General features: G+C 55.5%; 182 protein-coding genes, 2 pseudogenes and 3 riboswitches (2 of these 187 only partly in view). Of the genes and pseudogenes, 17 read left to right on the top strand and 167 right to left on the bottom strand.

The genetic code is table 11. The features are described 5' to 3' along the window. Positions 1–3,093 carry the 3' portion of a carbohydrate-binding protein gene (locus BM235_RS21610; RefSeq protein WP_090116309.1) on the top strand. The gene continues 447 nt to the left of window position 1, outside the view, so 3,093 of the gene's 3,540 nt are visible here — the last part of the coding sequence; its start codon lies off the left edge, out of view; the stop codon is at positions 3,091–3,093. Between the two features lie 73 nt (positions 3,094–3,166). Here the strand turns inward: BM235_RS21610 and rpiA are convergent, their stop codons facing one another. The 4 genes from rpiA to uvrB all read right to left on the bottom strand — a co-directional run bounded on the left by rpiA (position 3,167) and on the right by uvrB (position 10,632). Beyond that, positions 3,167–3,856: a ribose-5-phosphate isomerase RpiA gene (rpiA, locus tag BM235_RS21605; RefSeq protein ID WP_090116353.1), complete on the bottom strand. Its 690-nt coding sequence runs from the start codon at positions 3,854–3,856 to the stop codon at positions 3,167–3,169. A 204-nt stretch (positions 3,857–4,060) separates the two neighbouring features. Continuing rightward, positions 4,061–6,925 (bottom strand): excinuclease ABC subunit UvrA, encoded by a 2,865-nt coding sequence (gene uvrA / locus BM235_RS21600; RefSeq protein ID WP_090116308.1) that lies wholly within the window; start codon positions 6,923–6,925, stop codon positions 4,061–4,063. Between the two features lie 473 nt (positions 6,926–7,398). Continuing rightward, positions 7,399–8,328, bottom strand: coding sequence for a transposase (locus BM235_RS21595; RefSeq protein WP_158543759.1), 930 nt, complete (start codon positions 8,326–8,328; stop codon positions 7,399–7,401). Positions 8,329–8,643: 315 nt separating this feature from the next. Next, positions 8,644–10,632, bottom strand: coding sequence for an excinuclease ABC subunit UvrB (gene uvrB, locus BM235_RS21590; protein WP_090116306.1), 1,989 nt, complete (start codon positions 10,630–10,632; stop codon positions 8,644–8,646). Between the two features lie 166 nt (positions 10,633–10,798). Between uvrB and BM235_RS21585 the strand changes: the two genes are divergently transcribed. Further along, the gene (locus tag BM235_RS21585) at positions 10,799–11,620 is read left to right on the top strand and encodes a flagellar motor protein (RefSeq protein WP_090116352.1); all 822 of its coding nucleotides are present in this window, start codon (positions 10,799–10,801) and stop codon (positions 11,618–11,620) included. Then, positions 11,580–12,368, top strand: a complete 789-nt coding sequence (locus BM235_RS21580; RefSeq protein WP_090116305.1) for an OmpA/MotB family protein — start codon at positions 11,580–11,582, stop codon at positions 12,366–12,368. The genes BM235_RS21585 and BM235_RS21580 overlap by 41 nt, the downstream gene beginning before the upstream one ends. Before the next feature lie 89 nt (positions 12,369–12,457). On the opposite strand, the gene BM235_RS21575 is transcribed toward BM235_RS21580, so the two are convergent. Beyond that, positions 12,458–13,045: a YcxB family protein gene (locus tag BM235_RS21575; protein ID WP_158543760.1), complete on the bottom strand. Its 588-nt coding sequence runs from the start codon at positions 13,043–13,045 to the stop codon at positions 12,458–12,460. A gap of 91 nt (positions 13,046–13,136) precedes the next feature. Here BM235_RS21575 and BM235_RS21570 point away from each other — a divergent pair, with 91 nt between their 5' ends. Continuing rightward, positions 13,137–14,246: an SPFH domain-containing protein gene (locus tag BM235_RS21570; protein WP_255374507.1), complete on the top strand. Its 1,110-nt coding sequence runs from the start codon at positions 13,137–13,139 to the stop codon at positions 14,244–14,246. A gap of 6 nt (positions 14,247–14,252) precedes the next feature. Then, positions 14,253–15,362, top strand: a complete 1,110-nt coding sequence (locus tag BM235_RS21565; RefSeq protein WP_090116303.1) for a TFIIB-type zinc ribbon-containing protein — start codon at positions 14,253–14,255, stop codon at positions 15,360–15,362. Positions 15,363–15,420: 58 nt separating this feature from the next. Here BM235_RS21565 and BM235_RS21560 read toward each other — a convergent pair whose 3' ends face one another. The 8 genes from BM235_RS21560 to ftsE form a co-directional block, all read right to left on the bottom strand. Next, positions 15,421–19,821, bottom strand: coding sequence for an Ig-like domain-containing protein (locus BM235_RS21560; RefSeq protein WP_255374506.1), 4,401 nt, complete (start codon positions 19,819–19,821; stop codon positions 15,421–15,423). 854 nt (positions 19,822–20,675) lie between these two features. Beyond that, positions 20,676–22,538, bottom strand: coding sequence for a motility associated factor glycosyltransferase family protein (locus tag BM235_RS21555; RefSeq protein WP_090116301.1), 1,863 nt, complete (start codon positions 22,536–22,538; stop codon positions 20,676–20,678). 137 nt (positions 22,539–22,675) lie between these two features. Continuing rightward, a complete protein-coding gene (locus tag BM235_RS21550; RefSeq protein WP_090116300.1) occupies positions 22,676–22,993 on the bottom strand; it encodes a DMT family transporter in 318 nt (105 codons plus the stop codon). Further along, positions 22,993–23,346: a DMT family transporter gene (locus BM235_RS21545; protein ID WP_090116299.1), complete on the bottom strand. Its 354-nt coding sequence runs from the start codon at positions 23,344–23,346 to the stop codon at positions 22,993–22,995. Before BM235_RS21545 ends, BM235_RS21550 begins: the two co-directional genes overlap by 1 nt. A gap of 100 nt (positions 23,347–23,446) precedes the next feature. Further along, positions 23,447–23,556, bottom strand: a riboswitch (guanidine-I (ykkC/yxkD leader). A gap of 78 nt (positions 23,557–23,634) precedes the next feature. Beyond that, positions 23,635–25,149 (bottom strand): PDZ domain-containing protein, encoded by a 1,515-nt coding sequence (locus BM235_RS21540; protein ID WP_090116298.1) that lies wholly within the window; start codon positions 25,147–25,149, stop codon positions 23,635–23,637. Positions 25,150–25,690: 541 nt separating this feature from the next. Then, positions 25,691–26,869: a murein hydrolase activator EnvC family protein gene (locus tag BM235_RS21535; RefSeq protein ID WP_090116297.1), complete on the bottom strand. Its 1,179-nt coding sequence runs from the start codon at positions 26,867–26,869 to the stop codon at positions 25,691–25,693. A 39-nt stretch (positions 26,870–26,908) separates the two neighbouring features. Next, positions 26,909–27,823 carry a permease-like cell division protein FtsX gene (gene ftsX / locus BM235_RS21530; protein ID WP_090116296.1) on the bottom strand — a complete coding sequence of 305 codons (915 nt, stop codon included), beginning with the start codon at positions 27,821–27,823 and terminating at the stop codon, positions 26,909–26,911. Further along, positions 27,813–28,499: a cell division ATP-binding protein FtsE gene (ftsE, locus tag BM235_RS21525; RefSeq protein WP_090116295.1), complete on the bottom strand. Its 687-nt coding sequence runs from the start codon at positions 28,497–28,499 to the stop codon at positions 27,813–27,815. Before ftsE ends, ftsX begins: the two co-directional genes overlap by 11 nt. A gap of 269 nt (positions 28,500–28,768) precedes the next feature. Here ftsE and BM235_RS21520 point away from each other — a divergent pair, with 269 nt between their 5' ends. After that, the gene (locus tag BM235_RS21520; RefSeq protein WP_090116294.1) at positions 28,769–30,352 is read left to right on the top strand and encodes a VanW family protein; all 1,584 of its coding nucleotides are present in this window, start codon (positions 28,769–28,771) and stop codon (positions 30,350–30,352) included. Between the two features lie 49 nt (positions 30,353–30,401). Here BM235_RS21520 and BM235_RS21515 read toward each other — a convergent pair whose 3' ends face one another. The 4 genes from BM235_RS21515 to BM235_RS21500 are packed head-to-tail and all read right to left on the bottom strand — an operon-like array spanning position 30,402 to position 35,050. Further along, entirely contained in the window at positions 30,402–31,037 is a 636-nt protein-coding gene (locus tag BM235_RS21515) for a metallophosphoesterase (RefSeq protein WP_158543762.1), read from the bottom strand. 10 nt (positions 31,038–31,047) lie between these two features. Continuing rightward, complete coding sequence (locus tag BM235_RS21510; protein WP_090116292.1) at positions 31,048–32,211, bottom strand: ABC transporter ATP-binding protein; 1,164 nt, start codon at positions 32,209–32,211, stop codon at positions 31,048–31,050. Further along, the gene (locus BM235_RS21505; RefSeq protein ID WP_090116291.1) at positions 32,208–33,902 is read right to left on the bottom strand and encodes an ABC transporter permease; all 1,695 of its coding nucleotides are present in this window, start codon (positions 33,900–33,902) and stop codon (positions 32,208–32,210) included. Before BM235_RS21505 ends, BM235_RS21510 begins: the two co-directional genes overlap by 4 nt. A gap of 2 nt (positions 33,903–33,904) precedes the next feature. Then, positions 33,905–35,050, bottom strand: coding sequence for an ABC transporter substrate-binding protein (locus tag BM235_RS21500; protein ID WP_090116290.1), 1,146 nt, complete (start codon positions 35,048–35,050; stop codon positions 33,905–33,907). 180 nt (positions 35,051–35,230) lie between these two features. Between BM235_RS21500 and BM235_RS21495 the strand changes: the two genes are divergently transcribed. Next, entirely contained in the window at positions 35,231–36,118 is an 888-nt protein-coding gene (locus BM235_RS21495) for a LysR family transcriptional regulator (RefSeq protein ID WP_090116289.1), read from the top strand. A gap of 68 nt (positions 36,119–36,186) precedes the next feature. On the opposite strand, the gene BM235_RS21490 is transcribed toward BM235_RS21495, so the two are convergent. The 130 genes and pseudogenes from BM235_RS21490 to upp all read right to left on the bottom strand — a co-directional run bounded on the left by BM235_RS21490 (position 36,187) and on the right by upp (position 201,054). Then, positions 36,187–37,164: a zinc-binding dehydrogenase gene (locus BM235_RS21490; RefSeq protein ID WP_090116288.1), complete on the bottom strand. Its 978-nt coding sequence runs from the start codon at positions 37,162–37,164 to the stop codon at positions 36,187–36,189. A 258-nt stretch (positions 37,165–37,422) separates the two neighbouring features. Next, positions 37,423–38,250 carry a helix-turn-helix transcriptional regulator gene (locus tag BM235_RS21485; RefSeq protein ID WP_090116287.1) on the bottom strand — a complete coding sequence of 276 codons (828 nt, stop codon included), beginning with the start codon at positions 38,248–38,250 and terminating at the stop codon, positions 37,423–37,425. A 286-nt stretch (positions 38,251–38,536) separates the two neighbouring features. Next, a complete protein-coding gene (argH, locus tag BM235_RS21480; protein WP_090116286.1) occupies positions 38,537–39,952 on the bottom strand; it encodes an argininosuccinate lyase in 1,416 nt (471 codons plus the stop codon). A 416-nt stretch (positions 39,953–40,368) separates the two neighbouring features. Continuing rightward, complete coding sequence (locus BM235_RS21475; RefSeq protein WP_090116285.1) at positions 40,369–41,607, bottom strand: argininosuccinate synthase; 1,239 nt, start codon at positions 41,605–41,607, stop codon at positions 40,369–40,371. 55 nt (positions 41,608–41,662) lie between these two features. Next, the gene (argF, locus tag BM235_RS21470) at positions 41,663–42,625 is read right to left on the bottom strand and encodes an ornithine carbamoyltransferase (RefSeq protein ID WP_090116284.1); all 963 of its coding nucleotides are present in this window, start codon (positions 42,623–42,625) and stop codon (positions 41,663–41,665) included. Positions 42,626–42,732: 107 nt separating this feature from the next. Beyond that, entirely contained in the window at positions 42,733–43,914 is a 1,182-nt protein-coding gene (locus tag BM235_RS21465) for an acetylornithine transaminase (protein ID WP_090116283.1), read from the bottom strand. Positions 43,915–43,939: 25 nt separating this feature from the next. Beyond that, complete coding sequence (gene argB / locus BM235_RS21460) at positions 43,940–44,722, bottom strand: acetylglutamate kinase (RefSeq protein ID WP_090116282.1); 783 nt, start codon at positions 44,720–44,722, stop codon at positions 43,940–43,942. Positions 44,723–44,734: 12 nt separating this feature from the next. Beyond that, complete coding sequence (argJ, locus tag BM235_RS21455) at positions 44,735–45,961, bottom strand: bifunctional glutamate N-acetyltransferase/amino-acid acetyltransferase ArgJ (RefSeq protein WP_090116281.1); 1,227 nt, start codon at positions 45,959–45,961, stop codon at positions 44,735–44,737. A gap of 22 nt (positions 45,962–45,983) precedes the next feature. Beyond that, positions 45,984–47,063 (bottom strand): N-acetyl-gamma-glutamyl-phosphate reductase, encoded by a 1,080-nt coding sequence (gene argC / locus BM235_RS21450; protein ID WP_090116280.1) that lies wholly within the window; start codon positions 47,061–47,063, stop codon positions 45,984–45,986. A gap of 330 nt (positions 47,064–47,393) precedes the next feature. Continuing rightward, positions 47,394–48,389, bottom strand: a complete 996-nt coding sequence (locus BM235_RS21445; protein WP_090116279.1) for a YitT family protein — start codon at positions 48,387–48,389, stop codon at positions 47,394–47,396. Positions 48,390–48,613: 224 nt separating this feature from the next. Then, positions 48,614–49,745, bottom strand: a protein-coding gene (prfB, locus tag BM235_RS21440) for a peptide chain release factor 2 (protein WP_110468884.1) whose coding sequence is annotated in 2 segments (ribosomal slippage) — positions 48,614–49,666 and positions 49,668–49,745 — 1,131 coding nt in all. Because the reading frame shifts where the segments join, the coding sequence is not laid out codon by codon here. Between the two features lie 175 nt (positions 49,746–49,920). Beyond that, on the bottom strand, positions 49,921–52,437 hold the full coding sequence (gene secA, locus BM235_RS21435; protein ID WP_090116277.1) for a preprotein translocase subunit SecA: 2,517 nt from the start codon (positions 52,435–52,437) through the stop codon (positions 49,921–49,923). Positions 52,438–52,523: 86 nt separating this feature from the next. Beyond that, complete coding sequence (locus tag BM235_RS21430) at positions 52,524–53,888, bottom strand: MBL fold metallo-hydrolase (RefSeq protein ID WP_158543763.1); 1,365 nt, start codon at positions 53,886–53,888, stop codon at positions 52,524–52,526. A 109-nt stretch (positions 53,889–53,997) separates the two neighbouring features. Continuing rightward, positions 53,998–54,564 carry a ribosome hibernation-promoting factor, HPF/YfiA family gene (gene hpf / locus BM235_RS21425; RefSeq protein WP_090116275.1) on the bottom strand — a complete coding sequence of 189 codons (567 nt, stop codon included), beginning with the start codon at positions 54,562–54,564 and terminating at the stop codon, positions 53,998–54,000. Between the two features lie 218 nt (positions 54,565–54,782). Beyond that, the gene (locus tag BM235_RS21420) at positions 54,783–54,980 is read right to left on the bottom strand and encodes a cold shock domain-containing protein (RefSeq protein WP_143106717.1); all 198 of its coding nucleotides are present in this window, start codon (positions 54,978–54,980) and stop codon (positions 54,783–54,785) included. Positions 54,981–55,211: 231 nt separating this feature from the next. Then, complete coding sequence (pseC, locus tag BM235_RS21415; protein WP_090116273.1) at positions 55,212–56,363, bottom strand: UDP-4-amino-4,6-dideoxy-N-acetyl-beta-L-altrosamine transaminase; 1,152 nt, start codon at positions 56,361–56,363, stop codon at positions 55,212–55,214. Positions 56,364–56,377: 14 nt separating this feature from the next. Further along, a complete protein-coding gene (locus BM235_RS21410; RefSeq protein WP_090116350.1) occupies positions 56,378–57,325 on the bottom strand; it encodes a dTDP-glucose 4,6-dehydratase in 948 nt (315 codons plus the stop codon). A gap of 21 nt (positions 57,326–57,346) precedes the next feature. Beyond that, positions 57,347–58,426 (bottom strand): UDP-2,4-diacetamido-2,4,6-trideoxy-beta-L-altropyranose hydrolase, encoded by a 1,080-nt coding sequence (gene pseG, locus BM235_RS21405; RefSeq protein WP_158543764.1) that lies wholly within the window; start codon positions 58,424–58,426, stop codon positions 57,347–57,349. 4 nt (positions 58,427–58,430) lie between these two features. Then, a complete protein-coding gene (locus BM235_RS21400; protein WP_090116271.1) occupies positions 58,431–59,156 on the bottom strand; it encodes a cytidylyltransferase domain-containing protein in 726 nt (241 codons plus the stop codon). A gap of 76 nt (positions 59,157–59,232) precedes the next feature. Beyond that, positions 59,233–60,285 (bottom strand): pseudaminic acid synthase, encoded by a 1,053-nt coding sequence (gene pseI, locus BM235_RS21395; RefSeq protein ID WP_090116270.1) that lies wholly within the window; start codon positions 60,283–60,285, stop codon positions 59,233–59,235. Positions 60,286–60,320: 35 nt separating this feature from the next. Next, positions 60,321–61,469 carry a hypothetical protein gene (locus tag BM235_RS21390; protein WP_090116269.1) on the bottom strand — a complete coding sequence of 383 codons (1,149 nt, stop codon included), beginning with the start codon at positions 61,467–61,469 and terminating at the stop codon, positions 60,321–60,323. 13 nt (positions 61,470–61,482) lie between these two features. Then, on the bottom strand, positions 61,483–62,472 hold the full coding sequence (locus tag BM235_RS21385) for an ATP-grasp domain-containing protein (RefSeq protein WP_090116268.1): 990 nt from the start codon (positions 62,470–62,472) through the stop codon (positions 61,483–61,485). A gap of 2 nt (positions 62,473–62,474) precedes the next feature. Then, positions 62,475–64,535, bottom strand: a complete 2,061-nt coding sequence (locus BM235_RS21380) for a glycosyltransferase (RefSeq protein WP_090116267.1) — start codon at positions 64,533–64,535, stop codon at positions 62,475–62,477. Between the two features lie 18 nt (positions 64,536–64,553). Then, positions 64,554–65,705 (bottom strand): glycosyltransferase family protein, encoded by a 1,152-nt coding sequence (locus BM235_RS21375; protein WP_090116266.1) that lies wholly within the window; start codon positions 65,703–65,705, stop codon positions 64,554–64,556. Further along, entirely contained in the window at positions 65,706–66,809 is a 1,104-nt protein-coding gene (locus tag BM235_RS21370) for a DegT/DnrJ/EryC1/StrS family aminotransferase (protein WP_090116265.1), read from the bottom strand. Then, complete coding sequence (locus BM235_RS21365) at positions 66,810–67,712, bottom strand: GNAT family N-acetyltransferase (protein WP_090116264.1); 903 nt, start codon at positions 67,710–67,712, stop codon at positions 66,810–66,812. After that, complete coding sequence (locus BM235_RS21360) at positions 67,709–68,422, bottom strand: class I SAM-dependent methyltransferase (protein WP_090116263.1); 714 nt, start codon at positions 68,420–68,422, stop codon at positions 67,709–67,711. Before BM235_RS21360 ends, BM235_RS21365 begins: the two co-directional genes overlap by 4 nt. Continuing rightward, positions 68,419–69,498 carry a Gfo/Idh/MocA family protein gene (locus BM235_RS21355; protein ID WP_255374504.1) on the bottom strand — a complete coding sequence of 360 codons (1,080 nt, stop codon included), beginning with the start codon at positions 69,496–69,498 and terminating at the stop codon, positions 68,419–68,421. The genes BM235_RS21360 and BM235_RS21355 overlap by 4 nt, the downstream gene beginning before the upstream one ends. A gap of 28 nt (positions 69,499–69,526) precedes the next feature. Beyond that, positions 69,527–71,740 carry a glycosyltransferase gene (locus tag BM235_RS21350; RefSeq protein ID WP_090116262.1) on the bottom strand — a complete coding sequence of 738 codons (2,214 nt, stop codon included), beginning with the start codon at positions 71,738–71,740 and terminating at the stop codon, positions 69,527–69,529. A gap of 15 nt (positions 71,741–71,755) precedes the next feature. Beyond that, positions 71,756–72,442 (bottom strand): acylneuraminate cytidylyltransferase family protein, encoded by a 687-nt coding sequence (locus BM235_RS21345; RefSeq protein WP_090116261.1) that lies wholly within the window; start codon positions 72,440–72,442, stop codon positions 71,756–71,758. Further along, positions 72,439–73,866, bottom strand: a complete 1,428-nt coding sequence (locus tag BM235_RS21340) for an aminotransferase class I/II-fold pyridoxal phosphate-dependent enzyme (protein ID WP_090116260.1) — start codon at positions 73,864–73,866, stop codon at positions 72,439–72,441. The genes BM235_RS21345 and BM235_RS21340 overlap by 4 nt, the downstream gene beginning before the upstream one ends. Before the next feature lie 3 nt (positions 73,867–73,869). Next, positions 73,870–74,745 carry a sugar phosphate isomerase/epimerase family protein gene (locus tag BM235_RS21335; protein WP_090116259.1) on the bottom strand — a complete coding sequence of 292 codons (876 nt, stop codon included), beginning with the start codon at positions 74,743–74,745 and terminating at the stop codon, positions 73,870–73,872. A 1-nt stretch (position 74,746) separates the two neighbouring features. Continuing rightward, positions 74,747–75,814: an N-acetylneuraminate synthase family protein gene (locus BM235_RS21330; protein ID WP_090116258.1), complete on the bottom strand. Its 1,068-nt coding sequence runs from the start codon at positions 75,812–75,814 to the stop codon at positions 74,747–74,749. Then, positions 75,815–76,459, bottom strand: coding sequence for an acetyltransferase (locus BM235_RS21325; protein ID WP_158543766.1), 645 nt, complete (start codon positions 76,457–76,459; stop codon positions 75,815–75,817). 103 nt (positions 76,460–76,562) lie between these two features. Beyond that, positions 76,563–77,696, bottom strand: a complete 1,134-nt coding sequence (locus BM235_RS21320) for a hypothetical protein (protein WP_090116256.1) — start codon at positions 77,694–77,696, stop codon at positions 76,563–76,565. Beyond that, on the bottom strand, positions 77,693–78,406 hold the full coding sequence (locus tag BM235_RS21315; protein WP_255374503.1) for a CDP-alcohol phosphatidyltransferase family protein: 714 nt from the start codon (positions 78,404–78,406) through the stop codon (positions 77,693–77,695). The genes BM235_RS21320 and BM235_RS21315 overlap by 4 nt, the downstream gene beginning before the upstream one ends. A 5-nt stretch (positions 78,407–78,411) precedes the next feature. Further along, complete coding sequence (locus BM235_RS21310) at positions 78,412–79,074, bottom strand: phosphocholine cytidylyltransferase family protein (RefSeq protein ID WP_255374502.1); 663 nt, start codon at positions 79,072–79,074, stop codon at positions 78,412–78,414. Between the two features lie 39 nt (positions 79,075–79,113). Beyond that, positions 79,114–80,541 (bottom strand): CDP-glycerol glycerophosphotransferase family protein, encoded by a 1,428-nt coding sequence (locus BM235_RS21305; protein WP_090116254.1) that lies wholly within the window; start codon positions 80,539–80,541, stop codon positions 79,114–79,116. A gap of 28 nt (positions 80,542–80,569) precedes the next feature. Further along, the gene (locus tag BM235_RS21300; RefSeq protein ID WP_090116347.1) at positions 80,570–81,613 is read right to left on the bottom strand and encodes a glycosyltransferase family 2 protein; all 1,044 of its coding nucleotides are present in this window, start codon (positions 81,611–81,613) and stop codon (positions 80,570–80,572) included. Beyond that, positions 81,577–82,770, bottom strand: a complete 1,194-nt coding sequence (locus BM235_RS21295; RefSeq protein WP_090116253.1) for a glycosyltransferase family 2 protein — start codon at positions 82,768–82,770, stop codon at positions 81,577–81,579. The genes BM235_RS21300 and BM235_RS21295 overlap by 37 nt, the downstream gene beginning before the upstream one ends. Next, positions 82,760–83,779 carry a UDP-N-acetylglucosamine 4,6-dehydratase family protein gene (locus BM235_RS21290; RefSeq protein WP_090116252.1) on the bottom strand — a complete coding sequence of 340 codons (1,020 nt, stop codon included), beginning with the start codon at positions 83,777–83,779 and terminating at the stop codon, positions 82,760–82,762. The genes BM235_RS21295 and BM235_RS21290 overlap by 11 nt, the downstream gene beginning before the upstream one ends. A gap of 5 nt (positions 83,780–83,784) precedes the next feature. Further along, entirely contained in the window at positions 83,785–86,058 is a 2,274-nt protein-coding gene (locus BM235_RS21285; protein ID WP_090116251.1) for a motility associated factor glycosyltransferase family protein, read from the bottom strand. A gap of 174 nt (positions 86,059–86,232) precedes the next feature. Then, positions 86,233–86,556: a hypothetical protein gene (locus BM235_RS21280; RefSeq protein WP_090116250.1), complete on the bottom strand. Its 324-nt coding sequence runs from the start codon at positions 86,554–86,556 to the stop codon at positions 86,233–86,235. A gap of 1 nt (position 86,557) precedes the next feature. Next, a complete protein-coding gene (fliS, locus tag BM235_RS21275) occupies positions 86,558–86,959 on the bottom strand; it encodes a flagellar export chaperone FliS (protein ID WP_090116249.1) in 402 nt (133 codons plus the stop codon). 13 nt (positions 86,960–86,972) lie between these two features. Continuing rightward, positions 86,973–88,460: a flagellar filament capping protein FliD gene (gene fliD / locus BM235_RS21270; protein WP_090116248.1), complete on the bottom strand. Its 1,488-nt coding sequence runs from the start codon at positions 88,458–88,460 to the stop codon at positions 86,973–86,975. A 15-nt stretch (positions 88,461–88,475) separates the two neighbouring features. Then, a complete protein-coding gene (locus BM235_RS21265; RefSeq protein WP_090116247.1) occupies positions 88,476–88,847 on the bottom strand; it encodes a flagellar protein FlaG in 372 nt (123 codons plus the stop codon). A 128-nt stretch (positions 88,848–88,975) separates the two neighbouring features. Continuing rightward, positions 88,976–89,746: a flagellin N-terminal helical domain-containing protein gene (locus BM235_RS21260; RefSeq protein ID WP_090116246.1), complete on the bottom strand. Its 771-nt coding sequence runs from the start codon at positions 89,744–89,746 to the stop codon at positions 88,976–88,978. 128 nt (positions 89,747–89,874) lie between these two features. Continuing rightward, positions 89,875–90,117, bottom strand: a complete 243-nt coding sequence (locus BM235_RS21255) for a carbon storage regulator (protein ID WP_090116245.1) — start codon at positions 90,115–90,117, stop codon at positions 89,875–89,877. A 3-nt stretch (positions 90,118–90,120) separates the two neighbouring features. After that, complete coding sequence (gene fliW / locus BM235_RS21250; RefSeq protein ID WP_090116244.1) at positions 90,121–90,570, bottom strand: flagellar assembly protein FliW; 450 nt, start codon at positions 90,568–90,570, stop codon at positions 90,121–90,123. Positions 90,571–90,656: 86 nt separating this feature from the next. Next, a complete protein-coding gene (locus BM235_RS21245) occupies positions 90,657–91,229 on the bottom strand; it encodes a DUF6470 family protein (RefSeq protein WP_090116243.1) in 573 nt (190 codons plus the stop codon). A gap of 23 nt (positions 91,230–91,252) precedes the next feature. Next, entirely contained in the window at positions 91,253–92,188 is a 936-nt protein-coding gene (gene flgL / locus BM235_RS21240) for a flagellar hook-associated protein FlgL (RefSeq protein WP_090116242.1), read from the bottom strand. A 29-nt stretch (positions 92,189–92,217) separates the two neighbouring features. Next, positions 92,218–93,777, bottom strand: coding sequence for a flagellar hook-associated protein FlgK (gene flgK / locus BM235_RS21235; protein WP_090116241.1), 1,560 nt, complete (start codon positions 93,775–93,777; stop codon positions 92,218–92,220). A gap of 40 nt (positions 93,778–93,817) precedes the next feature. Continuing rightward, positions 93,818–94,324, bottom strand: coding sequence for a flagellar protein FlgN (locus BM235_RS21230; RefSeq protein WP_158543767.1), 507 nt, complete (start codon positions 94,322–94,324; stop codon positions 93,818–93,820). 11 nt (positions 94,325–94,335) lie between these two features. Then, positions 94,336–94,617 carry a flagellar biosynthesis anti-sigma factor FlgM gene (gene flgM / locus BM235_RS21225; RefSeq protein WP_090116239.1) on the bottom strand — a complete coding sequence of 94 codons (282 nt, stop codon included), beginning with the start codon at positions 94,615–94,617 and terminating at the stop codon, positions 94,336–94,338. A gap of 111 nt (positions 94,618–94,728) precedes the next feature. Then, positions 94,729–95,145 (bottom strand): TIGR03826 family flagellar region protein, encoded by a 417-nt coding sequence (locus tag BM235_RS21220; protein ID WP_090116238.1) that lies wholly within the window; start codon positions 95,143–95,145, stop codon positions 94,729–94,731. A gap of 114 nt (positions 95,146–95,259) precedes the next feature. After that, entirely contained in the window at positions 95,260–95,895 is a 636-nt protein-coding gene (locus tag BM235_RS21215; protein WP_143106716.1) for a ComF family protein, read from the bottom strand. A 133-nt stretch (positions 95,896–96,028) separates the two neighbouring features. Next, complete coding sequence (locus tag BM235_RS21210) at positions 96,029–98,377, bottom strand: helicase-related protein (protein WP_090116236.1); 2,349 nt, start codon at positions 98,375–98,377, stop codon at positions 96,029–96,031. Positions 98,378–98,539: 162 nt separating this feature from the next. Beyond that, a complete protein-coding gene (locus BM235_RS21205; protein ID WP_090116235.1) occupies positions 98,540–99,103 on the bottom strand; it encodes a hypothetical protein in 564 nt (187 codons plus the stop codon). 282 nt (positions 99,104–99,385) lie between these two features. Beyond that, positions 99,386–100,750 carry a dicarboxylate/amino acid:cation symporter gene (locus BM235_RS21200; protein ID WP_090116234.1) on the bottom strand — a complete coding sequence of 455 codons (1,365 nt, stop codon included), beginning with the start codon at positions 100,748–100,750 and terminating at the stop codon, positions 99,386–99,388. A gap of 30 nt (positions 100,751–100,780) precedes the next feature. Beyond that, positions 100,781–101,407, bottom strand: coding sequence for a TlpA family protein disulfide reductase (locus tag BM235_RS21195; protein ID WP_158543768.1), 627 nt, complete (start codon positions 101,405–101,407; stop codon positions 100,781–100,783). Between the two features lie 96 nt (positions 101,408–101,503). Continuing rightward, positions 101,504–105,085: an S-layer homology domain-containing protein gene (locus BM235_RS21190; RefSeq protein ID WP_090116232.1), complete on the bottom strand. Its 3,582-nt coding sequence runs from the start codon at positions 105,083–105,085 to the stop codon at positions 101,504–101,506. A 102-nt stretch (positions 105,086–105,187) separates the two neighbouring features. Then, positions 105,188–105,946 (bottom strand): hypothetical protein, encoded by a 759-nt coding sequence (locus BM235_RS21185; RefSeq protein WP_090116231.1) that lies wholly within the window; start codon positions 105,944–105,946, stop codon positions 105,188–105,190. A 369-nt stretch (positions 105,947–106,315) separates the two neighbouring features. Further along, on the bottom strand, positions 106,316–107,050 hold the full coding sequence (locus tag BM235_RS21180) for a response regulator (protein WP_090116230.1): 735 nt from the start codon (positions 107,048–107,050) through the stop codon (positions 106,316–106,318). After that, positions 107,040–108,218: a sensor histidine kinase gene (locus BM235_RS21175; protein ID WP_090116229.1), complete on the bottom strand. Its 1,179-nt coding sequence runs from the start codon at positions 108,216–108,218 to the stop codon at positions 107,040–107,042. Before BM235_RS21175 ends, BM235_RS21180 begins: the two co-directional genes overlap by 11 nt. A 148-nt stretch (positions 108,219–108,366) precedes the next feature. Further along, complete coding sequence (locus BM235_RS21170; protein WP_090116228.1) at positions 108,367–111,075, bottom strand: stalk domain-containing protein; 2,709 nt, start codon at positions 111,073–111,075, stop codon at positions 108,367–108,369. Positions 111,076–111,293: 218 nt separating this feature from the next. Beyond that, the gene (galE, locus tag BM235_RS21165) at positions 111,294–112,334 is read right to left on the bottom strand and encodes a UDP-glucose 4-epimerase GalE (RefSeq protein ID WP_090116227.1); all 1,041 of its coding nucleotides are present in this window, start codon (positions 112,332–112,334) and stop codon (positions 111,294–111,296) included. An 82-nt stretch (positions 112,335–112,416) separates the two neighbouring features. Further along, entirely contained in the window at positions 112,417–113,718 is a 1,302-nt protein-coding gene (locus tag BM235_RS21160) for a UDP-glucose dehydrogenase family protein (protein WP_090116226.1), read from the bottom strand. Positions 113,719–113,765: 47 nt separating this feature from the next. After that, entirely contained in the window at positions 113,766–114,845 is a 1,080-nt protein-coding gene (locus BM235_RS21155) for a mannose-1-phosphate guanylyltransferase (RefSeq protein WP_090116225.1), read from the bottom strand. A 4-nt stretch (positions 114,846–114,849) separates the two neighbouring features. Continuing rightward, positions 114,850–115,785 carry a GDP-L-fucose synthase gene (locus BM235_RS21150; protein ID WP_090116224.1) on the bottom strand — a complete coding sequence of 312 codons (936 nt, stop codon included), beginning with the start codon at positions 115,783–115,785 and terminating at the stop codon, positions 114,850–114,852. Between the two features lie 17 nt (positions 115,786–115,802). Then, positions 115,803–116,885: a GDP-mannose 4,6-dehydratase gene (gene gmd / locus BM235_RS21145; RefSeq protein ID WP_090116223.1), complete on the bottom strand. Its 1,083-nt coding sequence runs from the start codon at positions 116,883–116,885 to the stop codon at positions 115,803–115,805. 346 nt (positions 116,886–117,231) lie between these two features. Then, positions 117,232–118,923: an S-layer homology domain-containing protein gene (locus BM235_RS21140; protein WP_143106715.1), complete on the bottom strand. Its 1,692-nt coding sequence runs from the start codon at positions 118,921–118,923 to the stop codon at positions 117,232–117,234. A 950-nt stretch (positions 118,924–119,873) separates the two neighbouring features. Then, positions 119,874–124,238, bottom strand: coding sequence for an Ig-like domain-containing protein (locus BM235_RS21135; protein WP_090116221.1), 4,365 nt, complete (start codon positions 124,236–124,238; stop codon positions 119,874–119,876). A gap of 139 nt (positions 124,239–124,377) precedes the next feature. Continuing rightward, entirely contained in the window at positions 124,378–125,583 is a 1,206-nt protein-coding gene (gene metK, locus BM235_RS21130) for a methionine adenosyltransferase (protein WP_090116220.1), read from the bottom strand. Positions 125,584–125,736: 153 nt separating this feature from the next. Further along, complete coding sequence (locus tag BM235_RS21125) at positions 125,737–126,012, bottom strand: alpha/beta-type small acid-soluble spore protein (protein WP_090116219.1); 276 nt, start codon at positions 126,010–126,012, stop codon at positions 125,737–125,739. A gap of 146 nt (positions 126,013–126,158) precedes the next feature. After that, positions 126,159–126,965: a glycosyltransferase gene (locus BM235_RS21120; RefSeq protein WP_158543769.1), complete on the bottom strand. Its 807-nt coding sequence runs from the start codon at positions 126,963–126,965 to the stop codon at positions 126,159–126,161. 136 nt (positions 126,966–127,101) lie between these two features. After that, positions 127,102–127,953, bottom strand: a complete 852-nt coding sequence (gene rfbD / locus BM235_RS21115; RefSeq protein WP_090116217.1) for a dTDP-4-dehydrorhamnose reductase — start codon at positions 127,951–127,953, stop codon at positions 127,102–127,104. A gap of 2 nt (positions 127,954–127,955) precedes the next feature. Next, a complete protein-coding gene (gene rfbB / locus BM235_RS21110; RefSeq protein ID WP_090116216.1) occupies positions 127,956–128,972 on the bottom strand; it encodes a dTDP-glucose 4,6-dehydratase in 1,017 nt (338 codons plus the stop codon). A 7-nt stretch (positions 128,973–128,979) separates the two neighbouring features. Beyond that, positions 128,980–129,537: a dTDP-4-dehydrorhamnose 3,5-epimerase gene (rfbC, locus tag BM235_RS21105; protein ID WP_090116215.1), complete on the bottom strand. Its 558-nt coding sequence runs from the start codon at positions 129,535–129,537 to the stop codon at positions 128,980–128,982. A 21-nt stretch (positions 129,538–129,558) separates the two neighbouring features. Then, positions 129,559–130,302, bottom strand: coding sequence for a sugar phosphate nucleotidyltransferase (locus BM235_RS21100; RefSeq protein ID WP_090116214.1), 744 nt, complete (start codon positions 130,300–130,302; stop codon positions 129,559–129,561). Continuing rightward, a complete protein-coding gene (locus BM235_RS21095) occupies positions 130,299–130,715 on the bottom strand; it encodes a GtrA family protein (RefSeq protein ID WP_090116213.1) in 417 nt (138 codons plus the stop codon). Before BM235_RS21095 ends, BM235_RS21100 begins: the two co-directional genes overlap by 4 nt. Continuing rightward, on the bottom strand, positions 130,699–131,076 hold the full coding sequence (locus BM235_RS21090) for a DUF2304 domain-containing protein (RefSeq protein ID WP_090116212.1): 378 nt from the start codon (positions 131,074–131,076) through the stop codon (positions 130,699–130,701). The genes BM235_RS21095 and BM235_RS21090 overlap by 17 nt, the downstream gene beginning before the upstream one ends. Beyond that, positions 131,073–131,783: a glycosyltransferase family 2 protein gene (locus BM235_RS21085; protein ID WP_090116211.1), complete on the bottom strand. Its 711-nt coding sequence runs from the start codon at positions 131,781–131,783 to the stop codon at positions 131,073–131,075. Before BM235_RS21085 ends, BM235_RS21090 begins: the two co-directional genes overlap by 4 nt. A 703-nt stretch (positions 131,784–132,486) precedes the next feature. Next, positions 132,487–134,364 carry a DUF6020 family protein gene (locus tag BM235_RS21080; protein ID WP_090116210.1) on the bottom strand — a complete coding sequence of 626 codons (1,878 nt, stop codon included), beginning with the start codon at positions 134,362–134,364 and terminating at the stop codon, positions 132,487–132,489. A 49-nt stretch (positions 134,365–134,413) separates the two neighbouring features. Next, positions 134,414–135,328, bottom strand: coding sequence for a glycosyltransferase family 2 protein (locus BM235_RS21075; RefSeq protein ID WP_158543770.1), 915 nt, complete (start codon positions 135,326–135,328; stop codon positions 134,414–134,416). Positions 135,329–135,333: 5 nt separating this feature from the next. Next, a complete protein-coding gene (locus BM235_RS21070) occupies positions 135,334–136,557 on the bottom strand; it encodes a glycosyltransferase (protein WP_090116208.1) in 1,224 nt (407 codons plus the stop codon). Positions 136,558–136,572: 15 nt separating this feature from the next. Next, complete coding sequence (locus BM235_RS21065) at positions 136,573–138,849, bottom strand: HAD family hydrolase (protein ID WP_090116207.1); 2,277 nt, start codon at positions 138,847–138,849, stop codon at positions 136,573–136,575. Positions 138,850–139,341: 492 nt separating this feature from the next. Beyond that, positions 139,342–139,962: pseudogene (locus BM235_RS32670) on the bottom strand (class I SAM-dependent methyltransferase); the annotation flags it as partial. Positions 139,963–139,978: 16 nt separating this feature from the next. Then, positions 139,979–141,253, bottom strand: coding sequence for an ABC transporter ATP-binding protein (locus tag BM235_RS21055; protein WP_090116346.1), 1,275 nt, complete (start codon positions 141,251–141,253; stop codon positions 139,979–139,981). A 13-nt stretch (positions 141,254–141,266) separates the two neighbouring features. Further along, a complete protein-coding gene (locus BM235_RS21050) occupies positions 141,267–142,046 on the bottom strand; it encodes an ABC transporter permease (protein WP_199408936.1) in 780 nt (259 codons plus the stop codon). A 93-nt stretch (positions 142,047–142,139) separates the two neighbouring features. Then, a complete protein-coding gene (locus BM235_RS21045) occupies positions 142,140–142,631 on the bottom strand; it encodes a hypothetical protein (RefSeq protein ID WP_090116204.1) in 492 nt (163 codons plus the stop codon). A 19-nt stretch (positions 142,632–142,650) separates the two neighbouring features. After that, positions 142,651–143,628: a glycosyltransferase family 2 protein gene (locus BM235_RS21040; RefSeq protein ID WP_090116203.1), complete on the bottom strand. Its 978-nt coding sequence runs from the start codon at positions 143,626–143,628 to the stop codon at positions 142,651–142,653. Between the two features lie 15 nt (positions 143,629–143,643). Continuing rightward, positions 143,644–146,061, bottom strand: a complete 2,418-nt coding sequence (locus BM235_RS21035) for an O-antigen ligase family protein (protein WP_090116202.1) — start codon at positions 146,059–146,061, stop codon at positions 143,644–143,646. A 15-nt stretch (positions 146,062–146,076) separates the two neighbouring features. After that, a complete protein-coding gene (locus tag BM235_RS21030; RefSeq protein WP_090116201.1) occupies positions 146,077–147,588 on the bottom strand; it encodes a sugar transferase in 1,512 nt (503 codons plus the stop codon). A 142-nt stretch (positions 147,589–147,730) separates the two neighbouring features. Further along, positions 147,731–149,872: a hypothetical protein gene (locus tag BM235_RS21025; RefSeq protein ID WP_090116200.1), complete on the bottom strand. Its 2,142-nt coding sequence runs from the start codon at positions 149,870–149,872 to the stop codon at positions 147,731–147,733. Between the two features lie 165 nt (positions 149,873–150,037). Next, positions 150,038–152,722 (bottom strand): S-layer homology domain-containing protein, encoded by a 2,685-nt coding sequence (locus BM235_RS21020; RefSeq protein ID WP_158543771.1) that lies wholly within the window; start codon positions 152,720–152,722, stop codon positions 150,038–150,040. Between the two features lie 567 nt (positions 152,723–153,289). After that, on the bottom strand, positions 153,290–157,057 hold the full coding sequence (locus BM235_RS21015; protein ID WP_090116198.1) for an S-layer homology domain-containing protein: 3,768 nt from the start codon (positions 157,055–157,057) through the stop codon (positions 153,290–153,292). A 276-nt stretch (positions 157,058–157,333) separates the two neighbouring features. Further along, a complete protein-coding gene (locus BM235_RS21010; protein WP_090116345.1) occupies positions 157,334–158,464 on the bottom strand; it encodes an MraY family glycosyltransferase in 1,131 nt (376 codons plus the stop codon). 147 nt (positions 158,465–158,611) lie between these two features. Further along, positions 158,612–159,379 carry a WecB/TagA/CpsF family glycosyltransferase gene (locus BM235_RS21005; RefSeq protein WP_090116197.1) on the bottom strand — a complete coding sequence of 256 codons (768 nt, stop codon included), beginning with the start codon at positions 159,377–159,379 and terminating at the stop codon, positions 158,612–158,614. Positions 159,380–159,381: 2 nt separating this feature from the next. Next, positions 159,382–160,668, bottom strand: a complete 1,287-nt coding sequence (locus BM235_RS21000; protein WP_090116196.1) for a polysaccharide pyruvyl transferase family protein — start codon at positions 160,666–160,668, stop codon at positions 159,382–159,384. A gap of 127 nt (positions 160,669–160,795) precedes the next feature. Next, entirely contained in the window at positions 160,796–162,835 is a 2,040-nt protein-coding gene (locus BM235_RS20995; RefSeq protein ID WP_143106714.1) for a DUF5693 family protein, read from the bottom strand. Positions 162,836–163,305: 470 nt separating this feature from the next. Beyond that, a complete protein-coding gene (locus BM235_RS20990; RefSeq protein WP_090116194.1) occupies positions 163,306–165,009 on the bottom strand; it encodes a phospho-sugar mutase in 1,704 nt (567 codons plus the stop codon). 94 nt (positions 165,010–165,103) lie between these two features. Further along, positions 165,104–165,544 carry a 3-hydroxyacyl-ACP dehydratase FabZ gene (gene fabZ / locus BM235_RS20985; protein ID WP_090116193.1) on the bottom strand — a complete coding sequence of 147 codons (441 nt, stop codon included), beginning with the start codon at positions 165,542–165,544 and terminating at the stop codon, positions 165,104–165,106. A gap of 192 nt (positions 165,545–165,736) precedes the next feature. Beyond that, on the bottom strand, positions 165,737–166,255 hold the full coding sequence (locus BM235_RS20980; RefSeq protein WP_090116344.1) for a CDP-alcohol phosphatidyltransferase family protein: 519 nt from the start codon (positions 166,253–166,255) through the stop codon (positions 165,737–165,739). 247 nt (positions 166,256–166,502) lie between these two features. Continuing rightward, on the bottom strand, positions 166,503–166,736 hold the full coding sequence (locus BM235_RS20975) for a DNA-directed RNA polymerase subunit beta (protein WP_255374501.1): 234 nt from the start codon (positions 166,734–166,736) through the stop codon (positions 166,503–166,505). A gap of 144 nt (positions 166,737–166,880) precedes the next feature. Continuing rightward, positions 166,881–167,726, bottom strand: a complete 846-nt coding sequence (locus BM235_RS20970; RefSeq protein ID WP_090116192.1) for a flagellar hook-basal body protein — start codon at positions 167,724–167,726, stop codon at positions 166,881–166,883. A 21-nt stretch (positions 167,727–167,747) separates the two neighbouring features. Continuing rightward, a complete protein-coding gene (locus tag BM235_RS20965) occupies positions 167,748–168,614 on the bottom strand; it encodes a flagellar hook-basal body protein (RefSeq protein ID WP_090116191.1) in 867 nt (288 codons plus the stop codon). Between the two features lie 30 nt (positions 168,615–168,644). Next, on the bottom strand, positions 168,645–169,640 hold the full coding sequence (gene mreB / locus BM235_RS20960) for a rod shape-determining protein MreB (RefSeq protein WP_090116190.1): 996 nt from the start codon (positions 169,638–169,640) through the stop codon (positions 168,645–168,647). A gap of 92 nt (positions 169,641–169,732) precedes the next feature. Next, a complete protein-coding gene (spoIIID, locus tag BM235_RS20955; protein ID WP_090116189.1) occupies positions 169,733–170,020 on the bottom strand; it encodes a sporulation transcriptional regulator SpoIIID in 288 nt (95 codons plus the stop codon). A 206-nt stretch (positions 170,021–170,226) separates the two neighbouring features. Then, positions 170,227–171,369: an HD-GYP domain-containing protein gene (locus BM235_RS20950; RefSeq protein ID WP_090116188.1), complete on the bottom strand. Its 1,143-nt coding sequence runs from the start codon at positions 171,367–171,369 to the stop codon at positions 170,227–170,229. Between the two features lie 163 nt (positions 171,370–171,532). Further along, positions 171,533–172,273, bottom strand: coding sequence for a M23 family metallopeptidase (locus tag BM235_RS20945; RefSeq protein ID WP_090116187.1), 741 nt, complete (start codon positions 172,271–172,273; stop codon positions 171,533–171,535). 73 nt (positions 172,274–172,346) lie between these two features. Continuing rightward, positions 172,347–173,672 carry a stage II sporulation protein D gene (gene spoIID, locus BM235_RS20940; protein WP_090116186.1) on the bottom strand — a complete coding sequence of 442 codons (1,326 nt, stop codon included), beginning with the start codon at positions 173,670–173,672 and terminating at the stop codon, positions 172,347–172,349. 174 nt (positions 173,673–173,846) lie between these two features. Beyond that, positions 173,847–175,253 (bottom strand): UDP-N-acetylglucosamine 1-carboxyvinyltransferase, encoded by a 1,407-nt coding sequence (murA, locus tag BM235_RS20935; RefSeq protein ID WP_090116185.1) that lies wholly within the window; start codon positions 175,251–175,253, stop codon positions 173,847–173,849. Positions 175,254–175,482: 229 nt separating this feature from the next. Continuing rightward, positions 175,483–175,734 carry a DUF1146 family protein gene (locus BM235_RS20930; protein WP_090116184.1) on the bottom strand — a complete coding sequence of 84 codons (252 nt, stop codon included), beginning with the start codon at positions 175,732–175,734 and terminating at the stop codon, positions 175,483–175,485. A 40-nt stretch (positions 175,735–175,774) separates the two neighbouring features. Further along, complete coding sequence (locus BM235_RS20925; protein ID WP_158543774.1) at positions 175,775–177,943, bottom strand: S8 family serine peptidase; 2,169 nt, start codon at positions 177,941–177,943, stop codon at positions 175,775–175,777. Positions 177,944–178,398: 455 nt separating this feature from the next. Next, on the bottom strand, positions 178,399–184,983 hold the full coding sequence (locus BM235_RS20920) for a cadherin-like beta sandwich domain-containing protein (protein WP_158543775.1): 6,585 nt from the start codon (positions 184,981–184,983) through the stop codon (positions 178,399–178,401). A 203-nt stretch (positions 184,984–185,186) separates the two neighbouring features. Then, positions 185,187–189,704: a cadherin-like beta sandwich domain-containing protein gene (locus tag BM235_RS20915; RefSeq protein WP_090116181.1), complete on the bottom strand. Its 4,518-nt coding sequence runs from the start codon at positions 189,702–189,704 to the stop codon at positions 185,187–185,189. Positions 189,705–189,952: 248 nt separating this feature from the next. Continuing rightward, the gene (locus BM235_RS20910; protein ID WP_090116180.1) at positions 189,953–190,414 is read right to left on the bottom strand and encodes a Dps family protein; all 462 of its coding nucleotides are present in this window, start codon (positions 190,412–190,414) and stop codon (positions 189,953–189,955) included. A gap of 84 nt (positions 190,415–190,498) precedes the next feature. After that, positions 190,499–191,509, bottom strand: a complete 1,011-nt coding sequence (locus BM235_RS20905) for a YpdA family putative bacillithiol disulfide reductase (RefSeq protein ID WP_090116179.1) — start codon at positions 191,507–191,509, stop codon at positions 190,499–190,501. Positions 191,510–191,644: 135 nt separating this feature from the next. Next, positions 191,645–192,046: a F0F1 ATP synthase subunit epsilon gene (locus tag BM235_RS20900; RefSeq protein WP_090116178.1), complete on the bottom strand. Its 402-nt coding sequence runs from the start codon at positions 192,044–192,046 to the stop codon at positions 191,645–191,647. A gap of 24 nt (positions 192,047–192,070) precedes the next feature. Continuing rightward, a complete protein-coding gene (gene atpD / locus BM235_RS20895; protein WP_090116177.1) occupies positions 192,071–193,477 on the bottom strand; it encodes a F0F1 ATP synthase subunit beta in 1,407 nt (468 codons plus the stop codon). 77 nt (positions 193,478–193,554) lie between these two features. Next, entirely contained in the window at positions 193,555–194,430 is an 876-nt protein-coding gene (atpG, locus tag BM235_RS20890) for an ATP synthase F1 subunit gamma (RefSeq protein WP_090116176.1), read from the bottom strand. 85 nt (positions 194,431–194,515) lie between these two features. Further along, complete coding sequence (atpA, locus tag BM235_RS20885) at positions 194,516–196,030, bottom strand: F0F1 ATP synthase subunit alpha (RefSeq protein ID WP_090116342.1); 1,515 nt, start codon at positions 196,028–196,030, stop codon at positions 194,516–194,518. Positions 196,031–196,072: 42 nt separating this feature from the next. Beyond that, positions 196,073–196,618 (bottom strand): F0F1 ATP synthase subunit delta, encoded by a 546-nt coding sequence (locus BM235_RS20880; RefSeq protein WP_090116175.1) that lies wholly within the window; start codon positions 196,616–196,618, stop codon positions 196,073–196,075. Then, positions 196,615–197,100 carry a F0F1 ATP synthase subunit B gene (atpF, locus tag BM235_RS20875; protein ID WP_090116174.1) on the bottom strand — a complete coding sequence of 162 codons (486 nt, stop codon included), beginning with the start codon at positions 197,098–197,100 and terminating at the stop codon, positions 196,615–196,617. The genes BM235_RS20880 and atpF overlap by 4 nt, the downstream gene beginning before the upstream one ends. Before the next feature lie 115 nt (positions 197,101–197,215). After that, positions 197,216–197,437 carry a F0F1 ATP synthase subunit C gene (atpE, locus tag BM235_RS20870; protein ID WP_090116173.1) on the bottom strand — a complete coding sequence of 74 codons (222 nt, stop codon included), beginning with the start codon at positions 197,435–197,437 and terminating at the stop codon, positions 197,216–197,218. Between the two features lie 35 nt (positions 197,438–197,472). Continuing rightward, positions 197,473–198,231: a F0F1 ATP synthase subunit A gene (atpB, locus tag BM235_RS20865; protein ID WP_090116172.1), complete on the bottom strand. Its 759-nt coding sequence runs from the start codon at positions 198,229–198,231 to the stop codon at positions 197,473–197,475. A 1-nt stretch (position 198,232) separates the two neighbouring features. After that, positions 198,233–198,643: an ATP synthase subunit I gene (locus BM235_RS20860; protein WP_090116171.1), complete on the bottom strand. Its 411-nt coding sequence runs from the start codon at positions 198,641–198,643 to the stop codon at positions 198,233–198,235. Next, positions 198,640–198,891 (bottom strand): AtpZ/AtpI family protein, encoded by a 252-nt coding sequence (locus tag BM235_RS20855; RefSeq protein ID WP_090116341.1) that lies wholly within the window; start codon positions 198,889–198,891, stop codon positions 198,640–198,642. The genes BM235_RS20860 and BM235_RS20855 overlap by 4 nt, the downstream gene beginning before the upstream one ends. Positions 198,892–199,252: 361 nt before the next feature. After that, positions 199,253–200,392 (bottom strand): non-hydrolyzing UDP-N-acetylglucosamine 2-epimerase, encoded by a 1,140-nt coding sequence (wecB, locus tag BM235_RS20850; RefSeq protein ID WP_090116170.1) that lies wholly within the window; start codon positions 200,390–200,392, stop codon positions 199,253–199,255. A 32-nt stretch (positions 200,393–200,424) separates the two neighbouring features. Continuing rightward, a complete protein-coding gene (gene upp / locus BM235_RS20845) occupies positions 200,425–201,054 on the bottom strand; it encodes a uracil phosphoribosyltransferase (RefSeq protein WP_090116169.1) in 630 nt (209 codons plus the stop codon). Positions 201,055–201,229: 175 nt separating this feature from the next. On the opposite strand from upp, the gene BM235_RS20840 reads away from it, so the two are divergent. From BM235_RS20840 to BM235_RS20825, 4 genes are all read left to right on the top strand, one after another. Further along, positions 201,230–201,907: an S-layer homology domain-containing protein gene (locus tag BM235_RS20840; RefSeq protein ID WP_090116168.1), complete on the top strand. Its 678-nt coding sequence runs from the start codon at positions 201,230–201,232 to the stop codon at positions 201,905–201,907. Positions 201,908–202,021: 114 nt separating this feature from the next. After that, the gene (locus BM235_RS20835) at positions 202,022–202,333 is read left to right on the top strand and encodes an LSm family protein (RefSeq protein ID WP_090116167.1); all 312 of its coding nucleotides are present in this window, start codon (positions 202,022–202,024) and stop codon (positions 202,331–202,333) included. Positions 202,334–202,465: 132 nt separating this feature from the next. After that, positions 202,466–203,791 carry an MFS transporter gene (locus tag BM235_RS20830; protein ID WP_090116166.1) on the top strand — a complete coding sequence of 442 codons (1,326 nt, stop codon included), beginning with the start codon at positions 202,466–202,468 and terminating at the stop codon, positions 203,789–203,791. 108 nt (positions 203,792–203,899) lie between these two features. Further along, the gene (locus BM235_RS20825) at positions 203,900–204,937 is read left to right on the top strand and encodes an NADH:flavin oxidoreductase/NADH oxidase (protein ID WP_090116165.1); all 1,038 of its coding nucleotides are present in this window, start codon (positions 203,900–203,902) and stop codon (positions 204,935–204,937) included. A gap of 369 nt (positions 204,938–205,306) precedes the next feature. Here BM235_RS20825 and BM235_RS20820 read toward each other — a convergent pair whose 3' ends face one another. The 9 genes from BM235_RS20820 to rpiB all read right to left on the bottom strand — a co-directional run bounded on the left by BM235_RS20820 (position 205,307) and on the right by rpiB (position 212,827). Then, on the bottom strand, positions 205,307–206,038 hold the full coding sequence (locus tag BM235_RS20820; protein ID WP_090116164.1) for a helix-turn-helix domain-containing protein: 732 nt from the start codon (positions 206,036–206,038) through the stop codon (positions 205,307–205,309). Positions 206,039–206,153: 115 nt separating this feature from the next. After that, complete coding sequence (locus BM235_RS20815) at positions 206,154–206,933, bottom strand: DUF4247 domain-containing protein (protein ID WP_090116163.1); 780 nt, start codon at positions 206,931–206,933, stop codon at positions 206,154–206,156. Beyond that, entirely contained in the window at positions 206,930–207,445 is a 516-nt protein-coding gene (locus tag BM235_RS20810) for a DUF4178 domain-containing protein (protein WP_090116162.1), read from the bottom strand. The genes BM235_RS20815 and BM235_RS20810 overlap by 4 nt, the downstream gene beginning before the upstream one ends. 24 nt (positions 207,446–207,469) lie before the next feature. Further along, positions 207,470–207,874, bottom strand: a complete 405-nt coding sequence (locus BM235_RS20805) for a DUF350 domain-containing protein (protein WP_090116161.1) — start codon at positions 207,872–207,874, stop codon at positions 207,470–207,472. 169 nt (positions 207,875–208,043) lie between these two features. Further along, positions 208,044–208,712 carry a PspA/IM30 family protein gene (locus tag BM235_RS20800; protein ID WP_090116160.1) on the bottom strand — a complete coding sequence of 223 codons (669 nt, stop codon included), beginning with the start codon at positions 208,710–208,712 and terminating at the stop codon, positions 208,044–208,046. A gap of 170 nt (positions 208,713–208,882) precedes the next feature. Continuing rightward, positions 208,883–209,956: a KamA family radical SAM protein gene (locus BM235_RS20795; protein ID WP_369803536.1), complete on the bottom strand. Its 1,074-nt coding sequence runs from the start codon at positions 209,954–209,956 to the stop codon at positions 208,883–208,885. 163 nt (positions 209,957–210,119) lie between these two features. Beyond that, positions 210,120–210,265: riboswitch (cyclic di-AMP (ydaO/yuaA leader) on the bottom strand. Positions 210,266–210,372: 107 nt separating this feature from the next. Further along, complete coding sequence (gene glyA, locus BM235_RS20790; RefSeq protein WP_090116158.1) at positions 210,373–211,623, bottom strand: serine hydroxymethyltransferase; 1,251 nt, start codon at positions 211,621–211,623, stop codon at positions 210,373–210,375. Positions 211,624–211,749: 126 nt separating this feature from the next. Beyond that, complete coding sequence (locus BM235_RS20785) at positions 211,750–212,343, bottom strand: TIGR01440 family protein (protein ID WP_090116157.1); 594 nt, start codon at positions 212,341–212,343, stop codon at positions 211,750–211,752. Between the two features lie 25 nt (positions 212,344–212,368). Continuing rightward, entirely contained in the window at positions 212,369–212,827 is a 459-nt protein-coding gene (gene rpiB, locus BM235_RS20780; protein ID WP_090116156.1) for a ribose 5-phosphate isomerase B, read from the bottom strand. An 89-nt stretch (positions 212,828–212,916) separates the two neighbouring features. Then, positions 212,917–212,998, bottom strand: a riboswitch (ZMP/ZTP riboswitch). 102 nt (positions 212,999–213,100) lie between these two features. Between rpiB and BM235_RS20775 the strand changes: the two genes are divergently transcribed. Both BM235_RS20775 and BM235_RS20770 read left to right on the top strand, forming a co-directional pair. Further along, positions 213,101–213,715 carry an SLOG family protein gene (locus tag BM235_RS20775; RefSeq protein WP_090116155.1) on the top strand — a complete coding sequence of 205 codons (615 nt, stop codon included), beginning with the start codon at positions 213,101–213,103 and terminating at the stop codon, positions 213,713–213,715. 137 nt (positions 213,716–213,852) lie between these two features. Next, positions 213,853–214,740, top strand: coding sequence for an Rpn family recombination-promoting nuclease/putative transposase (locus tag BM235_RS20770; protein WP_090116154.1), 888 nt, complete (start codon positions 213,853–213,855; stop codon positions 214,738–214,740). A 78-nt stretch (positions 214,741–214,818) separates the two neighbouring features. On the opposite strand, the gene BM235_RS20765 is transcribed toward BM235_RS20770, so the two are convergent. The 6 genes from BM235_RS20765 to BM235_RS20735 form a co-directional block, all read right to left on the bottom strand. After that, the gene (locus tag BM235_RS20765; RefSeq protein ID WP_090116153.1) at positions 214,819–215,400 is read right to left on the bottom strand and encodes a low molecular weight protein arginine phosphatase; all 582 of its coding nucleotides are present in this window, start codon (positions 215,398–215,400) and stop codon (positions 214,819–214,821) included. A 56-nt stretch (positions 215,401–215,456) separates the two neighbouring features. Continuing rightward, complete coding sequence (locus tag BM235_RS20760; protein ID WP_090116152.1) at positions 215,457–216,014, bottom strand: manganese efflux pump MntP; 558 nt, start codon at positions 216,012–216,014, stop codon at positions 215,457–215,459. A 236-nt stretch (positions 216,015–216,250) separates the two neighbouring features. Beyond that, positions 216,251–217,396 carry an L-threonylcarbamoyladenylate synthase gene (locus BM235_RS20755; protein WP_090116151.1) on the bottom strand — a complete coding sequence of 382 codons (1,146 nt, stop codon included), beginning with the start codon at positions 217,394–217,396 and terminating at the stop codon, positions 216,251–216,253. A 47-nt stretch (positions 217,397–217,443) separates the two neighbouring features. Then, positions 217,444–218,172: a stage II sporulation protein R gene (spoIIR, locus tag BM235_RS20750; RefSeq protein ID WP_090116150.1), complete on the bottom strand. Its 729-nt coding sequence runs from the start codon at positions 218,170–218,172 to the stop codon at positions 217,444–217,446. A 114-nt stretch (positions 218,173–218,286) separates the two neighbouring features. Then, positions 218,287–219,273 (bottom strand): peptide chain release factor N(5)-glutamine methyltransferase, encoded by a 987-nt coding sequence (prmC, locus tag BM235_RS20745; RefSeq protein WP_090116149.1) that lies wholly within the window; start codon positions 219,271–219,273, stop codon positions 218,287–218,289. A gap of 575 nt (positions 219,274–219,848) precedes the next feature. Continuing rightward, entirely contained in the window at positions 219,849–221,237 is a 1,389-nt protein-coding gene (locus BM235_RS20735) for an MFS transporter (protein ID WP_090116340.1), read from the bottom strand. Between the two features lie 155 nt (positions 221,238–221,392). Here BM235_RS20735 and BM235_RS20730 point away from each other — a divergent pair, with 155 nt between their 5' ends. After that, positions 221,393–222,244 carry a helix-turn-helix transcriptional regulator gene (locus BM235_RS20730; RefSeq protein WP_090116339.1) on the top strand — a complete coding sequence of 284 codons (852 nt, stop codon included), beginning with the start codon at positions 221,393–221,395 and terminating at the stop codon, positions 222,242–222,244. Positions 222,245–222,287: 43 nt separating this feature from the next. Here the strand turns inward: BM235_RS20730 and prfA are convergent, their stop codons facing one another. Together prfA and BM235_RS20720 are read right to left on the bottom strand one after the other, a co-directional pair. Beyond that, the gene (gene prfA / locus BM235_RS20725; RefSeq protein WP_090116147.1) at positions 222,288–223,367 is read right to left on the bottom strand and encodes a peptide chain release factor 1; all 1,080 of its coding nucleotides are present in this window, start codon (positions 223,365–223,367) and stop codon (positions 222,288–222,290) included. A 78-nt stretch (positions 223,368–223,445) separates the two neighbouring features. Continuing rightward, entirely contained in the window at positions 223,446–224,327 is an 882-nt protein-coding gene (locus tag BM235_RS20720; protein WP_090116146.1) for a DMT family transporter, read from the bottom strand. A gap of 127 nt (positions 224,328–224,454) precedes the next feature. Between BM235_RS20720 and BM235_RS20715 the strand changes: the two are divergent. The 3 genes and pseudogenes from BM235_RS20715 to BM235_RS20705 all read left to right on the top strand — a co-directional run. Continuing rightward, positions 224,455–225,315: pseudogene (locus BM235_RS20715) on the top strand (LysR family transcriptional regulator); the annotation flags it as partial. A 242-nt stretch (positions 225,316–225,557) separates the two neighbouring features. Continuing rightward, positions 225,558–226,541 carry a helix-turn-helix transcriptional regulator gene (locus tag BM235_RS20710; protein ID WP_090116144.1) on the top strand — a complete coding sequence of 328 codons (984 nt, stop codon included), beginning with the start codon at positions 225,558–225,560 and terminating at the stop codon, positions 226,539–226,541. A gap of 78 nt (positions 226,542–226,619) precedes the next feature. Beyond that, on the top strand, positions 226,620–227,123 hold the full coding sequence (locus tag BM235_RS20705; protein ID WP_090116143.1) for a DinB family protein: 504 nt from the start codon (positions 226,620–226,622) through the stop codon (positions 227,121–227,123). Positions 227,124–227,291: 168 nt separating this feature from the next. Here BM235_RS20705 and BM235_RS20700 read toward each other — a convergent pair whose 3' ends face one another. From BM235_RS20700 to BM235_RS20690, 3 genes are all read right to left on the bottom strand, one after another. Continuing rightward, positions 227,292–229,088: an ABC transporter ATP-binding protein gene (locus BM235_RS20700; RefSeq protein WP_090116142.1), complete on the bottom strand. Its 1,797-nt coding sequence runs from the start codon at positions 229,086–229,088 to the stop codon at positions 227,292–227,294. Positions 229,089–229,263: 175 nt separating this feature from the next. Then, entirely contained in the window at positions 229,264–230,103 is an 840-nt protein-coding gene (locus BM235_RS20695; protein WP_090116141.1) for a stalk domain-containing protein, read from the bottom strand. A gap of 183 nt (positions 230,104–230,286) precedes the next feature. Continuing rightward, a protein-coding gene (locus BM235_RS20690; RefSeq protein ID WP_090116140.1) for an MFS transporter crosses the window boundary here: on the bottom strand, positions 230,287–230,686 show its end. The gene runs 845 nt beyond the window's last position; the window shows 400 of its 1,245 coding nt (coding positions 846–1,245); its start codon lies beyond the right edge, outside the window; its stop codon occupies positions 230,287–230,289.

Below are 230,686 nucleotides of genomic sequence, written 5' to 3'. Positions count from 1 at the left end.
TACAACGACCGGGCGGGCCTTAAATATTCGAACGTCCTCAAGAACAACGGCACGTCGGAGAAAACGATATCGGCATCGGATATCATCGCGCTCAATTTTCCGAACGATGCCCATACCCTCTACTACGTGCCCAACATGACCTGGAGCAGCACCTCCGGCGCGCTCGCCCCGAATGCGGGCAAGAACGCCATTACCCAATACAACACGGGCGATGGCTGGACGATCCAGCCGGAGATGAACTGGAAGACGCAGGGCGGGACGAACAATCTCCCGTTCGCCAACATCAACGCCTGGAGCGGCATCGACAACGTAAAGGTATCGACGAACCCGGGGTCGCTGCAGCTCGTGCTGTTTCCGGGAGAGACCTACGAATATATCGCCGTGGATATGACCGTATTTAAGGGCGATATTCTGGACGGACGCATGGCTGTTGAAGAGCATTTTCGTAAGCGCTTTAAATATCACAATACGACGGCCGTCTTCACGACCAACGACTGGGAATGGCTGAACAACCGCACGGAGTCCTATTATCGCAACACGGTCATTCCGAAGGCCGTGCAAGCGGGCATGGACATGGTGATGCTCGACGACCTATGGAATACGACGCGCGACACGACGACGCCGGCGAGCGCGTTCACCTCCAACCTCGCCGCGCTGACGGACACGATCGTCGCCCAGGGCATGAAGTTCGGCCTGTGGTTCAGCATGACCGGCGACAACCATAACGCCGGGCGCGATCTGGCCGATCCCGCAAACATCGAGTTCAAGCGCAGCCAGGTCGAGGACTTCATGATCCCGAACTATCACCTCTCGCATCAGATGATCGACCTGACCGAATTCTGGCCGAACACGACGGCGACCTCGACCTCGCATCCGAGCGACAGCGTTTACCGGAAAAACGTCAACGTGCGCAATTACATGAACGACGTCGTCTCGCGCCATCCGGACTTTCTGATGAAGGAAACGAGCGAAGTCGACTATTACCCGACCCAAGGCGACCGCAATGTCGGACTGCTGCATATCGGGGACAATGGCTTCGTTTCCGCCAAGGGCAACGTCGACAAGAGCATGCTCATCGGCTTTGACAGCTTCGGCTACCTGCCGATGAACTCGGTCTACTACGGCGGCCTGACGACCGGCAAGACCGAGGACTACTACTCCTACATGCTGGCGCGCGTCATTAAGTTCGCGAAGGATCCCAGCACCTGGAGCGCGGCGGGCGTCTCTACGCTGAAGAAGTTCAACGAATGGCGCAAAAATCCGCGCATCGTCGCACTGACGGACGGCATGACCCGGCCGCTGTACGCCGGGCCCAACTTCGACACGTCCGGTCCGTATGCCTGGATGTACGCGTCGGACGACAAGAGCAAGGCGCTCGTCATCGCGACGGCGGCTGGCGAGACGGCGGCGGCCACGGAGCTGACGCTGAACCTGCGCTGGCTCGACAGCAACAAGACCTATCTGGTCGAAGACGTCACAATGGACGACAGCGGCAATATCAATTACCGGTACAAAGGCCGGTATACGGGCGCTCAGCTGAAGTCGCCGGGCCTGCCGGTCAACCTCGCCGAGAATACGTCCAAGGGCAAGGCGTTCTGGATTCAGGAGGACAACGCATCGGCCGACATGCAGGTGCTGTACGCGGACGAGAAGATCGCGGCGTACACGGTGAGCGCCAGCGGCTCCGCGATTACGATGAATGCGACGGGAACGGCCGGCACGACGGGCAAGGTCATCGTGTTCGACCGCACGGCGAATAAGACGATCGCGGCGGACGTGGCGATCGGAACGGGCGGTACGGGCAGCGTCACTGTCTCGTCCGGAATCGCGAACGAGGCCGAGAGCCTGCCGGTCGCGATGTCTTCGGGCGGCACGCAGGAGAACGGCACCGACTCGGCGGCCAGCGGCGGCGCGTTGAATTACGCCAACGCCGGCGGCGTCGGCGGTTGGGTGCAATACACGGTAAACGTGCCGAGCGCGGGCACGTACAACGTCAAGGTCCAAGTCAAGAAGCATCCGGACCGCGGGACGGCGCAGCTGTACATCGACGGCACGGCGCAGGGCGCGCCGATCGACGAGTACGCCGCGACGCAGGGCTACGTCGAGGTGAACTTGGGCAATATCGCCTTTACGTCTGCGGGCGATAAGGCATTCAAGTTCCAGGTGACGGGCAAGAACGCGGCTAGCGGCCAATACACGCTTGCCACGGACACGATTCGGCTTACGTACAAGACGCCGGACCGGACGCTGCCTCCGCCGGTGCCGGAAGCCGTCAAGTACGAAGCGGAGAACGCGCCGGTCACGACGTCTTCGGGCGGAACTAGCACGGTCGGCAGCGATTCAGCGGCCAGCAACGGCGCGCTCAGCTACGGCAACCCGGTCTCCGTAGGCGGCTGGATTCAATACGCGGTCAACGTGCCCGCGGCCGGCACCTACAACGTGAAGGTGCAGGTGAAGAAGCATCCGGACCGCGGCATTGCGCAGCTATACATTGACGGCGCCGCCCAAGGCGCGCCGATCGACGAGTATCAGAGCGCTCAAGGCTACGTATCCGTCGACCTAGGCAGCGTGACTTTCGCTTCGGCGGGCAGCAAAGCGTTCCGATTCCAGTCAACGGGTAAAAACGCGGCCAGCTCCTCCTATACGCTCGCGACCGATTACATCGCGCTGACGCCGCAACCGGTCACGTACGAGGCCGAGAGCCTCGCGACGACTGTCACATCCGGCGATTCGTATACGAACGGAACGGACGCCGCGGCTAGCGGCGGCTCGCTGAGCTACAGCAACTTCAACGCCGTAGGCGATTGGCTGCAGTATACCGTGAACGTGCCCGCAGCCGGCACGTACGCGATCAGCGCGCGGGTGAAAAAGCATCCGGACCGCGGCACGGCTCAGTTGTACGTGGACGGGGCGGCGGTCGGCAACCCGCTCGACTGGTATGACGCCAACGCGTTTTATGACACCGTCGGTATCGGCACCGTCACGATCGGCGCCTCGGGCAACAAGACGTTCAAGTTCCAGATCACCGGCAAAGATCCGGGCAGCAACGCCTACACGCTCGCGATCGACAAGCTCATGCTGACGCGCCAGTAGGCCGGCGGCAAATATAGAAGGGTTGCTCCTTTCCGGCATTTCGGAGAAGAGCAACCCTTTTTCACGCCTCCCGTCATCCTCGCCTAACGCGCTCCCGAACGCTTACGTTTCCGTCTTCGCAGCCGACGACGATGCGCTCCGCCATGCCGACGAACAAGCCGTTCTCTACGACGCCAGGGATGAGGTTCAGCGTCTTTTCGAGCGCCTCCGCGTCCTCGATGACGCCGAAGCGGCAATCGGCGATATAGTTACCGTTGTCGGTCACGTACGGCTCGTCCCCTTCAGTCAGGCGAAGCGCAGGATGACCGCCTAGCGCCTCGAGGCGTCCCATCGTCAGCTTGAAGCCGAACGGCACGATCTCCACCGGCAGCGGAAACTGGCCCAGCGTCTTCACTTCCTTAGAAGCGTCGGCGACAATGACGAGCCGCTTGCTATGCGACGCGATGATCTTCTCTCGCAGGAGCGCCCCTCCGCCGCCTTTTATCAGGTTCAGTTCCCCATCCGCTTCGTCCGCGCCGTCGATCGTCAGATCGATCCCGCCTGGCGGGATACCGTCCAGCGGAATCAACGGTATCCCTAGCGATAGAGCTAGCTCTTCGGATCGAATCGACGTCGGCACCGCCGTAATCTTCAGCCCTTCCTTGACGCGCCTGCCGACATCCATGATCGCCCAATACGCGGTGGATCCCGTTCCCAATCCGACCAGCATTCCATCTTCGACCAGCTTGACCGCCTCTTCGCCCGCCTGGCGTTTCGGATCGATTGCCATATGTCTCACCTTTCCCGCTCTCCTGACTTTTACAATCGGATATACGCATTATAGCAATTAACCTTACCATTTTCCCATTCTACGAAGATGTAAAAAAGAGCAGCGGAGCGCCGGCAGCTTCGTAAGCTCCGTTGCTCCGCTGCCCTCCGGCAACGCCAGTCTGTTATCCTCGACCGCAAAGGTTGCGTCGATCTAATCTTAAACCTCGACCGTCGCCAACGCCGCTTCGGTGCGCGCCCGGTCACGCTCCAGCACGGGACCGAGATACTTGCCCGTGTAGGACTTCGCATTTTTCGATAGTTGCTCCGGCGTGCCGATGCCGACGATCGTGCCGCCGCCGCTGCCGCCTTCGGGTCCGAGATCGACGAGATAGTCCGCCGTCTTAATGACGTCCAAGTTGTGCTCGATGACAAGCACGCTTTCGCCCGAATCGACCAGGCGCTGCAGCACCTGGAGCAGCCGGTCGATATCGTGGGCGTGGAGACCCGTAGTCGGCTCGTCGAGAATGTACAGCGTCTTGCCCGTGCTGCGGCGATGCAGCTCGGCCGCGAGCTTGACGCGCTGCGCCTCGCCCCCGGACATCGTCGTCGAAGGCTGACCGATCGTCATGTACCCGAGGCCGACGTCGAGCAGCGTCTGAAGCTTGCGATGGATGCGCGGAATGTTCTGGAAGAACTCCGTCGCATGCTCGATCGTCATTTCCAGTACTTCAGCGATGTTCTTGCCCTTGTACTTGACCTCGAGCGTCTCGCGGTTATAGCGCTTGCCCTTGCATATTTCGCAGGGCACGTAAACGTCCGGCAGAAAGTGCATCTCGATTTTGATGATGCCGTCGCCTTTGCACGCTTCGCAGCGGCCGCCTTTGACGTTGAAGCTGAAGCGACCCTTCTTATAACCACGCACCTTGGCCTCGTTCGTGATCGCGAATACGTCGCGGATATCGTCGAACACCCCGGTATACGTCGCCGGGTTGGAGCGCGGCGTGCGCCCGATCGGCGATTGGTCGATGTCGATGACCTTCTCCAGATGCTCCAGTCCGAGGAACTCCTTGTACTGGCCGGGACGCACCTTCGCCTTGTTCAGGTCTCGGGCCAGCGTCTTGTACAGGATCTCGTTGACCAGCGTCGACTTGCCTGAACCCGATACCCCCGTCACGGCCGTAAACACGCCAAGCGGGAACTTCGCGCTCAGGTTTTTGAGATTGTTCTCCGTCGCGCCCTTCACTTCGATCCAACGTCCGTCGGGCTTGCGCCTTGCGAGGGGCACAGGAATGAACTGGCGTCCGCTCAGATAAGCGCCCGTCAGCGACTTGTCGTCGCGCATAACCTCTTCAGGCGTGCCTTGCGCGACGACCGTGCCGCCGTGAATGCCTGCGCCCGGCCCGATATCGATCAGATAATCGGCCGCCATCATCGTGTCCTCGTCATGCTCGACGACGATGAGCGTATTGCCGAGATCGCGCATATGCTCCAGCGTCTTGATCAACCGGTCGTTGTCCCGCTGGTGCAGGCCGATGCTCGGCTCGTCCAAGATGTACAGGACGCCCATCAAGCTCGAGCCGATCTGCGTAGCCAACCGGATGCGCTGTGCTTCGCCGCCCGAAAGCGTGCCCGCCGCGCGCGATAGCGTGAGATAATCCAGCCCTACATTGACCAAGAACCCCAAACGGCTGCTGATCTCCTTCAAAATCAGGTTGGAGATTTGCGTATCCTTGGCGTTCAGCTCAAGCGCGCCGAAGAAGTTCATCGCGTCGCCGATCGACAGCGCCGTGACGTACGCCACGTTCTGACTGCCGACGGTAACCGCCAGCGCTTCCTTTTTCAGCCGCTTTCCTTTGCAGCCCTCACAGGGCTTGGCACCCATGTACTCTTCGATAAACTCGCGGATGCCGTCCGATGCCGTCTCCCGGTAGCGGCGCTCCAGGTTCGGCACTACGCCTTCGAACTGGACCATTGCGTCGCGCGTATAGCCGAACTCGTTTTGATATTTAAACCGAATCTTCTCCGGACCCGTCCCGTACAACAGCAGCTTCATTTGCTTGTCCGTGAGTTCGGATACCGGCACCTTCGTCGGGATCTTGTAGTGGCTGCACACCGCCGCGAGGAACTGCGGATAATAAGTCGAGGTGCTGCCTGCCCACGCGGAAAAGGCCCCCTGCTCGATGCTCTTGCTCTTATCATGCAGCAGCAGGTCGGGGTCGACCACCATCTTCACGCCGAGACCGTCGCAATCCGGACAAGCGCCAAAAGGCGAGTTAAAGGAGAAAAGCCGCGGCTCCAGCTCGCCCATCGAAAACCCGCACACGGGACAAGCCAGATGTGAGTTGAACATCAACTCTTCCTTGTCGATGATGTCCACGATGATCTGTCCGCCGGACAACTTAAGCCCCGTCTCGAGCGAGTCCGCCAGACGCGTCGCGACGTCTTCCTTCACGACGATCCGGTCGATGACGACCTCGATCGAGTGCTTCTTGTTCTTCTCCAGCTCGATCGGTTCGGACAGATCCATGATCTCCCCGTTCACCCGTACGCGAACAAAGCCCTGCTTCTGAATATCGGCCAATAGCTTCGTATGTTCGCCCTTGCGGCCCGACACGATCGGTGCCAGAATCTGCAAGCGAGTGCGCTCCGGATACTCCATGATCCGGTCGACCATCTGCTCGACCGTCTGCGACGTAATCTCGATGCCGTGCTCCGGGCAATGCGGCTTCCCGATGCGCGCATACAGGAGACGCAGATAATCGTAAATCTCCGTCACGGTGCCGACGGTCGACCGCGGATTGCGGCTGGTCGTCTTCTGGTCGATCGAGATGGCCGGCGAGAGCCCTTCGATCGAGTCGACGTCCGGCTTGTCCATTTGCCCGAGGAACTGGCGCGCATACGCGGAGAGCGACTCCACGTACCGGCGCTGCCCCTCGGCGTATATCGTATCGAACGCGAGCGAGGACTTGCCCGAACCGCTAAGACCGGTCAGCACGACGAACTTGTCGCGCGGAATGGTCACGTCGATATTTTTCAGATTGTGGGCGCGTGCGCCCTTAATGACGATCTGATCGCTTCCCAAAACGTACAGCCTCCTGTCGTTAACGGCCTGGGCTCGCTCTCCGCGCCGCCTCCGTTCACGTTCCATCACATAAGAATATGTGTTCTCATCTCATTATACTTGCCGACGAACTGGTTCGCAAATGGAAATCCCACCAAGGCGCGGCGTTCTTTGGAGAGCGCTGCTCATTTGGTCCTTACACCGATTCGGCCGCTCCCGACCCAAACAGCTTGTCTTTCAAGGCATTTCAACGTTATCCCCTTCGAACAGGCAATCGTTACTTTAACTAAAAAATCAGTCCGTCGGCTTCCCCCAAGAGTCCACACCCATCCCAACTAGCCAATTGATTCCTCCCCCCCTTTATATCGTTATCCCCCTCGATCAGGTCGCCGACAACATTTACCACTCTCAAATTCACAAATAAGCTATCCAAGAATCCAGGTCAGCGCTTAAAAAATAGTAATTAGCCGCGATCTTACAAACTTGAACCGTTGTTAAGAAACCTGGAATACGTTCCTTTGCTGCTTAAAATTAGCTAATCCCGTCCATCTTACAGATCGTACAGTTCTTCTTTTGTTTACTAGTCCGCGAAGCGACACGGTCCGAGTCATTCCGCATAAAGATAAAAGCATACCAAACGCATCCGAACGTGCGTTGAGTCGAAAACAATATTCGTCAAGGTAAGCCTGCAGATGCTTCGGGCCGATTCCGCCGAACGTTCTGGCCAGCCACCCGATAGCCCCCCGCCTAATCAAACCGAGCTCCGTTACTCCTTCGCTATCGCTTTGTCTAACGATTTCGATGCTTTGGACTTCGGATTTTACATCCGTCACATGGCGCCACAGGAAAGTGCCATAGGATTCGACACCATATAAACGCCGTCTAAATTCAGTATGAGGCACTCGTTTAATTTTAACTTGTGCAACCTCGCCGGATTCCGGATCGATTGAAGCCCCTACAACTGCCGGTTGATCACGTTGATCGGGCGGATCAAAAACGCCGCTCATAACCGGACGCGCATAAAAATCGCCGTATAATCGCAGTTCTCCTTTTAAAGGCCTCGATTCGTCCCACACTTGGATGGCATGTCTAAGCTTATGGTTGATAAGCCAAGCAGTCTTGTAGGTTACTTGAATAACCTCTGCCAATAGCGTAGCGGAGATCCCCTTTTGCATCAAATATAACGCGCTGAACCACTTTACGAGCGGCGTGCGCGTCCCCTCCATGATCGTCCCCGCAGTCAGAGAGGTTTGATGGTGGCAGACGCGACACTCGTAAAGCCTCTTGCTTCGGGAAGCAATGCGGTAATACGCGGATCCGTCGCATCGAGGACAGCGAAAGCCGCTTGGCCACTTGGACTGGAACAAAGCCAGCTCGCAGGCATCCTCCTGAAAAGTCGGCATCTGCTCGTAAGTTGAACGCAAAAGGATCATCCTCACATCCATTAAAAGGGAACATTTGTTCTTATTTTACCATATAGATCCATTTGTTTAAAGCGTCATTTTGTAACCTGATCTTCGGGGATATCTGTGTTACGACTGCATCTCGGGCGCCAATCCCTGAATGGAGGGGATATCGTTAAAACGTATTTATGTCATCACGCACCTGTCTGAAGGGGATATCGTTAAAACGCGAAAAAGTCACTGTAACGCCTCATCGCTGTCTAGTTCAGCCCCGTGCCTACAAATCAAAAAATCCTTGCCAGGATTCGTGATCCCGGCAAGGATTGCGAAGCAGCTTTATAGACTTGCCTTGAGTTCCATCAGCGCGTCGCGAAGCTCGGCAGCGCGTTCGAATTGGAGGTTCTTGGCGGCGTCCTTCATCTCGGCCTCCAGGCGGTTGATCACGGACTGACGGTCCTTCTTGGACAGTTTGTCGACGTCCTCGAGACCGGTCAAATAAGCGCTCTTCTGTTCGGCGACCTTCGTCGCCTCGATGACGTCGCGCACTTTTTTGCGAATGGTCTGCGGGGTGATGCCATGCTTCTCGTTGTAAGCCGTTTGGATCGCGCGCCGGCGTTCGGTCTCGCCGATCGCTTTGGCCATCGAATCCGTGATTTTATCCCCGTACATGATGACCCTGCCCTCGCTATTGCGCGCGGCCCGGCCGATCGTCTGGATCAGCGAACGCTCGGCGCGCAGGAAGCCTTCTTTATCCGCGTCGAGGATAGCGACCAACGTGACTTCGGGCAAATCCAGGCCCTCCCGCAGGAGGTTGATGCCGACCAGCACGTCGAACGTACCGATCCGCAGGTCGCGCAGAATCGCCATGCGCTCCAGCGTCTTGATGTCGGAGTGCAGGTAGCGAACCTTGATACCGACTTCCTTCATGTAGTCGGTCAAATCCTCCGACATCTTCTTGGTGAGCGTCGTGACGAGCACGCGCTCGTCGCGTTCGATGCGGGCACGAATCTCGCCCAGCAGGTCATCGATCTGTCCCTTGGTCGGACGCACCTCGATAATCGGGTCGACGAGACCAGTCGGACGAATGATCTGCTGCACCATCGTCGGGCAGTTCTCGAGCTCGTAGGGACCGGGCGTCGCCGATACATAGACGAGCTGCTTGGCTTTGCCCTCGAACTCTTCGAAGCGCAGCGGCCGGTTGTCCTTCGCCGACGGGAGCCGGAAGCCGTGGTCGACGAGCACCGTCTTGCGCGCTTGGTCTCCGTTGTACATCGCCCGTACCTGCGGAAGCGTAACGTGCGACTCGTCGATGACAATGAGGTAGTCGTCCGGGAAGAAGTCCATAAGCGTATACGGCGTGGCTCCTCGCTCGCGGAACGTGAGCGGGCCTGAGTAGTTCTCGATGCCGGAGCAAAAGCCCATCTCCGCCATCATCTCGAGGTCGTAACGCGTGCGCTGCTCCAGACGCTGCGCTTCTAGCAGCTTGCCTTGCTCGCGCAGCTCGGCGAGGCGCTCTTCGAGTTCGCGCTCGATGTTGACCAGCGCGACCTTCATCTTCTCTTGGGCGGTCACGAAGTGAGACGCCGGAAAGATCGCGACATGATCGCGCGAGCCGATGATCTCGCCCGTCAAGACGTCGATCTCGGTGATCCGCTCGATCTCGTCGCCGAACATCTCCACCCGGATGGCACGGTCGCCGACCGATACCGGGAAGATCTCGACGACATCGCCGCGCACGCGAAACGTCCCGCGCGTGAAGTTCATATCGTTGCGCTGATATTGGATGTCGACCAGCTTGTGCAGGATCGCGTTGCGCGATTTCTCCATCCCCACGCGCAGACTCAGGCGAAGGTCCCGGTACTCCTCCGGAGAACCGAGACCGTAAATGCACGATACGCTCGCGACGATAATGACGTCGCGACGCTCGAACAGCGCCGAGGTCGCGGAGTGGCGGAGCTTGTCGATCTCGTCGTTGATGCTGGAGTCCTTCTCGATATAAGTATCCGAGGACGGGATATACGCCTCGGGTTGATAGTAGTCGTAATAGCTGACGAAGTACTCGACGGCATTCTCCGGGAAAAATTCCTTGAATTCGCTGCACAGCTGCGCCGCCAGCGTCTTGTTGTGCGCGATGACCAGCGTGGGCTTGTTCACCTTGGCGATCGTCTGCGCGACCGTGAATGTCTTGCCCGTCCCCGTCGCGCCGAGCAGCGTCTGATGCCGCTTCCCTTCGTTGATGCCGGCTACCAATTGCCTAATTGCTGCCGGTTGGTCTCCTTGCGGTTCGTACTCCGATTGCAGCTTGAATCCGGACGGCACTGCCATGTCTAAGCCCACCTCCGTGTCTTGTAGACCAAAGTCCTATATCGTACCCTGCTTCATCCGACCGATAAACAGGATATCCCTTCCAGCGAGTCCGAATATGTGTTCTCATTCATTATATCGGGTTCCCGGAAACCAGTCAAAGGAGTGAAGCTGCATGAAGCAGCGCATGGATCAAACGACGTCATGGGGCATTTTGGCGGCCCTTGCCGCGTTGATAGGCGGATTTTTATGGGAAGGCGGGCATTGGGAGGGGCTCGTGGAGAAAACGGCGCTGTTGATCGTATTCGGAGGCACGTTCGCGGCCGTCGCCATCAGCTTCCCGGCATCCCGGCTCCGCCAGATTCCCGAATCGTTGAAGACGGCCTTCCGGCCCGGTGCGCTGGAGGCGGCTTCCCGGATCGACGAGCTCGTCGAACTAGCCACGATCGCCCGCCGCGAAGGCGTGCTTTCTCTCGAAAATAAACTCGTGGAGCATCCGGACCCTTTTATCCAAAGCGGTCTGCAAATCGTCGTCGACGGCACCGATCCCGAGCTCAGCAGGCAAATCCTCGAGTTCGAGATCGACGCCATCGAGCAGCGGATGGAAAATCAGGCGAAAATATTCGAATCTGCCGGCGGGTATGCGCCGACGATGGGCATCATCGGCACCGTTATGGGCCTGATCCACGTGCTAAGCAATTTGGCGGATCCCGGCACGCTCGGGCCTGCGATTGCGGTGGCGTTTACCGCCACGCTGTACGGAGTTGCCTCCGCGAACATTCTCTACCTGCCCATCGCGTCCAAGATACGCATTCGCGCGGCCGAGAACGTACAGTTCACAGAAATGATGCTGGAAGGCATACTCGCGATTCAAGCCGGCGAGAATCCGGCGCTCATCCGCAAGAAGCTGACTGCCTTCATGCACACGGAGTCGCTGTCGTTCGACCGGAAAAAGGAGGAGAACGAAGATGGCGCGCAAACGGAGCAGACGCAGCCGAAGCGCGCATGAGAACCATGACCGCTGGCTGATTACATATGCGGATCTGATCACCCTATTGCTCATTTTCTTCATTATTATGTACGCGATGAGCCAGATCGATATCAAAAAATATGACACGCTGGCCAAGTCGCTCCAATTGGAGTTCCATCGGGCGGACAGCATCATCGAGATGGGGAGCGGTCTCGAAGGCGGTACGGACGTCGCCAAATACGAAAGCCCGCCTCCATCGGCCAGTCCGTCGCCAAGCGCCTCGGCCGACTTGGAAGCCGAGATCGCGAGACGTCGCGAACAAGCGCTCCAGGATGTGCTGAAGGTCATCGAAACGTACGTCAAAGAAAACAAACTGCAGCAAGACGTGTTCGTCGGAGACACGCCTCAGGGCATCGCCATACGCCTGTCGGACAGATTCCTGTTCGATCTCGGCAAAGCGGATCTTAAACCGGATGCGAGACCGGCACTGGACAAGCTGTCGAGCCTGTTTACGAAGCTGGACACGACGATCTCGATCCAGGGCCATACGGATAACCTCCCGATTCAGCCCGGATCTGCGTTTCGGGACAACTGGGGCTTGTCGTCGGGCCGCGCGCTGTCCGTCCTCCGGTACTTCGTCGATACGCGCAAGCTGCCGGAAAAAATATTTGAAATTGCCGGCTATGCGGATACGCGTCCCGTCGCCGCGAACGATACCGAGGCCAACCGTCAAAAAAACCGGCGCGTGGAGATTCTCGTGGTGCGGCAACCGGAAGGATCTGCTTAATAGCTGCAAAACATTAGGGAACGTGAAAGCCTCCTTCAGCGATTGCTGCGGAGGCTTTTGTTTTTTCGAAGCTATCGTTCGAATCCCATCTACGCAAACGCAAGCGCGACGGCGACGATGACGGCGGCCAAGATGCCTGCGTATAGCAGCGTGCGGTTTCTTGCAGCGCGGCGCACGATTGGCGGACTCACCTTTTGCCGGATCCAGTCCTTCACTTGCGCCAGATCCTCTCTATTGGACAGGCTTCGCTCGGGAATGAGGCTCACGCCCTTCTGGCCGACGTACAGGACGATCATGCGGCGACCGATCGTAAACCGCCGAACGTCCGACCAGGCGACCAGCCCTTGCGCGGACGACGTGCGATAGCGGAAACCGGACTCGTCAAACTCGTACTGCCGTTGCTCCGTCACAAAACGCCTTTTTATCGCTTGCACCGCTCTAAGATAAGAGGACGCCGGGATGAACAGCCCGAAGGCCAGCAGCAGCCATTGGAGGAAATGAAAATGATCCGCCGCCCCCCATCCTTCCTTTATAACCGCGAGCGTCATGTAAATGAAATTCGCGCCGCATACAAGCATAAAAAAAACATAACCGGGACTGCCATAGAAATGTCTCGTATTCAACGCGACGAGGTCTCTCTCCGTCGTATCGAATTGCGCCTTAACGATTTTAGTCATAACTTCCTCCCGCATCATCCTGCTGCGCTTGCGCGCTTGTTGTTTTCATTATAACAACATTTTATCGAACGCACGGGAAATAAAGCTTATAATGAAGGCAAACGAGATCGAACGGAGGCTGAATATGGGATTGTTCGACTTCATCAAGGGCCAGTTCATCGAAGTCATCGAATGGCTGGACGATACCGGTTCGATGGTATACCGCTTTCCCGTCTACGACAATGCCATTAAGATGGGCGCGAAGCTCGTCGTGCGCGAATCGCAAGCTGCAGTCTTCGTCAACGAAGGCCAGATCGCCGACGTTTTCGGTCCGGGCACTTACACGCTGAGCACGCAGAACATGCCGGTGCTTACAGCGCTGAAGTCTTGGAAATACGGCTTCAACTCGCCTTTCAAAGCGGATGTTTTCTTCGTGAGTACGCGCAATTTCACGCAGCTGAAGTGGGGCACGACGAATCCGGTCATCATGCGCGACGCGGAGTTCGGAATGGTACGCCTGCGAGGCTTCGGCAACTATGCGCTTAAGGTGAACGACCCCGCGCTGTTCTTGAAGGAGATTTTCGGGACGCAGCAGGACTTTTCGGCGGAAAACGTGGCCGGCTACCTCAAGTCTGTCATCGTCTCCGGCGTGAGCGATCTGCTGGGCGAATCGAAGATTCCGGTCATCGACCTGGCCGCTTCGTACGACGAGCTGAGCCGCGCCGCAGCCGATAAGCTCCAATCGCACTTCATGGCGATGGGCCTCTGGCTGACCGCCCTCACGATCGAGAACATCTCGCTGCCCGAAGAGGTCGAGAAGACGATCGACCGCAGGTCGTCGATGAATATCGCGGGCAATCTCGATCAGTATATGAAGTATCAAACTGCCGAAGCGCTGCGCGAAGCGGCGAACAACCCGGCCGACGGCTCGGCGGGTACGGGCATCGGTCTGGGCGCAGGCATGGCGATGGGACAGGCGATGAGCCAGATGATGCGGCAAAACGAGCAGCAGAACGCGGCAAATGCCGGCGGAGGCGCAGGTTCGGGTGCAGGATCTGCCGCTCCAGGCAGCGGGGCGGCCGCAAGCGAGCGTGCCGCGCAAGTCGGCGGCGTCGCCTCGGACGACGGCGGCACGGCGCCGGCGAAAAAGTTCTGTTCGGAGTGCGGGCAGCCGCTCGCGCCGAACGCGAAGTTCTGCTCCAACTGCGGAACGAAGGTGTAGAACGGAATGGCGAAAGACGCAAACGAAGCGATGGAAGCCATACAATTTCCCTGCGCGAGCTGCGGCGGAGCGATGCTGTTCGACGCGGACAGCCAGCAGCTGAAGTGCCAATATTGCGGCAGGCTGCAAGCGATCGACTCGGACAACGAGCTTCCGCAGGAGCATGCGCTGGACGACGGCATGCAAGAAGAAGCGGACACGGACTGGGGCTTAGCGCAGCAGACGATCAAATGCGAGGCTTGCGGCGGGGAAAGTCTGATACCTGCCTTGCAGACGGCCACCTTGTGCCCGTTCTGCGGCTCGCCGAAGGTGCTGTCCCAACCTGCTACAGCAAATATTAAGCCGGAATCGCTCATCCCATTTCAAGTCGACAGAGACGACGCGACGGCCGCCTTCCGGGCATGGAAAAAGAAACGCTGGTTTCTTCCCGGCGCCTTCAAACGGGAAAATACGAGCGCTCGCTTATCCGGTATCTATATTCCGTATTGGACGTACGATGCGGATACTTCCTCCGCATACACCGCCGAACGCGGCGATTACCACTATCGGACCGTGACCAAAACGCGCGTCGTGAACGGGAAAACGGAGACCTATACCGAGCAGGAGCGCTACACGGTCTGGCATTGGGTGAGCGGCGAGTACGACCGCTTCTTCAACGACGTGTTGGTCCCAGCCTCCGGCCAATACGACGCCAAGCTGCTGGAGCGCCTGGGCAACTTCGAGCTTGGCGGACTGTTCGGCTACAAACCCGATTATTTGAGCGGCTACATCGCCGAACGCTATTCCGTCAACCGTTCGCAGGGTTGGGGGGAAGCGCGAGAGTGGATCGGCGACGCGCTCCGCAGCGACATTCGCGCCGAGATCGGCGGAGACGAGGTGCGCTCGCTGAACATCGATACCGACTACTTCAACCGTACGTTCAAGCATCTCTTGCTGCCGGTCTGGAACGCTAGCTACAACTACAAATCCAAGCCGTATCGATTCATGGTCAACGGCCAGACCGGCCTCGTCTCCGGCAACGCGCCGCGCAGCGCTTGGAAGATAACGTTTTTCGCGATGGTTTGTCTGGCAGTCGTCGGGGCGTTCGTCTGGGTATACATGGATTATGCCCGATAAAAAGAAAGCTGCATCCCGGACCTTCAACGGTCTGACGGAAAGCAGCTTTTTTTATTTACTATAAAATTTCGATCAGCGCTGATAAGACTTTGGCGAGTTGCTCTCGCGTTACGGGTTGATCGGAACCGAAAGTACCGTCCGGAAATCCATTCATAATCCCATAATGCGCCGCTTTGGCAATACCTTCCTTGGCCCATTCGGGCGCATCCCCGTCTTTGTAGAGTACGCTTTTCATATCAGATGGATCAGGCAGCAGTCTTCCGATAATGGTAGCCAATTGCGCTCTCGTTATGGATGAGCTGCCGTCAAATCCGCCGCCCGAGCCGCCCATAATACCATGACTGACCATATAAACCACGGAGGCACGGGCCCAGACCGGGATAGACTCTTGATCTGGCATCTGGTCCAACGCTGTCTGATCGGCTTTAGTTGTCTCCGGTGCCAATGCCCTTGCGATCATTACGGCAACTTCATACCGATTGGACTCGACATTCGGCCTGTAACTGCCATCCTCGTAACCATTTACGATGCCGATACTGATGAGCTTCAAAATATCGGCGTTGGCCCAGCTTTTCACCGTATCCGCGGGTTGTATAATCTCGTCACTGGCTATCACGGCCGCCCAGGCTCCTTCTGGTACGGTAGCAGTCAGTATCTCCCCGTTTTTAACGCTTGGTACGGCGATCCACTTTTTAAACTTCTCATGATAATAATAAACCATTGCATTATCCGGAGCCGCGGAGATTGTAAAAGAAACTTGTCCGGATTCTGAAAGGGTCGGGACAACTAGCACCTGATTCGGCCCACTAACGTTAACTACCGGCGGCTTAGACTCATCGGTCGGCAACACCGGCGACGTTGAATCCGTTGAGTTAGGTAAAGGATTGGACTCTGTCCCCGTAAAAACCTTCGTTCGGAACGTCCAGTAGTTTTCCATATAACCCGAGAAGCCATGCCCCTTCAGATCCTTGAATGTACCTGGGACGATCTGAACGTAGTACGCCTGATCCTGCGCCAACTGTTGTTGCGTCTTAATTCTGATGCTTGATATGCCGCTATATTCATAGGCCGCCCCCGCCATCCCCCCATCGGACACTACGATTTGTTCGGCCAGGCTGCCGTCGTAGTTGCGGTAAATATTAATGTAGCCGGTTCCCAGCTCGATCGCTTCGTTAAACTGCATTCTGAGCGTTGGCGCGAGCGTATCCGTATCCGTTTCAAAATGCAACAGCTTCGGTGGGGAATCTTTCGTCCGGAAATCCCAGCCGCTTGGTCCGCTTACGCCTGCGTATGCATTGCCCGCGTTGTCCCTAAACGTGCCTGGTGCGATGTCAACGTAGTACGACGTGCCGCTATCCAAACGCCTCGTCTGTGGACTCCATTCGAGCTGATTGTTGTATAGCCACATGGCTTCGTTCCCGTAATACGTCGTGCCGCTCGTGATCAGAACTGTGGAGATCGCTTCTCCTGTATCCGCGCGGCGCAGGATCAGGCTGCCGTTGCCGAATCGCACCTGCTCGTCAAACGTCATTCGCAGCACTGGCCATACGCCCGACTCCGCTCCGTCGTCCGGGCTGTACGTCGCCGTCGGCGCCGTCAGGTCCGCAGTCCGGAATGTCCACGCTCCTGCATGGACGCCCGAGAACCCTTGCCCCGTCAGATCGCGGAACGTTCCCGACGTCACCTGCACGTAGTACGATTGGTCGTCCGCCAGCGGCTGATCCAGCGTCACGCGAATGCCGTTGCCGCCGCTGAACTGATACGTACCGCCCATCATGGTTCCGCCCGATACCGCGATTCGCTCGGCCAAGCTATTGTCGCTCTGCCGGTGAATCTCGATGAAGCCCGTTCCCAGCTCGATCGCCTCGCTGAACCGCATCGCCAGCTCCGGCGTCGCGCCCGCTTGGTCCACGCCGCGATAGCGCAGAGTCGGCGCATAGTCCGTCGTCCGGAAATCCCAGCCGCTTGGCCCGCTTACACCGGCGTATGCGTTGCCCGCGTTGTCCCGGAACGTCCCCGGCGCGATGTCGACGTAGTACGAGGTGCCGCTGTCCAATTGGGTCTGCGGGTACCATACCAACTGGTTATTCGACAGCCACATGCCATAGCTGCCATAGTACGTCGTCCCGCTCGTCACCGGCACCGTATAGACGGCTTCTCCCGTATTCGCGCGGCGCAGGATCAAACTGCCCGTTCCAAAGCGCACCTGCTCGTCAAACGTCATCTGCAAGTACGGCCACACGCCCGACTCTGCTCCGTCGTCCGGGCTGTACGCCGCCGTCGGCGCCGTCAGGTCCGCCGTCCGGAACGTCCATGCCCCTGCATGGATACCCGAGAACCCGTGCCCCGTCAGATCGCGGAACGTCCCCGACGTCACCTGCACGTAGTACGATTGGTCGTCCGCCAGCGGCTGATCCAGCGTTACCCGAATGCCATTGCCGCCGCTGAACTGATACGTCCCGCCCGTCATCGCCCCGCCCGAGACCGCGATCCGCTCGGCCAGGCTGTTGTCGGTCTGCCGGTGAATCTCGATGAAGCCCGTTCCCAGCTCGATCGCTTCGCTGAACCGCATCCGAAGCTCCGGCGTCGCGCCTGCTTGGTCCACGCCACGATAGCGCAGCTTCGGCGCATAGTCCGTCGTCCGGAAATCCCAGCCGCTTGGCCCGCTTACACCGGCGTATGCATTGCCCGCGTTGTCCCGGAACGTCCCCGGCGCGATGTCAACATAGTACGACGTGCCGCTGTCCAGCTGGGTTTGCGGGTACCATACCAACTGGTTATTCGACAGCCACATGCCATAGCTGCCATAGTACGTCGTGCCGCTCGTCACCGGTACCGTATAGACGGCTTCGCTTGTGTCTGCCCGACGCAGAATCAAGCTGCCCGCTCCGAAACGAACCTGCTCGTCAAACGTCATCTGCAAGTACGGCCACACGCCCGACTCCGCCCCGTCGTCCGGGCTGTACGTCGCCGTTGGCGCCGTCAGGTCGGCCGTCTGGAACCTCCATTCCCCTGCGCGAACGCCTGAGAAACCTTGCCCCGTCAGATCGCGGAACGTCCCCGACGTCACCTGCACGTAGTACGATTGGTCGTTCGCCAGCGGCTGACCCAGCGTCACGCGAATGCCGTTGCCGCCGCTAAAGTGATACGTACCGCCCACCATCGCACCACCGGAAACGGCGATTCGCTCGGCCAGGCTGTTGTCGCTCTGCCGGTGGATCTCGATGAAGCCCGTTCCCAGCTCGATCGCCTCGCTGAACCGCATCGCCAGCTCCGGCGTCGCGCCCGCTTGGTCCACGCCGCGATAGCGCAGAGTCGGCGCATAGTCCGTCGTCCGGAAATCCCAGCCGCTTGGCCCGATTACGCCTGCGTATGCGTTGCCCGCGTTGTCCCGGAACGTGCCTGGTGCGATGTCGACGTAGTACGACGTGCCGCTGTCCAAACGCCTCGTCTGTGGACTCCATTCGAGCTGATTGTTGTATAGCCACATGGCTTCGTTCCCGTAATACGTCGTGCCGCTCGTGATCAGAACTGTGGAGATCGCTTCTCCCGTATCCGCGCGGCGCAGGATCAGGCTGCCGTTGCCAAATCGCACCTGCTCGTCAAACGTCATCTGCAAGTACGGCCACACACCCGACTCCGCTCCATCGTCCGGGCTGTACGTCGCCGTCGGCGCCGTCAGGTCCGCCGTCCGGAACGTCCATGCCCCTGCATGGACACCCGAGAACCCGTGCCCCGTCAGATCGCGGAACGTCCCCGACGTCACCTGCACGTAGTACGATTGGTCGTCCGCCAGCGGCTGATCCAGCGTCACCCGAATGCCATTGCCGCCGCTAAAGTGATACGTACCGCCCACCATCGCACCGCCCGATACCGCGATTCGCTCGGCCAGGCTGTTGTCAGTCTGGCGATGAATCTCGATGAAGCCCGTTCCCAGTTCGACCGCTTCGCTGAACCGCATCCGAAGCTCCGGCGTCGCGCCTTCCTGGTTCACGCCACGGTAGCGCAGACTCGGCACGTTGTTCACCGTCCGGAAGTTCCAGCCACTCGGCCCGCTAATTCCTTCATATGCATTGCCTTGATGGTCTACCAACGTACCTGGAGCCACGTCAATGTAGTAGGATGTACCGCTATCAAGCGGGTTCCATGGGTACACATCCGCGTGGAGCAAATCGTACAGCGACACGTAATACTCGCCATCTGTCACGATTCCGTTCGCTACCGGAACCGTCAGTACAGCATCCCCTGTATCGGCGCGGCGTACGATCCAACTGCCTGTGCCTAATCTTACCGGCTCATCGAACGTCATTCGCAATGCCGGCAGCAATTCAGTCACTTCTCCGTCACTCGGTTCCAGCTTCGTCACTAAGGGAGACCATGTATCAATGGTCGAGAAATCCCAGTCCGGAGATACTTTTACGCCTTGATAAAAAAGACCTGCCTCGTTTTTAACCGTCATTGAACCTAAATCAAGGTAATATGAAATTCCGCTATCCAACTGGGAATAAACTTGAAAATTAAGGAGATTCCCAGAGGAGAAAGCATATCCCCAATCCATCTCAAATAGATTTCCGCCGACGTAAGTATTCATGGCGACGAGTGAATCGTCGTCTGAACGGCGAACGGCGATCATGCCGGACCATAACGAGATATTTTCATCAAATTGAAGCTTGGCCAACGGAGCCGTATACCCCGGGTTATGAGCCGTAACAAACCCAGTAACGACTGGAGCCGTAAAATCTCCCGTATTGAACGTCCAAGCGCTCGTATCCGCTAGCCCGCCATATACGGATCCGCTGTAACTTAAAAAAGTACCAGAAGATATAAGCACATAATACGAATTTTTCTCTTCAAGCGAAGCTACGGGATCAATTCGCAAATTGGTCCCACTTAATATATAAGTAGCGTTATGGACGGTTCCCCCGGATATCGAGATATTGCTAGCTAATGAGCTATCCGTGCTGTTATAGATTCGAATAAAACCCGTTCCCAATTGAATCGGCTTGTCGAACTGCAGCGACAGCGTAGGGGTGGGCGATGCGACGCTCGTACGATACGGGCCATACGATAAAATACGCAACGGGTCATACGAGGATACCAGCGAGAGAGGCGAATAAGTATAAACACTCGCTAATGCCGGATATGAGCTGGGCGTATAAGTACGGACAACGCTAGGCATTTCCTGCTTGTTTACCTCCGCAGCATGAAGAATGCCCGGAAAGTTCATGCTTGCCAGCTGCGTAAAAGCAATGCTGATTTGCATCGATTTTTTAAGGTTCTTTTTTCCGGTCGTCGAATGCCTTTTCTTTTTGCTCAACGTACCTTCCCCCTATTTACAAACTCACTGCTCAATGGTCGGACTTCTTCCAATGCGGCCTTGTATAATGGTTTTATTTTTTCTAAGGCATTATAGGAATCTCTAATAAAAGTTCCGTATTCTTTTAAAATCAACGCAGCTTTCATTAAAACGTCTTTTTCCAAACGCACCTTCTCGACTTTCTGATATAAACGCTCATAACCAGCTCTCTGCATCGGGATCAGAATACATTTTGAATATTCGTTTTCCTTCCAATCGCTGAAAGCTTGATCGAACGATCGAAATATCCCTCCCAAACCACGCGTCTCTCCTTGCTTGAGCATAGAAGACATATCCTGCATAATAGACGCTAACGTTTGGAACAAACCTATCACCGCCGCTAATTCTTCGTTCAAACGGGCAATCGCCTGCGAAATTCGAACGCTCGGTATATCGACGGCCGCATCTTTATACCACGATGAGCAAACCGCTCCCTGCGGCAATCGGGATTCCACTAATTCGAATAACGAACGATGCGGAGCTCCTTGTATAAGCGCTCCACCTTTCGTTGAATTAATGACTTCAATCGGATGCAACAATCGTATATATTGTTCCATTTCCAATCTCATCCGGTTGTATGATTCCGTCGTCTGCACATATCCCCCATCCACAGCGGGAACGGAAATGCGATTTTGCAAATTTCCTTTGCTTTTATAAGGAATTCCGTTTGCATATTGTTTTCCTTCTTTAAATGCCAAATTTTGTCCGGCTAGCACGATTGGATTGCATCCCAAATGCGCCAACAATTGTAGAGTAACATTAGCGATCGTAGTCGCATCTTGAACAACTGGATACTTCAGAACGTGTTCTCCCGCAAAATACGGCGTAATCCGATCCTGGCTCGTCAACATGTGAAACTTAGGGCCTTCATAATCAAGAGCCATCCGTCCGCCTACGCTGGTTCCGAAAACGATAGGAACCGTTCGGATCTTTTTTTCAAGCATGCTTTGAAAAATGACATCGTTGTGCGGTTGTGGATCGTAAGTACAAACGGCGTCGGGGAGTATGTCGTAATGAACCAGCGTATGTATAGCCGAACCGACCGCAAATAAATAGGCGCGGCTTTCCTCTTTAATTTTTCGAAGCAGCGGAATATCTTCCGACAAGGAAGGTCCCGCAGAAATAAGAATGGCGGGCTTTCCTTGGAAGTGCCTTCTCATCTGAAATATGTTTGGTGTCGTCAAAGTGAGCTTTAAATTAGTAAGACTGTTCTCGCTCCAAAATTCTCCGAAGCGCTTCGTGACCGCCAAATTGCCGGCTTTATGCTGCAATAAAATCTGCAAGTCTTCGTTGAAGCGTTCTAAATCACTTTTAAACAACTCTATGTACCCAGGGAGCGCACAAAGAACGATCTCGTCGTCGGTCTTGTCGATAAAATCTCTTAAAAAGCGCGCGGCGTCTTCCAGACGGAACTGAACCTTAAAATCGCGAATCATGCTGGATAAAAGAAATTCACCACTACCTTTTTCGGCAAAGAGGCGAGCAACCTGAGCATTTGGCTCATAAATGGAAAAGGGAATGCGTGGATGAAGGCGATGAAAGGCTTCGATATGATGCCCCAAGCCGACTCCATAAAAAATGACATGCGACGCCCCCTGTTTGACAAGCGTGGACGCAAATGCATGGGCTTCGGCAAGAGGACGTTGAGGATGATGAAGAAAGGAACCGCCGTGCGGTCCCTTGGCGAAAATAGTCGAAGCTCCTTCCAAGGAAGTCTCGATGCGCAAGGAAAGGGCGGCGGTGGCTTCCGGAGCTTGCAATAATAACTTGCTCGTTTGAGGGAAACGGTATTGTATTAAGTTCCAACGATCAGTATGCATTTAATATCTCGACTCCATGCATGATTTCGGATTTGGCATTTTATCGAGTAATTCGACATAAATCCACCTTTTTCCTTTATATCAGGAAATTTTCTGGATAGAATGGTACTAATTTTGCTACATTGCTTATTTTTGAGTTACTCTCCGAGCACTTTTAAACCAACTGCCGAAGCGGTTACCAACGCGAGGAAGAAGATACGCATGACCTGACGCGATTCGCCGTAAAAAATCATACCAAGCACGGTCGCGCCCACCGAGCCGATGCCCGTCCACACCGCGTAAGCCGTCCCCATCGAGATATCCTGCATTGCGGCCGTCAGCAGGCTGAAGCTGAACAAGAAGCTCACGCAGATGATAATAAGTCCCCACGCATCCCTGCGGCTGCTCCAGCGATTTAAACCGACCGCCCCCGCTACTTCGAACAGGCCCGCACAAACTAAATAGATCCAGGCCATCAGTGCGCCCCCCCTTCTTCAACATCCGATTTCGTTTTGGGTCCGGATGTCGCTTTTAAACCGACGATGCCGACGATCATGAGCGCGACAAGCGCTAATTTAGCCGCATTCAGTTCTCCTTCGAAAAAGACGGCTTCTCCGATCACCGTCCCAGCGGCTCCGATCCCCGTGAATGCAGCGTAAGCCGTTCCGATCGGCAGCACGCGCGTCACTTCCATCAGGCTCCAAAAAGAAAAAGCTAATGCGACCGCCGTCAGCAGCCATTCCCACCAATTTGAAGCATGCTTCAAGCCCGACACCCAGCCTACTTCCGTCACGCCGGCTGCGACGAGCAGCGTCCAGTATTTTGTCATCGTCGATCCCCACTCCTTGTGTCCAAGATGCAAAAAAAGCCCGAAAGCATCGGCATGCAAGGTACGCAGCGCGAGTGGCGCGCATGACCGTGCATTCTGATACTCCCGGGCTTTTGTCCCTCCGTGACGCCTGCCGCAATCGGCAGCGCGCGCCCTCCCTTGGACCAGACAGGCGGCCGTAGCCGACTCGGAACCCTAGAGGACGAATCCCAACCATATTAACGAACAACGGGTGGACTGTCAAATTTGATTTTCAAAAACAATCCGTTCGCACGCTTCGCCCGCTCTCTACTTACGTCGCCCGCTGCGCGGAGGAAGGCCTTCAGGCACGGGCTTCGGAGCCATGGCGAGCGTAGTCCCGAGGGCTTGCTCTGCTGTCTCTTCACCTTCACCTGGCATCCCCGTAACCGGCGTACCCGCGGTCAAAGCAAGTACGCCATTCCCCGACATTCCGGTTTTCTCGGGCGGCGGCCCGCTCTCCAACGCTACGGCCTCTTCCGAACCGCCGAAGCTTCTGCGAGCGCCTTCTCCGCGCAACCTTGCACCCGCTAGACGGAGCCCTTGGCGCAGCGAGGACGAACGCGGCGCTGCTACATATTCGGCATCCTCGTCCGGCGCCAGGATCAGCCCTAGTTGATGGTGCTCTCCGGCGTACCTTGCCCGCTGCGCAAACTTCACGTTACCGTCGCGATTGAGCACCTCTAGCTTCGTGAACGCCGGCTGGAGCTGCAACGCCGCGTGAAGCTCCTCCTTGCTTCGTACCCGAACGCCGTTGGCCTTGCTTACCGTCTCGCCCGCGCTCAAGCCCATCTCGGACGCCGGCGTGCCGGGAAGGACGGCGAGGATCACGACGCCTCTGCCGTCTTGCACATAAACAGGATGATGCCCCCGCTCGCGCAATCTTCCCCAGAAAAGCAGACCTTCGTGCAAAATGAAAGCCGCCAACCCAGCCACGATCGTAAGCGGTCCCCAAAACGCTGCGCCGGCTGCAAGCGCCGCGATCGACAGCCCGTAAACCAGGAGCCCGCCCGCCATTTCCTTCGCCTTGGTTTCGGGCCAACGTGACGTCGTCCGGTCCGTAAATCCGATCAGCACCGGGAAAGCCGCTAACGTCCAACCGGCTACGTTCATCGCAGGGCCGCCGTCCATGCCGAACAGCGGCGTCCACGGCAGCGCTAGCCCGTTGTTGCTAGTCGCTGGCACGAGCCATAGCAGCGGCACGGGCCAGAGGCCGGACAGCGAATAGGCGCCGATCGGTTTCCCGCGTTTGCCTTCGAGGAACAACGGCGTAGCATAACGCGATCCCTGCAGCCGAACGAGAAGCGCTTCCGCAATATGCAGCAGACCGGCCAAAAACAGCAATGACGGACCATCGATATCGTTCACCGCCTGCCAGACCCGGTTGATCGTATCGTCACCGTCAGGAACGCCTGTCCAAGACAGGACCGCCTGAACAACGGTAAGCGCGCCGGCCGCGTAGGCGAGACAAACATATCGAAGCTTGAACAGGGCTAGAACGAACGTCGCGACCCAGACGCATACGAGCGTCGAGGCGGTCAACTGTGCGCCAGCGGCAAACCCAAGCGCGGATAATGCAATGCCCGCGATGAAACCCGCGACGATACGGGCCGCTGTCATCGGCAGCGTACCTCGCAGCCTGACATGGAACAACCTGCGTTGCAGCACATTGCTCTGACGCGAATGCCACCAGACCATCGCAAGCGCTATATATAGAAAAGGCGATAGGAACAGGACGCCGATACTCTCGCCCGCCAACCGCAACCAATCGATCGTCAGATCCAAGACGAATCCCGCCTTTCGTTTCCGTAATCCGATATGTATGCCGACCATACGTATTCGACAGACGGAAGTTCAAATCCTGCCGGTCTGCTTTTTCGCAATTTACAAATAGTGGAACACACTCATCTTAATACTCTGTTTTTTCCGTTTTAACGATATCCCCTTCGTGCAGGTAATGCGTTCACCGGAGGGCCGCGAACGCGCGCCTACAGCCTCTTAAGGATCGCTTCAAAGAATATCAGTCGCTTAACCGTCCTGGACGAAGGGGATAAAATGTGAAGGGTCCCGGCTTGAGCATGATAATCTTTTAATCTGACTGAAGGGGATACTGTTTAATGACTAGGCTCCGGTTCGTTACGCGAATCCCTGCCTCCTGTTTTAAGGGGATACCGTTCAAACGTCTCAGACACCTAGTCTTAGGCTATTCTTCCCCCGCCTGTTCGAAAGGGATACCGTTTAAACGCCCGAAAATGCAGCAGCCGCCCCGGGCTGCCCACTGGAACGGTAGGCGGCGCCTTGGGGCGGCTGTGCGGGAGGCTGCTATTTATTTGAGATATGGCGCGGGATTGACCGGCGTGCCGTCTTTGCGGACCTCGAAGTGCAGATGGTAGCCGGTTGCGGTACCTGTCATGCCGACGAGGCCGATTTTTTCGCCGCGCTTGACGGTCTCGCCTTTTTCCACGAGGATCCCGCCCGGCTTCAAGTGGCCGTATAGCGTCCAGAGCCCGCCGCCGTGGTTGATGATGATACAGTTGCCGTAGCCGCTCCACGACTGGGCGACGATGACGGTGCCCGATTCGGCTGCGTAGACCGGCGTGCCCTCCGGAACGGCCATGTCCATGCCCGTATGCAGCTTGTTTCTCTGACCGGTCACGGGATGCGTCCGGTAACCGAACGGCGAGGACAATCGGTACTCCCGCTTCAGCGGAAGGCCCAGCTTGCCGCCGGTATAGTAGGTTTTCAGCTGTTTTTTCTGCTCCAGCAGCTTCGAATACTTTTTGCCGAACTCCATTAGCGCGGCTTCGGCTTCTTCGCTGATGTCCTCGGTTTCTTCGATCTTTTGATTGATGCTCGCTACGAGCACTTCTTTTTCTTTTTCTTGGTCTTGAAGCTCGGCCTTCTTGTCGGCCATGTCGCTGTACAGCTTTTTGACCGAAGTCAGGTCCAGTTCGACCTGCGCCTTCTTGTCGGCGACAAGCGCCTTGTAGCTCTCGGTCTGCGACAGCACTTCTTTATCCTGCTCCATGATGGACTGCAGAGACTGAAACCGGCCGACGAAGTCCGAGAAGCTCTTGGAGCTCAGCAGCACGTCCAGATAAGAGACGGAGCCGTTCATGTAAATGAGCCGGATGCGGTCCCTTAACTGCTCGTCCCGGTTCTGCCTGGAGGCTTCGGCGGACTCGAGCTCCGACGTCGTCTTCAGCAGTTTGGCTTCGGCGGCGTCGATCTTGGCTTGCGTCGCGTCGAGCTGATCCGCCGTCTGCTGAATCTGCTTGAGCAGCGTAAACATATCCGTCTTGGCGAGCGCCTTTTTATTCGTCAGGTCCTCGCTCCGACGCTCGGCTTCCTTTTTATTTTCCGCAGCGGCGTTCATCTGGGCTTGGATCTCTTTGAGCTGCCGCTCGATCTTCTGCATCTTCGTCTCGGCGTGGCTCTCGTACGGCCGTACGAGGAATACGACGCCCAGCAGCATGACCAATACCGCGATCAATCTTCTATTCACCCATGTTCTCCTCCATCATCTGAGCATGAACGGCAAGAGCTACACCTTCAAATGCTTGCGAACCGAAACGACGCTGCCCCAGACGCCGATCAAAGTGCCGAGCGCGACGAGCGAGCCGCCGACCAGCCAGCCGACTTTGTTCATGTCGACGACCTCGATCATCATGAGGCCCATGTTGTAATGCGTCGATGCGATCAATTCGGAATAACCGTACAATAGCAGCGCCGTCGTAATGCCGGAGCCCGCCAAGCCGATGATGATTCCTTCGATAAAGAAAGGCCAGCGGATAAAATTGTTCGTGGCGCCGACGAGCTTCATGATGCCGATCTCTCTGCGGCGCGCCAGGATCGTCATCTTGATCGTCGTAGAAATGAGGAACATCGCCATGACCGCAAGTCCGGCGACGACGACGAGACCGACGTTGCGCACGGCGTTCGTGATTCGGAACAGCTTTTCGACGTAGCCTTGTCCGTACTTGACGCTAATGATCGGCTTGTCCGCGTCCGTCTCGTTAAACGCCAGAATCTGCTTGGCCACGTATGATACCTGCTGGGCGTCGAACAGTTCGACCTCGAACGAATCCGGGAGCGGATTCGAGTCCTTATAGCCGTCGAGCGCGCCCTTTACGTCCTCGTCCAAGTCCTCGCGGAGCTTCTCGAGCCCCGCTTCCTTGGAGACGAAAGTCACCTGCTTGACCTCAGCGATGTTGCCGATACGCGTCTTCAGCTCGTCGATCTTGGATTGTCCGATATCCGACTCGAGGTATACGTTGACTTGAACCTGGCTGTCGAATTGGTCGGCCCATTGGTTCACGTTGAGCGCGAGGAGCATGAACACGCCCAGCACGAACAGCGACACGACGATCGATCCGATCGAAGCGAACGACATCCAGCCGTTGCGGAAGACGTTCTTGACACCTTCGCGGATATGGCGCACGAGGGTGCTAAACTTCATAGCCGTATTCCCCTCTCTGCTGGTCCCGCACGATGGTGCCCCGTTCGATCGCGATGACCCGCTTGCGGAGGGTGTTGACGATTTCTTTGTTGTGGGTGGCCATGACGATGGTGGTGCCGCGGAAATTGATCTCTTCAAGCAGCTTCATGATCCCCCAGGAGGTCTCGGGATCGAGGTTGCCGGTAGGCTCGTCCGCCACGATGACGGAGGGGCTGTTCACGATGGCTCTGGCGATCGCGACGCGCTGCTGCTCGCCGCCGGACAGCTGTGCGGGCAGGCTGCTCGCCTTGTGCTTGAGCCCGACGAGTTCCAGCACTTCCATCGTGCGGCGGCGAATCTGCCTTTTCGGCGATTCGACGACTTCCATCGCGAAGGCGACGTTTTCGTAAACGGATAGCTTGGGGAGCAGGCGGAAATCTTGGAATACGACGCCGATATTGCGGCGCACGTACGGAATCTTGCGTTGCTTCAGCTTGCCTATATTGAATCCGTTGACGGACAGCTGGCCCTTGGTCGGCACTTCCTCGCGATAGATCAGCTTCATGAACGTCGACTTGCCGGCGCCGGACGGGCCGACGACATAGACGAACTCGTTGCGGTCGATCACGATGTTTATGCCTTGCAGGGCGGGCGTGCCGTCCGGATAGGTCTTCCATATGTCGTGCATTTCGATCACGCGATCACATCCTGTTTCATTGTTGGGCAGCCGATGCATATATACGTTCAGGGAGACGCTTCCCGTCGAAAGGCTAAAGTTCCGCAGACTAATGGTACTTCGACATCTTGCCGGCAAATCCTTTATTTGTCGAGCTTTATCTGGCTGCCGGACGCGGATTCGCGCCTATTTCGGCGTGCATTTTTGTCGATTTTCGTTATTTTGAGAAATTTTTAATCTGAAGGGAATCCTATGGGACACATGCGTTCGCGGAGGGAGGTATTCCGAAAATGGACAAACGGATCGTACGGATCGCGGCAGCGTTCCTCGCGATGATCGGCGTGAGCGCCGGGGCGGCGGTAACGGGGCATGCGGGGGCCGCAGGCTCGACAAATGGCTATATGCAGCCGTTAGACTTTAGCGTCGGCGATGCGCGAATCGCCATAGTAGAATCGGCCTTTCGGAGAGCTGATGCCGACGACGTTGCCGTAAAAGAGACGGCGAAACACGCCGAACGGCGTCCTCGCGCGCTGCCGGACGGTGTCGCGGCAGGCAGCTTGGATCTAAGCGGCTTAAGCGCGGATGCCGCGATCGCCAAGGTACAGGCGCGGATCGAAGCCGCGCTCGACGGGCGCGTGAGGCTGGTTACCGGACGTGTGGAAGCCTTAGAAGAGAGACCGACTTGGCGCGAGCTTGGGCTCCAGCTGAACGCAGAGGAAGCTCTCCGAGCGATCGAGCGATATCGGGACGCCGGTTGGCTGAAACGCCGGTCAGCCGGGCGGGCGATCGCGAAGCGCTTTTCGATCGAAACCGTCTGGGACGAGGAGACGTTCGCGGAAAAAGCGGAAGCGATGTGGGGACCGCTCGCGGAAAAGCAGCCGGTTGATGCTGTTCGAACGATCGACGCGTACGATCAGGTCGTCTATTCGCCCGAAACGCCGGGCGAGACGCTCGACATTTCCCGGCTGCTGGCTGCATTTAAGAATTATGCGCCCAAGTCATTAAACGAAGCGCCGCCTTCCGCAGGCGAGCCGTTGTCGATTGAATTGCGAGTGCCCGTCATCCAAGTTACGCCCGAGATTACGCAGGCGTCGCTTCAGGCGCAGGGAATCGCGCGCAAGATCGCCGAGTTCTCCACCTCCTTCGCGGCGAGCGGCGAAGGCCGCGTCCATAACGTCGAGGCCACTGCCGACGCCTTGGACGGTACGATGCTTATGCCGGGCGAGACGTTCGACTACGGCGCCGTCGTCGCCGAAGCGCGGCGGGTTTACGGCTACCGGGAGGCACCGGTCATCCTGAAAGGCAAGCTCGTGCCGGGCATCGGCGGCGGCATCTGCCAGGTCTCCAGCACGCTTTACAATGCCGTCCTGCGCGCCTCGGATCTCAAGATCGTCGAGCGGCACAACCACTCGCTCCCGGTGAATTACCTGCCGCAGGGCATGGACGCGACCTTCGCGGAGGGCTATATCAATTTCCGTTTTCGCAACGACACGGGCAAACGGCTATTGATCAAAGCCGCGGTTCGCGACAAACGGCTCACAGTCAAGCTGTTCGGCACGATGGCGGACAACGTCAGGTACGAGCTGGAAACGGTCCGCGTAAAGGATCTCCTGCCCCGGACCGTGTACAGGCAAGACGCGGATGTCCCGGTCGGCATGTCTCGTCTTCTGCAGGCTGGAAAATCAGGCGCGGTCGTGGACACCTACCGCTTGAAGTATGTAGACGGCCAACTCCACGTTCGAAGCAAGCTGAACCGCTCTACCTACCGTGCGCAGGACACGATCGTCGCCGTGCATCCCGCGGATTCGCGGGCGGGGCGTTCGGAGCAGCCGCAGCCTTCGCCGCAGGGCCGGACGCCGGCAGAGCCGATGTAATGGGGAACGCGAAAAAGCCGCCTGGCTTCCGGCGGCTTGGATCGTTGGTTCACTTCGGCTCCCAGGAAGACAGGCGACAATCGCTCTGCTGGCGCCCCTGCTTTATGCCGCAGGAATAAGCCATCCGGTTGGTCAGGTCGACGAGCGTGAGTCGGCAGCCATGCTTCGCGCCCGTGTCGATCCCGATCCGGTCCCGGCCCAACCACAGCTCGCCTGCCGGCGCGCCGAGCTTGAAGGTCGGCGTATGGCCGAAGACGACCGTATAAGGAAGCGGGCCGCCGTCCGCCCAAAACTCGCCGCGGATCTCGGTCAAATCCGCGGCGCTTTGCTTGTCTGGCGGCAATCCCGGACGGATGCCTGCATGGGCGAACAGGAAGCCTTCCTCCTGCCAGTACAAGGGCGTCTCGTTCAGGAATCGCAGCTCCTCCGCATCCGCCGGCAGGCCTTCGCCCCGACCGGACGCGTCGAGCAGCCACCGCTCCATATTGCCGAGCACGGCGCGCGCGCCCTCCCGGACCAGCGCCATCGCTTCCCTGAGCGCGGGCCAGCTCTCCCGCTCCCGGTTGATGAAGTCCCCCAGCAGGTACAGGCGATCCTTGCCCGGCGCGTATTCGGCCATTTGCAGAAGCGAATGCAGCGCCGCCGCTTGGCCGTGAATATCCGAGATGACAAGTATGCGGGTCATGTCCATTCTTCTACCTTTCGCTGCCGGCGTCCGCCGGGTACAAGTAGGTCTCTTCGACGAGGAAACGCAGCCAGCCGCGCGTGCCCGCCTTCAGAGGCTCATGATGGAATAAAGAAAGCATCTCGCCGGTTCCGGTCTCCGCCAGCACGCGCCAGCGGTTGCCTTCGAAGGCGCTGTGCGCGATCCGCGCGGCCAGCCGGTTGTAGGCCGAAGCGGTTCTGGAGCCGGCCGTACCGGCCTCCGCCCCTGCGGCAACTTCCTCGCTCGGATCGGCTGCCCCGACATTCACGGTCTCCCAGGCGGCGGCATCCGGGCGAAACAGTGCGATCGCCGGCCCTGACGGACGGCGGGCGCTCCAATCGGACGCTGTCCGGCCGGCGACGAGGGCGCCTTCCAGTCGTATGGCGGACCTCGCCTCGCCCTCGGCGATCGGCCCCGCGATCCGGTTGCCCGCGCCGAGCAGCGACGCGACGGACGCCGTGGCTGGCCGGCGATAGCAAGCCTCGGGGCTGTCGATCTGGTCGATGCCGCCGCTGCGCATGATGACGAGCCGATCCGCCATCGCGAACGCCTCTTCGGGATCGTGGGTCACATGGAACACGGTCGTCCCCAGCTTGCGCAGCAGGTAAGACAGCTCCGTCCGCATCTCGATGCGAAGCCGCATGTCGAGATTGGACATCGGCTCGTCGAGCAGCAGCAGGTCGGGCTGCGTCGCCAAGGCGCGCGCAATCGCCACGCGCTGCTGCTGTCCGCCCGAGAGCTGCGCGGGCAAGCGGCCTGCGAACGGCTCCAAATGCAGCAGACGCAGCAGCTCCTCGACCTTGGTTCGAATGTCGGCGGACGCTGCCTTCTTTCTTTTCAAACCGTACGAAATGTTGTCGTAAACGCTCATATGCGGCCAGAGCGCGTAGTCTTGAAACACCATGTTGATGCCCCGCTTCTCGGGCGGCACGAGCTTCGAAGCCGTGGACACGGCCTCGCCGCGCAGCCGCACCTCGCCCCCGTCGGGCTGCTGCAGGCCGGCGATGAGCTGCAGCAGCGTGGACTTGCCGCAGCCGGACGGTCCGAGCACGCTGATGATCTGCCCGCGGGAGACGCTGAAGTCGATGCCCCGAAGCGCAGGCTGGCCCCCGTAGGACTTGTGAAGCTGACGGATCTCTAAGATTGGATTCAACGGCTTGGCCTCCTTGCTTCCTTCGGTTTGAACAATCGCTCCACGAGGAGGATCAATGCGACGACCGCGGTCCCGCCGGTCAATGTCGCGGCGGCGGCGTAGCCGAAGTTCAGGTCCTCGAACGCCTTGTTGATGACGACGGGCAGCGTCATGAAGTTAGGCGGAAACAGGATCGACGTCATCGCCAGGTCGAAGACGCTCGCCCCGAACGCTGCCAGCGCGGCGGAGAGCAGCGCGCCGCGCAGCAGCGGCAGCAATATCGTCCGCACCCTGCGCGAGAACGAGGCGCCTTGCATTTGCGCCGCCGACAGCAGCCCCTGCGGCACCTTGGCCATCGCCCCCGTCACGATCCGGGTGATGACGGGAATGGCGCCAGCGACGCCTGCCAGCACGAGAATGGCCGGCTTGCCGTAGAGCAGCAGCCCGATGCGCTCTAGCCAGGCTTGGTTCCAGATAAAGATGTAGCCGATGCCGAGCACGACGCCCGGAACCGCCAGCGAGATAAGCGAGATGACGTCGATCGCCCGCTTCAGCTTGAATTTCGAATAGGTCAGCACGTAGGCGACGAGCAAGCCGACGAACAGGCCGACGATGGCGGCGAACGCCGCGATCGAGAGCGAATGCAGCAGCGCGTCCGTCAACTGTCCGCCTTCGACGAAGAGCTCCCGGTAGTGATCCAGCGTGAACGCCGAACCGCCGGACTTGCCGGGACGGGTGATCGACGTCAGCAAGTTGGCGCCTAAGGGAATGCCCACCGCGATGGCCAGCAGGATAAGGTTGCTTCCCGCCAGCAGCCAAGCGCCCTTGCGCGGCCGCTCGGCCTTGGCCCGCGTTGCCCTGCCGCCGAGGAAGTCGAAGCGCGCCCGGCGCAACGCCCAGAACTGCACGCTCATCGCCAGCGCGATCAGCACGACGAGATAGAAGGACAGCACGCCAGCCATATCGAACCGGATCGGCGAGGTGTACAGCGCCGAGTAGATCGAATAAGGCAGCGTCGGGAAGCGGAATACGGCCGCGATGGAAGCCGGCAAGCCGAAATCGCCGACGGTGTCCATGAAGACGAGCAGCGCCCCCGAGCAATAGGCCGGCAGCAGCAACGGCGCCTCGATCGTCCGCCACACGGTCCAGGCGCTGCCGCCGCTCAAGCGGCCGGCTTCGCCCAGGCGGTCCATCTTCCATTCCAGCGCGGAAAAGACGGCCAGATAGGCGAACGGAAATTTGCTTAAGGACATAACCGTAATCAGACCGGCAGGCGTAAAGACGGCGTCGTGAACCCAATGCCAGCCGAACCAGGACGCGGCGAGTCCGTCCGACGAAGCGAACATGACCCAGCCCTGCGCGAGGATGAAGGACGGCGTCACGATCAGCAGCCATACCGCGCCGTCGAGCAGCCGCGCGCCCGGGAACGACCAGCGGGACCGCGCCGTAGCGAGCGCCGCGCCGATCGCGGTTCCGAGCGCCGTCGTGCCGAGGCCGAGAACCAACGTGTTTTTGAGCGACAAGTACCAGAGCGGACGTCGGAACATCTCGCCTAGCAAAGAGAGGTCGCCGATCTGGCGGCTGCCGAAGAAGAAGCCCGGCAGCAGCACCTGAAGGACGACCGCGGCAAGCGGCAGCATGATCAGCAACACAAGAAGGGCCAGCACCAGCCAGCCCGTCCTGCTTCCGTGAGCGAAAATCGTAAAGCGCATTTTTATTTCACCGAGCGATCGGCGAACCACTTCTTGATCTCCGCTTCATGCTCCGACGCCCACGACGCGTCCGCCGCGACAAGCTTGGCGTTCGGGTTGCGGTCCGCCTTCGCCGTCACGCCCGTGACGCTTGGCTCGAAGTAGCTCTCGTCGCCTTGATCGATCAGCGCTTGCTGCGTCTTGGGATCGAGCAGGAACTCGACGAATGCCTTGGCCGCGTCTTGATGCTCGCTGTTCTTCTGGATCGCCGCTACGCGTACCGAAGCCGGCGCGCCTTCTTCCGGCCAGACGATCTCGATCGGCTCGCCGTCGTTCTTAAGCGTATACGCGTTGCTCTCCTGCAGCGCCGCGACCTTGATCTCGCCGCCCGTAAGCGCTTTGGCGACGTTCGGGTTTTTCGGATACACGTGCGCGCCGTTTTTCAACACGCCGTCAAAGTAAGATTGGCCGCCTTCGATCCCCTTGTCCTGGAAGAACCACGACACGAACGGATAAGCCGGAGCGGCTACCGCGGGGTCCGCCATGCCGACGGTGCCCTTGAACTTCGCGTCGGCGAGATCCGACCAGCTCTTAGGCGCATCGGCCGCGCCAAACGACTTCGTGTTGTAGACGATTACGCCAGCGGCATGAGCGCCGGTCGGGTAGTACGCTTTGTTCGCAGGTACGAAACTCTTGGCAAAGTCCGTCAGACCCGCAGCGGCAGTCGGCTCCCAGCCTTCCAGCAGTTGCCCTGCCTTGCCCAGTCCCTCGATCGAAGGCATCGCGTCCATCCAGACGACGTCCCAGTGGGGATTGCCCTTTTCGGCTTCGATACGGGACATGATCTCCGCGCCGTTGCCGCTGACGATGTTGAGTTTGTATCCGGTTTGGGCTTCGAACATCGGCTTGACGATCGTGTCGAAGTCATTAAGGTAAACCGTCAGCGTCTCCCCGTTGCCGGCTGGCGTCGATGCGCTCGCGCTTTCGGACGGCGACGCTTCCGCGCTCACAGATGGCGATGCCGCCGCGGACGAAGGCGCGGCAGTGTCCGAAGCCGTGGCAGCAGCGGTGCCCGAGTTATTGTTGTTCGCATTGCCGCAACCGGCTGCGGTCAAGGACAAGCCGATCAGCGCCAGGGCTGCGAGCTTGCGGTGCTGCATGAGATTCATTTTTCGATATCCCCCTCGTAATCGTTCGTGATAACTTCACTTTAAGGGGGGTTTGTCAGCATGGCGTAAAGCGGATAACAAATCGAAGTTAAATATCCTCTATGTATATTGATAAAATCATAGATAAAATCTATATTTGCTGTAGCGCATATCCGACGATGAAGTGAGGGCGAACGCTCCATGAATCCCCAACAACTGCGAATTTTCCTGCAGGCCGCGGACGGCCGCAGCCTGACGGAGGTCGCCTCCGCCCTTGGCTTAAAGCAGCCTACCGTCACCTTTCACATGCAGAAGCTGGAGCAGTCGGCCGGCATCTCGCTGTTCCGCAAGCAAGCCGGACGCGTGCGCCTGACCGATGCGGGCGAAGCGCTGCTCCCTTATGCCGCCAAAATCTCGGCGCTGCTGGACGAAGCCTCGCAGCTGATGAGCGACTACCGCGAGCAAGGCCGCGGCAAGCTGAAGATCGGCGCCAGCTATACGCCGGCCACCTACTTTCTGCCCGCTTATCTGGCCGAGTTCCAGATGCAGTACCCGCTGGCGCTGCCTACGCTGACCGTCAAGCAGGCCGGAGACGCGCTCGCCCTGCTCGCAAGCTTCGAGGTCGACGTCGCCGTCGTCTCTTTGTCCGAGGAACCCTATCCCGGGCTCAACGTCATTCCGCTCGGCGAGGATCCGCTGACGCTGGCGTTCGCGCCCTTTCACCCGCTGGCCGCGGGCGAGATCGCGATCGAGGACCTGCAGGGACAGCCGTTCCTCGTACACGAGGGCGGCTCGACCTCGCGCAGACTGTCCGAACGATGGGCGGCGGAAAACGGCTTGAGTTGGCAAATCCGGATGGAGCTCGGCGCGATCGAGACGATCAAGGAAGCGGTCAAGCACGGCATGGGGATCGGCATCCTGCCGCGGCGCAGCGCGCGCCGGGAGGAGCTGTCCGGCGAGCTCGTGCTGCGGGAGCTGCCCGGCAAGGTCAGCGTCCGCCGGATCTGCCTCGCGTATCGCAAGGAGGATGAGCCGGTTCGCCAGGCGGCGGCTTTTATCGATTTTATGCGGGCGAAGCTGGGGGTTTAAAGTGTCGGCTTGAAGCCCAAAACCCAAGCTCTATTCGGTTAGCCCTTCAACGACCGGCCTCCTTCCGGTCAGATTCGAAGAAGAAGCTTGCCCGTCGTGCCCCCTTGTTCCAGCAGTCCGATTGCCCGTTCGGCCTGCGCCATCGGATACACGCCATAGATGTCGGCCTCAAGCTCGCCTCGCGCAGCCATCGCCAGCGCCTGATACATCGCCTCCCCGACAGCGTCCGGCGCAAACGCCGCGTAGGCGCCGATGTTCAGGCCCAGCGCAGCCCGGTTGCCGAGCCAAGCCTCGTTCAGCCGCAGCTCCGTATCCGCTTCGTCGCTGGCATTACCGAGCAGGATGAGGCGCCCGAGCGGCTGAAGCGTTTCGAAGCTGCGCGTTCTGGTCACGCCTCCAACAGGGTCGAACACATGGTGCACGCCTTTGCCGCCGGTCAGCCGCAGCGTCTCTTCCGCGAACTCGCCGCGCAGCAACAGCTTTATCTCCCCGCTGGCTGCATCCCGTTTGGCGGCACTGCCTACCGTGCCAAGCACGAGAGCCGCGCCTTGCCGTCTTGCGACCTGTCCGACCAGGCTGCCCAGCCCGCCAAGCGCGCCGTGTACGAGCACATGTTGCCCGGGCTCCACTTGCGCGACTTTCTTCACCGCCAGATACGCCGTGGCGGCGTTAACGGCGAGCGCGGCCGCCCGTTCCATACCGAGGCCCTCTAGCGGCCCGTCCAACGGCACCGTCAATTCGGGCCGCGCGGCGACGACCGAAGCGTAGCCGCCCAGCTCGGTCAGCGTCAACGCGACGACCGGCTGGCCGATCCTGAAGCCCTCGACGCCTTCGCCGATCGCCCGCACGTAGCCGGACACCTCGAGCCCGGGCACAAACGGCGTCTGCAGTCCGAGGTAACCCCGGCTGAGCAGCGAGTCGATCATGCCGACGCCGGCATAGACGACATCGATGGTCAATTTCCCCGGCAGCGCCTCCGGGCTCGGTCCTTCCTGCAGCCTCATGATCCGATGTTCTCCCGTTTGTTCTACGACGAATGCTTGCATCATCATTCGCTCCTTTTGGTTTGTATTTCGGTGCGGCGATTGCCTTGGTCCCTACTTTACGCGCGCGTCCGGCGGCCAGCCAGATTTTAGTTAAGCTATTATGATCGCTAACAGGATCGAAGCGGCGGCGTATAAGGGAATGCACCGCGAAAACGCCAAAAAACCCAAGGCGCTCGATGCGCCTTGGGCGAAGCGTAGAGCGCGAATCATGCGAGCAGCATGATCGTTAATCGCGCAATGCCAGACAATTACAGTCAGCTACAGTTTCAGATCCGCCAGCTTTTCCGCCGTGCCCGAGCCGGGAAGCGGAACGTACATGCAGCACATGTACGCCTCGAGATCGTTGATCTGGCCGAAGGTGACGACCTCGAATCGAAGCAGGCCGAGCGCCGGATGGGCGATGTCGACGCGCATGCCGTTCTTCTCCCCCACTTCGTGTTTGACCCACCAGTCGGCGAACGGCTCGCTCCGCGCCCGCAGCTCGGAGACGAGTTCCGTATACCAGCCCTGATCCGCGATGAGATCGTAATGCTTGCGATAGTAAGCGAGCGCAAGCTTCGTCGATTGCTCCCAGTTCACGACGCGTTCCCGGAACGCCGGATGGAGGAAGATCAGCTTCAGCATGACCCGTTCTTCTGCGGGAATCGCGGCGAAGTCCATGACCAGCTCGCAGGCGAGCGCGTTCCAGGCGATGAGCCTGTTGCGCGGATCGATCACGAAAAACGGGTAAGGCATCGTCCGTACCATCTCGAGAAACGCTTCGGTGAGCGGAGACGCTTCCGGCGCGACCTGCGGGGCTTGGCGCCCGTTCAGCCGGTGCAGGTACTGGCGCTCGGCCGACGTGAGCCGAAGGGCGTTGCCGATACTCTCGAGCACCTCGTGCGAGGCGGACATCTCTCTGCCCTGCTCGAGCCATGTGTACCAGGTCAGGCTGACGCCGGCGAGCTGAGCGACTTCTTCCCTGCGCAGGCCCGGCGTACGCCGGCGGCTGAATCCGTCGCGGAATCCGAACGTTTGCGGCGACAAGCTCGCCCTGCGGGATTTAAGAAAGTCGCCGAGCGACTTGCGCTGCAGCTGGTCTTCCATCTCTACACGCTCCTCCCTCGCCGGCGTATGCCAACGAAGCTTTCCTTATTCCAAAGTATAGGCGCCGCAAGCTTTTCCGAGCAAGTTCCGTGCTCCGCTCGCTGGACGCCGCACAGCAACTGCAGTCGCAAAGCGGTTGAATCCAAGCGGCCAGAAGTTCCATGCAAAAAAAGACCCGCCAACGCTGCGCCTCCGAGGGCGCCGACATTGACGGGAAACGATGCTGCGTATCGGCCGGTCGAAAGTTATAGCTAGGCTCGCTTTCGCGACTCGTCTGCCGCTAAGCCTAGCGGCTTTTCTCGGCGTACTCGTCCGTCCAGGCTTGCGTCTGCGCCAGCGCGGCCTCCGCGCGACCGATCGCATCGTTTACCTGGTTCGCGGCCGTGCCGCCGTAAACGTTGCGCGCGGCGACGACGGTCTCCGGCTTCAGCGTCTCGTAAATGCGGTCGTCGAACAGCTCGGAGAACTGCTTAAACTCGTCCAACGTAAGATCAAGCAGGAACTTGTTCTGCTGGATGCAGTACAGCACCGTCTTGCCGATGACTTCGTGCGCCTGGCGGAACGGCAGTCCCTTGTTTACCAGGAAGTCAGCGATGTCGGTCGCGTTGGAGAAGTCCTGGTCGACGGCGCGGCGCATCTTGTCCTTGCGCACCTTCATCGTCGCGATCATCGGCGCGAACAGCTGGAGCGCGCCTTGCAGCGTCTTGACGGTGTCGAACATGCCTTCCTTGTCTTCCTGCATGTCCTTGTTGTACGCGAGCGGCAGCGACTTCAGCACGGTCAGCAGGCCGACGAGGTTGCCGTAGACGCGTCCCGTCTTGCCGCGCACGAGCTCCGGCACGTCGGGGTTTTTCTTTTGCGGCATGATGCTCGAGCCCGTGCAGAACGCGTCGTCTAGCTCGACGAACTGGAACTCCGTGCTCGACCAAAGGATGAGCTCCTCGCTCAGACGCGACAGATGCGTCATGATGAGCGAGGCGCCGGCCAGAAACTCGACGATAAAGTCGCGGTCGCTGACGGCGTCGAGGCTGTTTTCATAGACGCGGCCGAAGTTCAGCAGCTCCGCCGTGTACAAGCGGTCGATCGCGAACGTCGTGCCCGCGAGCGCGCCCGCGCCGAGCGGCAGCGCGTCGATGCGTTTGTAGCTGTCCTGCAGGCGCTCGATGTCGCGGCCGAACATGGACACGTACGCCATCAGGTGATGGGCGAACAGAATCGGTTGCGCGCGCTGCAAATGCGTGTAGCCAGGCACGATCGTGTCGAGGTTGGCCTTCGCCTGGCCGATCAGCGCCTCCTGCAGCTTGGACAGCAGGCCGACGAATTCGACGACGCGCTTGCGCAGGTACAGGTGCATGTCGGTCGCAACTTGGTCGTTGCGGCTGCGGCCGGTGTGCAGCTTGCCGCCGACGGGGCCGATCTCCTCGATCAGCGCCTTCTCGATGTTCATGTGAATGTCTTCGTCCGCGATCAGGAACTCCTGCTCCCCGCTGCGAATGCGCTGCTGCACCTTCAGCAGGCCGGCCTTGATCGTCTCGACGTCCTCCTGCGGCAGGATGCCGCAGCGTCCCAGCATCGTCACGTGCGCGAGACTGCCCTGGATATCCTCCTCGGCCAGCTCCTTGTCGAACGTGATTGACGCCGTATATTCCTCTACCAGCTGGTCGGTCTTCTTCGTAAACCGGCCGCCCCACAGCTTGCTCATGACGCTAGTTAGCCCCTCTCTCAAATTCCGTGCTGCCCTTTTCGTCGCTTGATGCGGTTAAGCCGGCGGCGGTTGCTGATGCTTGCTTGTCCGACAGCCTCGCGATCTGTGCCTCTTTTGCGAATAACTGCAAATATGCAGCTAAATGAGCAGTGTGACGAAGCAGATCGTCAATTAACTGCAAATGTGCAGCTAATTCACCACTTACTCCGCAAATGCGTGGATATCCGGTCAAATAACTGCATATTTGCATCTATTCATTCTTCGGCTAAAAAAGGGAATGAGATAACTGCAGAAATGCAGTTATCTCCGTGGTGTTGCGGGTGTTGCGGGTGTTGCGGGTGTTGCGGGTGTTGCGGGTGTTGCGAGTGTTGCGGGTGTTGCTTGCGGACGAACCGCTTATCTTTGCATTTGTATTAAACGCCCGAAGCGCCGTTCACGCCGGACGATACCTTGAGACGCAGCGCGTTCAGGCGGATGAAGCCGGTCGCGTCTCCCTGGTCGTACGCCTGGGTCGGGTCGGCCTCCATCGTGGCGATGTGCGGGTTGTACAGGCTGACCGGGCTCTTGAGGCCGGCGGCCAGGATGTTGCCCTTGTACAGCTTGAGGCGCACGGTGCCGGTGACGTTTTTCTGGCTCTCGTTCACGAGCGCCTGGATCGCGAGACGCTCAGGCGCGAACCAGAAGCCGTTGTACACGAGCGTGCTGTACTTCGAGATGAGCGAGTCGCGCAGGTGCATGACGTCGCGGTCCATCGTCAGCGACTCCATCTTGCGGTGAGCGGTGAAAAGAATGCTGCCGCCCGGCGTCTCGTACACGCCGCGGGACTTCATGCCGACGAAGCGGTTCTCGACCATGTCGACGCGGCCGATGCCGTGCTTGCCGCCCAGCTCGTTGAGCTTGTTCATCACTTCGAGCGGGGACAGCTTCTCGCCGTTGACGGCGACGACGTTGCCCGCTTCGAAGTCGAGCTCGACGTACTCGGCTTGGTCGGGCGCCTTCTCCGGCGACACGCTCAGCACGTACATGTCCTGCACGTCGTCCGCGCTCGAGTCGAACCACGGATCCTCGAGCATGCCGCTCTCGAAGGAGATGTGCAGGAGGTTGCGGTCCATCGAGTACGGCTTGGCGGCGGACGCCTGCACGTTGATGCCGTGCTTCTCGGCGTAGGCGATCATCTCGGCGCGGCCCGGAAACGCTTCGCGGAACGCCTCGTCGCGCCACGGCGCGATGACCTTGATGTCGGGCGCGAGCGCCGCAGCGGTCAGCTCGAAGCGGACCTGGTCGTTGCCCTTGCCGGTCGCGCCGTGCGCGATGGCGGTAGCGCCTTCGGCGCGGGCGATCTCGACCATGCGCTTCGCGATGAGCGGGCGCGCGATCGAGGTGCCGAGCAGATATTGGCCTTCATAGAGCGCACCCGCTTGGAACATCGGGTAGATGAAGTCCTTGGCGAACTCGTCCTGCAGGTCGTCGATGTACACCTTGGAGGCGCCGGTCTTGATCGCTTTTTCCTCCAGGCCGTCCAGCTCTTCCTTCTGGCCGATGTCGGCCGTGAAGGTGATGATCTCTGCGTCGTACGTCTCCTTCAGCCACGTGAGGATGACGGAGGTATCCAGGCCGCCGGAGTAGGCGAGCACGATTTTTTCTTTTGCCATGGTAGGGATGAACGCTCCTCTATTGGAAAAATGGGTACGGCGCGTCGGCCGGTCGTTACATGATCGCGGCCATGACGGCCTTCTGCGCGTGCAGGCGGTTCTCCGCCTCGTCGAAGATGATGGAGTGCGGGCCGTCGATGACGCCCTCGCTCACTTCCTCGCCGCGGTGCGCCGGCAGGCAGTGCATGAACAGGTAGTCGGACTTGGCGTGCTTGGCCAGCTCCTCGTTGACCTGGTAGTTTTTGAACGCGCGCTCGCGTTCCTTCTGTTCGGCCTCGAAGCCCATGCTCGCCCACACGTCGGTGTAGATGATGTCTGCGCCCTCGACCGCCTCGCGCGCGTCGCGCACGATATCGACCTTGGAGCCGGATTGGTCGGCGAACTCGCGCGCCAACTTCACTTGTTCCGCATCCGGCTCATAGCCCTCCGGAGAAGCGCTGGCGAAGTGGATGCCGAGCTTGCTCGCGCCGATCATGAGCGAATGCACCATGTTGTTGCCGTCGCCGATGTACGCGACCTTGAGGCCTTCCAGCTTGCCCTTGTGCTCAAGGATCGTCTGATAGTCGGCGAGCGCCTGGCACGGGTGCGACTGGTCGGACAGCGCGTTGATGACCGGGATCGTAGCGCCGCGGGCCAGCTCGACCACGTTGCGGTGGCCAAAGGTACGGATGATGATGCCGTTCAGATAACGCGACAGCGTTTGCGCCGTATCGCGAATCGTCTCGCCGCGGCCCATCTGAATGTCGTTCTTGCTCAGGAACAGGCCGTGGCCGCCGAGCTGGAACATGCCGACCTCGAACGATACGCGCGTACGGGTGGACGATTTTTCGAAAATCATGCCGAGCGTCTTGCCCTTGAGCGGTTGATAGACTTCGCCGGTCTTCTGCTTGCGCTTAAGATCGATGGCGAGGTCGAGCAGGTAACGGATCTCGTCAGGCTGGTAATCGACGAGCCCCAGGAAATCCCGCCCCTTGAGGCCTTGGGCGAGTTCTTCGGCGTTTGCGGCCGGGTTAGGCATGGCGATACCTCCTTGGTATGAAAAGGGGCGCACAGACCCCGCGTTAGTGATAGTGTTGGCGAAACGCCGGCCGGCCGCGATCGAGCGTGCAGCCGGCCAAGGCGCGATTAGTTCGAGGCTTTCGCCGCGGCCGCTTCGGTCAGGACGGCGGCGATCAGCTCGACCGCGCGGTCGATGTCCTCGCGCGACACGAGCAGGCTCGGCAGCAAGCGGATAACCGTCGGTCCCGCCGAGACGACGAGCAGGCCGCGCTTGTGCAGCTCGCTCACCCAATCGGCGACCGCCTCAGTGCACTGGATGCCGATGAGGAGGCCGCGGCCGCGGATCTCGGTGACGATCGGCAGATCCAGCAGCTTCTCGCTCAGCTTGGCGATCAAGTACTCGCCCGAAGCGGCTGCGCGCGCCGGCGCGTCTTGCTTCAGAATCGACTCGACCGTGGCGGCGACGACCGTCGAGGCGATCGGCGTGCCGCCGAACGTCGTCGCGTGCGAGCCGGCCGTAAAGGCAGGGATCAGCTTCTCCTTGCCGAGCATGGCGCCGACCGGGAAGCCGCTGCCGATGCCCTTGGCGAGCGTGAAGATATCGGGCTCGACGTCATAGTGCTGATGCGCGAACAGCTTGCCGGTACGGCCCATGCCCGTCTGGACTTCGTCCAGGATGAGCAGCAGGCCGTGGCGGTCGCACAGCTCGCGGACGCCGCGCAGGAATTCGGGGTCGACGACGATGACGCCGCCTTCGGCCTGCACGAGCTCCAGCATAATGGCTGCCGTGCGGTTCGTGATCGCCGCTTCCAGCGCAGGCAGATCGTGCAGCGGCACGTGGACGAAGCCCTCGGGCAGCGGCAGGAAGCCTTCCTTGACCTTATCCTGCCCGGTCGCGGTCAGCGTCGCCAGCGTACGGCCGTGAAACGACTGCGTAAACGTGATCACTTCATAGCGATTGTTGCCCAGCACCTTCTGGTGATACCGGCGGGCCAGCTTGATCGCGGCCTCGTTCGCTTCGGCGCCGCTGTTGCAGAAGAAGACGGCGTCGGCGCAGCTATTGTCGGTCAGCAGCTTGGCGGCTTTTTCCTGGAACGGGTTCACGAAAAGGTTGGACGCATGCCACAGCTCCCCGAGCTGCGCCACGAGCGCATCCTTCACTTCGTCCGGCACATGGCCCAGATTGGTGACGGCCAGGCCGCCCATAAAGTCGAGATACTCCTTGCCTTGATCGTCCCACAGGCGGCTGCCTTTGCCCTTGACGATGGCGATCGGATAGCGTGCGTAGGTCGGGAACAAGCTGCTCATGTTTTCCACTCCTTCGTGAATTGAATTATTCGCGTACGATGCGGGTGCCGAGGTTGCCCCCGCTCACCGCCCGGCTCAGCACCTGCGGCGCCGCGCCGTCGACGATCAGCACCTCGCGCACGTCGCCGGTGAGGCAAGCCATAGCTGCCCGCACCTTGGGGATCATGCCGCCGTAAATCTCGCCGCTCGCGATCATCTCTTCGATCTGCGCGAAGGTGACCTGCGGCAGGACCTGCTTCTCTCCGTCCACAGTCCGCATGATGCCCGGCACGTCGGTCACGACGATCATCGTGGCGACGCCCAGATGCGAGGCGACGGCGCCTGCGGCGGTGTCCGCGTTGATGTTGTACCGCTGGCCGGCCGCGTCGATGCCGATCGGCGCGATGACGGGCAGGTAGCCGAGCGCCACGATGCCTTGGATCAGCTCGGCATTGACGCCGGTCACGTCGCCGACTAGGCCGACGACGTCCGCGTTCGCCACGGGCTGCGCCTCGATCAGCCGCCCGTCGGTGCCGGACAGGCCGAGCGCCTTCGCGCCGCTCTGCTGCAGCCGCCGCACGATCTGCTTGTTGATGCGGCCGGCGAGCACCATCTCGACGACCTCGAGCGTCGGTTCGTCCGTTACGCGCAAGCCGCCTTCAAAGCGGCTCTCAATGCCGAGTTGGCCGAGCGTCTCGTTAATCGCCGGGCCGCCGCCGTGCACGATGACCGGCTGCGCCCCGCTCTCCTGCAGGTCGCGCAGATCCTCGAAGAACGCGTCCGGCAGCGCGGCGAGCGTGCTGCCGCCGCATTTCATTACGAATGCCATCGCTGCGCCCCCCTATGTCCGGTAAGCGGCATTGATCCGCACATAATCGTAGGTCAGGTCGCAGCCCCAGGCCAGCGCCTGGCCGCTGCCCATATGCAGGTCGACGCGAATCGCGACCGTGTCGCCCTTGAGGTAAGCCAGCGCCGCGTCTTCGTCGAACGCGATCGGGCGCGACTGCTCGAGCACGAGGATGTCGCCGAGCCGCACGTCGACCGTGTTCACGTTCAGCGGAACGCCTGCGCGCCCCGCCGCCGCGATGATGCGGCCCCAGTTGGCGTCCGCGCCGAACGCCGCCGACTTGACCAGGCTCGAGCCGATGATCGTTTTGGCGATTGCCTGCGCGTCAGCGTCGCTGGCGGCGCCCGCGACGGTCGTCTCAATCAGCTTGGTCGCGCCTTCGCCGTCGCGCGCGATCGCCTTGGCCAGCTCCTCGCACACGTAGCGCAGCCCTTCGGCGAACGCCGCCCAGTCCGGATGCGCAGGCGTCAGCTCGACATTGCCTGCAAGGCCGTTGGCCATCGCGACGAGCATGTCGTTGGTGCTGGTGTCGCCGTCGACGGTGATCATGTTGAACGTCAGGTTCGTGATGTCGCGCAGCAGCGTCTGAAGCGCCGCGGAACCGACGGCGGCGTCCGTCGTGACGAAGCCGAGCATCGTCGCCATGTTCGGGTGGATCATGCCGGAGCCCTTGGCCGCGCCGGCGATCGTGACTTCCTTGCCGTCCACGACGACGCGGACGCAGGCGGTCTTCTTGACCAGGTCGGTCGTCAGAATCGCCTGGCAAAAATCGTCGGAGCCCGCCGCGTCGCCCTTCAGGCGCTCAGGCAGACGCACGATGCCTGCGCTCACGCGGTCCATCTTGAGCGGCTCGCCGATGACGCCGGTCGAGGCGACGGCGACCTGGTGCTTCGCCACGCCGAGCGCCTCGGCGATCTGCGCGCGCATCGCGTACGCGTCGGCTTCGCCCTGGGCGCCGGTGCAGGCGTTGGCATTGCCGCTATTGACGAGCACCGCGGTCAGCAGGCCTTCTTCCGCCAGGCTCTCGCGCGTCACCTGCAGCGGTGCCGCCTGAAATAAGTTGGTCGTATACACCGCCGCAGCCGATGCCGGCACCTCGCTGACGATCGCGCCGAGATCGTGACGCTCCGTTTTTTTCAGACCGCAGTGCAGTCCGCCCGCTTTAAAGCCCTTGGGCGTCGTCACGCCGCCGTCCGGCACGATGAGATAGCTCTTCCCCATGTCGCTCTCGTTCCCCCGTCCGTTATGGATAGACCGGCAGGAACGTCAGACCCGTCGTCTCGTCCCAGCCCATCATCAAGTTCAAGTTCTGAATCGCCTGGCCCGACGCGCCCTTGACGAGGTTGTCGATGACGGAGATGACCGTCAGGCGCTTGGTCCGCTCGTCGACGAGCACGCCGATGTCGCAGTAGTTCGAGCCGTACACTTCCTTGGTCGACGGATACGTCCCCTCTGGACGCACGCGCACGAAGGGCCGGCCCTCGTAGAACTGATTGTACAGCTCGCGGAAATCGGCCGTCGTGCGGCTCTTGTCCGTCAGGCTCGCGTACATCGTGCTCATGATCCCGCGCGTCATCGGCACGAGATGCGTCGTGAACGACACGGTCACCGGCGCACCCGCTGCGCGCGCCAGCGTCTGCTCGATCTCCGGCGTGTGCTGGTGCTGGTGAATCTTGTACGCCTTGAAGTTCTCGTTGACCTCGGAAAAATGAGCGTTCATGTTCAGCCCGCGGCCCGAGCCGGACACGCCGGTCTTCGCGTCGACGATGATGCTGTCCGGGTCGATCCAGCCGGCCTTGACCGCCGGATACAGACCGAGCGTCGTCGCCGTCGGGAAGCAGCCCGGATTGGTAACGAAGCTAGCTCCGCGCACCTCGTCGCCGAACAGCTCGCTCATGCCGAACACCGCTCGCTCGAGTTCGTCCTGCTGCGGCGCTTCTTTTTTGTACCACTGGGCGTAGCTGTCCCTGTTCTTCAGCCGGAAGTCGCCGGACAGGTCGATGACCTTGAGTCCCGCCGCGAGAAACTGACTCGCCAGCTTCGTGCTGACGCCATGCGGCGTCGCGAAGAATACGACGTCGGCCTTGCCCGCGATCAGTTCGGGATCGACGGCGTCCAGGATGTCCGTGCGGATCTCCGTCAGATGCGGATAACCGGCCGCGAACGGTTCGCCCGCATTGGACGAGGAGATGACGGACGTGACCGTCACGTAAGGATGGGCGGCCAGCAAGCGGATCAGTTCGACCCCGCCGTAGCCGGTCGATCCGACGATGGCGGCGCGCACCTTAGATGGTGCCGAAGATGATGATGAAGATGATGGCATTTTACATACACTCCTTGCTGTATAAAGGAATGGGACGCTAGCGCGAAGGGGCGCGCGCCCGCCGTTCATGGCAAACTATTCCCATTGTACCGGATCGCGATGGGGATGTCTAAAACAAGTTGAGCCCCGCCGCCGCGTCCCGGCTATGTAAGATGCAGCTGCCAGGTCGGCGCTGCGGGACGCGGCGGACGGCGGCTCGGCGGCACGCGGGGTCCGGTTGTCGATGTGTATCATTATACATTCGAATGATTATTTATTCAATGAAAGAATCGGCTGGAAGGTAAGGTTATTTTTGATGGATGTATCGAGGATATTCATGAATGGCTCGGCTTAGCCGCCGGGTTTTGACCCTTTCGGCGCGACCGGCACATTCGGCTTGTTGGATACGCTCGGCCTGGCTGGCGGATGCGGCTCGTGAAATCCCTCACCCAACACCTCCGCCGCGTTCGTGATGATGACGAAGGCGCCCGGGTCGGCGTCCTGCACGAGCAACTTAAGGCGGGTCACCTCGTTCTGTCCGACGACCGTCATGAGCACAGGGCGCTGCTGGCCGGTGTAGCCGCCCTCGCCCTGCAGCTTGGTGAGGCCGCGGTCCAGGTCGATGAGCACGGCCTGCGACACCTTTTCCGGCTGCGTCGTCACGATGAAGGCGGCCTTTGACGTCTGCAGCCCCGTCTGCACGACGTCGATCGTCTTGCTCGTGACGAACAAGCCGATGAGGGCGTAGAGCGCGTTCTCGGGCGCGATGAGGATGCCGGCCGAGAGGATGACGAGGCCGTCCAGCGTGGCGACCGCCAGACCGAGGCGCAGCCCGGTGAAGCGGTGCAGGATTTGCGCGGCCGTGTCGAGGCCGCCGGTGGATGCCTGGCCGCGGAAGACGAGGCCGAGGCCGAGACCGACGCCGAGGCCGCCGTAGATGGCGGCGAGCAGCGGGTTGTGCGTCGGCGGCGTCCAGTGCGCGGTGAGCAGCACGAACAGCGGCAGCACGACGGAGCCGACGGCAGTCTTGATGCCGAAGCGGCCGCCGAAGACGGCGAGGCCCGCGAGGAAGAGCGGGATGTTGAGCGTCCACTGGGTGTAGGCGGGCTTAATATCGGCCAGGTAGTTGACGATGACCGAGATGCCTGAGACGCCGCCGGAGGCGATGTTGTTGGGCAGGAAGAACAGGTTGAAGCTGACCGCAATCAGGAAGGAGCCGACGAGCAGCAGCGCCATCGACACGGTATTGCGATAGAGCGGCGAGCGCGGCTTGCGGCGGCGCTTGTTCGGCCTTGGCTCCGGATGAAGAGGAAGCTCGGCGCCATTCGCTTCGTTTGCATTTTCCATCGTAGGAAGCCCACTTTCTTTTATTTTAGAGCATGTAGTTGCATACAAAAAAGGGCAAGCCCCTTCACTCGGGCCGGCGAGATAGGTTCACTTCGAACGGATGCCGACATCGCTTCCCGTTGAGGGGAGCAGTGCCGGCGATCGGAAGAAACGTTTCCTCGCGTTGCCATTAGTGTCGGAACTTGCCGCATGCTTTATTCGAATAAGGTGCGCGTGCCGATCGGTTATTCGGCGGCCGCAGCCGGATCTGTCTTAATCTGGCTGCGCAGGTAGCCGTCGATGAACGGATCGATATCGCCGTCCATGACCGCCTGTACGTTGCCCATCTCCACGCTTGTACGATGATCCTTCACCATACTGTACGGGTGGAAAACGTACGAGCGGATCTGGCTGCCCCAGGCGATGTCCAGCTGCTCGCCGCGGATGGCGGCCAGCTCGGCCTGCTGCTCCTGGATCTTCTTTTCGTACAGCTTGGATTGGAGCATCTTCATCGCGCGGTCGCGGTTCGAGATCTGCGAGCGTTCGGTTTGGCAGGCGACGACGATCCCGGTCGGCAAGTGAGTAAGTCGGATCGCCGAATCGGTCTTATTGATGTGCTGGCCGCCGGCGCCGCTCGCCCGGTAGGTATCGACGCGCAGATCCTCGGGACGGATCTCGATCGTGATATCGTCCGGGATCTCCGGCACGACGTCGCAGGACACGAATGACGTATGGCGTCTGCCGGACGCATCGAACGGCGAGATACGGACGAGCCGGTGCACGCCCTTCTCGGCCTTCAGGTACCCGTAAGCATTGTAGCCGCGGACCATGATGGTGACGCTCTTGATTCCCGCTTCGTCGCCTGGCAGATAGTCGAGCAGCTCCACTTTGAAGCCCCTCTTTTCCGCCCAGCGCGTGTACATCCGGTACAGCATCGAAGCCCAGTCCTGCGACTCCGTGCCGCCCGCGCCCGGGTGCAGCTCGAGGATCGCATGGGACTTGTCGTACGGCTGGTTGAGCAGCAGCTGCAGCTCGAAGTCGTCGACCTTCTTGGACAGCGCTTTGACGCTGCCGACCCACTCGACCTCAAGGTCCGCGTCCGACTCCTCCTCCAGCATCTCTTGCATCGCTTCCAGGTCCTCCTGCTCGGCCGCTAACGTCGAATACTGCTCCACGACGCCTTTGACCGCATTCAGCTCGGAGATGACGCCCTGCGCCTTCTCATTGTCGTCCCAGAAGTCCGGCGCACTCATTTTCTCCTCGAAGTTTGCGATCATTTCCTGCTTGAGATCTAAGTCAAAGAGACCCCCTAAGATACGTGAGTCGCTTCGCGGATTCGCGAAGGTCTTGCTTGGCTGTGTAATCGTTGACGGCCATTTAAAATCACCTCATCGTAGAATGCGGCCCGGCTTGCGGTCCGAAGTTGCTTTCTGTATCTTCGCTGTCCCTGTAAGTTCAACAATCGCAGCCGATCTCCCGACATGCAAGAGCGATGCTCACCGGACGCGGCCCGGTTAGGCCGCCCGGCGGAGCACCGCTCCCGTGCCTTCGATCAGTCTATGCGACCGTGGCACATTTTGTATTTCTTGCCGCTGCCGCAAGGGCAAGGGTCGTTCCGGCCGACGCGCTGCTCCGGCGAACGGGCAGGACGCTTCGGTCCGGCTTCGGCCTTGGTATCGACGGCTTGGCCTTCGGCGACGGCTTCGCGCTTCACGTTGCTCTCGACCTGCGCCTTCATGATGTAGAGCGTCACTTCTTCCTCGATCCGCTCGATCATGGACAGGAACATATTGTGGCCTTCGAACTGATACTCGCGAAGCGGATCGTTGCCGCCGTAGGCGCGCAGGTGGATACCTTGACGCAGCTGGTCCATCGCGTCGATATGGTCCATCCACTTGCTGTCTACCGCGCGGAGAACGACGACCTTCTCGAACTCGCGCATCGTCTCTTCGCCGATCATCTCTTCGCGCTCGCCGTACAGCTGCTCGATGCGCGCCATGAGGAGTTCGACGATCTCTTCCTTTTCCTTGCCCCACAGGTCGTCCTTGTTCACGCGATCTTCCGGCAGGAAGTTGGCGTGCGCGTAGCCTGCGAGACCCTCGAGATCCCAATCCTCCGGCACATCGTCGCCCGGGCAGTGCTTGTCTACCGCGCGCTCGACGACCGACTTGATCATCGGCATAACGACGTCGCGAATCTTCTCCGAGCCGAGGATCTGGCGACGATCGCCATAGATCTTCTCCCGCTGCAGGTTGATGACGTCGTCGTACTGCAGGACGACGCGGCGGGCGTCGAAGTTGCTGCCTTCGACGCGCTTCTGCGCCGACTCGATCGCGCGGGTGATGAGACGGCTCTCGATCGGGGAGTCCTCGTCGAAGCCCAGACGCTCCATCATGCCCATGATATTGTCCGCGCCGAAGCGGCGCATGAGCTCGTCCTCCATCGACAGGTAGAACTGCGAGGAACCCGGGTCGCCCTGACGGCCTGCGCGGCCGCGGAGCTGATTGTCGATCCGGCGGCTCTCATGCCGCTCGGTGCCGATGATATGAAGGCCGCCAATGTCCGGCACGCCATCGCCGAGCAGGATGTCCGTACCGCGGCCGGCCATGTTGGTCGCGATCGTGACCGTGCCGCGCTGGCCCGCGCTCGAGATAATCTCCGCTTCCTCGGCGTGATACTTCGCGTTCAGCACCTGGTGCTTGATGCCCTTCTTCTTAAGCATTTCCGACACGCGCTCCGAGTTCTCGATCGATACCGTACCGACCAGTACCGGTTGGCCGGTCTGGTGACGCTTCACGATCTCCTCGACGACGGCGCGGAACTTGCTGTTCTCCGTCTTGTAGACGACATCCGGAACGTCCTTGCGGATATTGGTGCGATTCGTCGGGATCTGCACGACCTCGAGGCCGTAAATCCGCTTGAACTCCTCTTCCTCCGTCTTCGCCGTACCGGTCATGCCGGCCAGCTTGCGGTACATCCGGAAGTAGTTCTGGAACGTGATCGTCGCCAGCGTCATGCTCTCGTTCTGGACGTCCAAGCCTTCCTTCGCCTCGATCGCCTGGTGCAGCCCGTCGCTATAACGACGGCCCGCCATCAAGCGGCCCGTGAACTCGTCGACGATGACGACTTCCTCGTCCTGCACGACGTAGTCGACGTCGCGCTTCATAATAAAGCGCGCGCGCAGCGCCTGGTTCACGTGGTGGTTAATCAGCACGTGCTCGTGCGCGAACAGGTTCTCGATATCGAACGCCTGCTCCACCTTCGTCACGCCGGCTTCCGTCAGCGCGATGCTCCGCATTTTCACGTCGATCGTGAAGTCCTCGGTCTCGGACAGACGGCTCGCCACGCGATCCGCTTGATAGTACATCTGCGTCGACTTCTGCGCTTGGCCGGAGATGATCAGCGGCGTGCGCGCCTCGTCGATCAGGATAGAGTCGACTTCGTCGATGATGGCGTAATAGAGCGGACGTTGAACCATCTGCTCCTTGTACAGCACCATGTTGTCGCGAAGATAGTCGAAGCCGAACTCGTTGTTCGTGCCGTACGTGATGTCGCAAGCGTAAGCGGCTTGCTTTTCCTCATGGGAAAGACCGTGCAGGTTGCAGCCGACCGTCATTCCCAGAAAATTGTAAACCTGTCCCATCAATTGGCTGTCCCGTTGCGCAAGGTAATCGTTCACCGTGACGACGTGCACGCCCTTGCCGGCGAGCGCGTTCAGATAGACAGCGAGCGTGCCGACGAGCGTCTTGCCTTCGCCTGTCTTCATCTCGGCGATCTTGCCGCTGTGCAGCACCATGCCGCCCATCAGCTGGACGTCGTAGTGGCGCTGCTTCAACACCCGCACCGCGGCCTCGCGTACGACCGCGAACGCCTCCGGCAGAATATCGTCCAGTTCAAAATTTTCTTTATTCAGGCGCTCGCGGAACTCGTCCGTCTTGGCACGAAGCTGTTCGTCGCTCAGCCCTTTAATAGAAGACTCCAGCTCGTTGATCTCGTCGACCGTCTTGGACAGTCGCTTCACTTCGCGCTCGTTGGCGTCTCCGAATATCTTCTTCACTATTCCGAGCATATGATACCCCTTCCCCTTATGCGGGATGACCGTATCTATTTATTTTAGCAGTTAAGCGGGAGGGGGGCAAGAAAAGCGCCGTTTGCTCAACCTTTGATGGATGAAGGAAGATGGAGATAGCACAACGCGGTAAACAAAGGCCTGTCAAAAACGTCCGGCGCGCGCTTGAAACGCAGATGAGATCCGATTTCCGCGTTATTCCAGTGTGCCTTCCGTTCAAGCATTCGTTTTAGCAGCTTGGCATCCAGTTGCACCGCCAGGCACGGCTCCACGATATCTCGAATTGGAATACGAGAAACTTCTCCTTCAGTTAATGGCACGTGGAAAATTCCCTCCTCGTCGCCGACGTCCATATACACGTTCCAATCGTGCAGCCTTGGACGGATTCCGCGCGTAGCCATTTGTCCGATCATATGACGTTGCGCTTCCTGGAGTTTTAATAGCAACTCATCGCTCGTACACGGAGTATCCGACTCGTAAATATAACTTTTGCCGCTTAGCTCTCTTTCAACGTAAGCAAGCTTGTCGGTCATTGAAATCGGCCGGTAAGGAGAGGAAGCAATACCTTCCTTCAAATCGAACCATTCCCCGGAGTTTAACAGCACCATTTCGGACGCAATCCCTCGCGCGCTTCGCTCAGAAGCGAACAATAGTTCTAAATCCTCAAGCTCGGGTACGCCCCTGAAGCGATTTAAATGCCACAACCTGCCGCCCAGCGTATACTGCCCCGCAAATGGCAGAAAATAATCCGGACGCAGCGCCTCAAGATAGTCCGAGCATTGTCGAATGAATTGGCGCTTCTTCTGCTCTCCTTTTAGCATAAGCGCTTCTTCATCCTGATGTTCAAAGCATTGCGGATAAGGTCCCGCCCCGGCATAACCGACGAGCAAAAAATCCACCTTTCCGTAATGATCCACCATGTATTTGCAGGCCGATACCGTCAATCCATACGGACAATCATTCGTATTGACGACGACTTTCCCGCCTCCATGGAAAATCGCTAGCGTATCAAGCGCGTACGTGATCCTGTCCGGTTCGGGCTGGCACGCAAAAGAATGTCCGCATAGCGCCGGATCGCAGAAGTCTGCCCCGAGCACTTCAATAAAGAAGTCGTCGGCTAAACGATACGGGCGATGACCCTGCAGCTCGATAATTTGCTCGAAGCCGCACTGTTTTAGAATTCTATGTACAAAACGGTCCTTGTAATTGGCGATCAGTACCGGAATATGGTCGGGCAATCGGCGAAGCGTCTCCGGGTCCAAGTGATCGGGATGCACGTGAGAGATATAAATATAATCTACGTCCGAAAAATCTTCGGGCGTTATCTCTAGCGGGGGGTAGTGATACCAACTGCCATAATAGATGCCATCCGTCAGCCACGGATCGCATAATACGCGAACGCCTTCATGCTCCACGAGCACCGAAGCGCTTTTAAGATATTGAACCTTCAAATGACGCCGCCCCGCCTTCCCTGCAGTAGGGCCGCCTATCTAAAAGCCCTCTCTCCGTATATCGGATAAGAGGGCTGGGTTTTTGATTTAAAATTATGTTTTAAGAGAGTCAGACAGCCGATTCAATCAAGCCATAAGTACCGTCGTCCCTGCGATACACGACGTTCGTCTCCTTGGTCTCCGCGTTCGCGAAGACGAAGAAATTATGGCCGATCAGGTTCATCTCGAGTATCGCATCTTCAATGGCCATCGGCGGAGATAAGAAGCGCTTCGTGCGTACCACTTCGAACTTTTCGTCCTCATCTTCGCGCACGAGCGTCGCCGTCGCGTTGGAGCTTGCGTTCTCTTCCTTGAAGACGCCTTTTGCTCCCGCAGTCTGACGAATCTTGCGATTCACTTTCGTTTTGTGTTTGCGAATTTGGCGTTCAAGTTTGTCGACGACCAAGTCGATCGACGCGTACATGTCGTTGCTTTTTTCTTCTGCCCGGAGCAGCAACCCTTGGAGCGGAAGGGTGACCTCGACGGCATTGCTGCCCTTCGTCACGCTAAGCGTCACGTTGCCGTCGGTTTGGGGAGGCGCTTCAAAATACCGTTCCAGCCTGGCAAGCTTCTTCTCGACGTAATCCCGAAGAGCCGGTGTGACTTCCATGCGCTGACCACGAATATTATATTTCATATGCTGCATCCTCCTTTGCTGACTTCATTTTAACATACCCGCGCCGTTGAATTCAAAGCAATATGCAGATTCTTTCGAATTTTCTGTTAACTTTGAAAACAATCGTGAAAACGCTGTAAAACAGAGAAAAACCTCGGATCTCTCCGAGGCGGGGTGGCCTTAAATCGTAAATAGGACCATTGCTTTTTCTATAGGCAGGTGCTCGAAAGCGCCTAGAATTAGATTTTGATAACGTTTGCCGCTTGCGGGCCTCTAGCGCCTTGTACGATGTCAAATTCGACCGGCTGGCCTTCTTCGAGCGCCTTATAGCCGTCCATTTGGATTGCGGAGAAGTGAACGAATACGTCGCCGCCTTGCTCAGCTTCGATGAAGCCGTAACCTTTCTCTGCGTTGAACCATTTCACTTTACCTTGCATGTACATAACATTCCCTTCATCATCAATTCGATTGACATAGGCGATTTGGCCTGGCCCTCTCCCCGAATATACCATCATGGAAAGTTTTGTGTCAATGGGGGTTTTGAAAGCGATTACTTAATTTCATGCTTATTCATTTCTTTTTCATGCATTCGATAATCCATTCTGTTATGAACGCTTTTTGGGCGCAAGCCGACCGGCTAACTTTTTCTGTGGACAAAATTTCGAAAATCAGTCTGTTGAATTAAAGTTAACCGCAAACTGTACTGCTTTTATAACATCCTCCACGTCCCCATCAGACATCTTGGGGAACAACGGAAGCGTTATCGCCGTCTCGTAATAATGCTCAGCTCTCGGACATTGATCGTCCCGATAACCAAGGCCACGGTAATACGGTTGCTTGTAAATCGGAATGTAGTGCACGTTCACGCCGATATTCAAGTCGCGTAGTCGAGCGAAGACCGCGTTCCGGTCGTTTACGCGAATGACGTATAGATGCCAACTGGATTCCGCCAACGGATGCTGTCTTGGCAAGACGACGTCCGCCATTTCTTCGAAGGCGGCGTTATAGCGAGCCGCGATCTCGCGACGGCGGCGTACGAATCCGTCCAACTTAGACAACTGGGAGAGGCCAAGCGCGGCCTGCATATCGGTCATGCGGTAGTTATACCCCAACGCTTGCATTTCGTAATACCAAGGCTCGCCATTGCGCGTCAAGAGATTCGAATCTCGCGTCATGCCATGATTCCTAAACATTTGCAACGCCGTCTTTAATCGCTCGTCGTCCGTGACGATCACGCCGCCTTCGCCGGTTGTCACATGCTTCACGGGGTGAAAGCTGAACATGGTCATGTCTCCAAAAGTGCCTACCTTGCTCCCGCCGTAGCTCGCTCCGAGAGAATGTGCCGCATCATGGATGACCGCGATTCCACGGTCTTTGGCCAACATCAGGATGCGATCCATCTCCGCAGGCTGACCGGTTAAATCGACTGCAATAATAGCTTTCGTACGATCCGTAATCGCAGTTTCGATCTCATCGGGGTCAATATTGTAAGTATGCGGATCGATATCGGCAAAGACGACCTTAGCGCCCATATATAACGCGCAATTGCTGCTGGCGAGGAAGGTAATCGGAGTCGTGACGACCTCGTCGCCGGGCCCAATGCCCGCCGCATAGCAGGCTGCATGAAGAGCCGCGGTCCCATTGCAGAACGCTACGGCATACCGGGCGCCGACGTAGGCGGCGACTGCATTTTCGAAGTCCGCAATGGCCGGACCTTGCGTTATAAAATCGCTTTTGAGCACCTTCACGACGGCTTCGATATCATCTTCATCGATCCACTGGCTTCCGTAAGGAAGCATGTCCGCTCTCTTCTCTAGCATGCTAACCGCCTTCTTTAGATCAGATTGGTCGAACGAATCCAGTCCTCGGTACGGCGAATCCCTTCTTCCAGCGAGACAGCCGGGCTCCATCCGATTAACTTATGCGCTTTTTCCGAATTGCAAAGAAGCTTTTGAATCTCGCTTTGGGGATGGATGTGTTCGACGTGTCGAATTTGAGATTCATTGTTTACGATCAGCATCGCCAGGTCATTAATGGAGATGTCCCGCCCCAAGCCAGCGTTAATGACGTGACCGTTCGCCGCGTCCGAATACCCCGTTTCTACGACAAACTTCGCGCAATCTTCCACGTAAAGCAGATCCCGGGTCTGTGTGCCGTCTCCATATATGCTAAGCGGCTTTCCTGCCAACTTGTTTTTAAGGAAAATCGCAACTACGCCGCCCTCGCCCCCGGTCTTTTGATAGGGACCATATGTATTGAACGGACGTACGACAACGGTAGGAAGGCCATAAGCGAAGTAATACGAGAGCACTAAGTTCTCCGCTCCGATCTTGGCGCCGGCGTAAGGCGAAGCCGGTTTGGTCGGATGCAGTTCATTGATCCCGGTTTGGTCCGTACAACGATCGTATACCATGCAAGTACTCATGAACACGACCTTGACTTGATGCTTGCGGCATTGTTCTAGAATATGAAACGTCCCAACCGTATCGTTTTCAAAGGTGGTTCGTGGGTCATCGATCGAATCCTGAACGTTAATCGAGGCGCCGAGATGGTAACAGACATCGAATTTCACCTCTTCAAAAAGGGTGGAAAGCAGCGCTTCATCTAGAATAGAGCCTTCAATAAACGCCTTCAGCCCTTCATGCTGCCGAAACTCGTCGAGGTTCTCCTTTCGGCCGTTAGACAAATTGTCAACAATCCAAACGGAATGTCCGTCTTCCAACAGCCGCTTACCTACCCATCGGCCGATAAATCCGGCGCCTCCCGTCAGCAGTACCTTCATCATATCGTTAATCTCCTTCCGTTATCGTTCGATTACCGCAAGAACCTCGCTCGCAACTAAGCTTCTCGTTTTCTCTTGGCGGCTGTCCGTCAGCTGCATTCCCTTCAGACTCATAGCAGTCAACCGTCCGGGCTTCGACATAGCTTCCTCAAGAACTGCCCGGTAATGCGAAGAAGTAACGAATGCGTGCCATCCGATGCTGTGCACCGCCCCTAAACGATCGGCTTCAGAAGTGCTATACGTTTGGTTTTCTGCCACGACAGTCACGGACGAAGGCAAGCCAAGATAGCATCGCTCCCATAACGCCACGCCGCCGGCGCCTAACCCATAATCCGCCGAGGCGATTAACGCAGCCATATTATCGGTTTGCACATGCATTCTCACGCCTTTTAGCTCGGAGACCAGTTCGGCAACCCGGGAACCTCGAGGATTAGCTCCGCCGACGACGACATCGGCCTCCAGGTCATGCCTGAACGAAGACCATGCTTCCAACGCCTTTTCAGTCTCCTGCGTCGGATCGCTTCCTCCGAAGAAAATCAATACTCGGCGTATAATGCCATCCCTTGGGCGCAATGTTTGTCTGGCCTCGTAAAAATTCCGGCGCAATAGCAGATACTTGGGCCCTAACAGCGTCAAGCAATGAGCGGGAACAAGGTCGCGGTACGGATCCAGCGTCTCGTCCAACCAATTCTGGTCCAAAAGCAAGTCTGCGTCATGGAAGCGGTCAGCAAGGTCGTCAATGGCCATTATTTTAACCACGTCATGTCGCAAAAGACTCTCCCACTTTGCGTCGATCGCATAATGATCGGTGACGAGCAGCGCTGGTGGCTTGCCGAGGTCCCGTATAATTCGAGATGTCCTTGCGGCGTCGTCCGCGATAGCGCCCGACACTTCCCGCTTTAGCGCCGTGTCGCAATCAAGCCAGGCAAGCTCGTGGCCGCGCGCCTGGATATAACCGCCGATGTGGCCTTCGAGCCGTCTGCAGATAAATAGCGCACTCCATCCTGCAGAAGCCAATTCGTCTGCCAAGGCCAGACATCGCATAACGTGCCCTGTTCCTGACGCTACGGAAGCATCCGCTCGAAAAACGACCGTCCGCATCTCTTTAGACGACCGGCTTTTGTTCGATATGGGCATTAAGCGCGCGAATGTCCGGATGAAGATTCAAAAAGGAGACGACCTCGGTGGAGGGAATCAGCTTGTCGCCCGGGAAGGCTTCCGCTATCGCTTTGCAAAGCGCGTAATCCTCTTCCGTGTCCAGCGTGATCCTCAACGCCGGATATTGAAGAGCGGCGGGAACCTGTACTGCCGTGCGCCGGAACGCCTGCGGATATTCGTGTGCGTAATAGGTAACATGCTCCCGGTGCCTGGGCTCTGTCCCAACTTCAGCCATCTTTAATAGCGCTCCGTAGGAAACGGGTTCTACGGCGAGGCCGCGAGGCATGGCGTGGCTCCACACGATGAGAACTGCATCTGTATGGCCTATCAACGCCGTCATATCGGATGCCAACTCATAGTCTACGAACGGACAATCAGACGTGACGCGAATGATCCAATCCGGCGAGTACGAACCGGCGGCATCCACAAACCGCTGAAGCACGTCTTCCTCCGAACCGCGGGCATACGCGACTCCGTTTTCCGCGCACCATTGAACAATCGGGTCGTCCTGCGAGAGCGCCGTGGTAGCCACGACCACTTCGGCGATTCCATTCACCGCTTTGCAGCGCGTTACGACATAATCCAACACGCAGCTTTCGCCAAGCGGCATCAATACCTTTCCTGGCAGCCTAGAAGACCCCATCCGGGCCTGAATGATTATTATCGTACGCATAGATGTCACTCCTTCGGATTCCTCGAAATCGGTGTCATGCTGCACATACTAACGCGGTGCCGAATCTTTATCTCTTCTACAGAAGCTCCCAGCTGACCGGCGTTCCCTTTTGGATGTCACGGCTAACCGTTCTTCCCAAAATCGTCTCCATATGTTTGGGCGAAAGTCCCGCTCCCGGTCGAATCGCGCGGATATGAGTCGAATCCAGCACTTCGCCCGCTTTGATATCCTTGACGAAATATAGCGAACGGCGGTGTTTCAAAGAAGGCACTTCAATGGCTGTCGGACCGTATTGAATACGTCCGAGACTCTGCCAAGCCTGCTCCGATTCGCGGACAAGAGCCGCCATCTCGTGAGGTTCCATGGAAAAAGCCGAGTCTACGCCTCCTTCGGCGCGGGAAAGCGTAAAGTGCTTCTCGATGACGACACCGCCCAAAGCTACGCTGGCCACGCTGACGCCGGTTCCCATCGTATGGTCCGAAATACCGACATGGCAATCGAACAACTCCGCCAGATGCGGCATGGTAGACAAGTTAGAGTTTTCCGGCGTCGCAGGATAAGTACTGGTACATTTAAGCAAAACCAGATTGTTGCACCCGGCTGCCCTTGCAGCTCTGACGGTCTCGTCTAGCTCGGATACGGAGGCCATTCCTGTAGAGATGATCAAGGGCTTCCCTGTTTGCGCCACTTTGCGGATAAGCGGTATATCCGTATTTTCAAATGATGCGATCTTGTATGCAGGAACGTCCAACCGCTCCAAAAAATCGACGGCGGTTTCGTCGAACGGCGTGCTGAACGCAATCAACCCCCGTTCGCGACATCTTTGAAAAATGGGTTCGTGCCATTCCCATGGCGTATAAGCTTCCTGGTACAGCTTGTAAAGAGAGGCCCCTTTCCACAAGCTGGCTTCATCGCTGATGAAAAAATCCCCTTCGTCAATGTCGAGCGTCATCGTATCGGCCGTATAAGTTTGCAGCTTCAACGCATCCACCCCTGCGTCAGCAGCCGCATCTACGATGGCCAGCGCCCTATCCAAAGATTGATTGTGATTGCCCGACATCTCGGCGATCACGAAAGGCTTAAATCCTCTGCCGATCTGGCGTTCCACTATGCGAAAATCTCTGTTCATCCGAATTCTCCTTCGACGATCGGCCCATAAACCGATTATTGTCTCCAATCCAATAGACATTCCACCGCGCTAACCTCGAATACGGGAATGCCTAAGCGCTCCGACACTTGCTTGCGTTCCGAGAATGAATCGTCGATAAAAATCGCGCGTTTGTTTTTCATATGCAAGCACTTTTGGTCCAAGCTCTTCAGCCACACGATTTGATCGAACAACGCGAGAAGCCGATATCTCTCCAACGTATCGTGAAGCACGTCGCGATGCTTTGTAATTAAGTGTACCGACTTGCCTTTGTTCCTGCACTGATAAATAAAGGCCGCAAGCATCGGATTAACGGCGCCGTTCACGATCAGCGTATCGTCAAGGTCGATATATACGTGATCATATTCGTATTCGAGCCTGTATCGCAACTGGGTATATTCCATGGCGCGCAAGCCCGGCTGCTGCTCCCGGAACTCAATCTGATGTCCCATGCGATCGAACAAGGATAGCGTCGCGATATTGATTCCTTTGTTTCTATAATAAGCAAAGCGAGCGCTATACCCCGATTCGATGCCCGTGATTCTGGCGTTAGCCGAGACTGGATGGGACACGCGAAAGGACCATGCACCCTCAAATGCAAGCTGCCGATTTAACGCCTCCGCGAGATCGCTTAACTGCCGTCCAACCGGGCTCTCTCCGTCGCACTCTAAGATCGAAGAATCCTCGCTTCTGAGCGCCCTGCTGAATCTTAGCCGTCCTTGGAGATCCGTGAAAGCCAGAACTTCATATTCAGCCTCAACCTTTTTGCTCCCGGGATCCACAGGCGTCTGATCAAGAGAAGCTGCGAGCTGTACCGAAAGGGCGTCCACTTTTCGTTTATCGCCGCAAAGCACGAGCGTATCGTGTGGGGAGCCGACGACCGTAGCTCTTAGCTTAGACTTGTTTGCCATCAGAAGCCGCTGCGCTTCCGGATCGGCCGGGTATATATAATCGATACTAAGCCTGTCTACGATCTCTTCCAGCTTTTCCAACGCTTTGGCGTCTTCGACGGCAAGAAACCCTTCATAGCGAAGATACGCGAGCTCGCCCGGATCACCCTCCCTGTCGCCGAGACCGTAGAGACGATAATGGATCATCTGGCCAAGCGCACGATTCAGCTCCAAACCTTCTGCCGTGCCGCAGGGGTATATCAATACGTTTTTCATCCAACCATCCGTTCTAATCTTCTACGAATAAGGCTTCATCGTATCTTAGCATCTTAAGGCCGGTTTGATAAGGCTGCAGCGTTCCGTTCCAATCGCAGTTCCGGTCGGCGATCCATTCCGCATAAGGAATCCCCGCCCGCATGCTGAGGGGTACCCCGCCGCCAAATCGCGGATTGACTTCGATAAAATAAAATCGTCCCGTGTCGGACTCCTTAATTCCCTGCACAGTGACCGGGCCGTACAATTGCAATGCCGCAAGAAGTCGAACCGTTTCTCTCGTAACCGCCTCGTCCTCAACGGTAATAGACTTGCTGACCTCGCCCGAGCGAACAACCAGACGCTTCCTCGGCACGACGGATCGTACATTGCCCGCTTGATCCACATAAGCATCGATGCTATATTCCTGCCCATGGACGAAACGTTGAATAAGCGGCGATTTTACTTGCCCATAAGCAGCGCACAGTTCGTCTGGCGAGACGATATGAATATTCTTGCTTCCCATGCCCGTCACCGGCTTTACGACCCATCGGGAGCCCTTCCGTTCCGTATGATCGATCTTGTCCGGTTCCAAGTAGGTATCCGGCGTATCGAATTCATGACTTCGAAGAAATTGAAACAAACGAAACTTGTTCAAGCAAAGCTCCAAAGAAGAGGCCTGAGAAACGATGACAGTCGTACCGGAGTCTTGGAAGTCTCGTTGTCTTCCGGCCAAACCGATGAGTTCGGGTTCGTACAACGGGATCAGGTAATCGATCTGCTCAAGCCGGCATATCTCCAAAAGCCTGTCGTAATAGCGTTGCCCTGCCGAACAGGGCGGCACAGCATGCACCTTGCTGCATATCACCTGAGCCGCACAGTCGGCAGGATTTAAATCCGCTCCGATCACTCGCCAGCCGGCTTCGGCGAAGTGCCGGACCAGTTGCACCCTTCTACCCACGGATGTAAAAAGGGCGGTTGGCCCCCCCGAGAGCGGCTGACTGCCAGACCTATCCTTATATATCATGCTCACTCCCTTTCCCTGTAGATTCGAATAATAGGATTGTTCCCTATTGACGCAAGCCGTTCGAAAATCTCTTGCTCGTAGCTGGAAGAAGAAATCAAAATGCCGATCTTCTCGTCGGATAGCGCTTGTTCTATATTAACTACCGGCAATCCCGCCATCTCTTTCCCGCTAAGCGAAGGATTGCTATCCACGATTCCTTCGAATGCCGTATTACCTTCAAGCTCCCGTAGCAACTCTGAGGTATGTCCGCCCGCACCGTAAAGATAAAACCGATCCGCGCCGGACGTCCTTAATTGTTCCCGAACATGATTGTCCAAGAACAAGTTTACCATAACCGTGTGATAATGCTTTTGCCGTCCGACATTCGTCTGTATGGGATGCCCATTCATGATGGCGGCTTTATGAGTATTGAAAAAAGAACCACTGAAGATGACGGCTCCGAGTCTGCGCGTCGAAAGGCGAACGAGACCAGAGTCCGCTTCCAAATCGATTCGTAAAGGTTTGTAGAACTTTCTGCCGCTCCTTCGGCGCAGTACCGGATCTGTCCAAATGAAGTCCACATCCAGCGCATCGTAGAGAACAAAAGGCAGGTCTTGGGGCTGAACGTTCATCTCCGAATGGATGGGCCACACGAGATCGTTCGCCCCCAATTCGCGGGAGGACAAACGGGATTCAGTCCATCGTTCTACCTCGTAAAGATCGGACAGGCTCTCGCGCGCTTGGTCGAACAACAATGCGCTGTCGTGCCGTTCCTTCCCCACAAAAACGATGATCAACTTTGCTTTTACTGACGGGCGCGGATTCGCATCTGTCCGCTTAGCTGAATGGAACGTCAGCCGTTCTGGCGATTGAATGACATCGGAATAGGCCGACTGATAAGCATTGTTCATCGCTTCGAGCGAAAAATGGCGCTCGGCCCTGCGCCTCGACTCCTTCGAGAACAGTCGGCGGCGCTCCCGATCTTGGAGCAACGAGAGCGCCCGCTCCGTCAGCGAGTCGGCATCCCGCGGCGCCACCAGGTAGCCTTCCTCGCCGTCCCGTACCAATTCGGGTACGCCTCCGGTAGCAAAACCGACGATCGGAATCCCCATGGACATCGCTTCTAAAATAACGAGCGGACAATTGTCGGCAACGGAAGTGAATAAAAATAAATCAAGGAGCGAATAAACATCCCGCAGTTCTTCTTTGTTATGAATATATCCCATATTCCTTATATTGGGATTTGGGGAACTGGCATCCCCTCCAATATTCAAAAACAAAAAGTCGTCGAACTTCTGGCTGCAACGCCGAATCACTTCTTCGGCGTATTGGCCTCCTTTGTAGGGATTCGACAAGCCGCCGTTTGCGCTGCCGCCTACCACAAGCGTCGTCTCCGCTATGCCATACTTCTCGCGAAGGGCTTGGCGATTCGCAACGGAAGGATGAGGGCTGAAGACGTCCGTATCGATGCCATTGTATATCAATCGTATCGGATGATTCTTTAAAATGCTTTTTTCCGCTTTCTTTTTTAACCATAACGAGGGTACCGCGACGTGAAAGCTTGAACGATCGTAGATTTCTTTTTTAAAAGTCCATAACGGTCCCGCATTATCGGTCAGCACTCTGGGATACGTATTTAAATCAGGGCAAGCGTGGCAGCCCGTCTCCCACTTCCCGCATTCGAAAGAATGGGCGCAGTGCCCCGTAATTGACTGCATATCATGCAAAGTCCATAGCGTAGGCTTGGAAGAAGTCAGCGGCTGCAAGGCTGCAGGATGAAAATAATAGCCATGAAGATTGTGAAGGTGCAGTAAGTCCGCCTCTTGTACCAGCGGATTGCTTGCCAGATCGCGGCTACCTTCATATTCGAAGTCCAACCAACCGGAAGACTTGAGCTCTGCTGCAGCGGCTGTGTTCGTGCCGATGTCGAACGGATAGGACCATGAATCGCCGCTTTCTTTGTATCCGACCAGCATACTGGAGCTGTGACCGTTCGCACGCTGCCACTTGACCAAATCCTTGGCGACAGCCGAGGCTCCCCCGGTATAGTCGTTGGTATGAAGATGAAGCACGTTCATGATCATGCGCCTATCCCTTCTGCATCAGACGGATTGAAGAATAATATCCCTCAATTGCGAGGCCCGGTCGCTAAGTTTGTGCTCGGCTAACGTCCTTGCTTGTCCGCTTTTGGCAATCTTCTCGAAGTCGTAAGCCCTCGAACGAATGCGTTCGCTCTTCATTACGGCGTCCTCGTCATTACGATAACAAATGAGATCGCTGTCCGGATCGAAGAGATCTGGCAAATTCGACTTCCAGTCCGTAAATAAGCAAGCGCCTACGCCGGTCGCCTCGAACATTCTCATATTTCCCGCGCTTGACTCGGCGACGTCGATATGACAGTTGAATACCGTCCGAGAAGCGGATAAAATCGCGAACATATCCAAGCCGAATACAGGAGGTTCGACCAATTCCATCAATGTCGGGCAGTACAGATCGGACTGGGGATCCAGCAATGCGTTTTTTGCTTCTGCGTTCATTAACCCGAACACTTTCATAGAAACGCCGTGCCTGACCAGCGAAGTAATGACCTTTAGTCGCTCATTATGCAAACTGTCGCCGGCGAACAACGATCCGCAATACACGATATCGTATTGGGACGCATCCCTCCTGAACGTATCCGTCACTTGTGACCGATAATCGCGGAGCAAGTCCAGGACACGGGGATCGAAGGAATGCAGAACGGCATGGCTCTGAACCCCAAACGCAGTATATTTGCTCCGCAACGCTTCTGAAGCTGTGATAACGTAGTCGAACGCCTGGAAGTCCGTTCCTCGCTTGTCTTCAAGGGGACCGCCATGGTAGCAAATTATTTTTTGAATAAAAGGAAAGGACGAACGCAGTTCCTGGATAAAGAGGCTATTCCACTCCATCCAATCGTGAATGAAGACGATATCCGGCCGATAGTGACGAATTTGGTGCCATACAACATTTTTGTTGGAGGCCACCGCTACTTGGTGCTCCTCCGCCCACTTAGCCTGAAGCGAATCGGCGTTAGCGATCACGTCGATGACCTCAAGATCGGGGAACGCGTTCAAATAACGTGAAATCGTGTGCAACGGAAGCAAAGCCGATCCGAAAAGCGCCTCGAACTGAGTCTGATAAGGGGAAATGGACGATACGATCCCATCGCGATAGCTTTGACGAATATATTCCCTATAGAAGGCAGTTACTTTTAATATACGAAGCTTACTCACTCAAATCTTCGCCACCTTCAAAAACTCATCTCGAACATACTCCAACTGCTCTTGCGTAATCTCGCTGCAAAGCGGCAAACTTAATACCCGTTCGGCGATCCGCTCGACGACAGGGAGATCCCCTTGCTGATAGCCCAAATCTTGGAATGCCGGCTGGAGATGAAGCGGAATCGGATAATGTATAGAAGCCAGAATACCTTTAGATCGCAAGTGATCGAGCGTGCCGTTACGATTACTAACCTGAACGACATAGAGATGATAAACAGGCACGACTTCTTCCGGTACTTTCATGATCTGAAAGCCCTCTTTGGCAAAAGCATGATTATAGATCGCGGTTTTCTCTTGTCTCTTGTTCGTCCATTCTTGCAAGTAGTTTAATTTAATGGACAGAATCGCAGCTTGAATATCGTCCATTCTAAAGTTGTATCCAATGATATCATGCTTGTATTTTTCCGTTCGCCCATGATTGGACAATTTACGCATGATCGCTTCTAAGTGCTTATGTCTGGTCAGCACAAAACCCGCATCGCCGAAAGCGCCCAGGTTTTTTCCCGGAAAAAAACTGAATGCCGCGGCATCGCCAAAGGTACCGACCAACTGTCCGTCGAATGTTGCCAAGTGGGATTGCGCACAATCTTCGATTACGTAAAGTCCGCGGCGTTCGGCAATGTCCATGATCGCTTTCATATTGCAGACATTCCCGTAAATATGAACCGGGATAATTGCCTTCGTGCGGCGCGTAATGGCAGCTTCAATTTTAGTCTCGTCGATCGTATAGGTGTCGGGATGAATATCCACGAAAACCGGCTTTGCACCCACATGGCAGATCGCTTCTGCAGTCGCGATAAAGGTGTGCGGCGTCGTGATGACTTCATCTCCCGGCCCTACATTCAGCGCCTTTAAAGCCAGAAAGAGAGCCGTTGTCCCGCTGCTGGCCCCGCAACCGTAAATATCATGACCATGAATTTCCTTAAACTCACGCTCGAATTTGGCCAGATACTTGCCATCGATAAAATGGCGGGACAAGCATACCTCCTCGATCTTAGCAAACACTTCCGATTTAATGTTCTCGAATTGTTTTTCTAGGTTCACCAGCGGGATCATTCAATTCGCTTCTCCTTTGGTTATGAGGAAGTAAGGCGTTTGCTTGGCCCCGAAAGCGCGGAAAAAGCGCTCTACCGGCTCAAGCATACTGCCTTCAAAGTCAAATTTGGCTGTGACGGTCGCCGAATGCTTAATCGCTTCCCACAACAAAAGGGAGGTTGCGCCGCTGTTGCGGAGTTCCGGATCTCCTCCGCCCATAATGTAGTAGGCGCTATTTTCGTCCCAAATCACATAAATGGCAGCGTGTATTCGGTTATCCTGATCATAAGCGAACCACATTTTGCGGCAATTTCGCTCGCGACAGGCGCGATCGATCTTCTTTACATAATCCAATGTATAACCCATGGGGACATTTTGCCGTTCGAACGTTTTCTGATTAACCGTATAAAATTTCTCGATGTCATCCTCTATTTTAATATCGACCGAACGTACGGCTTTGCGTATATCCGTCTTTATATTACTTCGAAATTCATTGAAAACGCGGTTCAAATCCTCAAGTTGATCAAGAACATAAGTATATCTTGTCGTCTGTTGGTAGCCTCGCCAGTAAAACGGCAGCCAGTTCGTTACGGAATAATGAAATCGCTGAAAAAAATGATCGACTGTGGGGAGTTGATCAATTAGTTCATTGAAAATATCCTTTTCATATCCAAGTCGAGTACTATTTTTTTGCTTTGGCGGGTAGGCAGCCCAAATCCCCATTGTTTGGGTATGTTTGGGCATAATAATTTTATTTTCTTTTTTAACGTATGGGAGAGCCGCGACGATCATCCCGTTTCGTTCCGCTAAAGCTACATCCCATTGATTCTCCGCAACGCTATCTAGCCACCAATCTCTAGAAAATATGGGAATCGATGTTTCATTCCGGCAGATCAACCGATACTTTTCTTGGTTGGATGTCATTTAAGTATCGGCTCCAATAAGGCGTGATATCGATATTCATAGTACATTGAAGAAACGACTTCGCAACGATAGCCGTACTTATCTGCAATTCGTTGGAAGACATGAGGCATGTGCGAAAATCCTTTTTGGTTTAACGGAAGACCTTTCACTTTTCGTGTCACTCGCTTCATGAGAAGCTTCATATATCGATATACGACTTGAATGGGGGGGATTGGGCGATTGGTAAAAAGCTTTAACTCCCATAACAAATGAATTCTCGGATCGATAATATCGAAAAAAGCAACAGCCCCATTATCTTCCAAGTGGTTCCGTGCCTTTTTAACGAATTCGTCCAACTGCTCTTCTGTCAAATATTGAACGACTTGTCCGAGCGTAATCACGTCAAAGCGCTTCCCATTCAGAGCGTTCCAAACCGTAGTATCATTAGCTTCGAGTAATTCAATATTAGACAATTTCTTGAGATCGATCCGCTCTTTCGCTTTTTGAAGCATGCCGCTTGAAAAGTCGGCTGCCACCACATGGGAGTAGGCTTTCGCGTAATAAACCGTCAGATCGGCGGTTCCGCAGCCAAAGTCCAGAAGCGCGTTTTTAGCGCCCTGCATGTGATATAGTTTCTCTTTAGCCTCTTTTTCGTAAAAAGCCTCTGTTCGAAAACGATGCTCGGCGTCCGTACGATCTTTCCAAAACGCATCCCAGAATCCTTTCCTCATGGGAGCATCCCTTCGCTAGCTCTTTGGTTTTTCCCGAGAGGGCTATTCAGGTAGCGATTGCCCTTAAGCCTCACTGGCAGCTTAGTCTCCGCGGACTCGTAGATCGCTTGAATAACCTCCAGCGAATACCGTCCCTCGCGTCCTTCGACCGCCTGGCCGGAATATCCGTTTACCGCGCTTACGACATCCGCTAGAAAACGTGCGTGTCCGAAGCCGTATACATTTGGAGGGAACTCCTTCGCATCGGCGATTTCTTCGGCCTGATCCGCAAAGTTCCACGTCTTCATCTCGTTGACGGCGAAGCCTCCAACTTCGACTGCTCCGCGCTCCCCAAGAATCGAGAGCGAACCTTCCAAATCGATCGGGCGCGCTGCAGTGGTCGCTTCAATAATGCCCAACGCGCCGTTCGCGAATCGCAAGACGACCGCAGCGGTATCCTCCGTCTCAATATCGGCCAAGGCTCTGCTGGTCTGCGCGTACACTTCCTCCACCTCGCCAAGCATCCAGACGAGCAAGTCAACATGGTGGGAGGCTTGATTGGCCAGCACCCCGCCGTCCAACGCCCAGGTGCCGCGCCATGCGGCTTGATCGTAATAAGCCTGCGTACGGGCCCACCTCACCCGAACCGTTCCCATGACCAGTTTGCCAAATCGCCCTTGTTCCAGCGCTTTACGAACTTGCAATACAGGAAGGTTGTAGCGGTTCTGCTTGACGACGAACAGCTTGACGCCGTTCTCCTCGCATACGCGAATCATGTCGTCGGCATCCTGCAGCGTCAAAGCCATTGGCTTCTCAACGACAATGTGCTTGCGATAGTTAGCCGCAATGTCGATCGCGATCCGTGCATGCAATCCGCTCGGCGTTAGAATATTAACGACGTCGATTTGTTCCTGCTCGAGCATTTTATGATAGTCGTCGTAATACGGGATTTGAAAGGACTCTCCGACTTTACGGGCCTGATCCAAATCGCAGTCGCAAACCGCGGCCAACTCCGCGTTTTCCGTCTGCAATATGGCTTCGATATGTTTTTTGACAATCCGGCCGCAGCCGACGAGAGCAAAACGAATCGAATTCAAATGAAAACAACTCCCTTATCGTTTCAATCTAGTCTCTTTTTTCCTCTTCTAGCATCATTAAATATTCCTCGGCTTTTCGATGCGGTTTTTGGGAGATCCTTTTACATTCCGCAAAACATTCTGCCGCTCTCCGTTTTTCTTCTGTTCGTAAATATAATTCGCCTAGATAAAACAAAGCGGATGCTTTATAAACGTCTTTCCGTCCTAATAACCAAGGATCATTACTATTCTCTACTTCCCGCAAGTACGACAACAACGGACCGCGCGCTTCCATATACCGTTCTTCCCTTATAAAGGCGCGACCGACATAATAACAGCAGTCGGGATGCGGATCATCGGAAAACCATCTTATAATGGGCTTGTATTGTTCATGATCAAAGAGAATCTTAATATACCAACCGATCGCGCCTCTATTTCGTTCTAAATAGCGCATTATACATACCCCGACTCTATCACGCTGGCTAATATAATTATGATGGTTAAAATATACATAAAGCTTCACAACTTGATTAAATTCCATTATCGATAAATTAGAGTCAACCGCCCCTAGCGTTGTTAGCTGGTCAAGTAACTTAAAAGATAACCTATCATTCCCTAAAGCATTATAGGCAATCCCCGACCAAAAGACCTCATTTACATCGTTACTATGTTTATATTTCTCAGTTAATAATTCGTAATAACCATCGATATATAAGACCTTAGCCAGGGAACCTTTTATATCGTGGTATTGACGTTCATGGCATAAATGATTTTTTAAAACGGTTGCTTCTTCAGGGTAGATTAATTTATTTAATATGGTTTGTGAATCTTGTCTCTCGTTAATACGCGGAATAGTTTTAGCGAGATTTTTTTGTTTTTTTATCCTTAAGACAGCATCCAACAGCTCGTTTGTAGTTTCGGCTTTAAAGACCAAACCTGTTTTAAATTGCTCAGCGAAAAACCGATTCGCATTTGGATGAAGCACGATGGATGGGACGCCAAATTCCGCTGCCTCGACTACGGATGAAGAAAAGGCTGTTATATGAATATCGGTCTTTTTCAGCAAAGCCATTAATGGCTCGGCTGTCGCTTTTTCGACTTCTATTTTATTGGCTTTAATCAACGGCTCTAATTTCTTATTCATTTCCGTTGCTTCCTGGTGAAATCTGCCTAGCATTTGGGGATGATACCTTACATGCCACAACCAGGCATCCGGGGATTTGGCGATCGCACTTAAAACCCAATCCGGCAGATTGTCCGTCCAATCATCGAGACCGTATAAAGGTTGCAGCGTGAGCAATATATGATAACGGGAGTCGTTCATATGAGTAAGTTGTTTATCGTAAGATTTTACGATTTCACTCTCATCGTTCTTCCAAAGTTCATTCCATAGGTTTCCGCCTGCAATTCCCTTTGCGATGCCGGTCTCGACCGCCCATAGATTAACACTTTCGGCTTCTTCCTCGCTCCAACACCAATAATAAAATGGCATCGTATTAAATCCTTTTTGGGGGACGTTACTCCATTGTTTATAAATAATCTCGCCCAGAACACCATGTTGTATCTCTACGGACGGAATGTTCAGTTCCCGCGCAGCAAGCGCCCAGGCCATACTCGACAAATTGGCCGAATTGACCATAAATACAATCTTTGCTTTGTATTTTGATAGCAGGGCCTTCATCATTTCGCTGTTTCTTTTGATTTCGGAAACCCACTTCATCAATTTCGGGAGATCAGGAAAAAAAGAGGATTCGGGAAATTTTTTTTCGTATTCCCTGCCAATTGATTCAAGCAACCTCGTATCAAAAGAGACATCCACTTCGTCAATTGGCTGTTCAGAGACGGACTTGAAAAAACGGGTCAACGAATACGTTTCCGATTTTACCGGTTGTTGGTGAACATTAAACTGGTTATATTCAAGACTTACTGCCCGAATCCCTATTTTTTCGAGGCTTTCAATCCAAGGTTCTATCAATCGATGGTACCAAACGTTATTCAGCCGCGATCTTCCAATTGAATCAAATAAAAAAAAAGCATCAATATGTGAATCGCGATTGCTTAACAGGTCAGAAAGAACAGGAAAATCATTTGAATCGCTAAATGCCTGCACATGGGAAGCTTCCGGCACCTGAATCGTTAAGGGAAATCCTGAAAAAATCCGAATCAGAGGCCATACATCCACCCCGTTTAGTTGCCAGTTCTCAACGTTGAAATTCTTTTCAATATCATTGTAGAACTGTATCACTGTTTGGTAACGGGACACATTACAACCTCCGTCCTAAAGTTGTTGCTCCATGATCCACTCTACAAGTTTAAAGTCAAACAAAGAATCAATATCGTACGAACGATCTTTAGGCATAACATAGCCAAGCGTATCGCTTGTTAAAAATGCCTTTTCTCTAATGAATCGTTCTACTGAACATACATAAACCGCTCCGTTTAAATTATATGTCTGTGGAGCATCCTGACGTCTAGTGATCGCATGACCAGTAAGGATAGGATCTAGGCGCTGATCAGGTTTCATAGTATACATCCAGTAAGGCGTCTTGTCCGTCTCGACGACCGTCACGCAAGCCGCTCCGTCATTTGAGGCAGAAAGTGATATGCATCCATCTATATCTACAGATTGACGAAGCGGCGAAGTAGGTTGAAGCATAACTACATAATCATAGCCATGCATAAGAGAAAGTGCATGCAGAATCGGCTCGACATGAGTTGTATGATCTGCCGCAATTTCCGCGGGTCTAAAGAAAGGCACCTCTGCGCCATGTTGACTTGCGACGACAGCTATTTCAGTGTCATCCGTCGACACAATCAATCTATCAATGAACGCTGATCTGTGGGCTTCGTCGATTGTCCACGAAATAAGTGGCTTCTGGTTTAACAAACGGATGTTTTTACGCGGAACTCCTTTTGAACCGCCCCTTGCCGGAATTACGGCCAGTACTTTTTTATCGCCGATCATTTGATCTTCCCCACTGCCATATTAATTTGATTCGTTATTTTAACAACATGCTCTTCGGATATGCCTATATATGTTGGGAGGTTTAAGCCTTGCTCCGATATCAGACGACTTTGCGCATTTGAATGAGTATAAGACTTATAAATATTCATAGCCGACAAAGGGTAAAAGAATGCACGGTTGTCAAATCCACTATTTCTCAATCTCAGCAATAGCTGTTCTCTAACCGCTGCCGGTACAAGAATGCTAACTAACCATACGACTCTATCGCGGTCAGGAAGGTCACTTTGGAAAGAGATCGCGTGATTTTCCTTTAAATAGTGCTTATACATATCTTCAATCTGCTTTCGTTCAACAAGCATTTGATTAACTTTCTCCATTTGCGCGTAGCCAAGTGAGGCCTGTAAATTGGTCATTCTAAAGTTGAAACCAACTTCTTCGTGCCAATACTTTTTATTTTTGCTCATACCGTGATCTCGAAGCAGTCTTAATCTTGTTTGAAGCTTCTCGTTTGAAGTGACACACATTCCGCCTTCACCGGTAGTTACGATTTTATTAGCAAAAAACGAAAAACAACCTATATCCCCGATAGATCCAGTTTTTCTGCCTTTATACAAAGCGCCATGCGACTCCGCACAGTCTTCAATTACAAACAATTGATTCTGCTCGGCAATTTGCATGATTGCATCCATATCGCAAACCTGGCCGTATAGATGGACGGGAATAATCGCTTTTGTTCTCTTGGTTATGGCTTGGGAAATCTGTTTGGGATCGATGCACCAACTATCAGGTTCAATATCTACAATCACAGGCGTTGCATTAACATGCAATACAGCATTAATTGTGGCGGCAAAAGTTAGATCAGGAACAATTACTTCATCGCCTTCCCCTATTCCAAGCGCCTTCAAAGCCAATTGAATAGCAACGGTACCATTCGATACCGAAACTGCGTAACTGGAATTTACAAACTCGGCAAAAGCACTCTCGAAGAGATCAATGTATTTTCCGCTACTTGAAATCCAGGTCGATAGAAATGCATCCGTTAAATATTTTAATTCGTTGCCCTTTAAGTATGGAAAAGAAACGGGAACATGAAGGTGTGCATGGTATTCAAAAAAATCAACAACCTGGTGTTTTTCGTCGACTAATGGAATGATTTTAATCTTTTCGTTGATTTTTCCCTTTAAGGTATCAATGGAGTCTGCGATATGTCCATACACAAAACCCCCGCCAATGATTTCCCCCAAAGTAGTTTCAAGGCCTTTTCCTGCAAGCAGTGCTCTTCGTATATCTCCATCCGTGATTACGCCGACTAACTTCGAAGCATCATCAACGATAAAAACGGTGGATTTCATGTTTTCGTTTATCGACCTTAGAGCTTCCAACAGAGAGTTATGCTCATTGCAAATCATATGATTTAGCTTCATCTTTCACTCATCAACCTCCATGGTTGTTTGTTGCAGAAGCTTTACTAGATTGGCTATTTGATCAGGACTATTCTTCATTGCTTCCAGCACAAAAATCGATTTGGGATTGAAAATAGACAGCAACTCGCATTCCTTTGTCGTGGGCGGTAAATGTTGATCGTCGCTACCATCGTTGCTATGAATATGTACTTGAAATATCCTGTTTCTAAACGAGAGAATGAAGTCTTCCATTCTTTCCGTTTCATAAAGGGTCGTTGAAAGATGATAATGTCCGATATCAAATAAAATCCCAAAATTGGGATCGTCAATTTCCTTCATGAGTCGCTCGAACTCATGATGTCTTGTCATCATTAAATAAATATATTTAGCAGGATGGCCCCCGGAATTTTCGATGGCGAATTTTACACCGCGCTGTTTTGCATATTCATTTAACTCTTTGCAAGAAGCCACCAACTTGTCAAAACACTTTTGATAGGTCGTTTCACTATTATTTGCCTCTTCGAAAGTAAAACCCGTGAAAAAGGCAATTTCTTTGGGATCGCTAATCATTCCGGGATGAATCGAATAGATGGGGCTTTGAATGGCGAAAGATAAATCGATAGCTGCCTTCGCATGCTCAATGGATTTTCGGCGTATTGATTCGTTTAGTGAAGACAAATTTAAAGCAAAAGCTGTTTCATGCGGAGGAAAATAGTTATGCACAACGTAATGAAACCCATATTTGTTTTGGAGGGACGTGATCACTTCCCTTACATCTTGTCTAAACGTATGTGAAGAGCCTAATTCAATATTTTTGAAACCTAGGTCCCCATATATATTCAAAACGCGTTCCAAATCAAAAGGTTCCTTGATCGCAGAAGTGGAAACATAAACATTCACGCTATTCTCCTCCTTCTTTTTCGATCAATTCGATAAGCTCATTTTCACTAAAGTTTTTAGGCGCCGGCTTCCCTACCAAATGGTCGAAGTAAAGGGCTGGTATTCCTTTGCCCCCGGTTCGTTTGGCGATAACGTTAGATTCATTGAATGGATCGCCTTTTTTTATTATTTTTGAAGCTACCAGGTATTTCTGCAGGCTTGTTCTTGTGCCTAATTCGGATAATGTCGGATACTTGGTGAAACTCCCCAAATACGTCTCTACCTTCCTGATTTCTCTAACCATCTCTCGAAATTGCTCTGGATCTATCGAAGCCTTATGATCCGGCCCTTCCAAATCCCGATCCAATGTCAAATGCTTCTCGACTAGCACAACTCCCATTGGTACCGAATAAGGCGCCGCTCCGATACCTTGCGTATGATCGGAGTAACCCACCAAAATATCCAAACGGCTCCGATACGTATGGATGACGTTCAGATTAGCTTCCTCGTCCGCCAAGGGATAATTCGCGCTGCACTGAAGAAGAATAACATCCTTGTTTATTGGATAAATCGTCTGCAGAGCAAGTTCTATTTCGCTCATATAACTCATTCCTGTCGAAAGTATAACCGGCTTGCCTTTGGAAGCTATTTTTCGCAGAAACGGCAAATTATTAATATCGGTAGACGCTACCTTATAAGCATCCAAGTTTAAATCATCCAAGAGATCAAGACTAACTTCGTCAAAGGGAGTCGTTAAAAAAATGATTTGTTTTTTACGACAGTATTCTAACAATAGTTGATTCTGATCTTTAGTTAATTCAATTTTTTTGAGCATATCAAATTGGGATTCAGCAGCGTCCGTCGTTTGTTTTTGATAGGGAGCTTTTGATACGTTACTTAAAATAAGCTCCTCCGTTTTAAATGCTTGAAATTTAACTGCATCCGCTCCGGATTCTACTGCAGCGTCTATTAATTGAAATGCCTTCGACAAGTCTCCTCCATGATTCACGCCTGCCTCAGCAATTATAAATACCGAAGATCGAGAATCGATTGATTTGGGCCCGATCTTGACCGTCTTATTGAAATTCATTTATATGCTCCTATTCTGCTTAAGATCCACGCTCCTAAATGGTACGCCATAGCCTTTACTGCCGGCTATGATATCTTTAGTTACCACGGAACCTGCACCGATAATTACATCGTTTCCTAACGATAAGTCAGGTAGAATGATAGCCCCAGCTCCAATAAAAGTTGTATCTCCTATTTGGACATTTCCGCAAACAACGCTTCTTGGCGCTAAATGACAATGATCACCAATTTTACAATCGTGTTCAACTATAGCTGATGTGTTTAACAGACTGTTATTTCCGATCTTTCCGAAAGTTTGGACAGTAGCATTGGCTAGAATCTGAACGCCGTCCCCCATCCGAACATGCGCTCCTATCACCGCAGTCGGATGTATCACTTGAGTGAATTTATATCCCTTTGACGTGAAAGAATCAAAAATTTGTCTGCGTTTATTAAGACCGCGAGCGCTACCTATGCCGTTAGCCAACTCGACCTCGTCAGGGCTATAATCCAGGATCCTCTGGTCGTCTCCTAAGTAGCACAGATTAAAAATATTGGGACCGTCTTGAATATCCGTAAATCCGATGATATCTCTATTTAATTGCAGCAGGGTATCTACGACTACCCTGGCATGGCCACCGTTTCCAATGACAATTATTTTTTTCAAAGATAGTGGCCCTTCTTTCAATTGGGAGGGATTAATTCTAAAATCATTATCGGCTCTTGAAAACGCAAAGTGAAGCAGATCTATGGATCAAATCGCCAAGCAATTAATCCCATTCGATCGCGCTTAAAATATAATTAGAAAAACGTTCTTCGGCATCTTTATTCAAGTGATCAATATCATGGAAGTCTTCTTCGTTCATCATGTTCGAAGCAAAGCAATCAATGATTTGAAATTTAAATTCCGTTTGCATTTTGCTTACAATATTTCGAAAACGGTTAATGGCATCCAAAGAATAGTGGTCTACAAATACGGGACGTTGCGGATGGACTACCAAAATCGGTTTAATTCCATTGTCGGCTAGCAGGGTCAAATATGCTTTTAATACTTCAACATTATGTTGTACGGAATTGGGATAATGTTTATTAGAAACTTTTATAGCCATTTTCGTAACTTGATCGCTTTGTATTTTCTTCTTGCTATCTGTAGCTCTATAAAGCTCCATATTAGCATCGAATCCCCAAATTGGGTTCAGAAGCGGAGAGATAAACAAATCCGATTGTTTGAGCAATTGTGAAACTAGTTTAACGGGATGGCGAATGAATCTCTCATCAATGGTGTTTGTATGCTTGTTGCTATAATAAAATCTCCCAACTAGCCCAGGCCAAGATAATAAACGACGTTTTACAATATTTTGATCATCGACCTCCCCTGTCATCCAGAAATCGTAATCAAAGCTATTATAGGATAATCCGACTATTGCATATTTGGGTAATTTCCCTTGGCGCTTTTCAATCAATGCCCTTGCGAGCAGGTAGTCTAATTGCAAGTCTTGTCCCGCGAAAGCTAAGTTAAGGGCATTTGCTTGTATAAGATGCTCGCGTAATCCAAAAGCATACGAAAGCCCTGTTATGAAGAGTCCAATTGGACGGTCACTTAAAATTTGATTCAAAAAATAAAAACTTTTATAATAGCTTACCCCGTTAATAATCCGCTCTTGAGAGATACCTAACGAAACCATTTGGTCAAAAGCCTGGCTAGCCGACTCATTCGTCACGATAATATAGTCGAACTCCCAGCTAAGAAGTTCTTCGTAAGAGTGAATTCGACTGCCCTGAAACAAATTAGAGGACTCAATATTCCAAATCATCGCACCAACGACTTCTGTCTTTGCAGGATCCAGCATTTTAATGTATCGTTCAAAATACTGTACGATCCCGACTAATATAATCTTTTTCATATAATCCGTTTCCCTTTTAAACGGACGCTCTCCGCCCGGGCTGTCTTCAAACACTCCCAAACCCGGTACGTCCAGTCCCAATTTTTAAGAACCAGAATAATATATACCGCTTGCGCCATCCAGCCGCCGAACGTGCAGATCGTAATAATAAAAAATATGCTAAAAATATCAACCCCCGGTATAATGCCCCGATCCAAAAACCATTGTTTCCACTTCGCCCGAACCAACGGATGCTTTCTCGCAAAAGGCAGAACGTAATAGTGAACGATCCATACGTCAAATACCATCGTGACGGGCAAGGCAATTCGCGCCCACAAAGGTAGATCAACGCTGACGGCCAAGCTGACGAACAGAACATACCGAACGATCTGATCGCTCCATCGATCAAGCTCAGCGCCGAGCGGCGTACATCGGTTCGTCAAGCGGGCCAGATTGCCGTCCGCCCCATCCAGATAATGATGCAGCTGCAGCAAAATACCGCCTAAGAGCCAATGCTGAAATAAAAAAGACACGCCTACAGCGACCCCGACGAGCCCGTTGAGGATGGTCACCAGATTGGGCGTGAATCGCAAATCATAAACAAGCTTCGTAAAAAACGGATCGATTAGATGCGCGTAGTACCGATTGATCGCATACTCGTAAGGCCTCCGCTGTTGGACGATATATTTGCTTCGGAAGTTGACGTACTTGCGCCTAACGGCCTTGATCAATCGGCTCACTCCTTAAGCTGCGCGTTAACCCGCTGAAGGTCTTCCTCAAAATCGATCTCCGTACATATGAGATCGGAAATATCGACCGGGTACATGTTAAGTCCAAGCGGAATTCCCGTCTCAATCGCTTTTTCAAAGTAATCGTTATCCCGGCATTGCTCCAGCATTTCCAGCATGACAGGAATGTCAGCCGCAATCAGCTTGTTCAGGCCGACAGCTTCTCCGCGCGGTCGCTCAACCTGCTTGGACACTTCCAATATCGTACCGTTTTCGGCGAGCGTGTATTTGACTTCTTCTTCTCCTACCTTTTCATTGTTTACGGCCATGCAGGAGCCTGGCGTCTTTATCAACCGGTCGATAACCGCATGGTCGAACACCACATCGCCGTTGATCCAGATCACGTCGTCGTTTCGATTCTTTTTTAAAGCTTTCAAGAGACTCTTCGACGTATTGGTCGTGTCGAAGTAATCGTTATAAACGAACGTAAGCTCGGGGAACGCCTCCATGATCAACTCTTTTTTAAAGCCGACCACGATATAGATATCGTCGATATCTACGTAACGAAGCAGTCCTTTAATTTGATTTTGCATAATGCTTCTGCCGTTAGACAACAAGGTCAATGCTTTGGGATGCGGTTTGCCTAGACGAGACCCGATCCCTGCCGCCAATATGATAATTTTCAAGCGTACACACGCTCCTTATAACGATTAAAAGGGGATGACATAAGGAATCTCTCCCGAAGCTATGCGACTCCCCGGCTCGGCGATCCGGCCGATCGATTCGACGGAGAACGAAACGATTAAGCGATCATCGTACGCAAACTCATAGTCGAAAGGAGAGCGAATGCAACGTCCCATGAAATCCTTGCCGATCTTGGAAGACTCCTTGTCGAGAATCGCTTTGACATCATAACCGTTATGAACAAGCCAAGATGCGATTAATTGTCCGTAATCGCCCGCTCCCCAGACCACATAAGCGCCCGAAGGATCTTCGTTTACAAATCTCCGCAGTCGCTCCATATCGAATGCGATGTAGGATGACGCCGGACGTTCGTCTCTAGCAGGCTTTGTTCCTACGATTTTGTCAATGGCCTGTTTGATCCGTTCTGCCGCATGCTCATCTTGGTGCGAATATAGATCGGCGTTGATTTCCTTGTAATCCGGTGCCGGACCTGCCAGAACGTCTCCAACCTTTCCCGTCAATTCCGAGGGAGAGTTGGCGCTCGCCAGTACACCGCGCATGCGGATATCCAGGCTGACGGCTGCCGAGCCCTCGGGCAGCGAAGCGATATTGCTCATTTTCCTTATGTTGAGTACGCCGGTGTCCGTCACTTGTTCATCGATCGAATTGATAAGCACCATTCGCTTCTCAGTCAACATCGCGTCGAAGATCGCGCCGCTATAGTCGCTGATCACCAGATCGCTGACCGGAAAGAGATCGAACAGATCGACCGATTCATCGCAGATGAAAACGCGCTCCCTGTCGACGTCATCGGCGGAGAAGTCTTTACTAAGCGAGATGCCATGATGCAGCTTGATCATGACATTGTATTTTCCGAGCAATTGCTGCAAAGCTGTCTTGAACCAGTCGTATGACGTGAGGTCCCCCCACGTCGGGCAGTAGAGTACCGTGGCACGCTCGGGAATGCCGTTCTTCCACGCTCGCAGGCTTCTGCCTTGAATGTCATGCACGCTCTCGTCGCGATTCTTTGTCTTCAATCTTGGATGGCCCACGGACAGCGTAGGCGCATAGGTCTCTAGCCGTCTTTGAGAGTAGGGCCCGTAAGCAAGGATCAGGTCGAAGCCCCGATTCCATTCCGCATAATTCCACGCGTCCTTGGCGTAGCCGTACAATACGCGAATTCGCAATATGGCAGGATCGATAAAATTAAACAAAGGCATGAAATAGGGAACGACGATGCCCGCCAACCGGATGCGCCCCGAGATGATATCGGCGGCATCGCAATAGACGACTTCATTTTTTTCAAAATGGTCCGCCAGTTTCTCGTAGCGCTGATTGGTATGCCGCGGCGTGGCGATGATGAATATCGCTCGCTCTTTAAATGATTCGGCGATATTTTTAAAATGAACATAATGAAAAATAGTCGTGCAAGCGAAGCCGATATATGCGTTCAAGCGAGCGACACCTCTCTGACCTTGGCAATCAATAAAAGCCGATAAAGTCTTTTAACGGCTTGAAGCCGCGTTTTTTTAATTCTTCTCCGATCGCATAGAGACCGGGCTGAGAGGTTATCAGCACCTTGTCGTTCGGATTCAAAACTTCCGGATCGAAAATTCGGTAACCATCCAACAGCGAATTTTTCTTGGTCGGATCCGAATCTATAAATCCTTGAATTTCAAGCTCGCGGGGTAATATTTCACGCGCAACGGCAGCGCCCTTTGCACCTGCTCCCCACAAGTACACTTTTTCGCCGCTTTCGAACAAGCTATCGATCTCTCTTTTTTTGATGCGATATATCGTCTCCCAGAAGACGGAATCCATACGAACGGTCGTCGAATCGTTGGAGACCCTCATATCCACGAGAACTTCCTCTAAGGTTCCCATGCGGTATCCCGATTTGTTCATTTCGTAAAATAACTTGTAATCTTCCCCTACTCTGAGGAGCGGATCGTACTGAATCCGTTTCATTGATTCGCTTCTGGCCATAATCGTGGTGTGGGGGATGCAGCAGGTCCAATAAATTTTCTCGCACAGATCCTCGCTGGATGTTACGCCGTTTTTAAAATCTTCCCGAAACGATTTATAGTTTTTAAACCGCGCAGTCCCTTCGACTGCTCGGTCATGAGGGAAATATCGGATAAACGCTTTTACCAGATCAATGTCAGCATGCTCGTCCAAATATTTTTTTTGTTTATAGAGGCGCTCAGGCGCGTGAATATCGTCTGCGTCCGCTTTGGCAATGTATTTCCCTACGGTCTGATTAAGCCCGAAGTGCAAAGCCGCGCCTACGCCTTGATTCTCCTCGAACGTAAACGTACGGATGCGTGGATCCGTGTATTCGTCGAGAATACGTTGCGTAGCGTCCGTCGAACCGTCATTTACAACGATTAACTCGAAATCGCGAAAAGTCTGGCGCAGGACACTGTCGATCGCGTCCCGTAAGAAGGCCTCGCCGTTATAGACGGACATCAGCACGCTTATTTCAGGCACTAATACCCCTCCCCTGCCATACTTTCTATTTTCCATGCCACCATTTGTCTCCAGGAAATGAATCGCAACTTACTTTCGCCCAGTAACGACTCGATCTGCTGCTGAATGTTGGCTTCGTGCTTGCCTTCAAACGCAAAGATAATCGCATCGAGAAAACTTGCATGGTCTTTCAGCCATTCTGCACTGCGAATTGTTTTTCCGTTCATAATGAGACCTTGCCGTCGCGGGTTATTATCAAGCAGGGTATGGACGGAAATATCGCTTTCTTCCAAATCTCTAAGAACATACAAAGACATCTCGGTACTTCCGAAAACAGCAACATTCCGGATATTCCGCTGCTTCAAAACGCTCGATACCGGTTCTCGGTTGAAAAGAAGCGCTTCGATCCACTTTTTATAGTAAGCGATATTCAACTCGGCATCGGTGTAAGGGTCGATCTTCCAGTCGCCAAAGCGGCGGCTCAAAATTTCCATTTTTTCGGTCCTCATCCGATTCCGGCTTCCTACTGCGCTCGACAAGCCGCCGATGCGAAAATACGCAATGGGAATGTCCATATATTCGCGCGAAATGTTCGAGTCGCCGAACAGTTTAACCATAAAATCAAGATCGCTTCTTACCGGGTAGCGAAGATCGAACAGTCCGTATTGTAAAAACAATTCTCTTGCGGCAAATAGGCCTTGATGGGGGATCATCTTGCCGTCCCGAAACAACGCTTCCGTCATTTCCTGCCCGGCCATCTGTCTAAAGCCATTCACTTCGTTAATTTCTAAGACATTTCCATAGAATGCCTTGGTTTCCGGCGTGCTTGCCCGCATCCGGTTGATTACGTTCTGGATGACGCTCGAATCATATAAATAGTCGTCCGAATTCAAAAAATAAATATAATCGCCGGATGAAGCGAGAATTCCTTTATTGAAGGCGTCATAGATCCCTTTGTCCTTTTCGGAAATGACGACGTCGAGCGCATGCCGATATTGCTCGACAATCTTCATCGTACCGTCCGTCGAAGCGCCGTCGACTAAGATATATTCGATATGAGCGTTAGCGGTTTGTTCCAGAACGCTTTGAATGGTTTGTTCCAAGTAACGCTCGCTGTTAAAAGTGGCCGTGATTATCGAAATAATCGGCTCTCTCTTGCCGCTTGCTTTCATCTCTATCCCCGCTTCCGAAAATGCCGCCGAATCAGCGAGCATAGGTAAGCATCGACTCTTGCTTGAGCCAGGTCCGAAGCTTTTCCTTGCTGATGAATTCGTTCATCGTGTAACCGATCATTTCCGAAGATTTAATATAACTTTCGTCTTCCGTCCTCTGGCTCATTTGATTGAACAACGGAGGAATGATGAACATATGCGGGTGATCGATGACTTTGGAATACTCGTCCGAACTCATCAATTCTTCGTCCATCTTCTCTCCGCGTCTTAACCCGGTCTCTTCGATCCGCACCTCATCCTTGATCCCATACGAGGCGCTGACTTCTTCAATGATCACCTCGGCCAGATCGGACAGCTTGACAAGCGGCATCTTTAAGACGAAGACTTCGCCTCCTCCGGATATCGCGTTGGCTTCTAGCAGCAGGCTGATCGCCTGATTCGGCGTCATCATATATCTGGTCATATTCATATCCGTAACGGTGATCTTACGCTGCTCCATGATTTGCTTAATAAACAGCGGAATGACCGAACCGCGCGATCCCATGACGTTTCCGAAGCGCACCGACGAGAAAGAAGTCACTTTCGATCCTTTCTGGTAACCGGCGGCAGAGATTAACTTTTCGGCAGTCAGTTTGGTCGCACCGTATGTGTTCGAAGGCGCGACGGCTTTGTCCGTGCTCGTAAACAGCACCTTTTTCACATCCGAATGAATGGCTGCCTGAATGACGTTCTGCGTGCCGATGACGTTCGTTTGAACAGCTTCGAAAGGGTTATATTCACAAAAGGGAACATGCTTCATGCCAGCCAGATGGAATACGTAATCGATATCCTCCATTGCTCTTACCAAGCGCTGCTGGTCTCGTACGTCTCCGATCAAAAAACGAAGACGGGACGCATCCGATTGAAAATCGATTCCCATATTGTATTGCTTGTATTCGTCCCGGCTGAAGATACGAATGACCGACGGTTCCTCCTGCAGCAGTCGTTTCGTTAGCTGGTATCCGATCGTTCCCGTTCCGCCGGTTATGAGTATCTTTTTGTTTTTGTACATTCGTCCTACACCTCTGCCGTTACTGATGAAGTTCGCGCCTCAATGCGCAGGATGGTTTGTTGGAACATATCACGGAAAAGAGGAATCCGTTCGTGAATCGCATCGACTAGCGGCCCCAGCACCGTAATGAACAGATTGGACTTTTTGATTACATCGTTCTCTTCCGCAATTTCGGAAACCCGGCGATCAAAATTGCTAATCTCGTTCTCGATGGCTGCCATGAATAGGGTATTAAAAAGAATACTCTTCACGATAAGCTCCCAGTTCTCTTCAATCGCTACCATTGCATTAAGACAACGCAGCGGCTTGGTTCGGCTCCATTCGGGAAGCTTGACCATCTGTTTGCGAATTAGCGCGATTTGCTGATCCAATCGATCCAGTAGCTCAGGCAATTCGTTGACTTTAGAAATGGCTACGCTTTTTCTTTCTTTCCCGTAGGGTTTCAGATAAGCTTGAAAAGCTTTACGGAAAAAGTCGGCATCCCCGTTTTCTTTTATCCATTCCCCTAGAAAATCCGACATGGGTCGATACTCAGCGCCGTTAATGACGGCGCCCAAGGAAGAACAGTTCGTAAAGGAAACGTCCGGGTATCTCGACACGATCTCTTCTATGTCGGCCAGTGTCAGCTTCATAGCTTCCGTCGTTCGATTGATCCCCCCTTGTACATTACGCACTTCGAAGGTTGCGATGCTCATAACACGTTCATAGTACCCTTCTGGCGCATGAACGGAACCCGGAGCGTAGATCGAATCGTTCGGGTAAGACAGGTCTTGTCCCGTAAACGCGATGTGCGGACACCCCAGATAAGCAGCCGCCTGAATGGCCGTGCCAGTGACTGAGTGGCTAGACCCGAATACCGGATCTTCATGCGTAACGCCCATCAACACTTGCGTAACAAGATCGTTCGCAAAGTAAACGTGCGCGATGTTCTCGCGTCTATTTTCAATAATGTGATATTCCACTTGTGGTGCATATACGAATGGAATATGATCTATATTTAAATTTTTGAAGAGACGGTAATTGGGATTTCCTCCATCCATGGAGACAATGAGGTCGGGCTCGATCCCGTAATGGAGCAAAGACTGAATGCTGGAACCCGCTGAAATAATAATGATATGTCCCTTTAATTCCCGAAGGACTTCAATATCATTTTCGAGAGAAGGCCCCGCGCCGACGATGACCGCCGGCTTATTCTTCATTTGGCCCTTTAATCCGATTAGTGACGGCGAATCGATATTAACTGCCATATTATATAATCGGTTTTGGGTCCATTGAATGCCGAACTTCCCATGTGCCGATTTGGAATAGGCAAAGTTCAAAACAGCCAATCTCGCTTCATCCGCGAACTTCTGTTTGAGCTCGCGATTGATCCGATTATAAACAGGAAGGGAGATAATGATCGTCTCGCCCTTCACTTTTCTTAGAAACCGATAAAACAATTGATCCAACTCGTTTTTCTTGGGGCCAACGGCTAAATCCTTAACGTTGTCACGCGAGAACAAACGCTCAAGATCGATTACGCACATCGTATTTCTAAAAACTTGCACATCGGGTTCATATATAATAAATTGATGCGATTCAAATCGATTGGAGAGTTCCTCTAAATGGTATCCCAATCCGAGACCGTAGAGGACCACGTTTCTTTTTCCCTCTAACTGCGCGGAAGTGTATTCCGTCCAGATTTTCGCTTCTCGCTTAGGGTTATACCTACTATAAAAAGGAACCTTTTCCTCTTCTTCCGCCGAATCGATAAGGAGGTTTAACGTACCGTCTTGTGCGCTAAAAATCTCAACGGACTCGGAATCCTGCACGAGCAATAATTCTCGATGAACATGAGGAAATCGTTCCTGAATAAAGTTCAAGTTTTTATTGTATTGTTCCAGTCGAAGTTTATTTTGATAAGGGCTTAATTGATGTTGAAGTTTTTTAAATAGAGGTATTAGTTCGTATATGATTTGATCGGCCGCCTCGACGTACATCTCGGCATCCATTCGTTGATTCATCTTGCTGAATCGATCTCCCATATCGCTTACGAAGGCTTCAAGTGACGACTGAAGAATAGTCATGTTTTTTGTCAAATTTGGAGACCCGATGATCGCATTGACAGTGCGATACAAATCATCCATCCCTTCGACCACATCTCCGAATTTTGGCCAAATGTCATCTTGAATCGGTATATAAAACGAATCCGCCACCGCATTGCTGGCTTCGATCAGTCGAGGCAGAAAGGTGCCGACTTCCTCAAGTATGTTAAAGAGTTCTTCTTGTTGCACCTTCATTGAAATTCCCCCTTGCTCCACTTGTTTTTTATATCGGTTAAATGGCGGTATTCCATAAGAAAAACGCTCAGGAAAATCTCCCCTGTTCGCCGGACGTCTCGCCTGAAAACAAAAACAAGCTGCCCCGATTATAAGTCGGCGCAGCTTCTTAATAAGTCTTGTTTTGGCGATCAATTATTTTTTCTTGTCGAAAAAGATGGCGTTTATGCTGCCGGGTGCTTCATAGCTTCTCTTTTGAAGTCGCGTCTGCTGTATCCGCTGCAATCCTTGGGAGGCTTCATCCCGCAACTTCGCCATGCGTCCGACCAATACGTCATGATGGGATTGAATGATCTGAATCTTTGCCTTATCCTCGTCAGACAATGGAGCTCTGTGCTGCAGATCCTCGATTACTTCCTCGCGAAGAGCAATTAAGCGTTCCAGAACTTCGCTATCCGAATCGTCGATCTGCAACGCCAGCCGCTCCGTAAATTCTTTGAGGATATCTAACTTATCCATACTAGGCGCTACCGCCTTGCACATGGCTTTGCTCCGTTGCAGCCAACTTCACCGTCTGTCTCCAAGCTTCTCGGAGTTCAACGAGATGTGTCGCCACCTCTTCGGCAAACTTGGCATCCTTCTTTATATTGGCTTGTATGAGCATATGAAGGAAATATTCATACAAGCTCGCCAAGTTCTTGGACACTTCGAAGTCGAAATTAAGCGAAGCGATTAACTCATGTATGATCGATTGAGCTTTTTTTAAATTCAGATTAGCTTTGTTAAAGTCTTTAGATAGAATTGAATCCGCGCTCGCCCTGGTGTGTCTTATAGCGCCATCATACAGCATGAGAACCAGTTGAATCGGCGTTGACGTTTGCACGGAGGATTGTTGATAAGCTTGGTAAGGCGATTTTAACAAAGGAATTTCCCCCTTAACTCATGAAGCTGGATAGACTGGATGACTGAGTATTCATTTTGTTAATCGCCGTTTCCATCGCAGTAAACTTCTTATAGTACTGCGTCTCTTTATCGCTTAATCGCGCAGCCAAATCCGTTTCCCTGTCCTTCATGGAGCGTATCGTATCGCTGAGCAAGGAGTTTTCGATAAAATCCGCTGTCGTATCGGCACTCGTCGTAAGCGTTCCGGCTTTTTCCGATATCTGCTTAAGCGCCGTCATCGAAAACTGGGTCAACTTTTGGAAAATGCCTACGCCGGACATATCGGCAGTAACCTTCGTCCCTGTCGGAGCAGCCTTCGTAAACATATCGATTATTTTTTGCGGATCCGCCTCGATGGCATCTTTCAGCTTACTTTCGTCCTGGATTACAAGTTTGCCTTGCGTTGTATAATCGCCTGTTGTGATCCCGATCGACGTCAGGTTCGTTTTGGTCGTATAATCGGCCATCGTGGCGATACGCATCTGACTGACGAGACCGCTCAATATGCTGTCGTTCTTCAGCAAGCCGCTATGCGCTTTCTCTTCCCATAGCGTAATTTGGCTCTCTTTCATTTCGCCTTTTTCAACGTCGGTCAAAGGCATATAATCCCTATAGGACTTTTCGCCGAGCTTACCGTTAATCGCGCCGATTAACGTATTATAATCGTTAATAAAAGATTTGATGGTGCTTAAAATCTTATCGGTATCAGTTTTAATTGACACCGTCGTGGAACCGCTCGAACCGGTTTGGTTCCGTACAGTGAAATTGAAACCATTCATATCGAACGTATTGGACGCTTGCTCGTACGCAATTCCGTTTATCGTCGCTTTGGCATTGCTGCCCGCATTCGCACTTTCGGCGAAATCGCCGAAAATGTCGAGTTTAATTTCGCCCGCTCCGGTACTTTTGCTGACTAACGAAAACTGCCCTGTGGCATCGTTATAACTGGCGGTCGCATTTGCCGACTTATTCGCATTGATTTTCGCAGCCAACGTGGCCAACGTATCCTTACTGGTATCTACGGTAACCGTAGCGGTCCCCCCCGAAGGCTGGGTAATCGTCAACGTATTGCCCGTAAAACCCAAATCCGCTAACGTCTTACCCGACGTATTCTGATCGGTCGACGGCGGCGTGGGCTGATAAGTATACACGGTAACGGCTGACTTGGCGACTGCATCGACGGATATGTTCATCGAACCGGAAGCACTGCTCGATGTTGAATTAACCGTTATCGCATTGGTATCGCCCGTCACATCGCTCGTCTTTGCGCCGATGCTTGATGAAAGCGAATAGTTCGCCAATTTATTATTTCTAAAATCTACGATTTTGGCGTTAATATCCCGATACGCTTCCTGCTGCCATTCGATCTTGGTGCGCTTCTTCACCAATGCGTCCAGCGATGTCCGCTCGGCCTTCATTAGCTTGGTTACGATGCCGTCGATATCAAGGCCCGAAGCGAGACCACTCATTCTCGTTACCATACATGGAACCTCCTTTTAAACCTTCTCATCGATCAATATGCCGTTTATCTCCATGAACTTGGCCACCAGGTCTAACGTTTTTTCAGGAGGAATCTCGCGGATTAACTCACCGGTTTCTTTATTCATGACTTTGATGACGACAGTCTTTGTTTCTTTATGCATAGACATCTCTAGGGAGGTGTTGGGGCCTTGAAGGGCCGTTAAAATTTTATCCAGCTTCTTAATAACCTGTTCGTCTCCTGCAGTTACACGTTCTCCGGATAACGAAGCTTTCTGCAAGGCTTCTATGGTCGTTACGCTGTTCAGATCAGTGCTCGGCACTCCGCCTGGCGTAGACACCATACTTTTTCCTGCTTGCACACTAGAACCTGCAGAAGAAATATTCATAGACACCCCATCCACCCCGCACTTAGAAATGTTTCTATTCCATTTATCGGAATGCCTTCTCCTTATTATTAGGTATAACCATAAAAAAAGAAGCCTTAGCGTAGCTAAGGCTTCTAGGAAGATTGAGATTAACGGAGCAGGGACAGTACGCCTTGCGGCTGCGAGTTGGCTTGCGCCAGCATCGCTTGGGAAGCTTGAAGCAAGATGTTGTTCTTCGTGAGGTTAACCATTTCCTTCGCCATGTCCGTATCGCGGATGCGGGACTCAGCAGCGGTCAGGTTTTCTACCGTCGTGCCCAGGTTGTTGGACGTGTACTCAAGACGGTTTTGCTTAGCACCCAGCTTAGCGCGCTCGGTGGACGTGTTCTTGATAGCCGTTTCGATGCTCGTCAGGGACGTGGAGCTCGACAGACCCGTGATACCGGTCGTGGAGACCGAATCGATCGAGATCGTTACGCCGGAAGTGTCGCTGATTTGGATCGTCGCGCCGGACGTGATGTTGATGCCGTTGAACTTCGTTTCGGAGAAAATCTTGTCGATTTGCTCGCCCAGTTGGTCCAGCTCTTGGTTGATGTTAGCCTTGTCGCCGGAGGAGTAAGTGCCGTTCAGCTTTTGAACGTTCAGTTCCTTCATGCGGGACAGCATGGAGCTAACTTCGTTCATCGCGCCTTCAGCCGTTTGTACGAAGGACACGCCGTCTTGAACGTTGCGTTGCGCTTGCTCGAGACCGCGGATTTGACCGCGCATCTTTTCGGATACGGCCAGGCCGGCTGCATCGTCAGCAGCACGGTTGATGCGGAGACCGGAAGACAGCTTCTCCATGTTCTTGCCGGCAGCATCGGTGTTCAGACCCATGTTGCGGTGCGTGTTCAGTGCGGTAATGTTGTGGTTAATACGCATGATAAAATTCCTCCCTGAATGTTGGTTTGCCGCTTCCTTGCGGCTTGCCGGGGATTAGGTCGTACGCCCCAACCCCGTCATGCTATTTTTATCGGCAGCATCCGGCGCCGGTTTAATAGTGAATCCGATTATTTTTGCGATTTTTTTTGTAGAACGTCGGGCAAACCCGCGAAGTCTAATCCCTGCGGCAACCCGACGGACTCCTTGTTGCTCTCCTTCACCGAAGTCAGCAGTTCGGAACGCAGAATCTGCACGTCCCGCGGCGCAGCGATCCCAAGCTTGATCGTCTCTCCTTCGACTTCGAGGATCGTCAGCTCGATCCCTTCACCGATTAGAATAGACTGTCCCTTTTTTCGAGATAGAACGAGCATCGGTCATTCTCCTTTCGCGGCGCCGGCTGCGGCCGGGAACAGCCGATGACGCGTGGAGTAGGAGCTTTGACCTAGGATGATCTGTTTGCCGAGCTGCTTTTTCGTATTGAATACAAGCGGTGCCGTCAAGTTCGCCGTCGCTTCTCTAAGTCCCTGTCTTGCGTTAAGAATAACGCGTACGGATACGTCGTTCTGACCGTCTAGCGCCAGCTCCCGCATCATGGCATCCGACAGATCGAATTCATAGTCGGAGAAGAAGGCGAAGGGGTCGGCCAATACGAAAACCAAATCAGGTTGATCCGCCGATTGTAAATAATTGAAGGATGGATTCCCCTCGACGTTCACAAGAATGAACCGCTGGCTCTCCTCGAAGCCCGGAAGGCCACCCTCGAAAAGATACAAATTATTCTCGTCAACTTCGATGTCGCCAAAATTAGCCGTCTGAACGATCATCTATCGCTGCCTCCGCTTCGCAAATAAAAGTAGAAAGAACGGCAAGCGCATCATAAATGCCGCCTGCCGCTCCCATCATATCATATTTAAGCCATTATATTGATCGACGGCGCCGTGACCGTGACGTTCGGATACTGCTGCATGTAGACGTTGACGGATCCGCGCCGAAATTCGATCTCGGGCTTCGACGGCCGTATATCGACGTTTTTAGAACCCGGAATGAATTCCATGTTCAAATCTCTCGGCGTATAGCTGAGCTTCGTGTTGTCCGGCGCCGCGAAACCGAACACCTGCAGATCCGGCGCACCCTCCAGATACTCGTCCAGCGCCTGACTGGCGATGACATTGCCTTTGATCCGAAGATCACCCGCTTCGTTGCCTTCCGCGACGATACGTTCGAGGTTCTGTCGCGCGACTTGCTGGTATTGCGAATAAATCCGCTGCCAGAACGCCTCGGGTTTGCCGCCAGTCAAGGCGTTGTCAGTAAGCGTCTTATCTATGACCAGCGTACCCGAACCATTGTCCGCGGTAAAGGCCGGCGGCGTCGTTTCGATCTGCATGGAGGCCGGACGCGTTCGAATGTCATACTGCCCGGACTCCGTAGAGATGCCGATCCGTCCGGCCTGCGATCGAATCGATATCTGCGGCAAAGGCATCATGCGTTATCCCCCCACAGGTCCGATTAGCCCAAGAAGTCCACCAATGATGGCTTGATAATCTTAGCGCCAACGGAAAGCGATGCCTGATAAACGCTCTCGTTCACTTTTGCTTTAATCAAGAGGTCTTCCATATCCGCATCCTCCGTCTTGGACTGAAGATCCTGGAGGTTGACGTTCAAATCTTGGAGGCGGTTCTGGAGCAATTCCAGACGGTTGACGCGCGCACCGACTTGCGCCTGTGCAGTCAACACCTTGTCCATACGGGAATCCAGAAGGCCCAGCTGCGCGGATACGCCCTTTTGGTCTCCGGCGCGAAGCTTGGCGGAGATTTGATCCAATACGTTAAAGACATTGTCATCCTCATACTGCGGGGAAGACACTGTCGAAGATGCTGAATTCGGCGGATAGCCGAACACGTCGTTGCCGCTTAGATTCACCGTCAGTTGAATACCGGCATTGACAATGTAATCGAGCTTGCCGGCGTCGGTCATGACCGACGCAGCGTCTGCGTTGTCGGCATATGGTTTCGTATCCGTATACTGACCGTTAAAGACGTACTTGCCCTTCAGTTGGCTGTTCGCGATATCCTTGAGCTGCGCCTTAAGCTGATCGACCTCGTCGGCAATGTTGTCGAGCGCAACCTGCGGATTGGTCCCGTTGGAGCCCTGTACGCTAAGATCCTTAACCCGCTTCAGCACGTCATTCACCTGAGACAGCATCGTGTCATTAAAATCGAGCCAGGAGGATGCCGCGTCGACATTGGTCTGATAGGCTTCGTTAACGGACAGATCCGAACGGTACCGAAGCGCGTAAGTGATCCCTACGGGATCGTCCGAAGCACGATTGATATTGCGTCCGGTCGAAAGCTTCTCGGACAAGCTCGAGGATTGACTTAAATTCGAATTGATATTGCGCAGCAGCTGCGCCGTGATGGTACCTTGAGTCACGCGACCCAACATGGGTTCACCCTCGCTCTCTCAGTTGTAAATTAGCGTCCGACTGTGCCGGTTCCGTTAATGATCTTGTCCAGCGTCTCGTCGATCGTCGTCATGAAACGGGCGGCAGCGCTGTAGGCATGCTGGAACTTAATCAGGTTCGCCATCTCTTCGTCAAGGGAAACGCCGCTGACGGCCTGCCTGCGGGCATCGACCTGGTCGACGACCGCTTGCGTGTTGGTCGTCTGCCGCTGCGCCTCTTGGGATTGAATGCCGAGCTGCCCGATAATGGAGCTGTACATATCATTGACGGTCCCCGTGCCGGTCATGGCATCCGGATTGACCGAGGTGAAGTTTATTTTCGTATCGTTGAACTGGGCCATGAGCAGCGCCAAGTTTTTGTTGCCCTTGACGACGGACTCCGTGCCGCCGCTCGTCGCGGTTCGCATCGAAGCCGCAATATTGTTGGCGTCGTTTTGAATATCCTTGTTGACCATGATATTGCCGGCCGTGAGCGGCGAGCCATCGGTCGAGACGAAGAAAGCGGCCGCAGCCTTCAGCGGGTCCTGGTTAGTGTAACCTAGCTGATGGAGACCGTTCAGTCCCTTCACGGTCACCGGCAAATCGGAAGCAAGCGTGCGGTTTGTGCCCGAGTACGTTACGCCATTCAGCACCGTGCCCTCCGGCAACACGGATCCCGCCGGCAGCGTCACCGTAATCTCGCCGTTCGCCAGACCGTTTACGAGCGTATCCAATTGACTCTGGAAGTTCGTCACGTATTGATCCCGCGACATGATCATTCCGTAAAGCTCGCCGCCGGTCAGATCGGAGCCGAACGCGCCGATCACGTCCGCGGTCTCCAGCGTCGCCGGATTGCCGTTGTCCACGAGCACCTGTCCGCCCATCGATACTTGATAGCCGTCCGCGGTCTCGGTGACCGACACGTTCGCCATCTTCGACAGCTCGTCCACCAGGACGTCGCGCTGGTCGCGAAGATCGTTAGCGTTGTCTCCGAATGCTTCGATGCGCTTAATCTGCGTGTTCAAGTCCGCGATCGTCTGAAGGGAAGTGTTCATCTGGGACACCTTCGTCCCGATGTTGGTCGTCAGGTCGCTCTTCAGGTCGTCGAACTGCCGGCTCATCTGATTGATGGCATCCGTGAGAGCCAGCGCGTTCTCGCGTACAAGCTTGCGCGCCGTCAGGTCTTCCGGATTTTCGCTTAGGTCCTGCCACGAATTAAAGAAATTGTCCAACACGGAGCGAAGACCGGAATCCGTCGGCTCGTTCATAATCGTCTCTAGCTTCTGGAGCGTATCCTGGCGAATCGACCAGCTGCCATTGTTTTGGTTCTCATTGCGGAACTGATTGTCCAGGTAGCTCTCGCGAATGCGCGTGATCGACGAGAACTCGACGCCCGTGCCGAGCTGTCCCGGCGAAGTCGAGTGCGTCAGACCCGGCGCCTCGATCGGCCGGGAAGCTACCATATTGACCGTCTGGCGGGAATACCCCGTCGTATTGGCGTTGGCAACGTTCTGCCCCGTCGTCTGCAGGGCGGCCTGCTGCGTAAATAAGCTGCGCTTGGCCGTCTCTATGGCATGAAAAGTTGATCTCAAAGCGCTTCATCCCCTATCTCGGTTGTATAAATGCGCGATCTTAGGCGCGCGTATCGAACGATCTCCGGGACGCTCCGCCCACATATCCTTGACCTGCCAACGTCGGCGCGTACGTGATCTCCTGCTCGGAAGGCCCCGCGATCAAGTCCAATTCGTACCGGATGAGCTCAAGGGATTGCTGGATCAGCAACTGATTGCGCTCGTTGATCACCTTCAGCTCGTTGTGTCGCTCCTTCAGCTTGACCGCTAGCGCACGAAGCTCCGTCTTATGATCGGCCCTCGGCACTGCTTGAATGAGATCGGACAGCCTGCTGCCCGGCCGAGCCGTTAGTCCGATCTCTTTCCAGCTGCCAGCAGCCGAACTGCCCATCTCCCGGAAGCTGTCCTCCAGGCGGGCGATGAGCCGGGTCTCCTTCGCGGTGAGCGCCATTAAAGCGTCCACGTCGTTCTGCACGACGATCGTCACCTTGTCCCGGGCGAGCTGAAGCAATTCGTCATGGATGTCGATCAAGCTGTTCAGCGCGATCAGCAAGCCTTGAAAACTCAAGGGGATTCACCTCATTCTTGGGGTGGGATGGGCCGGAAGAACGGCAGCATCTTCTCTGCCAGCTTCGAAGTGTCGACATGGTAGGTGCCGGTGGATACTTCTTGCTTCAGACTCTCGATCCGCTCCGCCCGCTCGGCGCCCTGAGCGCCTTGGGCGCCCAGCAGCTCCTTCGCTTCTTCCGAGATCTGCACTTGGTCCTTGCGCTTGGCCCCCGTCTGGCTGCCCGGCCGCACTTCGTTGTTATTCTGATAGGCTCTATAGGCGCCTATACGCTGCGTATCGTTGATTTTCATATTAAGACTCACCTCGGCGACTTAAAATATCAGCCCGAATAAATAAAAGACCGATAAACCTTTACAGGTATTATCGGCTACATCCTGTATGAAGTTAATAGAACGTCATGCCTAATTCCGCTCGTTAAACCGGTCCTTGATTCGATACGTATTCTCGGATCCTGTCGAATCGGCGACTTCGCCCTGTTTTCTGGCGCTGGTCGCGCTTCGGATCTCCGCCTGCAAGCGGCTATGGCAGCTCGCGCACATGCCGCCTTCGCGGATGGGAGTGCCGCACATTTCGCAGGGGTAGTGCATGTTAACTGCGTTTTTGAGCGAGATGCGCCCTTCGCGGATATACTTGGTAATCTGCTTGATGCTGACGCCGGTCGCTTCCGACAGTTCGTTTATCGTGGTGCCTTTGTTTTTTTTCAAATAGTCCAGGCAGCTCTCGTATTGCTTTTCGCCCTTGGCGAAGCATTCGTTGCATACCTCTCTAATATGGCGAGGGAACAGCTTCCCGCAGCTTGGGCAATTCGCTAGATTCATAAGCCAACCTCCGTCCCCGATCCGAGGATCGACAGCATTCGATATCGTCCTTTTATTGTAATGGATGCGGGCGGGTCATGTACACTTATTCTTGAAATTGGCACGCAAGACCCATCAAGTCCTGGACCAGGCGATACCGTAGACTTCGGCGCCGGGCATTGCTTGGAGAATCGCGCGCGCGCAATCGTTCATCGTGCTCCCCGTCGTGTATATATCGTCCGCAATCAGAATCCTACGCGGCCCGCTTAGTGAACGCGCTGCGGGAATGTCGTCTGCAGGCGCGAACAACCCGCGCATGTCCGCGATGCGCCCCTGACGCGCCTTGCCGCTCTGCTTCTCGGTATCGCGCGTCCGCTTCAGCAAGGGGCGATACGGAATTCCGTACCAAGCGGCCATCGCGGCGGCCATACGCTCAGCCTGATTAAATCCCCGTTCCTCCAGCCTGCCCGGCGCGAGAGGAACGGCGGTGATCAGGTCGAAGGCGCCCCCGAAGTCATTCCTCAATTGTTCCATGGCGCAGGATAGCATTGCGGCCATGACTCCGGTATACCGTTCTGCTCCCCTATACTTGTAATCGGCGAGCCAGTCTCTCATCTCGTCCCGGTATTGCACGGCGCACCGCGCGCCCTTGAAGTAGGTCAGCTTCCGACGCAAGCAATCGACGCAGCGGCCCGGCCTGCCGCACACGGGACACATCGGCGCCCATATCCAGGGGATCCGGGTCCGGCAAGCGCCGCATAGCCGGTTCAAAAGCATTCTCGCATCCGGCTGCCGAACCGGCATAGGAGCCGGAGACGGCTCGCCGCGCACCTCTCGCAGACATCGGGGCATTGCTGAAGGACGGGGTGGAGAAGTTCGTAGACGGCCCGGAGCAAGCCCCGCATCATCGACCGCCCCCTCGACGGCCCGGGTTAAACTTATCATTGCGGACGCCGCTCAAACGAATGCGCCTGCCTCCATGCGACCTCTCGACCAAATAACCCCCTTTTCGCGCGAGCCGATTCATCGCGGTTACCTGCCGGATCGCGCCGGTCAGCGCCAGGGTTCGATACGCGGCGCAGAAATAGACCCGCCCGTCCGGGTCGTCCGCCGAGCGGCCTGCGCGCCCGGCCATCTGAACGAGCGCCGCCTCGTCGAACAGCTTGGCGTGGGCATCAAGGATGAAGACATCGCTGCGCGGAACGGTCACGCCGCGTTCGAGGATCGTCGTCGTCACGAGCAGGCGCAGCTCGCGCTCCCGAAAGGCCGTCACTTTATCGCGGCGCCCGTCGTCTTGCGAGGACGTGCCGTCGATGCATGTGGCCGATATGCCCCAGCGCTGCGCTTGGCGACGGAAGAGCGCGACCAGCGCCTCGATCTGCTTGATGTACGGCACGAAGATAAAGACTTGAGCGCCGCGCGCAAGGGATGATTCGATGCGGGCGTATAGCGTCGCCGCTTGTTTATCGGCGATGCGATTGTTTAAGCCTCGCACATTTTTTGCGTGGTTGCTCGCGCCGCCGCTCCAACGCTTCAGGGGCGCCATGACGAGAACGTGCGGCACGGGCAGCGGGTGTCGATGGTACCGAACGGGTACTTTCGCGCAGGGCAAACGGCCGAAGCGGACGGCACGGCGCATGGCTGAAGGCGGCGTCGCGCTCAGCAGTACGGTCGCGCCGTCCGGTTTGCGGGCAGCTGCAGCCGCATAATGAAGCATCGGGTCGCCGTGATAGGGAAACGCGTCAAGCTCGTCGATCAGCACGAGATCGAAGGCTTGCCCAAATCGCACGAGCTGGTGCGTGGTCGCCAGCGTCAGGTCGGCCTGCTGCCATCGGTCCCCGCTGCCGCCATACAGCACTGCGATGCTCCGGCCCGGAAACGCCTTCGCCAGCCGCGGCGCCAGCTCGAGCACGACGTCCCGGCGCGGCGTAGCGAGCAAGGCCCGGCCCCCGGCGCTGAGCACAGCGTCTAGCAGCGGAAAAATCATTTCCGTCTTGCCCGCTCCGGTGACGGCCCACAATAAAAAGGAACGTGGTCGGATCGCCAATGGATCGCCATGCGGCGTCTCAAGAGCGATCGCATCGTCATCGGAACGTTGCCGCCGATGCAACCGTCCGTAGCCAAGTCTTAGCAGAGCTCGTACGTTATCCACCCAATGTTGAGGGAGTACTGCAGGAACATGCCCGCGAGGGGAAACCTGGCGTCTTAGAGTGGCGGGCTCTAGCCCTTCGGCTGCACCGGCCCGGCCTGGCGCGGCCCGCTCCACCGCGAGACCCGGCTCGCGCCCTGCCCGCAGGAAGCGCACCGCCTGCTCCGAGGCGGCCCGCTGCGCCCGGCTGAGGCCCCAGCGCGCGCATACGTCCGCCGCGGACGGCCCGGCGGCCGCCGCGGTCGCCCCGAGCGGCGAAGCCGCCGGCGCCGGGCCGCGCACGAGCAGCCCGCACGCGCGGCTGCGGCCGAGCGCCAGGCACGCCTCGCAGACGGCGCAGGCGGCGCTCCCGCAAGAGGCGCACGCGGTGCGCCTCAGCGCGGCTTCGCCGCTGCCGCATCGCCGGCAGCGCAGGCGCCGTGCCCGCGGCGGCGCGCCTGGCGCGACTGCGGCGCCGAGCCGCAAAGCCCCGAGCAGCGCGCCCAGCTGCAGCAGGCCCGGCAAACCGGCGCCCGGCGCGATGCCGGGCGCCCGATCGGCGAGCATCGCCGCTGCCTCCGCCTGAAGCAGCGAGCGCCCCTCCATCAGCGGCAATAGCGCACGCACCCGCATGGCTTGGAGCTTGGCAGCGGCCGCCCCCATCCCTCGCCCCTCGCGGGACACACTCGCCCGCAATATTTCGCACCCTTCTTCGGCTCCGTTAGACAATTCGTTCGCTTCGTTCGCTTTGTTTGCCCCTCTCCCTTTTAATCGCCCGAACCTCCATCCGCTGCGCTTTGCATATTTGCCGCGTCCTTCCGCCAAATCGTCAAACAAACGCAGCAGCAACGCCTGCACTTCTCCCGCCTCCAACCCCCGCTCTCCATTCAACATCGCCTGCACTTGTCTGCATCCTGCCTCCGCCTCGCCCAACGGCAGCAACCGCTTCAGTCTGACGATTGCACCCCCAGCCTGCGCCAAGTCCATGGCAGGCATTCCCCAACCTTCCGCGATCCCCGCCCGATACGCAGCGTCGAGCCAAAAACCTTCATCCGTATCCCAATCGACCGTGAACCTCGCCCGCCACCCGGTTCGCAGTCGTACCGCATAGACCGTCGCCCTCATTCCGAACCCCCTCAACTTTTATTCGAACGCAAAAAAAGCACACCGCTTCAGCCCTTTTCGGCCGTTAGCGAGTGTGCTTCACCCGTTGCTTGCTATCATTGATTCATATTCTCAAAGTCTCGCGCCCTACGGATTGTCCGCCGAGCCGCTCGTTTCCTACTTTTATTGTAGCCGATCGGAAAAGGATGTCAATTCCCAACGCCCCTCATCGTCCCTATGCGCCGGTCCCTGCCGAGTATGACGCCCTGGCTCCTGCCCCGCGCCCCCGCCAAATCCGCCGCCGAAGCGATCTCCGCCGCTCTCTTCCTCAATGCCCCCGCTTCGCGGCAGCTCCATCCACACGGTGTTCGGCCCGTTCCATGCTTCCGCGTACGCCGTCTTCGTCTCTTCCCAGCGCCTGCGCCCCGTCGCGTCGTCTTCGCCCGTCTCCGGCAGCTGGCGGATCATGCTCACGCCTGCTTCCGTTCGCACGAGCTTCTCTACGATCGACGCGGTGCCGTCCGCCGCCTCCGGCTCGAGCAGCACGGTAATGCCGATGTCCGTCCCTGACAGGCTGCCTTGATATCGGAGCGAGCGGATCACCCACTCGATCTGATCCTCGTGATTGCCCGCGACGATGACGTAGTGCCGCTTGGCAACCGGTCTGCGCCAGTGCCGCAGCAGACGATAGGCGCAAGCCGCGGCGACCGCGTAGCAAGCGGCGATCCAAAGCAGCAATCCGATCATGGGCGCCACCTCCTTCGCATGAACTTGGCGGCCCCCGTCCCCACGTTGCCAGAGACAGTCTTTCCTCTTGCGAACTGGCCGCGCCGCTATCCGACACTATATGCCGCGCAGCACGATGCGGTTCCGTCGTCCGCCCCGCATAGCTAGAGACCGGCCCAAGGCATAGAAGGCCGCCGCTCGAGCGCACTGGGAAAGAGCTCCGCACCTGCGGCAAAGCGGACGCACAAGAAAAAGCCTCCGCTCCTGCAGCAAGCGCAGATGCGAAGGCTCTCTCTATCACAGTCAAGCCGGATTCAACACCAAATCCTCATCCTCGTCCCGATTAAACGCCTCCCGGTCGAACTCCCCTTCGGAATTGGCAACGAGCAGCGAGGTGACGGTCGTACCCGTCGCGTTGACGGCTGTGCGGCCCATGTCGATCAGCGCTTCGACGCCGGCGACGATGCCGATGCCTTCGAGCGGCAGACCGAGCGCGGTCAGTACGACGGTCGTGGAAATGACCGCCGGACCCGGCACGCCCGCCACGCCGATCGAGGAGATGACGCTGACGAGCACCAGCACGACATAATCCGTTCCCGTCAGGTGGATGCCGTATACCTGCGCCGTGAACACCGCCACGATCGCGGGCCAGATGCCGCCGCAGCCGTTGAAGTTGACCGAAGCGCCGAGCGGCGCGACGAAGCTTGCGATTTTATCCGAGACATGGAGTCGCTTGGTGATGACCTCCAGGTTTACCGGCAGCACGGCGAAGCTGCTGCGCGTCGTGAAAGCGACGGCGATCGTCGGATAGATCTTCTTGAAGAAGCGGATCGGGTTGACCCGCGCCACGACCAGCACAAGCCCCCCGAACACGAGCACGAAATGAAGAATCAGCGCGACGTAGGAAGTGACGATGACGCTTCCGAGCTCCTGCAGCGTTTCCCAGCCGTACTTGGCCGTAATGCCCGCGATCAGTGCGAACACGCCGTAAGGGGTCAGGCGGATGATGAACTTGACGACCTGGTGCAGCACCTGCGTCAGCGACGCGATGAGCTCGCGCACCGGACGGACGACCTCCGCGTTCCGCGAACCGACCTTAATGATCGCGACGGCGATGAACAACGCGAAGATAAGCACCGGCACGACTTTGCCGTTGGCCGCTTCAAGCACGGGATTGGACGGCACGAGGTCGAGGATAACCTGGGAGAACGTCGGAATCTCGCGCGCTTCGAAACCTTCGGGTACGGCTTGCTGGATCCCCTTGCCCGGGTTGAAAAGCAGCGCGATCAGCAGCCCGATTATCGAAGCCACGCCGGTCGTGCCAAGGAACCAGGCAAACGTCTTGAAGCCGATCTTGCGCAAATATTCGAGACTGGTCAGCGAGGCGATGCTGTTGAGCACCAAAACGAACACGAGCGGGATGACGAGCATCTTGATCAGACTGACGTAGATGCTGCCGAACGTGGCGATCGCCTTGGTTTCCAGGTCCAGATTCTGCAGCAGGATGCCAGCGAGCAGGCCCAACACCAGGCCCGTGATGACGCGGAGGCCGAAGCCGACGCGCTTTCTGGCCATGAAGTACAGAATGAAGAATACGAAAATCGCGACGACGAAGCTGTACCAGTTCGTCTCGATGGCGGAGAGCAGATTGTTGTCTACGCTGTTCATAAGGTTGATATCATCTCTTCCCGATTATGATCATTCGACGAGCGATTGGATGACCAACCGCATCTCGTCTTCCTTCATCGTGCCTAGCTTCCGGTATGCGACGCGTCCTTCCTTGTCCACGAACACGGAGACGGGAATCGAGGTTACGCGGTACGACTTGGACACGCTTTTGTCCGAATCGAGCAGCACCTGGAAGGGATAACCGCCCTGGTCGATGTACGTAGCGACCTTGTCGCGGCCCTCGCCTATATCGACCGCCACGATCGCCAGGTCCCTACCTTCGAACGACTCGTAAACCCGCTTCATGGCAGGCATTTCTTTTTTGCACCATTTGCACCAGGTGGTCCAGAAGTTGAGATAGACAGCCTTGCCACGCAGGTCCCGCAGCGACACGGCGTTCCCGTCCAGGTCCTTCAGGGTAAAATCGGGCGCCTCCTCGAGCTGCGCTTCTGTCTGATCCGCACCTCGCTGTCCACTCGGAGCTGCCTCCCCATCCAAACTTGCCTTGCCCTCCGGAGCTCCCTGCCTATCCAGACTCGCCTGCCTCTCCTGCCTGACCTGCGCGTAGCCGCCACCTTCTCCGAAGCTGCCGGAGACATAGAGAGCGACGGCAAAGAGGACAAGCACGGCGCCGAGGATTATCAGTTTACTTTTCATCGCCCAGGCTGCTCCTCGTACATCCGCATCAACACGGGCGGAATGGACGGCCATAGGCCGCCCATTCGCGCTTCTCGCTATAAATTCGCTATCCGGTTACTTGGACAGCAGGTTGAACAGGACTTGCGCTACTTCGGCGCGCGTCGATACGCCCGCAGGAGAGAGTTTGCCGCCGTTGCCCGAGACGACGCCGCTCTCGACGAGCGCCTTAAATGCGTCTTGGGCATACGCTGCAATCGCTCCCGCATCCGAGAATCCGGACACGGTTGCACCCGTCTTCGCAGTCGGGAGCTCGCCGAGCACGTTCAGCGTGCGGTAGAGCAACGTGAACAGCTCTTGCCTGGAGATCTGGCTGTCAGGCGCGAAGTTGCCGCCGGCGCCGGTCGCGATGCCAAGGCGCTTGGCTGCCGCCAGATAGCCGGTATAATACGCGTCTCCGGCATCCGCGAAGTTGTCCGCCGCTCCGGTTTCAGGCGCAATGCCGTAAGCCTTGAGCAGCAGCGTTACGAATTGGCCTCTCGACACGGTCGCGCCGGGGCTGTAGTGCCCGGCGTCCGTGCCGGTCGTGATGCCGCGCGCCGCCAGGAATCCGACGGCGTCGCCGTACCAGGACGAAGCCGCGACGTCCGCGAAGCTCACCGGATTGTAGCCGACAATGTACTGCGAGAAGTGCGTAGTCGTGAACTTCACTTCTTTGGCCGAGGCGTCGAACTTCCCGCGTACCGTCTCGAGCTCGCCCGTCGTCTCGTTCACGTAGTAGACGACGATCGCGTTCGCGGATTCGCCGCTCTTCAGCGTGTACGGCAGGCTGACATTCACCTTCCCGCCGCCGAAGACGGATACGTTCGCGTCGCCCGCGATGACCGCCAGGTCGTAAACCGGACGATCGCCGAGCACCTGCTTGCCTTCCTCGGTCAGCTCGGACTTGGTGATTTGGATGCTGATGTCGCCCGTGCCTTCGGCAGCGCCGATGCTGGCGAACGCCTTCGCGTCAAACGTAATCGCGCCAAAGCCCGCATAGTTGATCTTCACCTCGGCCTGGGTTGCGCCGGCGAGCGCCTTCACCGCGTCGCGCGGCAGGGTCAGCAGCCCAGACTTGGTGTCTGCGTTCGCTTCAATGTTCAGCTCGATGACAACCTTCTTGCCTTCCGCTTCGGCCTTTTTCGCGCTGTCGACCAAGCCCGAGACTTCGCTTGCCGTGACGGCTGCCGAGGTCAGACCGTTCGACGTATCGTGTTTGGCAGCCAGCTTAACCGAGACGACGGTCTTGCCGTCCTCCGCGCCCGATCCTGCCGGCGGAGCCGTCGGGGTCGGCGTCGGGGTCGCCGGCGTGCCGACCGGCGGCACATAAGGCGCTGCATATTCAGGTACCGTTACTTCGACGTCCGCACTGGCGTAGAAGCCAGGCTTGGCCGCGACGCGCACGTGGTACTTGCCTGCCGCGAGCCCGGCGATCGTTGATCCCGTGACCGGCGTATAGGCGGCCGCGCCGTGTGCCTTGTACTCCAGATCCGCGTTCACGCCCGTGATCCGACCGTCGTTGTTCGCCGAGCTTGTCGGCGCTTCGCCTTGCAGTCCGGTAGGCACGGCTTGCGCCTGCTTGGACGGGACGACGACGTCGACGGACGGTCCGACCGCCAGCTTGTCGCTGGCCGCGTATCGCAGCGTATAAGTGCCCGGCTCGAGACCGGTCAATGCGCCGTTTGTTCCGTTGCCTGCGATCTTGGTATAGACAGCATTCGCCACGGAAGCATCCTTGTACTCGAGTCCCTCCGTGATGCCCGTGATCTGGCCGTCCTTGAGATCCGGCCCGCTAGGCGCCACGCCTTCGAGGCCCGCCGGCGCAGATTGCTGGCCGAACTTCGGCACCGTCACGAGCGTGTCCAAGCTGGCACTCGTGCCGTTAATCGCTTTGTAACGTACGAGATAATCGCCATAGACAAGTCCCGTGATCGAAGGCGTAGTCGCGGTCAGATAAGCATCCGCGCCGACTTTCTTGTACTCCTGACCGGCTGCCGTACCTGCGATCTGACCGCCGTATACATCGTTCGCGACCGTCGTCGCGATGCCTTTCAGCCCTTGCGGGGCTCGCGCCGGAACCGTGATGCGAACCGACTGGCCAGGCTTGTAGACGATTTTATCGTAGCTCTTCGTCGTCGAGTTTTTCTTTTGCGCCCCGAAGATCGACTTGTAGCGGACATCGTACTCGCCCGGCGCTAGTCCCAAGATGGACGAGCCCCCGACGGCCGTATATTCCGTGTCGGACGCTTTCTTGTACTCCAGCGCCTTTTGGCCGACGCCGTCGATGCGTCCGTCCGTGCCGCCGAGCTGGGAAGGCGGGGCGCCGACGAGGCCGCTCGGCAGCGACTCCGTGCGGGACAGCACGCTGTTCAGCGCTTCGATGTAATTGGCATAGGACTTGGTCGCGTCCGCGTCCTTCTTGGACGTATCGCCCCAACCGTACATGAGCTCGATATGACCCAGGATCGGCGCAGCGTTGCCGTCCGCGTCCTTGTTGTCCTTGTTGTAAGTGAAGAAGTAAGGCACTTGAAGACGAATGGCTTCTACCTTGGCGCCATTGCCGTCCGTATACGAGATGTTGGAGGTCGCTCTCGTTTCGTATTCCGCGCGCAGATTGGTCAGATATTGCTTAGCCAGATCGACGTACAGATAAGCATAAGCGTTCTTGCTGTCGCGAATCATCAGCTTGTCGTTGTCGTGATAATTGGCATCCGGCTTCGTGACGTCCAGGCCTGCGTCGATACGCGGGTCAAAGAAATATACTTTGTCCACGCCGTACTTTTTCGCATACTCGTTGACGTACTTGACCGCCGCCTGCGTGTTGGGGCACCAGGAGCCGCCGAACAGCAGAACGTAGTCTCCCTCGCTGCGCAATATGCCGATCAGCTCATCGTAAGTTACGTGCTCTAGCACGAGGTCCTTGTCGGACTCGTCGAAGATCGGGGGGGCTGTCGGTGCGTAAAACGGGCCGTTGTGGTTAAAGCCCGGCGCGATCAAATCGTAAGCGCTGATCGTGCTGTACGCGTTCGCTTGGCCGAATACGCTGCGGATCTGCGCCTTGTAGGCGTCGATCTTGGACGCGTCCGCATTGCCGCCCGTTTGGAAGTCCGCTGCGACCGCTGCGCTCTTGAAGCCTGCGACGACCGGTCCGCCGCCGTTGTCTTTGTTATATACAAAAACGTAGGTTTGATTTTGCACGTCGGCCGCATCCGGCGCATTCGTCAGATAGGCATGAATGAGATCCGTATACTTGTAGGCAAAAGGATTCTCGCTGTTCGCGATATCCAGATCGTCCTTGCCGTCGAGGCGGGTGTCGAAGTTGTAGACCTTCTCGATCCCCTTCTCCTTGGCCACTTGGTTAATGTAAGCGATCTGCGCCTGCGTGGACGAGTTGGCCGCGCCGCCGAATACGACGGCATAGGTGCCGGGCGTCTTGAAGATCTGCGCGATATCCTCGTAGGTGGTCGTCGCAAATACATGCGACTCGTTTTTCAGCGACGGATAGACGTCGCTGAAGTAATCGTAATGGCTCACGCCGCTGCCGCTTGACGTGACGACGCCTTCCGGCGCTTGCTCGGCCGCATGGGCCGCCAGTGCCGGGACCGCCACGAAGACGGCGAGCAGGAGAGCCAGAATCCGCTGTGCTTTAAATTTCAATCCGAACGCCTCGTTTCTATATCTGCTGGTTTAAATAAGTTCGTTTCGTCGCGAGATTGCAGGTTAAGGATTACGATATTTTTTCGGTGTGCGATATTGCGATTACGGGCAGATCTCTTCTTCAGGCGGGCAGATCTCATCCGAAGAGGACGAGGCGCTCGAGGAGGAAGACGAGGCGCTTGAGGTAAAGGCAGCCGCGGTCGTGGCCGACGCTTTAGGCGCTTCTACTTTTTTGACGAACGTCGTGGCCTTGGCGGGCGCTGCGTCTGCTGCCTTCTCAACGGCGGCGGACGCTTGCGGAGCGGCTGTCGGCTCGGGCGACTTGGTCGGCTGCGCGACCGCAGCCGCAGTCGGCTTGGCCGTTGGCGCAGGCGTTGCCTTAGGCGCTGCCGTCGGCTGCGCGGTCTTCTCTGCTTGCACGGAAGCGGTCTTCACGACAGCAGTTGCAGCCGCCTTTTCGTTCGATTCGGCCGGAGCCGCCTTATCAACCTTGGACTCGCTGGATGCCGCAGTGGCTGCAGGCTCGCTTTGTTTCACTTCGGCCACCTTCACGTCGGCATTGGCATTGGACGCGGCGGCGACTTCGACGACTTGGCCGGATGCTTCCGCAGCAGGCGCGGCGGCCTCGCTCGCAGGCGCTGCCGAGGCTTCGGGCGCAACGGCTTGCTCTTCGGCTGCCGGTGCGGCGGCTTGCTGATCGGGCGCTGCCGTCGCTTGCGGCACGGCGGCTTGCTGCTCGGGCGCGGAAGCGGCAGCCTCCGTCTTTTGATTGGCCGATACGGCCGCATAGGTCAGTCCGCCGAATACGACGGTAGCGGCAACGACGGAAATGGCCAGTTTGGAAAGCGCGAGTTTCTTCATTTCTAAATCATCCTCCCCAAGATGTGTCAGCCTATCGGAAACAAAAAAGATTCAACCGCGGCGCGATTAGCGCTTTAGTTGAATCTCCGGTTTGTCCAGTCGATTCTTGATCTCTCTTTTATTCCGATCGCCTTTGTTTACATTGAGTTCATATTATAGGGTTAATCCCGACCTGTCAACTAGTATTTAATCTAAAAATTCCCTTTTGTACCCGTCATTTATCGAATGTCCACAACTACATTTTGTAGTGAGGTCAACCGTGATGTCGCTCCAAAACAAAGACGCCGCCCGCATGATCTCCCGATCATCGGATGGCGCCCCGTGCTAGCATATGTATGATTCCTGCTGTTGCGATCTTGCGATAAGGCTTTACAGCGTCACCCAGCCGAACTTGATCGAGTTGATGACGGCTTGCGTGCGGTCGTCGACTTCCATCTTCTGCAGGATGCTGCTGACGTGGTTCTTGACCGTCTTCTCGCTGATGAACAGGCTCTCGCCGATGTTCTTGTTGCTCTTGCCCTCCGCCATGAGGCGGAGCACTTCGGCTTCGCGGCGCGTGAGCGGATTGTTGCCCCGCGGCACGAACTTCGTGATCGTCTCGCGGCTAGCGGCCGCGCCGGAGGCGGCGCCGATCTCGTCCAGATACGTCATGCGGCGCAGCTGGTTGATGAGCTTGCCGGTGACCTTCGGGTGAATGTAAGCATGGCCGTTCGCGACCGTGCGGATCGCTTCGACGAGCGATTCGGCTTCCATGTCCTTCAGCAGGTAGCCGGTAGCTCCCTTGCGCAGCGTCTCGAACACGTAGCTCTCGTCGTCGTGGATGGACAGGATAATGACCTTGATCTCCGGGAAAATGTCGCGCAGCTTCTCCGTCGCGATCACGCCGTTCTCAGTCGGCATGTTGATGTCCAGCAGAACGACGTCCGGCTTTTGCCGATTGCAGAACTCCAGCACCTGGATGCCGTCCCCGCATTCGCCGATGACCTCCAAGTCTGGCTCCATGTTCAAGATGCGCTTGAGTCCCTCGCGGAACAGTTGGTGGTCGTCGGCAAGGAGGACTTGAATCTTGCGGCCCGAGGCGATGTTCGAATTCTTACTCTCCATTAATGTCCAACTCCTTCCGCATTTCGGCTTTAATCGGTACTTGTATGGTAATCGTGGTACCCTGTCCGATGGCTGAATCGAAGACGATATCCCCCATCAGCAGATCCACGCGCTCCTTCATGCCCATGAGTCCGAACTTGGCATTCTTCTTCGCCTGCGCTTCCGCCAGATCGGTATGAAAGCCTTTGCCGTTGTCCTTGATGACCATCCGGATCGTCTCTTCGAGATAGGCGATATCCAGCGACATGTACGACGCCTCGGCATGCTTGAAGGCATTGTTGAACGCCTCCTGCACGAGCCGGAACATCGCGGCTTCCAGCGCGGTCGAGATTCGCTTCTCCCGCCCGCTCGTCTCGAAGACGGAACGGATGGAGGTGCGCTCCTCGAAGTCCTGCACGAATTTGCGGAGCGTAGGGACGAGTCCCAGATCGTCGAGCGCCATCGGCCGAAGGTTGAATATGATTTTGCGAATCTCCCCCAGTCCTGAACGTATCTGCGATTTTAAATCGACCAATTCGCTGCGCACAAGCTCCAAATCCTTCGTATCCAGCATTCTCTCGGCAATTTCGGTCCGTAGCACCAGATTCGCGAGCGATTGGGCGGGACCGTCGTGAATCTCCCGGGCCATGCGCCTGCGCTCTTCTTCCTGGGCGAGGATGATCTTCAGACCGATAAGCTGGCGATTCTTCGCGGACTCGAGAATACGGGTAACCTGGTTAAGATCGCCCGAGAAATAATCCAGCACGACGTTCATCTGCGAGCCGATCATCTCCGCGCGCTCGATGGAGAGTTCCACGTTGCGGACACGGCCCTGTAAATCGTCCCGGCGCGCCTTCAAATAATTCTCTTTTTCCCGATACACGGTCAGATCCAGCTGAAGCTGAGTGGCCTTCTCGTAGGCGGACTTGATGTCTTTCTCCGAGAATCGTACGAAATCCCTGCTCACCTCGGTGAGCCGGATGCGCGATAGCTTGTAATCCCGTTCGAGGGCGTCGACTTTGTCGATCGTGTCAGAGGTCTCCCTGAGGACGTTCTCCAATTCCTTGCCGAGCGATACAAGCTCGCGTCTCGCCGCTTCACAGATCTCGAATACTTGCATCTTGCTGTCTTCCATGACGCGCATCGCGTTCTGTATAACCCGGTCAATCTGTTCTACCCGATAGTCCAATCGAGCAACTCCCCTCCGCGCCCTACTCCGGACCGTCCCGCGTCGCACGCTTTCAGCCCCGGCGGGCTTGAATGGAGACAAGGTATGCCTCCATCATATCATATTTGCGCGCGACGTGGACGGGCCTGCTAGGTCTAGCAGCGCAAGATTAGCGAATTGTAATCGTCTTGGTCTTCTGGTCCCACCCGACCTTGCGTCCGAGCTCCGTGGAAACGACGCGCACCGGCACGAGCACTCTGCCGCTGCGCAGGATCGGCGTCGCGGCGGCCGTCGCGCGGACGCCGGTATTGAGCAGGTCCGGCTTGCCGACCCATAGCTCGACGAGCTTGCCGCCGCCGGTAACGGTCGCCTTCTGCGCCGCTTGATCCCAGCCGATATCCGCGCCTAGCGCATCCGACACGAACCGGAGCGGCAGGTAGGTCGTGCCGTTCAGCAGAAGCGGCGCGATATCGAGCGCCACGCTCTTGCCGTCTACCGCAGCGGACTTTTGACCCAGCTGTAGCACGATATTCGACTGGGCGTCATCGCCAATGACCGACGGGTACTGAAGCGACAGATTGTCAAATGCGACCGAACCCGTCAGCGCGCGCTCGTCCTGTCCTTCGGCCAGGTTGACGACATAAAGCCTTGTAAGCGTCGCTGGATAAGCGATACCGCTGCCTGACAGATCGACGCGAATCTGCTTCCAGCCGGTCCAGTTGACCATCTTAGCGATGTCCACTAGCGCCTGCTTGCCGTTGGCGTCCTTCAACTCGGCGCGCAGCCAGTTGTTGGAGCCGTCGCCGTAGACGTCCAGCGTCAACGCGCTCGGACTGCCGGAGATCGCCAAGCCCGAATTTCCGTTCGGCAGCGCGTAGGCGAATCGGTTCCCGGTGCCGGCCGTGAAGTCGTAGGTCAACTGCAGCGCCTTGGACGTCTCGCGCTCCGGCAGCCCCGTAACGATTGCGGCCGTGCCTGCGGTTTCGGCCGGGAGCTTGTCGAACGTCACCGGGTAAGTGGCGTTCTCGAACGTCTCAAAGCTCTTCTCGGCGCCCGCGCTCAGCGCAAAAGCCGTAGAGAAGCCGTCGTACCTGGCGATCGCATAGCCGGTTTTCGTCTGCTCGCCGACCGTGCCGATCGTGATAACGCCGCCGCTCGCGGCCCCCGTGAAGCCCTTAAACTCCCACTTCGCGGAATCCGCCGGCACCTCGAGCGTGCGGCCGTCCGCGAGCGTCGCCGTCAGCTTGACCGCGATCTTCGCGCCCGGCTCGAGCACCGTCGTGTTCGGCGTCGCCTTCAGCTGATTGATCTGCGAGCCGCCGACGACCTCGATGCTAACTTTGTCGGTCGCCGCGCCGGCCTTCACCGTCAGCTCGCCCGTGCCCGCCTTCGATGCCGTCAGGACGCCGTTCGCGAAGGCGCCAAGCCCGCCGCTCACGCTCCAGCTAGGCGTCAATCCGGCGGCGTCGATTGGGTTGTAGTACGTGTCGTACGCCTTGAGCGAATACGTCGCCTGCTGTCCGATGAACAGCGTCTTCGGCCCGTTCGCCGTGATCCCCTTCGTCTCGCCTGCCGGCGCGGTCGTGAACACGCCGATCCCGTTCGCTACAGCCCGCTGCGTCGTACCGAAGTAGGTCGGATGCGCCAGCGTCGTCGCCTTCTCGCCTAGCGGACGCGTGATCATCGTCGTCGAACCGCCGCCGTCCAGATTGACCGCCTTCCACACGCCGAGCGCCGTCAGAATCTTCTGGAATTCCGTTAGCGTTACGCCGTCATGCGAGCCGTACTCTTCGACGGTCACGAGGTAAGCCGTCTTGCCGTCCTGCGAATACGCAACCGCCGTGCGCGCCCGGTCCGCTGAGCCGCTGACGCCGCTGACGTCCCGGCTGAACGCCGATGCCTTGCCGTCGTCCATGAGCAGCGTGTGCCCGCTCACGATCATCTGAAAGTCGCTCTCGCCGTACGTCTTGCCGCTCGTCTGCGACACGAGATTGTACGAACTCGTCACCTGCGTGCCGACCGGCAGGCTGTTCAGGATGAAGTTGCCCGAATCCTTGCCCTTGTGTCCGCGGAGGATATAGCCGTTCGCCGGGATCGCCGTCTGGATCTGCACCCCGTCGCCGATCTCCGTCACGACGCCGTCCACGACCAGCGCTTCCATCGGCGTCGTGCCGCTGTTGGCCGGGCGGTTGGCTGCCGTCCAGGCGTTCGTGTACATAAACAACGCGTTCAGATGGCTCGCCGTCTTGTCCGGATACGTCGTGTAAGAAGAGTTGTTCAGTCCCGAAAGCGCGAACTTCGTCCCGTCGGCCGCCTGCACGCTGCCCGAGAACGCGAACCGGTCGATGATCGGCGTCTTGTCCTTCGTCAGCGCAAAAGCGAACATCCCCTGCAGCTTCGTCGGCGCGACCAGCAGCTGGCCCGAGAGCAGTTCCGCTCCGAGCGGCGCGCCCTCGCTCGCCGAACCCGTGTTGAACACGTCCCCGTTCACGCCGGCTACCGCGCCGGCCGCCTTCGTCATCGCTCCGACAGACTGGCCGGTCGTGACGCTGCCGTTTTTCCCGCTCAACGCGTTCATTTGCACGTACGGATTGGTCAGATCGATCTGCAGCACGTGGACCAGCTCCGTGCTCTTCTTCGCGTCCGACGGCACCCAGCTATAGTTAATCTGCTTCACGCCTGACGTCACGATCGCCTCGTCCGACTTCACCAGCTTGTACGTGACCGCCGCCGTCGCCGCCGAAGCGACGCCGGGCTGCCACTGCGCGAGCGGCGCCCATCCCGTGCCCGTGAACGAAGCGACGACGAGCGTTCCCGCCAACATCGGTATACTTACGACTCTAGCAGCTCTCAGAATGTTAAACTTCGATTCAGGCATTAGTTGCAATACGCTCCCATGTTGTCATAGATTTGCGCGGGGTGGCATGGCAGCCGGTTCCTACCAAACTCCCAATACTTCCCCTCTATTAGTAGACTCCGTAATCTACAAAAAGTTACATGCGATAAGAGAATTATATAAATTTCGCTTGCGCAGAAAATAAAAATGATCCCTGCCGGCGGAGGCCGGCGGGATCGGGCTGTGCGAATTTTAGAATTTTAGATGAGCTGCATCTTTTCTTGCTCCGACTTTTCATAACCGTTCGGATTTTGGCTTTGCCAACGCCAAGCATCCGCGCACATTTCCTCAATGCCTCTGGTCGCCAGCCATCCCAGCTTATCGCGCGCCTTGGACGGATCCGCATAACAAACGGCGATGTCGCCCGGCCTTCGATCGACGACCGTATAGGGGATGTCCCGTCCGGTTTCGCTTCGGAACGCATGAATCATTTCCAGCACGCTATAACCTCTACCCGTTCCGAGATTGTAGGCTTCCGCGCCGGTCGTCGACATCACGCGCTCAATCGCCTTCAGGTGGCCGTTGGCCAGGTCCATGACATGAATGTAATCGCGCACGCCGGTACCGTCATGCGTCGGATAGTCATCGCCGAAGACATAAAGCTTGTCAAGCTTACCGACCGCCACCTGCGTAATATAAGGCGTAAGATTGTTCGGTTTGCCGTTCGGATGTTCGCCGATCAGGCCGCTAGGATGCGCGCCTACCGGGTTGAAGTACCGCAGCAGCGCGATGCTCCATGCCGGGTCGGAGATATAGAGGTCTCTGAGCATTTCCTCGATCATCCATTTCGAACGCCCATATGGATTGGACGCCGCCAAAGGGAAGTCTTCCGATATCGCTCCGGCTTCCGTCGGCGCGTACACCGTAGCAGAGGAACTAAACACCAGGCGCTTGACGTCGTACTTCTGCATGACTTGGCAAAGATTGATCGTGCTGATCATGTTATTTTCATAATATTTCAGAGGAATCGCCACCGATTCGCCCACGGCTTTGGAACCGGCGAAGTGGACGACAGCCTCGATCGCGTGCGTCTCGAAGACCTTTTCAAGTTGCTCACGATCCAGCAGATCCATATTGTAAAAAGCAACCTCGCGCCCCGTAATCTGCCGGACTCTAGAGAGTGACTCTTCGCTGCTATTCGACAAGTTATCTACGACCACGACGTCGTATCCCTCGTTCAATAACTCGACGCAAGTATGACTGCCGATATAGCCAGCTCCGCCTGCAACCAAAATCGCCATTTAAACGATCCTGCCCCTCTCCCGTAAACTATACTATCATTATACGATGACGCCCCATTCTGCGATAGACTAGCGATTAAATCTAGCGTTCGATGCTTTTTCTCCCGATTGATTCATAAATAATCCCGGCAGCCTTCGCAGCCTCTAATCCATAACAATTTCTTCCGTCAAGGACAATCGGCTTTCGCATGAGATTCTTGTAATATTTTAAATTAAAGCGCCTAACCTCTTCCCAGTCCGTCAGTATAAAACAAATATCCGCATCGGCGATCGCCTCTTCGATGTTGTCGCAGTATTCGACTTCCGTCGGGTAGCTCTTTTTAAAATTTTCAGCGCCTACCGGATCCCAGACCCTGACCTGTGCCCCGTCCTCAACCAAAAGAGGAATGTTCTCGAGAGAAGGCGCCTCTCTGAGGTCGTCCGTGTCAGGTTTAAACGTTAATCCCAAAACCGCCACGCGGAGTCCGCTGAAGCTATCGTAGTACTTCCTAGCCCTCTTAATGAGACGCAGCTTTTGGTTTTCGTTCACTTCGATCGCTGCTTTAATCGTCTTCAATTCATAATCGTTGAAGTTCGCCAACCAGTGAAGCGCTTTTGTATCTTTGGGGAAGCAGGAGCCCCCGTAGCCTATGCCGGCTCTAAGGAATAAACTGCCGATTCGCGGATCCATGCCCATTCCTTGCGTAACGTCTTCAATATTGGCGCCGACGATTTCGCACAAATTAGCGATCTCGTTGATATAAGAGATTTTAAGCGCCAGGAAATCGTTTGCCGCATACTTAATCATTTCGGCACTTCTTCGATCCGTTACGACATAGGGCAGCTCGAACGCCGCATACATTTCCTTCATCGCACGCTCAGCCTGCTCGGATTCGACGCCCAACACAATGCGATGAGCGGCAAAAGTATCCTTGATCGCCGTACCTTGCGAGAGAAACTCAGGATTGGAAACGACGTGGATACGGATGTTATTTCTTTGATGTTCTCTAACGACTCGCTCGATCCTGTCATTCGTACCGACAGGCACGGTCGATTTAATAGCAACGACACAGTCATGTTCTACTGTCTCCGCTATTTGGCGAGCCGCTTGAAAAATATATTGCAAGTTGGCGGAACCGTCTTTTTTTTCCGGAGTCCCCACAGCGATGATGATGACTTCCGCAGCCTTATATACATCCTTATATTCGACCGTATAGTTCAGTCGATCTCTATTTCGGACCATGAGCTCTTCAATGCCCGGTTCAAAAATAGGAGATTTCCCCCTATCCATAGACGCGATTTTGGCCTCATCGATGTCCACGCAGGTCACATGGTGCCCCTTTTCTGCCAAGCAGACGGCCGTAACGAGCCCTACATAGCCAATACCGGCTACAGCAATTCGCACAGAATTCACCTTCCTTGCCGTTCTCGGACGCCACGTCCATTTTTCGATTAGAGATAATGCCCTTTGCCCTGTTCCTTCAACAAATCTACGATTTGCTTGACATCCTGCGCTTTGTCTTTCGGGCACACCAGCAAGGTGTCTTTGGTCTCCACCACGATCATGTTATCCAAGCCGATGGTAGCGATCAGCCTTCCCGTACTATGTATAATGCTATTTTTCGTATTCAGCTTAATATTTTCGCCGTTTACAATATTCCCTTGGTCGTCCGCCGGGTAGATCGCGCCTAAGCTATCCCAGCTGCCAACGTCATTCCATCCAAAATCCCCCGGCATGACCATTACTTCGTCCGAACGTTCCATAATGCCGTAGTCGATCGAGATGTTCGGAATTTCCGAATAAAGTTCTTCGAACTTCTCGTTTGAAAGGGAACCGTCCGGATATTTGAATATCTCATCCAGCTTGTTGTACACCTTTGGCAGAAAGCGCCGGAAATTATCCAAGATCGTGGACGCCTTCCATACAAAGATCCCGCTATTCCAAAGATAATCGCCGCTCTCCACAAAAGACTTGGCCTTGTCGTAGTTCGGCTTCTCAACGAACTCGTCCACATGGAAGAATGCTCCGTTATATTCGGCTTCGGACGCGCGGAGTAGTTTTATATAACCGTACCCGGTGGACGGCAACGTTGGCTTAATCCCGATCGTAATTAACTTTCCAGTGCTTGACGCACGCCGTGCAGCATCGGTCAGCGTGACAGAGAATGCCCCCTCGTCCCGAATGTAATGATCGGATGGGAACACGCACATGACGCCGTCCCCATAACTCTTCACGATTTGAAACGCAGCGTATCCAATACATGCCGCGGTATTACGCGAAGACGGCTCAAGGAGTATACGATCCGGCTTAACGCTCGATGCGGTGACTTCTATTAATGATTCATGCTGCCGCCTATTCGTCACGATATAGATATCTTCCTGGGGAATAAACTTTCCAATTCGAGCGATTGTCTCATTAATCAACGCGTCGCGTCCGCTCAGGTTCAACAGTTGCTTGGGCATGTCTTGCCGACTAAGAGGCCAGAAGCGCGTGCCCCCTCCCCCGGCCATCACAACTCCGTATAGTTTCAATTCGTTATTCCTCCCGGCCTGAGTTCAGGTACCACTCATATGTCCGTTTGATCCCGTCCGTTAACGACATTTGATGAGACCATCCCAGTCCATGCAGACGCGAGACGTCAAGCAGTTTGCGGGGGGTGCCGTCAGGCTTCGCCATATCGTTCACAATCTTGCCTTCATACCCGACGATGTCTTTAATCAGTCGCGCGAGTTCGCCGATCTCAAGATCTTCCCCTGTACCGATATTCAGATGCAGCTCATCGCTATAGCGCTCCATTAGAAATAAGCAAGCATTCGCCAGGTCGTCCACGTACAAAAATTCTCTTCTCGGCTTGCCGGAACCCCATAGAACCACTTCGGACTTGCCTTCCGTCTTCGCTTCATGAAATTTGCGGATGAGTGCCGGAAGCACATGGGAGGTCTCCAAGTCGAAGTTATCGTAAGTACCGTACAGATTGGTCGGCATTGCGGATATAAAGTCGCATCCGTATTGTCGTCGATAGAACTTGCAAAGTTCGATACCCGCGATCTTCGCGACCGCATAGGCTTCGTTCGTCGGCTCCAACCGCCCCGTTAACAATGCTTCTTCCACGATCGGCTGGTCGGCCATCTTCGGGTAAATGCAAGAGCTTCCAAGGAACAGCAGTTTCTTGACCCCGCTTCTATAAGCAGCCTCGATAACGTTCGCTTCAATCATAAGATTGCGGTAGATAAAATCCGCCGAATAGTTGTTATTGGCTAAAATTCCGCCCACCTTGGCGGCTGCCAGAAATACATATTCCGGCTTTTCCTCCGCAAAAAAGGCTTCGACTGCCGCCTGCCTGGTTAAATCGAGCTCCTTCGAGGACCTATAGACGATATTTGTAAAGCCCTTTTCCTTCAGCCTTCGAACAATGGCCGAGCCGACCATGCCCCGATGGCCCGCGACATAGATCTTGGCGTTTGCCTTCATGGTCTCGGCCCTCCTCGTTAATCGAACTCTTTTCGAATCCGCTCTTCCCGTTCAACAAATTTGATATCGCTGCGCACCATGATTTTAACTAGATCTTCAAAGCTGGTCGCGGTGGGATTCCATCCGAGAATCGTCTTGGCTTTTGTCGGGTCTCCGAGCAATTGCTCCACTTCGGCCGGACGAAAGTACTTCGGGTCCACCTCTACTAATACGCGGCCGGTCGCTTTATCGATCCCTTTCTCCTCGACGCCCCGCCCCGTCCATTCCAGCTCGATGCCGGCCTCCAGAAATGCCAGTTCCGTGAACTCCCTGACCGAATGCATCTCTCCCGTGGCGATGACGAAGTCTTCGGGCATCTCATGCTGCAGCATCAACCACATGCACTCCACGTAGTCTTTGGCATATCCCCAGTCCCGCCGGGCATCCAGGTTCCCGAGATATAACTTCTCTTGCGTCCCCTTCTTGATTCTCGCGGCAGCCAGCGTGATTTTGCGAGTCACGAAGGTTTCTCCCCTGCGTTCCGACTCATGATTGAACAAGATGCCGTTAACCGCAAACATGTCGTATGCTTCCCTGTAGTTCTTTGTAATCCAGAACGCGTAGAGCTTCGCCACGCCATACGGACTTCGGGGATAGAACGGCGTCGTCTCTCTCTGAGGGATTTCCTGCACCTTGCCGTACAACTCCGAGGTCGATGCTTGGTAGATCCTCGTCTTTTTCTCGTATCCAAGAAATCTTACTGCTTCAAGCAGTCTTAGCGTGCCGATCCCGTCGGTGTCCGCCGTATATTCCGGCACTTCAAACGACACCTTGACATGCGACATCGCCGCAAGATTATAGATTTCATCAGGCTGAATCTCGCGAATAAGACGAATTAGATTCGTTGAATCCGTCATATCGCCATAGTGCAACTGAAGCTTCGTACGCGTATGCATATCCCGAATTAATTCTTCAATGTATAGATGCTCGATGCGTCCCGTATTAAAGGATGAGCTTCTTCGAAGAATGCCGTGTACTTCGTATCCTTTCTCGAGTAAAAACTCAGCCAGGAAGGAACCGTCTTGCCCCGAGATACCGGTGATCAGCGCCGTTTTCGTCATCGATAACGCTCCTCAACAAACATAATTCTTGTATTAAACGTACGACAAGCTACCCTCAGCCGGCAAGCGCCGGCTATCGAGAATAGCCTGTCCGTCGTTAATCTATTATATCGGTTGTCCCGAGCCGTTTGTCCATATCTAAAGAAGCTTAAGAGCAATTCACTGCTTCCAAATCCGCCCATTGGTTCAATTTCCGGAATCGCGCTTATACTAGCTCTTCCATTTTGGCATACCACACACAATTACTCAAAATCGCCTAGTAAAATGCAACATCCCCCTCTCAAATCATGAGAGGAGGATGAGTTATGAATTTTGCTGTTATTCAGCTATGAAGATGACTGAAGGATTAAGCTTGCGGCTTGAAGTTGATCGCGCGGTAGATGATGACAGCAGCTTCGGCGCGAGTCGCATTGTTGTTAGGCAGGAACTTGCCGTTAGCGCCGATGATGATGTCGCTAGCTGCAGCCCATGCTACGCTCGAGCGGAACGCGGAGCCGATCTTGTTGGCATCCTTGAATACGGACAGCGCCGCTTCGGCATTGTCGATATCCTTCAGGCCTTGCGTCGCCTTCAGCGCACGAGCGATCATCGTAGCCATCTCGGCGCGCGTGATCGTCGCGTTCGGCGCGAACGTCGAAGCCGTCTTGCCGTTGATGATGCCTTGCTCGGCGGCTACCGCGATGTACGGAGCAGCCCAGTGCGATGCCGGTACGTCGGAGAACTTGGACGAAGTCGCCAGCGTATTGTCAAGGTTGAGCGCCGTGATCAGGATCTTGGCAAATTCAGCGCGCGTGATCTTGTCCTGCGGAGCGAAGATTCCGGCGGACTTGCCTTCGATCGCGCCCTTAGCCGCTACGACTTCGATCTGACGACCAGCCCAGCTTTGGACTTTGGCGATATCGTTGAACGATACCTTGTTCTCGAATACGAAGTACTTCGAGAAGCTGTAGCGCGGCTCTACGATGAAGTCGCCGTCGAGCGTACCGCCTTGGGTCGATACCTTGCCGTCAGCTTCGACGCGGCCCGTGGTGAGCAGCTCCTTGTCTACGCCCGTCAGGTTCTTCAGCGGCAGACGCAGCTTGATCGGCTTGTTGAACTGCTCGACAGCCTTGCCGCCGACTTGAAGATCGAAGCCGTAAACGTCGGAAGCTACGGACTTGCCGTATACGCCCGAAGTGACGGAGGATGCAGCGTCGCCGGATTCGATCGTGACGCCGAGGGTAACGGCTTCAGTGAAGGTGCCAACTGGCAGCGTTGCGCTCAGCGCGCCGACTTTGATGGCAACGCCGTCAGCCTTGACGTCGTTCGCCAGCGTCCACAGTTCTTGCGGAAGCGTCACGGAAGCGCCCGATTGAGTGATCGCGCCCAGGTTGATCACGATGTCGCCGATGTTGAGGCCGTCAGCGGTACCGACTGCGTCAGCCAGGGCTTTCTTGGCGTCAGCGACAGCCGCGATCAGCTTGGTGACGTCTGCTGCGGACAGCGTCAGCGTTGCTTTGCCGTTGACGTTCTGTACCTTGGAAGAGAGGTCAAGCGTCAGAATCTTGGCTACGACTTCGTTCGCCTTAGCGATGGCTTGGGCGATCAGCTTGTCCTTTTCTTCGCCAGTAGCTGTTGCGATCTTGGACTTGAGGGCTGCCAGCTCTTGAGCCAGTTGGGCAACGGATGGATCCGTAACGACTGCGGATCCGCCGCCTGGGCCGACAACATAATCCGGCGTGCCGGTGATGCCATTGGCATCAATGTAAGCTTTGAACAGCTCGCTGATTGCTTTGTCGAATACATCAGTACCGACTGCATTGCGGAAATTCTCGATGAGCGACTCGAAATCGGCCTTGTTTACTTCATTGCTCACCAGATATTTACTGACATTGGAACCATTCGCCAGCGCCTGCTCGAACGCCTTGCCCAGCAAAGCTTTGACAATAGCATAATCAGACGTATAGTCTTGATCGGTCAGACCGTTCAGTTGGGTAGTCGTCATGCCGCTCAGCTGACCGTATACGGAGTCCTGCACGCTGTATACGGTGCCTTGCACGCTGTATACGGATCCATGAACGCTAGGAGTACCGAAAAGGAAATCATTAAAGTCGGCGACATCTTGACCTGTCGCTTCCTTTACTGTGCTGGCAACTTCCAAACTAGTTGCGTTAAACTTATCCGCGTCCTGTCCGAAGATGAACTTGAGGTAAGCGGCGATTAACTTATCGAACGCTTTTCGATCAGGGGAAGATTTATCACCTAAGTTAAGCTTGCCGACCAGTTTGTCGCCAATATCATACACGCTTTTTTCAACGGATTGTTCAGCAGGAGTGCCTGTATGAACCGTGTATGTAACACTAGCGACACTATTATTGTCCTTGCCCTTCGGATAAACGGCGTCCGCAACGCTTGCAGCATATACGGCACCGTTAGCCGACAGCTTAGTGTTGATTGCATTGGCCAGCGCTTCATAAGCATCAAAATTGTTACTGGCCGCATATGCGACGCTAATACCCAGTTTTTCTGCCAGACCCTTGTTGCTCAGCGGCAATCCTGCCAACGCCGTGAAAGCCAAGCTCGCGGCAATCGTACCCGCTACGACTTTTTTCTTCAGTACCAAACGTCTCACCTCTACTTGTTTTGTTAAATATATTAAATTGATAGCTCTCTAGTATTCTATCGAATACCTGGGAGCCAGGTCAACTTTATATACGGATATTTTTCCCTTAATATATATGCACTGGAATTAAAGGTTGTCCTATAGGAACTAATTTACCCTAGCATACTGAATATTTTCCGCATTTTGGGCTGATTTAAGGAAATTTAATATAAATAATTACCCGTGCTTCACATTTTCGACACATTAACTCTGAATCATCTGAAAGCTAAGTAGCAATTGGATGTTTAAATTTATTTAACATAACGTAAACATATCGCCTAAAAGAAAAGGGATGAAGCAACATATCTGCTCCATCCCCTTTGCTAATGCCTCGCTATATTCTTGCTCTACATCAGCTCCACATACTCCAGGAACCGCTTCACGATAATCGCCGCTTGCGCGCGAGTGGCGTTATCTTTGGGTTTCAACTGTGTCGCCGTTACGCCCTTAATCAACCCTGTCTTAACTGCTGCTACGACTGCGTCCTTCGCCCAGCTGCTAACGCTCGTACGGTCTTTATAAGCGTTAATCTCTGAACCCGTCACGGTTGGCATGACACCTACGTACGACATCGCGCGAAGCATCATCGTCGCCATCTCCTCGCGGGTGATCGTCGCGTTCGGCCGGAACCGGCCGTCGGTCCCGCCCTGCACGATGCTCGCTTTGACTGCCGCTCCGATGTATGCAGAAGATGCTCCTCCGCTCCCGACATCGGAGAATTTGGCCGCCGAAGCCGAGCTCCCATTCAATCCTAGGCCGCGCACGATAAATTCTGCAAACTCTGCACGCGTAATTTTGCGTTCGGGCGCAAAGGCTGAATTCGTGCTCCCTTTTACGATGAACTTCGATGCCAGCGCCCCGACGTCAGGTCCCGCCCAGTGTTTCGTCATATCGCTGAACAGCGTGACGGGTTTAGCGACGACGGCATAGACGCTGTTGCTCTTGCGCATGAAATCAACGTGCAGCGTCGATCCGCTGACAGCGGCCTTCGTAGGCACGTAGACGATCTCCCCAGAGTCTCCGTCCAGCCGGACGACGGCCGCATCGGTTGCGCTCGCACTCGTGGTCGGCAGCAGGAACGACCGGGTCACGTACGTGCTATATTCATCGATCGCTCGCGCGGATCCGCCGACTTCAATCGAAGCGGAGAAGTCCGCTGCGGGAGACTGCATTTGGACGCCTTTGGCATTCAGAGCCGATGCCAAAGAGGTATTCGACAGTTTTTCAATTTTGAGCAGCAGATAGGCGCTTGTCATATCCCCTCCGCTAGTCTGGACTTCCTTGCTGAAGTTCACGGCCTTAAGCGGCAAGCTGAACAAGAGGTCTCCATAGTCCAGCCTGAGTATAGCGGAGGCATTTTGCGACACCGCACCGGCGAGCGCCATGACCGGGACGGCGACGATCGCGCCCGCCTCGCTCTGCGGCACGCTGAAAGTAATCTGCGGTACGCTGACGGTACCGGCGTTAAGCGCCGTGCCAAGCGCCGTATAGGCCAACGTTACTTTATCTCTATCTAGGTTGTACCGCCCTGAGGTCTTGCCGGAAGGCGTGGTGCCCGAAGTTTTCGACGCTACGGTCTGACTAAGCAGCAGACCGCCCGCGCCGTCCAGCGACAGGTAATCTGGAAGTCCGGCTGCCGCGGACGTCTGATTGGTCGCTCCCCTGTCGGCAAATGCGGCTACCGCTTGACCCGAGGCCTCCTTCAGCGCGTTGCCGGCTGGCGAATAGCTCACCGTAACCGCCTTGCCCGCAATTGCCGGCGCCGTAAGCGTCAATATAACCTGTGAACCGCTGACCGTGATGTTGCTGATGCCGAACAGCCCGCCGTCCGCGTTTTTCACCGTATATTGAGCCACGTAAGGAATAATCGAGGCGTTAAGCGCGCCCGAATATTGAAGCGTCAGCTTCGTTCCGTCAATCGAGATGCTTGATAATATAGCCGCCGCAGTTGAACTCGCGGTCACCGAGTACCCGGTGAACAGTATCGCCTGATTGCCCGCCAAATCCTTGATCGGCGTAGCCCCAGGGATATAAGTGACGGTCACGGTCTGATTCGGCACTACTGCGGACGACAATGTCAGCGTGACGGTATTGTTGGCAACCGCTACGCCAGTGATCTCCGCTGCCGATCCGCCGACCAGCACGGAGAAGCTCGACTTAGGCGGCACGGAGCCGGATAAGAGCCCCTCGTTGTAGGCAAGGACGACCGATGTACCGAGCACCGTTACGCCGGACAGCGCTGGCGGCGTCGTATCGTTCGCATTTTGCACATAGAAGTCCGTAAATCCCGCCGCATCGTTCCCGGATAAATCCGTAAGCTTGTAACTGCCCGGCACATAGCTCACCGATACGGATTGACTGCCTGCGATCGCACTGTACAGCATGATCGTCACGTTTGCGCCACTCGAAGAGATCGATGAGATGCTCTGCGCGCTTCCGTTCACCTTCACGGTGAATTGACTTGCAGCGGACGAGGACACGGAAGCAAGCGTCTTGTTGAAGGTCAAGGTTACAACGCTGCCCGACACCACGCCGCTCGACGGACGCGGCAGCGTCGTATCGGCCGTATTCGCGACATTCGTTGCATTAAAAGCAGCTGCGGCATTGCCCGACAGATCCTTAAGCGTGACAGCGCCGAGCGTATAAGAGACCTTCACCGACTGTCCGACGGCCACGCCGGACTGCAGCGCCAAGCGCACTTGCGTTCCTTTGACCGTGATTGCATTGACCTGGCGGGGGACATCGTTCACGGTCACATAATAATTGGACGCAAACGGAATCGAGGACTCGTCCAACGCTTCTCCGTAAGTAAGCAGCACGACAGCCGCCCCATCCATTGTCGCGCTTGCGAGCCCCGGAGCCGTAGTATCCGTCCCGACCGTCTGGAACGTCCAACGGTAATCGTTCAAAATGCCGGGATACGCATTGCCCGCCAGATCGGCGATCGCATTCGCAGGGACGTTGACGACATATCGGGAGGCTACGGCGAAAGGCGTATCCGGCGTCAGCGTGACGATACGCGGATCCGTACCGTCGACGGCGATAGCGAGCGGAATTTTGACGGAGGTGCCGCCGTTAGCGAGGATCGCACTAGCCGTGACCGTTGAGGAAGCCAGTCTTACCGGCTCGCTGAAGGTCATCCGCAGGACCGCATTCGTACGCACGCTATTGAGCAGCGGGGCCGGATCCGTGGAAACCAACTCGGGCGGCGTCGTATCCGAAGCCACGCGGAAACGCCAAGTGGTGAGATCCGAAGTGCCGATGCCCGCGAAATAGTTGCCCGAAAGGTCCGCGAAAGCCATGGTACCGATCTGCACGGCATAGCTGACGTTCGGCGAGAAGGAAGCGCATGGCTTGATCGCGATTAAGGAAGTGCCTCCTCCCGTGATCGAGGGCGACGTCACCGGAATCGAACAAAATACCGCGTTCGTGTCGGCATTGCGAATGATGACGTTGCCGGAGCCGGGGACGACAGGCTCGCTGAACTGAATGCTCAGGCTGCCCGCAATATCGGTAGTCGAACCGCCGGAAGCGGGGGCAAAAGCGGCGACCGTCGGTCGCGTCGAATCTACGGAGGCCAACGTGGAGAAATTCCAGCCTGTCGGATCTACGATTCCTTCATACGCTTCCCCGCTCGTCGTCAACAGCACGCCTGGGTCGATTAATACGTAATAAGATGTATTGCGCGCCAGAGCCGTGCTTATGGAAATGTTCACTTCAGCACCATTAAACACGATGCGCGAAGAGCCAGCGGCAATCGTGTCCACAGTCTCGTTATTCGATACTTTTTTGACCGTAATATTCCCTGTCGATCCCGCCTTCATTCCCGTCTGGAATTGAAGCCGAAGCGTAATCGGAGCGTCGCCGTTCACAGCGGCGGCGCCGCGTGCAGGATAGATGAACTGCGGCGCCGCTACCGCGGAAGCCGTAGTCGAAAATGACCATATGTATGGACCGGAGATGCCGGCAAACTTGTTGCCGACGGCATCGACGAACGCGCCATTGTCGATGAGCACGTCGTATTGCGTACTGGCGGCAAGCCGCGTCGGGGGCTGGACGCGAATAACGTTCGTCCCCGATCCCGTGACGGAGGAGGACAGCACGGAAATGACCTGCGCGTCCTGCGTATCCCGTCGCACGATCTGGATACTGCCGGATGCGGCTTGAACGGGCTCGTTAAAGGTAATCGACAGCGCACCGGTCGCTGACATCGCATCGCCCGACGACGGGGCGAAGGCGCCGACCGCAGGCGGTGTCGTATCGGCGGCTACGACATGGAAGTTCCAAGCCGTCGCATCCGTAATGCCGCCGAAATAGCCGCTGCTCCCGACGAGCGAGCCAGGCGTGATTTGAACGTAATAATCCAAGCCGGACTGAAGGGCTCCGGCTGCGGGCAAAATATTCAGCTGATTGTTGGGGCTGATCGAAAGACGTGTCGATTCCGTCGCGATGTCGTAACTTGCTACGGTATTGTTTGATGCAACTTCTTTAATCAATACGGTACCAGCCGTACCCCGCGTGATGGCCTCGTCGAATGTGACGGAAAGCTGCGCGTTTGCCGGAACGACCGGATTGTTGTCCGCGGGCTGAAGCGTTACCGCTGCGGGGCCGCCGCTCGCAGCCGATGCGCCGAATGCGCCAAGCGATTGAGACAGGATCGTCAACAGTAAAAGAACGGGGACGAGACGAAAACGAAGTTGAAGACGCTGCAATTGCGATTCCTCCAGATCCTAAGGACATACTGTACTCTTTATGTCGGCTCCGGGGACAGGGAAATTTAGGGGATAAGCAAAAACCGCCTCTGCCGGATAGAATCCGTAGAGGCGGTCGACGATGATGGAGAAGATGAAATTAAGCCCAAGCGCCGGCCTTCAGCAGCTCAACCTTGTCGGTGCGCTCCCAAGGTACGTCGATATCCGTGCGGCCGAAGTGGCCGTAGGCTGCAGTTTGCTTGTAGATCGGACGACGCAGGTCGAGCATCTTGATGATGCCGGCCGGACGCAGGTCGAAGTTTTCGCGGATCAGCTCGACGAGCTTTTCTTCGGCGATCTTGCCCGTGCCGTAGGTGTCGACGTTGATGGAGACCGGATTCGCTACGCCGATCGCGTAAGCGAGCTGGATCTCGCACTTGTCGGCAAGGCCTGCCGCGACGATGTTCTTCGCCACATAGCGAGCTGCGTAAGCAGCCGAGCGGTCGACTTTCGTCGGATCCTTGCCGGAGAATGCACCGCCGCCGTGGCGAGCGTAGCCGCCGTACGTGTCGACGATGATCTTGCGGCCGGTGAGGCCGGCATCGCCTTGCGGTCCGCCGATGACGAAGCGGCCGGTCGGGTTGATGTAGAACTTGGTCTCGCCGTCGAGCCATTCTTCAGGCACGACAGGCAGGATGACATGCTCTTTGATGTCCGCTTGGATCTGATCCAGCGTGATCTCTTCGGCATGCTGCGTAGAGATGACGATCGTATCCACGCGGACAGGCTTGCCGTCGACGTACTCGATCGTGACTTGCGTCTTGCCGTCCGGGCGAAGATAACCGAGCGTCTCGTTCTTGCGAACTTCGGACAGGCGGCGCGACAGGCGGTGCGCCAGCGCGATCGGCAGCGGCATGAGCTCAGGCGTCTCGTTGGTCGCGAAGCCGAACATCAACCCTTGGTCGCCTGCGCCGATGTCGGCGTTCTCGACGAGTACGTCCTTGCCGTCGCGGCTCTCGATCGCTGCGTTAACGCCTTGCGCGATGTCGGCCGACTGTTCGTTAAGCGAAGTCAGGACAGCGCAAGTCGTGGAGTCAAAACCATATTTAGCGCGGGTATAGCCGATCTCGCGAATCGTCTTGCGGGCGATCGACGAGATGTCGATGAAGTCCGCGGAGCTGGAGATCTCGCCGATAACAAGTACAAGTCCTGTAGCAACGGATACTTCGCAAGCGACGCGCGCATTCGGATCAGCCGCCAGAAATGCATCAAGCACCGCGTCTGAGATTTGATCGCAAATTTTGTCCGGATGGCCTTCCGTGACCGATTCGGACGTGAAGAGATGCCGGCCCTTAATCGTCGACAATATCTTCAACCTCCCCTACACAAAAAATGAACCTTTTCCGGTAGGAAAAGGTTGTTAGACAGACCTTCTGATTAATGATACCGGAATTGTCGAGGGGTGTCAACGTGCGGAAAATACGGTCAAGCCTTTTGTCAACCGGTTATTATCCCGGCGTTAAATCAACGATTGCTGCGCCTGTTGAATCAGCCTTTTCGTCACGCCGCCGCCCACCGCTCCCGCTTCACGCGAAGTGAGGTTGCCCAAGTATTGCGAACCGCCACCGCCTGCGGAGAATGCGCCAAGCTCGCCGGCAAATTCCGTATCGCCTGCCCCCGCTGCTCCGCTGTATTGACCGAAGTCCACGCCAAGTTCTGAAGCGATTTCGTACTTCATTGCATCCAGCGCCTTCGCGCTCTCAGGCACCAGCTTGCGATTGCGTCTGTTAGCCATTTCGTCATGCACCTCCATAGAATTTGACAGTCCTAGTATGACCAGGTCCGCTTCGCCGGAGGCGTATGAGTTAATGGGTGAGGGGGAAAATAAAGGCGACTACTTGTTCACCGATTGATCCCGTTGGTATTTGAGTTCCATTTTCTTCAAAAAATAAGCCGTTTACGAAACGCATTCGGAATAAGCCGGCGCATTGTTATCCAACTGCCGAGTACGCGAGGGTCCTTGATCAGAAAGTAAGCGGTCAGCGCCGCCTCGTAGATAACAAAAGACGGAAGCATTAACCATCGACGCCCGTTTAAACGGCCATTTTTTATAAGCATCAAATAACGATTGATATAAGAATGTCTTCGGATGATAAGCAGCATCCGCTTGCGCCCCGCACTCGATTGCCACTGTCGGACATGCATAGCTTGCGCTAGTGGCTCATAACGGGATCGCCAGCCAAGCAATGCTGCCCGCCACGCGACATCAACATCTTCTTTATATGCAAAAAAGTCTTCATCGAAAAATTGGCCATCGATCGAAATGGAATCGATCATTCGCCGATTGTATAAGCCCGCCGCTCCAGATACACCGAAAACATCATCGGCGGAAGTGTAATTAGACACAGGCTCCCCTGCGCCACGATCCCAAGCTCTTCGAGCCCAGTTCACCGCAATACCTGCAGAATCCATACGATCAGGCGCATCAGCCAATCGAAGACATCCCGTCGCGCTACCGATAGAAGGTGACTCCTCCATAACCGCGACGAGTCGAGAAATATAATCGGGCTCCAGCGCAACATCTGCGTTAAGCGTTAATATATAATCGGCATTTTCCGACTGGACGATCGCTTGGTTTTGGCCGCCGGCAAAGCCATTGTTAAATTCGTTAACGATTAACTTCACTGAATATGAATGAGAACGAATGAGCTCAACCGTACGATCATCCGACGCGTTGTCTACCACCACAGTTCGGATTGCCGGCTAGGTTTGTCTGCTGAGATAACTCAGGCAGTTTTGAATGTATTTTTCACTATTAAAGGTAACAATACATACGGCAACAACTGGCGCGGACATCATCGCTCAACCCTTCATTCAATCATCCTTAAAGCTCTTGTAGAAATGCACGTAGCGACTCGCGCCATGGCGGCAAGTCTTGAAATCCATTCTGCCGGATCGCAGCATGGTCCATTACCGAATATTGCGGTCGAGGCGCAGGCCTTGGGAATTCATCAGTCGTACAAGGATTAATTTTCATCTGTTTGCCGCTTTCTTCAAAGATCGCTGTGGCAAACTCGTACCAACTGCATGTGCCTGCATTCGAAGCGTGATAAATGCCATATGCTTCGGTCTTTACAAGACCGAAAAGGAATAGCCCCAGGTCTCGCGTATACGTCGGCGAGCCTATTTGGTCATGAACGACGGTAAGTTCATCCCGCTCCTGCGCCAGCTTCAACATGGTTTTAACAAAGTTATTACCATACTTTCCGTAAACCCAAGAGGTCCGTACGATAAACCACTTGTCACTAAGCGACTGAAGCAAAGCTTCGCCTGCTCGCTTAGACTTTCCATAGACCGACTGCGGATTGGTGTTGTCATATTCATTGTAGGGCCTGTCACCGGCACCATCGAAGACATAGTCTGTGCTGACATAACAAAGTTTGGCCGATCCCTCCCGGGCGGCAATAGCCAGATTGCGTGTCCCTAATGCATTGACTTTGTACGCTTCATCCGGTTCACCTTCGGCTTTATCCACAGCCGTATATGCTCCCGCATGAATGATGGCACTAGGCCGATAAGTTTCCACAGCCTTCCTGCACATGCTCAGGTCCGTTACATCCAGTTGTTTTCGATCAAGGCCGACAAGAGTAACATCTTCGTCATTGATTCGAATGATCTCCTGCCCTAATTGCCCGTTTGCACCGGTAACGAGAATCGTAGACTTTTTTGAGGGCATCGTTAGCCTCCCAGCCTATCGCCATATTGCGTGTCATAGTATTGCTGATACGCACCGGAACGAACTTGATTCATCCAGTCTTGATTGGCTAGATACCAGCGAATCGTCTCGCGAATACCGGACTCATAGTGGAACTTCGGGTTCCACCCGAGTTCTCTTCGGATCTTGGTGGCATCGATCGCATAACGGCGGTCGTGCCCCAGGCGGTCCTGAACATACTGGATCAACGAGTCAGGCTTGCCGAGCTCCTCGAGAATCGTTTTAACGACATGAACATTCGTACGCTCGTTATTGCCTCCGATATTGTAGACCTCACCGCTGACCCCTTTGCGCACAACGAGATCGATTGCGCTACAATGATCTTCAACGTATAGCCAATCGCGCACGTTAAGGCCGTCGCCATAGACAGGCAGCGGCTTGTCGGCCAGAGCGTTCTGAATCATAAGCGGGATCAGCTTCTCAGGGAACTGATAAGGTCCGTAGTTATTGGAGCATCGTGTAATATTCACGTTTAGGCCGAACGTCTCATGATAAGCGCGAACGAGCAGATCCGAACCTGCCTTACTGGCGGAATACGGACTATTTGGGGCAAGCGGCGTCTCCTCCGTAAAAAGACCGGTATCTCCAAGCGTGCCATACACCTCATCCGTAGAGACGTGTACGAATTTGCTCACTTTATATTCCTTGGCGAGTTCAAGCAACGTTTGCGTACCAAGCACATTTGTTCGAACGAAGACGTCCGGCTCCAAGATGCTGCGATCCACATGCGACTCCGCAGCAAAGTGGACGACAACGTCCACGCCGTCCTCGAAGAGAGGCACCAGCGCTGACCGATCCGTAATATCGGCTCGAACAAACTTATAGTTTGGATTGTTTTCAACGGTTGTTAAATTTTCAAGATTCCCTGCATATGTTAGCGCATCTATGTTAACGACTTGATCTTGCTTATATTCTCGTAAAATATAATGAACAAAGTTGCTGCCAATGAAGCCGGCGCCGCCGGTAACCAATAATTTCATCACGCATTCACCCTTCGTAAGTAAAGTTCGCCTCGGCGTCGGCAAGCCGCGGGTGTTTAGCGTCCTTGTCCGAGAGGACCGGCTTCAGCGTCGGCCAATCGATACCCAGCGCCGGGTCGTCCCATGCAATGCCGCGATCATGTTCCGGCGAGTACAGCTCATCCACTTTATAAAGCACTTCAGTGTTCGGTACGATCGTGCAAAAGCCATGAGCAAAGCCTTTCGGAACAAGCAGCTGTCGCTTGTTGGCTGCGGACAGAATAAAGCCCTGCCACTGACCGTAAGTCGGTGAACCTTGGCGAATATCCACTACGACGTCGTAAATCGCGCCTGCAGCCACTCGAACGAGCTTTGTCTGCGCCTTCGGCTCTAACTGATAGTGCATGCCTCGAAGCACGCAAGCTTCAGCTGATAACGAGTGATTATCTTGAACAAAGGTGTTGTTCACACCTTGCTCGGCAAATGTCTTATGATTATACGACTCCAAAAAGAAGCCCCTATGGTCACCGAACACGGCAGGCTCGATCAGCTTAACGCCTGGAAGGTGGGTATCTAAAACGTTCATCTCGATTTTCTCCAATCAGGGCTACATTTTAAGCTTGCCGAACTCCTCACCAAATAAAAGATCCTTAGCCAGTTCATTAGCATGCGTGAACGAAGCATGAGTCCCTGCGTCGGTCCACCAACCGTGTAAAATATCGTAGCCTAGTTCATCAGCAGCGATATAAGCATTATTCACATCCGTAATCTCCAGTTCGCCGCGAGCGGAAGGCTTCAATGTACGAACGATCTCGAACACTCGCGCATCAAACATATATATGCCGGTCACTGCATACTTGCTCTTGGGTTGCTGGGGCTTTTCTTCAATCGCGATAATTTTATTTCCATCCAGCTCTGGTACGCCATAGCGTTTAGGATCATGTACTTCCTGAATTAGAATCTTGGCCCCTCTTCCCTTTTCACGGTAGGACTGCACATAGGGCGCAATGCTGTCTGAGAATACGTTGTCACCTAGAATGACAACCATAGAGTCATTATTCGCAAAGTTTTCTGCAAGTCCCAAAGCTTGGGCAATTCCGCCAGCTTCCTCTTGGACTTTATATGTAAAGGTAACACCCATTTCCCTCCCGCTTCCGAGGAGGTTAACAACGTCACCCATGTGATCTTTGCCGGTAACTATGAGGATATCAACGATGTCTGCCTCTTTCAGCTTTGCCACAGCATGGAAAATCATTGGATATCTACCTACGGGCAGCAAGTGCTTATTCGTGACTTTGGTAAGCGGATAAAGACGTGAGCCCGTTCCCCCAGCAAGTATTATGCCTTTCATCTTATAGCCTCCTGATTTTCGGAACGATAAAACACCCATATCTTGTTGAGCATGAAATTAAATACTGGAACGATAACAATCGCAACAAACTGACCAATCAAATACCAAAGACCAAGTATATTATTAAAAAAATAGATAATCGAAAGATTCAATAAAAGCCCCGCTGTACAAACAATGGCATACTTCCAAAATAGTAATAGATCGAACCTGCTTCGAAATGTCCATATTGAATTAAGCGCATACGATACAAGCAGCGATAAAATAAAACCGAAAAAAGAAGATAAAACCGGGCTTAAATTCCATACTTCAACCCCGACCGCAATCATGCCAGTATGCAAAACAGTTCCAGCTATACCGATTATTCCATATTTCACAAACTCCGGCGTGACAATTTTTCTAATGATCGTCTTCATTTTTTAATCTTTCTATTCTAAGGTTTTTTATTTCATTCTTAAGAATGCCTAGCTCTTGACTTAACTCTTTTGTTCTACTGGCAAGCTTAGAAATATTCAAAGTAAACGAGTATTGAATAACTAGTGAGGCTGTGATGGCGAACAAAAATAAAGTATTTACCGGAGTCTCAATACCGATAATTTCAGAAAAAGTAGATAAAATTTGAGGGAAAATCGCAACAATAACGCTTAAAAAACAAATAATAATCCAAAGCAATGAATACTTCAGTTCTAATTTGTATTCCCGAAGTCTTTTAATTAAAAACGCAAATAAAAAAATCGTTGCGATTAGTAATATAAATTGCAATTTAAATGAAATCATCCGTTTAATACTCCCTCGCTCTTCTTGCGCCTTAACGAGTCGATTAGGATTGCTATTGAAACTTTAATCATATAATAAACAGATTTAAAACTATGAATTGAGGAATTACCATGTTGCCTACTATGCATAATAACAGGAAGCTCCACCACTGTCAGTCCATTCCTCAAGAGATTGACTATGGATTCGGGTTCGGGATAATCAACAGGATAATTCTCAGCAAAATGCTTAATCACTACTTTATTGCACGCTCTAAAGCCAGATGTGGGATCAGTAATCACACGTTTTGTCAGCAATCGGATAAGTACGCTGAAATACTTGATTCCAACTCTTCGCATAAAAGTTGATTGAAAGCCTTCCATATTAATATATCGAGAGCCAATTACGAGGTCGGCTTTTGAATTAGATATGGGCTGAATGAGTGATTCAATATATGTCGGATCATGTTGACCGTCCCCATCAATTTGAATTGCACAATCATACTCATATTTATAGGCATATTTATACCCAGTCTGAACCGCCCCTCCTATCCCCAAGTTACAGGGCAAATCAATTACTTTTACTCCTAGTTCATGTGATAACCTAGAAGTGTTATCCGTGGAGGAATCATTAACGATTAAAATATCAACATCGAATGCTTGAAGCCGTTTAATTAACATTTCTATGTTTCCTTGTTCGTTAAATGCAGGAACTATAATGAGCGTCTTCAAAGGTTTCCCTCCATCACAATAAGTTTCGACAATAATTCTATCATTTCTATATTACAATTAAATTAGATTTGATTCTTGAAAAATAGAATATCCATCAAATTCTTCTATTTTCAGTTCAATTAAAGAGAGCTTAAATAAGCTTCCCATTGCAATGTTTTTCACATAATTTCTGACTCATTCGCAGGATTTCAACTGCAGCGACTTGATTGCTCATTCTTCTCCATCAGCGGTTTTACCGCACGGAACAGCGGCGCCCTCAATCGTGTTCTCCACCGCTTGGAGATGCCTGTCTTGCCTTAGCTTGCCTGAGCTGTTCTCCTTAAGATTCAATCGGGCCAATCGGATAATCTGCTGACCGTGGTTATAATCGGACAGATATCCGGCCTTCGCGAGCCCCCCGCGACGATGACCACTCCGAAACCTCAAACGGTCAGCATTCACGCTGTCCCCAGATGCTGGCCAGCTGCTCTCTGAACAGATCGTACTGCCGAGTAGCGTGCTCAGCTCGATTGCGCCGCTGCTGTCGTTTCTTCAGTCAGCCCAGTGGACGACCCAGCGGCCGCGACCAGCGTTTCCGTTCGCTTGATACCCACGCCACACGCTGCACTTCGATCTTCTTGGGACGTAACATTTCCAATGCAACGCTTTTTTGCTCAAAGCTCATATTACTTCATTACAGGCCTGGCTCCTCGTTTCAGCACTTCTAAATTTCCTCAACAATTTCCTTTGAATCTATATTCCGTCTAAACAGGAGTGCAATAATAATCGGAATAATAATCAAGGCAGAGTACACATAACGCAACTGTTGGGCCGGAATTGCAATTACAAGTGATGCAGTGTTTAAAAGTAAAGGAAGTGTCAGTATCGTAATTCTGAAAGAATATTTTTTTAATAACAGATAAAGAGCAAGCAGGAGAGCAAAGAAATACACCGCTGGTCGATATAAAATCCAGGATAGATTCAAATCAAGAGAAGTATTTACAATCTTTAGCAAAGTATTCTTCAGACTCGGTAATTTTGACATTGAATGTAGCTGGTATCTATCAAGAATTTCAGACCCTGTTTTTACAATATCCGTTTCAACGTAGTAATTCCTGCTATTTAGAGGCTCTTTCATCTCCCAAATGATTGATGTCATATAAGCCCAGTCTTTAATAACAACAACTGGATGTTTTAAAGCCAGTGAGAACCACACCTTTAAAAACTCGCCAGTAAGAGGACTTTCGTCAAAAATATGCATATTAAACTTAGGATTATATATCAAAGTATCTACTGTATAAGCTTGATAGTTCTCTGCCCAATTCTCAACAGGCATCAATTGATTGATCACAAGTTCTTCCTTGTCAGACAACTTAGCCCCGCTATGAATTACAGCCCCTATTTGATGAATTGGAATAGATAGAGATAAAACTTTTGGAGTAGGCGCTATATTTAAAAAGCTATATAAAAACACCTTAATAAACAGGAATAAAAGAACTGCTGACAAACTTATTTTTAAGATATTTCTCCATTGAGGTTTATAGTAAATAAAGAGCGCAACGCAAGTTCCAAAGGCAGGAATGACCCCATTATGTCGGAATAAGGCTGTTATGAGTATAATTATAATAAGACTTATTTGGTTTTTACGAGACTCTAGCCAACTCCCTTTGGTAATATATATTTTCATTAGAATATATGTCACTAGAAGCAATGTCACACTGTAAGGAATATCCTTCCATATAGTATTTACAAGCATTCCGTGTACAGGAAGCAACGAGAAGAACAAGCACAAAATAAAAGTTGCATACTTTTTTACTTTAAAATCCTTTTCCAATAAAATCAGCGATTTGCTGAGTACGATAGAAAAAAAAGCGATTTGAGATAATGAAAGAATTGCAGGTGAATTCCAGATCCGTGTTAGCAACCAATTTGTTAAAGTGTGAAACACTGGATGTGCATCATACAGCTCAAGGGTTTGGATTTGTCTCCATTGATCGATGGAATCGCCACTCATAAGTCCCGGATAAAACGCCAACCAATAAGTAAACCAAACAACGAAAGGAATTAAAAAGTACACAATCGAACCTTTAGAGAGAATTTTCTTTAAAATAGGTCCCTTTATTAATAGTATATAGAACAAGATGGTGAGAGCTAATCCTATAAGCATATATTTAAGTAACGACGTAGAACTCAGAGGGACACTGAATTGTAAGGTTTTCAAAGAATCTGAGGTATTATATAAATCATAAGTTCTAGTTTTTCCATTAATCGTGATATCTACATATCCCGAGTAGGGATGGCTTGCTAATGTTATAGTAAGTTGATTGGCCTTGCCTTCCCAAGTCATAGTGGACGGCTGATTACGATATGAAACTGGCATCTCACGCTCTATTTCCCATCCCCCCAAAGAAATATCGCTGGTAGGGACCAATCCATTATCGCCTTTAAGCTCTCTTAGCCATACCTCAGAGCCCTTGGAACTTTCGTTCTTTTGGCCTGTTGCTTTGATTTCAAGATGAATGCTCTCAGTAAATTGCAGGGGAAACATAATTATAAATAGTGCGGCTACAGCCACTGAAAGGATTATTTTTCGATAATACATAGACCCACCCTTTGCAATATAGTACTCTCTTACGCAGTTTTAGACATTATTATAATCTTTTGAATAAAATTAAAACTTTTAGATATAGTGTTTCGAAACTTGATTGTCGATACAACCTTGTATGAATTAGAAATCTAATTCTATTTTTTAAGTTTTCCCTGTAACTAATCATTTCGTTTACAATATCTAACTCCTTCTCGTTATTATTTAAGAAATAAAATTCTTCAGCCTGCTTGGAACGAATATTTGAATTCTTCCCCTGTACGAAGGTAGTAATTTTATTTTTCCATTTTGAAAAGAAACTTAACTCTCCGCCTATTAAATTATTGCCGTGTTGTCGATACAATACCAATGGAGTTTCTTCGAATATGACTTGCCCGATGTAAGTAATGCAGAGATAGATCCACCAGTCATGCATAATAATACCATTACTGCGGGGTATATGCTCTATTAGATAAGAACGTGCGGATCGATTAATCACTGCTGTGCATCCTACAACGACATTTTCAACCAATGCATTTCTTATAGCTAAAGGCCGTCTAGGAATAGGCGGCCACATATTTAAATAATTTAAACGGTCATCGGTCAACTGCGTTCGACTACAGAACAGTCCCGGTTGGCCATCTGGCAGTGATTTTAATCTACTAGAGGCAACACATAGCTTTGAAGGAAGCCATACATCATCTTGATCTGCGAATGCATAGAAATCAAAGTTAGCATTGCTTCTTTGTAGTAAATCGAGAAAACTTGCCTTTACCCCTATATTATCTCCCACATAAAAAGTGATTTTCCCTGAGTACCTTTCTTGTAAAATTTTAATGATTTGTAGCGTATTGTCTGTCGAGCCATCATCTCTAATTAACAAATATACCGAGACATCTCTCTGACTAAAGATGCTGTCTACTTGCTCAAACAGATATTTCTCTCCGTTGTAGGTAGACATCAAGACTTGAATTTTATCCATATGTTCTACCTCGATTTCTGTTTCACGATCCATTTGAATTTAATATCTCTAAGCTTCTTGTGTAGTTTCGGATGTTTTACTCTAAGATAGCGCTTAGCCTTTTCTAAATAAGCATTTTTGTTGTGGATTAAGCTATTACTATTTTTATAATTTTCAGCAATAACGTACCAATCGAAATAAAACTCATGGCTCTTTTTTAATTCATTCTGGTTAATACTCGGTCGACTTTGGACGATATCATAAACAGCTCTCGTAAACTCCATAGAGGCGTTATCCCAATCACTCCAATGTGCAGCCGTATCTATAGCATTTTTTTTAAGCTCTTTGAGTTTGGTATTGTTGTTTTTCAATAAGTTAATAAACTCGACTACCTGAGATTCATTATCTCTCTCGGCAACGAGTCCGTTATAGTTTGGAACAATATATTCGTCATGCCCCGTTACATTATATGTAATAGAAGTCCCCCCACAGTGGAACATCTCCAGTGGAGGACCGAACATTCCTTCAACATAACTTAGTTTTATGATTACATCGCATGATCGATAAATATGTGAGGTTTCAAAGATAGGCACCCTTGAAAATACACGATCGACACCCGGATACGATGCCACTGGGCTTGACGTTAATAGCCAGATCTCATCTGCTTTTGACTGCCTGCACAGCTCGATAGTTTTAGGCACATTTTTGAATTCAACGTCGATTGGCCCCTCAACTAACACTCGTAATCTGTTAGGGTCACGTGGAGCAATACACGGCCCCTCGAGTGAATAAATATCTTTACGAACCCCGTTCTTCACTAAGAAAGCATCTTTATCGCAATTTTCTTTCAAATAATTACGAATCCAAGTCGCCTCAGTAATAATATGCAAAGGCATTCGATATGTAGATTCGACAAGCTGTTTTAATGGCCTTTCGATTTCCTCATAAAAACGCGACTCGATCGATTGGACAAAATAAGCATAAGTTCCAGCAGAGATTCTTGATATCTCATAGACAGTTCTCCACCATGTAGCTATACATATATCGAAGATGTCATTTTTAGCCCCGTCATACGTATTCCAATTCAACATTTTTGCTTCTGGATGCCAATTTAAGCGTTCCATCGAGATCTTCTCTTCTGTTATTATCGTAACATCTTCACCACGTTTTTTTGCTCTAATACAATGTTCAAATATAACATAGCTACCGCCACTAATATCGGGTGAACCCATTAATACTGCCCATTTCATTCTAATCCCTCATTTTCAACTCTTTTTCATTAGATCCTCGAGTTTTATATTAATTTGGCGAATCATTTCATCTCGTTCATCAATCATTTGAGTCATACTTTTTATTGCTTGATCACGATCATCGATCATACGGGTCATATTTGAGATTGCTGCATCACGATCATCAATCATTCGTGTCATATTTTTCATCGCTAAAGCATTTTCCTTCAATTTCTCTTCAAACTTCTGTTGTGGTAGAGCAGTTCCTTGTGATGTTAAGGATGTTTTTTCAGTGAAGTATTTTTTCCTTTTATATTTCGCATATAAAGGAATCAAAAAGCTTAGTCCCTGTTCTTTTAAGGTTAAAGGTCCCCAGAAGCTATTTCTAAAGAAAGCATTGGGATTCATAGCTAAACGCCTCATACTTCTAAGCTTTAATATTGTAGATATTTTCGTATCAGATGTACGAAACTTTGTAAATTCAAACACACCAAAATTTTCGTAGTGATACAACTGGTCAAAGAACGTTAACTCTTTTTTGTTCGGATGCAACACAAACTGGGAGTGAATTTCTGCGAAATATGCAAGATCTTCTTCGATATCAAAACTTTTTAAACAAAAATAGCGGCAAAGTTCTTCAAAAGTAATCAGCATTTCTCGCTGCATTGGGGAAACGATCTTGTTGAAAATCTCCATTTCTTTTTCATTTTGATTGACATGAACAACTACCGTTCCCTCAGTTAAAACATAACGTTCAGCACTTCCATGCGATGCTCCTAATACAATTTCGAAAATTGCTCTATTTTCATTGAATACTCCAAAATAATCAGATTTAATAGGAATAGAACTAAAGAGCAAACCCTGTTTCTCGTTACCCGAGTCTGCATTACCTTCTGCAATCAGTCCTGCATAATAACCATTTATGCAGACCTCTTGATTAAAGATATCCCATAAATGGTCTTGAATTGTCCCTTTCCATCCTATATCTACGATATGGAGGCCATCCGTTTTGTAATTAGGGTTTAATTCACGTACGTATTCTTTGAAATTAGCATTTTGTTCTAGGCGGTTATTTTCGTAATAGTTTGAAAAATCCGGGTTGTTTATAAGCCACCTGTAGCATTCGCTTGTTGGAAAATCCTCTTCTTTTTGAAATAAATCGAAGTCCGTTTGATGTTTAATAGTTTGAATTACGTGTTCTTCAAAATTAAGGCTAGCCATGAACTCATAAGCACTAATCATCCTATACTGTCGAAAAAGAGTCAGAAAACGCTCCTCTTTTAAACTCTTAAGAGACGGGAGGAAGGTAGACTTCCTAGATACCTTTAAGTAATGCGTATTAATACGATGGGCATATCGAAATCCTTCAGATTGTTGATATAGGTCAAACAAAGTTTTTAGATATTCTCCTTCTCTAGACAAGAAAAAAACATCATTCACTCTTTTAAATACGAGTTCTTCATGGAGTTTCTTTATAAAATAAAAAAGAGAAAAGATAATATTATGAAAGGGAGTCTGAGATCTCCCCTGATTTGCAATTTTAAATAATTGATCCTTATTATTAATCTGCTTGCTTATATGATATTCCCGCATGAAGTCATCATATACTGTACGTTCTGATTTTCGATCTATTAAGAAAGACTTCATTCCTTTTTGAATGGGCACCATATTATCGGAATGCTCGTTATCTCCAACCATCAAAACAACTGAAGGTTCTATACCATATTTTTCGAATACATGTGCATATAGTCTGCCTGAGCGTTTAGTAATCAGATGATCACTTGAAACTATCAGTTCATCTATATATGACAATATACCATGTTCTTGAAATAACCTTCTTATGCTATCGCTTGATAAATAAAAGTCAGAGACACAATACACTTTAAGAAAAGTGTTCGACTTTATATATGTTATAAGTTCGATCCATTGAGGATCAACCAATTGTACTGACAATTCTACATCAAGTTCTATATCTAAACATTTACGATGAAAATCCTCGTACTGATATAGCGATTTAATGCTGTTCCTAGCCTCTAACACCTGATACAAACGTAAAGAGAACTGTTCATATTGGAATTCTCGATCCCAACCATCTTGTTCATTCTTTTCGCCAATTTGCAATTCAATTTGATTGCGTAATTCATAAATATCCTTAGCTTTGGAACCATGGCCCAATTCGTTGCTAAGGCGTTTAGCCCAGATCATTTTGGTGTATTCTGGATGCACAGATCGTAAAAGTATAGTATCAAAAATATCAAAAAAAACATATTTTAAATTATTATTTTGGATGATTATATCTTTTACGTCTTTCATTGCTATGCTCCATTCTTAAATCTTCTTTTTAAAATTAAAAATTATCCTTTTTGAATTCACATAATCAATAATCTCTTGTTTTTTGCTAATCTCTTGTTTTAGCTTATCAATTTGTTCGTTACAGACTTTTATTGAAAGATCTTGTTCGTTAATCAAAATGCTATTTTTAGCAATAGTATTTTGCAGATCCAGCAGCTTAGTTTCATATTCTTTTATTAACTTATCTCGCTCTGTTACTAATTGCTCACTATTCTTAAAAGCTAACTTTAAATCACTAATCATCCCTTCATTGTTTGAAATAACATTATCTCGTTCAATAATCATTTCTTCATTAGAAAAAATTGTTTTATCTCGTTCAATAACCAATGCCTCAATTGATGAAATTGCTTTATCTCGCTCCACAACCATTTGATTAAGGTCGTGGTTTTTTAACTGTTCAAATTTGTAAAGGGCTTTGTATTCATAAATTAAAGCCTTGTCTTTGAAGTTGACATTTTCCAATAGTTTATATCGATCATTTCCTTTTGGAAAAAGCACTCCTAAACCCCAGCTATGCCTAAATTCAAAGTGTGGGTATTGTTCCTTGATTTCTTGCCAAAAACGATTGGATCCATATTCAAGAGGGCTATACACATCGTGAAATAAAACAATTCCATTACTTGAAACCTTAGGGAGCCAGGTCTCAAAATCATGGGAAACTGCTTCATATGTATGTAAGCCGTCAATGTGAAGCAAATCAATGCTTTCATCAGCAAAATCTGAAAGTGCTTCATCAAAGGTTTTTCGCAGTAAAGTTATATTTAGTTTACTAAACCTCTTATTGATAATATCAGTTACTGAACCTATGACTTCCTCTCCATAAAAACCAGCTTGGTCATCGCCCCTCCAGGTATCTACAGCAAATAATGAAACATCTAACTCATGATTTTTCATAGACTGAGCAAAAGCAAAAAGAGAGCAACCGTAGTGAGTTCCGAGCTCTACACTAACTTGAGGAACAATATATCTAAACAGGTCATATGCAAAATTACGATGGCCCTCCCAAGGAGCGACCCTTAACTTATCATTTAATTCATCTGATTCAAACTTAGGACTACTTATTTCCCAATCCATGGTACACCAACCTCGTTTACAATTTCTTAATCGAAATGCTCTCAATCTTATTATTGAAGATTGCATGTACTGTAGTACTAGTTATATTTTTCACTTGAATAATATTATGAGCCCAACATTGAATTGTATGATGTAATTCATGGAAGCCTTCGCCAACTCCTAATGTTATAAAATAATCATTCTCCTGGATCTCTGGCCATACGATAGTAAACCTTACTATGTAACTTTGATCCTCTTCCATATACTCCATAGTAAGATTTGAGCTGAGAGTATTTTCCCCAAAAATGGAGTTCCCAAATTTATCATTAACTAGGTAGCCAAATATTGCTTCGTTAATCTCTTTCCTGCTTTGTATAAGTAGTGAAATCTCCAGCACATTATCCTTAGTTATATATCCCTTGTAATCCTCGTTATCAACTTTTATGCTATAGGCTTCTATAAGTAAATCTAACGCGCCTCCAAGCGAGCTGCGATCTACGGGAGTCCATTTAATATCTGAATGAGATTGAGGAATAACTGAATTTGTCTTCTCTTCTGGTTCTTTAATTGAGGAAGATCGAAATGTTTTTGAGTGAACTCTCTTTGTATAAAATTCTATAGCCTTTAGAGGCTCTCCATAAAAAACAACTTCACCTTTAGCAAGGACAATAACATTTGTAGCCATAGCAGCAATTGAGCTTAAATCGTGAGATACCAGTATTTTAGTAACATCGCTCATTTCTTCCTTCATGTACCGATTACACTTTTGTTGAAAAAAGACGTCTCCTACTGATAGAGCTTCATCAACAATTAGAATTTCAGGCTTAAAGCTAATCATAACGGAAAAAGCAAGTCGTGCGAACATACCACTTGAGTAAGTTTTTACAGGCCTATTTATGAATTCTCCTATATCGGCGAACTCAATAATTTCCTTCAGCTTAGCGTTCATATCGCTTTTAGAAAAGCCTCTCATCGTACCATTAAGGAAGATATTTTCATATCCGGTGTATTCCATATTAAAACCTGTCCCCAGTTCAAGAAGAGCAGCAACGTGCCCATTAACGCTTTTAGCACCTTCACTTTGAGTCAGCACACCAGATATAATTTTTAGAAGCGTAGACTTTCCAGAACCATTCTCTCCAATGATTCCCAACGTCTCTCCCTTTTTAAGGAGTAGATTCACATCTTTCAACGCTACAAACTCTGCGTGGGTCTTCCTGCCCGTAATTGCTTCCTTTAAACGATCACTCGGTTTCGGGTAGAGTTTATATCTCTTCCAAATATTCTTTAATTCTATTGATATCTCTTCCACTTTATCCACTCCGTTATAAAACATCTGCAAAGTGAGGCTTCAACTTCTTAAATAATTTATATCCAACAAATAGAATAATGGTGGACAATATCCAAAAATATGCTGTTTGATTATACCTATGCCAAAACCAAACGTTTTCCACAAAAGTATCTCGATAACCTTCAACTAAATAATAAATTGGATTCAACTTAAACCACTTAATGTACTTTTCTGATATAATTTCGGGTGACCAAACAATTGGAATAAGCCAGAAGCCAATTTGTATTGCAATACCTACTATTTGCCCGATATCTCGAACAAATACAACTAATGAAGAGGTTATTAGCCCGATTCCAATCAACAAGTAAGCGGAGCAAATCAAATAATAGAACACTTGAATGTTAGTAATATCAGCCTTAATCCCGTGCACCAACAAAATTAGAATTAATACTGCTAAGAAAAACAAATGATTATAAAAGGAAGATAAGATTTTAACTAATGGTAGAATTATTATTTTGAATGAAACCTTCTTGACTAAATAGCTATATTCCAGGAAGCTGTTCGATGAAGACGATAAACTTTCCGATAGAAAAAACCAAATCACCATACCACAAGAGAGCCATACTATAAACGGTGTTCCATCAGGTCGGGCTCCCGATCTAAAGCCGACTTCAAAAACAAACCAGTAGACCAGCAAGGTTATAAGCGGGTTTACAACCCCCCATACTACACCCAGAAACGAACCAGCATACCGCACTTTAAAATCATTTTTAGAAAGATCAAATATTAATTTCAACGCAGAGCTTATTTTCATTTTATTTAATACCATCCATTAATAAGATATGCTATCAAGTTTATGTTATTGGAATTTGAACAATAAATAGAATTCATAATTTAAACTTAGGTATTAAACTAAATTGTACTTCCCTCGCACCAACACCGTCAGCCCATTCTTCTGCTTCGGATCGGGCTCAATGCCTCTACCATCCCGCGGAAATAAAATCAAATGGTTGGTAGCGATGGCCATACCGGGCGCGATATCGATGCCGGCCGTGAGGTCCGATAGTCCGTTTGTATCCACGCTGTAGGCGACGGCTTTACCAGTGCGGACGACGACTTCTCCACCAGCGCCAACCATAAGCTTAGCGCCGAAAGGTACGGTCACAACCTCGAGTTTGGATTCGGACGCCGTATCTTTGCCGGAATTGGCGCCGGTTGGGCCCCCATTCGACAGTTCAGCAATCTTCTGATCCACATAGCTCTTGGTCACAATCGGATCGTCTGCGAGCCCAGGCGTCGTCTGTTGTACGTCCGCATACGCGGATTGATACCAATTCACGCCTCCCGCGACGACGGCTGCAGCGACCAGTATGCCGAAAATCTTCGTATATCGATTCATGATGACCATCCCTTCACGTTCAATGATTGCTGGCCGATTGCGCTTCGGCTTTGAAGACGACAGCTTCCCGGACGATCTGTGACTTGTCGTAGTTCAGCCAGAAGTCAGGGTGCATGCTGAACTTGCGTCTCAATTTGAACGGCAGTTTCTTGTAGGAAACGCCCAGCCGATATCCCACGTACTTCGCTGCCGCTTCCGCGATCCATCGAGGAGTCCAGGCCCAGTTCCCTTGTTTCCATAGGCGCCCTAATTGCTCGGTGACAAGCCGGCCGCCTTCTTTTTCCGCTCGGGCATATTGAAAGATCCATTCGTTCATCCGCATGGATACGCCGATATCGAAGTTACGTTTAAATTGCTTTTTCAGACTATAGTCGTGAGAATGCACCACGCTGGCTCGCGGGTTGTAAACGACGGCGTAGCCGTTGGTAATGCACTTTGCTGCGATCATCATATCCTCGTTCAGGATGATCGGAGCCGGGAATCCTCCGAGTTGCAGAAATACGTCCCTTCGAATAGCCGAACAAACATTGGTGAAAAAGAACAGCTTAATGCCGAAGCGATCGAGATCCGCCAGTGTCTTATGGATGTACAGCTCCGGATAGTTAATGTCGCGGGTCATCCGTTCGAGTACGTTGGACTCGGCCCTCGCGATCTGTCTGCCGCACACGGCCGCCACCTTCGTATCGGCAAAAGGCGCTACGATCTCCTCGATAAAGCGATCATGCTCCGGCACTGCATCTTGGGTCATATAGACGATCACGTCGCCGGTTGTCTTCTGGGCTGCGAAATTTCGCGTGCCACCATGGTCGAAGTCCTTGCGCTCAACCGACATTACTTTTGCGCCGAGCCGCTTTGCAAGCAGAAGCGTCCCATCATTTGAACGGGAATCGACGACGAGAATCTCGTGCGGTCGCAACGTTTGCTCTTGGAGCTTGCCTATCAGGTTAACAAGATATTTCTCCGCGTTTAACGTCGGCAGGATAACCGATACCTTCAACGTTATCCCTCCTTTCTATTTGAGCTGATCTAGTTGAGTAGCTTCGTTCGCGTCGGCTGCGATAAGTTTGTCATAAAGCGCTTGGTCGTCTTGTCCTTGTTTCCGAAGTGTCGCCAGATAGTATCGCGCGATCTTGCGATTTGCTTCAACGGTTAAGTCATCTTGCAAGGCGGGCTTTAAAATATCTGCCGCTTGCTGATAGTCATTAGCGGCGAAGGTGACTTCGCCAGCCGCCAGCCTGACCGCGCTCGAGACGACGAACGTTCTCGCCAGTTCAACTGTAGCCGGCAATTCTTTGACCACAAGTTCCTGTTCGATGGTTTTATTGTACTGAGCCAGAATTTGTTCAGCAGTCCCCTTAGCTCCCTCTTGATCTCCTGCCTGACTCTGCTGCTCCCACTTTCCTAGCAACGTCGAGACTAAGCGATCATAGAAAGATTGTTCAAACGGGTATTGCTTGACTGCCTTTTGCATGATTTGAATGGCCCTATCTTGATTGCCTCGCACCATCTGAATTGTATAATCAAGATCAATGCCGGGACGATAGTAGGGCTCTGTCTTCACGAGCTTTTCCAAATACTTCTCCGCTTCTTGCAGGTAACTCTCATCCTTCGATTGGTCATACGCTTGATAGTTCCAACTCGTCAGCTGCTGGAGCAGTACAGGCTGCCCAGACGTTATTTTAAGCCCTTGTTTGAGCGGATTGACGATATCGGCGAATGGTTTCTGCATCGCATACGCTTCATTGGCATTATCGATCTGGCTGGAGCTATACAATCGAAGGCTAGCGATCACAAGAAGCGCAATACCCACGACGCCAAGTGCTGCCCCACTCAGTTGTTTTAATTGCCTTGCTTGCTTCTTAGCCCAATGCTTAACTGCCGACTCTGCGCCGCTCAGGACGCCTAGGCACATAAAGACGAGAATGTCGTAGAAGAGATAACTCATTTCAAAATCGATCGAAGCATGCAATAGAATCGTAATGGGTACGACAAAATAAAACAGATACTTATTGCGCAGCTCCTCGGACATTCGCCTGTACTTGATAATAAAGGTGATTAAGGAGTATACAATGAGGCCAAGTATGACGATCGTGCCAATCAGGCCGACTTCAACGAGCATTTGCGTAATAAAGCTGTGCGTCTGCGCGCTCAGGTAGGGATAGGATTGATATTTTTCATAGGAAGCTTCCCATGCCCCGCTGCCTCCGCCGAACAACGGATACTCCTTCCACAGTTGGATCGCATTCTTATACATTCTTAGACGCTCGTAAACGCTATGTGTTTCAAAATTTACGCCCTCAATTCGGTTTCTTAGAACAGGAGGCAGCAATTTGACCAGCGTATCGGACAATACGGCGAGCGAGCCCAAAATAAACAGAACGATAAGTCCGAGAGGCAGCCAGATCCCGGCGCGATTAGACGTTTTCGTCTCGACTTTGGATTGAAGCTGAGGCTCTATGTATCTCTCTATCGCATAGGTTATAGCACCCATGACAAGTGAAGCAACAACTAGAATTGCCCAATATCCGATCGAGTCCCCTGAAAAGATAGAGACCGTATCATATGATTGCTTGGCGTTCAAAGCCGCTTGGATGCCGCTGACGACTTCGATCCCGCGATCCGCTAATTTGGAGTATATAAGGAGAGAGATCCCTATGCCGATGACAGAATAGAGAATCAGCTTAATTTGCAGCTTCAGCCGCAGCATTGCCAGCGTGACGATCGCGATGATCGGAAGCACGACCAGCGCGCCACGCGACAGCGTCAGCAAGAACGACACCAACACCGGCACTAGCATGATACCATGCAAGATCTGAATGCCTCTACGCGGCGTTCGATTAATCTCTAACAGCATGACGATCCACATAATGAGCAGTAGGACCGCATAAGCATTGGCGTATTGAAAGACGGAAGTAATCCGAATGCCATCCTGCGGCGTCAGGGAATCAAGCATATAAGCATTGCCGAACATCGTCAGAAAGCCGTATGCAACCAGCAGGTAACCGAACACTAAAAACACAAGCGGAAACCGATCCGTCAAATGATTGGACCGGGACCAAAAAGTGCCTGCTACATAAAACAAGAATAAAGCAAGATGAATTAAGATACCGATCTTCGCCATGTACGGAGAAAAGGCATCGAATGAACTGATCAAATAGAAGATCGGTATCAGAAGCGCGAACGCGCCGATGATCAAATTGCTACGCGTCCATTCAAACGAGTCAGCGCTGATTTGCACAATGAGCCACAACGTTACGAAAGCCGATACAATTAACGCCAAGAAAGCTGGACTCTCGAACTGATATTGATTGGGGCTGTGAAGGCCAAAACCGAGGAAAATACCGTTCTTGAACATCGCGATAAACAAGATGAACGCGATCCATCCCCAGGCAAACCATTCTCTAAACCCAGACTTCTCTTGACGCTTCAACGCTGCCACTCCTCATCAATACGCGCCTGTGCCTTTGATCACCACAGGAATCGTTTTTAGCAATATCTTCATCTCAAGCGCAAAGCTCCATCGCTCGATATATTGAATGTCCAGATCGATCCAGGCTTCGAAGTTTAGATCGCTCCTACCGCTTACTTGCCACAAACCCGTCATTCCGGGCAATACGTCCATTCTGCGCCAATGATAATTGGTGTATTGCGCCACCTCGTCTGGCAAAGGCGGCCTTGGACCAATGAGACTCATATCTCCGCGTAGTACGTTCCATAACTGGGGCAGCTCATCCAGCGAGTACTTTCGAAGCCAACGGCCTGAACGCGTTACGCGAGGATCGGCTTTAAGCTTAAATGCAGGGCCCCCACTAACAGCATTATCCTTGTCCAAATCTTCTCTCAGACGCTCCGCATCCACTCGCATTGAACGGAATTTGATCATCGAAAAGGGCACGCCGTTCTTGCCCACCCTCACTTGCTTGAAGAAGACAGGCCCCTTTGAATCTAATTTTGTCCATAATCCTAGTCCGAAGAATAGGGGGGATATCAGGATTAAGAGCAGCGAGCTAATGAGGATGTCGAACAACCGCTTCAACAACACATTTATTCCTCTTAACGGAGTCTTCACAATCTCCATGTAAGGTTGATTGGAATCCGTATGAAAGGCAAAGACGGTAGACATGCGGTCAAACATCTCCGGTATGATCCGGATATCCACATTGTACTTGTAGATCGTATGGAGAATGGACTCGATGACCCTTCTCTCTGATGGGATCGTTATATACACGACATCGATATGTTGATTCTGTAGCACCGATTCCAGCTCTGTCGTTTTGCCAATGACCTCGGTTCCGACCTTAAAATCATCCAAGTAACCGACTATCTTATATTTTCTCCTTTTTTCTGCTTCCAGCGTGATCTGCAGCTCATTGCCTACTTTACCGGCCCCGACGATAAGGACCCGATCCTGCAGCAAACCTCTCTCGTTCAGCCTGTGGCTTGCGTATTTATACGCAGCACGAAGCAGGACGCCTTCGACTAGCATCAGCACAGCAAAAGTAACGAGCGTCACGCGTGAATAGATAAAAGTCGTCTTTAATAAAAACGTAATGCCAATGGACATTAAAAAAGCGTAACATGTCGCCTTGGCTGAGAACAATAAATCTTCGGTTAATCCACGTTCGCGCTTACCTGAAAATAAAAAACCTTGGGAACGCATAAACCCATGTATCAGCAACATCATGCCAAGAAAAAGCAGATATTTGTCGAATACATTGACATCATCTGCCCATTTGATCGGATTCAAAGAATCGACCAGAGCGTAATCCGGTAATACCTTCAGGTACATTAGCAAGTAAAAGGTCAAGATGTAGATGCTATATTCGCAAAAGAAGAATAGCACCTGCATAATTCTTCTGACCTTATCGAGTTTAATCCGCTGCTTGGATGCGTTGCCTACCGCCTTAAACTGCATTTGCGCTAAAGACTTGGTGTTTGCAGCCCGATTAATCTCCAAAATCGTTCACCAACATTCAGGTATAGATATCTCTATTTTATCACATTTTCCGACACGCGGGTGGAATTTTTCTTCCAGTTATGTGAATAAAAAACTGCCGGTATTGTATAAATACCGACAGTTTCTCGTTTGTAACCAGTTATTAGTTATTCGTATCACCAGTCCAATCGTTTGTAATGAACCAGTAGTCGATCGCCCGGTCTGCGACGATTTTTTTGGCGCCTTGAACGACCTCGTACAACCGAAGTCTATACTTTAGTGTTCCATCGTATCCCGTATTTGGATTGGCCTTTTTGATAATCAGCTCTTGGTTCGTGCCTGCCTTGAGCGTCGGAGTCGTACCATCTCCCTCGATCGTCAACTCTTGCGAGAGATAATTCGTGACCTTGCCGTCGGATAGATTAATGCCGTCTACTTCGAGTACAAGCTTGCGATCGGTCGGGTACAAGTTGTAGAAAGTATCTTTATCCAGGTTGTAGTCCAGCGTGAGTTGGATGTCATCGCCGAGCAAGGTCGGGAAGAACTTGTTGATCGTAAATTTGTATGGCAGAAGGTTAATATCCTTAAACGTGCTATATAAGCGCTGTTCTTGCGGCAAGCTATAGCTGACTGCATTAATGAAACCATCGGCCGCAGTCTTCGAGTCCGTATACTTCGTATCGGATACGCCTTCGCCTACGATCAACTTAAGATTGTTAGTGTCGTAGTTCTGAGGCACCGATGCCGTGAACGTAAGCAGCGCTTTGTTCGAAGCATTCACTTGACCTTCGGCCATCGTCGCGGTTGCAGGGAATATGTCCCCGTTGTCACTCTTAAACAATCCAACCAAGCGTACTGGGTCAATCGTACGTTTTTCTTCGCTAGTCAATGTCATTTGGACGGAGAAAATCTTCGTAGTCGTCGTATTATAAACATTGACGTTGTTCAGTGTTGCCGTCATCTTATTGCCTTCACGGTCAACGTTCATGACTTTATCAACGGCAAAGTTCGGAATTTGTGCCAGATACGAAGTTCCCGTCAGCTCGCCAAGTTTAGTTGTCGTCTTATCGTCAACTTTGTTGTTTAGAACAAGTTTGGCTTTTGCAAAATTGAAATTTGAGGGTAGTTTCGCATACACATCCAAATCCACATAACTGCCAGCATTCAATCCAAATTGATTATTGACGGTGATTGTTTTAAATTCCAGCTTGGTCTTATCATCCAAGTAGAAATAGCCCGAGACTGCAGGAATTGAAACAGCCGTCGTCGACTTATTTGTAATTCTAATTCTTGCCGAGAGCACATCTTGGCTATTCCATGGCTCTCTTAGCAGCGACGTCAATTTGTACTGGTAAGTACCTTCGGTATTTGTATAAGTAAAGCTATCGGTAACCGTAGAGGTTGGAGTGCCATTGCTAAAGTAAAGATTATAAGTACCAACCGGTAGCGTTACAGCCGTCTCTCCTCCGTTGTCCTTTAAGATAATCAACTTCCATCCCGTCTTCGCCAAGGTGGAGGGAACAGTAGCCGTAATGCTAAATTCTTTTCGGGTCAAGGGCTGTATAGTCAAATCTTCCGTAACCGAAGGCGTCGCCTCATACATAATCCCGCTAGCCGTTGCGAGGTAGTATTTATACTTGCTTAGCGTAACAGCTTTTTTGCCGATATTATTGTATACATAATTGACGGTGATGAGTTGATCATCTCCGGAAGCTGCGATCGTTGAAGAAGTAACTTTTGAATTCAGCGTAGTCGTCGCAAAATACAAGGACTTATATGAGCCAGCCGCTACGATGTTACTAAAGTTTTTAGGAAAGGTGAATCTCCCGACGCCTTGTTCGTATCCAGCCACATTGAAGTTAAATTTGACGACTTTGAAGATCAAATCAGATAATTTCGCTGATTCGCCAACCGTTGCATACAAAGTAATCATCGTCTTTGAATTTGGAGCAACTTTAGTAAGTTTCGCATCCGCGGCTGACGTTTTTATGGAATAACTGCTCCCTGACAAATTGGACAATCTGAACCAATAATTCGATAGGTCGAGCGCAGACGAACTTCCGTTATAAATGCTTAATGTAAATGCTGCAATTTGTCCACCATCTACTGGCGACAATCCCACATCGACCAGATTGATATAACTCGTGCTGCTCAAATAAATCGGTTTAACAATTTGCGATACAGCCGTTATCTTAGTCGCAGCGGCATTTGTAGTGTTCGCTGCAAATGCGGATACGGGCGCCGCAGCCAGCATAATTGCGGTGATTCCAACCAGCACTTTAAACTTTTTGCTAGATCCGTTCATCCGGCGATCCTCCCTAAACTCAGTTGCATTTATTATAGCGCTCGTACATGAATATTACATGAACCCTATCTTAACCTATTACTATAGACGACGGATCTAGTCAAAAAGTTGTGATGACAAAAAAAAAGAGCAAGCCCGAAGGCTTGCTCTTTTGGTAGAGAGATATTACTTGTTGATCGTTACGTCTGCAGCCGCGTTGCCAGATACATCGACAATGTCGGAGCTTGCAAACTTAACAGAGATAGCAGCCGTGTTGGAGAATGTTCCTGTCGAACCGGTGATATACAGGTAACCACCGTTCGCAGCATAGCCCAGACCCGTTACAGCAGACGTGCTGCCGTTCAGGTAAACACTAACACCCGTCACTGTAGCATCATCGTTAACCGTCTCGCTGAAAGCAACTCTCAACGTTTGATCGTTAATGACAGTAACCGTAGTAGCGATAGGAGCAACGTTTTCCTTCACGTTGAGGACGTAGCTTACATTGCTGGACAACGTGTTACCCGTCGTGCCGACAATGTTGTTAACCTTGAATTCGCGGGATCCGGAAGCAGTGAAAGTTCCAGCCGGGATTTCAGCAGCAACTACGGATTGCGAACCCTGGAAGTAAAGCTTAGCACCAGTCGGAAGAGCTACGCCATTGACTGTGTACTTGGACACGTCAAGTGCAGAAGTTGCCAGCGCCTCATCAAAGGTGAAGAGAAGCTTGCTGTTTCCTTCGGTTGCTACGGAAACCAGATCAATGCTACCCGTTGCAGAACCGGCTGCAACAGTGAAGCTTGCGCTGCCTGCATCATTGGAACGATCAGCAAGGTCCTTAACGGTCCCAGATGGGATGCTGGAAATGTTGTACGTACCAGCGTCAAGTGCGCCTACTTGTTTCTTAATGTAGAGATTTTCACCATCAGCCACTACATCCGGGTTGTTATCGATGTCATAACCGGAAGTGAATCCACTCCAAGATTGAGCAGCACCAACAACGGAGTTCGTGTTCGTATACTTGTAAGTTACAGTTCCAGCAGATACAGCTACCGGCTCGCTGAACTTAATAACAACATAGGTGCCGTCATACATTGCACTAACAACCGTCGGGTTGGTAGTATCCTTGGACAGCGTTACAGCTTGCGAGAAGCTGGAACCCGTGTTGCCCAGGAGGTCTTGGTAACCCTTCAGTACAGCCGTCGTATTCAGGAACGTGTTGCCGTTGAGCCATTGTGCACTAACACCAGCTGCAGTGGTGTCGTACGTAGCGCTCAGCTTGTCGCTGCTCAGTACGCCGTCAACCTTGGATGCTACAGCGGAGTTGTTGTAAACACTACCTGCAGTGCTCAGTGCTTCGCTGAATTTAGCAGTGATAATGCCGCCGTTAACCGTCAGCGAAGTAACCGTCGGGGAAGTCGTGTCGCTAGGAACATTCAACGTAGTGCTGTAATCGAAGTAGAGATTGTTAACGTCATGACCACCAACAAGGTTGAATGCATAGTTCGTTGCAACATCCAGACCGCCAACCTTGACGGTGGTTACTTTACCTTCACTGTCCGTGCCATAAGATACATAAAGGCCGGAAGAAGGGATGGAAGCAGGTGCAACGATTGTCTTAGCGGAACCATTAATGGAGATCGTGCCAAGACCAGCAACTTCAACCGGCTCGCTCAGCGTCAGCGTAGCGACATTGCCAGTATAGCTAACACCAGTGATCGTAGGAGCAGTCGTATCGTTCGTCAGGATCGCGGACTTATAAGCCGTCAGCGCTTGACCGGAAGCCGACTTGATACCAGTAATCGACAGCTGGTTGTATGCATTTTGCGTGAACCAGTTAGCGAAGTTGTAAGTAACCGTCATCTTGTCGGCGCTAACCGTTGCCGAAGCCGGTTCTTGGCCACCGAAGATTACATAGCTGGTTTGAGCAGCAGTGCTCGTATTGTTAACGCCGTATGTTACGCCGCCAACAGATGCACCTTCTTGAACAGCCTTGTTAAACTTAACAACCAATTGCTTGCTGTTGACAGCCGTAGCGGATTCAACAACGAAGCCACCGATCGTAACTTCCTTCTCAACAGAAACGGAAGCCTTCGTGCCGTCGTAAGCAACAACAGTCAGCTTGTAAGTGCCAGCAACTTGCTTAGCAGTCGTGTATGTGAAGGTCTTGTCATCCTTCAACGTAGCAGCAACTGCAGTAGCCGTGCCCAGGGCAACTTTAACGCTGTCAGCCGTGCCGACAACCTTACCGGAAACCGTGATTGTGTCATCAGAGTTAACCGTAGCCGTTACGTCGCTCAGAACCGGAAGGGCCTTGAGTTGGTATACAGCATAAGCAAGGTCGATCGTTTGAGCGCGCGTAGCGTTAGCCTTATAGTTCGAAGGAACAGCCAGACCAGCGTTGATCGCAGCTTGGATGTACGGGCCAGCCCATGCGGACGAACCTGCAACAACAGCGCCGTCAACCGGCTTGATGCCAGCGAGGATAACAGCAACCTTGGCAACTTGCTCAACGGTAACGTTCAGCTTAGGACCAAACTTGCCAGCGCCGATACCATTAACCAGACCAGCGTCGGAAGCGGATTGGATAGCCGTGAAGTACCAGTCTTTAGCCTTCACGTCAGAGAAAGAAGACGTGGAGTTGACCAGCTTCAGACCGCCAACGCTTGCAACGATCGTCGCGAATTCAGCGCGAGTCAGCGTAGCGTCCAGGCGCGGGTTGCCGCTAGGGTCACCCTTCAGAACGCCTTGATCAACGAACAATTGATACTTTTGAGCTGTAGTCAGCTCAGCTGTAGCGGCAGATGCCATAGAGGCAAACATGCCGAATACCATAGCCAGAGCTATGAGAAGAGACAAACTTTTCTTCATAACCTTTTTTTCTCCTCCTCGGAAAGGACTCTGTAATGTTTGTGTAGAAGATTTGTAGCTCGATTCTCTCATCGGTGTGTCACCCCCTCTCCGGAGTTGAGCGTTGTCTATAATTGATGTCTGCACCATGTCTATGGAAGTAGAAGCATGTCGCAGAAACTCGTAAACAAGCAGAAAATGGCCAGGGTAATAATGCCACTTTGATCATTATACATGCGAGCAAACCTAGCGTAAAGAGAATTCTTGGAAATGCTAGCATGCCATATGACTTAAGTCCCTCTTGAAAGTCACATGATGTTAGACGCGGTTCGTCAGGAAAAGTTGCGTTTGAATCCAATTTTTTTGATCTAATTTTTTCCGGAATTGTCCTGACTACTTTTACACGGAATCAGGGGCTTCCAATCATGCTCGTCTTGCAATCTCAACCTTCTATGTATGACTTAAGACTTCCATAGTATAGCCTACCGCTGCCGACGTCGTCATTGCCAAAAGTTTTCCTCTTGCGCACAATTCTATGAAAAATGAGAACGGGAGCCCCCGCCACTGCGGTGACTCCCGTTCGGAACATTAAAGCTTCTTAAGCTTCTTCATGACGCGCTGCGCGATGACCGCCGCATCCGCTCGGGACAAGTTGGAATCAGGTTCATAGCGGAACGTCGGTTTGCCACCAGGGACCGTGTTGGCAATGCCCGATATGAATCCGGCCTTGTTTACAGCCAGGATCGAGCTAACCGCATAGGTGTCGGTCGTCGATGCATCAGTGAAGATCTTCTGCAGCGATACAAGATCCTTCTCCGCATCTGCATTGCTCTTGACCAGGTTGAGAGCTCTTGCAATCATGACGGCCGCTTCGCCGCGAGTCAAGTTATCGTTCGGCATAAAGAGCCGAGGCGACTTGCCTCTAATATAACCCTTCTTGACCGCTGTCTCGACGTAGCGATAGTTCCAGTATGGCTGGTCCGGATAATCGAACGGCTGTACGTCGTCAAAAGTCATATTGTTCGGATCGTACTGAAGCGGAATCCCCATCATCTTAACGAGCATTTGCGCGAATTCGCCTCGCGTGATGTTTTCGTAGACGCCGAAGGAATTTCCATCCTTATTGTTCATGACGCCGTGAGAGAATATCGACTCTAACGCAAGCCTTGCGTACTTGTGGCCGATAATATCGCTAAAACTGTACCGCAATCCCATGACCGTGTAATAGCCAAAGCCATCAAATGGCGCCGTTACGGTTTTGTTAGACGTATTGACAACGCCGCCGATATTTTCCCACCCATTGTTCGTGTAGCGCCAAACGCTCAGGTTCTGACCATACACGTTGGCGATGTTGGCGTCATACTTCAAGGTAATCGTACCACGCTGCGATGGCTCTAACCACTTGGAAGCATCGTACACGCGGCCATAAAACATATTCGACGCTTGATATGGCTGCATTGCCTTTACCATAGTATATTCGCCGCTGGTTGTCGACGCCGTGGCATCAAAGTAGCCCGCGTCGATCCAGAACAGCTTGGAGGCATAAGCAAAATTCGTTTTTGGCGTCAAACGGTCGACTGCATACGAGTCCACCGGCACATCCTTGATCGTACCGTCGAGCGCATTGCCGGCCAGATCCGTCTCGCCAACTGCATTGTACTTCTTCACCGTACGTCCATCTGTCCGGTCAGCAATGCCAAAGTAAATTTGTTGAGAATTGAACAGATCAACCGTCTTGACATCCTGCCCGGGACTTGTATTCGCTTGGCGCAGGAAAGTATTCTTCGGGAACGACATTTGGAGCTCGCCGCTGAAAATATTGACCTTGCCGGATGCAGATACGTTCGCCTTATACTGTGCGGCTACCGAATTGTCTGCCGCGTAGGTTACATCAAAAGATCCGTTGACCTTTTGCGTACCTGTGACGACTGTAAACTTAATCGTGTTCTTTCCTGCCTTTAGGTTAGGCATCTCGTAACGGAAAATGTCGCCTTCGCCTTTAGTCATCTCAACCTTGCCGATGAGCACTTGATTCGCACCCTCTGCCTTAATGCTGATCGGCAGGAAGTTAGCGTTGATGACCGCCTCGTTCGGCAGCTTCGGGGATAGCACAAGGTAAGGCGAGTAATCCCGTATAATCGTGATCGTCTGGGATACGGTAACGGTGCCTTTCCTTAAGATGACCGTAAAGGTAATCTTACCGGAAGTCGGAAGTTTGATCTCCGACAAGCGGATCTGGTATTCGGTCTCTCCCGACTGCAGGGTATATTGGTTATTCGGCGCTACATTCGGCTTCATATCGACAAATGGTTTGATGCTATCCACTGGCGTCGCAGGATCGACCAGTTCAAGCAACGCAGGCGTAGACGAATTGAATCCGCCAGTCGCCACTGATTTTCCGTCGATCAACATATCGATTGCGTCGAAATCCTTGACCTTAAATAGAAGATCGAGCGATTTTTCCGTCGTCGTGTACTCATTGTCGTCCGTTATCGCAAACTTGACGTCAGGATCGGAGAATTTACGCTTAGGCAGTGCCGGATCGTCATTGTTCGGCGGCAGGACATAAGGTATTGGACGAATGCTTGTGATTGCAGGTTCATCATTGGAAAATAAATAAATCGTATAAGAAGTAGAGACAGGGACACCGCTTGCCGTACCCGAGAACGTGATTGTATTCGCGCCAGCGACCAGCGAGACCGGCGTAGGCGTCGAATTCCCCGGAACAAACGTGAACTTACCGGAACTTACGTCGATGTTGCTCGTGCTCTGCTTTAACGACACCGTCCTGCCATTCAGCGTGACTTGAAGCGATGCAAGCTCGGCAGCGGTGTTCAAATTGAAGTTAGGCAAGCTGCCTACGATGCTGTAGTTCTGGAAGTCGCTTGGATTCGTGAACGTCATGCCTGTGTACAGATTGGCGATTTGAATCGCCGGCGCCGGGTTGTAAGTAATGGTGCGCGTAAGCGAGTATATCGTCGCCAAAGAGCTGTCCTTGATCATGAAGGTCAACTTTAATTGACCTGCCGGCAGGCTGCGAATGATTACGACAGGTTTACCTGCTGCGTCAAAATAGCTGTTTTTGACAATATCAGATTGAGCCGTAACATTGTCGGTACCGCGTTCGACTTTGACATCGACGGTATTTGCGCCGAGATTTTGTGTATCCAGCAGCAGATAAAGCGGAAGCTGCGATACGATTGCATTGTTAGAAAAGTTGGCGGTTGAAGCGGCCGTAACTGTAGTCCCTGAAGTAGGCAACACTGCATTATACATCTGTTTGACACCGGCGATACTGGGCGAATTGGACAGCAGCATTTTGAAAGGAAGCGTATCTGTCAGCGTGGGACTGGGACCGATGATACGCAAATAATAATCGCCATTCGTAGGCACGGTAAAAGTACCAGTTGTTGTGAAGTTATAAATGACATATCCGGGGGTTGTATTCACCAGCGAGTAAGTACTGCCGGATACGGAAGTGGCAGCGGCATCTCCAGTTCTCCACAACTCCACCGTAACATTGCCCGCCGGCACAGTCGTACCGGTATAAGGAATGACAACCGTCCCGGATACATTGGCACCTGTAGTGATCGCCGTATTGAGCGTCGGCTCGCCGCCGATGTCCTGCGAACCGATCTTAACGCCATAAGCCGTTAACGAGCCGTTATAGTAAACCAAGTTCCTTTTTAACTCGTACGTTTTAGTTGCGTTTTTAGCAACGATCGTCAAGGTATTCAAGCCGTGGCTCAGTGCGATACCAGACAACACGTAGCTCGAACCAGCTCCGCCGAACATCTGCGTGCCGTTAATAGTCACTTCTGTAGCGTTAGGGGCCTTCAAGGAGATGGTGGCAGTCGGACTGGTCACGAGAAGCGAATTGCCTTCTGGGAGCACGGTACCGTCGATCAGCTTGATGTCCGAGATAACTGGCACGTTCGTAAAGTTCACGTAAGCAGTGCCGTCTACGATATTCCCGGCCGTGTTCGTCCCGGTGACCGTAATGCGATTCAGACCGTCGTAGATCGTGATACCGGTAAAACGGAAGGAATTCGATCCGGTAATGATCGGCTTCGTCGACCCGATTGAAGATTCGGCAACCTTCGTCGTCGAACCGTTTATGATCAGCTTTTCGATCTTATAGTTAATGGTCGTAGAGGAAACGCCGCTAAACGTGCCCGCAATGTCGATAACGTTGCTGTTCACCTCAGAGGGCGCTAGTTCGGACGTGCTGTAATCGTCGAATTGGAAATAGGCCGAAGCCGCATTTGCAGGTGCTGCTGGCGTCAATGGCAGGAGCGTCGCGACGAGTGCCAGCGTCAGCATCCATGCGATAAACCGTGTGTTCAGAAGTTTCAAAGGAAAAATCCTCCTTGTGCGGGATCGTTAGTTATAGGAACGTCGTAAAACGGAATAAAGGAACGAACACCACCCAACTTGCCTCGAAGACAGTTATCGTACTGTTGTTATCGGCCGCCCGAGGCCAATAGTTTAGGCATTTCCTCCACAATAAGACTCCGTACCCAGTTCCGCCGCAAGGAAACACTTGGAAAAGCGCCATGCACACGGCCATCTCGGCGCCCGCAAAAAAAGACCCTGCACCGCATACGCGGAACAGGGCCGTCCATTTCTAAATTACTTTGAACGCGTACCCGCCGTCTCCTTCACGCGCATGCGCGCGAGGAAGTTCAAGATCGGACGCTTCGACTTGTCCACGATGCCGATGAGCTCGGCGCCGATCTGCAGCAGGACGAGCAGCACGCAGATGACGACGAATGTCAGCCAGTTGCCGACGCCCGAGTTCGAGAAGACCGACTGGAGCACGGCGCATGCGCCGAAGAACGCGGCCACGCCATAGATGATAAGTACTGTCTTGCGGTGGCTGAAGCCCAGTTGCTGCAGGCAGTGATGGAGATGCCCTTTGTCCGGCTCGAAGATCGGCTTCTTCTGCACGCGGCGGCGGATGATCGCGAAGAACGTATCCGACAGCGGCACGCCGATCAGCAGCAGCGGCGTCACGAACGAGACGACGGTGATCTGCTTGAATCCGAGCATCGACAGCATCGCCAGCGCAAAGCCGAGGAACAGCGCGCCTGAATCTCCCATGAAGATCTTGGCGGGGTGGAAGTTGAAGAACAAGAATCCGATAATGCCGCCGAGCAGCACCGCGCACAGAATGACGACAGTACCTTGGCCCATCAGGGCGGACATGACGAGGATCGAGCTGATCGCGATGCCGGATACGCCGGCCGCCAGGCCGTCGAGTCCGTCGATCAGATTGATCGCGTTGGTGACGCCGACGATCCAGAAGATCGTAAGCGGAATGCTGATCCAATCCGTGAGAGATTGGCTAGCTGCGCCAAACGGTATATTAACGAAGTCCATTCGAATATCGAAGCCGAAAACGACGACGCATGCCGCAGCGATCTGCACGAGCAGCTTGAGCTTGGCGGACAACTGAAACCTGTCGTCCAGCGCGCCCAGCAGCACGATGAGCGTACCGCCCGTCAGAAGCGCGCCGATGAGACGCTTGTCGTGAGCGCTGAACCAGTGTTCGGGAATGAGCGGCAATAAGAGAAGAATAATGACCGTAAACGAAGCGTAGAAGGACAGACCTCCGAGCCGTGGCATGATCCGCGTGTGCACTTTGCGATGATTCGGTTTGTCGATCGCGCCGACGAGAAACGCGAACTTCTTAACAAGCGGCGTCAACACCAGCGCAAGCGCGAGCGATAGCACAAATCCGGTGATCCCGATTCCAACCATCCAGCCTGTCGGCATTTTTACATCTCCTTTAGCTTATGTACCGGAATGAATTATACGCTCCGGCACGGAAATGAACAAGCCAATAATTTCGCCGAATTCCGGCAAAAAAGGCTGTTTTCCTTCACTCAAGCTCGTTTTCACGTGTTTTCATTTCGTTTGCAAAAGGTTATCGCCGTCTCTGGCGACTTTGAGCGCGAATTGGGGAAGTACCATCATTCGCCTGATCCGCGTCGGCTCCCGAAGCAGCCGGTAGAACCACTCCAGTCTCAGCTTAATAAACAACGCAGGCGCGCGCTTCGTCTTGCCGGCGAGTACGTCGAAGCTGCCGCCGACGCCCATCATGACGGGTACGCCGAGCTCAGCTTGGTGCTTTGCCAGCCATGGCTCCTGGTTATCCATCGAGCGAGCGACGAACAGTAGATCGGGCTTCGCTTCGCGAATGGCGGCTACGACCGCTTCATCGTCTCTGTCGGTAAAATACCCGTTGCGAACGCCCGCGAATCGAACGCCGGGATAGATCGAAGCCAGTTTGGCATGGGCCGCATCCACGACTTCCTGCGAGGCGCCTAGCAAATAGACGCTCCAATGGCGGCGATCTCCCTCGCGCATCAGCTCGTGCAGCAGATCGTATCCGGCCACGCGTTCGGCTACGGGTTGGCGGACGCGGCGCGCCGCCCACACGACGCCCGTACCGTCGGGGACGACGAGTTCGGCGGTTGCCAGCGCCCGACGGAACGTCGGATTCTGCAGCGACTTCATGACCATCTCCGGGTTGCCGGTGACGATGCGATGGCTTTTGCCGGACGCGACCGCCCCGATGAGATAATCGACCGTCTGGGACATATTCATTTTAGAAAAAGGGATGCCGTAAATTGATACGGTCGGAAAGCTGCGCGCATCCGCGGTCTGAGACATGGTTATCTCCCTCTAAGTTCCAGGCAGGCTTCGACGATTCGCTGCGCCGGTAAGGCCGCTTCTTCCTTCAGTCGCCGGATGGCGCTGTAATGGTCGATGCGCCACTGTGCCGGATCTTCTATGAATTGGACGGCCTTGGCCGCAAAATGTTGCAAATCGATCGCGTCGACCGTGCCGATCGGCCGGTCGCCGAGGCGATGCAGAAATTGGTCGATCTTGGGATCGTAGGACAAGCCGAGCAGCGGCACCTCGCGGTTCGCGGCATAGATGAGCGAATGGAGCCGCATGCCGACCAGCAGGTCGCAGCGATCGATCTCTCGCAACATCTCCTGCGGCGCATCATGCGCGGGCGCGATCTCCGCCATCGCGGCGGCATCGCCCAGCCGCTCGATCACGTAGCGCGAGGCGTCCTCGTCCGCGCCCTCGTGAAAGGGCAAAAAGCGCAGCCGCACCGGACGCTGCCGCGCCAGCGCGGCCAGCGCCGCGGCGATCCGATCCAGATCGGACCGGTCGCCGCGCCAGAACCGCACGGACACGCCTACCAGCGGCGGCCTGTCCGCGCCGCCCGCGCGCGCCGCGTCTGCGCCTTCGGACGCGCGAGGCCCATCGCCCGCGGCGCCCGCACCGGCCGCGCCGGCCAACCCCATCGCCCCCGTGCCGTCGGCCGCGCGGGGCGCATCGCCCGCAGCGCCGCCTGCGACCTCGGCGGCGCCGCGCACCTCCGCCCCGCCGGCCGACGGCGGCAGCGGCAGCCCCATGACCGGGTCCGGCACGACCGCGACCCGGTCCTCCGGAACGCCGAAGCCGGCCAGCAGCGCGGCCGATTCGGCGTCCCGCACCGACACGTACGACGCCTTGCGCATCGCCCGCGCGATGAAAGGCCCGAACATCCGGCGCCTTACCGGCCCGATGCCCTGGGCGTAGATGAACGAAGGCTTGCGCGCCCAGCGCGCCATCTCCAGGATGCCCAGATAATACGGGATCGACCCGAGACCGGTCGCGTCCTGGAGCAGGCTGCCGCCGCCGCTGATCACGCCGTCGCTGGCGGCGATCGCTTCGCGCACCTCGCGAAGCTTCATGCGCGGCACCGACCAGACGCCGTACTGCCGCGCCGTCCAGGTCGGATCGCCGGACAGCACGATCGGCTCGACGAATACGCCTTGGTCTTCGCCGGCCTGCTCGAGCGCGTTCAGGATGCTGAGCAGCACCGCTTCGTCTCCGCTGTTGCGGAAGCCGTAGTAGCCGGACAGCACCAGCCGCAGCTTCCGGTCCGTTTTTGCCATACCCATTATGCCATGCACCGCCTATGTTTGCCTTAAATTCAGATGAAAGAGAGCCGCGCCGCCATGCCTGACGGCAGTATCGATCCCTTAACGGTCGCATTCCTCTTTACCCGATTTCCGCCCAATGCGGAACTTACTTCATCGCCAACTGTTTTCTCCAAACCGCCCACAAACGTTCGAGCACCTGCCAGACGACGATCAGCACGAGTCCGATCAGGAAGCCGATGCCGAGTCCCAGCAGATCCCGGGTCGCGGACAGTACGGCCGGCGTATGAATGTGCGCGAACGTGTCGACCATCGAGAGCTGTCCGATCGTGGCGGCGACGATGAGCACGAGCGGCCACTTCGGATAGCGGAGCGAGAGGAACAGGCCCAGCAGCATGAGCGGGTGGCCCATCGCGAATTCCTTGAATCTCGGACGTACGTGGAAGGTCGTCTCGAGGAACGTGCGCAGCTTCATCTCGATGCCGGATGCGGAACCGCCGTTGCCCGTGCGCGTCAGATAATAGTAGCCTGCCGCCAGGATGAAGACGCCCGCGATGACCCAGAACACCTTGATCGGCATGACCAGCAGCTGCCGGATGTTGCCCCAGAATCCGTTCGCCGAGCCGTAGAAGAATACATAGAGCGCCACCAGCGCGATCGGCGCGAGATGGAGCAGGCTGACGCCGCGGAACTGCTGCAGCACGAGCTCATACGTAATGTCGTTGAGCAGCGCGATGACGAACGGGATGGCGATGACTGAAAGAATCGCCGTACGAATATAGAGCAAGATCGCGGAGCCTAAGCGACGTCCGGCGGACATGCGGAAGTTTTCGGGTCGGTTTCTCCTCGCCCGAAGCAGACGGACCAGCGTCACGACGGACACCGTCGGCGCCGCGATCGCGACGAACAGCGCCAGCGCCTGCGTAAGCAGCGACGAATCGAGCGCGAGCACCCCCGCGCCGCCGATGAAGCCGAGGATCGTAACCGGCAGGAGCAGCGGCGGCAGGAACAGTCCGATCATGATCGCGATCAGCGAGACCGCGCCCGCGATCGCCAGACCGCGCCACACCGTCTCGGCCGGTGCTTTGTGAACCTTAAAAGCATGCGCTTCGCCCGTCACGAAGCCGAAATCTCGCATGCGCTCGATCGCGCCGTCGTCTCCGGAGAGCGCAGTGACGATCGTCTTGTCGATCGGGTGGGTCACGACCGCCTTCTTGTCGTCGCGCGCCGGCGCGGCGTTCAGGTAGATCATACGGATGTTGCGATCCTTCACGGCCAGCACGAGACGGTCCTTCAGCGTCTCGGGGCTGATCGCCATCATCTCGCCCTCGGACACCGAATGCAGGCGGACCGCATCGTAACCGAGCTTCTGGGCCAGCGCGCCCATGCCGAGCTGCGGCGCTTTCAGGTTCTCGATGACGGCGGTACCGAACCCGCCTTCCTTGAGCTGCTTGGCGAAGTCGTCCAGGCTGCGTTGATCCGCCTGGTTGTTGTAACCCGTCACGGCTTCGCCGTCGAAAATAATGCGCGTAGCGCCGACCGCTTTGAACTTGGCCAGCCAGTCGGACACGCGAGCGGCGTTGTATGGCTGAGTGCGATCGGAAATACGCGGTACGACCATCAGCCCCGCATCGTGGATCGCCTGCATGGAAAGCGGGTTCGGTTCCATCGGACGCAGCTTGGCGTCATCGGGTCCGATCCCGAGGATAATGCCGTCGCGGCCCTTCGCGGACCAAGACTCGACGCTCACCCCGGCCTGGTTGAATGCGTCTTCCACGATCGGCTTGATCGCGGGCTCGGTATCCGGCTTGTTGAACATCACGTATGTACGATTGTCGCCCGGCGCGCTAAGCTCGCCAACCAACTGCGCGGCTTGCTGCGCCGTATATACCGTTACGTCCCCGGTCAGGCTCAGTTCGTCCAGATTGCTCTCGAACACCGCCATTCCGTTGACGCCGGCGTCCTTCAGCTTTTTAAGCTGCTCCTGGGCAAAAGCCTTCGGATCCGCTTGCGTAGCCGCGATCGTCAGAATGTCTTTGTAGTCCACGATGATTTCCACTTTGTTCGCCGAGTGCTCGGTCTGCACGCGCGCATAAGCGACGGGCAGCGAGCCCAGCACGCCGATCAACACGACCCACCAGAGCCACTTCGCCAATCTGCGATTCCATTGTTCCAGCCATACAGGCACCGCTTCCACTCCCTTTTATCCTCATCGACGACGGCGCGCGTCGCATACGAACGCTTCGCGCGGACGCCTCAATTTTCCCAATGCAGCGAATTAAATGTAGTATTGCAGTTATCCGTGCATTGAATGCCGAAAACGCAACATTTTCCTGCGCATTGCCGTGCAAAACGATTTTTCCGACTTCGTGCGGTCTTCCATATAGACGACGGCGCCGCCAAGCAGGTTTCGAGCCACGTTCTACTGCTGTCGTCACCAAACTTCATTTCCCGCGCAATACCGCGACAGAATACGACAGCGCGAGGACGCAGGCATTCCCCAAATAGCGTCTCGCCGCCATCTGTCCTCCCGTTCGTCCCATCAGTCAACCCGGCGCCACGAAGCACCCGCCTCGGCCCAAGCGCACAAGCGCCCGCAAGCCGTGCGGAGCGCAGGCGGCTGCGGGCTAAATGGTGGCCGAAAGGCGCGAACCTCGCTTAGCTAAGCGCGTCCACGCGCGCCATGACCGCGCTGACCAGCGCGTCCAGCGCTGCGTTGGCGCCGTCGAGGTCGTCGCCGCGAACGGCGAAGTATACTTTGATCTTCGGCTCGGTCCCCGATGGACGCAGGCAGAACCAGGAGCCGTCCGCGCGGAGGAACTTCAGTACGTTCTCCTTCGGCAAGCCGTCCAGTCCCAGCTCATAGTCGAGCACCTGATCCACCTTGATGCCGCCCACTTCGGCAGGCGGGTTCGTGCGCCAGTCCGCCATGATCGCGGCGATTTGGGCGACGCCGTCCTTGCCTTTGAGCGTGCGGGATTCCAGCTTTTCCAGATACGTGCCGTACTTCGCGTACAGCTCCAGCAGCACGTCGTACAAGGTCTTGCCTTGCGTCTTGTAGAAAGCGGCAGCCTCGCAAATGAGAAGCGACGCGACGACCGCATCCTTATCCCGCGCGTACGTGCCGGCGAGATAGCCGTAGCTCTCCTCGTAGCCGAATAGGAAGGCATGCTCTCCCGTGGATTCGAACTCGGTCATTTTTTCCCCGATGTACTTGAAGCCGGTGAGCGTGTTGATGACCGCGCTGCCGTACGAGCGTGCGATATCGGCGCCCATCTCGCTCGTGACGATCGTCTTGATGACGGCGCCGTTGGCCGGCAGGCGTCCCTTGGCCTGCAGATTTGAGAGCAGATAGTGCACCATCAGCGCGCCGGACTGGTTGCCGGACAGCACGACGTATTCGCCCTTGTCGTTCTTGACGACGGCGCCCATGCGGTCGCAGTCCGGATCCGTGCCGATGATGATGTCCGCGCCCACCTCGTCCGCGAGCTTGATCGCAAGCGTAAACGCTTCGTGCTCCTCGGGGTTCGGGGACTTGACCGTCGAGAACATGCCGTTCGGCTGCTCCTGCTCCGGCACGACGTGTACGTTGGTGAAGCCCGCGGCGGCCAGCACCCAGCGCACGGGCATGTTGCCCGCGCCGTGCAGCGGCGTATAGACGACGGAGAGCGCCGATCCCGCGCCGCTTTTCAATACCTCGGGATGAACGGACTGTGCGGCGACCGTATGTACGAACCGATTGTCTTCGTTTTCGCCCAGCCATACGATCAGACCCTGCGCTTCGCCTTCGGCCTGACTAATACGCTTGACGTCGTCGAAAGCGTCGACTTCGCGGATCTCTGCGATGACCTGCTCGGCCTGATGCGGCACGAGCTGGCAGCCGTCCTGGCCGTAGACCTTGTATCCGTTGTACTCGGGCGGATTGTGGCTGGCCGTCACGACGATGCCGCCTGCGGCCTTCAGGTCGCGTACCGCGAACGAAAGCTGCGGCGTCGGGCGCAAGGAGCGGAACAAATAAGCCTTGATCCCGTTTGCCGCCAGCACTTGTGCCGTCTCGAGCGAGAAAACATCGGAATTATTGCGGGAATCGTGCGCGATAACGACGGAGGGGGACTCGAAGTTGCGCAGCAAATAATTGGCGAAGCCCTGCGTCGCGCGGCCGATCATATACCGGTTCATCCGGTTCGTGCCCGCGCCCATCACGCCGCGGAGGCCGCCGGTGCCGAACTCGAGCTCGCGGTAGAAGCGGTCTTCGATCTCCGCGGGCTTGTCGGCGATCGAACGCAGTTCCTCTTTGGTCGAGGCGTCTACTTTCGGATTGTGTAGCCAGGATTCATACACTTCGTTTGCAGCAATGGTCATCAATTTCTCATCCTTCCGTCTTTGGTCTCTTTATCTATACCCAGGCGCCGCGCTCTCCGTCACAGCGAGAGCCCGGCGCGCCGGGGCCGTTCGTTCATCTCTCCTTCGCCGGATCGGTCAGCGCGAACATCAGCACGCCTTCGGCCACGACCTTGCCGTCCACCTTCGCGGATGCCTGTCCTTTGCCGACGGGTCCCTTCAGCCGGATAATCTCGACCTCGAGCGTCAGCGTGTCCCCCGGCGTCACCTGCCCCCGCCAGCGGAACTCGTCCACGCCGGCGAACAAGCCGATCTTCCCCTTGTTTTCCTCGAGTCCGAGGATCGCCGTGGCCCCGACCTGCGCGAGCGCCTCCAGGATCAATACGCCCGGCATGACCGGAAAGCCAGGGAAGTGCCCCGCAAAATACGGTTCGTTCATCGTCACGTTTTTGAGTCCGACCGCGCGTTTGCCCGGCTCGAGCTCGAGGATTCGGTCGATGAGCAGGAACGGCTGGCGGTGCGGAATGATTTCCTGAATTTGATTGATGTCGAGCATGAACAGTACTCCCTCCGAATTGTACGGCGACCTAGGAATAACAGCGAGGCCCGGCGCCCATACTATGTATAATCCTTCCGCGTCCTGCAGCCGCGAAGGTTGAATATAAGAGGGCTTGCCTCCGGTGCCGATCGCTTCCTGCGCGGCCCTGCGGCAAGTCCTTTTGTCGCCCTTCGGGTCGGCTGCGTCCGCTTAAGCGGACTTCGTCTCGCCATTCAGTTCTTTAAATGAAGTAAAGTAAACGAAGGATGTCGCGAACGACAGGCCGACGCCAATCCAGAGCGCGACGACGCCTCCCGGCTGATCGAGAATCAGCAGCACGATGGCCAGGTAATAGATGACGGTCGTCAGCTTGCCGTACGAATTGGCGGGCACCGTCCGCTTGCCACGGAAGTGAAAGAAAGTGCCGGCCGCGATCATCCCGAGCTCGCGGAATGCCATCGCGCCCGCTGCAAGCCAGGGGATCTCTCCGTCCGCCAGCAGCGCGCCGACGACGGCGAGCATCATGAGCTTGTCCGCGAGCGGATCAAGCATAATGCCGATCTGCGTCACGAGGCCGCTGCGCCTGGCGATATAGCCGTCCAGCATGTCGGTAATCCCGGCTGCGAATACCACGATCAACGCCCATATGGGGTGTCCGTCCAAATAAAGCGCCAGAAAGACGGGGATCAGGACAAAGCGGGACATCGTCAACAGATTCGGCACATTCACCGCCGGAGCCTCCATTTCGCCAGCGGCTCCGCGATCGCGATCGCAAGACCGTTGTCAGCTTTTATTATACCGCCAGTCCCGCTCCGGGTAAAATCCCGTTCGTTCGTCACGGGTCAATGATACCATATGTATCGCATTTGCGCATAAAAAAACTCCCCTTGCCGTAAGACGGGGAGCCTCCTTGTAGTCCACTCAATACCGGCGCCTGCGCATCCGCGGCACGCATGTCTCTCCGTCCCGAACGGCGCTAACGGCTGCCCTCGAAGATGAGATCGTACATGTGCTTCCAGGTATTCCAGTCGAACACGTCCGACCAATCCTGCTTGCCTAACACCGCGTATCCGATCCCGAGTCCCGCCAGGAGCGCCACGATGCATAGTACCGGAATGAACAAAATCTTGACGCTAGTCCAAACGATCAGCATCATGAGCCGTCCTGCGGATCGCTGCTTCTTGTCCGTCGGACGCTTCGTCGCTGACACGGTAGATCCTCCTTCAGAATAAAGAAGCTCGAATAATCCTATGCTTTCGAGTCAATTTATTCTAAGCTTTGGGTCGGAATTGCGCAAGCGGTCCGGCAGAGGGGCAGGCTAAAGCGCCTGCCCGCCGCCGGTCGTCAGGCCGCGTCAGGCGCGGAGATTGGCCGCCATCTGGGACATCTGGTCGCCCGAGCTGAGCGCCCTCGCGCTGAGCTGGTAGGCGCGCTGTACGTTGACGAGGTCGGCCATTTCGTCCACCAGGCTGACGTTGGACTCCTCGAGGAAGCCCTGGCGAATCGCGACGCCGCCCGCCTCGTCGGGCCTGGCGACGACGTTCGCTACGACGTCCGCTACGTTCACGTCGGAAGGCACGCCGTACAGATTGTCCGCGACCGCTTGCAGCAGCTCGGGCTTGTTGACCTCGACCAGCCGCAGCGTGCCCAGCTCGATCGATTCGTTGCCGTCGGAAGAGCGGGCGGTCAGCTTGCCGTCTGCGCCTACGATCATCTCATAATTGTTCGGCACGCGCACGAATGTATCCTGGCCATCCGGATTCACGGCGACGACAGGATAGCCCTCGGCCGTCGTCAGCAGGCTGTCGCCTTGGGCCGTCGGCGACAGTTGGAAGGCGCCTTGCCTCGTGAAGGCGCGCGCGCTGTCGAGCGTGCCGCCCGAGCGTACTTCGAACAAGGCGTTGCCCGCGATCGCGAGATCGGTCAGGCTGTCGGTCTGCTGCATGGCGCCCTGGGTCATGTCGATCTGTTGGCCGACGACGCGCGCGCCCCAGCCTTGCGTGAAGCCCAGCGGCGTCCGGCGGCCCGGCAGCTCGAACGATTTTTCGTGCGGCTGGATGTTCGTAAGGATGTCCTCGAACACCGTGCTCTTGCGCTTGTAGCCCTTCGTATTGGCGTTGGAAATATTGTCGGCGAGTACGTCCAGCTTCTGTTGGAGAGCGCCCATGGACGCGGCTGCGCTGACGATGGAGTTGTTCATCTCGATTCCCCTTCGCTTCTATTAGACTTTGCCGACGTCGTTGACCGCTTTGTCCAGGCTGCGGTCATAATACTGGACGATCTTCTGGTTGGCCTCGTAAGCGCGCAGCGCGCTCATCATGTCGACCATCGACTGCGAGGCGTCCACGTTGGAGCGCTCGAGGTAACCCTGCTTGATCTCTACGCGCTCGCCCGCCTGCACCTGACGCAGCCCGTTCGCGTCGCCCGCGTAGACGTACTTGCCGTCGCCCTGGCGAACAAGTTGGTTCGGGTCGTTCACCTCGGTGAGCAGGAGCGCAGGGCTGCCGGCCAGCGGCTGCTGGGTCTCCTTGTCGATCAGGCGTCCGTCGGACGTGACCTGTACGTTGTCCCAAGTGCCGTCCACTCGGATGGCCTGTCCGTCTACGCCGAGCACTTCCATGCCGTCCGGGGTGACCAACATGCCGTCGGCCGTCGTACGGAATCCGCCGTCGCGGGTGTACCGGCGCTCGCCGTCCGCGTTCTGCACGGTGAACAGCGCCTGCGGCTGGTAGGTGACGTTGCCGTTCGCGTCCACGAACTTGCCGGAGTCGTCGAAGGCTTGTCCGTCGACGAGGATGTCCGACACGAGCGCAAGGTCCTGGCTGCGTCCCGTCTCGTTCAGGTCGCCCTGGCTCAGGTTGATGAGGCTCTCCTCGGCGAATACGCCCGTATTCAATTTGCCGATCGTGCCCTTCGTGTCGTCCGGGCTGCCCATCAGCGAGATGAGCATCTCGGGAAATGCCCGGTTCACCGAATTAACGCCCTTATAGCCGGGCGTATTCAAGTTAGCGACGTTGTTCGTCACCGTATCGTGCCTGCGCTGCTCCGCGATCATCCCGGCAGCCGCCGTATACAATCCTCTGATCATGTTGCGTTGTTCCCTCCCGTTGTGAGAAAGCTACTTGCGGCGCGCCATCTTGTCGAGGTGGTCGAGCATGATGCCCGTCCCCTTGACGACGCAGTGCATCGGGTCTTCGGCGATCAGCACGGGCACTTTGAGCTCGTCCGCCAGCAGGGCGTCGAGCCCGTCCAGCAGCGCGCCGCCGCCCGTTAAAATAACGCCGCGGTCGATGATGTCGGCCGACAGCTCCGGCGGCGTCCGCTCCAGCACGGCCTTGGCCGAAGCGACGATGGACGATACGGGCTCCCATAGCGCTTCGCGGACCTCGTCCGCGTGAATCGTCACGGTGAGCGGCAATCCCGAGACCATGTCCCGGCCCCGAATGTCCATCTCTTCCTTCCGGCCGCCGGTATAGACGGTGCCGATCTTGATCTTGATGTCCTCGCTTGTCCGCTCGCCGATGAGCAGCTTGTATTTATTTTTGATATACCGCATAATAGCGGCATCGAATTTGTCCCCGGCTACTTTGAGCGACGAGGCGGTCACGACGTCCCCCATGGACAACACCGCGACGTCGGTCGTACCGCCGCCGATGTCCACGACCATATTGCCGCTCGGCTGGAAGATGTCCATGCCGGCGCCGATCGCGGCCGCCTTAGGCTCTTCCTCCAGGAAGACTTCCTTCGCCCCGCTGCGCTCCGCGGCCTCGCGTATCGCTTTTTGCTCGACCGAGGTAATGTTGGTCGGCGCGCAGATCAGGATGCGCGGACGCCCGTACCAGCTGCGGCCTCCGACCCGCTGAATGAATGCCTTCAGCATCATGTCCGTGACTTCGAAGTCGGCGATGACGCCGTCCTTCAGCGGGCGGATCGCGATGATATTGCCGGGGGTGCGGCCGACCATGCGGCGCGCATCCTCCCCGACGGCCAGCACCCTGCGGGTGTCGCTCTCTATCGCGACAACGGAAGGCTCATCGAGCACGACGCCCTTGCCTTTGATGTGGATGGAAACGTTCGCCGTGCCCAAGTCGATTCCGATGTCTTTGCTGAACATATGAAAAACAAGCCTCCAACGCATAGATATTCTTTTAAGTATTCGCCATGATTTCTAAAAATCCTTTAACATTTCTGACGATTTGACAAAATTTACGCTTTTGCGACCGCGAATACTTCCCGCTTCTTGATCGTCGTCTTCTTGTACTTGATCTTGGTCGCCTCGCCGCCCCGCAGGTGCCGGATCGACTTGTGGTACTCGAGGATGTGCTTGACCTGATCGGCTAGATCCGGATTGATCTCCGGCAGACGCTCGGTCAGATCTTTGTGCACCGTGCTCTTGGAGACGCCGAATTCCTTGGCGATGGTACGAACCGTATTGCGCGTCTCCACGATGCTGCGGCCGATCTTGATGGTCCGTTCTTTGATGTAATCGTGCACGCTCCCGCCTCCCTGCTCTGATTGATTGGTACAGTATATGAGGGGGACGTTCACTTATTCTTTGTAACCAAGCCTGACAAGCCTATAAAGTCCGCAGGGGGCGGGGCTTATGGGTCAAATGAACTTCCATGGCGTCCTAATAAACGCAAAAAAAGACGAGCCCAAAGGCCCGTCTGGCGTAAACCATAGCGTTGATCGCCGCCCGCTCATCCCTTGACCTGCACGGCGCGGGATACGTAGATACGAGCGTTTTCATGGAGATCGATCTCGTACGGAGACGGCACGCGGCCGTCAGCCTCGCGTACGACCAGTACGACCGGCTTGTGTGCCGGCCGCCCCTCCGTATCCTTGACGATCGCCGTCTGTCCGCTGCTGAGGAGCACGGCCATGCCCGTCGGGAAGATCGTGAGGTTCTTAAGGAATGAACGTACGATGCCGATGCCGAACTCGTAATTGCCGGCGGCGAACATATATTCCATCGCCTCGCAGGGCGGGTAAGGATCGCGATAATGGCGCGGCGAGAGGAGCGCGTCGAACACGTCGGCCAGGCCGACGATCTGTGCCATGTCCGGGATCTTGTCCTGCGCGATTCCGTACGGATAGCCGTCTCCCCGATAGCGCTCGTGGTGCAGCAGCGCGCACTTGGCCGCCGCGTCGGGAACCTCCCGCATGCGCCCGAGCGCATGGTAGCCGAGGGTCGTATGCTGCTTGACCGCCGCCATCTCCGCGTCCGTGAGCTTGCGCTTGGCGCGGAGCAGCTCGGGCGAGATCCGCGTCATGCCTACGTCGAACAGCAGTGCGCCGACGCCTAGCTCGTACTGGGCATTCGCGTCCATCCCGCTCGATGCGCCGATCACCCCCGACATGAGAGATACTTGCAGCGCGTGTTCGAACAGCGACTCATCGGTTTGTCTCAGCACGCTGAGCTCCTCGGCCACCGCCCGGTGGCTGACCGCGGAGAGGAGGCGCTCCCGGTACCCCCGCTTGAAGCTCTCAAGTTCGGCGTGGGGCAGCGCGAGCCTGCTGTAGTTTTCTTCCGTCTCCAAAAAGCGGATCAGGCTATGATGCGTCTCCTGCAGCTGGACCGGATCGGCGCGCAGCATCTCGATCTCCTTCAGGTCGCGAACCTGCTCGTCGGGCCGAACCTTCATGCGGGATGCCAGCATCGCTTCAGCCGCCGCGCCGCGCTTGCCAAGGGCGACCGACTGAAATCCGAGGAGCTGCAATCTATCTATGTATTGCGCCGTCAGCTCCGTGCCGGCTTCGAGCATGACCAATCCGTTTTTACCGTATACCGGCCTGTCCAACACGTCGCCGGGGTGAAGTTCGTCTACAGTCACGAGCTTCATCTATCACGCGCCCTCTCTGAAGTCGATAGATCCTCCGTAGTATCAATTATGGTACTATCGTAACACAAATGCCATCATTTGGTCAGCTACTAAATTGTAAAAATAGACAGGGTTGCCCTTGCGCGCCGCCGCGCGCCAGGACAACCCTGTCTTAGGTACCAGATTATTGTTGATCTTCGATCAGCGAGGCCGGATCGACGGTCTGGCTGTTGCTCTTGACCGCGAAGTGGACGTGGACGCCTTCGTCCTTCTCTACTTCGCTGACGCCGGCCGTGCCGAGCACGTCGCCTTGCTTCACCGAATCTCCAACCTTGACCTTCAGCTCGGCCAAGCTTTGGTAGACGGTGACGAGCCCGTTCGGATGCTTGATATTAATCTCGTAACCGTTTTGCGGCGTCTGCTCCGCTACCGTCACTTCGCCGCTCATGGCCGCCTTGACGTCGAACGCCTTGCCGTCTTTGCTCGCGAGGTCGATGGCCGTGTGCGGCGTGAACTGGTTGTCGTGTTGCACCATGGCGGCCGCCTGCTCTTCTTCCGTGCCGTTCTCGTTGAAGTAAGGCATGGACACCGACATCGCGTCCCGGTTGGTCACGGGCCAGGCGAGCGTCTCGCCGTTTGCCGCGACAGGCAGCGCATCCGGATCTTCGGCGGTCTGACCGTCCGCGCCTACTTCTTGCTGGACGCTTGCGGAGCTCGCTTCGTCCTTCGGCTTGCCGCTCGTTCCCGAGCTGGCGTTCAGCCAGAGGATCGTTACGATGATTGCCGCTGCGGCCATGTACATGGCGGGGAATACCCACCGCTTGGCAAAAAACCGTTTCGTTGCCGAAGGCCTGGACGACGAACTGACGACACTTCTCGTACTGCTTGGTTCGATCTTGCCGTTTGGTTTGTTTGAATCACTCATTTTTTATCACCTCAGTAACAGAGTGTTGCCAGGTGATAGTTTTTTAAACATGCCTTTTGCAAGATTAAGGGATTTATAGCTTAGCAGTCTCGGCGCGCGCGGACTGAAGCGCGGTCAGCGTCTTCAATTGGATGCCCGTATAATAGTGAAGCACGATATCCGCGGCGGTCGCGCCGGTCTTCGCCATGCCTTCGGCGCCCCACTGACTCATCCCGACTCCGTGCCCGCTGCCGTAGGTCGTTATCGTAGCCTTCCCTTTTTCGATCTTCCAATCGAAGGCGGCGGACCGCAGCCCTAGCAGTCTGCGAACCTCGGTTCCCGACAGGGTCTTGCCGCCGACGGTCGCCGTGCTCACCCGCTTCCCCTCGGTCCAGCCGTTAATGACGGCCACCGGCCGTTTGCCGAGGCCCGTCAGCGCGGCTATCGATTTGACGCCAAGCTTGCGGTAGAATTCGCTGAGCTTCATCTCTACCGTTTCCTCGGCGCGGGGCGAGTCTTCGCGGTCCCACGGGCTGCTCACCGATACCAGGTAAGGCAGATCGGCGTGGAAAACGTCCTTGGCATTTTCCGTAAACCCGTTGCTGCTGGCAAAGTAAAGAGATTCAATGGGCACGCCTCCGTAAACCATGACGATGCTACGCGTCCGCCGCACCGCTTCGTCCACCGCCGTCCACGCCTTCGGATCCGTCTCTTTAAGCTTGTCCATCTCCGCCTTGGATCGATAGACTTGATGCGTCACCGTGTCCGTCACGTCCGCGCCGCGAACGGGGACGCCCGACCGGTCCTCGTTCCACAGGCGGCGGATCAAATACGTGCGCGCCGCGATCGCCTGCGCCTCCAGCGCGGCCGGCGCGAAATCCGTCGGCATCTCCGCCGCCACGACGCCCTTCACGTACGTCTCCAATCCGGCGCGTTCGATCCTTTTGTCGTCCGACAGATAGACCCGAACGACGAGATTGCTGTCCTTCTGCTCGGCCTGCAGCCCCCGCGCGGCGTCTGAGGCGGACAACGCGCCGGCAGCCTTACCGGACGTTGCCGGCGTTCCCGATGGCTTAGCATTGGCTTTTCCGTCAGAAGCCTTCCCGTCCTTAACGGACGATTCGGCAGGCTCGTCGCCGCGACCCGGCTTCTCTTTCGCCGCATTTGCGCCGTCCGTGACAACGGCCGCGCTTTCTTCAATGACCGGCGCGGGATTCCTTTCGCTCGCGTGCCGTTCCGCCCATGACCAGCTCGCGATCAACGTACCCGTGCCGAAGGCTAAAATGAGCCATAGGCCTGCCGATGGCTTGCCTCCCCTTTTACCTCGCTTGAATACGCCATTACGCTTGCCCCAGCGTCTTTTACGGTGCACTGAATGCGTTTCTTTATTCGGCTCGGCTTGTCCATTCCGATTTCGCATGCCTCCAACTTCCTCTCTTCGTTGTCCTTTTCCTCGCACGCTACCAATCTATGAACGGCGCCGAGTCGATAGAACAAGATCAAGAGAGCGCAAAAAAGCCTTCGCGCCAAGAACCGGATGAAACGCTCGGTCCAAGGCGCGAAGGCGCGGGATAATAAGTGCATTTAAAAGAAATCAAGCCAGCGTCGGCTGTACGCGCAGCATGGCCACGCTGTCCGAAGCGATGCGCTCTTCGGATGCCGTCTGAAGCGACCTCCGAACGGCGAACGGCTCTGCCGGCACGGATGCCGATGCGGCAGCTGCGGGCGCCGGGATTTCTTCGCCGTCGCCAAGGCGACTGATATCCGCGCCGAGCGCGGCCAGCTTGCCGACGATATCCATGTAGCCGCGGTCGATATGATGCGTGCCCGTCACTTCCGTGACGCCTTCGGCAGCGAGTCCAACGCAGATCAGCGCGGCTCCCGCACGAAGATCCGTCGCGCATACCGGGGCGCCCGACAGCGGCTTGCCGCCCGAGATGACGGCGGCGCGGCCTTCGATCTTAATGTCGGCCCCCATCTTCGCCATCTCTTCGACGTGCATGAAGCGGTTCTCGAACACCGTCTCCGTCACGATGCTCGTGCCCGGGCTTGCGAGCAGCAGCGCCATGAACTGAGCCTGCATGTCGGTCGGGAAGCCCGGATAAGGCAGCGTCTTGACGTCTACGGCCTTGAGCGGGCGATTCGCGAAGACGCGAATGCCGCTATCGTCCGACTCGATGCCTACGCCCATCTCCTCGAGCTTGGCGACGACCGGGCCCAGATGATCGCGGATCGCGCCTTCGATGTACACGTCGCCGCCGGAGATGGCCGCTGCGATCATGTACGTGCCTGCCTCTACGCGATCCGGAATCACGGTATGGCGAACACCTTTAAGACGTTCTACGCCCTCTATGCGGATGATACCGGTGCCCGCGCCGCGCACCTTCGCGCCCATGGCATTCAGGAAGTTGGCGAGATCGACGATCTCCGGTTCCTTGGCGGCGTTCTCGATCGTCGTGACGCCGTCCGCGGTAGCGGCGGCCATCATGATGTTCTCGGTCGCGCCGACGCTGGCTACGTCCAGGTAGATGCGCGCGCCGCGCAGCCGGCCGTCAACCTTAGCCTCGACTGAGCCCTGGCCAAAGCCGATCTCGGCGCCCATCGCCTCGAAGCCCTTGAGGTGCTGGTCGATTGGGCGCGTACCGATCGCGCAGCCGCCCGGCAGCGAGATCTTCACCTTGCCCTCGCGGGCCAGCAGCGGTCCCATCACGAGGAACGACGCCCTCATCTTGCGGACGAGTTCGTACGGCGCCTCGTGCGAGATGAGACGGTGGGCCCGCAGCGTCACTCGAGATTCGTGGCGAAGCGCCTGAACGCCGAGGGCCGAGAGGACTTCCAGAATGTTATACACATCGTCCAAGGCGGGTACGTCATCGATGACGCAAGATCCTTCTTCCGCCAACAAGGTGGCGGCGAGGATCGGCAGGACGGAATTTTTGGCGCCGTGCACGCGGACAGTCCCATTCAGGGGACGGCCGCCGCGGACGATGATTTTGCTCATGGGTGGTTCCCTCCGCGGGTGTAGAATCATTTTCGGAGTCCGTGCTTTCACCGAGGCCGGCTCCAAAAAACCCAAATTTCATCATACCACCGTCCGTCGGCTCGGTACAAGCGGCATCTTTTGACAAATTCGAAACGATGATCCGTCAAGTTTCGACTTCGGACGACTCGTTTCTGCTTTATTACCCATTGTGGTCATTTTGATTCGACGTTATGCGGAAAAGACGCCGCTACGACGAATTGAACAGGTTCTTCAGGGCCGAAGCCCAATTCCAATAATCCAGTACGAATCCGGCCAGAAGGCGTCCTGCGATGATCGCCAGGAAGAGCTGCGCGAGCCGCGCTCTCGGGCTTTTTGGATGGCGAAAAAATTGCTCCCACTTGATCTCCTGGAGCACAACCCACGCCACGGCGATGAAGCCAAGCGTGATAAAAATGGAGAACAAGCTGTCCCAGCCCATCGAATAGTAAATCGAATTCATTCGCCGATTACGCTCCTTATGGCCGCGATTACAATACGGTTCAATCGGCGTTCATCACGCCGAAGCGATAATACGCGGAGCGATCCGCGCGATCGGCCGTGATCCGGGCATAATAAGTTCCGGCAGCCAGCTTTTGCAGGACGTTCAGGGAACTATTTTTTGCCTTGCTGGACCATTGGCCGAGCAGCTTCAACTCCTTGCTGTATACCGCGAGCTTGAACGTCGAGCCTTCCGGTATGCCATCCAGCTTCCATTCATAGCGTCCGCCCGCCGTCTTGAACCGGAACCAATCCGCATCCTCCTTGGACGATATCAACCCTTTGAGGATGCCTGCCGCTCCGGGAGCGAGCGAGGCGGACGTCAGCGGACCGCCGTTCGGCTCGCCCAAATCCGCGTACGTAGTAATGTATTCCAGTCGGACCGTATAGGTCCCTATCACGGGTGGAGCTCCGTCGGCGGCCGCATTGCTGACCCCTATGTAGTATCTGCCTGCCGGCGCATTCTTCATCGTTGCCGTCTCCGGCAATCCGTCACCGTTCGTATCCGTCCGAACCTCGGCCTGCCCGTCTCGCTGCAGCGTGATCGCGGGATCGATGCGAGTCGTGTCCGTCTCGACGGTAACCTTCACGGTACCGGCTTGGGGGAGCTTGACCGTCGTCCAATCCTCGTCGTCCTTGCGATCGAACGTTCCGCTCCAAGTCTGCGTTCGTGGCTCGATTGCGTACGCCGAATCCCGGTCGGAGCCGGGCTCCGTCCGATCGGGCAGCATCTTGAAGCCGGAGGTGAGCCGGTAGGGCAGCGGCGACGATCTCGACGAGCCATCCGCCCGCAGGTAGTATCTGCCCTTGGATACCTTCCAAGTCATCGCTCCCCCGCTCGTGCCGTGGACGGCGATCGGATGGGCGGCGCCAGGCCGGTATAGCGACAATTTAACCGCAGCAGGCCCGATGTCAAACAGGTTCGTCTGCATCCGTACGGACAAGATGCCGTCTTCATGCGCTTCGACCGCGTACCAGTCCGTATCGAGGGATCCGCCCCACGCCGAATAAACCTCCGTGCCCGGGGGAAAAGGCGAAGCCGACCGCTGCGCGCCGTTTGGCTCGCGCCAGTCCGCTGCGAGCGCGGCCGACAGGGCGCGGTCCGTGCGAACGAGACCGTAGCCTGTCGCGTCGTCCCGGCCCTTGGCGCCGATATCCTCGGCTGTTCGACGAAGCGTCTCGCGGAGGAATGCGGGCTTCCAATCGGGATGCGCGGCCCGCAGCATCGCGACCACGACCGCGACCTGCGGCGCAGCCATGGACGTCCCTTCCATAGCGAGGCGTCCGCCGCCCAACGCGAGCGTATCGACCTGCCACGATGCGGACAGATCCACCTCGGGTCCTCCCGTCGAGTTGATCTGTCCTTGCCGAGCCTGCGCGCCCGCGACAGCGATCACGGTCGGGTAAGCGGCCGGGTACTGCACGGCGGCGCGCTCGCCAAAATCGGCCGCGTCGTTGCCGGTTGCGGCGACGAGCAGCACGCCCTTCGACTCGGCCAGGTCGATGACGCTGCGCATGCCGGGCGCGTCCCTGCGAAGCCCCAGGGACAGCACGACGATGTCCGCGCCATGCTCGATCGCATACCGGATACCGCCCGACAAATGCGACTCGTCGCCCTCGCCCTTGTCGTCCAACGCTTTAACCGGCATCAGCTTCATCTTCCATGCCGCCTCCGCGTTCGCGCCCTTCGCGGCTTCGGCCGCGGCGACGATGACGCCCGCCACCGCCGTGCCGTGACCATTGTCGTCCTGCGGGGGCTTGGCATCGTCGAGCAGATTGACGCCGTCGGTCAAATACGGCTGGAGCGCCGCGTTCTTCAGATCGATCCCCGTGTCGACGATGGCGATCGTACCGGTCACGTCGCGCCTCAGCAATTTCCATGCAGCAGCGATGCCCGTCTCCTGTAGAAACGAAGCGTCGGACAACGCCGAGATGGCGACCGGCTTGCGTGAAGCAGAGGTCCGAGCGGACTTGCCCATGGGCTCAGCCTGTTGCGTCGTCGCAGAGGGAGCCTTCGCGCCGAGCTTCGCCGCCTCGGCTGCCGCGATCGGCCCGTCCCCTGCCGTCAATCGCGAATCCAGGGAACCGGTCGCAGCCAAGGCCGTGCCAAGAAGCACGGCCGCAGCCGCCGTACGAACCGTACGCCGTTTCCCCTTTCGTTCTGCTGCCATTATTGCCACGCCCTTGCCTGTCAGTAAGTTGAAGCTATGAGTATATACCCACATATTGGCGTTCAACCAACACTTATCCGTCATTCGACATATGTATCTCGAATCCGTGGGCGGGACATAAGGCCGAGCAGTACCATGTCTTCGCGAATCCAGCCTAATATATATCGCTCATTCATTATTCATGCATTCGCATGCCCTATCAAGTTAATAATATTTAATGCTCGAAGCGCGCGGTCTCATCTTTTTCTCATAATCCAACCGCTATCGATGTCGGCTACCACTCCAATCCCGGCACCGTCCCCCCCATTGCAAGACCGTGTCGCTTTCATATCCTAATTACATTCGATTTTTCGACATCATTTTCCTTCTTTCGGGATAAAAAGAGTACTTAGGTCATGGGTGGGGACAAAAAAAGGCCGCCTCTGTCTGAACAGAAGCGGCCAATGTTTTGATTGTTAAGCGGTTAGAGGAGGGAGGAGCGTTAACGTAAACCAGTACCCCTGCGCACCTTCTTGAGTGATTAACAGGGCAATTTTTTTATTCTGATCTCCCACTTCAAACGCCGTACTTAACGCCTTGTCCGCGAAAGGAGCCAACACGATGTCAGACATGGGATTCGCGTATTCATTGTTGACTACGGAGATGTTCGGCGCGTTAATCACCGGCTTCAGCTTCAAGTCGTGGGCACCGATAGGAATGCGGTACTCGAACTCGTTTCCGTCACGGGAGTCGAAGGTCTGCAGCAATTGCGCTTCCTCTCCCCCTTCTTCATTCTCGACAGTTCCCCATAGTTCCATGCTGCCCGTCTTCCATACCTCTATCCGATGCCGCGGCCCCACTTCGCCCGTCTCTGGATCAAAGGCGCGCATGTAAACGAGGTTCCAGCCGTAATTCAGACGACCGATCGTGTACGAACCGTCTTCATTCGCCATCAATTGTTGATCCCATCCCGTGGACACAATGACCGCGGACCCTTCAGGAAGTGTTGCGAGATTCGGCGTCACCTTAAATGAAGTTGCTGCGGAGGACAAACCTGTCGCGGCTCCGACATTAAATATTGCGATCCCACCGATCACGTATGGCTCAACGTTTAACGACGAACCGGATAGATCGGTATTTACCGTCATATTCCCTATCGTAAGATCGTTGTTGGCGCCGTTTGGCACGTCGATGCGATACGTTTTCTCCGATCCGTCTTCGGCGAGTACCTTAATCGTAATCACGTCTGCGTCAATTGGGCTTAGAGCTATGTCATAAGATGACGTGCCAGCATTGTAAGTCACGCCGTTAGAAGAATCATTGACTTGAATGGTAGGCGTTGACTTCGAATTCACGGAAAACTTCAAACCGTTCAGCGCCGTAGCCGCCTCAGCGTCCAGAATGACGTACCGATCCTCGCTGACCTTGGACGGGTAATAAATATTCGTGCTGAGTCCCGTCAGAGAAGTATCTCCGTTATAAAGCGTAAAGTCCACGTCATACGTCCTGGCCGCCGGTGATACTAAGGATGAGACTACGATTTTCAAACGAAGGCTGTCACCGGTGAAATGGTAAAGGTATCGCTGCGTCTGCTCGTCAATTGGGATCTCCGTATCCTCGTCACCATTTACGCTGAACACATGAATTTCCGAACCTGCTTCCGAACTTAAACTAAATGCAAAGTCTGCGTAATTCGGATCGCCTGCGACGATGTCGCTGCTGTCCAACCGAACATGCTGGGAAGCAGCCTCCAAGTTCACCGACCAACCCTTGGAAATATTATAAAATTGAATGCTTCCAGTCAACTCGGGCGGCGACTCGAAAATTTCGATCCGATGTTCCAGCTTGCGCCCTTCCTCGTCTTGGACGGATACGACCAACGTGTTGCCCTCGTTGATGTTAAACGCGTAGTCATCCTCGCCTTCAGGGATAGACAATTCCGTCCTCGTTCCGTCTTCTCCGAGCTGGTAGATCCCTTCTATCTTACTCGTAGCGTCGGACGCATTAACGTTAAAGTGGAAATTCGGATCCGTTAAGTCCACTTCATAAAAATATTTGCCGAATACTTGCTCGTTAGGCTCGACCGAATAGGCCATATCGCCGGCGTACAATTTAAAGGATTCCAGGTCAAGCGAAGACGGGCCTTCCCCTACAACTTCCGGCTGCCATACATAAACGATAGTATCGCTGCCCACCTCATTGCCGTCGGCATCCGTCACTTTGAATACAATCTTATTCCAGCCGCTCGCCAAGTCGTTGCTGAATACGACCGCCAAAAAGTTGCCTTCCAGCATCAACTGCGCCATCTCGCCGTCTTCTTCTACGCGGAAAGCGGAGACATCGTAACCCGGCAGCAACCATTCCACGTTCATGTATAAACCTTGGTACGGCAGGCTGGGTACGACGGTATACGTGTTAGCGTCCGATGCACTGACAGCTGGCGAGTCCTCGTGACCGGCGTCCATATAAGCGATATGGATACCCTCGATTGGATTGGAAACCGGTCCGGACCACACTTTTAGCGCAACCGTGCGTTCGTAGTCTTCTCCCGTCAACCGCACCTTTAAACTGAATTCGTTCATGCCGTCTTGAAGATGTAGCGTCGCGCCCATCGCATTTTGCTCCGGTTGATCCGGATCTGCCTCGTACCCGGCAATATAAGTAGGCTCTTCCTCGTTCGGCTGTTCTAGACGTGCGCTTACTACGTCCCCCGAAAAAAGGAATCGGCTCTCGATAGGTTCGGAGGCGCTCGGCAGCTTGAGGAAATAATAAATTCCCTCTTCGCCGCTGAGCCACTCCGGTTCCCAGTAAACCGTTTGCCCGTTAACAGTATTTCCCCATGCCGTCACGCCAGGAAGATCATCAACGGACTGCGTGGGATAAGGGTATACAGTCAGCCCGTAAGAATACGAACCCTCTCCCTCTCGAGGCAGATCGAACGATAGGCTGAGTCCGTCAGACGAGATATCTCTGTAATCGTCGCTCCATTCCGCATCATCGTTTAGCCACTGATAATCGTTACCGACCTTGACGTACAAACCGTTATTCGGCACGATCGCTCGAATTTGAACCGCCCCGATATCCTTCGATGGCAGATTAAATGATCCCAGATATTCCTTGTCATAAGAAAGATCGTACGTGCGCAGCGGCGTTCCTGTCTCATGATCCGCATCAGCGGCCCACACCTGAATTTGCGGCGTCCGCCAGATGTGGACGAAGTACTGCTGCCAGCCGAGCCCCGTGGGATCATATACGGTTACGACAACCGTATTTTGACCGGCTGCCAAATTAGAAACCGTGTAGTTCCCATTCTCGGACGCCAGATCTAGCGATTCTCCGTTAAGACCGACTTCTAAAATGCTGTAGGCATGCTGCGTCTTCAGTTCGAGCGTTAATGAAGATTCGTCGTTCTGAAGCACAAATTGTGGATCGTAAGTATCAGCCTCCATCGGAACGGAAGTCTCATCCGCCGTTTTCCCGGATAGCCCCGTCAGCGTGCCGTCCTCCGCTTCCTCCAGACGCGAATAAAAATCGTTGTCCGCGTATTCTATCTCCTCTTCCGGACTTTCGCCGCTCCCGGCGAAGATCACCCATTGATAGACAACAGGGATTCCCGCACGGGTCATATACTGGATTTCGACAAAATGATAGCTTTCCTCGTCCAGACGCAATGTCGCCGAGAGGTTTGGCACGGGTACCGCAGGCAGCGTTTGAGGCTCGCCATCGATCAAGAATTTATAGCCATGAGATCCCGGTTCTAACTCGAAATCAAGGGAGATAGGCGAACGTTCGGACGCCTTGACGAGCGAATATACGCGATAGTGATTCGGTTCGTCAATCGCTGTGCGCTGCTCCAATTCACCTGCAGTCGATACGCCCGCCGCTTGTAGCAATCCAACCGGCATGCCATGAACTAGATGTAGCATGTACGACTCTTCCTGTGCGCCGCGCTTGACCGTCAGTTGAAACGGATTGTCGCCCTCCATTAGTTCGCCGATGCTAAAATCGTAATAACCGTTTTCGCCTGACTTTTCGATCGTCTGCTGCGGATTCTGGTCTGCGGCGTTTAACTCGACATCGGTAACGTCCGGATCGGAAAAACTCATTCTTAGCCTAGCGCTGGGGTTCTCATCGTTGGCATACGCGTAAAAGGCATTGCTGCCCTCCGGTCCGGCATACCATACCAACGGACGCTCGTAATCATACGAGATCCACTGCGTAAGCCCGCGGACGATCCCCGTCCCGTTCATAATCGAAAGATGAATGTTCGTACTGTTATTGTTTTCATCATACAGAACCAGCCGGAAGTAATTGTAGCCCGGATGGAGCGCGATTTGTTGATCGCTAACCTGCGCGTTCCAAGCGGCCGCCGCCGACTCTTCGTCCAGCTCACTGTACAATTCTGCACGGTTTACGGAGCCCTCGCCGTTGAATTTCATCGTCATTCTGACGCTCTGCTGCTCATTGGCGTAAACTCCGTAATACCGATCTTGCACTTCGTCAAGCTGGAGAACCCCGCCGTCACCCAGTGTCCAGCTCTCTACGCCCTCGGGTAGCTTAGCTGGAGGCAGCGCTTCTCGCGTTACCATAACCGTATATTTCTGTCTCGATCCATTTTGCGCAGCAACCTCGACCGTAATCTGGTTGGTTCCTACACTCAGCGAGATCGGTTCGCTCTGGCTGCCGCTCTGCACGGCCGTGTCATTGACCTTGACTGTCGCATTGCCGTTCGAGGCAGTCGGCGTCACCGTGATGCTGTCGACCGCATTTTCGACGCTGGCTGTATAGTTCGTCGTCCCCGACTTAAACGACGGCGTCAACGAAGTGTCCGACAGCACGAGCCCGCTAAGCGATGCGTCGGACGACGGCAGGCGCGATATTGATACGGAATTGATGACATCAGGCACCGTCCCATCCGCAGCCCGCACCTTGAATTGGACGGTCGTGTTAATGATCGTATACGGAATCTCCGCGCCGGATGCATATTCGTTGGTGCCTAACAGTATCTTTGCCGATGCGCTTATCGTGTTGATCTTCAGCTTGATCGCATTCGTACCGGCGGGCACCTTCACCGTCCAAGCGTTGCCGCCGGATGCCCTGACCTCGTATGCCGCCGTACCGTCCTCGCTCGTAGCCGTCACGCTTTGAACCGCCGCGTCGCTCGGCATCGAACGAGTCGCAAGCAGCTTGTACGATTTGACGACGCCGTCAATCGTCGCTTTGATCTCGATCTCATTCTCTGCTTTCGCCAGCGGGATGATATACCGCCATGAGATCTGATCCGGAAGGATCGTACGCGCCGCCGTGAACATCGGTTCCGGCTCGACGTTCTGGCCATTGACCGCAATGTCAATCTCCGGTCCGATAACGGGAACCACCAACGTCAGGTTGCTCGAACCGCTCGGAATGGACAGCGGCGCCGGCGCGCTCGTCGAGTTGAAATCGATGTTGATGCCTTCCTGGCCTGCGAAAACGACGCTGACATTGTTCAGCAGTTGACGCGTCACCGTCACTTTGTATGCTTGCGTTGAGCCGTTCTGCGCCGTCACGAGAACGGTGATCTCGTTATCGCCGTAGGCGAGGCTAACCGTCCGCTGCCCGCCGCTCGGCGCTTGGCCGTTGACCGTGAACGAGGCGCCGCTTCCTTGCACGCTCGCCCCTACAATGACGCTCGTCTTGTCGCTGGTCACGCTCGCCCGATAGGAGGTGACGGCTGCGTTGAACGACGGGCTGAGCGTCGCGCCCGAGATGCTCAGCGAGCCAAGGTTGGCGTTGGACGGCAGGTTGTTCGTATTCGGCGCGGTAGTCGATCCGCCCTGGTTGTTCGTCTTGTCCTGCTGGTACTGCTGCTTCTGCTGCTCGTTCAGCTTCTTGAGCAGCTCTTCTTCCGCCTTGCGCTTCGCCGCCTCCGCCGCCAGCCGGTTCGCTTCGTCCTGCGCCAGCTTGGCCGCCTCGATTGCCTTCAGCGCTGCTGCATTGATCTTGTCCGCCAGTTCCTTCAGCTTTGCCGCTTCCTCGGCCGCTTTTTTCTTTGCTGCTTCCTCAGCCAGCTTCCTTGCCTTCTCCAGCTTGGCCTTTTCCTTATCGCTCAGCTGGCTCAGTTGATCCTTGTCCAACCCGAACGACGTCTTCTCCTGCTCCTCGATCTTTTTAACCAACTGCTCCTCGATCATCTTCTGCTCGATCGCCTGCTTCGCGATGACGCCCAACAGTTCCTGCGTATTCTGAATAAACTGCTCCAGCTGCTGCTGCAGATCCGACGGCACGCCGGTTTGTTTGAACTTTTCGACCGTCTGCCGGTTCTCCTCGTCGATCTTCGCCTTGCTTCGCAGGATGGCCTCGATGACTTCCGGCGACGCGTTTTTGACGATCTCCTCAATGTCGATGAGCGTCGTCAGCTCGCGCAGATCAGGGCCGCTCGTCGGATCGAGCGAGATCTGCTGCGTCGGATACAGATCGATCGTCTTGGCGCCGGACGAGCCGGTACCGCCGGAGCTCTCGCCGCTGCCGCTCCCCGTCTTCTCCGCGTTTTCGGACGTGAACCGCACGACGCCCGACATGACCGCCGTGTTCGTGCCGCCCGTCGCCGGATTGACTCGCGCGAAGAACGCCGTGCCGCGCACGCCCATGATCGCCGTCGGCGTCTCCAGCTTGAAGTCGTCGTCTTGGCTCTTGATCGATTTGACGTCCACCCAGGCCGTTCCTTTGAGCATGCTGACTTTCGTCACCGTGCCTTTTTTGTCCGACAGCTTCGAAAACGTCAGCGTCGCGTTCTCCCCGACCGTGAACTTGTCGTCCTCCGACGTCCCGTTCGCGAACTGCAGCACCGCCGATCCCTTGCTTCCCGTGATCAGCTTGTCCCCCTGGTTCAGGCTCAGCTTGGCGAACGCCTTGAACTGCTTCGAGCCCCCGGCCTTCTGCACCTGCACGTCCCCGCTCAGCTGCTTGATTACCGCGATCCGCGACGAAGAAGCCGCGTGCGCCTCCCCGCCGAACGCAGCCGATACCGGCAGCAGCACCAATAGCGCCGCAAGCAGGTACATGCTTAACTTCCGATACATGAACTTCACTCCGTTTTCTGTATATGTATGAATGTAATAAAGACGCTTGCCAATGGATGAAAACATTGGAATACACGTTTCGATTATACCTTAAAAATGGCGATTATTGTCGTTATTCACGTTAAGCGCATGGAAAAATTCAAGGCCGCCCCGCCTTCTTGCCGAAGGCGAAGCGACCCTCTAACTTCGATCGCGTCTATCGATCAAACCGTGCCGTAGTATACGTAAAAATCAGAGCTCCAAGGAACGCCGTTGTCACCGCCTGAAGCCCATATGGCTTTAATACCGCTCGCTCCGACCAGGTTTAGGACAAACGTTCCATCCGCATTTTGTTCGAGCGGCGCGTCCTCCGACTTCACCTCTTCAACTTCCGTGCCGTTTGGCAACCCCAGATTGAACGCACCGTTGCCAGGATCGCTTTCCAGGTAAACCGCATAACCATTCAAAGCTTCATCATAAGCGAAAGAATAGGTTTGTTCTCCGAACTGCAGCGTCGGCGACACCGGCGCTCCGCGATAGGCAGTCAGCTCATAGACGCGACGCTGACCGTCAGTGTAGGAGACCGTCATCGTAAATTCGTTGGGCCCTGGAGACAATGATCCGTAGTAGCCATTGTATCCATCGGGACCGGATAGTCCGGTTATTGCGACACTTGACACGTACGAGCCTGGCGTCACAGACACCTGCAGCGTGTCTGCATTCTCCGGGACGCTGAGCGTATAACGATTGAGCCGGTCGTATACCCAGGTGTAGTCCTCGGCCGAGCTGCCGCCTTCGGACGCCTGCGTGCTCCAAACGACATCCGCCGGTGCCAGCTGGTGATCCTGTGCCATATAGAGGTAGAGCGTGTACAACACCTGATCGCCATTTCCGCTCGTCGAATCATCGGTATCCGTCAACACGACATCGTAGGTCAAGATCGTATTTCTCTCGGGATCCGTGTCGGGAAGCGTAAAAGCAAGCGGATCGCCGGATGCGTACATCTCTTGCCCGGTCTCATCGAACACGGCAGCCGCGGCATGCTCTCCCAAATCCAGATCTAAGCTGAACGACTTCATCCCCGCAGGCAAAGTCGCGGATAGCGAGTCGGCGGTCGGATGGAGCAATTGGATGTTGCCGGCTCCGTAGGTGATCGTCGCGCCGTTCCCGACGGTCAGATTGTCCTGCACTTCCCCGTAGTACAAGTTGATCGGATAAATAACGATTCGTCCGTACAGATCGCGGAATTCGAGCGTATAGACCTGGTTTCCAGGCACCGGATCAAAAGTGAACACATATCCGCCGACTGACACCTGATAAGCGTTCGGCACCAGTTCTCCGTTGGCAAATAGCCGGTAGCCGGGACTTCCCATGATCTTTAGCTTGAAGCCGTGCGGATCGCTGCCCGACGCCAGCCTGGCCCACCAAGCGCCGGCGGCGTCGCTGAACGGCAGCATGCCCGGCGTCTCAGAGGATCCTGAGGTATAAGAGCCGAGAACGAAGCCTAGTTCAGGCGGGTCCCCTTTTGCGATTTGTATTCGATATGGAAAGGGATTGCCTCCGCTCGCGGGCTTGACGACCGCATAAGCGTCGGCGAACGCTTCGGATGTCGGGACGATAAATCGTCCGGATCCGGGTTCCGTCTCCTCGGCGTTGACATAATTGCCATAGTCGTCCTTGAGATAGAAGTCCGAGAGTGATAGTCCCGCCGCAAGGTTCGGCCGAATCTTAAGCGCCGTCGTATCCGTCGTCACGGCCGCTCGCCATACATCCGCCCTGTTTTCGTCCCGAATAAAACTGACCGGTACGGGCGACGCCTCTGGGGCTACTTTCACGACCGTGCCCGAGATACCAGTTACCGCGTAGCCTTCAGGCGCGTTTCTGCCACGCCACACATGGATCTTCTGTTCTAAAGCATCGACTTCGCCGCCCGGATAATAAGAACGAATGACGATCTCGTTCCACCCGGCTTTCAAAAAGACTCTATAATAAATCCCTAATTCTACAAGCTCGCCATTTGCGACGACTTCGACTGTGGTAGCCTCGACCCTGGAATAATTAATCAGCAACCAGTTATACTCATCCTTTTGTTCATCCGCGCCGCTAGCTCCGCCTCGAACCGAGGCCGTCCATTCTTGTTCGCCCGCCGGGACCAGATCGATCTCTGCCATGCCTTCCGGCTTCTGATAAGCTATAATCCCTGAATCCGAAGGCATGCCTACGTATACGTCAAAGCTTAGGCGATAATACGTTCGCTCACCATCGTTCCCTACGGAATAGCGCAGCGACACACGGTTGATCCCCGCCTTGAGCGCCAGGTCCGCCTCAAGCTTCCCGTCTTCGTCCTGATCCTCCGTTTGTTCTCCAAAGGTCAACTGCGCATCCGAGACTGCGAGCGGGTCGAACTCAAAGCTCAAGCGGAGCGTAGAAGGCTGCTCGCGATAAAGGTTGTAATCCTTGTAGACGGATTCGCCCTCGCGATCACTATAAATAAACAACCAGTCGTCGACTGCTTCGCCGTTCCAAGACGAGGTCCAGTTGGTCAATCCGATCGTCTCGTAGTTATACGGCACGACGCGAATCGTGACCACCGCAGGTTCGGATTCCTTTGCGCCAACTATAGCCTTGAATGTGAAATAATCGACGCCCTGAAAGCCTTCGTTCGGCATATAAGTAAAGCGGCCGTCCTCGCCTAACTCTAGCGTACCACTCCTAGGTCCGCCGTTCTCCATCAATTCGTACTTGGCGCCGCTGCCTCCGCTGCTAGTCAATACGCCTGAATATGGCGTTTGGTAGGCCGCCTCATAATAGGCATTATAGGCAATCGGCATCCCCGTCTCGGGCGCGCGATTCGCGATCAGCTTATAAATCTTGACGACGCCGTCGATCGTCGCTTTGATCTCGATCTCGTTAGACGCCTGTGCGAGCGGAATGATATACCGCCAGGAGATCTGGCCCGGCTGGATCGTACGCGCCGCCATGAACATCGGCTCCGGATCTACTTTTTGTCCATTGACGGTAATGTCAATCTCCGGTCCGGTAACGGGAACCACCAACGTCAGGTTACTCAATCCGCTAGGAATGGACAGCGGCTCGGGAGCGTTCGTCGAGTTGAAGTCAATATCGATGCCGCTCTGACCTGCGAAAACGACGCTGACGTTGTTCAGCAGTTGACGGGTCACCGTGACCCTGTAGGCCTGGGTCGAGCCGTTCTGCGCCATCACGAGAATGGTGATCTCGTTGTCGCCGTAAGCGAGGCTAACTGTCCGCTGACCGCCGCTCGGCGCTTGGCCATTGACCGTGAACGAGGCGCCGCTTCCCTGCACGCTCGCCCCTACGACGACGCTCGTCTTGTCGCTGGTCACGCTTGCCCGATAGGCGGTGACGGCTGCGTCGAAAGACGGGCTCAGCGTCGCTCCGGCGATGCTTAGCGAGCCGAGATTGGCGTTGGAAGACAGGTTGTTCGTATTCGTCCCCGGCGTGACGGGCGTTCCGCCTTGGTGGTTCGCCTTGTCCTGCTGGTACTGCTGCTTCTGCTGCTCGTTCAGCTTCTTGAGCAGCTCTTCTTCCGCCTTGCGCTTCGCCGCCTCCGCCGCCAGTCGGTTCGCTTGCGCCTGCGCCTGCTTGGCCGCCTCGATCGCCTTCAGCGCCGACGCGTTGATCTTGTCCGCCAGCTCCTTCAGCTTTGCCGCTTCCTCGGCCGCTTTTTTCTTCGCGGCCTCCTCCGCCAGCTGCCTTGCCTTCTCTTGCTTCGCCTTTTCCTTATCGCTCAGCTGGCTCAGTTGATCCTTATCCAGCCCGAAAGAGGTCTTCTCTTGCTCCTCTATCTTCTTGACCTGCTGCTCGTCGAGCTTCTTTTGTTCGATCGCCTGCTTCGCGATGACGCCTAGCAGCTCCTGCGTGTTCTGGATAAACTGCTCCAGCTGCTGCTGCAGATCCGACGGCACGCCGGTCTGTTTGAACTTTTCGACCGTCTGCCGGTTCTCTTCGTCGACCTTCGCCTTGCTGCGCAAGATCGCCTCGATGACTTCCGGCGACGCGTTTTTGACGATATCCTCGATGTCCACGAGCGTCGTCAACTCGCGCAGATCGACGCCGCTCGTCGGCTCGAGCGAGATTTGCTGCGTCGGATACAAGTCGATCGTCTTGGCGCCGGACGTGCCGGCACCGCCTGTGCTCTCGCCGCTTCCGCTTCCCGTCTTTTCCGCTTTTTCGGACGTGAAACGCACGACGCCCGACATGACTGCCGTGTTCGTGCCGCCCGTCGCCGGATTGACTCGCGCGAAGAACGCCGTGCCGCGCACGCCCATGATCGCCGTCGGCGTCTCCAGCTTGAAGTCGTCGTCTTGGCTCTTGATCGATTTGACGTCCACCCAGGCCGTTCCTTTGAGCATGCTGACTTTCGTCACCGTGCCTTTTTTGTCCGACAGCTTCGAAAACGTCAGCGTCGCGTTCTCCCCGACCGTGAACTTGTCGTCCTCCGACGTGCCGTTCGCGAACTGCAGCACCGCCGATCCCTTGCTCCCCGTGATCAGCTTGTCCCCCTGGTTCAGGCTCAGCTTGGCGAACGCCTTGAACTGCTTCGAGCCCCCGGCCTTCTGCACCTGCACGTCCCCGCTCAGCTGCTTGATCACCGCGATCCGCGACGAAGAAGCCGCGTGCGCCTCCCCGCCGAACGCAGCCGATACCGGCAGCAGCACCAACAGCGCCGCCAACAGCGTTAAACCGTATTTGCGAATCATAACTACACTCCCAATCCGTATCCAAATAAGTGCTTTTGCACGATCATTCGCCTATGTAAAGATGCCGCAATCACAATTATAGATTAGAAAAACGGCGAATATATGCGACTTCTTTCACAATTATCGTCATACGCGGTCATCGATTCTGTAATGACCGCCACATAATCTCCCTTTAAAACAAAAAAAAAGAATCCCGTGCGCCGGGATTCGATCCGGCGAACGGGATTCTATATAAGTATATGTTTGGCTTACGCCTTCACCTTGGTCGGCACGTTGATGCCGGCGGTCGCGCTCAGCATCCAAATATGCTTTTGCAGCGCTTCGACCTGCTTCGTGAGCAGATCCGCCGTCGGCGCGTCGCCCGCTTCTTCGGCCAATTCCATCGTTTCGTTGAGTCCGTTGGTCAGCAGGATGAAGTCGTCGATGACGGCCTTGACCATGTCGACGTCCTTCGTCTCGTCTCCGCCTTCCTTCACCTTCGTGAGCGACAGGTACTCCTTCATCGTAGAGGCCGGCTTGCCGCCGATCGAGAGAATCCGCTCCGCCACTTCGTCCAGCGATATTGCCGCGAAGTCGTAGAGTTCTTCGAACTTCAAGTGAAGCGTCTGGAAGTGCGGCCCCTTCACGTACCAGTGGAAGTGGTGCAATTTGAAGTAAATAACACTCCAGTCCGCCAGATTTTGATTCAGATTGTTCTGGATCTTAGGCATGTGAATCCCTCCCGATTGGATAAGCTTGCTCTCCTGATTTACCCGGAATGGACGGCGTTCAAGCAGTTTTCGGACAATGCCGTTCTAAACCGTACGCAGAAAAGCCAGATGTTCCGCGATCTTGCGGCCGTGGTAACGTCCGCTTTCAATAAAAATCTCGTTGGCATCCCGCCCCGTAGACACGACACCAGCTAGGTAAAGTCCCGGCACGTTAGTCTCCATCGTCTCCGGATCGTGCGTCGGCGGTATGACCCCATCCGGCGCTTCGACGCCCATTGACCGCAGAAACGCCCGGTCAGGCCGGAATCCCGTGAGTGCCAGCACGAAGTCTGCAGGCAGATTCTCCTTAACAACCTCTGTACCCCCATCCGCCGAATCCGCGTCCCTCACGCTTTCGACCATGACCTGGTCGTAGCCGATCTCCACGACTCTGCTCTGCAGACGCAGGTCAATTCGTCCTTTTGCCGTATAACTGTCGAAAATCGGGCGTACCCAAGGTTTGATGTTGGCGGATACGGATTCGCCCCGGTATACCACCGTCACTTTCGCGCCCACGCGCTCCATCTCCAGCGCCGCGTCGACAGCGGAGTTGCTGCCGCCGATGACGACGACACGCGTCCCCGCATACGGATGGGCTTCGGTGAAAAAGTGGCTCACATGCGCGTGATCCTCGCCCGGAATGCCGATCCGGTTCGGATGATCGAAGTAACCTGTCGCGATGACGACTTTGCGAGCGTACGTATACGAAGGCTGGCCGGATCTGCCCACCGACGTGACACGAAACGCGTCGCCGTCCTTTTCGACGGCCGTGACCGCTTCATAGCGACGAATCCGCAGATCTCGCCTTTCCGACACGATGCGATAGTAGTTCAACGCTTCGAGCCTGGAGGGCTTGTCGTTCGGCGTAATGAACGGCACGCCTGCGATCTCGAGCATCGGCGCCGTGCTAAAGAACTGCATATTGACCGGATAACGGGAGATCGAATACCCGACGTTTTCCTTTTCGAATAGTAACGGGTTGAAGCCCTGGTCTTGCAGCTCGGCCGCTGCCGACAGCCCGCAAGGTCCCGCTCCGACGATGACGATATCTTCCATTGCGCAGTGGTCCGCCTTTCCTTGAGATAGCTAAGTTTAGTATACGCCGAGTGACGCCAGGTGTAAAAAACGCAAAAATCGCCGGGAGGCGGCTTCCTGCGAACAGGTGCCGCCTCCCGGCGATAAAAGGTAAGATTATTCTCCGCCGCCGACCCGAATACGGGTGAGCGCTCGCTGCAGCGCAGCCTCGGCCCGCTTGTGGTCCACTTCGGTCTGTTTGTGGTTCAGACGATCTTGCGCGCGATCCTTGGCTTGCTGCGCACGGGTGACGTCGATGTCCGATCCGAGTTCAGCGGATTCCGCGAGGATGACGACCTTATCCTTGCGTACCTCCATGAAGCCGCCGTGAACCGCGATGTACTCATCGTTGTTCCCGATCTTCGCCTTGACGGGCGCGATCTTGAGCGGCGTCACCAGCGGGATGTGATGCGGCATAATGCCCAGATCCCCGTCCACGCCGCGGGCGACGACCATATTGACGTCCTTTTCGTAAACGATCCGCTCGGGAGTGACGATCTCCAAACGTAAGGTGCTCATATCGATACCTCCATCAAAAGCGGATTAGAGCCCTTGAGCGAGCTTCTTCGCCTTCTCGACTGCGTCTTCAATCGAGCCGACGTTGTGGAACGCCGGTTCCGGAAGATCGTCATGCTTACCATCAAGGATCTCTTTGAAGCTGCGAACGGTATCTTTAACCGGCACGTATACGCCAGGCATGCCATTGAAGGCTTCGGCGACGTGCAGCGGCTGGGACAGGAACAGTTGAACGCGACGCGCGCGCAGAACGACGAGCTTGTCGTCCTCGGACAGTTCGTCCATACCGAGGATAGCGATGATATCGAGCAGTTCCTTGTAGCGTTGGAGCAGCTTCTTGACGCCTTGAGCGACGGCATAGTGCTCTTCGCCGACGACTTCGGGAGCCAGGACGCGGGAAGACGATGCCAACGGGTCGACGGCCGGGAAGATACCCATTGCCGCGATGTTCCGCTCGAGGTTCGTCGTCGAGTCCAAGTGAGCGAACGCCGTAGCCGGAGCCGGGTCGGTATAATCGTCCGCCGGTACGTAGATCGCTTGGATCGAGGTAACGGAACCCTTCTTCGTCGAGGTGATCCGCTCTTGCAGTTGACCCATTTCGGTAGCCAGCGTCGGCTGGTAACCTACCGCGGACGGCATCCGGCCGAGAAGGGCGGATACTTCGGAGCCGGCTTGCGTGAAGCGGAAGATGTTGTCGACGAACAGCAGTACGTCGCGTCCTTCTTCGTCTCGGAAATACTCGGCCATCGTCAGACCCGTCAGAGCAACGCGCAGACGCGCGCCCGGAGGCTCGTTCATTTGGCCGAACACCATCGCGGTCTTCGCGATAACGCCGGAGTCGCTCATTTCGTGGTACAAGTCGTTACCTTCGCGCGTACGCTCGCCTACGCCTGCGAATACGGAGATACCGCCGTGCTCCTGAGCGATGTTGTGGATGAGCTCTTGCATCGTAACCGTCTTGCCGACGCCTGCGCCGCCGAAGAGGCCGACCTTACCGCCCTTGGCGTACGGCGCCATCAGGTCGATGACCTTGATGCCGGTTTCCAGGATTTCTTGCGACGTCGACAGTTCGTCGAACGGAGGCGCCTGGCGGTGAATCGGATTCGCGATCGTGCGGTCGACCGTACCGGCGTTGTCGATCGGATCGCCCAGCACGTTAAATACGCGGCCGAGCGTAGCCGGACCGACCGGTACGGTGATCGGCGCGCCGGTATCGACGGCTTCGGTGCCGCGGATGAGGCCGTCCGTCGAAGACATGGCGACCGTGCGGACCATGTTATCGCCCAGATGCTGCGCGACTTCGACCGTCAGCTTGACTTCGCGTTCGCCGGTCTGATGAATTTGGATTGCGTTGAGGATGTCCGGCAGATGGCCGTTGTCGAACTCGATGTCGACGACCGGGCCCGTAACCTGGACAATGCGCCCCTTGCTCATTCGTGTCCCTCCTGTAACTTCAGTCTATATCCGTATCCTTCGCTTCGCTGGGCGGCCAGGCCGCCGCGTGCGAAAGTTTAGCTTAGTGCGTTCGCGCCGCCGACGATCTCAGCGATCTCCTGCGTGATGGCCGCTTGACGCGCGCGGTTGTACGTCAGGGTCAGCTCGTTGATCCGTTTGGTGGCGTTCTTCGTCGCGTTGCTCATCGCGGTCATCCGCGAACCGAACTCGCTCGCCTTGTTCTCCAGCAGCGCGCTGTAGACCAGAGTCTCTGCGTACTTCGGCAGCAGGACGTTCAATACCGCTTCCGGAGACGGCTCGTACTCGTAGCCGGCGCTCGGGCCCGCTTGCTTCGCCGCGCCGAGCGCGGAAGCGTCGAGCGGCAGCAGTTGCTTGACCGTCGGCAGCTGCGTGAGCGCGTTGATGAACCGGTTGTAGACGAGATGGACCTCGTCGTACGCCCCCTGCTCGAAACCGCCTACGGCCGCCGCCGCGATTGCTTTAACGTCGGCGAACTTCGGCGAGTCGGGCACGCCGATGACGTCCTGGACGATCGCGTAGTCGCGGCGTTTCAGGTAGTCGCGGCCTTTGCGTCCGATGACGAACAGATCGTACTCCGCCTTGGACTTGTGCTTGCTCTTCAGCGTGTCCACGAACTTCTTCAACAGACCGCTGTTGAGACCGCCGGCCAGACCGCGGTCGGACGTAAAGACGACATAAGCCGTCTTCTTCACCTCGCGGGATTGGAGCATCGGGTGCTTGACGCTGCCGCCGCCGCCGGCGATGCTCGAGACGACTTCCTTGAGCTTGTCGGCATAAGGCCGGCCCGCGAGCGCCGCGTTTTGCGCGCGCTTGAGGTTCGCCGCCGCGACAAGTTCCATCGCCTTGGTGATCTGCTTCATGTTCTGCGTGCTCTTGATCTGACGCTTAATCTCGCGCATCCCTTTAGCCATTCATGTCACCACCTTATTGTCCGCGCCGGGCGACCTTAGCGGTCGCGCGCCGGCGCGGAAGCTTCTATGGCCGAAGCCTTCGCTATTAAGCGGTCGTAGCGAAGCTCTTCTTGAAGGCGCCGATCGCTTCGACGAGCGCCTTGTCGTTGTCGGGCAAAATGTCCTTCGCATCGCGGATGGACGCCAGGATCTCGGGACGCTGCGCATCCAGATAGCCCAGGAACTCGGATTCGAAGCGGCGAACGTCTTGTACCGGCACGCTGTCGGCGTGGCCTTTGGTGACCAGGTACAAGGAAACGACTTGGCACTCCAGCGGCATCGGTACGTTGATGCCTTGCTTCAGAATCTCGAGCGTGCGGATACCGCGGTCGAGACGGGATTGCGTGACTTTGTCGAGGTCGGAGCCGAACGCGGCGAACGCCGCCAGCTCGCGGTATTGGGCGAGGTCGGTCTTGAGCGTGCCCGCGACCTTCTTCATCGCCTTGGTCTGCGCGGACGAACCTACGCGGGATACCGAGTTACCGACGTTGACCGCCGGACGTTGGCCGGAGTAGAACAGGTCGGACTCGAGGAAGATTTGACCGTCGGTGATCGAGATGACGTTCGTCGGGATGTAAGCCGAGATGTCGCCGGCTTGCGTCTCGATGAACGGCAGCGCGGTCAGGGAACCGCCGCCGAGCTCGTCGTTCAGCTTGGCCGCGCGCTCCAGCAGACGGGAGTGCAGGTAGAATACGTCGCCCGGATAAGCTTCGCGTCCCGGAGGACGGCGGAGCAACAGGGACAGCTCGCGGTATGCGGCGGCTTGCTTGGTCAAGTCATCATAGATGATCAGGACGTGCTTGCCGTTGTACATGAATTCTTCGCCCATGGCGCAGCCGGTGTACGGTGCGATATAAAGGAGCGGGGACGGCTCGGATGCGCTCGCCGTGACGACGATCGTGTAGTCCAGCGCGCCTTGGCGGCGGAGGGACTCGACGACCGTACGGACGGTCGATTGCTTCTGGCCGATGGCGACGTAGATACAGATGACGCCATTGCCCTTTTGGTTGACGATCGTGTCGATCGCGATCGTCGTCTTGCCGGTCTGGCGGTCGCCGATGATGAGCTCCCGTTGGCCGCGGCCGATCGGGATCATGGCGTCGATCGCCTTGATGCCGGTCTGCATCGGCTCGAATACGGACTTACGGGCCATGACGCCCGGAGCCGGGGATTCGATCGGACGGAACTTCGTCGTGGCGATCGGACCGTTGCCGTCGACCGGCTGGCCCAGCGCGTTAACTACGCGGCCGAGCATCGCTTCGCCGACCGGCACTTCCATGATGCGGCCGGTACGCTTGACTTGGTCGCCTTCGCGAATGCCGGTGTACGGGCCCAAGATGACGACGCCGACGTTGTCTTCTTCGAGGTTGAGGGCCATGCCCACGACGCCGTTCGAGAATTCAAGCAGCTCGCCGGCCATCGCTTTTTCCAATCCGTGGACGCGAGCGACGCCGTCGCCGACCGTAATGACGGTACCGACGTCAACGACTTGGATATCGGATTGATAGTTCTGAATCTGCTGCTTGATCAGCGTGCTGATTTCTTCAGGACGGATACTCAATTCGTTCACCCCTGTCTCCTACTTACAAGATACATGCGTATATTACAGACTCGTTTGAAGTTCTTTGGAGAGACGGTTCAGCTTGCCGCGCAGGCTGCCGTCATATAGCGTATCGCCGATGCGGACGGTGATGCCGCCGATCAGCGACTCGTCGACCTCGCCGATGACGCGCACGTTTTTGCCGATGACGGCCTTGAAGCGCGTCGCGATCTCTTCGGTCTGCTCGGGCGTGAGCGGCTTGGCCGAGGTGACCAGCGCGTCCGCGCGTCCGAGGACGCCGCCTGCGACGGACATGTAGGCGTCCAGTACCGCCGGGATCTCCGTCTCGCGACCGCGTTCGACCAGCAGGCTGACCGTGTTCAGCACGTTCTGCGATACATTGTCGGCGAACGTGCCGCGCAGCAGCGCGATTTTCTTGTCCAGCGTGATGTTCGGGGCCGATAAGAAGACGCGCAAGTCTGCGTTCGCTTCGATCGCGTCCGCGACCAGCTTCAGCTCGCTCTCGGTGCTGGCTACGGCGTCTTGCTCGCGAGCCAGATCGAAGAGCGCCCTGGCGTATCGTTTGGCTACGACCGTACCGCGGCTCATGACGACTTACCTACGTCTTTGAGATATTGATCGACCAATTCGCCTTGGGCGCCCGCGTCGACTTGCTTCTCGAGAATCTTGCTGGCGATCTGTACGGACAGGCCGCCGACTTCGGACTTGAGGGACGCGATCGCCTTGTTCTTCTCGGCTTCGATGTCGCGTACCGCCTCTTCCTTCAGGCGAGTCGATTCTCCGCGCGCCGCGGAGATGATATCGTCCGCCTGCTTGGAGCCGGTCGACTTGGCTTGCTCGATAATATCATAGGCTTCCTTGCGCGCTTGCTGCAGCGATTGCTTCTGCTCTTCGAGGAAGCGCTCGCTCTCGGAGCGGTTGCGCTCGGCCGTGTCGATCTGCTCTTTGACAAGCTGACGGCGCTTTTCCATAATGCCGAACAGCGGACCGAAGGCGTATTTCGACAGCAGCAGATAAAGGATGCCGAATGCGACGACTTGAACAAAAAAGTTGGTCCATGTGATGGTCAACGATAGCCACTCCTTTCACCCAAAAACTGTCGATCAAATCCGAATTGCGCCCTCTTGCATAAGGAAGGCGTGGAGGCAGATGGCTCTCCGCGCCTAACGTTATAGATGAAATTGCTTACTTCGCCATGAAGATGAACGCGAGGACGAGGGAGATGATCGGCAGTGCTTCTACCAGACCTACGCCGATGAACGCCGTCGTTTGCAGGGCGCCGCGCAGCTCAGGCTGGCGGGAGATGCCTTCGACCGTCTTGGAGAAGATCAGGCCGTTACCGATACCGGCGCCGAGCGCGCCAAGGCCGAACACGATTGCAGCTGCTAACAGAGCATAGATTTCCATTTGTGAATATCCTCCTCGAATTGGGTACTTTGAGATTAATGATCTTCTTCGTGAATGCTAGCCTGACCGATATACACCATGGTCAGCATCGTAAATACGAACGCTTGGATGGCGCCTACGAATATACTGAAGCCCTGCCAGACGAGAAGCGCCGGAATCCCGACCCAACCCATGCCAAGGATAACGCCGATCATGACTTCGCCGGCGTAGATGTTGCCGAATAGCCGGAGACCTAGCGTCAGCGGCTTGGCGACCGTCTCGATCAGGTTGATCGGAAAGAAGAACGGCCACGGCTCGAAGTAATGCTTGAGGTAATGCTTGCGGTTGTGACGGAAACCCTGAATGTGCGAGATCACGATGACGGTAAGGGCGAGTCCCATCGTCATAGCGGCGTCCGCCGTAGGAGACTTCCACCATGCGAAGTGGGCTTCCTCTTCGCCGTCCATGAACAGGTCCATACCGAGGAACGTCGCGTGACCGTGATGCGCTTCGGTAATGAAGTTGAACGGAAGGCCGAGCATGTTGCCGATGAAAATGTAGATGATCAGCGTAAGACCGAGGCTCAGGTAGACGCGACCCCGTTTGAAGTCTGTCGCCATCCCGATGATGTTGCTGACGAACTCGACGACCCATTCCATGAAGTTCTGCAGCTTGCCGGGATTGTCCACGGACAGGTTGCGGACGGACAGGCGCGCGAGTACAAATGCGACGACGCTGGTCACGATGACCATAATGATAGCCGCAAGGTCGAACTTCACACCGCCGAGAATGACGATTGGCGCTAAGTGATCCATGTTAGTGCTTTTCACCCCTTTCATCGGTGGCGTGTACGCCTTGGCGGCGTCTGGACAAGATACCCAGTAGGAGTGTTGCCAACGGCGCCGCAATTAATCCCGCTACGGTAGCCGGGAGATTGAACTCGAGCAGGCGAACCGACACGAACGCGGCGAGCAGGGCGAGCGCGGCGCGGGAGAGGAAGCCGAACCCCGAGCGGGGTCTTCTGCCGCCGGACGCGGCTTCGCCGATCCGAACGGTCTTCCAAGCCAGATGCCACGCGACGAGCAGGCTGCCGATCGCGCCGATCAGGAACCCTCCGAAGACAGTCTTATAAGCGGGCAATACCGCCCACCCCAGACATCCCATGGACAAAAAAAAGAACGTAATGCGAGAAACCTTCTTCATCAAAGCAGGCAAATCGTCCATCATTTGCCCCTTCCCTTGACGGCGAACTTCCGAATGAGGCCCACGGCCGAACCGATGCCGGCGACGAGGCCGACGATAAGTCCGACCAGATACCAAGTTGAGGTGCCGCGGTTGCCGTCAACGACGGATCCGATCCACCAGCCCAGGCCGACGCACACGGCCAGTTCGATACCGATAGCGGTTACGAGCCCGGCTGCGCGCCATGGATTTTCGTCCGGCGGCAGAGGCGGTTTTCGTTCGGACTCGGGCATGGACATCCGCTCCTTCGATCCCATCAGCAAGAAATTCGACTTAAAGTAAGCCCTTTCTTCCTAATGGTTCAGGTAATATTGTATCCTTGGCCGATGGGATTTGTCAATTCGCATAAATTCAAACATTATGTGAACGCAAGCCCGCCAAACCCTTGATAAATCTGGATTCTTTCGCTTTTCAAACCATACAGTTGCGCTGTACGCTGTAGACAATTCTGCCTTCATTCCGCCGCTCGTGCGAGCAGATTCTCCATACCTCGAAAAAAATCGCCGTCGTTTTTTGACGCCTCGCCTATGCGCAAAAGGCGACAGCCCGCCTGTGGGGCATGGATCCCCATAGGCCGAACCGTCGCCAAACCCGTCAACCTTCGAAGGCCGACGGCCGCTCTCCCCTGCCGAAATGATGCAGGATCGCTTGCGCGATCCGCTTCGAAGCTTGCCCGTCCCCGTACGGGTTGGCGGCACGGCTCATCCGCTCGTACAGCGCCGGATCGGTGAGCAGGGCGCTCGCCCTATCGAAGATCAAATGCTCGTCCGTGCCGACGAGCTCCAGCGTGCCGGCCCCGACGCCCTCCGGACGCTCCGTCGTATCCCGCAGCACGAGCACGGGTACGCCGTACGAAGGCGCCTCTTCCTGAAGGCCGCCCGAATCGGTCAAGATCAGGTAGGTGTGCTTGTAGAAATTGTGCAGCTCGACGACGTCGAGCGGATCGATCAAGCGGATGCGCGGGTGGTCGCCCAGAATCTCCTCGGCCGGACCTTTGACGGCCGGATTCGGATGCACGGGGTAGACGATGGCGATATCCTCGTGCGTTTCGGCGAGCTTGCGTACCGCGCGGAAAATTTGGCGATGCGGCTCGCCCTGGTTCTCGCGGCGGTGGGCCGTCATCAGCACGAGACGTTTGCCTTTTGCCCAGTCGAGTACAGGATGCGAAAAGTCCGGCTTCACCGTATATTGAAATACGTCCGTTACCGTGTTGCCCGTCACGTAGATGCGGTCCTCGGGTTTGCTTTCCTTGCGCAGGTTGCCCGCCGACCACTGGGTCGGCGCGAAGTGCGCGTCCGCCAGCACGCCGGTCAACTGCCGGTTCATCTCCTCCGGATACGGAGAGAGTTTGTTCCATGTGCGCAGCCCAGCTTCGACATGGCCGATCTGGATCTGCTGCAGGAACGCGGCATAGCTCGCCAGGAAGCTCGTCAGCGTATCGCCGTGCACGAGCACCATGTCGGGCTTGGCCTCGGCTAGAATCGGCTCCAGTCCTTGCAGGACGCGGATCGTAATCTCGTTCAGCGTCTGTCCGACCTGCATGACGTTCATATCGTAGTCCGGCCGGATATTGAAAATATCCAGCACCTGATCGAGCATCTGCCGGTGCTGCGCCGTGACGCAGACGGTGGATTCGATCAGGCCGGGGTATTTTTGCAGCTCCAGCACGAGCGGCGCCATCTTGATCGCTTCGGGGCGCACGCCGAATATCGACATGATTTTTATCGGTTTCACAAGTCCGTTCCTCCCACAAGCCTAGCTCGTCTTTATTTGGTTCCGTACAGCCGGTCGCCGGCATCGCCGAGACCCGGCACTATGTATCCGTGTTCGTTGAGATGCGAGTCCAAAGCCGCGACGAAAATATCGATCTCCGGGTGCGCTTCCTGGACGGCCTTAACGCCCTCCGGCGCCGCGATGAGACACATCAGCTTGGTCGGCTTGCAGCCGCGCTGCTTCAGGATCGAGATCGCCGCGTTGGCCGAGCCGCCCGTCGCGAGCATCGGATCGAGCACGATGAGCTCGCGCTCGGTCACGTCGGTCGGCAAGCTGACGTAGTACTCGACCGGCTGGAGCGTCTCCTCGTCCCGATAGAGCCCGATATGGCCCACGCGGGCGGAAGGCAGCAGCTTCAGGACGCCGTCGACCATGCCTAGGCCTGCGCGGAGGATCGGGATCAGGCCTACCATTCGGCCCGCGATGATCTTGCCCTCGGCTTCGACGACCGGGGTCTGTACCTTCGCCGTCGTGAGCGGAAAATCCCGCGTGGCTTCGTACGCCATCAGCGTGGAGATCTCGTCCACAAGCTCCCGGAATTGTTTGGTTTCCGTCTTTTTATCGCGCAGAAAAGTGACTTTATGCTGAATCAGCGGGTGGTCGCAAACCTGCAATCGCCCCATGGTGTTCCTCTCCTTTGTCCGTTCAGATGCCCGTCCATTATATCATTGTCTCCCCCGCGGCGCATCCATGCGTCGCCAACGCTTCCAGCGCGCGCCTATCCGCTCAAATCCCTCTGTAACGATCGCCGCGGCCCGCCGATAATGATATCAGAAAGTATAAGGGAGGCGTATTCATTTGAAAAAGACAAAGAAGGCATTATCAGCGCTGGCGGCAGGCGCGGTCTTGCTAGCTGCGCTCGGCAGCTCCGCAACTGCAGCAGGCTCTGCGGCCGAAGACAAGCTTAAGGCGCTTATCGACGCAGGCATCATCTCCGGCGACCAGAAGGGCAACCTCAATCTGGGCGACAACATCACGAGAGCCCAGTTAGCCATTATCATGGTTCGCGCATTCGGCTTAGAATCCGAGGCCAAACCGCCCGTTCAAACGTCCACCTTTACCGACGTAGCGCCGGGTTCCTGGTACAGCGGCTACATTTCCGCGGCCAAGACCCTGATCGAAGACAACGGCTACACCCTTGGCACAGGCAACGGCAAGTTCAATCCGAACGGAAACGTCACGTCGGCCGAAGCCGTGGCCCTGCTTTGCAAGTTCCTGGGCATCAAGCCGGATTCGTCAACGACGGATTGGGCGTCCGCTTACGTCAAAGCCGCGTTGGAAAAGGGGATCCTGGACGCTACTTCCGCCAAAGGGATCAGCAAAACCAAGGCCGCCACTCGCGAGACCGTGTTCACGTACGCGAACACCGCATTCGGGGCGGTCAAAGACGAGGATGGCAAGACGGTTTACGAGAAGCTGAAGGAAGGCGTCGGCAGCGGCGTCTACAACAAAAAAGAGAACGGCACCGCGCCGTGATGTCCGTCGGCAGCAGCGCGGACTGAGGCGGCGTCGCCCCTCCGTCTAGGCATTCGTCACCATTGGGCCTTCCTCCGCATAGGCTGATGACACAAAGCCCAGGGAGGATTGACCATGACTTCGAAAAATAAATCCATAGACGCCAACGCGCCGATCTACGAGGCCGACCAGGATTGGGTCGCAGGCGCGAAGCAAATCCGGCAAAAGCTGTCCGACGTCTGCGGCGCCCACCACAACCGAAACGTGCGCGTAAAGACGATCGACGGCCACACTTACGAGGGAACGGTCGTCGGCGTCGACGGCTGCCACCTTCATCTGGCCGTTGCGCCCAGCGCCATGGATGCCCGCTTTTTCGGCCCGTTCGCCGCGAATTCGATCTTGACGCTCGTGCTGTACGAACTGCTCGTCATTACGCTGCTCATTTGATTTTCCGCTTCGATCCCGCCCTCGACGAGGGACGGGATTTTTTTCATTCATGATTTTCCCCCGCCGCGACCATCCTAATCAAACTGCGCCCGGTTCGGGCATTGAATTCCAGCGCGACTTCAGGAGGTCGGCATGCCGGGTACTTCTTCAAAATCCTCTCGTTTTCCGCTAATAGGACACGAGCGGGGACGCGAATTTACGGATGTCGGGCGTTCAGAGGACGAGCCGCGGGCGACTAAAACGACAAAACTCGACCGTCAAGCCTTGCTGCTGCTCGCCGTGAATGCATTGTTCACGTGCGGAAATGCGTTATCCGCCACTTTCGTCAACATTTACATTTGGAAAATCAAACACGACTACGCGCTTCTCGGATGGTTTGCCGTCGTGCACCAGCTCTCGATGTCCCTCACCTTCTGGCTGGCCGGAAAGTGGGTCAAGGAAGGCAACAAGATGAACGCGCTGCGCGGGGGCGTTATCGCGGCAGCCGCATTTTACGGCCTGGTGCTCGCTTTCGGAACGCGCGCCGCGGATGCAGTGCCTATCCTGGGGCTCGTTCAGGGCATCTCCTCCGGTTTGTTCTGGCTGTCGTTCAACATCGTCTACTTCGAGATCACCGGACCCGGCAATCGCGACCGTTTCAACGGCTGGGCCGGGCTGCTCGGCTCGTTGTCCGGCATGCTGGCGCCTTGGCTCTCCGGCCTGCTCATATCGAGCAGCGGCGGCAATGCGGGCTATCGTCTCATTTTCGCGATCTCCCTGGCCATTTTCGTCGCAGGCGCCGCGCTCACATTCGGCCTTCACAAGCGGGAGCCGTCCGGACGGTACGACTGGCGCCTCGGGCTAGGGAGCCTGCTTCGAAAAGGCAACCCATGGCGAGCCATCGCGGGCGCGATGGTTGCGCAGGGGCTGCGGGAAGGCATCTTCGGATTCGTCATTGCCCTGCTCGTCTATACGTCCACCGGCAGCGAGATGAAGCTCGGGAGCTTCTCGCTCTATACGTCCGCCGCAGCGTTGTTCAGCTTTTGGGTCGCGGGCAGGCTGCTGAAGCCGAACAGGCGGTTCTGGGGCATGCTCGCCGGCGCGCTGATGATGACTTTGTTTATCGTTCCGCTATTGTGGGGGACAGGCTATTCAGAGCTGCTTATATTCGGTTTGGGCACCGCCGTCTTCGTGCCGCTTTTCTCCATCCCTTCCGTGTCGGTCGTGTTCGACCAGATCGGGGGCAACGAAGCTGACGTCAAGCAGCGGGAGGAACGCGTCATCCTTCGCGAGCTGGCGCTGAATGCCGGGCGTTTCGTCGGCGCGCTGACGTTTATCGTTTGCGTTTCCCTTAGTGCCAATCCCGTGCTCATCCGCGTGCTCCTGTTCGTGTTCGGCAGTTCCCCCCTGCTGGTATGGGTGCTGCTCCGCAAGCGTCTACGGCGCGCGGCAGTCGCGCAGTCAAAAGCAGAGCCGTGAGGCGCGTTCTGTTTATCCGAGTTATCTGGTTGCACAACTATATTTATCCGGGTACAATAACAACTGATACTAATTCGTATACAGTTACCAGGAAAGCGAGTGAAGTCGATGAGCCAGCTTGGATCCCCTTTTACGTTAAAAGGGCTGACGCTCCGCAACCGCGTCGCCATGAGCCCGATGTGCCAATACTCCGTCGAAGCCGAGGACGGCGCCCCTAACGATTGGCACTTCGTTCACTACGTCTCCCGCGCCGTCGGCGGCGCCGGACTTATCCTCGTCGAGATGACGGATGTCGAGCCGGACGGCCGCATCTCGAATCGGGACCTCGGCCTGTGGTCGGATGAGCAGATCCCCGCTTATCGGCGCATCGTTGACGAAGTCCATAAGCACGGTGCCAAGATCGGCGTCCAGATCGCGCATGCGGGACGCAAAGCGTTGGACGCCGAGCCGCCGGTCGGCCCTTGGACCGAGCCTTTCGACGATACGGCCAAGCAGCCCCGCGCGCTCAGCACCGAAGAAGCGTGGGCGCTGGTCGGCAAGTTCGCCGATACCGCAGCCCGCGCGGTTCAAGCCGGCTTCGACACGATCCAGCTGCATGGCGCTCACGGCTACCTGATCCATCAATTCCACTCGCCGGGCATCAACAAGCGGGACGACGAATTCGGACGCGACAAAGCCAAATTCGGCGTCGAGGTCATCAAGGCCGTCAAGGCCGTCCTGCCCCCCGATATGCCCCTCCTCATGCGCGTATCCGCGGTCGAATATGCCGAATACGGCTACGGTCTCGAGCACATGCTCGATATCGCCCGCGCATACCGCGATGCCGGCGTCGACATGTTCGACGTCTCCACCGGCGGAGAGGGCGGTCCGGCGGTGAAAGGGAAGCCCGGCAACTATCCGGGCTACCAAGTTCCTTTCGCGCGTGCCCTGAAGGACGCGCTTGGCGTCCCTGTCAGCGCCGTCGGCATGCTGGACGATCCCGAGCTTGCCGAGCATATCGTCGCATCCGGCGACGCCGATCTTGCCATGATCGGCCGCGCCATGCTTCGCAACCCTTATTGGGCAATAGACGCGCTGCGCCGTCTCGACGGCAAAACCGATCTCGTCGCGAAGGCGTACGAGCGGGGCTACTACGGACATCGCTGACATATCGCCATTGGGAAAGCCGACGCGACCAGGTATCGCGTCGGTTTTAATTTGTCGCCACTGGCGCATACATGCCGCAGCCTCCATACACATTTTTCGTGCACCATCGCCTCCGCCGACCGCGACGCACCGCTTCCCGCAGCCTCCATGCACATTTCTTGTGCACCATCGCCCCCGCCGACCGCGACGCACCGCTTCCCGCAGCCTCCATGCACATTTCTTGTGCACCATCGCCTCCGCCGACCGCGACACACCGCTTCCCGCAGCCTCCATGCACATTTCTTGTGCACCATCGCCCCCGCCGACCGCGACGCACCGCTTCCCGCAGCCTCCATGCACATTTCTTGTGCACCACGGCGGGTGTCTTTATTATTTCCTTGCGCTAATCAGGTAGCGATACCTACGCTTATGATCCATGCTCGCAGGAACGATCAATCCTTTTTCAACGAGAGACGCGATGTATTTTGATATCGTATTACGGTGTAGCCCCAGTACTCCGCGTAGTTCATAGGGCTCCAAGGGCTCCGAAGAACGAGACGCATAATCAAGTATCACTCGCTCGGTGATTGTCAGCTCCAAGCGTTCCCCGACTTCGGCATTCAATTTCCCCAACATCTGCTGCAGAACCTGCTGACACTGCCGAGGCTTGTCGCGAATCGATAAAAATGCCAGTCTGATTACAGACCAGCCGTCGATGACGAGATGATTCTGACGCATGAGCTCATCCTCGTATTCGACCGGCGTGGCGTTTAAGCGATGCGACGTGCGGCCGTCCACCTCAATCGCTACGCGGTGCGCATTCGTGAAGAAAACGAAATCTATGTACCGGAACCCGTCCTTGTAATCCTTAACTTCATACTCCGGTACAAGTCCCTTTAGACTGCCGAATGCGGCGAACCATGTGAAACGCAGAAAATACATAGAGGCATATGTCAGGCCGCACTTGAGCCGCTTAAGCCGAACTCCCTTGGCATTGCGAAGCGTCGCAGTCCACCATAAGGCGAACGCCTTTTCAAATTGTCGGTTAATCTCCCGGTCTCCTTGTTTGTATAGAGGATCGGACTTAAATCTTACCAAATCAAAAGTCGTCTCTAAATTCATCTCCGCTCGTCTCCCCAGCGCGCTGAATAAAAACAAAAACGCCGCCCGCTCCCGTCATCCGTAGATGAGGAAGGCAAGCGGCATGTGCTTCACGCCAATATAGTTTGTGTTAACGTCATCGTCGCCTGATGCGCCCCGAACCGCCGAAGCTCGTTCGCGGCTTCGTCGTCTTGCGCGGCTTGAAGCTCGAGCCGGACTTGCCGCCGGAGCCGCTCGTGCCGTCGCGGGTAATGCTGCCCGTCGTCGTTTTTTTCTTGCCGAACAGTCCGTCGGAGCCTACGCTGCCGCTGGAGCCGGACTTGCTGCCGCGCTTGAAGATCGATCCTTTTTTGTCCACCGTAAGAGGCGGCGCGACCTTCTGGTCGCTGACCGTCGGCGTGCGGTAGGTGCCGGTGGTCGGCGGATACGACTTCTGGCTGCCGTAGCCGCGGTAGTCGCCGTAATAGCCGCCTCTCGACGAATCGAACAGATTGCCGATAAGGCTCGCGAGCAGGTAGCCCTCCAAGAATGAGGGACTGTAATTCTGCCGCACGTACTCCTTGGAGTCGACCTCGACCAGGCTGTCCTCCGGCTTGTTCGGATCCTTTTGCACGTGAATGATCTGATCCGAATAGACGAGGAACATATGATCAGGATCGTCCTTGGACACCTGCTCGGGCTTCTTCTTGGCTTCGAGCGCCGTCGCGACCTCCTGAACCGTCTCTCCCGCCGCCCTGTAGACGTACGAGGTCTGACTGCCACTGCCGCTGACCGATTCGAGCGGATATGTTTCCTTAACGTTAACGCTCGAACCGCAAGCGGAAAGCAGCGTCGCCACGAGCGCCAGCATCACGGTCAGATGAATGGAAGAACGCAGCCATCCGCGGCCGGATCGCCTGCGCGACGGACGGCTCATTGTCCGCTTCCTCTCAGCCACTCGACGTCGCCGGGCAGCACGCTCTCGCCTTCATACAGCATGAAGCGCCCGTCCTGCCACTCGATCCGGAGCAGCTTGCGCCCGTCCGATTGGAAACGCCACACGTAAAGCTCGCCTCCGGCCGAGGTAAAGGGCGTGCTGCCCGCCTCGACGATCCGCGTGCTGTACTGGTCTTCCAGGTGGTAATCGATGCCGTCCAGCTCGATATGCGCCGGGACTTCGTCCATCGAATCGAGACGCCCGTCAATCGTGTTAAATAAGGAATATGACATATCGAGCCGCTGCTCGATGTTCAAGTAGCGGACGTCCGCGCCGTCCCGAAGCGTCAGCCACACGTCGTTGCGGGCGGTCGGCTTCGTGCGCCCGGTCACCTGGTAAGTGACAAGGGACACCTCGCATACGTCCCCTGGGCCCATCGTCAGCACGCTTCGCTCCTGCGGAAGCGGCTCGGCTTTTTTCAAAATATTTTTAACCCGTTTGAACAGGCTCATCTCTTGTCCTCCTCTCCCGCAGCCTTACAGGCACGAGCCGATGATCATCGCACCGACCAGATGCAGGGAGCCCGCGATCAGGCCGTGCCCTACGATGCCGTCCCGCACGCCTTCGTCCAAGCGCAAGTCCCCGATCTTCCGGAACGCCAGTTCGACGATCCACTCGAGCACGAACAGAATCACGAACGAAATGAAGGAAACGAGCAGCGCCTCTCCGAGATCGTCGGACGTCACGATCGAGCGGGAAAGAATATACCCCTGCGCCACAAGCTTCAATACGAAGCGGATGGCTACCGCCGTATTGCCCCGCTTCATCTCGGCCATATCCTTGTACTTGGTAAAATAAGCGTCGATGCCCATGAGAATGAACAGAAGCACCGCGCCCGCCGCCGTCCACAGCAGCGTGCCGACCACGTTTTCAATCGTCACTGTTAACGTCTCTCCTCCCGCGGATAAAACCGGGCGGTTGCGCACCAACTGCGCGGAATTAATCCGCCCGAAGCGCTCCGTTTCGGACGCGCCATGGAACTCTTTCCTTATTTTAGCTTAGATAGGCGTTTGAAAAAAGGACCCCGCGGGGGAGTCCTCTTCGATCGCCTTAGCTTTCGTACTTTTTCATCAATGCCGCCAATTCGTCCTCGACGGCTTTGTCCTTGCCGAGCGTCGCGAACTCGTCATCCAGCGATTTGCCCTTGGACTGGCTGAGCTCTTCGGTTGCCTCCGCATGGGCCTCCATTTGGCGAACCTTATCTTCCATCCGGCTGAGACCGGACATCGCGGTGTCGGTGCCGAAGCCAGCCATCGCCTTGTTGATGCCGGCTTGCGCCTTCGCCGCGTTGGCGCGGGCGACCAGCGTCTCGCGTCGGTTTTTCAGCTCGGTAAACTGCTTGCGCATCTCGTCGAGCTTCAGACGGAGATTGTCCGCGGCTTGCTTGTTCTGCTCGTAGCTGGCTTTGTACTCGCCGACCTTGATCTCCGCAGCTTTCTTCTCTTCGAGCGCGCGACGGGCCAGGTCGATATTCTTGGCCTGTGCCGCGATATTCGCCTGCTCCTCGCGTTTGGCGACGAGCGCCGACTGCTCCTCGTACAACTGCTTGAAGCGTTTTTCGATCGCGATCTGTGCTGCGACCGCCTTCTCGGCGTCCTCAAGATCCTCAGCCATGTCGCGCAGATATTGATCGGTCATTTTGACCGGGTCTTCCGCCTTTTCGATCAGGGCATATACGTTCGACAGCGTGAGATCGCGCAACCGTTTGAAAATAGACATTTACACGAATCCTCCTCTTGTCCGCTCGTTCGCGGCTATGTAATGTAGTACGCGGACGCAGGCCGACCGTTTCAACATTTCCCCGGAGACGTGCGGTTATCCGTAAAATAAATATACATCCGGCCCGCCTCGAAAGGCAAAGCCGAATGTATGGCGCGAAAAGCTGTCGGTCAGTCCCCGATCTGATAAGGCCGCTTGACGTAAGAAGTGTGGAGCCCGTAATCTTCGGAGTCTGTCCAATCGATCCGCAGCGCCCCGATCTTCGATTCGCTGCCCGGCAGTTCGGTCAGCCACAGCGCGTCTTCGGGGCAGTCCGCCGTGATGAACTTGCCTGCATCGTCATCGGGCGACGCATGGAACTTCAGGTAGGCCTTGCCGCCCTCGACGGCCAGCACCTCGGTGAAGCCCGCCTCGTGATTGATCGCGAGGCGCGCCCGCCGCCCGAGTCCCGCCGTCGTCAGCTTGGCTGCCTCGACCAGCCGATATGCCTTGGCCAGCGGCACCGCAAACTCGGCGCTCGCCTCGCTCGGACGATCTACGAAAAAGTAATAAGGCGTCACGCCCGCAAGCTCGAGGCGCTCCAGCAGCTCGCCCAGCAGCTCCGGCGCGTCGTTGATCCCGCCCAGGATCGGCGTCCGGTTCACGATGACTGCCCCGGCGTCGCCGAGCGAGCGAAACGCCCGGATCGCTTGGTCCGTCATCTCCCTCGGATGGTGGATATGCGCCATCAGATAAAGCGGCTTCGAGGGCGTGGAAAATTCGTGGACCAGCCGCAGCAGGCCCAGGTCGTCCGCGATACGCGCCGGCTCCATGACCGGCATGCGCGTGCTGAGCCGGATGATCCCGACATGCGGGATGGCCCGCAGGCTCTGGATCAGCTTGCGCAGCTTGAGCGTAGGAAGGCTGAAGCAGTCGCCGCCCGCCAGGATCACCTGCCGGATCTCGGGATGGGCCGCCACGTATTCGAGCGCAGGCGCCACGCCCTCTTCGGCCTCCGTCTCGGGAAGCATCAGGAAGGCGGACGTCCGAAACTTGTGGCGATAGCCTTGGGACAGATAGTCGGCTTCGTCGTCCGAGGCGCCCCAGATCCCCTTGCCGCCGGCCGCCGGCAGGGATGGGGACAGCAGCTTGCGGAGCGGATCGTTCGCGTCGCCCCAATCGATGAGGCTATGATAATACGTATTCGCGGTCGTGCAAACAGGAGCGGCAGCGTCTTGGTCCATGTTTCTGGCGAATTCCGGCATGGCCAACGTGAATTCCTCCTTCTCCCGGTCTAAAGTCGACACGCCTGGAAGGACAGAAAAACCCCTTCTGCATTAGGCGCGCGCGGTACGCTTAGCCAGACAGAGGGGTCTTGTAAAGACGCCAAAAGACCCGGCGAGGGTCATTCAAGCTTCAATAAATTAGATGTGACCCATCCACTGCCTACGAGGTTAGCTGACGGACTCGGGTAAGATGGTACCCTATGAAGCCTGTGAAGGCTTCAATTCGCCCCATAAAGATTCGGTTCCCCCGTTTCCCGGCCGATACCGGGAATTAAGCGTACACTTAGTTTATACCGAATGCCCCGAGTCGTCAAACAAACGGCGCCCAATTCGGCCTCGAAAGGTCAAAATTGGGCGCCTGTACCTGTTTTTAGGAGGCTTGGACGGGACGAATCTTAGTATTCAAGACCTTGATAAAGCGGATATTGCGCGGCGAGCTCGCGTACCAGTTTGCGCGCCTCTTCCAGCTTGGTCTCGTCCTTGGCGTTCTTCAGCGTGATGGCGATCGCTTGGCCGATCTTTTTCATCGCCGCGGCGTCCATGCCGCGCGAAGTAACGGCCGGCGTGCCGATGCGGATGCCGCTCGTGATGAACGGGCTCGTCGGATCGAACGGGATCGCGTTCTTGTTGACGGTGATGCCCACGGAGTCGAGCACGTGCTCGGCATCCTTGCCCGTGATGTTCAGGTTGCGGGTATCCACGAGCATGAGGTGGTTGTCCGTGCCGCCGGAAACAAGATTGATGCCTTCTGCGGTCAGCGACTCTGCAAGCGCCTTGGCATTGGTCACGACGTTAGCCGCGTAGTCCTTGAAGGACGGCTGCAGCGCTTCGCCGAGCGCAACGGCCTTGGCCGCGATCGTATGCATCAGCGGACCGCCTTGCGTGCCCGGGAATACGGCTTTGTCGATGGCCGCAGCCCAAGGCTTGGTGCACAGGATCAGGCCGCCGCGAGGTCCGCGCAGCGTCTTGTGCGTCGTCGTCGTGACAAAGTGCGCGTGCGGTACCGGGCTCGGGTGCTGGCCGCCCGCCACGAGACCGGCGATGTGCGCCATGTCGACCATGAACAGCGCGCCCACGTCGCGGGCGATCTGGCCGAGCACTTCGAAGTCGATGATTCGCGGATAAGCGCTCGCGCCGGCGACGATCATGCGCGGACGGTGCTTGAACGCGGCTTTGCGGACTTCGTCGTAGTTGATCGTAAACGTCTGCTCGTCAACGCCGTAAGCGACGAAGTTGTACAGGATGCCCGAAGCGTTGACCGGGCTGCCGTGCGTCAGGTGACCGCCGTGCGCCAGGTTCATGCCGAGCACGGTGTCGCCAGGCTGCAGCGCGGCGAGGTAGACGGCAAGGTTCGCCTGCGCGCCGGAGTGCGGCTGCACGTTGGCATGCTCGGCGCCGAACAGTTCCTTGGCGCGGTTGCGCGCGATCTCCTCGGGAATGTCGACGTATTCGCAGCCGCCGTAGTAACGCTTGCCCGGGTACCCTTCGGCGTACTTGTTCGTGAGCACGGTGCCCATGGCTTCGAGGACGGCTTCGCTCACGATGTTTTCGGACGCGATCAGCTCCAGGTTGTCGCGTTGGCGGCCGAGCTCGAGGTTAAGGGCTTTGACGATCTCGGGATCTTGCTTGCGCAGATTGGCGGTCATGGGTGGTCCTCCTTAGGATTATGGAAAGTGATTTATTTGTATTTGTAAGGGATAGTTGGGTGAAAAGGCGTTGGCATTCGCGAGGCCGGGCGCGCCGTTAGCCGGCTTTTTCCGGCCAACGATGGCTCAGTCGCACGTACCGGACGGCGGCGCCTGCGTAGTCGGCGGCGCGTATACCGCGCGCTCGCCGCCGATCAGCTTCGGCCGCGCATAAGCCATCGTGACCCGCGCCTCGCCGATCCAGCGAGCGGACGGTCTTACCGGCACGGCGACCGGGCGCAGGTGCATGCCGATCAGCGTCTCGCCGATATCCAGTCCCGCGTCGACGGCTACGGCCTCGACGAGGCATGGATCGTTGAGTTGACTGTATGCATAGGCAGCCATGGAGCCGCCGGCCTTGGGCACCGGTACGGCCGACACGATCGTCCAGCCTCGGGCGGCGGCTAAGCTTCGCTCGGTCACGAGCGCGCGGTTCAGGTGCTCGCAGCATTGCCATACCGTCTCGAAGCCGTTCCGATCGCGAGCGCGCCGCACGCCTTCGTAGATCTCGCGCGCGACGGCCGGCGCTCCGGACGTTCCGATCCGGCGGCCTTGCACCTCGCTCGTGCTGACGCCCAGCACGACGATCCGTCCAGCGCCCAAAGACGCGGCTTCGGCCAGCTCGGACAGCGCCTTTTCGACTTGGCCCGCCACGGGCAACGCTTGGTCTTGGTCAGTCATCGTCGCATCGCGCCTCCCGGTCCGTTCAAGGATGAAGTGCCTGCTGCTCTTCGATCGCCTTCACCTTGTTCAGCCGGCCGACATGGCGCGGTCCTTCGGAGAAGGGCGTGTCCAGCCAGACGCGGACGATCTCCTCGGCGACGCCTGGACCGACGACGCGTTCGCCCATCGCCAGCACGTTGGTGTCGTTGTGCTCGCGGGTAGCCTTGGCCGAGAACAGGTCGTGCACGAGCGCGCAGCGGATGCCCGGCGTCTTGTTCGCCGCGATCGACATGCCGATCCCGGTACCGCAGATCAGGATTCCCCTGTCCGCTTCTCCGCTGACGACTTTGTCGCATACGGGCACAGCATAATCCGGATAATCCACCGAATCCGCGCAATTGCATCCGAGATCGATAATCTGGTGACCCTGCGCTTCCAGGAACGGGACGATGACGTCCTTGAGACGATAGCCCGCGTGGTCGGCGCCGATAGCGATGATCATGACTGTACCTACCTCCCTTGATTGTCAGATGTATTATACCGAATTTGCCGCAAAAAGACGAAAAAGAGCACGCGTGCTTAAAGCACGCTGCTCTCTGCCCAGGCGACCGGCCGACATTCCGATGCTCCACTGTGGTTAACCCCACTTGTGTCGCCAGTTACACCGGAACTGCAACTTGTAGCTACATCATAGCGAAGGAAAATGCCGAAGTCAATCGAAAATAGACTATAATCAACCTTATCAATGCTTATAACGGTTCAATAAGGAGCAAGCATGAACAATCTGCTGATTACCGGATACCGCGCGCACGAGCTCGGCATTTTCGGACAAAAACACAAGGGCATCCCTTATATACGCAAGGCGATCGAATCCAAACTGATCCCTTTAATCGAGGAAGGTCTCGAATGGGTCATCACGCCCGGTCAATACGGCGTCGATCTGTGGGCCTGCGAGTCGGTCATCGCGCTGAAACAGGATTATCCGCAGCTGCGGCTGTCGATCCTGACGGCATTCGAGGGCCAGGAGGAGAAGTGGAGCGAGGACAAGCAGGAATATTACCGCGGCATCCTGAAAAACGTCGACTACTGCGCCGCGGTGAGCAAGCAGCCCTACAGCGGCCCCTGGCAGTTCGCTGCGCGGGACGACTTGCTCCTGCGCAAAACGGAAGGCATCATCCTTGTTTACGACGAGGAGGCCGGAGATGCCAGCCCGAAGTTCATGAAGGAAAAGGCGCTTCGCAAAAGCCGCGAAGACGGCTATCTGTATCTATCCGTCAGCTCGGACGACATTCAGAACGCCGCGAACGAAGAGCAGTACGAGATGTCGGACGGAATCGGCGAAGCGGAGAATGGCGAGGACCGAGGCCGCGACTGGAATGAAGAGATTTGATGGATGCCGGGGGTTGCTTCGCTGCCGAGCGCCTGTTAAACTGATGTCACGAATACGGTCGCAAAGCATGCGTCGCACGCTCTCATACGAGAGTTTGCGGCGCTTTTCTTTTTTTCGGGGGAGCGTGACGATCCGATATGGCGCCGCACGACGAAGCATTCAAAAAGCTGCTGCAAGCTTTTTTCGCCGAATTCATGGCTTTGTTTTTTCCCGAGCTTTATCGTTTAATCGACTTCTCCCATACCCGCTTTCTCATGCAGGAGCTATTGGTAGACGTCGTTGGACGCGAAAAACGCACGGTAGATCTGCTGGTTGAGGTTCGCTTGCGCGGCAGAAACGCATTCATCCTTATTCATCTGGAGCCTCAATCCTATGCGCAAGCAAATTTTGGCGAGCGGATGTTCCTGTACTTTGCGAGGTTGCTGGAACGTCACCGCAAAACCTATAAGGTGATTGTCCCTATGGCCGTGTTCACCGGAAGCCGCGCAAGAGACGAGCCTAGCGGATATTCGATGCGCTTCGAGGAGGAGAGCATCGTGGAATTTCGCTACCGCAAGCTGGAGCTCGCTCGCCTGGATTGGCGGCGCTTCGCCAAATCGGACAACCCTGTAGCCGCTGCGCTGTTGTCACGGATGGGTTATAATGAAAAGGACAGACGCGAGCTTCGCCTGGCTTACCTTAGAATGCTGGCGAGGCTGCATCCGAAGCTGGACGACGCCAAACTGGCGCTCGTCATGTCGATTGCGGATCTCTACTACCGGCCCGAACCCGAAGAGGACCGGTCCATTTTGCGCGAGCTTCAGTCTCGCGATCCGGAGGAGGCCGAACGCGTTATGGAATTGATGCCTGCATGGAAGCGCTGGGGCTACGAGGAAGGTCTGGAAAAGGGAAAAGAAAAAGGCATAGAAGCCGGCCGCGCCGAGAGCGTGCGCAAGCTGCTAGCCAAAGGCTTTACGCCGGGCCAGATTGCCGACCTGCTCGATCTGCCGCAGGAAGAGGTCGCGAAGCTGCGGGATTCGCATTAAAATAGCGCCGCCACTCCGTAACGCGGAGCAAGCGGCGCTTTGCCGTTCAATAAGGTTATATACGCAATCATACATGCTTCAATCAGTAGCCTGACGACCGCCGAAAGCCCGCTCGATCGCCTCGCGAATCTCCCGCGCGCAAGCCTCGTACACCGCCAGCGGCCCGCCGTACGGATCCGCGATGTCAAGATCGGGCGCGCGCCGCGACAGCTCGGACAGACGCCGCTTGTCTTGTTCGGGGAACGGCTTGCCGAGCGCCAGCGCCACTTGAAATTCCGCATGGAGCCGGTCCATCTCCTTCAGGTCGGGCAGCAGCGCTTCGCTCTGGCTCGCGTACTCCTTCAGCGTATAGGTCTTGGGCGCCGCGTGCGGATACCGTTCCGCGATCGCGCGCTTGTGGGAGGCGGTCATCGTCAGAATGAGATCCGCCCACTCTACGTCCCCGCGGTCGAGCCTCGTCGAAGCGCCGGGCAGCGCGACATGGCCGCGCTTCAGCGTCTCCGCCGCATTCGCCGAGATCGGCATGCCCGATTGGGCCGACACCCCGGCAGATCGCACTTCCATCTCGGTGCCCGTCCGCTTCGCCCAATCGCGCAGCAGCGCTTCGGCCATCGGACTCCGGCATGTATTCCCGGTGCACACCATCAATATACGCCGCATCATCCTAGCCTCCTCGTTCGGACGGACCATTGCCTCGTCATCTTATAGTGAACTAGTTATATCAAAAACAGCAGGCCGAATGCAAACAAAATGACCCCGCCGAACGCTTCTCCGTACCCCCCGAGCGACTGGCTCACCCGCGTCCCGAGCAGCAGCCCCAATACGCTCATGGCCCCGCCCACGAACCCGAACAGGAGCACCGTGAACATCATATGCGCCGAGAACATCCCCAGCGAGACGCCGACCGAAAAAGCGTCGATGCTCACGCTGAGCGCGAAAACGAGCATGCCCCAAAACGTTCGGTGGCTGAACGACGAGACCGCCTCCCCGCGAAGCGCGCTATACACCATATGCCCGCCTAGGAGCAGCAGAAGCGCGCCCGCCGCCGACGTGGCGACGCCGCCCAATAGTCCGCTCACATAATGTCCGGTCAGCATGCCCCCGAGCGGCATCAGAACGTGGAACAAAGCGATCAAAGCGCTCAGCTTGAGCACGTCCAGCTTCCGGACGCCCTTCAGCCCGATCCCGATGCCGAGCGAGAAGGCATCCATCCCGAGCGCGACCGCCATAATGCCGATCGTAATCAAATGCCCTGCCGCCGCAGACCATTCCATGCTTTAGCCCCCTTGTCCAGCTAGCCCGATATAGGGAGCATATGCGGACAAGGAGGCGAACATGACCCGACGAAGGGCAGGCGAACCTGGATTGCGCTAAAAGGAAAGCAGGTGCAATGTCGAAACGATGAGTCCGGTACGGGAATAGGCGAGCAAGCGAAGCCGCGAGGAGAGAAGCCAGGCTCGCGCCCGTCGGCGAGCCTAAATGCCTTCTCGGCGCCGCTAGTCGGCGCCGATCAGACCGGCAGCGCGCGGCCGCCGGCCGCCTTGCGCATGCGGTTCATGAGCGCGGCCCCGATGCCTTCCTCCGGGAAGGCTTCGGCCGCGATGAAACGCAGGCCCCGCGCGTCGCATTCGCGCAGCGCCGCATACAGCGCCTGCGCGGCTGCCGCCGGCGCCGCGCGCGGGCCCAGCGCGATGACGGCGTCCGCGCTGTAAGATCCAGCGTGTTCGTCGCAGCACAGCACGCCGGCAGGCTCGCCGCGCCGCCGCGCGTCGTCGACGGCGGCTTGCACGGCAGCGCGCACGGCCTCCGGCGCGCCGGAAGCGATCGCCATTTCGCCCTGCGGGGCGTAATGGGCGTACTTCACGCCGGGCGAGCGCGGCGCGCCCGCGGCACCCACTGCCGCCGGATCCGCTCCGGCGACTTCGATCGCGCTCGCGGCGCCGGCGGAGCCGCCGGCATGGCCTTCGCCCGCGACTGCGGCAGCAGCCTCGCTCGTGCCCGACACTACGATGCGAGCCGCTCCGCCCGCCGCCGCGCGCAGCTGCTCGGCCGTCACGCCGCCCGGCCGCAGGATGTGCACGTCGCCGCCGAGCACGCGGACGACGGTCGACTCCACGCCGACGCCGGTCGGGCCGCCGTCAAGCAAGCCGTCGATGCGCCCGTCGAGGTCGTCGCGCACGTGGCTCGCGAGCGTCGGGCTCGGCCGGCCCGAGCGGTTCGCGCTGGGCGCCGCGACCGGGCAGCCGGCGGCCGCGATGAGCAGCCGCGCGGTTTCGTGCGCCGGCACGCGCACGGCGACCGTGTCGAGGCCCGCCGTGACGCGGGCGGCCACCGCCCCCGGGCGCACGGGCAGCACCAACGTAAGCGGCCCCGGCCAGAAGGCGGCCATGAGCGTCCGCTCCAGCGGCGACACCTCGACGGCCAGCGCGTCCACGTCCGCCGCATCCGCCAGATGCACGATCAGCGGATTGTCCGATGGCCTTCCCTTGGCCGCGAAGATCCGCTCCGCGGCGGCTTCGCTGCGCGCATCCGCACCGAGCCCGTACACCGTCTCGGTCGGAAACGCCACGACGCCGCCTGCGGCAAGCGCCGCGGCGGCTTCGTTCAAGCCGGCATCCCCGTCCGCCGGCGTCCAATATCTCGTCTTCGTATGCATGTCCGTCCCTCTCGTTCGTTCAAGTTAGGACGATTATATCACAGCGTTCAGGAGAACAACGATCCGATGAAGCTGAACAGCTTCTCGAGCAGGACGAGCAGGAAGAACTCGGCCTTCGGCTTCTCGGCCGGCACGGCCGCAGCGATGACGCCGTCCTCTTGCGCCGCGTTCGCGGACGCTTTTTTAATCTTAGCAGCGCTTCCTTGATCGTCCTTTTGCGCCGCTGCAGTCTGCTTGGCAGTCTGCTTCGCGTCGGACGCGGCTTGATCGTCCGCCTTGACCGACGCGGCCAGGCACAGCGGCGGGAACAGCACGCACCACCAGTTGGCGCCGCCGCCCTTGCCGAGCGTAATCCGAAGCGCCTCGTACTGACCCGCCGGATACTTCTTGCCCTCGAACGTTTTCGCCGGAAAGTCCACGACCGCAAGCTCCGTTTTTTCGCCGTAGCCGGCCTTCGAGCCCTTCAGCGACTTGTTCGCAACCGCCTCGACGTCCGCCAGCCGCGAACGGATGAGCGCGCGCGCTTCTTCAATCGTACCAGGCATCTCGCCCCAAGATTCGATTAATGCGGAGACATCGTCGCGCACCTCACGTTTGATCGCCTGATCGCGATCGCTGTCCGAATTGGCGATGATCCGGATACGGATCGCCTGGTTCGGTATCGTATCGTCGCCTTCGGCATCCGCCGAGGCGCGGTTCACTGCCAACGTGGAAAAACCCGACAGACCGATAAGAAGAAGAAAAAGAAAAGGACCATAATGACGAAGACCACGCATCGTTCTCGCTCCTTGTGCGCACCCGTCGGTGCGGCCGATGCGTTCCGGAACGGCTTAGTCCTCATTATGTCCTTCCCTCGAATCTGTAAACCTAGCAATCTATAATTTTCGATTTTAGAAACGAAGCGCGAGCACGTGGCGGTCGATGCCGGCATAATCGCGTACGACGCGGATCTCGTCCCAAGCGGCCGCCTCGCGGAGAAGCGCAGCCGCCTGCTCCGCCTGATGAATGCCGACCTCCCAGGCGACCATCGCAGGCAACTCGGCCAGCCCGCTCAACTGCTCCGCCATGCGGCGGTAAGGCGCAAGCCCGTCCGGTCCTCCGTCCAGCGCAAGATGCGGCTCGTGCTCGCGCACTTCCGCCTGCAGACCAGGCAGGTCCGACGAAGGGATATATGGCGGATTGGAAACGAGAATATCGATCCGCTCTCCAGCGAGCGCGCCCCCTGCCAGAAACGGCGCCAGCAGGTCGCCCTGCACGAAGCGGACGCTCGCGCCGAGCGCGGACGCGTTGCCCGCCGCCACTTCGAGCGCTTCCCGCGACAGATCGCTGGCGGTCACCTGCCAGCCCGGCTGCTCCAGCTTCAGCGTAACCGCGAGCGCGCCGCTGCCGGTTCCGACGTCCAGCACGCGCAGCTCCATCTTCGGTGCATCGTCCGAGGCTGCCATCCCGTTGGCGCTCTCGCCCGTTCCGTCGACGCCTGCCGCCTCTGCCAGCTCCTCGCTTAGCCTTGCCTTGCGCGCCGCGACGAGCCTCGCCGCCTCTTCAAGCACCGCTTCGGCCAGCAGCTCCGTCTCCGGCCTCGGGATCAGCACCGCAGGGGTCACGGCGAATCGCCTACCGTAAAAATACTGCTCGCCGGTCACGTATTGCGCCGGCTCTCCTGCCGCCCTCCGCGCCAGCATCGTCTCCCACGCTTGCCGCTTCGCCTCCGGGAAGGGCTCCCGCAAATCCCGCAGCATCTCGGCCTTGCCGATCCCGAGTACGTGCAAGATCAGTAACTCGGCCCCCGCTTCGGCCTCCGCGTCATCGATGCCGGCCTCCGCCAACCGCCGAGCACCGGCCTTCCACACTTCGCCGTACGTTCGTCCTTGCTCCATGCCGTCCTCCCTTTGCCGAATAGACTTCGCGTTCCGGACTTGGATATACCGCCATGGTACCACAAGCGGCTTCATTTATACGAGGAGGCTACATAATGGGGCGCGATAGCGGCATTTTTGACTGCTATTAACACGAGAGCAGACTTTTTGGGCGAGATAGCGGCACTTTTGACCGCTAATTGCTCGGGCGCATACTTTTTCGGCACGATAGCGGCACATTTGACCGCTATTTACTCGGGAGCAGCCTTTATGGGCGCGATAGCGGCATTTTTGACCGCTATTTTATCGGGAGTAGCCTTTATGGGCGCGATAGCGGCATTTTTGACCGCTATTTGCTCGGGAGAAGCCTTTTGGGCGCGATAGCGGCACTTTTGACCGCTATTTGCTTGGGAACAGCTTTTTTGGGCGCGATAGCGGAACTATTGACCGCTATTTGCTTGGGAGCGGGCTTTTTGCTCGCGATAGCGGAGCTTTTTACCGTTATTTGCGCGTATTCGGACTTTTTGCCTGCTATAGCGGCACTTTTGACCGCAATCCATGCACCGGCGCCAAGCTGCCCTCGCAACGGGGCTAGTCTAGCCCCGCCGCTCCCGGCCGATCTTCGACCACGCCAGGATCGCGCCCGCAGCCAGGACGAATCCGAGGGCAATGAATCCTTGCCGGACGCCGGCTTCCGTCGAACCGGCATGCCCGAGAAATGCGCCCATCAGCACGACGCCGAGCGTGGCGCCGAGTTGACGCGACGCGTTCAGCGCGCCGGAGGCCGATCCGGTCCACTCGGGCGGCGAAGCGGCCATCACGGCGGCCATAAGGGACGGAATGGCGAGGGAGGTGCCGAAGCCGACGAGCAGCAAGCCGATCAAATGACCGACGTAGCCGGTCTCTCCCGTCGCCCCCGCCAGGGTCAGTATGCCCGTCGCGCACAGCGCGAAGCCCGCGGTCATGGGCAGTCTCGCGCCGACGCGGCCGACGATCCTCCCCGTTAATATCGGATTGAACGCGAGAGGGATCGTCATCGGCAGCAGCGCCAGACCCGCCGCATGGGCCTCGTAACCCCGTGCCTGCTGAAAATAAAGCGGCAACGCGAACAGCACGCCCGACAAGCCGACATTCACGAGCAGCCCGGACAGCATGCCGGCCGACACGGTCGGCACGGCAAGCAGACGAAGCGGCAGCAGCGGCGTCTTGCCTTTCCATTCCGCTGCCGCAAAGCCCGCAGACGCGAGCGCGAACAAGCCCAAGGCGCCTAGCACGACGGGCGACGTCCATCCGCGCGTCTGCCCTTCGGTGAGCGCATAGGCGAGCGAAGCGATCGCCGCGATGCACGTCGCTTGCCCGGCAGGATCAAGGCCGCGCCGAACGCGGCCGGCATCGGCTCCCGCTATCCGCCCCACCAAGATCAGACTGACGGCGGCGAGAGGCACGTTGATCAGGAAGATGCTCCGCCAGCCCAAGCCGTCCGCGAGCAAGCCGCCCGCGACGGGGCCGATGGCCATCGCGGCCCCCGTCGTCGCCGCCCAGATGCCGAGCGCCCTCGCCCTTGCGGCCGGCTCCGGATAAGACTTCGCCAGCAGCGCGAGCGAAGCGGGCAGCAAGGCCGCCCCGCCGACGCCCAGTACGGCGCGAAATCCGACGAGCGCGCCCAGCGAAGGCGAAGCGGCGCAAAGCGCCGATGCCGCGAGAAAGACGGCCAGCCCGGCCGAGTAAACGCGCTTCGCGCCGAGCCGATCGGCCAGCGCGCCCATGGACAGGAGCAGCCCCGCAAAAACGATCGTGTACGCGTTGACCACCCACTGCAAGCCTGACAAACCTCCGCCAAGATCGGCCCGGATCGCGGGCAGCGCCACGCCGAGCGCCGTCGTATCCATCAATACCATAAAGTAGCCGAGCGACAGGCCGAGCAGCAGCGCGGCCCTGCCTCGCTTGGTTTGTCGCCATACGCTCGTTCGAGCGACAGTTTCCATTTTTTTGTTCCCTCCCGTTTTCCGGACGGCTTCGGTCGCCATCCGCATCCCGGTCAGTTTATAATGGTGCTGACGCATGCGTAAGCGGAGGGTTTATCCCGGGAGCGACGCTCCCCGGATAAATGCGCCTCACGAAAAAGGAAGTGAAGCCGATCATGGAACCTGCAAACGACCAGCGGCAGCGCGAGCTCGCGCTGTTCCTGAAGACGCGGCGAGCCCGGCTCTCCCCCGAGCAGGTCGGATTGCCTGGCGGAGGCAGGCGGCGCACGCCCGGTCTGCGGCGCGAGGAAGTGGCGCTGCTGGCCGGCGTGAGCGCGGATTGGTATACGTGGCTGGAGCAGGCGCGCGACATCCAGGCGTCCGCTCAGGTGCTGGACAGCATTGCCGCAGCCCTGCGGCTCGACGCGACCGAGCGGAGGCATTTGTACTTGCTGGCGTTGAGGCAGCTGCCGGCCGACCCGCAGCCGGCTGACGAGGCCGTGCCGCGAACGCTGTGGCGGTTTCTCGAGCTGCAAGCGCCCTGTCCGGCTATCGCGACCGATCAGCGGATGGACGTCGTCGCCTGGAATCGGCCAGCCTGCCTTATTTACGGAGATTACGGGGCGATGCCGCAGCGGGAAAGCAACACCGTATGGCGGACGTTCACCTCGCCCTACGTTCGCGAGCTGCTTCGTGAAGGATGGGAGCCGCATGCGCGTCACCGGCTTGCCCAGTTCAGGGCGGGCTACGCCAGATTCGCCGGAGATCCCTGGTGGTTGGCGATGATCGAGGACCTGAATCGCGTTAGCGCCGAGTTCCGGGAATGGTGGCCGACGCATGACGTGCTGAACGGGCCGGAAGGCACGAAGCGCAACTATCATCCGTCCGCGGGACTGCTCGTCTTCGAGCAAGCCGCCTTCACCGTGTCGAACGCGCCGCATCTGACGGTAATCGTCAACATGCCCTCGCCCGAAAGTGACACGACGTCTAGGATAGAACGTCTGCTCAACGATTCGAGCCCTAAATAAAAAAACTTGCGCAACTGCTGCTGCGCAAGTTTTTTGTATTTTATCAGCGTTGAGCCATGCCTTCCTTTTCCAAGAGCTCCGCCTGCTCCGCGATCGACAACGCCTGCACGATATCGTTCATCTCGCCGTTCAGCACGGCGTCGAGCTTGTGCAGCGTCAGGCCGATGCGGTGATCGGTGACGCGGCTCTGCGGGAAGTTGTACGTGCGGATGCGCTCGCTGCGGTCGCCGGTGCCGACCTTCTCGCGGCGCTCGCCCGCGTACTTGGCCGTCTCCTCCTGGATCTTGATATCCATGATCCGGGTGCGAAGCACCTGAAGCGCCTTCGCCTTGTTGTCGTTCTGGGACTTGCCGTCCTGACAGGTGGCGATAATGCCGGTCGGGATGTGCGTCACGCGCACGGCGGACTTGGTCGTATTGACCGACTGGCCGCCCGCGCCGCTCGAACAGAACGTATCCACCCGGATGTCTTTGTCCAAAATCTCGATATCCAGCTCTTCGGCCTCCGGCATGACGACGACGGTCGAGGTCGACGTATGAATCCGGCCGCCGGACTCGGTCTCGGGCACGCGCTGCACGCGGTGGGCGCCGCTCTCGAACTTCATCTTGCTATAAGCGCCTTGTCCGTTGATGGTGAAAATGACTTCCTTGAAGCCGCCGAGGTCGCTCACGCTCGCTTCGAGCAGCTCCGTGCGCCAGCCCTGGCTGTCGGCGTACTTGGCGTACATCCGGTACAGCTCCGCGGCGAACAGGTTCGCCTCTTCGCCGCCGGCCGCGCCCCGGATCTCGACGATGACGTTCTTGTCGTCGTTCGGATCCTTCGGCAGCAGCAGGACGCGCACCAGCTCCTCCAGTTCCTCTTTGCGGGCGGCGAGCTCCTCGATCTCCATTTTGACCATGGCCTTCATCTCGTCGTCCAGCTTCTCTTCGAGCATCGCCTTGGCGTCGCTCAGTTGCTCCGACACTTGCTTATATTCCATGTAAGCCTGAAAGGGCTCTTGCAGGTCCGATTGTTCCTTCGCATACGCGCGCAGCCGGGCCGAATCGTTCATCACGTCCGGGTCGCACAGTAATTCGCTCAGCTTCTCGTATCGGTCCGCCAGTGCCTGCAGACGATCCAGCACTTCAACCAACCTCCGGTAATCGTAATCGTAGTCCCACTATTATATCATACCGTTGCAAGTGCCGGCGCGCGACGGGCCTTAAGCCCGCTCGGCAGTAGCGACGCGCCTGGGCGCCGCCCCGCGCCAGTTGACGAGGAAGATGCCGGCGCAGATCATCGCGCCTCCCGCGGCCACGTATGCATGGAGCGGCTCGCCGAGCAGCACCGCCCCGCCGATGACGCCGAAGAACGGCGCCAGGAACAGGAACGCGTTGGTTTTTGCCGGGTCGCCCCGCTGCAGCAAATAGGACCAACCGGAAAACTGCAAGATCGAATTGACGAGCACGAGCCAGACGAGGGAGAAGTAAAATCCGCCTCCGAGTTCGATATGCGGATGTTCGAATAGTGCGCTCAACAGGCCCAGCACGATGCCGCCGAACAACATCTGGTAGCCGGTCAGCACCCAGGTATCGATCTCCTGCCCCCATCGTTTGATGAGCAGCGACGCGGCCGTGAAGCAACAGGCGCCGAGCAGCGAGATGAGCGTGCCCGGGTTCATCGACAGATGCGCGCCCATCGTGCAGAAGACGCCGGCGAAACCGAGCGCTACGCCAGCCCATTGAAGGACTCTGTATCTGGCCTTCATGAACAGCGCGCCGAACAAGATGACGAGCAGCGGATTCACGAAAATGAGGATCGCCGATTCGCCGGACGTGATCCACCGCATGCTGTAATAGCTGCATCCCATGACGCCCGCGGAGTTCAGCGTGCCGATCAGCGCGATGCGCAGCCAGGAAGAGATGCCCTTCGGTTTGAGCCGACGCGCGGCGAATGCCGCCATGATCAGACCGGCGGCCACGAATCGAATGCCCATCAGCAGAAAAGGCGGCGCGTAATCGAGACCGATCCGGCCGACCGGGAACGCGAGCCCCATGGTTAAAGTGGTAACGAGTATCAGCGAAGCGTAAGCTCTGGGATTCATCGGGTATTCTCTCCTTCGCGAATTCGTTTGATAAAAATGATTGTAATCGTCGCTCGCGTTCAAATAAAATAGAAATAAATCATGGTCGCCATCACCTATAGTGATAGCTAAAAGGAGGATGTCCGTAATGGAGAGCGGGGACTTGCGCGTATTTCGGGCAGTGGCGCTTGAAGGGACGGTGACGGCCGCCGCGGCCAAGCTCGGTTATGTGCAATCGAACGTGACCGCGCGCATCCGCCAGCTGGAGACCGATCTGGGCAAGCCTTTGTTCCACCGCCACAACCGGGGCATGACGCTGACTGCCGACGGCAAGCTGCTGCTGGATTATGCCGGACGGATCGTCGGCCTGCTGGACGAGGCGGCCAAGGCCGTATCGTCGCTGGAAGGACCGCTCGGACCGCTCGCGATCGCCTCCACGCAAAGCTGCGCGGCCGTGCGGCTGCCGACGCTGCTCGCCGGTTATCATCGCCAGTACCCGGATGTCGAGCTGTCGCTCTCGACGGGACATTCGTCCGCCGTGCTGGAAAAAGTGCTGCGGTATGAAGCGGACGGCGGATTTCTGGCGGGACCTTGGCCGGAGGACGAGATCAATGCCGTGCCCGCGTTCGACGAGGAGATCGTCCTGGTGTCCGCGGCGGAGCATATCGAGACGGACACGCTGGCCGGCGCGCCTATGCTCGTGTTCACGGACGGCTGCTACTACCGGTCCGTGCTGGAACGCTGGACCAGGGATCGCGCCTGGTCGCAGCCTCGGATCATGGAATTCGGCACGCTGGAAGCGATCGTCGGCGGCGTATCCGCAGGCCTCGGCATCTCGCTGCTCCCTCTTAGCGTCGTCTCCAAAGCGGCCGCGGAGGGCGCGTTGCGCGTTCACCCGCTGCCGGAGCCGTACAACCGGATCCGGACGTACTTCGTCGTGCGCAGGGATGCGTATGTAAGCCGGCCGCTCGCGTTGTTTATGGAGGAGCTGGCGGGCGCGCGGGAAGCCGCCGACGGTTCGGCGGGCGAGTACGCAGGCGGTCCAGCGGGCCGGGTCGAAGGCGGTATGTCGGGCGGCATAGAAGGCGGTCCGGCGGCGGAAGGCTGCACGGGCACGGGCGCAGACGGGGAACCGGCAGGCGTACCGGATCGGGATTCGGATCGAAGCTGGATGCAAGAGCTCGGGCAGACCCAGGAAGCCGGGCAAGCCAAGGCGGCGCGCCGAGGCAAGCGCAAAGGAGAGATTACCGCATGAAGCTGGACCGATTGCTGGCCATCACGATGCTGATGCTGGGCAGGCGGCGAATCGGCGCCAAGGAGCTGGCCGACCGATTCGAAGTGTCGCTTCGGACCGTCTACCGCGATATGGAGACGCTCTGCCAAGCGGGCATTCCCATCGTCTCGTACGCGGGCGAAGGCGGCGGCTACGAGATCATGGAGCGTTACCGGCTGGAGCGACAGTTCCTCACGCTCGAGGAGCTGCAGGCGATGGTCATCGCGTTGAAGGGCATCCGGCCGACGCTGGAAGAAAGGGAGATCGGCAGGCTGCTGGACAAAGTCGGCGCGATGCTGTCCGGGACGGAGCATGACCGTCTGACGGACGCGTCGGAGCAGATGGTCATCGATATTAACCCTTGGGGCGGCGGCACGCAGGACAAGGCGAAGGTCGCTCTGCTCCGGGAGGCGATCAGAGACCGCCACATCGTACGCTTCGCCTACACGGATATGTCCGGCGAGCGCTCGGAGCGCCGCTGCGAGCCGGTTCGTTTGGTGCTAAAGGGACTGGTCTGGTATGTGTACGGGTATTGTCTGATTCGGGAGGACTTCCGGTTGTTTCGGCTGTCGCGCGTAAGGGAACTGACGCGGACGGACGAGACGTTCGAGCGCCGGGAGGAGCCGGAGTCGCGGCCGCTCACATGGAGCAGCATGTCGAACGAGACGTGCGCCAACGTTAAGGAAATCGTCGTTCGGTTCGCGCCGGCCGCGCGGACGCGGGCGGAGGATTACTTCGGATCGATCGACGGCATGCAGGTCATGGAGGATCTGCCGGACGGCTCCCTGCTCGTGCGCGCGGCGCAACCCGACGAGCCTTGGCTGCACTTGTGGCTGCTGGGATTCGGCACGAGCGCTTACGTCGTATCGCCTCCGGAATTGGCCGCCGCCGTTCGCGAACGCGCCGAGGAAGTGCTGCGGCTCTATCCTGCCGCTGACACGCTGTTGTCAGCAGCAAGGTGATATGCTGGACGAGCAACGTACAGCGCGACCGTCTTCACGGACAGGCGGCAGCCGTTGATCCCAGGGAGGATGATGGTTATGTTTACGAGTATCGAAAGCTTCAATCAGGAGTGGGAAAGCGTATCCGCCGGCACGCGCCGGCTGCTGGAGGCGTTGACCGACGAGTCGTTGTCCCAAAGCGTGGGCGAAGGCTTCCGGACGCTGGGCCGGCTTGCCTGGCACTTGACCTACAGTCCGTACGAGATGCTGGTGCGCACTGGCCTTACGCTGCCGGCGCCTGGCGACGAGCATGTCGTGCCGGCGTCGGCCGCGGAGATCGCGGCCGCCTATGCGCGGACCGCGGGCGAGGTCGCCGAGGCCGTGCGCGGGCAGTGGACGGACGCCAATCTGACGGAGATGAACGACATGTACGGCGAGCAGTGGCCGAACGGCCTGACGCTGCGCGTCGTCATCCAGCACGAGGTGCACCACCGGGGGCAGATGACCGTGCTGATGCGCCAGGCGGGCTTGCAAGTACCGGGTCTTTACGGACCCTCGCGAGAGGAATGGGCCGACATAGGCATGGAGCCGCCTGTCGTCTGAAGAGGAGAGACGAGATAGCCGATTTTTTCGGCTATCTCGTCCCCACTAACCTCGTTTCCGGCTCCGTTAGCCGATTTTTCCGGCTATTTCAGCCCCGCCAACCTCGTACCCGGCTATCTCGCCCGCACCCCATTCCCGCTTCACTCCCGCTCCTCCCCTTTAACCTACTTACTCCGCAGCCCCCGCCGGCGTCTCCGCGAACTGCGTGCGATACAGCTTGGCATAGAGACCATCCCGCTCCAGCAGTTCCTCGTGCGTGCCCAGCTCGACGATGCGGCCGCGGTCCATCACCGCGATGGTATCGGCGGCGCGGACGGTGGACAGGCGATGCGCGATGGCGATCGTCGTGCGGCCGGCCATCAGGCTGTCGAGCGCCTCCTGCACGTACGCCTCCGATCTGGAGTCCAAATGCGAGGTCGCCTCGTCCAGCACGAGAATGCGCGGATTTTTCAGAATCGCCCGCGCGATCGCGATGCGTTGACGTTCGCCGCCCGAGAGCCGGTGGCCCCGCTCCCCCACCTTCGTGTCGTAGCCTTGCGGCAGTCCCGCGATCACGTCGTGAATATAGGCCTGCCGGCAGGCAGACTCCATTTCCTCAATCGTAGCGTCTTCTTTGGCGAACCGAAGATTGTCTGCGATCGTGCCGTAAAATAAAAAGGGCTCCTGCGTCACGTAACCGATCTGCTCGCGCAGCGACGCTAGCGTCACGCCGCGAACGTCCCGCCCGTCGATACGCACGGTCCCCCGCGTCGGATCGTACAGCCGGCCGACGAGGCCAGCCAGCGTCGTCTTGCCCGCGCCGCTCGGCCCTACCAATGCAAGCAATTGCCCCGGCCGCGCGGTCAGGTCGATCTCCTTCAGCACGGCCGCTCCGCCCGACGCGTACGCGAACGATACGCCTTCGAACGACACCAGTCCGCTTCCCCGCTGAAGCGGCTGGGCATCCGGCTCGTCCGCGACCTCCGGTTTCAGATCGAGATATTCGAAGATGCGCTGGAAAATCCCCATCGCGGCGGACAAGTCGAGATGCATGCCGAGCAGGCCGGACACCGGCTCGTACATGCGACCGGTCAACGCGGCGAACGCGATGACCGAGCCGATGGACAAGCCGCCATGGATCACGAGCCAGCCGCCGTACAAATAGACGATCGCCGTCGCCACCGGATTGGACACGCCCGCCGCCATCCCGTACCATCGGCCGATGAGGCCGAGCCGCAGTTCCATGCTTTTCACCGTGTCGTTCATCTCGCCGAACTTGCGGACCTGCGCCTCTTCCCGGCCGTAGATGCGGGTCAGCAGCGCGCCCGATACGCCGAACGTTTCCGAGAGATGGGAGGACATCTCGCCTCGCAGCGTTTGGACGCGCAGCCGGAGCGACTTGCGCAATGCCCCGATTCTTCTGGCAGGCAGCAACAGCACCGGAATAACGACCATCGACACGAGCGCGAGCCGCCAATCGAGCCGAAGCAGGATGACGACGGTCGCGACTAGCGTGACGGCCTGCGTGATCGCCGTGACGATCGTGCCCGTGATGGCGCCCTGTACGGCCTGCACGTCGCCCGAGATGCGCTGGACGATCTCGCCCGTCCGCGACCTCGTGAAAAACGACATCGACTGCCGCTGCAAGTTGCGGAAGAGCCGATCGTTCAGATCCCGCATGACGCTCTGGCCGACTTTATTGTTCAGGTGGGTCTGCCAGACGTTCAAGACGCCCTTGGCCAGCGGACTCGCGGCCATGAGACCTGCGAATAACAGCAGAAGTCCCGCGTCCTTTTGCGGAATCGCTTGGTCGACGAGCTCTTTAGTCGCGAGCGGAGCCGCCAGCCCAGCCAGGGTCGCCGCAAGTGAGAGCAGCAGGATAAACGTCAACTGGCCGACGTACGGCCTGAACAACATGAGAACCCGGGACAGCTTGACGTCCGACAGTTTTGCGCCTGCCTGGTGATTTTCGCTTAATCTTCGCATGGTCGCATAGCTTCTTTCCGATCATCCATGATAATTGCCTTGTAGCTCGATTATAGCAAGATCGGCGCGGCCTCACATCCGCTTGCCCCGACAGGATATTCGACTGCCGTAAACACTCGCCCGAAAAAAGAACGGCCCCCGTCGGGACCGTTCCGCTTAACCTATTCCGCTGAAATTAATTCGCGTCCGCCGGCAGCACGACGATCGTGTCCGCTGCGCTTTGCGGCGGAATGCTGCGCGTCGTCGCCGGGCCGTAGTATGCCCGCACCTTGTCGCCGACCTTGATATCCTCGGCCTTGACCGGCTCGCCCATCGAAGTCACGATCAACGTGTCGGCGCCGACGTTCAGCACCAGATTAGAGACGGCGGCATCGCCCGTACCCGAGCCGAGCTGAATCTGCCAGCCGCTGTCCGTCTTGTTCACGGCGCCGACTTTATCTTCCTTGATCGACCGTTCGCCGAGCAGCGTGACCTTGGCCGCATGCGATTGGCCCGGGAAGCTCAAGGCGACCATCGGACCGTATTGGACCGCGACGCGCGAGCCCGCCTTGATGTCGGCGGCCGTCTTGGCGGCGCCGGACTCGTCCACGATGACCGTGTCCTTGTCAACCTTGGCGATGATCCAGTCGAAGGTACCCGCGGAGCCTTTGCCCATGACGCTCAAGCTCGTCAGGCCGTCAGCCGTCTGCGCGTCCGTCACTACGCCGGTATTCAGGATGTAGTCCACGGGCGCCTGCTCCTCCTTCTTCGGCGTCAAGTCGAACTGCTTGGCTTGTTGATTCCAGGTAAGCTCGTAGCCCAGAGCGCCTGCGGTATCGCGCAGCGGCACGTAGGCTTTGCCGTCGATGTAGACCGGCTGGATAGAGCCGTACGCGGCTCCGTTGACGGATACGTGAATGTCGGCGCGCAGGAGGCCGCTGACCTTCTGCGTAAGGCCTGAAGCGCCGGCGACCGCGGCAGCGCCGAGAATGCCGGCGGCGGTCAGAACGATAACGGATTTCTTTTTAAGATTCATGAGTGATGCTCCTCTCTAGGTTGCGTTGCCTTAACGCTATGCTGCTCCATTCGCGGCGGCGATAAAGGCAAGTTATGCAAATCCGCACATTCCCCAAGACGAGCCCCCTACACGAAAGGTTGCACGGAAGCAAAAAACGGCCGTTTCCCGAATAGCGGGGAAACGGCCGAGATCGACGACGGGTCAGTGCGCGCCGGCTCTGTCGACGTGCTGCAAGTGGCGTTGGTTCAGCATGATGACGACGACGGCTGCCAGCACGAAGGCGCCTCCGACGACGAACGGCACGTGCGGGTCGTACCATTCGGCGAGCTTGCCGGCGAAGTAAGGCGCGATCGCGCCGCCGATGAAGCGCAGGAAGCTGTACGCGGCGGAAGCCGTCGGACGTTCGACGGGCGCGGCGTTCATGACCGCCGTCGTGATGAGCGTGTTGTTGTTGCCCAGCAGCGCGCCGGCGAACACGATCGCGCCTACGACGACCCACTCGGTCGTCGTCCAGATGCCCATCGCGAACAGCACGAGGCCGAACAGCGTCAGCATGGCGTACATCGACTTGAGCGTGCCGAACTTGCGCTGGAGCACCGGT

It is taken from the genome of Cohnella sp. OV330 (genome assembly GCF_900112065.1).
Classification (GTDB): domain Bacteria; phylum Bacillota; class Bacilli; order Paenibacillales; family Paenibacillaceae; genus Cohnella.
The sequence above is the reverse complement of the archived record's forward strand: the minus strand, read 5'-3'. Positions and strand labels throughout refer to the sequence as shown.

Excerpts from the sequence above, each read along its gene's own strand:
- uvrB (WP_090116306.1), bottom strand. The coding sequence starts at position 10,632 with ATGGCAGTGCCGTCCGGATTCAAGCTGCAATCGGAGTACGAACCGCAA.
- BM235_RS21585 (WP_090116352.1), top strand. The coding sequence starts at position 10,799 with ATGGATCAAACGACGTCATGGGGCATTTTGGCGGCCCTTGCCGCGTTG.
- BM235_RS21580 (WP_090116305.1), top strand. The coding sequence starts at position 11,580 with ATGGCGCGCAAACGGAGCAGACGCAGCCGAAGCGCGCATGAGAACCAT.
- BM235_RS21575 (WP_158543760.1), bottom strand. The coding sequence starts at position 13,045 with ATGACTAAAATCGTTAAGGCGCAATTCGATACGACGGAGAGAGACCTC.
- BM235_RS21570 (WP_255374507.1), top strand. The coding sequence starts at position 13,137 with ATGAAGGCAAACGAGATCGAACGGAGGCTGAATATGGGATTGTTCGAC.
- BM235_RS21565 (WP_090116303.1), top strand. The coding sequence starts at position 14,253 with ATGGCGAAAGACGCAAACGAAGCGATGGAAGCCATACAATTTCCCTGC.
- BM235_RS21560 (WP_255374506.1), bottom strand. The coding sequence starts at position 19,821 with ATGACGGTTAAAAACGAGGCAGGTCTTTTTTATCAAGGCGTAAAAGTA.
- BM235_RS21555 (WP_090116301.1), bottom strand. The coding sequence starts at position 22,538 with ATGCATACTGATCGTTGGAACTTAATACAATACCGTTTCCCTCAAACG.
- BM235_RS21550 (WP_090116300.1), bottom strand. The coding sequence starts at position 22,993 with ATGGCCTGGATCTATTTAGTTTGTGCGGGCCTGTTCGAAGTAGCGGGG.
- BM235_RS21545 (WP_090116299.1), bottom strand. The coding sequence starts at position 23,346 with ATGACAAAATACTGGACGCTGCTCGTCGCAGCCGGCGTGACGGAAGTA.
- ftsX (WP_090116296.1), bottom strand. The coding sequence starts at position 27,823 with ATGAAGTTTAGCACCCTCGTGCGCCATATCCGCGAAGGTGTCAAGAAC.
- BM235_RS21520 (WP_090116294.1), top strand. The coding sequence starts at position 28,769 with ATGGACAAACGGATCGTACGGATCGCGGCAGCGTTCCTCGCGATGATC.
- BM235_RS21515 (WP_158543762.1), bottom strand. The coding sequence starts at position 31,037 with ATGACCCGCATACTTGTCATCTCGGATATTCACGGCCAAGCGGCGGCG.
- BM235_RS21505 (WP_090116291.1), bottom strand. The coding sequence starts at position 33,902 with ATGCGCTTTACGATTTTCGCTCACGGAAGCAGGACGGGCTGGCTGGTG.
- BM235_RS21500 (WP_090116290.1), bottom strand. The coding sequence starts at position 35,050 with ATGAATCTCATGCAGCACCGCAAGCTCGCAGCCCTGGCGCTGATCGGC.
- BM235_RS21495 (WP_090116289.1), top strand. The coding sequence starts at position 35,231 with ATGAATCCCCAACAACTGCGAATTTTCCTGCAGGCCGCGGACGGCCGC.
- BM235_RS21490 (WP_090116288.1), bottom strand. The coding sequence starts at position 37,164 with ATGCAAGCATTCGTCGTAGAACAAACGGGAGAACATCGGATCATGAGG.
- BM235_RS21485 (WP_090116287.1), bottom strand. The coding sequence starts at position 38,250 with ATGGAAGACCAGCTGCAGCGCAAGTCGCTCGGCGACTTTCTTAAATCC.
- argH (WP_090116286.1), bottom strand. The coding sequence starts at position 39,952 with ATGAGCAAGCTGTGGGGCGGCCGGTTTACGAAGAAGACCGACCAGCTG.
- BM235_RS21475 (WP_090116285.1), bottom strand. The coding sequence starts at position 41,607 with ATGGCAAAAGAAAAAATCGTGCTCGCCTACTCCGGCGGCCTGGATACC.
- argF (WP_090116284.1), bottom strand. The coding sequence starts at position 42,625 with ATGCCTAACCCGGCCGCAAACGCCGAAGAACTCGCCCAAGGCCTCAAG.
- BM235_RS21465 (WP_090116283.1), bottom strand. The coding sequence starts at position 43,914 with ATGAGCAGCTTGTTCCCGACCTACGCACGCTATCCGATCGCCATCGTC.
- argB (WP_090116282.1), bottom strand. The coding sequence starts at position 44,722 with ATGGCATTCGTAATGAAATGCGGCGGCAGCACGCTCGCCGCGCTGCCG.
- argJ (WP_090116281.1), bottom strand. The coding sequence starts at position 45,961 with ATGGGGAAGAGCTATCTCATCGTGCCGGACGGCGGCGTGACGACGCCC.
- argC (WP_090116280.1), bottom strand. The coding sequence starts at position 47,063 with ATGCCATCATCTTCATCATCATCTTCGGCACCATCTAAGGTGCGCGCC.
- BM235_RS21445 (WP_090116279.1), bottom strand. The coding sequence starts at position 48,389 with ATGGAAAATGCAAACGAAGCGAATGGCGCCGAGCTTCCTCTTCATCCG.
- secA (WP_090116277.1), bottom strand. The coding sequence starts at position 52,437 with ATGCTCGGAATAGTGAAGAAGATATTCGGAGACGCCAACGAGCGCGAA.
- hpf (WP_090116275.1), bottom strand. The coding sequence starts at position 54,564 with ATGAAATATAATATTCGTGGTCAGCGCATGGAAGTCACACCGGCTCTT.
- BM235_RS21420 (WP_143106717.1), bottom strand. The coding sequence starts at position 54,980 with ATGCAAGGTAAAGTGAAATGGTTCAACGCAGAGAAAGGTTACGGCTTC.
- pseC (WP_090116273.1), bottom strand. The coding sequence starts at position 56,363 with ATGCTAGAGAAGAGAGCGGACATGCTTCCTTACGGAAGCCAGTGGATC.
- BM235_RS21410 (WP_090116350.1), bottom strand. The coding sequence starts at position 57,325 with ATGAAGGTACTGCTGACGGGAGGCGCCGGATTTATCGGCCGATGGGTA.
- pseG (WP_158543764.1), bottom strand. The coding sequence starts at position 58,426 with ATGCGGACGGTCGTTTTTCGAGCGGATGCTTCCGTAGCGTCAGGAACA.
- BM235_RS21400 (WP_090116271.1), bottom strand. The coding sequence starts at position 59,156 with ATGCGTACGATAATAATCATTCAGGCCCGGATGGGGTCTTCTAGGCTG.
- pseI (WP_090116270.1), bottom strand. The coding sequence starts at position 60,285 with ATGAACAGAGATTTTCGCATAGTGGAACGCCAGATCGGCAGAGGATTT.
- BM235_RS21390 (WP_090116269.1), bottom strand. The coding sequence starts at position 61,469 with ATGAAAAACGTATTGATATACCCCTGCGGCACGGCAGAAGGTTTGGAG.
- BM235_RS21385 (WP_090116268.1), bottom strand. The coding sequence starts at position 62,472 with ATGATATATAAGGATAGGTCTGGCAGTCAGCCGCTCTCGGGGGGGCCA.
- BM235_RS21380 (WP_090116267.1), bottom strand. The coding sequence starts at position 64,535 with ATGATCATGAACGTGCTTCATCTTCATACCAACGACTATACCGGGGGA.
- BM235_RS21370 (WP_090116265.1), bottom strand. The coding sequence starts at position 66,809 with ATGATCCCGCTGGTGAACCTAGAAAAACAATTCGAGAACATTAAATCG.
- BM235_RS21365 (WP_090116264.1), bottom strand. The coding sequence starts at position 67,712 with ATGACATCCAACCAAGAAAAGTATCGGTTGATCTGCCGGAATGAAACA.
- BM235_RS21360 (WP_090116263.1), bottom strand. The coding sequence starts at position 68,422 with ATGAGGAAAGGATTCTGGGATGCGTTTTGGAAAGATCGTACGGACGCC.
- BM235_RS21345 (WP_090116261.1), bottom strand. The coding sequence starts at position 72,442 with ATGATCGGCGATAAAAAAGTACTGGCCGTAATTCCGGCAAGGGGCGGT.
- BM235_RS21340 (WP_090116260.1), bottom strand. The coding sequence starts at position 73,866 with ATGAAGCTAAATCATATGATTTGCAATGAGCATAACTCTCTGTTGGAA.
- BM235_RS21330 (WP_090116258.1), bottom strand. The coding sequence starts at position 75,814 with ATGAATTTCAATAAGACGGTCAAGATCGGGCCCAAATCAATCGATTCT.
- BM235_RS21320 (WP_090116256.1), bottom strand. The coding sequence starts at position 77,696 with ATGAAAAAGATTATATTAGTCGGGATCGTACAGTATTTTGAACGATAC.
- BM235_RS21300 (WP_090116347.1), bottom strand. The coding sequence starts at position 81,613 with ATGGAAAATAGAAAGTATGGCAGGGGAGGGGTATTAGTGCCTGAAATA.
- BM235_RS21295 (WP_090116253.1), bottom strand. The coding sequence starts at position 82,770 with ATGCTCGCTGATTCGGCGGCATTTTCGGAAGCGGGGATAGAGATGAAA.
- BM235_RS21290 (WP_090116252.1), bottom strand. The coding sequence starts at position 83,779 with ATGTACAAAAACAAAAAGATACTCATAACCGGCGGAACGGGAACGATC.
- BM235_RS21285 (WP_090116251.1), bottom strand. The coding sequence starts at position 86,058 with ATGAAGGTGCAACAAGAAGAACTCTTTAACATACTTGAGGAAGTCGGC.
- BM235_RS21280 (WP_090116250.1), bottom strand. The coding sequence starts at position 86,556 with ATGGATAAGTTAGATATCCTCAAAGAATTTACGGAGCGGCTGGCGTTG.
- fliD (WP_090116248.1), bottom strand. The coding sequence starts at position 88,460 with ATGGTAACGAGAATGAGTGGTCTCGCTTCGGGCCTTGATATCGACGGC.
- BM235_RS21265 (WP_090116247.1), bottom strand. The coding sequence starts at position 88,847 with ATGAATATTTCTTCTGCAGGTTCTAGTGTGCAAGCAGGAAAAAGTATG.
- BM235_RS21260 (WP_090116246.1), bottom strand. The coding sequence starts at position 89,746 with ATGCGTATTAACCACAACATTACCGCACTGAACACGCACCGCAACATG.
- BM235_RS21255 (WP_090116245.1), bottom strand. The coding sequence starts at position 90,117 with ATGCTCGTTCTATCTCGAAAAAAGGGACAGTCTATTCTAATCGGTGAA.
- fliW (WP_090116244.1), bottom strand. The coding sequence starts at position 90,570 with ATGATCGTTCAGACGGCTAATTTTGGCGACATCGAAGTTGACGAGAAT.
- BM235_RS21245 (WP_090116243.1), bottom strand. The coding sequence starts at position 91,229 with ATGATGCCTTTGCCGCAGATATCGATTCGATCGCAGGCCGGACGGATC.
- flgL (WP_090116242.1), bottom strand. The coding sequence starts at position 92,188 with ATGTTGGGTCGCGTGACTCAAGGTACCATCACGGCGCAGCTGCTGCGC.
- flgM (WP_090116239.1), bottom strand. The coding sequence starts at position 94,617 with ATGAAAATCAACGATACGCAGCGTATAGGCGCCTATAGAGCCTATCAG.
- BM235_RS21220 (WP_090116238.1), bottom strand. The coding sequence starts at position 95,145 with ATGAATCTAGCGAATTGCCCAAGCTGCGGGAAGCTGTTCCCTCGCCAT.
- BM235_RS21210 (WP_090116236.1), bottom strand. The coding sequence starts at position 98,377 with ATGAGGGCGACGGTCTATGCGGTACGACTGCGAACCGGGTGGCGGGCG.
- BM235_RS21205 (WP_090116235.1), bottom strand. The coding sequence starts at position 99,103 with ATGATCGGATTGCTGCTTTGGATCGCCGCTTGCTACGCGGTCGCCGCG.
- BM235_RS21200 (WP_090116234.1), bottom strand. The coding sequence starts at position 100,750 with ATGAACAGCGTAGACAACAATCTGCTCTCCGCCATCGAGACGAACTGG.
- BM235_RS21195 (WP_158543768.1), bottom strand. The coding sequence starts at position 101,407 with ATGAAAAGTAAACTGATAATCCTCGGCGCCGTGCTTGTCCTCTTTGCC.
- BM235_RS21185 (WP_090116231.1), bottom strand. The coding sequence starts at position 105,946 with ATGAAGAAACTCGCGCTTTCCAAACTGGCCATTTCCGTCGTTGCCGCT.
- BM235_RS21180 (WP_090116230.1), bottom strand. The coding sequence starts at position 107,050 with ATGGAGAGTAAGAATTCGAACATCGCCTCGGGCCGCAAGATTCAAGTC.
- BM235_RS21170 (WP_090116228.1), bottom strand. The coding sequence starts at position 111,075 with ATGCCTGAATCGAAGTTTAACATTCTGAGAGCTGCTAGAGTCGTAAGT.
- galE (WP_090116227.1), bottom strand. The coding sequence starts at position 112,334 with ATGGCGATTTTGGTTGCAGGCGGAGCTGGCTATATCGGCAGTCATACT.
- BM235_RS21150 (WP_090116224.1), bottom strand. The coding sequence starts at position 115,785 with ATGAAGGCAAACGCCAAGATCTATGTCGCGGGCCATCGGGGCATGGTC.
- gmd (WP_090116223.1), bottom strand. The coding sequence starts at position 116,885 with ATGACGAAAACGGCGCTGATCACCGGTATCTCGGGGCAAGACGGTTCC.
- BM235_RS21125 (WP_090116219.1), bottom strand. The coding sequence starts at position 126,012 with ATGGCTAACAGACGCAATCGCAAGCTGGTGCCTGAGAGCGCGAAGGCG.
- rfbD (WP_090116217.1), bottom strand. The coding sequence starts at position 127,953 with ATGCCCTCAAAAAAGTCTACGATTCTCGTTACCGGTGCAAACGGGCAA.
- rfbB (WP_090116216.1), bottom strand. The coding sequence starts at position 128,972 with ATGAAATTATTGGTTACCGGCGGCGCCGGCTTCATTGGCAGCAACTTT.
- rfbC (WP_090116215.1), bottom strand. The coding sequence starts at position 129,537 with ATGAACGTTTTAGATACCCACCTTCCAGGCGTTAAGCTGATCGAGCCT.
- BM235_RS21100 (WP_090116214.1), bottom strand. The coding sequence starts at position 130,302 with ATGAAAGGCATAATACTTGCTGGGGGAACGGGCTCACGTCTTTATCCG.
- BM235_RS21095 (WP_090116213.1), bottom strand. The coding sequence starts at position 130,715 with ATGAAGACGATCATTAGAAAAATTGTCACGCCGGAGTTTGTGAAATAT.
- BM235_RS21090 (WP_090116212.1), bottom strand. The coding sequence starts at position 131,076 with ATGATTTCATTTAAATTGCAATTTATATTACTAATCGCAACGATTTTT.
- BM235_RS21080 (WP_090116210.1), bottom strand. The coding sequence starts at position 134,364 with ATGTATTATCGAAAAATAATCCTTTCAGTGGCTGTAGCCGCACTATTT.
- BM235_RS21075 (WP_158543770.1), bottom strand. The coding sequence starts at position 135,328 with ATGGATAAAATTCAAGTCTTGATGTCTACCTACAACGGAGAGAAATAT.
- BM235_RS21070 (WP_090116208.1), bottom strand. The coding sequence starts at position 136,557 with ATGAAATGGGCAGTATTAATGGGTTCACCCGATATTAGTGGCGGTAGC.
- BM235_RS21065 (WP_090116207.1), bottom strand. The coding sequence starts at position 138,849 with ATGAAAGACGTAAAAGATATAATCATCCAAAATAATAATTTAAAATAT.
- BM235_RS21050 (WP_199408936.1), bottom strand. The coding sequence starts at position 142,046 with ATGAAAATAAGCTCTGCGTTGAAATTAATATTTGATCTTTCTAAAAAT.
- BM235_RS21045 (WP_090116204.1), bottom strand. The coding sequence starts at position 142,631 with ATGAATCGATATACGAAGATTTTCGGCATACTGGTCGCTGCAGCCGTC.
- BM235_RS21025 (WP_090116200.1), bottom strand. The coding sequence starts at position 149,872 with ATGAACGGATCTAGCAAAAAGTTTAAAGTGCTGGTTGGAATCACCGCA.
- BM235_RS21020 (WP_158543771.1), bottom strand. The coding sequence starts at position 152,722 with ATGAAGAAAAGTTTGTCTCTTCTCATAGCTCTGGCTATGGTATTCGGC.
- BM235_RS21010 (WP_090116345.1), bottom strand. The coding sequence starts at position 158,464 with ATGGTTGGAATCGGGATCACCGGATTTGTGCTATCGCTCGCGCTTGCG.
- BM235_RS21005 (WP_090116197.1), bottom strand. The coding sequence starts at position 159,379 with ATGTCTCAGACCGCGGATGCGCGCAGCTTTCCGACCGTATCAATTTAC.
- BM235_RS21000 (WP_090116196.1), bottom strand. The coding sequence starts at position 160,668 with ATGGGTATGGCAAAAACGGACCGGAAGCTGCGGCTGGTGCTGTCCGGC.
- BM235_RS20990 (WP_090116194.1), bottom strand. The coding sequence starts at position 165,009 with ATGACCATTGCTGCAAACGAAGTGTATGAATCCTGGCTACACAATCCG.
- fabZ (WP_090116193.1), bottom strand. The coding sequence starts at position 165,544 with ATGCTCGACATCAATCAAATTCAGGAAATCATTCCGCACCGCCAGCCG.
- BM235_RS20970 (WP_090116192.1), bottom strand. The coding sequence starts at position 167,726 with ATGAACAACTCCATCGTCAGCGCAGCCGCGTCCATGGGCGCTCTCCAA.
- BM235_RS20965 (WP_090116191.1), bottom strand. The coding sequence starts at position 168,614 with ATGATCAGAGGATTGTATACGGCGGCTGCCGGGATGATCGCGGAGCAG.
- mreB (WP_090116190.1), bottom strand. The coding sequence starts at position 169,640 with ATGTTCAGCAAAGACATCGGAATCGACTTGGGCACGGCGAACGTTTCC.
- BM235_RS20950 (WP_090116188.1), bottom strand. The coding sequence starts at position 171,369 with ATGAAGCTCGTGACTGTAGACGAACTTCACCCCGGCGACGTGTTGGAC.
- BM235_RS20945 (WP_090116187.1), bottom strand. The coding sequence starts at position 172,273 with ATGAGTGATTCAAACAAACCAAACGGCAAGATCGAACCAAGCAGTACG.
- spoIID (WP_090116186.1), bottom strand. The coding sequence starts at position 173,672 with ATGCGAAATCGGAATGGACAAGCCGAGCCGAATAAAGAAACGCATTCA.
- murA (WP_090116185.1), bottom strand. The coding sequence starts at position 175,253 with ATGAGCAAAATCATCGTCCGCGGCGGCCGTCCCCTGAATGGGACTGTC.
- BM235_RS20930 (WP_090116184.1), bottom strand. The coding sequence starts at position 175,734 with ATGAATTCGATTTACTATTCGATGGGCTGGGACAGCTTGTTCTCCATT.
- BM235_RS20925 (WP_158543774.1), bottom strand. The coding sequence starts at position 177,943 with ATGGCAGCAGAACGAAAGGGGAAACGGCGTACGGTTCGTACGGCGGCT.
- BM235_RS20920 (WP_158543775.1), bottom strand. The coding sequence starts at position 184,983 with ATGTATCGGAAGTTAAGCATGTACCTGCTTGCGGCGCTATTGGTGCTG.
- BM235_RS20915 (WP_090116181.1), bottom strand. The coding sequence starts at position 189,704 with ATGATTCGCAAATACGGTTTAACGCTGTTGGCGGCGCTGTTGGTGCTG.
- BM235_RS20910 (WP_090116180.1), bottom strand. The coding sequence starts at position 190,414 with ATGCCTAAGATCCAGAACAATCTGAATCAAAATCTGGCGGACTGGAGT.
- BM235_RS20905 (WP_090116179.1), bottom strand. The coding sequence starts at position 191,509 with ATGGAAGATATCGTCATCGTCGGAGCGGGACCTTGCGGGCTGTCGGCA.
- BM235_RS20900 (WP_090116178.1), bottom strand. The coding sequence starts at position 192,046 with ATGAGCACCTTACGTTTGGAGATCGTCACTCCCGAGCGGATCGTTTAC.
- atpD (WP_090116177.1), bottom strand. The coding sequence starts at position 193,477 with ATGAGCAAGGGGCGCATTGTCCAGGTTACGGGCCCGGTCGTCGACATC.
- atpG (WP_090116176.1), bottom strand. The coding sequence starts at position 194,430 with ATGGCTAAAGGGATGCGCGAGATTAAGCGTCAGATCAAGAGCACGCAG.
- BM235_RS20880 (WP_090116175.1), bottom strand. The coding sequence starts at position 196,618 with ATGAGCCGCGGTACGGTCGTAGCCAAACGATACGCCAGGGCGCTCTTC.
- atpE (WP_090116173.1), bottom strand. The coding sequence starts at position 197,437 with ATGGAAATCTATGCTCTGTTAGCAGCTGCAATCGTGTTCGGCCTTGGC.
- atpB (WP_090116172.1), bottom strand. The coding sequence starts at position 198,231 with ATGGATCACTTAGCGCCAATCGTCATTCTCGGCGGTGTGAAGTTCGAC.
- BM235_RS20860 (WP_090116171.1), bottom strand. The coding sequence starts at position 198,643 with ATGATGGACGATTTGCCTGCTTTGATGAAGAAGGTTTCTCGCATTACG.
- BM235_RS20855 (WP_090116341.1), bottom strand. The coding sequence starts at position 198,891 with ATGCCCGAGTCCGAACGAAAACCGCCTCTGCCGCCGGACGAAAATCCA.
- upp (WP_090116169.1), bottom strand. The coding sequence starts at position 201,054 with ATGGGGCGATTGCAGGTTTGCGACCACCCGCTGATTCAGCATAAAGTC.
- BM235_RS20835 (WP_090116167.1), top strand. The coding sequence starts at position 202,022 with ATGACTTCGAAAAATAAATCCATAGACGCCAACGCGCCGATCTACGAG.
- BM235_RS20830 (WP_090116166.1), top strand. The coding sequence starts at position 202,466 with ATGCCGGGTACTTCTTCAAAATCCTCTCGTTTTCCGCTAATAGGACAC.
- BM235_RS20825 (WP_090116165.1), top strand. The coding sequence starts at position 203,900 with ATGAGCCAGCTTGGATCCCCTTTTACGTTAAAAGGGCTGACGCTCCGC.
- BM235_RS20820 (WP_090116164.1), bottom strand. The coding sequence starts at position 206,038 with ATGAATTTAGAGACGACTTTTGATTTGGTAAGATTTAAGTCCGATCCT.
- BM235_RS20815 (WP_090116163.1), bottom strand. The coding sequence starts at position 206,933 with ATGAGCCGTCCGTCGCGCAGGCGATCCGGCCGCGGATGGCTGCGTTCT.
- BM235_RS20810 (WP_090116162.1), bottom strand. The coding sequence starts at position 207,445 with ATGAGCCTGTTCAAACGGGTTAAAAATATTTTGAAAAAAGCCGAGCCG.
- BM235_RS20800 (WP_090116160.1), bottom strand. The coding sequence starts at position 208,712 with ATGTCTATTTTCAAACGGTTGCGCGATCTCACGCTGTCGAACGTATAT.
- BM235_RS20795 (WP_369803536.1), bottom strand. The coding sequence starts at position 209,956 with ATGCCGGAATTCGCCAGAAACATGGACCAAGACGCTGCCGCTCCTGTT.
- glyA (WP_090116158.1), bottom strand. The coding sequence starts at position 211,623 with ATGACCGCCAATCTGCGCAAGCAAGATCCCGAGATCGTCAAAGCCCTT.
- BM235_RS20785 (WP_090116157.1), bottom strand. The coding sequence starts at position 212,343 with ATGACTGACCAAGACCAAGCGTTGCCCGTGGCGGGCCAAGTCGAAAAG.
- rpiB (WP_090116156.1), bottom strand. The coding sequence starts at position 212,827 with ATGATCATCGCTATCGGCGCCGACCACGCGGGCTATCGTCTCAAGGAC.
- BM235_RS20775 (WP_090116155.1), top strand. The coding sequence starts at position 213,101 with ATGAACAATCTGCTGATTACCGGATACCGCGCGCACGAGCTCGGCATT.
- BM235_RS20770 (WP_090116154.1), top strand. The coding sequence starts at position 213,853 with ATGGCGCCGCACGACGAAGCATTCAAAAAGCTGCTGCAAGCTTTTTTC.
- BM235_RS20765 (WP_090116153.1), bottom strand. The coding sequence starts at position 215,400 with ATGCGGCGTATATTGATGGTGTGCACCGGGAATACATGCCGGAGTCCG.
- BM235_RS20760 (WP_090116152.1), bottom strand. The coding sequence starts at position 216,014 with ATGGAATGGTCTGCGGCGGCAGGGCATTTGATTACGATCGGCATTATG.
- BM235_RS20755 (WP_090116151.1), bottom strand. The coding sequence starts at position 217,396 with ATGCATACGAAGACGAGATATTGGACGCCGGCGGACGGGGATGCCGGC.
- spoIIR (WP_090116150.1), bottom strand. The coding sequence starts at position 218,172 with ATGCGTGGTCTTCGTCATTATGGTCCTTTTCTTTTTCTTCTTCTTATC.
- prmC (WP_090116149.1), bottom strand. The coding sequence starts at position 219,273 with ATGGAGCAAGGACGAACGTACGGCGAAGTGTGGAAGGCCGGTGCTCGG.
- BM235_RS20735 (WP_090116340.1), bottom strand. The coding sequence starts at position 221,237 with ATGGAAACTGTCGCTCGAACGAGCGTATGGCGACAAACCAAGCGAGGC.
- BM235_RS20730 (WP_090116339.1), top strand. The coding sequence starts at position 221,393 with ATGGAACCTGCAAACGACCAGCGGCAGCGCGAGCTCGCGCTGTTCCTG.
- BM235_RS20720 (WP_090116146.1), bottom strand. The coding sequence starts at position 224,327 with ATGAATCCCAGAGCTTACGCTTCGCTGATACTCGTTACCACTTTAACC.
- BM235_RS20710 (WP_090116144.1), top strand. The coding sequence starts at position 225,558 with ATGAAGCTGGACCGATTGCTGGCCATCACGATGCTGATGCTGGGCAGG.
- BM235_RS20705 (WP_090116143.1), top strand. The coding sequence starts at position 226,620 with ATGTTTACGAGTATCGAAAGCTTCAATCAGGAGTGGGAAAGCGTATCC.
- BM235_RS20700 (WP_090116142.1), bottom strand. The coding sequence starts at position 229,088 with ATGCGAAGATTAAGCGAAAATCACCAGGCAGGCGCAAAACTGTCGGAC.
- BM235_RS20695 (WP_090116141.1), bottom strand. The coding sequence starts at position 230,103 with ATGAATCTTAAAAAGAAATCCGTTATCGTTCTGACCGCCGCCGGCATT.